The sequence below is a fragment of the Caulobacter sp. FWC26 genome (genome assembly GCF_002742645.2).
Classification (GTDB): Bacteria; Pseudomonadota; Alphaproteobacteria; order Caulobacterales; family Caulobacteraceae; genus Caulobacter.
Window position 1 is genome coordinate 3,540,999 of sequence record NZ_CP033875.1, and the last position, 229,351, is coordinate 3,770,349.

Annotated in this window: 194 protein-coding genes, 2 tRNA genes and 13 pseudogenes (2 of these 209 only partly in view); 115 read left to right on the forward strand and 94 right to left on the reverse strand. The window is 67.9% G+C overall.

Annotation, left to right across the window (positions count from 1 at the left end; all coding sequences use genetic code 11):
* The 4 genes from CSW63_RS18430 to CSW63_RS18445 all read right to left on the reverse strand — a co-directional run.
* Window positions 1-226, reverse strand: partial view of a MucR family transcriptional regulator gene (locus CSW63_RS18430; protein ID WP_062093674.1) — the 5' portion only. Its footprint begins 194 nt before the window's first position; the window shows 226 of its 420 coding nt (coding positions 1-226); the start codon lies at window positions 224-226; its stop codon lies beyond the left edge, outside the window.
* 228 nt (window positions 227-454) lie between these two features.
* Window positions 455-1,678, reverse strand: coding sequence for a DUF2336 domain-containing protein (locus CSW63_RS18435; protein WP_062093673.1), 1,224 nt, complete (start codon window positions 1,676-1,678; stop codon window positions 455-457).
* A 71-nt stretch (window positions 1,679-1,749) separates the two neighbouring features.
* Window positions 1,750-2,634 carry a crotonase/enoyl-CoA hydratase family protein gene (locus CSW63_RS18440; RefSeq protein WP_062093672.1) on the reverse strand — a complete coding sequence of 295 codons (885 nt, stop codon included), beginning with the start codon at window positions 2,632-2,634 and terminating at the stop codon, window positions 1,750-1,752.
* A 228-nt stretch (window positions 2,635-2,862) separates the two neighbouring features.
* Window positions 2,863-4,197, reverse strand: a complete 1,335-nt coding sequence (locus tag CSW63_RS18445; protein WP_062093671.1) for a cytochrome P450 — start codon at window positions 4,195-4,197, stop codon at window positions 2,863-2,865.
* Window positions 4,198-4,362: 165 nt separating this feature from the next.
* Between CSW63_RS18445 and CSW63_RS18450 the strand changes: the two genes are divergently transcribed.
* The 6 genes and pseudogenes from CSW63_RS18450 to CSW63_RS18470 all read left to right on the forward strand — a co-directional run.
* Window positions 4,363-6,030, forward strand: a complete 1,668-nt coding sequence (locus tag CSW63_RS18450; RefSeq protein WP_062093670.1) for a GMC family oxidoreductase — start codon at window positions 4,363-4,365, stop codon at window positions 6,028-6,030.
* Window positions 6,031-6,057: 27 nt separating this feature from the next.
* A pseudogene (locus CSW63_RS23880) lies at window positions 6,058-6,177 on the forward strand (hypothetical protein); the annotation flags it as partial.
* A 23-nt stretch (window positions 6,178-6,200) separates the two neighbouring features.
* The gene (locus CSW63_RS18455) at window positions 6,201-7,739 is read left to right on the forward strand and encodes an acyl-CoA synthetase (protein WP_099503099.1); all 1,539 of its coding nucleotides are present in this window, start codon (window positions 6,201-6,203) and stop codon (window positions 7,737-7,739) included.
* 174 nt (window positions 7,740-7,913) lie between these two features.
* Complete coding sequence (locus tag CSW63_RS18460; RefSeq protein ID WP_062093549.1) at window positions 7,914-8,360, forward strand: MaoC family dehydratase; 447 nt, start codon at window positions 7,914-7,916, stop codon at window positions 8,358-8,360.
* Between the two features lie 59 nt (window positions 8,361-8,419).
* The gene (locus tag CSW63_RS18465) at window positions 8,420-8,890 is read left to right on the forward strand and encodes an OsmC family protein (RefSeq protein WP_062093548.1); all 471 of its coding nucleotides are present in this window, start codon (window positions 8,420-8,422) and stop codon (window positions 8,888-8,890) included.
* Between the two features lie 154 nt (window positions 8,891-9,044).
* Window positions 9,045-10,355, forward strand: a pseudogene (locus CSW63_RS18470) (aminotransferase class V-fold PLP-dependent enzyme); the annotation flags it as partial.
* Window positions 10,356-10,399: 44 nt separating this feature from the next.
* On the opposite strand, the pseudogene CSW63_RS18475 reads toward CSW63_RS18470, so the two are convergent.
* Window positions 10,400-10,593 (reverse strand): annotated as a pseudogene (locus CSW63_RS18475) (CsbD family protein).
* Window positions 10,594-10,660: 67 nt separating this feature from the next.
* Window positions 10,661-11,631: pseudogene (locus tag CSW63_RS18480) on the reverse strand (serine protease).
* Between the two features lie 6 nt (window positions 11,632-11,637).
* Here CSW63_RS18480 and CSW63_RS18485 point away from each other — a divergent pair.
* From CSW63_RS18485 to CSW63_RS18495, 3 genes are all read left to right on the forward strand, one after another.
* Window positions 11,638-13,830 carry a S9 family peptidase gene (locus CSW63_RS18485; RefSeq protein ID WP_062093544.1) on the forward strand — a complete coding sequence of 731 codons (2,193 nt, stop codon included), beginning with the start codon at window positions 11,638-11,640 and terminating at the stop codon, window positions 13,828-13,830.
* The gene (locus CSW63_RS18490) at window positions 13,827-14,378 is read left to right on the forward strand and encodes a GNAT family N-acetyltransferase (RefSeq protein ID WP_062093550.1); all 552 of its coding nucleotides are present in this window, start codon (window positions 13,827-13,829) and stop codon (window positions 14,376-14,378) included. Before CSW63_RS18485 ends, CSW63_RS18490 begins: the two co-directional genes overlap by 4 nt.
* 236 nt (window positions 14,379-14,614) lie before the next feature.
* Window positions 14,615-16,378, forward strand: coding sequence for an ATP-binding protein (locus tag CSW63_RS18495; RefSeq protein WP_231737263.1), 1,764 nt, complete (start codon window positions 14,615-14,617; stop codon window positions 16,376-16,378).
* Window positions 16,379-16,487: 109 nt separating this feature from the next.
* On the opposite strand, the gene CSW63_RS18500 is transcribed toward CSW63_RS18495, so the two are convergent.
* From CSW63_RS18500 to CSW63_RS18520, 5 genes are all read right to left on the reverse strand, one after another.
* Window positions 16,488-16,916 (reverse strand): MucR family transcriptional regulator, encoded by a 429-nt coding sequence (locus CSW63_RS18500; RefSeq protein WP_012640096.1) that lies wholly within the window; start codon window positions 16,914-16,916, stop codon window positions 16,488-16,490.
* A 384-nt stretch (window positions 16,917-17,300) separates the two neighbouring features.
* A complete protein-coding gene (locus CSW63_RS18505) occupies window positions 17,301-18,005 on the reverse strand; it encodes an ABC transporter ATP-binding protein (RefSeq protein ID WP_062093542.1) in 705 nt (234 codons plus the stop codon).
* The gene (locus CSW63_RS18510; protein ID WP_062093541.1) at window positions 18,002-19,207 is read right to left on the reverse strand and encodes an ABC transporter permease; all 1,206 of its coding nucleotides are present in this window, start codon (window positions 19,205-19,207) and stop codon (window positions 18,002-18,004) included. The genes CSW63_RS18505 and CSW63_RS18510 overlap by 4 nt, the downstream gene beginning before the upstream one ends.
* A 4-nt stretch (window positions 19,208-19,211) precedes the next feature.
* Window positions 19,212-20,288, reverse strand: a complete 1,077-nt coding sequence (locus CSW63_RS18515) for an efflux RND transporter periplasmic adaptor subunit (protein ID WP_062093540.1) — start codon at window positions 20,286-20,288, stop codon at window positions 19,212-19,214.
* A 189-nt stretch (window positions 20,289-20,477) separates the two neighbouring features.
* Window positions 20,478-20,551, reverse strand: a tRNA-Gln gene (locus tag CSW63_RS18520).
* A 165-nt stretch (window positions 20,552-20,716) separates the two neighbouring features.
* Here CSW63_RS18520 and CSW63_RS18525 point away from each other — a divergent pair.
* From CSW63_RS18525 to CSW63_RS18535, 3 genes are all read left to right on the forward strand, one after another.
* Window positions 20,717-20,793 (forward strand) — tRNA-Pro (locus tag CSW63_RS18525).
* Window positions 20,794-20,966: 173 nt separating this feature from the next.
* Window positions 20,967-22,751 (forward strand): signal peptide peptidase SppA, encoded by a 1,785-nt coding sequence (gene sppA, locus CSW63_RS18530; RefSeq protein ID WP_062093539.1) that lies wholly within the window; start codon window positions 20,967-20,969, stop codon window positions 22,749-22,751.
* An 81-nt stretch (window positions 22,752-22,832) separates the two neighbouring features.
* A complete protein-coding gene (locus tag CSW63_RS18535; RefSeq protein ID WP_062093538.1) occupies window positions 22,833-24,299 on the forward strand; it encodes a sulfotransferase in 1,467 nt (488 codons plus the stop codon).
* A 131-nt stretch (window positions 24,300-24,430) separates the two neighbouring features.
* On the opposite strand, the gene CSW63_RS18540 is transcribed toward CSW63_RS18535, so the two are convergent.
* Window positions 24,431-27,532 (reverse strand): TonB-dependent receptor, encoded by a 3,102-nt coding sequence (locus tag CSW63_RS18540; protein WP_231737261.1) that lies wholly within the window; start codon window positions 27,530-27,532, stop codon window positions 24,431-24,433.
* Window positions 27,533-27,824: 292 nt separating this feature from the next.
* Between CSW63_RS18540 and CSW63_RS23445 the strand changes: the two genes are divergently transcribed.
* Entirely contained in the window at window positions 27,825-27,974 is a 150-nt protein-coding gene (locus CSW63_RS23445; protein ID WP_156447730.1) for a hypothetical protein, read from the forward strand.
* A gap of 210 nt (window positions 27,975-28,184) precedes the next feature.
* The gene (locus tag CSW63_RS18545; protein ID WP_062098603.1) at window positions 28,185-28,592 is read left to right on the forward strand and encodes a TIGR01244 family sulfur transferase; all 408 of its coding nucleotides are present in this window, start codon (window positions 28,185-28,187) and stop codon (window positions 28,590-28,592) included.
* 4 nt (window positions 28,593-28,596) lie between these two features.
* On the opposite strand, the gene CSW63_RS18550 is transcribed toward CSW63_RS18545, so the two are convergent.
* Complete coding sequence (locus tag CSW63_RS18550) at window positions 28,597-28,743, reverse strand: hypothetical protein (protein WP_062098606.1); 147 nt, start codon at window positions 28,741-28,743, stop codon at window positions 28,597-28,599.
* 70 nt (window positions 28,744-28,813) lie between these two features.
* On the opposite strand from CSW63_RS18550, the gene CSW63_RS18555 reads away from it, so the two are divergent.
* Window positions 28,814-29,707 (forward strand): MBL fold metallo-hydrolase, encoded by an 894-nt coding sequence (locus CSW63_RS18555; RefSeq protein WP_062098608.1) that lies wholly within the window; start codon window positions 28,814-28,816, stop codon window positions 29,705-29,707.
* A 19-nt stretch (window positions 29,708-29,726) separates the two neighbouring features.
* Here the strand turns inward: CSW63_RS18555 and CSW63_RS18560 are convergent, their stop codons facing one another.
* Window positions 29,727-32,732 carry a long-chain-fatty-acid--CoA ligase gene (locus CSW63_RS18560; protein WP_062098610.1) on the reverse strand — a complete coding sequence of 1,002 codons (3,006 nt, stop codon included), beginning with the start codon at window positions 32,730-32,732 and terminating at the stop codon, window positions 29,727-29,729.
* A gap of 237 nt (window positions 32,733-32,969) precedes the next feature.
* Here CSW63_RS18560 and CSW63_RS18565 point away from each other — a divergent pair, with 237 nt between their 5' ends.
* The gene (locus tag CSW63_RS18565; protein WP_062098612.1) at window positions 32,970-34,730 is read left to right on the forward strand and encodes an ATP-binding protein; all 1,761 of its coding nucleotides are present in this window, start codon (window positions 32,970-32,972) and stop codon (window positions 34,728-34,730) included.
* A 224-nt stretch (window positions 34,731-34,954) separates the two neighbouring features.
* On the opposite strand, the gene CSW63_RS18570 is transcribed toward CSW63_RS18565, so the two are convergent.
* Entirely contained in the window at window positions 34,955-36,454 is a 1,500-nt protein-coding gene (locus CSW63_RS18570; protein WP_062098614.1) for a bifunctional aminoglycoside phosphotransferase/ATP-binding protein, read from the reverse strand.
* 144 nt (window positions 36,455-36,598) lie between these two features.
* Between CSW63_RS18570 and CSW63_RS18575 the strand changes: the two genes are divergently transcribed.
* Complete coding sequence (locus CSW63_RS18575) at window positions 36,599-37,276, forward strand: TetR/AcrR family transcriptional regulator (protein ID WP_082749672.1); 678 nt, start codon at window positions 36,599-36,601, stop codon at window positions 37,274-37,276.
* Entirely contained in the window at window positions 37,233-37,766 is a 534-nt protein-coding gene (locus CSW63_RS18580; RefSeq protein ID WP_062098616.1) for a TIGR02594 family protein, read from the forward strand. Before CSW63_RS18575 ends, CSW63_RS18580 begins: the two co-directional genes overlap by 44 nt.
* Window positions 37,767-37,784: 18 nt before the next feature.
* Here CSW63_RS18580 and pdxH read toward each other — a convergent pair whose 3' ends face one another.
* Entirely contained in the window at window positions 37,785-38,453 is a 669-nt protein-coding gene (gene pdxH, locus CSW63_RS18585; RefSeq protein WP_062098686.1) for a pyridoxamine 5'-phosphate oxidase, read from the reverse strand.
* Window positions 38,454-38,558: 105 nt separating this feature from the next.
* Here pdxH and CSW63_RS18590 point away from each other — a divergent pair, with 105 nt between their 5' ends.
* The 4 genes from CSW63_RS18590 (at window position 38,559) to CSW63_RS18605 (ending at window position 41,455) form a co-directional block, all read left to right on the forward strand.
* Window positions 38,559-39,260 carry a DnaJ domain-containing protein gene (locus CSW63_RS18590; RefSeq protein ID WP_062098619.1) on the forward strand — a complete coding sequence of 234 codons (702 nt, stop codon included), beginning with the start codon at window positions 38,559-38,561 and terminating at the stop codon, window positions 39,258-39,260.
* Window positions 39,261-39,580: 320 nt separating this feature from the next.
* Window positions 39,581-39,997 carry an organic hydroperoxide resistance protein gene (locus CSW63_RS18595; RefSeq protein WP_062098621.1) on the forward strand — a complete coding sequence of 139 codons (417 nt, stop codon included), beginning with the start codon at window positions 39,581-39,583 and terminating at the stop codon, window positions 39,995-39,997.
* 10 nt (window positions 39,998-40,007) lie between these two features.
* Window positions 40,008-40,454 carry a MarR family winged helix-turn-helix transcriptional regulator gene (locus CSW63_RS18600; RefSeq protein WP_062098623.1) on the forward strand — a complete coding sequence of 149 codons (447 nt, stop codon included), beginning with the start codon at window positions 40,008-40,010 and terminating at the stop codon, window positions 40,452-40,454.
* A 56-nt stretch (window positions 40,455-40,510) separates the two neighbouring features.
* Window positions 40,511-41,455 carry a WcbI family polysaccharide biosynthesis putative acetyltransferase gene (locus CSW63_RS18605; RefSeq protein ID WP_062098625.1) on the forward strand — a complete coding sequence of 315 codons (945 nt, stop codon included), beginning with the start codon at window positions 40,511-40,513 and terminating at the stop codon, window positions 41,453-41,455.
* 3 nt (window positions 41,456-41,458) lie between these two features.
* On the opposite strand, the gene CSW63_RS18610 is transcribed toward CSW63_RS18605, so the two are convergent.
* From CSW63_RS18610 to CSW63_RS18620, 3 genes are all read right to left on the reverse strand, one after another.
* On the reverse strand, window positions 41,459-41,857 hold the full coding sequence (locus CSW63_RS18610; RefSeq protein WP_062098627.1) for a DUF4282 domain-containing protein: 399 nt from the start codon (window positions 41,855-41,857) through the stop codon (window positions 41,459-41,461).
* A 114-nt stretch (window positions 41,858-41,971) separates the two neighbouring features.
* Window positions 41,972-42,502 carry a hypothetical protein gene (locus tag CSW63_RS18615; RefSeq protein ID WP_062098629.1) on the reverse strand — a complete coding sequence of 177 codons (531 nt, stop codon included), beginning with the start codon at window positions 42,500-42,502 and terminating at the stop codon, window positions 41,972-41,974.
* An 85-nt stretch (window positions 42,503-42,587) separates the two neighbouring features.
* The gene (locus tag CSW63_RS18620; RefSeq protein WP_062098631.1) at window positions 42,588-43,196 is read right to left on the reverse strand and encodes a TetR/AcrR family transcriptional regulator; all 609 of its coding nucleotides are present in this window, start codon (window positions 43,194-43,196) and stop codon (window positions 42,588-42,590) included.
* Window positions 43,197-43,319: 123 nt separating this feature from the next.
* Here CSW63_RS18620 and CSW63_RS18625 point away from each other — a divergent pair, with 123 nt between their 5' ends.
* Complete coding sequence (locus CSW63_RS18625) at window positions 43,320-44,642, forward strand: oxygenase MpaB family protein (protein WP_062098633.1); 1,323 nt, start codon at window positions 43,320-43,322, stop codon at window positions 44,640-44,642.
* On the opposite strand, the pseudogene CSW63_RS18630 reads toward CSW63_RS18625, so the two are convergent.
* From CSW63_RS18630 to CSW63_RS23450, 13 genes and pseudogenes are all read right to left on the reverse strand, one after another.
* Window positions 44,639-46,119: pseudogene (locus CSW63_RS18630) on the reverse strand (porin). The gene CSW63_RS18625 and the pseudogene CSW63_RS18630 overlap by 4 nt on opposite strands.
* A 13-nt stretch (window positions 46,120-46,132) precedes the next feature.
* The gene (flhA, locus tag CSW63_RS18635; protein ID WP_062098637.1) at window positions 46,133-48,235 is read right to left on the reverse strand and encodes a flagellar biosynthesis protein FlhA; all 2,103 of its coding nucleotides are present in this window, start codon (window positions 48,233-48,235) and stop codon (window positions 46,133-46,135) included.
* A gap of 124 nt (window positions 48,236-48,359) precedes the next feature.
* Window positions 48,360-49,727: a sigma-54-dependent transcriptional regulator FlbD gene (flbD, locus tag CSW63_RS18640; protein WP_062098639.1), complete on the reverse strand. Its 1,368-nt coding sequence runs from the start codon at window positions 49,725-49,727 to the stop codon at window positions 48,360-48,362.
* A gap of 33 nt (window positions 49,728-49,760) precedes the next feature.
* Window positions 49,761-50,093 (reverse strand): flagellar motor switch protein FliN, encoded by a 333-nt coding sequence (gene fliN, locus CSW63_RS18645; RefSeq protein ID WP_062098641.1) that lies wholly within the window; start codon window positions 50,091-50,093, stop codon window positions 49,761-49,763.
* A 15-nt stretch (window positions 50,094-50,108) separates the two neighbouring features.
* On the reverse strand, window positions 50,109-50,747 hold the full coding sequence (locus tag CSW63_RS18650; RefSeq protein WP_062098643.1) for a FliH/SctL family protein: 639 nt from the start codon (window positions 50,745-50,747) through the stop codon (window positions 50,109-50,111).
* Between the two features lie 10 nt (window positions 50,748-50,757).
* Complete coding sequence (gene fliG / locus CSW63_RS18655) at window positions 50,758-51,780, reverse strand: flagellar motor switch protein FliG (protein ID WP_062098645.1); 1,023 nt, start codon at window positions 51,778-51,780, stop codon at window positions 50,758-50,760.
* On the reverse strand, window positions 51,780-53,441 hold the full coding sequence (gene fliF, locus CSW63_RS18660; protein WP_062098652.1) for a flagellar basal-body MS-ring/collar protein FliF: 1,662 nt from the start codon (window positions 53,439-53,441) through the stop codon (window positions 51,780-51,782). The genes fliG and fliF overlap by 1 nt, the downstream gene beginning before the upstream one ends.
* A gap of 18 nt (window positions 53,442-53,459) precedes the next feature.
* The gene (locus CSW63_RS18665) at window positions 53,460-53,684 is read right to left on the reverse strand and encodes a hypothetical protein (protein ID WP_082749673.1); all 225 of its coding nucleotides are present in this window, start codon (window positions 53,682-53,684) and stop codon (window positions 53,460-53,462) included.
* Window positions 53,685-53,704: 20 nt separating this feature from the next.
* Window positions 53,705-53,986, reverse strand: a complete 282-nt coding sequence (gene sciP, locus CSW63_RS18670) for a CtrA inhibitor SciP (RefSeq protein WP_010918787.1) — start codon at window positions 53,984-53,986, stop codon at window positions 53,705-53,707.
* A gap of 168 nt (window positions 53,987-54,154) precedes the next feature.
* Window positions 54,155-55,927 carry a flagellar hook protein FlgE gene (gene flgE / locus CSW63_RS18675; RefSeq protein ID WP_062098654.1) on the reverse strand — a complete coding sequence of 591 codons (1,773 nt, stop codon included), beginning with the start codon at window positions 55,925-55,927 and terminating at the stop codon, window positions 54,155-54,157.
* A 148-nt stretch (window positions 55,928-56,075) separates the two neighbouring features.
* Entirely contained in the window at window positions 56,076-56,756 is a 681-nt protein-coding gene (locus CSW63_RS18680) for a flagellar hook assembly protein FlgD (protein WP_062098657.1), read from the reverse strand.
* Between the two features lie 11 nt (window positions 56,757-56,767).
* Window positions 56,768-57,292 (reverse strand): annotated as a pseudogene (locus tag CSW63_RS18685) (flagellar hook-length control protein FliK); the annotation flags it as partial.
* 1,493 nt (window positions 57,293-58,785) lie between these two features.
* The gene (locus tag CSW63_RS23450) at window positions 58,786-58,962 is read right to left on the reverse strand and encodes a hypothetical protein (protein WP_168193582.1); all 177 of its coding nucleotides are present in this window, start codon (window positions 58,960-58,962) and stop codon (window positions 58,786-58,788) included.
* Here CSW63_RS23450 and CSW63_RS18690 point away from each other — a divergent pair.
* The 5 genes from CSW63_RS18690 to mnmA are packed head-to-tail and all read left to right on the forward strand — an operon-like array spanning window position 58,939 to window position 64,636.
* The gene (locus CSW63_RS18690) at window positions 58,939-59,055 is read left to right on the forward strand and encodes a hypothetical protein (protein WP_127847016.1); all 117 of its coding nucleotides are present in this window, start codon (window positions 58,939-58,941) and stop codon (window positions 59,053-59,055) included. The two genes, CSW63_RS23450 and CSW63_RS18690, sit on opposite strands and share 24 nt — an antisense overlap.
* Before the next feature lie 3 nt (window positions 59,056-59,058).
* Window positions 59,059-61,170, forward strand: coding sequence for a flagellar hook-associated protein FlgK (gene flgK / locus CSW63_RS18695; protein ID WP_062098663.1), 2,112 nt, complete (start codon window positions 59,059-59,061; stop codon window positions 61,168-61,170).
* Window positions 61,171-61,173: 3 nt separating this feature from the next.
* Window positions 61,174-62,097 (forward strand): flagellin, encoded by a 924-nt coding sequence (locus tag CSW63_RS18700; protein WP_062098665.1) that lies wholly within the window; start codon window positions 61,174-61,176, stop codon window positions 62,095-62,097.
* A gap of 39 nt (window positions 62,098-62,136) precedes the next feature.
* Window positions 62,137-63,372: an FAD-binding domain-containing protein gene (locus CSW63_RS18705; RefSeq protein WP_062098674.1), complete on the forward strand. Its 1,236-nt coding sequence runs from the start codon at window positions 62,137-62,139 to the stop codon at window positions 63,370-63,372.
* A gap of 43 nt (window positions 63,373-63,415) precedes the next feature.
* Window positions 63,416-64,636, forward strand: coding sequence for a tRNA 2-thiouridine(34) synthase MnmA (mnmA, locus tag CSW63_RS18710; protein WP_082749674.1), 1,221 nt, complete (start codon window positions 63,416-63,418; stop codon window positions 64,634-64,636).
* Window positions 64,637-64,648: 12 nt separating this feature from the next.
* Here mnmA and CSW63_RS18715 read toward each other — a convergent pair whose 3' ends face one another.
* Together CSW63_RS18715 and CSW63_RS18720 are read right to left on the reverse strand one after the other, a co-directional pair.
* A complete protein-coding gene (locus tag CSW63_RS18715; protein WP_062098688.1) occupies window positions 64,649-66,682 on the reverse strand; it encodes a bifunctional diguanylate cyclase/phosphodiesterase in 2,034 nt (677 codons plus the stop codon).
* Between the two features lie 84 nt (window positions 66,683-66,766).
* Window positions 66,767-67,270 (reverse strand): helix-turn-helix domain-containing protein, encoded by a 504-nt coding sequence (locus tag CSW63_RS18720; protein WP_062098678.1) that lies wholly within the window; start codon window positions 67,268-67,270, stop codon window positions 66,767-66,769.
* A gap of 234 nt (window positions 67,271-67,504) precedes the next feature.
* On the opposite strand from CSW63_RS18720, the gene CSW63_RS18725 reads away from it, so the two are divergent.
* Together CSW63_RS18725 and CSW63_RS18730 are read left to right on the forward strand one after the other, a co-directional pair.
* On the forward strand, window positions 67,505-68,692 hold the full coding sequence (locus CSW63_RS18725; protein ID WP_062098680.1) for an acetyl-CoA C-acyltransferase: 1,188 nt from the start codon (window positions 67,505-67,507) through the stop codon (window positions 68,690-68,692).
* Between the two features lie 125 nt (window positions 68,693-68,817).
* A complete protein-coding gene (locus CSW63_RS18730; protein ID WP_062098682.1) occupies window positions 68,818-69,087 on the forward strand; it encodes a GNAT family N-acetyltransferase in 270 nt (89 codons plus the stop codon).
* Between the two features lie 52 nt (window positions 69,088-69,139).
* Here the strand turns inward: CSW63_RS18730 and CSW63_RS18735 are convergent, their stop codons facing one another.
* Window positions 69,140-69,757, reverse strand: a complete 618-nt coding sequence (locus CSW63_RS18735; RefSeq protein WP_099503095.1) for a hypothetical protein — start codon at window positions 69,755-69,757, stop codon at window positions 69,140-69,142.
* Window positions 69,758-69,846: 89 nt separating this feature from the next.
* Between CSW63_RS18735 and CSW63_RS18740 the strand changes: the two genes are divergently transcribed.
* Complete coding sequence (locus CSW63_RS18740) at window positions 69,847-70,935, forward strand: transcriptional regulator (RefSeq protein ID WP_099503093.1); 1,089 nt, start codon at window positions 69,847-69,849, stop codon at window positions 70,933-70,935.
* Between the two features lie 44 nt (window positions 70,936-70,979).
* Here the strand turns inward: CSW63_RS18740 and CSW63_RS18745 are convergent, their stop codons facing one another.
* On the reverse strand, window positions 70,980-72,359 hold the full coding sequence (locus CSW63_RS18745; RefSeq protein WP_062099806.1) for a M28 family metallopeptidase: 1,380 nt from the start codon (window positions 72,357-72,359) through the stop codon (window positions 70,980-70,982).
* A 439-nt stretch (window positions 72,360-72,798) separates the two neighbouring features.
* Entirely contained in the window at window positions 72,799-73,368 is a 570-nt protein-coding gene (locus tag CSW63_RS18755; protein WP_171012788.1) for an OmpA family protein, read from the reverse strand.
* A gap of 541 nt (window positions 73,369-73,909) precedes the next feature.
* Here CSW63_RS18755 and CSW63_RS18760 point away from each other — a divergent pair.
* Both CSW63_RS18760 and CSW63_RS18765 read left to right on the forward strand, forming a co-directional pair.
* Entirely contained in the window at window positions 73,910-74,269 is a 360-nt protein-coding gene (locus CSW63_RS18760) for a hypothetical protein (RefSeq protein ID WP_062099807.1), read from the forward strand.
* A gap of 132 nt (window positions 74,270-74,401) precedes the next feature.
* Window positions 74,402-76,669 (forward strand): hypothetical protein, encoded by a 2,268-nt coding sequence (locus tag CSW63_RS18765; RefSeq protein WP_062099808.1) that lies wholly within the window; start codon window positions 74,402-74,404, stop codon window positions 76,667-76,669.
* A gap of 97 nt (window positions 76,670-76,766) precedes the next feature.
* On the opposite strand, the gene CSW63_RS18770 is transcribed toward CSW63_RS18765, so the two are convergent.
* The 8 genes and pseudogenes from CSW63_RS18770 to prmC all read right to left on the reverse strand — a co-directional run bounded on the left by CSW63_RS18770 (window position 76,767) and on the right by prmC (window position 84,805).
* A complete protein-coding gene (locus CSW63_RS18770) occupies window positions 76,767-77,099 on the reverse strand; it encodes a hypothetical protein (protein ID WP_062099809.1) in 333 nt (110 codons plus the stop codon).
* Window positions 77,100-77,449: 350 nt separating this feature from the next.
* Window positions 77,450-80,029, reverse strand: a complete 2,580-nt coding sequence (gene clpB / locus CSW63_RS18775; protein ID WP_062099810.1) for an ATP-dependent chaperone ClpB — start codon at window positions 80,027-80,029, stop codon at window positions 77,450-77,452.
* Between the two features lie 157 nt (window positions 80,030-80,186).
* Window positions 80,187-80,942 (reverse strand): M48 family metallopeptidase, encoded by a 756-nt coding sequence (locus CSW63_RS18780; protein ID WP_062099811.1) that lies wholly within the window; start codon window positions 80,940-80,942, stop codon window positions 80,187-80,189.
* An 80-nt stretch (window positions 80,943-81,022) separates the two neighbouring features.
* Window positions 81,023-81,385: a response regulator gene (locus tag CSW63_RS18785; RefSeq protein WP_255357790.1), complete on the reverse strand. Its 363-nt coding sequence runs from the start codon at window positions 81,383-81,385 to the stop codon at window positions 81,023-81,025.
* Window positions 81,375-82,415 (reverse strand): sensor histidine kinase, encoded by a 1,041-nt coding sequence (locus CSW63_RS18790; RefSeq protein WP_062099812.1) that lies wholly within the window; start codon window positions 82,413-82,415, stop codon window positions 81,375-81,377. Before CSW63_RS18790 ends, CSW63_RS18785 begins: the two co-directional genes overlap by 11 nt.
* A gap of 161 nt (window positions 82,416-82,576) precedes the next feature.
* Window positions 82,577-83,677 (reverse strand): DUF4167 domain-containing protein, encoded by a 1,101-nt coding sequence (locus tag CSW63_RS18795; protein ID WP_062099813.1) that lies wholly within the window; start codon window positions 83,675-83,677, stop codon window positions 82,577-82,579.
* Window positions 83,674-83,898, reverse strand: a pseudogene (locus CSW63_RS18800) (hypothetical protein). The gene CSW63_RS18795 and the pseudogene CSW63_RS18800 overlap by 4 nt, the downstream one beginning before the upstream one ends.
* A 37-nt stretch (window positions 83,899-83,935) precedes the next feature.
* Window positions 83,936-84,805 (reverse strand): peptide chain release factor N(5)-glutamine methyltransferase, encoded by an 870-nt coding sequence (gene prmC / locus CSW63_RS18805; protein ID WP_062099814.1) that lies wholly within the window; start codon window positions 84,803-84,805, stop codon window positions 83,936-83,938.
* Window positions 84,806-84,904: 99 nt separating this feature from the next.
* Between prmC and CSW63_RS18810 the strand changes: the two genes are divergently transcribed.
* The gene (locus CSW63_RS18810; RefSeq protein WP_062099815.1) at window positions 84,905-85,156 is read left to right on the forward strand and encodes a type II toxin-antitoxin system ParD family antitoxin; all 252 of its coding nucleotides are present in this window, start codon (window positions 84,905-84,907) and stop codon (window positions 85,154-85,156) included.
* Entirely contained in the window at window positions 85,153-85,440 is a 288-nt protein-coding gene (locus tag CSW63_RS18815; protein ID WP_082749801.1) for a type II toxin-antitoxin system RelE/ParE family toxin, read from the forward strand. Before CSW63_RS18810 ends, CSW63_RS18815 begins: the two co-directional genes overlap by 4 nt.
* On the opposite strand, the gene CSW63_RS18820 is transcribed toward CSW63_RS18815, so the two are convergent.
* A complete protein-coding gene (locus tag CSW63_RS18820) occupies window positions 85,441-86,202 on the reverse strand; it encodes an MOSC domain-containing protein (RefSeq protein ID WP_099503091.1) in 762 nt (253 codons plus the stop codon).
* Between the two features lie 102 nt (window positions 86,203-86,304).
* On the opposite strand from CSW63_RS18820, the gene CSW63_RS18825 reads away from it, so the two are divergent.
* The 3 genes from CSW63_RS18825 to CSW63_RS18835 all read left to right on the forward strand — a co-directional run bounded on the left by CSW63_RS18825 (window position 86,305) and on the right by CSW63_RS18835 (window position 90,695).
* On the forward strand, window positions 86,305-87,522 hold the full coding sequence (locus tag CSW63_RS18825; RefSeq protein WP_099503089.1) for a YihY/virulence factor BrkB family protein: 1,218 nt from the start codon (window positions 86,305-86,307) through the stop codon (window positions 87,520-87,522).
* 89 nt (window positions 87,523-87,611) lie between these two features.
* Window positions 87,612-88,139 (forward strand): N-acetyltransferase, encoded by a 528-nt coding sequence (locus CSW63_RS18830; protein ID WP_062099819.1) that lies wholly within the window; start codon window positions 87,612-87,614, stop codon window positions 88,137-88,139.
* 417 nt (window positions 88,140-88,556) lie between these two features.
* Complete coding sequence (locus CSW63_RS18835) at window positions 88,557-90,695, forward strand: methyl-accepting chemotaxis protein (RefSeq protein WP_062099820.1); 2,139 nt, start codon at window positions 88,557-88,559, stop codon at window positions 90,693-90,695.
* A gap of 126 nt (window positions 90,696-90,821) precedes the next feature.
* Here CSW63_RS18835 and CSW63_RS18840 read toward each other — a convergent pair whose 3' ends face one another.
* Window positions 90,822-91,202 carry a GFA family protein gene (locus CSW63_RS18840; protein ID WP_082749804.1) on the reverse strand — a complete coding sequence of 127 codons (381 nt, stop codon included), beginning with the start codon at window positions 91,200-91,202 and terminating at the stop codon, window positions 90,822-90,824.
* A gap of 21 nt (window positions 91,203-91,223) precedes the next feature.
* On the opposite strand from CSW63_RS18840, the gene CSW63_RS18845 reads away from it, so the two are divergent.
* Window positions 91,224-91,757, forward strand: coding sequence for an AAA family ATPase (locus CSW63_RS18845; RefSeq protein ID WP_062099822.1), 534 nt, complete (start codon window positions 91,224-91,226; stop codon window positions 91,755-91,757).
* A 335-nt stretch (window positions 91,758-92,092) separates the two neighbouring features.
* Window positions 92,093-92,983 carry an endonuclease/exonuclease/phosphatase family protein gene (locus CSW63_RS18850; RefSeq protein WP_082749806.1) on the forward strand — a complete coding sequence of 297 codons (891 nt, stop codon included), beginning with the start codon at window positions 92,093-92,095 and terminating at the stop codon, window positions 92,981-92,983.
* A 4-nt stretch (window positions 92,984-92,987) separates the two neighbouring features.
* Here CSW63_RS18850 and CSW63_RS18855 read toward each other — a convergent pair whose 3' ends face one another.
* Window positions 92,988-94,370, reverse strand: coding sequence for a PLP-dependent aminotransferase family protein (locus CSW63_RS18855; protein WP_062099824.1), 1,383 nt, complete (start codon window positions 94,368-94,370; stop codon window positions 92,988-92,990).
* Window positions 94,371-94,465: 95 nt separating this feature from the next.
* On the opposite strand from CSW63_RS18855, the gene CSW63_RS18860 reads away from it, so the two are divergent.
* Window positions 94,466-95,077: a LysE family translocator gene (locus CSW63_RS18860; RefSeq protein ID WP_062099825.1), complete on the forward strand. Its 612-nt coding sequence runs from the start codon at window positions 94,466-94,468 to the stop codon at window positions 95,075-95,077.
* A 50-nt stretch (window positions 95,078-95,127) separates the two neighbouring features.
* Here the strand turns inward: CSW63_RS18860 and CSW63_RS18865 are convergent, their stop codons facing one another.
* On the reverse strand, window positions 95,128-97,335 hold the full coding sequence (locus tag CSW63_RS18865; RefSeq protein WP_062099848.1) for a bifunctional diguanylate cyclase/phosphodiesterase: 2,208 nt from the start codon (window positions 97,333-97,335) through the stop codon (window positions 95,128-95,130).
* Window positions 97,336-97,639: 304 nt separating this feature from the next.
* On the opposite strand from CSW63_RS18865, the gene prfA reads away from it, so the two are divergent.
* Window positions 97,640-98,710: a peptide chain release factor 1 gene (prfA, locus tag CSW63_RS18870; protein WP_062099826.1), complete on the forward strand. Its 1,071-nt coding sequence runs from the start codon at window positions 97,640-97,642 to the stop codon at window positions 98,708-98,710.
* A gap of 58 nt (window positions 98,711-98,768) precedes the next feature.
* Window positions 98,769-99,536, forward strand: a complete 768-nt coding sequence (locus tag CSW63_RS18875; protein WP_062099827.1) for a pseudouridine synthase — start codon at window positions 98,769-98,771, stop codon at window positions 99,534-99,536.
* Window positions 99,537-99,611: 75 nt separating this feature from the next.
* Here the strand turns inward: CSW63_RS18875 and CSW63_RS18880 are convergent, their stop codons facing one another.
* Window positions 99,612-99,776, reverse strand: coding sequence for a hypothetical protein (locus CSW63_RS18880; RefSeq protein WP_062099828.1), 165 nt, complete (start codon window positions 99,774-99,776; stop codon window positions 99,612-99,614).
* 92 nt (window positions 99,777-99,868) lie between these two features.
* Between CSW63_RS18880 and CSW63_RS23885 the strand changes: the two are divergent.
* Window positions 99,869-100,045 (forward strand): annotated as a pseudogene (locus CSW63_RS23885) (hypothetical protein); the annotation flags it as partial.
* 8 nt (window positions 100,046-100,053) lie between these two features.
* Here the strand turns inward: CSW63_RS23885 and CSW63_RS18890 are convergent.
* The 8 genes and pseudogenes from CSW63_RS18890 to CSW63_RS18925 all read right to left on the reverse strand — a co-directional run bounded on the left by CSW63_RS18890 (window position 100,054) and on the right by CSW63_RS18925 (window position 108,576).
* Window positions 100,054-100,734 carry a DUF6624 domain-containing protein gene (locus CSW63_RS18890; protein ID WP_062099829.1) on the reverse strand — a complete coding sequence of 227 codons (681 nt, stop codon included), beginning with the start codon at window positions 100,732-100,734 and terminating at the stop codon, window positions 100,054-100,056.
* Between the two features lie 162 nt (window positions 100,735-100,896).
* Window positions 100,897-101,292, reverse strand: a complete 396-nt coding sequence (locus CSW63_RS18895) for a hypothetical protein (protein ID WP_062099830.1) — start codon at window positions 101,290-101,292, stop codon at window positions 100,897-100,899.
* Between the two features lie 10 nt (window positions 101,293-101,302).
* Window positions 101,303-102,454, reverse strand: coding sequence for a flavodoxin-dependent (E)-4-hydroxy-3-methylbut-2-enyl-diphosphate synthase (gene ispG, locus CSW63_RS18900; protein ID WP_062099831.1), 1,152 nt, complete (start codon window positions 102,452-102,454; stop codon window positions 101,303-101,305).
* Window positions 102,455-102,558: 104 nt separating this feature from the next.
* A complete protein-coding gene (locus CSW63_RS18905) occupies window positions 102,559-103,605 on the reverse strand; it encodes a RodZ family helix-turn-helix domain-containing protein (RefSeq protein WP_062099832.1) in 1,047 nt (348 codons plus the stop codon).
* A 159-nt stretch (window positions 103,606-103,764) separates the two neighbouring features.
* Window positions 103,765-106,029, reverse strand: coding sequence for a phosphoenolpyruvate--protein phosphotransferase (ptsP, locus tag CSW63_RS18910; protein WP_062099833.1), 2,265 nt, complete (start codon window positions 106,027-106,029; stop codon window positions 103,765-103,767).
* Window positions 106,030-106,265: 236 nt separating this feature from the next.
* A complete protein-coding gene (locus CSW63_RS18915; RefSeq protein ID WP_062099834.1) occupies window positions 106,266-106,664 on the reverse strand; it encodes a glycine zipper 2TM domain-containing protein in 399 nt (132 codons plus the stop codon).
* A 145-nt stretch (window positions 106,665-106,809) separates the two neighbouring features.
* A pseudogene (locus CSW63_RS18920) lies at window positions 106,810-107,760 on the reverse strand (DMT family transporter).
* An 84-nt stretch (window positions 107,761-107,844) separates the two neighbouring features.
* On the reverse strand, window positions 107,845-108,576 hold the full coding sequence (locus CSW63_RS18925) for an AraC family transcriptional regulator (RefSeq protein WP_062099836.1): 732 nt from the start codon (window positions 108,574-108,576) through the stop codon (window positions 107,845-107,847).
* A gap of 120 nt (window positions 108,577-108,696) precedes the next feature.
* Between CSW63_RS18925 and CSW63_RS18930 the strand changes: the two genes are divergently transcribed.
* Window positions 108,697-109,623, forward strand: coding sequence for a PHB depolymerase family esterase (locus CSW63_RS18930; RefSeq protein ID WP_082749808.1), 927 nt, complete (start codon window positions 108,697-108,699; stop codon window positions 109,621-109,623).
* Window positions 109,624-109,898: 275 nt separating this feature from the next.
* Window positions 109,899-110,342 (forward strand): nuclear transport factor 2 family protein, encoded by a 444-nt coding sequence (locus CSW63_RS18935; protein ID WP_082749810.1) that lies wholly within the window; start codon window positions 109,899-109,901, stop codon window positions 110,340-110,342.
* Between the two features lie 3 nt (window positions 110,343-110,345).
* Here CSW63_RS18935 and CSW63_RS18940 read toward each other — a convergent pair whose 3' ends face one another.
* From CSW63_RS18940 to CSW63_RS18950, 3 genes are all read right to left on the reverse strand, one after another.
* Window positions 110,346-110,699: a CZB domain-containing protein gene (locus CSW63_RS18940; RefSeq protein WP_062099838.1), complete on the reverse strand. Its 354-nt coding sequence runs from the start codon at window positions 110,697-110,699 to the stop codon at window positions 110,346-110,348.
* A gap of 150 nt (window positions 110,700-110,849) precedes the next feature.
* Window positions 110,850-111,314, reverse strand: a complete 465-nt coding sequence (locus CSW63_RS18945) for a hypothetical protein (RefSeq protein WP_062099839.1) — start codon at window positions 111,312-111,314, stop codon at window positions 110,850-110,852.
* A 200-nt stretch (window positions 111,315-111,514) separates the two neighbouring features.
* The gene (locus CSW63_RS18950; protein ID WP_062099840.1) at window positions 111,515-112,762 is read right to left on the reverse strand and encodes an aspartate kinase; all 1,248 of its coding nucleotides are present in this window, start codon (window positions 112,760-112,762) and stop codon (window positions 111,515-111,517) included.
* Window positions 112,763-112,940: 178 nt separating this feature from the next.
* Between CSW63_RS18950 and ubiG the strand changes: the two genes are divergently transcribed.
* The 5 genes from ubiG (at window position 112,941) to CSW63_RS18975 (ending at window position 117,665) form a co-directional block, all read left to right on the forward strand.
* Entirely contained in the window at window positions 112,941-113,699 is a 759-nt protein-coding gene (gene ubiG, locus CSW63_RS18955; protein WP_062099841.1) for a bifunctional 2-polyprenyl-6-hydroxyphenol methylase/3-demethylubiquinol 3-O-methyltransferase UbiG, read from the forward strand.
* Between the two features lie 126 nt (window positions 113,700-113,825).
* Window positions 113,826-114,830: a glycine zipper domain-containing protein gene (locus CSW63_RS18960; protein WP_062099842.1), complete on the forward strand. Its 1,005-nt coding sequence runs from the start codon at window positions 113,826-113,828 to the stop codon at window positions 114,828-114,830.
* Between the two features lie 116 nt (window positions 114,831-114,946).
* Window positions 114,947-115,249: a glycine zipper 2TM domain-containing protein gene (locus CSW63_RS18965; protein WP_062099843.1), complete on the forward strand. Its 303-nt coding sequence runs from the start codon at window positions 114,947-114,949 to the stop codon at window positions 115,247-115,249.
* Window positions 115,250-115,365: 116 nt separating this feature from the next.
* Window positions 115,366-116,118 (forward strand): ABC transporter ATP-binding protein, encoded by a 753-nt coding sequence (locus CSW63_RS18970; protein WP_062099844.1) that lies wholly within the window; start codon window positions 115,366-115,368, stop codon window positions 116,116-116,118.
* Complete coding sequence (locus CSW63_RS18975; RefSeq protein ID WP_062099845.1) at window positions 116,115-117,665, forward strand: hypothetical protein; 1,551 nt, start codon at window positions 116,115-116,117, stop codon at window positions 117,663-117,665. Before CSW63_RS18970 ends, CSW63_RS18975 begins: the two co-directional genes overlap by 4 nt.
* A gap of 109 nt (window positions 117,666-117,774) precedes the next feature.
* On the opposite strand, the gene CSW63_RS18980 is transcribed toward CSW63_RS18975, so the two are convergent.
* Entirely contained in the window at window positions 117,775-120,039 is a 2,265-nt protein-coding gene (locus CSW63_RS18980; RefSeq protein ID WP_062097303.1) for a PAS domain-containing protein, read from the reverse strand.
* Between the two features lie 155 nt (window positions 120,040-120,194).
* The gene (locus tag CSW63_RS18985) at window positions 120,195-121,622 is read right to left on the reverse strand and encodes a DEAD/DEAH box helicase (RefSeq protein ID WP_062097306.1); all 1,428 of its coding nucleotides are present in this window, start codon (window positions 121,620-121,622) and stop codon (window positions 120,195-120,197) included.
* A gap of 392 nt (window positions 121,623-122,014) precedes the next feature.
* Between CSW63_RS18985 and CSW63_RS18990 the strand changes: the two genes are divergently transcribed.
* Genes CSW63_RS18990 through CSW63_RS19005 form a run of 4 tightly spaced genes read left to right on the forward strand, consistent with a single transcriptional unit; the run spans window position 122,015 to window position 123,325 of the window.
* Complete coding sequence (locus CSW63_RS18990) at window positions 122,015-122,278, forward strand: hypothetical protein (protein WP_062097308.1); 264 nt, start codon at window positions 122,015-122,017, stop codon at window positions 122,276-122,278.
* Window positions 122,279-122,315: 37 nt separating this feature from the next.
* Window positions 122,316-122,708, forward strand: coding sequence for a retroviral-like aspartic protease family protein (locus CSW63_RS18995; protein WP_062097310.1), 393 nt, complete (start codon window positions 122,316-122,318; stop codon window positions 122,706-122,708).
* A gap of 60 nt (window positions 122,709-122,768) precedes the next feature.
* Window positions 122,769-123,173 (forward strand): 8-oxo-dGTP diphosphatase MutT, encoded by a 405-nt coding sequence (gene mutT / locus CSW63_RS19000; protein WP_062097312.1) that lies wholly within the window; start codon window positions 122,769-122,771, stop codon window positions 123,171-123,173.
* Window positions 123,152-123,325, forward strand: coding sequence for a Flp family type IVb pilin (locus tag CSW63_RS19005; protein WP_062097346.1), 174 nt, complete (start codon window positions 123,152-123,154; stop codon window positions 123,323-123,325). Before mutT ends, CSW63_RS19005 begins: the two co-directional genes overlap by 22 nt.
* An 18-nt stretch (window positions 123,326-123,343) precedes the next feature.
* Here the strand turns inward: CSW63_RS19005 and CSW63_RS19010 are convergent, their stop codons facing one another.
* On the reverse strand, window positions 123,344-124,255 hold the full coding sequence (locus tag CSW63_RS19010) for a methyltransferase domain-containing protein (protein ID WP_099503085.1): 912 nt from the start codon (window positions 124,253-124,255) through the stop codon (window positions 123,344-123,346).
* Between CSW63_RS19010 and CSW63_RS19015 the strand changes: the two genes are divergently transcribed.
* The 5 genes from CSW63_RS19015 to CSW63_RS19035 all read left to right on the forward strand — a co-directional run bounded on the left by CSW63_RS19015 (window position 124,254) and on the right by CSW63_RS19035 (window position 129,698).
* A complete protein-coding gene (locus CSW63_RS19015) occupies window positions 124,254-125,051 on the forward strand; it encodes a ComF family protein (RefSeq protein ID WP_062097316.1) in 798 nt (265 codons plus the stop codon). The genes CSW63_RS19010 and CSW63_RS19015 overlap by 2 nt on opposite strands.
* Window positions 125,052-125,079: 28 nt before the next feature.
* Window positions 125,080-125,334, forward strand: coding sequence for a glutaredoxin 3 (gene grxC / locus CSW63_RS19020; protein ID WP_062097318.1), 255 nt, complete (start codon window positions 125,080-125,082; stop codon window positions 125,332-125,334).
* The gene (locus tag CSW63_RS19025; protein ID WP_062097320.1) at window positions 125,331-126,167 is read left to right on the forward strand and encodes a carbon-nitrogen hydrolase family protein; all 837 of its coding nucleotides are present in this window, start codon (window positions 125,331-125,333) and stop codon (window positions 126,165-126,167) included. The genes grxC and CSW63_RS19025 overlap by 4 nt, the downstream gene beginning before the upstream one ends.
* 19 nt (window positions 126,168-126,186) lie before the next feature.
* Window positions 126,187-126,624: a DUF1178 family protein gene (locus tag CSW63_RS19030; RefSeq protein WP_062097321.1), complete on the forward strand. Its 438-nt coding sequence runs from the start codon at window positions 126,187-126,189 to the stop codon at window positions 126,622-126,624.
* A 116-nt stretch (window positions 126,625-126,740) separates the two neighbouring features.
* Complete coding sequence (locus tag CSW63_RS19035) at window positions 126,741-129,698, forward strand: class I SAM-dependent DNA methyltransferase (RefSeq protein WP_062097323.1); 2,958 nt, start codon at window positions 126,741-126,743, stop codon at window positions 129,696-129,698.
* A gap of 289 nt (window positions 129,699-129,987) precedes the next feature.
* On the opposite strand, the gene CSW63_RS19045 is transcribed toward CSW63_RS19035, so the two are convergent.
* Entirely contained in the window at window positions 129,988-130,506 is a 519-nt protein-coding gene (locus CSW63_RS19045) for a hypothetical protein (RefSeq protein ID WP_082749588.1), read from the reverse strand.
* A gap of 252 nt (window positions 130,507-130,758) precedes the next feature.
* A complete protein-coding gene (locus CSW63_RS19050; protein WP_062097325.1) occupies window positions 130,759-131,241 on the reverse strand; it encodes a hypothetical protein in 483 nt (160 codons plus the stop codon).
* 186 nt (window positions 131,242-131,427) lie between these two features.
* On the opposite strand from CSW63_RS19050, the gene CSW63_RS19055 reads away from it, so the two are divergent.
* From CSW63_RS19055 to yghU, 8 genes are all read left to right on the forward strand, one after another.
* Window positions 131,428-132,582 carry a fumarylacetoacetate hydrolase family protein gene (locus CSW63_RS19055; protein ID WP_062097348.1) on the forward strand — a complete coding sequence of 385 codons (1,155 nt, stop codon included), beginning with the start codon at window positions 131,428-131,430 and terminating at the stop codon, window positions 132,580-132,582.
* Between the two features lie 16 nt (window positions 132,583-132,598).
* On the forward strand, window positions 132,599-134,035 hold the full coding sequence (locus CSW63_RS19060) for an aldehyde dehydrogenase family protein (protein WP_062097327.1): 1,437 nt from the start codon (window positions 132,599-132,601) through the stop codon (window positions 134,033-134,035).
* A 5-nt stretch (window positions 134,036-134,040) separates the two neighbouring features.
* On the forward strand, window positions 134,041-134,787 hold the full coding sequence (gene xylB / locus CSW63_RS19065) for a D-xylose 1-dehydrogenase (protein WP_062097329.1): 747 nt from the start codon (window positions 134,041-134,043) through the stop codon (window positions 134,785-134,787).
* Between the two features lie 89 nt (window positions 134,788-134,876).
* The gene (locus tag CSW63_RS19070; RefSeq protein WP_062097331.1) at window positions 134,877-135,737 is read left to right on the forward strand and encodes an SMP-30/gluconolactonase/LRE family protein; all 861 of its coding nucleotides are present in this window, start codon (window positions 134,877-134,879) and stop codon (window positions 135,735-135,737) included.
* A complete protein-coding gene (gene xylD / locus CSW63_RS19075; RefSeq protein WP_062097333.1) occupies window positions 135,730-137,505 on the forward strand; it encodes a xylonate dehydratase XylD in 1,776 nt (591 codons plus the stop codon). Before CSW63_RS19070 ends, xylD begins: the two co-directional genes overlap by 8 nt.
* Window positions 137,506-137,606: 101 nt before the next feature.
* Window positions 137,607-137,786: a hypothetical protein gene (locus CSW63_RS19080; RefSeq protein ID WP_062097336.1), complete on the forward strand. Its 180-nt coding sequence runs from the start codon at window positions 137,607-137,609 to the stop codon at window positions 137,784-137,786.
* A gap of 55 nt (window positions 137,787-137,841) precedes the next feature.
* Window positions 137,842-138,720: an N-acetyltransferase gene (locus tag CSW63_RS19085; protein ID WP_082749594.1), complete on the forward strand. Its 879-nt coding sequence runs from the start codon at window positions 137,842-137,844 to the stop codon at window positions 138,718-138,720.
* Between the two features lie 188 nt (window positions 138,721-138,908).
* Entirely contained in the window at window positions 138,909-139,781 is an 873-nt protein-coding gene (gene yghU, locus CSW63_RS19090; protein WP_099503083.1) for a glutathione-dependent disulfide-bond oxidoreductase, read from the forward strand.
* A 62-nt stretch (window positions 139,782-139,843) separates the two neighbouring features.
* On the opposite strand, the gene CSW63_RS19095 is transcribed toward yghU, so the two are convergent.
* Window positions 139,844-142,072 carry a TonB-dependent receptor domain-containing protein gene (locus CSW63_RS19095; protein WP_062097340.1) on the reverse strand — a complete coding sequence of 743 codons (2,229 nt, stop codon included), beginning with the start codon at window positions 142,070-142,072 and terminating at the stop codon, window positions 139,844-139,846.
* A 366-nt stretch (window positions 142,073-142,438) separates the two neighbouring features.
* Between CSW63_RS19095 and CSW63_RS19100 the strand changes: the two genes are divergently transcribed.
* Window positions 142,439-143,875 (forward strand): sugar porter family MFS transporter, encoded by a 1,437-nt coding sequence (locus tag CSW63_RS19100; protein ID WP_062097342.1) that lies wholly within the window; start codon window positions 142,439-142,441, stop codon window positions 143,873-143,875.
* Between the two features lie 168 nt (window positions 143,876-144,043).
* A complete protein-coding gene (locus tag CSW63_RS19105) occupies window positions 144,044-145,663 on the forward strand; it encodes a family 43 glycosylhydrolase (protein ID WP_062097344.1) in 1,620 nt (539 codons plus the stop codon).
* A 48-nt stretch (window positions 145,664-145,711) separates the two neighbouring features.
* Here CSW63_RS19105 and CSW63_RS23895 read toward each other — a convergent pair.
* Window positions 145,712-145,822, reverse strand: a pseudogene (locus tag CSW63_RS23895) (hypothetical protein); the annotation flags it as partial.
* Here CSW63_RS23895 and CSW63_RS19110 point away from each other — a divergent pair.
* A complete protein-coding gene (locus CSW63_RS19110) occupies window positions 145,821-146,678 on the forward strand; it encodes a rhamnogalacturonan acetylesterase (RefSeq protein WP_099503079.1) in 858 nt (285 codons plus the stop codon). The pseudogene CSW63_RS23895 and the gene CSW63_RS19110 overlap by 2 nt on opposite strands.
* On the opposite strand, the gene CSW63_RS19115 is transcribed toward CSW63_RS19110, so the two are convergent.
* Window positions 146,675-148,267 carry an MBL fold metallo-hydrolase gene (locus tag CSW63_RS19115; RefSeq protein ID WP_062093406.1) on the reverse strand — a complete coding sequence of 531 codons (1,593 nt, stop codon included), beginning with the start codon at window positions 148,265-148,267 and terminating at the stop codon, window positions 146,675-146,677. The two genes, CSW63_RS19110 and CSW63_RS19115, sit on opposite strands and share 4 nt — an antisense overlap.
* 156 nt (window positions 148,268-148,423) lie before the next feature.
* Between CSW63_RS19115 and CSW63_RS19120 the strand changes: the two genes are divergently transcribed.
* Window positions 148,424-149,182, forward strand: coding sequence for a TIGR00730 family Rossman fold protein (locus CSW63_RS19120; RefSeq protein WP_099503954.1), 759 nt, complete (start codon window positions 148,424-148,426; stop codon window positions 149,180-149,182).
* Here the strand turns inward: CSW63_RS19120 and CSW63_RS19125 are convergent.
* Entirely contained in the window at window positions 149,179-149,775 is a 597-nt protein-coding gene (locus tag CSW63_RS19125) for a TetR/AcrR family transcriptional regulator (RefSeq protein ID WP_062093404.1), read from the reverse strand. The two genes, CSW63_RS19120 and CSW63_RS19125, sit on opposite strands and share 4 nt — an antisense overlap.
* Window positions 149,776-149,961: 186 nt before the next feature.
* On the opposite strand from CSW63_RS19125, the gene CSW63_RS19130 reads away from it, so the two are divergent.
* The 4 genes from CSW63_RS19130 (at window position 149,962) to CSW63_RS23455 (ending at window position 156,101) form a co-directional block, all read left to right on the forward strand.
* A complete protein-coding gene (locus tag CSW63_RS19130) occupies window positions 149,962-151,128 on the forward strand; it encodes an efflux RND transporter periplasmic adaptor subunit (protein WP_062093403.1) in 1,167 nt (388 codons plus the stop codon).
* Window positions 151,129-151,140: 12 nt separating this feature from the next.
* A complete protein-coding gene (locus tag CSW63_RS19135; RefSeq protein ID WP_099503077.1) occupies window positions 151,141-154,296 on the forward strand; it encodes an efflux RND transporter permease subunit in 3,156 nt (1,051 codons plus the stop codon).
* A 1-nt stretch (window position 154,297) separates the two neighbouring features.
* Window positions 154,298-155,701 (forward strand): efflux transporter outer membrane subunit, encoded by a 1,404-nt coding sequence (locus tag CSW63_RS19140; protein ID WP_062093401.1) that lies wholly within the window; start codon window positions 154,298-154,300, stop codon window positions 155,699-155,701.
* Between the two features lie 235 nt (window positions 155,702-155,936).
* Window positions 155,937-156,101: a hypothetical protein gene (locus tag CSW63_RS23455; protein WP_168193690.1), complete on the forward strand. Its 165-nt coding sequence runs from the start codon at window positions 155,937-155,939 to the stop codon at window positions 156,099-156,101.
* On the opposite strand, the gene CSW63_RS19145 is transcribed toward CSW63_RS23455, so the two are convergent.
* Complete coding sequence (locus CSW63_RS19145) at window positions 156,098-156,565, reverse strand: Lrp/AsnC ligand binding domain-containing protein (RefSeq protein WP_062093400.1); 468 nt, start codon at window positions 156,563-156,565, stop codon at window positions 156,098-156,100. The two genes, CSW63_RS23455 and CSW63_RS19145, sit on opposite strands and share 4 nt — an antisense overlap.
* Before the next feature lie 436 nt (window positions 156,566-157,001).
* Here CSW63_RS19145 and putA point away from each other — a divergent pair, with 436 nt between their 5' ends.
* The 5 genes from putA (at window position 157,002) to CSW63_RS19175 (ending at window position 163,821) form a co-directional block, all read left to right on the forward strand.
* Window positions 157,002-160,091: a bifunctional proline dehydrogenase/L-glutamate gamma-semialdehyde dehydrogenase PutA gene (gene putA / locus CSW63_RS19155; protein WP_062097969.1), complete on the forward strand. Its 3,090-nt coding sequence runs from the start codon at window positions 157,002-157,004 to the stop codon at window positions 160,089-160,091.
* A 38-nt stretch (window positions 160,092-160,129) separates the two neighbouring features.
* Window positions 160,130-160,384, forward strand: coding sequence for a hypothetical protein (locus CSW63_RS19160; protein ID WP_062097966.1), 255 nt, complete (start codon window positions 160,130-160,132; stop codon window positions 160,382-160,384).
* Window positions 160,385-160,388: 4 nt separating this feature from the next.
* Window positions 160,389-160,670: a type II toxin-antitoxin system RelE/ParE family toxin gene (locus CSW63_RS19165; protein WP_082749629.1), complete on the forward strand. Its 282-nt coding sequence runs from the start codon at window positions 160,389-160,391 to the stop codon at window positions 160,668-160,670.
* 121 nt (window positions 160,671-160,791) lie between these two features.
* Window positions 160,792-162,120: a cellulase family glycosylhydrolase gene (locus CSW63_RS19170; RefSeq protein ID WP_062097955.1), complete on the forward strand. Its 1,329-nt coding sequence runs from the start codon at window positions 160,792-160,794 to the stop codon at window positions 162,118-162,120.
* 84 nt (window positions 162,121-162,204) lie between these two features.
* Complete coding sequence (locus CSW63_RS19175; RefSeq protein ID WP_062097953.1) at window positions 162,205-163,821, forward strand: carboxylesterase/lipase family protein; 1,617 nt, start codon at window positions 162,205-162,207, stop codon at window positions 163,819-163,821.
* Here the strand turns inward: CSW63_RS19175 and CSW63_RS23460 are convergent.
* From CSW63_RS23460 to wrbA, 5 genes are all read right to left on the reverse strand, one after another.
* The gene (locus CSW63_RS23460; protein ID WP_156447789.1) at window positions 163,802-163,957 is read right to left on the reverse strand and encodes a hypothetical protein; all 156 of its coding nucleotides are present in this window, start codon (window positions 163,955-163,957) and stop codon (window positions 163,802-163,804) included. The genes CSW63_RS19175 and CSW63_RS23460 overlap by 20 nt on opposite strands.
* Before the next feature lie 88 nt (window positions 163,958-164,045).
* A complete protein-coding gene (locus CSW63_RS19180; protein WP_168193691.1) occupies window positions 164,046-166,550 on the reverse strand; it encodes an exo 1,3/1,4-beta-D-glucan glucohydrolase in 2,505 nt (834 codons plus the stop codon).
* Between the two features lie 214 nt (window positions 166,551-166,764).
* Window positions 166,765-167,586: a flagellin gene (locus CSW63_RS19185; protein WP_099503075.1), complete on the reverse strand. Its 822-nt coding sequence runs from the start codon at window positions 167,584-167,586 to the stop codon at window positions 166,765-166,767.
* Between the two features lie 322 nt (window positions 167,587-167,908).
* Window positions 167,909-168,730 carry a flagellin FljK gene (gene fljK, locus CSW63_RS19190; protein ID WP_099503073.1) on the reverse strand — a complete coding sequence of 274 codons (822 nt, stop codon included), beginning with the start codon at window positions 168,728-168,730 and terminating at the stop codon, window positions 167,909-167,911.
* Between the two features lie 563 nt (window positions 168,731-169,293).
* Window positions 169,294-169,893: an NAD(P)H:quinone oxidoreductase gene (gene wrbA / locus CSW63_RS19195; RefSeq protein ID WP_062093430.1), complete on the reverse strand. Its 600-nt coding sequence runs from the start codon at window positions 169,891-169,893 to the stop codon at window positions 169,294-169,296.
* 138 nt (window positions 169,894-170,031) lie between these two features.
* Between wrbA and CSW63_RS19200 the strand changes: the two genes are divergently transcribed.
* Complete coding sequence (locus tag CSW63_RS19200) at window positions 170,032-170,931, forward strand: LysR family transcriptional regulator (protein ID WP_062093431.1); 900 nt, start codon at window positions 170,032-170,034, stop codon at window positions 170,929-170,931.
* A gap of 66 nt (window positions 170,932-170,997) precedes the next feature.
* Here the strand turns inward: CSW63_RS19200 and CSW63_RS19205 are convergent, their stop codons facing one another.
* Window positions 170,998-173,853, reverse strand: coding sequence for a TIM-barrel domain-containing protein (locus CSW63_RS19205; RefSeq protein WP_062093432.1), 2,856 nt, complete (start codon window positions 173,851-173,853; stop codon window positions 170,998-171,000).
* A 224-nt stretch (window positions 173,854-174,077) separates the two neighbouring features.
* On the opposite strand from CSW63_RS19205, the gene CSW63_RS19210 reads away from it, so the two are divergent.
* The 7 genes and pseudogenes from CSW63_RS19210 (at window position 174,078) to CSW63_RS19235 (ending at window position 178,692) form a co-directional block, all read left to right on the forward strand.
* Complete coding sequence (locus CSW63_RS19210) at window positions 174,078-174,998, forward strand: 2-dehydro-3-deoxygalactonokinase (protein WP_062093433.1); 921 nt, start codon at window positions 174,078-174,080, stop codon at window positions 174,996-174,998.
* Window positions 174,995-175,603, forward strand: coding sequence for a 2-dehydro-3-deoxy-6-phosphogalactonate aldolase (locus tag CSW63_RS19215; RefSeq protein WP_062093434.1), 609 nt, complete (start codon window positions 174,995-174,997; stop codon window positions 175,601-175,603). The genes CSW63_RS19210 and CSW63_RS19215 overlap by 4 nt, the downstream gene beginning before the upstream one ends.
* Before the next feature lie 227 nt (window positions 175,604-175,830).
* Window positions 175,831-175,884 (forward strand): annotated as a pseudogene (locus tag CSW63_RS23900) (hypothetical protein); the annotation flags it as partial.
* Between the two features lie 184 nt (window positions 175,885-176,068).
* Window positions 176,069-176,431 (forward strand): hypothetical protein, encoded by a 363-nt coding sequence (locus tag CSW63_RS23905; protein WP_231737247.1) that lies wholly within the window; start codon window positions 176,069-176,071, stop codon window positions 176,429-176,431.
* A 189-nt stretch (window positions 176,432-176,620) separates the two neighbouring features.
* The gene (locus tag CSW63_RS19225) at window positions 176,621-176,968 is read left to right on the forward strand and encodes a hypothetical protein (RefSeq protein ID WP_082749288.1); all 348 of its coding nucleotides are present in this window, start codon (window positions 176,621-176,623) and stop codon (window positions 176,966-176,968) included.
* A gap of 69 nt (window positions 176,969-177,037) precedes the next feature.
* Window positions 177,038-177,475 carry a hypothetical protein gene (locus CSW63_RS19230; RefSeq protein ID WP_062093435.1) on the forward strand — a complete coding sequence of 146 codons (438 nt, stop codon included), beginning with the start codon at window positions 177,038-177,040 and terminating at the stop codon, window positions 177,473-177,475.
* Window positions 177,476-177,519: 44 nt separating this feature from the next.
* Window positions 177,520-178,692, forward strand: coding sequence for an acetyl-CoA C-acetyltransferase (locus tag CSW63_RS19235; protein ID WP_062093436.1), 1,173 nt, complete (start codon window positions 177,520-177,522; stop codon window positions 178,690-178,692).
* 44 nt (window positions 178,693-178,736) lie between these two features.
* Here CSW63_RS19235 and CSW63_RS19240 read toward each other — a convergent pair whose 3' ends face one another.
* The 4 genes and pseudogenes from CSW63_RS19240 to CSW63_RS19250 all read right to left on the reverse strand — a co-directional run bounded on the left by CSW63_RS19240 (window position 178,737) and on the right by CSW63_RS19250 (window position 182,233).
* Window positions 178,737-179,060, reverse strand: a complete 324-nt coding sequence (locus tag CSW63_RS19240) for a hypothetical protein (RefSeq protein ID WP_062093437.1) — start codon at window positions 179,058-179,060, stop codon at window positions 178,737-178,739.
* 73 nt (window positions 179,061-179,133) lie between these two features.
* On the reverse strand, window positions 179,134-180,585 hold the full coding sequence (locus CSW63_RS19245; RefSeq protein WP_062093438.1) for a carotenoid oxygenase family protein: 1,452 nt from the start codon (window positions 180,583-180,585) through the stop codon (window positions 179,134-179,136).
* Window positions 180,582-180,666, reverse strand: a pseudogene (locus tag CSW63_RS24215) (hypothetical protein); the annotation flags it as partial. The pseudogene CSW63_RS24215 and the gene CSW63_RS19245, both read right to left, overlap by 4 nt.
* A gap of 238 nt (window positions 180,667-180,904) precedes the next feature.
* Complete coding sequence (locus CSW63_RS19250; protein ID WP_062099554.1) at window positions 180,905-182,233, reverse strand: sorbosone dehydrogenase family protein; 1,329 nt, start codon at window positions 182,231-182,233, stop codon at window positions 180,905-180,907.
* Window positions 182,234-182,311: 78 nt separating this feature from the next.
* Here CSW63_RS19250 and CSW63_RS19255 point away from each other — a divergent pair, with 78 nt between their 5' ends.
* Window positions 182,312-182,977 carry an arylesterase gene (locus tag CSW63_RS19255; protein WP_062099555.1) on the forward strand — a complete coding sequence of 222 codons (666 nt, stop codon included), beginning with the start codon at window positions 182,312-182,314 and terminating at the stop codon, window positions 182,975-182,977.
* Between the two features lie 144 nt (window positions 182,978-183,121).
* On the opposite strand, the gene CSW63_RS19260 is transcribed toward CSW63_RS19255, so the two are convergent.
* The 3 genes from CSW63_RS19260 to CSW63_RS19270 all read right to left on the reverse strand — a co-directional run bounded on the left by CSW63_RS19260 (window position 183,122) and on the right by CSW63_RS19270 (window position 188,072).
* Entirely contained in the window at window positions 183,122-186,202 is a 3,081-nt protein-coding gene (locus CSW63_RS19260) for an efflux RND transporter permease subunit (RefSeq protein WP_062099556.1), read from the reverse strand.
* A gap of 11 nt (window positions 186,203-186,213) precedes the next feature.
* Entirely contained in the window at window positions 186,214-187,350 is a 1,137-nt protein-coding gene (locus CSW63_RS19265) for an efflux RND transporter periplasmic adaptor subunit (RefSeq protein ID WP_168193692.1), read from the reverse strand.
* Window positions 187,351-187,439: 89 nt separating this feature from the next.
* On the reverse strand, window positions 187,440-188,072 hold the full coding sequence (locus CSW63_RS19270) for a glutathione S-transferase family protein (RefSeq protein WP_062099558.1): 633 nt from the start codon (window positions 188,070-188,072) through the stop codon (window positions 187,440-187,442).
* Window positions 188,073-188,211: 139 nt separating this feature from the next.
* On the opposite strand from CSW63_RS19270, the gene CSW63_RS19275 reads away from it, so the two are divergent.
* From CSW63_RS19275 to CSW63_RS19320, 10 genes and pseudogenes are all read left to right on the forward strand, one after another.
* Window positions 188,212-189,597: an NAD(P)/FAD-dependent oxidoreductase gene (locus CSW63_RS19275; RefSeq protein ID WP_062099559.1), complete on the forward strand. Its 1,386-nt coding sequence runs from the start codon at window positions 188,212-188,214 to the stop codon at window positions 189,595-189,597.
* 134 nt (window positions 189,598-189,731) lie between these two features.
* Window positions 189,732-189,983 carry a DUF2164 domain-containing protein gene (locus CSW63_RS19280; protein ID WP_062099560.1) on the forward strand — a complete coding sequence of 84 codons (252 nt, stop codon included), beginning with the start codon at window positions 189,732-189,734 and terminating at the stop codon, window positions 189,981-189,983.
* 239 nt (window positions 189,984-190,222) lie between these two features.
* Window positions 190,223-190,858 carry a TetR/AcrR family transcriptional regulator gene (locus tag CSW63_RS19285; RefSeq protein ID WP_062099561.1) on the forward strand — a complete coding sequence of 212 codons (636 nt, stop codon included), beginning with the start codon at window positions 190,223-190,225 and terminating at the stop codon, window positions 190,856-190,858.
* Window positions 190,859-190,946: 88 nt separating this feature from the next.
* Window positions 190,947-192,102 (forward strand): annotated as a pseudogene (locus CSW63_RS19290) (alpha/beta hydrolase).
* Window positions 192,103-192,260: 158 nt separating this feature from the next.
* Window positions 192,261-193,256 carry an NADPH:quinone oxidoreductase family protein gene (locus CSW63_RS19295; protein WP_168193693.1) on the forward strand — a complete coding sequence of 332 codons (996 nt, stop codon included), beginning with the start codon at window positions 192,261-192,263 and terminating at the stop codon, window positions 193,254-193,256.
* 224 nt (window positions 193,257-193,480) lie between these two features.
* Window positions 193,481-193,615 carry a 50S ribosomal protein L34 gene (gene rpmH / locus CSW63_RS19300; protein WP_004622337.1) on the forward strand — a complete coding sequence of 45 codons (135 nt, stop codon included), beginning with the start codon at window positions 193,481-193,483 and terminating at the stop codon, window positions 193,613-193,615.
* A 93-nt stretch (window positions 193,616-193,708) separates the two neighbouring features.
* Window positions 193,709-194,161, forward strand: coding sequence for a ribonuclease P protein component (gene rnpA / locus CSW63_RS19305; protein WP_062099564.1), 453 nt, complete (start codon window positions 193,709-193,711; stop codon window positions 194,159-194,161).
* 7 nt (window positions 194,162-194,168) lie between these two features.
* Complete coding sequence (gene yidC, locus CSW63_RS19310) at window positions 194,169-196,016, forward strand: membrane protein insertase YidC (protein WP_062099565.1); 1,848 nt, start codon at window positions 194,169-194,171, stop codon at window positions 196,014-196,016.
* Window positions 196,016-196,705 (forward strand): ribosome biogenesis GTP-binding protein YihA/YsxC, encoded by a 690-nt coding sequence (gene yihA / locus CSW63_RS19315; protein WP_082749747.1) that lies wholly within the window; start codon window positions 196,016-196,018, stop codon window positions 196,703-196,705. Before yidC ends, yihA begins: the two co-directional genes overlap by 1 nt.
* A gap of 230 nt (window positions 196,706-196,935) precedes the next feature.
* A complete protein-coding gene (locus tag CSW63_RS19320) occupies window positions 196,936-197,421 on the forward strand; it encodes an ASCH/PUA domain-containing protein (protein WP_062099566.1) in 486 nt (161 codons plus the stop codon).
* A 65-nt stretch (window positions 197,422-197,486) separates the two neighbouring features.
* Here the strand turns inward: CSW63_RS19320 and CSW63_RS19325 are convergent, their stop codons facing one another.
* The 4 genes from CSW63_RS19325 to CSW63_RS19340 all read right to left on the reverse strand — a co-directional run bounded on the left by CSW63_RS19325 (window position 197,487) and on the right by CSW63_RS19340 (window position 200,966).
* The gene (locus CSW63_RS19325) at window positions 197,487-197,942 is read right to left on the reverse strand and encodes a chemotaxis protein CheW (RefSeq protein WP_168193694.1); all 456 of its coding nucleotides are present in this window, start codon (window positions 197,940-197,942) and stop codon (window positions 197,487-197,489) included.
* 158 nt (window positions 197,943-198,100) lie between these two features.
* Window positions 198,101-198,220, reverse strand: a complete 120-nt coding sequence (gene cydX, locus CSW63_RS19330; protein WP_062099568.1) for a cytochrome bd-I oxidase subunit CydX — start codon at window positions 198,218-198,220, stop codon at window positions 198,101-198,103.
* A gap of 18 nt (window positions 198,221-198,238) precedes the next feature.
* Complete coding sequence (gene cydB, locus CSW63_RS19335; protein WP_062099569.1) at window positions 198,239-199,390, reverse strand: cytochrome d ubiquinol oxidase subunit II; 1,152 nt, start codon at window positions 199,388-199,390, stop codon at window positions 198,239-198,241.
* Window positions 199,391-199,403: 13 nt separating this feature from the next.
* A complete protein-coding gene (locus CSW63_RS19340; RefSeq protein ID WP_062099570.1) occupies window positions 199,404-200,966 on the reverse strand; it encodes a cytochrome ubiquinol oxidase subunit I in 1,563 nt (520 codons plus the stop codon).
* A gap of 123 nt (window positions 200,967-201,089) precedes the next feature.
* On the opposite strand from CSW63_RS19340, the gene cydD reads away from it, so the two are divergent.
* Window positions 201,090-202,730 (forward strand): thiol reductant ABC exporter subunit CydD, encoded by a 1,641-nt coding sequence (cydD, locus tag CSW63_RS19345; RefSeq protein ID WP_062099571.1) that lies wholly within the window; start codon window positions 201,090-201,092, stop codon window positions 202,728-202,730.
* Entirely contained in the window at window positions 202,727-204,316 is a 1,590-nt protein-coding gene (locus CSW63_RS19350; RefSeq protein ID WP_062099572.1) for an amino acid ABC transporter ATP-binding/permease protein, read from the forward strand. Before cydD ends, CSW63_RS19350 begins: the two co-directional genes overlap by 4 nt.
* 8 nt (window positions 204,317-204,324) lie before the next feature.
* Here CSW63_RS19350 and CSW63_RS19355 read toward each other — a convergent pair whose 3' ends face one another.
* Entirely contained in the window at window positions 204,325-204,432 is a 108-nt protein-coding gene (locus CSW63_RS19355) for a hypothetical protein (RefSeq protein ID WP_127846998.1), read from the reverse strand.
* 110 nt (window positions 204,433-204,542) lie between these two features.
* On the opposite strand from CSW63_RS19355, the gene CSW63_RS19360 reads away from it, so the two are divergent.
* Window positions 204,543-206,030 carry a PAS domain S-box protein gene (locus tag CSW63_RS19360; protein WP_062099573.1) on the forward strand — a complete coding sequence of 496 codons (1,488 nt, stop codon included), beginning with the start codon at window positions 204,543-204,545 and terminating at the stop codon, window positions 206,028-206,030.
* A complete protein-coding gene (fixJ, locus tag CSW63_RS19365; RefSeq protein ID WP_062099574.1) occupies window positions 206,023-206,631 on the forward strand; it encodes a response regulator FixJ in 609 nt (202 codons plus the stop codon). Before CSW63_RS19360 ends, fixJ begins: the two co-directional genes overlap by 8 nt.
* Here the strand turns inward: fixJ and CSW63_RS19370 are convergent.
* Window positions 206,628-207,005, reverse strand: coding sequence for a hypothetical protein (locus CSW63_RS19370; RefSeq protein WP_062099575.1), 378 nt, complete (start codon window positions 207,003-207,005; stop codon window positions 206,628-206,630). The genes fixJ and CSW63_RS19370 overlap by 4 nt on opposite strands.
* Before the next feature lie 173 nt (window positions 207,006-207,178).
* Between CSW63_RS19370 and fixK the strand changes: the two genes are divergently transcribed.
* Window positions 207,179-207,829 (forward strand): transcriptional regulator FixK, encoded by a 651-nt coding sequence (fixK, locus tag CSW63_RS19375; RefSeq protein ID WP_062099576.1) that lies wholly within the window; start codon window positions 207,179-207,181, stop codon window positions 207,827-207,829.
* A 2-nt stretch (window positions 207,830-207,831) separates the two neighbouring features.
* Here fixK and CSW63_RS19380 read toward each other — a convergent pair whose 3' ends face one another.
* The gene (locus tag CSW63_RS19380; protein WP_082749748.1) at window positions 207,832-209,145 is read right to left on the reverse strand and encodes an MFS transporter; all 1,314 of its coding nucleotides are present in this window, start codon (window positions 209,143-209,145) and stop codon (window positions 207,832-207,834) included.
* 133 nt (window positions 209,146-209,278) lie between these two features.
* Between CSW63_RS19380 and motA the strand changes: the two genes are divergently transcribed.
* The 3 genes from motA (at window position 209,279) to mnmD (ending at window position 212,587) form a co-directional block, all read left to right on the forward strand.
* Window positions 209,279-210,145, forward strand: a complete 867-nt coding sequence (gene motA / locus CSW63_RS19385) for a flagellar motor stator protein MotA (RefSeq protein WP_062099578.1) — start codon at window positions 209,279-209,281, stop codon at window positions 210,143-210,145.
* Between the two features lie 110 nt (window positions 210,146-210,255).
* Window positions 210,256-210,588, forward strand: a complete 333-nt coding sequence (locus CSW63_RS19390; RefSeq protein WP_062099579.1) for a hypothetical protein — start codon at window positions 210,256-210,258, stop codon at window positions 210,586-210,588.
* A 202-nt stretch (window positions 210,589-210,790) separates the two neighbouring features.
* Entirely contained in the window at window positions 210,791-212,587 is a 1,797-nt protein-coding gene (gene mnmD / locus CSW63_RS19395; protein WP_082749749.1) for a tRNA (5-methylaminomethyl-2-thiouridine)(34)-methyltransferase MnmD, read from the forward strand.
* Window positions 212,588-212,827: 240 nt separating this feature from the next.
* Here mnmD and CSW63_RS19400 read toward each other — a convergent pair whose 3' ends face one another.
* Complete coding sequence (locus CSW63_RS19400) at window positions 212,828-214,045, reverse strand: OmpA family protein (protein WP_099503071.1); 1,218 nt, start codon at window positions 214,043-214,045, stop codon at window positions 212,828-212,830.
* A 257-nt stretch (window positions 214,046-214,302) separates the two neighbouring features.
* Here CSW63_RS19400 and CSW63_RS19405 point away from each other — a divergent pair, with 257 nt between their 5' ends.
* The 5 genes from CSW63_RS19405 to CSW63_RS19425 all read left to right on the forward strand — a co-directional run bounded on the left by CSW63_RS19405 (window position 214,303) and on the right by CSW63_RS19425 (window position 222,617).
* Window positions 214,303-216,279, forward strand: a complete 1,977-nt coding sequence (locus CSW63_RS19405; protein ID WP_062097606.1) for a M10 family metallopeptidase — start codon at window positions 214,303-214,305, stop codon at window positions 216,277-216,279.
* 103 nt (window positions 216,280-216,382) lie between these two features.
* Window positions 216,383-218,002, forward strand: a complete 1,620-nt coding sequence (locus CSW63_RS19410) for an AbgT family transporter (protein ID WP_062097608.1) — start codon at window positions 216,383-216,385, stop codon at window positions 218,000-218,002.
* 195 nt (window positions 218,003-218,197) lie between these two features.
* Window positions 218,198-220,528, forward strand: coding sequence for a TonB-dependent receptor (locus CSW63_RS19415; RefSeq protein ID WP_062097610.1), 2,331 nt, complete (start codon window positions 218,198-218,200; stop codon window positions 220,526-220,528).
* Window positions 220,525-221,088 (forward strand): hypothetical protein, encoded by a 564-nt coding sequence (locus CSW63_RS19420; RefSeq protein ID WP_062097612.1) that lies wholly within the window; start codon window positions 220,525-220,527, stop codon window positions 221,086-221,088. Before CSW63_RS19415 ends, CSW63_RS19420 begins: the two co-directional genes overlap by 4 nt.
* Complete coding sequence (locus tag CSW63_RS19425) at window positions 221,088-222,617, forward strand: PepSY domain-containing protein (RefSeq protein ID WP_062097615.1); 1,530 nt, start codon at window positions 221,088-221,090, stop codon at window positions 222,615-222,617. The genes CSW63_RS19420 and CSW63_RS19425 overlap by 1 nt, the downstream gene beginning before the upstream one ends.
* Window positions 222,618-222,680: 63 nt before the next feature.
* On the opposite strand, the gene CSW63_RS19430 is transcribed toward CSW63_RS19425, so the two are convergent.
* Together CSW63_RS19430 and CSW63_RS19435 are read right to left on the reverse strand one after the other, a co-directional pair.
* On the reverse strand, window positions 222,681-224,984 hold the full coding sequence (locus tag CSW63_RS19430; protein WP_062097617.1) for a TonB-dependent receptor: 2,304 nt from the start codon (window positions 224,982-224,984) through the stop codon (window positions 222,681-222,683).
* A 97-nt stretch (window positions 224,985-225,081) separates the two neighbouring features.
* Window positions 225,082-227,646, reverse strand: coding sequence for a TonB-dependent receptor (locus CSW63_RS19435; protein ID WP_231737521.1), 2,565 nt, complete (start codon window positions 227,644-227,646; stop codon window positions 225,082-225,084).
* A 237-nt stretch (window positions 227,647-227,883) separates the two neighbouring features.
* On the opposite strand from CSW63_RS19435, the gene CSW63_RS19440 reads away from it, so the two are divergent.
* Together CSW63_RS19440 and CSW63_RS19445 are read left to right on the forward strand one after the other, a co-directional pair.
* Window positions 227,884-228,459, forward strand: a complete 576-nt coding sequence (locus tag CSW63_RS19440; protein ID WP_062097621.1) for an RNA polymerase sigma factor — start codon at window positions 227,884-227,886, stop codon at window positions 228,457-228,459.
* On the forward strand, window positions 228,413-229,351 hold the 5' portion of the coding sequence (locus tag CSW63_RS19445; protein WP_062097623.1) for a FecR domain-containing protein. 90 nt of this gene lie beyond the right edge of the window; 939 of the gene's 1,029 nt are visible here — the first part of the coding sequence; the start codon lies at window positions 228,413-228,415; its stop codon lies beyond the right edge, outside the window. The genes CSW63_RS19440 and CSW63_RS19445 overlap by 47 nt, the downstream gene beginning before the upstream one ends.

Genomic DNA, 229,351 nt, shown 5'->3' on the forward strand with positions numbered 1-229,351 from the left:
CGTCTTCCAGGCAGATCAGGTAGTCGGGCGTGATCGACTTGCGAACCGGCACCGCCGGCTCCTTCGGCGCGGGGGCCGGTTCGGCGGCCGGGGCGCCGACAGTGGCCAGCGCGGCGTGGACCTGCTTGATCAGGGCCGGCAGATCGGCGGTCGAAACCAAGTTGTTGCCGACATAGGCGGAAACGATGCCTGCCGTCATTTCGATCAGGTCAGATTGATCTTCCATATGCGTCGCCCGTCGCCAAATCTTTTTGTTGGTGCGGCTGATTCCTAGATCAGTCGAAGGGTGCATAGCGAGATTACTGAGCCCGAGCAATATGAAGCCCGGCAAGAGATCATTCGTAATGGTCTAATGTTCGCGAACGCCTGTCGCTACTCGAAATGGCGACAGACGACGATGGATATCCTGAGTATCGATACGAGCGGTCGATTAAATATCGGCGATATCGCGGCGTTAACGGCCAAAGTCGCGCGAGAGCGCCAGCATGGCGGCGCGCTGCGGCGCCGAGTATTCGTCGATTGCGCCCTGATCGCCGTCGCGGATCGCCTTCAGAAGCGCCGGCGTCAGGGCCGAGGTCAGCGACCAGTTCCAGTAGCGCAGCACCGTCTGGGCGCGGTCGACGGCGACGGTGTCATAGACGGTCAGCACGCGTTCCAGCGCCGGGTCGGGCGCGCCCGAGCGATCCACCTCCTGACGGCGCAGACCCCGCCAGAGCTGGCGCACGCAGCCCCGCGGAAGGCCGGTGGCCTTGCAGAGGATCGCCAGCGGCTCGCCGCCACGATCGGTGAAGATCTTGGCGCCGGTCATCGGCTTGAGGCCCGACAGGTACGAGATTTCTTCGGCGATCTCGCGGGTGAAGCCCGCCTCTCCGGCCGCGACCGCTTCGTCGAGGCTGGCGAACGGGCTCTTGGCGATGGCGGCGCGGTTGCGCTGGCGGCGCTCGATGAACTGCAGCGCCTTGCGGGAAAGCGGGTCCTGCCAGCCTTCGGCCGAGGCCAGGGCGAAGACATCGCCGACGGCGTCCTGCAGAATCTCGCGCGACACCGCGAAGCGCTGGAGGATCGTGCGCCTAGCCTCGGAGTCGGCCCACCAGAACATCACGTAGGCGTGGCTGGGCCGAAGCTCGGCGCGGCGCAGCAGCAGCGGGATCAAGTGCGGCGCGTCACGCGTCGCAGCCACGATGTTCTCGACGCCTTGGTGGCTGAGCCTGGCCAGTTCGTTGCGCAGCAAAGTCTCGATGACGGCCGGCTCGCCCACCTCGATCAGCGCATCGGCCACCACCTCGCTGACGCCGCGACGCTGGGCGATCAGGCGCCGGTGCTCGGTCGTGGCCTGATACAGGCAGTTGATCAGATCCGCGTCCGACAGCTTCTCGGAATCGACCAGCAGGGCGCGCGCCACGGGCAGCTCGTCGCGCAGCAGCAGGCGCACCAGCACGCCCGGCATCTCGTTGAGCATGGCCAGGCGGCGGGCGACCTTCTCGCGCTCGCCGACATTGGCGTCGCGCAGCATCTCCACCAGCAGGTCGGCCGTCATCGACCGCTCGAAGGCGTTGATCCGGCTGCTGGGCAGGCAGACGACATCGGCCAACCGCTTGAGCAGGGTCGTGCGTGAGCGGGGCGCGGCCTTGGGCGCCTCGGGCTCTTCGAACGACGGTGTCAGCGCGGCTTCGCTCATGGCCGCCAGCAGACCAGAACGTGATTAACGGCCGGTGAGCGCGGGCGCGGCGAATGCGCGCCTGCGCCCCATTACCGGAACTCAGGGTCCTTCCACTCGGGCCAGATGTCGGGCACGTCGGTCGAGACCTTGTTCGGATAGACCGGCGCGCGCTTTTCGAGGAACGAGGTGACGCCCTCCTTGGCGTCGCCGGACGCGCCGCGCGACTGGATGGCGCGGCTGTCGGCCTTGTGCGCCTCCATCGGGTGGTCGGCGCCGGCCATGCGCCAGAGCAGCTGACGGGTCAGGGCCACCGAGACCGGCGCGGTGTTGTCGGCGATCTCGCGGGCCAGGGCGCGGGCGGCGGGCAGGAGTTCCTCGGGCGCGTGCAGCGAGCGCACCAGGCCTTTCTCCAGCGCCTCGGAGGCCGGGAACACACGGCCGGTGTAGCACCACTCCAGCGCGGTCTGCAGGCCGACGAGGCGCGGCAGGAACCAACTGGACGCCGCCTCCGGATTGATGCCCCGACGGGCGAACACGAAGCCGAACTTGGCCTCGGTCGAGGCCAGGCGGATGTCCATCGGCAATTGCATGGTCACGCCCACGCCGACAGCCGCGCCGTTGATCGCGCCAATGATCGGCTTGAGGCTGTCGTACATGCGCAGGGTGACCCGGCCGCCGCCGTCGCGATAGATGTCGCCGACCTTGCCCTCTTCGCGCTCCAGCGCCTGTGGGCTGGTGCGGTCGAAGGTGGCGCCGCCGGCGCCCAGGTCCGCCCCGGCGCAGAAAGCCCGGCCCGCGCCAGTGATGATCACCACCTTGACCGCATCGTCGGCGTCGGTGACGTCGAACACCTCGATCAGGTCCTTCATCATCCGCGCGGTGAAGGCGTTCATCCGGTCGGGACGGTTGAGGGTGATCGTCGCGATCCCGTCCTCGACGTCATACAGCAGGGTCTCGAAGGTCGGTTGCGACATGGCTTCCTCCACGGTCTCGGTTCAAACGATCGTATGACTCGAAGGCGCCGAAGAACAAGACCCGGCCTTGGGCCTTGGGGCGCTCTGCTGTTTTGGGTTCGCTGCGACCGCGCGTCGCGGGGCGCAAGCGGTCAAGCTGAGCCATTCTAGCGGTGTCCGGAGCCCCCCATTCCGGACGCCCTACAGCGCCGGCGCGAGTTGTGACCCTCGCGGCCGGCGCGCCCTTCTTCAGCCCCGCTTCACACCCAGCTTACTGATCGCGTGCACGAAGTTGTTCGGGGCGATCTCGATGTTCCCCGTCCAGTTCAGGTCGGGGAAGCGGGCCAGGATCTGGCGATAGGCTTCCTCCAGCTGAATCTGAGCCACGCGCTTGCCGATGCAGGTGTGCGGGCCGTAGCCGAAGGCGATGTGCTTGCCGGCGTTGGCGCGGGTGACGTCCAGCTGGTCGGGGTTCTCGAACATGGCCGGATCGCGGTTGGCCGCCCCGTAGTACATGATCGCCTTCTCGCCCTCGCGGATCAGCTGGCCATTGACCTCGACGTCGCGCGTGGCCGTGCGGCGCATGTAGATCACCGGGCTGACCATGCGGATGAACTCGTCGACCGCCCCGGCCAGCAACGACGGATCGGCGATCAGCTTCTGCTTCTGGTCGGGGAACTCGGTCAGCAGCTTCATCGCGCCCGACAGGGTGTTGCGGGTGGTGTCGTTGCCGGCGAACACGATCAGCAGCCACGAGCCGTCCAGATACTCGTCGGGCAGCACCGCGCCGTCGAGCTGGGCGCGGGCGATGGCGGTCATCAGGTCTTCTTTCGGGTCCTCGCGACGCTTGTGCAGCATCATGCGGCCGTACTCGAACATCTCCTCGACGTTGTTGTTGAAGTCCATGACGAACTGCATCAGCTCCAGCGTCGGCTGCATCGGCGCGTTGGCCTGCTTGACCGCCAGGTCCTGGGCGCGCTCGAGGTAGTGCATCCAGGTCAGGAACTTGGGCCTGTCCTCCGGCGGCACGCCCAGGATCTCGCACAGGGTGAACAGCGGCAGCACGCTGGAGAAGTGCTCGACCATGTCGATCTCGGCGCCGTTCGCCAGCAGCGGCTCCATCTCGTCGAGCAGACGCGTCACCTCGCCCTTCACGCGCTCGGTCAGGGCGCGCAGATAGGACGGCGTGAAATAGGGCATGTGCTCGCGACGCAGCTGCAGATGATGCGGCGCGTCCATGTTGATCATGGTGTCCATCGAGGCGCGGAACAGCAGCGCATGGCGCTTTTCCGGCGCGCCCATCGACATCAGGATGCCGCCACGCTGGGACGAGAAGGTCTCCGGATCGCCATTGACCCGGTGAACGTCCTCATAGCGCGTCAGAGCCCAGAAGCCCGGACCGTCGAACGGCTCGGGGTGCCACATCACCGGCGCCTGTTCGCGCATCCGGGCGAAGTCGGCCCAGGGCTGGCCCTTGGTGAAGCGGAAGATATCGGCCAGGTCGACATCGCTGAGGGTCGGATAGGTCGGCGGCGCTCCGGGGCCAGCCTTGCCGTCCACCACCGTCTGACTGATCAGGTCCACTTTACGCTCCCTAGGGTATCTTTCCGTTAGCGTCAGGATACCCAAGATCGGTGTTCGACCAACGGCGCCGCGACGGCAACTTGCGCAATGGGCGCAGCTGGGCTCATCCTCTCAACTAAACACCGATCACGCGACGCGAACGCTGACGGCAAAGGGAGAGAAGCGATGACCGGGATCATCGAGGCCGACTACGTCGTGGTCGGCGCAGGCTCGGCGGGCTGCGTGCTGGCCGCGCGCCTGTCGGAAAACGGCCGCTACAAGGTGGTGCTGCTGGAGGCCGGCGGCGACGACCGCCCCACCAAGAACCTTTCGCAGTTCGCCTCGAACCTGATGATCCACATTCCGGTCGGCTACTCGTCGACCCTGAAGGATCCCAAGGTCAACTGGCTGTTCACCACCGAGCCGGACCCCGGCACGGGCGGCCGCACCCACGTCTGGCCGCGCGGCAAGGTCCTGGGCGGCTCGTCCTCGATCAACGCCATGCTCTATGTGCGCGGCCAGGCCGCCGACTATGACGGCTGGCGGCAGCTGGGCTGCGAGGGCTGGGCCTGGGACGACGTCCTGCCCTATTTCCGCAAGGCCCAGAACCAGGAGCGCGGGGGCTGCGATCTGCACGCCACCGGCGGCCCGCTGAACGTCGCTGACATGCGCGACGCCCACCCGATCTCCGAAGCCCTGATCGAGGCCTGCGACCAGGCCGGCATCCCACGCTATGCCGACCTGAACGGTCCCGACCAGGAAGGCGCGACCTGGTATCAGGTGACGCAGAAGAACGGCGCGCGCTGCTCGTCGGCGGTGGCTTACCTGCACCCCGCCATGAAGCGCCCGAACCTGCGGGTCGAGACCAACGCCCTGGCCGGCCGCGTGCTGTTTGAGGGCAAGCGCGCCGTCGGCGTCGAGTTCACCCAGAACGGCGAGCGGCGCGTGGCCATGGCGCGCGGCGAGGTCATCCTGGCGGGCGGCGCGATCAACTCGCCTCAGCTGCTGCAGCTGTCGGGCGTCGGCCCCGGCGGCCTGCTGCGCGAGCATGGGATCGAGGTCGTAGCCGACCTGCCCGGCGTCGGCGAGAACCTGCAGGACCATTACATCGTCGCCGCCCGCTACCGCCTGAAGTCGGGCACCATCTCGGTCAACGAGCAGAGCAAGGGCGGGCGCCTGGCGGCCGAGGCGATGAAGTATCTGCTGTTCCGCAAAGGTCTGCTCACCCTGTCGGCGGCGCACGTCGCGGCCTTCTGTAAGTCTCGTCCCGATCTGGCCGGACCGGATATCCAGTTCCACATCCTGCCGGCGACCATGGACCTGGAGAAGCTGTTCAACGAGCAGAAGATGGAGCTGGAAGGCGCCCCGGGCATGACCATCGCGCCCTGCCAGCTCCGCCCCGAAAGCCGCGGGCACATCCGGATCAAGTCGGCCGATCCGTCGGTCTATCCGGCGATCTTCGCCAACTATCTGGCCGATCCGCTGGACCAGGAAGTCATCGTCGCCGGCCTGAAATGGGCGCGGAAGATCGGCCAGCAGCCGGCCATCGCCCAGTATGTCGAGAGCGAGATGAACCCTGGCCTCGAGGTCCAGACCGACGAGCAGTTGCTGGAGTTCGCCCGCCAGACCGGATCGACCCTCTATCACCCGGTCGGCAGCTGCCAGATGGGGAACGGGCCGATGGCCGTGGTGGACGCGCAACTGCGTGTGCGCGGCGTCGAGGGCCTGCGCGTGGTCGACGCCTCGATCATGCCGCGCCTGATCTCCGGCAACACCAACGCCCCCTCGATCATGATCGGGGAAAAGGGCGCGGACATGATCCTGGCCGCCGCCAACCAGCCCGTGGCCGCCTAGCCTCCTACCCGTGTCATCCCGGCCGGACCCCGGCGAAAGCCGGGGGAGAGCCGGGCCCCAGGGGCGGCGCGCACTGCGCTCTGGCGCCCCCTGGGTCCCGGATCGGCCCTACGGCCCGTCCGAGATGACAGATCGAAATCGAGTTAGAAACAGACGCAGAGGTCCCGGATATGCACCCCTACCTCCACGCCCAGTCGCAAGGCGACAAGGCCGCCTATGTCATGTCCGGCTCCGGCGAGGTCGTCACCTACGCCCAGTTGGAAGCCCGCTCGAACCAGGGCGCGCACCTGTTCCGGTCGCTGGGCCTGGTTCCCGGCGACGTCATCGCCATCCTTATGGAGAACAACGCCCGCTTCTTCGAGGTGGCGTGGGCGGCCCAGCGCTCGGGTCTCTATTTCGTCTGCATCTCGACCAAGCTGACGGCCGCCGAGGCCGAGTACATCCTGCAGGACTGCGGGACCAAGGTGTTCATCACCTCGACCGCCATGGGCCCGGTGATCGATGAGATCGCCGCCCTGGTTCCCGGCCTGTCGCTGTTCACGGTGGGTGGCGCGCACGGCGCCTACGCCGACTTCGTCGCGGCGCGTGACAGCCAGCCGACGACGCCGATCACCGACGAGAGCGCCGGAACCGACATGCTCTATTCGTCGGGCACCACGGGACGCCCCAAGGGCGTGAAGCCCGCGCTCAGCGGCGGGCCGATCGATGCGCCCAACGCCCTGCAGATGATGGCCCAGGGCCTGTTCGGCTTCTCCGGCGACAGCATCTATCTGTCGCCGGCGCCGCTCTATCACGCCGCGCCGCTGCGCTGGTGCATGACGGTGCACAAGCTGGGCGGCACGGTGATCGTGATGGAGAAGTTCGACCCCGAGGTCGCGCTCGCCCTGATCGAGAAGCACAAGGTCAACTGCGGCCAGTTCGTGCCGACCCACTTCGTGCGGATGCTGAAGCTGCCGGAAGAGGCGCGCGCCAGATACGACGTCTCGTCGATGAAGTCGGCGATCCACGCCGCCGCCCCCTGCCCGATTCCCGTCAAGGAGCAGATGATCGCCTGGTGGGGTCCGGTGATCTTCGAGTACTACGCCGGCACCGAGGGCAACGGCTTCTGCTGGATCAACTCCGAGAACTGGCTGACCCACAAGGGCAGTGTCGGCCAGGCGGTGCTGGGCGAGCTGCGCATCTGCGACGAGGCCGGCGACCCCGTCCCGCCCCGCACCGAGGGCACGGTCTATTTCGCCAACGGCCCGGCGGTGAACTACCACAACGCCCCGGAGAAGACGGCCGAGAGCTACAACAAGCACGGCTGGACGACGCTGGGCGACGTGGGCTGGGTCGACGAGGAGGGCTTCCTCTACCTGACCGACCGCAAGAGCTTCATGATCATCTCGGGCGGGGTGAATATCTATCCGCAGGAGATCGAGAACCTGCTGATCACCCACCCCAAGGTCGCCGACGCCGCCGTGGTGGGCGCGCCGCACGAGGAGATGGGCGAGCAGGTCGTTGCGGTGATCCAGCCCATGGACCTTGGCGACGACCAGGTCGCCCTGGCCGAGGAGCTGATGGCCTTCGCCCGCGCCAATCTCAGCCACGTGAAGTCGCCGCGCCGCATCGACTTCATGGCCGAACTGCCCCGCCATCCGACCGGCAAGCTCTACAAGCGCCTGATCCGCGACGGCTACTGGGGCAAGGGCGAGAGCCGGATCGTCTAGAGCCTCGCGCGTCAAAACGGCATCGTTCTGACGCGATAACGAGGCTCTAAATCAAATACTTAGAGCGTGACTCGCGCCGAAACCGGTTCCCACTTTCGGCGTCACGCTCTAGCCGGGGTTGACCCGGCTTGCGTCGACTGGTCTCTATCCAAACAACTGTTTGGGAGGTTTATGATGAAAGAAGTCGCCTACGCCGACATCGCCGGCCTCGTGGGCCAGGAACTGGGCGTTTCGGACTGGGTGGAGATCACCCAGGAGCGGGTCAACCTGTTCGCCGAGGCCACCGGCGACCACCAGTGGATCCACGTCGACGTCGAACGCGCCACCAAGGAAATCGGCGGCCCGATCGCTCACGGCTACCTGACGCTGTCGCTGATCCCGATGCTGGGCGCGGGCATCCTGCGCGTCACGGGCGTCACGCGCGGCATCAACTATGGCTGCGACAAAGTCCGCTTCACCGGCATGGTGCGCGTCGGCAAGAAGGTGCGCATGCGCCAGAAGCTGCTCGCCGTCGAGCCCAAGGCCGGCGGCCTGCAGATGAAGAACGAGTGCACGATCGAGATCGAGGGCGAAGAGCGTCCCGCCTGCGTGGCCGAGACCATCTCGATCATCTACGGCTGATCATGCCAGCCTCTGGACGGCTGAATCGCGATAGCGTTCGGCCGTCCAGGGAGCGCAAGATGGCCAAACAGCACGACTACACCAGCCTGATCGAATGGACCGGCGACCGAGGCCAGGGCACCCGCACCTATCGCGGCTATGACCGCACCTGGAGCATCGCCACGCCGGGCAAGCCGCCGGTGCCGTGCTCGAACGATCCGCTACTGGGCGGCGACCCGACCCTGCACAATCCCGAGGACCTGCTGCTGTCCTCGCTGAGCGCCTGCCACATGCTCTGGTATCTGCACCTGGCCAGCACCGCCAGGATCGTGGTGCGCGGCTATCGCGACCAGCCGCTCGGCGTCGGCGAGAGCACGCCGGACGGAGCCGGCCGCTTTCTGCGCGCGACGCTGCGGCCGCACATCGTGGTGGAGGCCGGCGCCGACCTCGCCAAGGCCGACGCCATCCACCACGAGATTCACAAGGTCTGCTTCATCGCCCGCTCGGTGAACTTCCCGGTCGACTACGCAGCGACCTACGAGGAGGTCTGAAGCCCGCGAAGGCGCTTGGGGTTCAAGACGCCGAGGAGGCGCCTAAGTCGCTCTCAAGCGCAAGAACGCGCTTGAGAAGCGCCACCATCACCTTGCCTTAAGGCCCAGATCGTGGACCTGCTCGGCGCGCCAACGCCGACGAGAGAGTCCGAGCATGCCCTTCGCCCCCAGCCGTCGCCAATTTCTGACCACCGCCGCAACCGGCGGGTCGGCCCTGATGGCCGGCGCGGGCGTCGCGCAAGCCGCGACGCCCGCAGCAGCGGCCCCGCTCGCCCCCAACTCGATCCCGGTCGCCGAGCTCCACCGCCAGTTCGACGTCGAGCCTGGCTATCACAATCTCGAGGCCGGCTACTGGAGCATGATGCCCCGCGTGACGGCCGAGGCCTTCGCGCGCAACACGGCGATGGTGAACCGCGCCAACGCCATCTGGGCCCGCAACGTCCTGCCTGGCGGCGAGGGCTGGAACAGCGCCTTTCGGGCGGCGGAGGCGGCGATCGCGCGGCTGGTCGGCTGCGGCGCCGACGAGATCGCCTTGGCCCGCAGCGGGGCCGACGCCCTGCAGATGCTGATCACCAACTATAAGCCGCTGAGGGCCGGCGACGGCGTGATCTGCTGCGATCTGGACTACGACACCATGATCGCCGCCATGCGCTGGCTGGGCACGCACAAGGGCGCCAAGGTCGTCGAGTTCGCCATGCCCGAGCCCGCGACGACGGCCAACATCCTGGCCGCCTATGAGGACGTGCTCAAGCGCACGCCGGAGGCCAAGCTGCTGCTGGTCACCCAGGTTTCCAACAAGACCGGCCTCGTCACCCCCGTACGCGAGATCGTGGCCATGGCCCGGGCGCGGGGCGTGGACACCATCGTCGACGCCGCCCATGGCGTGGCCTGCCTGGACTTCCAACTGGAGGACCTGGGCGCCGACTTCGTCGGCTGGTCGGTGCACAAATGGACCTCGGCGCCGCTCGGCACCGGCGCGATGTATATCCGCAAGAGCCGCCTCGCCGATATCGACATCGCCTTCGAGAACCGCAACTTTCCGGACGACAACATCAACACCCGCATCCCGTCGGGCACCGTGAACTTTGCTGCGGTCATGACCATCCCGACCGCCGTCGACTTCCATTTCGCCGTCGGCGGCGCGGCCAAGGAGGGGCACATGCGGGGCCTGCGCGACCGTTGGGTCCAGGCCGTGAGGGACCTCGCGAATGTCGAGATCTGCGTTCCCGACGATCCGGCCCGCTACTGCGCGATCACCAGTTTTCGCCTGAAAGGCATGACCACCGACGAGGCCGCGCGGCGGGTGCAAAAGCGCCTGTTCGACGCGCATCGCGTTCACACCATCTGGCGGGGGGGCGTCAGGAAGGCTCCGGTGATCCGCGTGACACCCGGCCTGTTCAGTACGCCCGCCGACGTCGACGCCCTGGTCAAGGCCCTGCGGGCCGAGCACGCCATGCTGCTGTAAACGCAAACGGCCGCCGGATCGCTCCGGCGGCCGATACGTCAGTCTTAGCGGGCGCTTAGTGCTTGATCGCGTCGCCGATCTTGTCCTGGGCCTTGCCGATCTTGTTCTGCATGTCGCCCTTGGTCTTCTGGATCGCGCCTTCGGCTTCGAGCTTCTCGTTGCCGGTCGCCTTGCCGACGGCTTCCTTGGCCGCGCCCACACCCTTGTCGATCGCGCCTTCGATACGATTGCTGCTCATGACTCGCTCCTCTGCGTCGCTGTTGTGCGTCGCGGAAGAAAACGAGGACGGCGCCATTAGGGTTCCGTCAGCGGTTGGCGCCAATCGCTGCGGCCGGCGTGGAGACCGAGGCGATCACAGGCGCGGGAGGGAACGGCGGTCGAGACGCCCGCGCCTGAGTCACGGCGCCGCCGGGCATCTGGTCGATCAGCGCCAAGGTCTCGCGGATGAACTTGGCGTGGGTGACGATGCCGATTTCCAGGCGCTCGCCCGAAAGCTCGACCTGCTGGGTCAGCACCCCCGCGATAAACTGCACGTCCTGGGCCTCGTTGGCGCCGGGGCGACGCCGCCCGGCCTGCGCCATGAACACCGGTCCGCCCGAGTTCCCCGGGAACACCGCGAAGTCCAACAGGAAGGTCGGGAAATCGGCCGACGGGGTCAGCGGGTACGAGGCGACCCGCCCGGAGCGCAGGATAGGAAACCCGGCGGGATTGGCCGACAGCCCCCGCGGAAAGCCCAGGGCCATCATCTCGTCGCCAGGGCCAAGGTTGAAGTCGCTGAAGGTGTCGTCCTTGGCCAGATAGTTCAGCGGGATCGCCGCGCGAACGAACTCCTGCGGCGCCTCGACCACCATGGCCGCGATGTCGCGCGTGGGGTGCTTGACCCAGAGGGGATGATCGCCGTTGCGGATCTGCAGGGCCTCGGGATCGTAGCGCCAGACCCGGTCGGCGCTCTGGACGCGATAGCCGATCCTGGCCGTCACCGACGGCATCTTTTCCAGAACATGCGCGGCGGTGATCAGGATCGTGCGCGGCTTGCCGTCCGGCGCGATGTCGGCGATCAGGAAGCCGGTTCCGACGGTGCGAGACCCGTCAGCCAACGGCTGTTCCAACTGGACCGTCGCCTTGATCAGGTCGACGGACAGGTCCACCGGCATGTCGCCCCCCCTTGTTACGCTACGACAGACTAGCCCGACGCTTGAGGGAGTTTGACCACAGCGGTCACGCACCGCAAGTTGTCGTTGTGCCGCACGCGCGGGGTGTTCGAGCTACGGGGAATTCACGCATGGATCGACGTCAGATGATGACGGGGGCCGCCGCGGCGCTTACGTCATCGACCACACTCTTGTCTGGAACAGCTTTCGGATCCCCCATGACCGCCGACAACGCCGCCCGCCCCGCGCCGCCCGTGGCCAAGAAGATTCCGAAGACCATCACCCAGCTGGGCCGCACGCGGACCGACGACTACGCCTGGATGAAGGACGACAACTGGCAGAAGGTCCTGCGTGATCCCAGCCTGATCAAGGCCGACGTCAAGGAACACCTGACCGCCGAGAACGCCTACACCAAGGCCATGCTGGCCCCGACCGAGGCGCTGCAGGCGGCGATGTTCGAAGAGATGAAGGGCCGCATCAAGGAGGACGACGCCAGCGTCCCGGCCAAGGACGGTCCGTTCGAATACTACACCCGCTACGACAAGGGCGCGCAGCATCCGGTCCACGCGCGCAAACCGGTGGGAGGCGGCGTCGAAGAGGTGCTGCTGGACGAAGAGAAGGAAGCCAAGGGCAAGGCCTTCTATCAGGTCGGCGCGGCCAGCCATTCGCCCGACCACAAGCTCTACGCCTGGGCCGTCGACGAACAGGGCTCGGAAGTCTACCGCATCCACGTGAAGGACCTGGCGACCGGCGCGATGCTGGGCGAGGCCGTGGAAAGCACCACCGGCGACTTCTGCTTCTCGCCCGATGGCCAGTGGCTGTTCTGGACGTTCCGGGACGACAACGGCCGCCCAGCCAAGATCTACCGCCGCCCCGTCAAGGGCGCGGCTAAGGACGACGTGCTGATCTATGACGAGCCGGACGAAGGCTTCTTCATCGGCGTCGGCGTCACGAGCTCCGAGAAGTACGTCGTCATCTCCTGCGGCAATCAGGAGACCAGCGAGGCGTTGATCATCCCCGCCGCCAACCCGACCGCCAAGCCGGTGGTGTTTCACCCGCGCGAGGTGGGGGTGCGCTACGAGGTCGAGCACTGGAACGACCACTGGGTGATCCGCACCAACGCCGACGGCGCTGTCGACTGGAAGCTGGTCACCACGCCGGAGAGCGCCACCGGCAAAGCCCACTGGAAGGACTGGGTGGCCCACAAGCCCGGCCGCCTGATCTCCGGGACCATGGCCTTCAAGACCTGGTTCGTGCGCCTGGAAAAGGTCGACGCCCTCAACCGCGTCGTCGTCACGGCCAAGGACGGCGCCGAGCACGCCATCGCCTTCGACGAGGCCGCCTACGCCCTGTCGCTGGAAGGCGGCTACGAGTACGACACCGACACGGTGCGCTTCGTCTACAACTCGATGACCACGCCGCGTCAGTGGTTCGACTACGACATGAAGAGCCGCCAGCGCACCCTGCGCAAGACCCAGGAGATCCCCTCGGGCCACGATCCGTCGCAGTACGAGACTCGCCGCCTCAACGCCAAGGCCGCCGACGGCGCCGAGGTGCCGATCTTCGTCCTGATGAAGAAGGGAACCAAGCTGGACGGCACGGCGCCGCTGCTGCTGTACGGCTATGGCAGCTATGGCATCGCGATGGAGCCCAGCTTCTCGATCCGTAATTTCAGCCTGGTGGACCGGGGCTGGATCTGGGCCACGGCCTGCCCGCGCGGCGGCTCGGAAAAGGGCTGGAGCTGGTTCCTGGACGGCAAGAAGTTCAAGAAGAAGAACACCTTCACCGACTTCATCGCCTGCGCCGAGCACCTGCACGCGGCCGGCTACGGCAAGCCCGCCAATACGGTCGCCTATGGCGGCTCGGCCGGCGGCCTCTTGATGGGCGCGATCACCAACATGCGTCCCGACCTGTTCGCCGGGATCATCGCGGCAGTGCCGTTCGTCGACGTGGTCAACACCATGAGCGACACCACCCTGCCCCTGACCCCGCCGGAGTGGCCCGAATGGGGCAACCCGCTGGAGGACAAGCAGGCCTACGACTACATCGCCAGCTATTCGCCGTACGACAACATCGGGCCCAAGCCCTATCCGGCCATCCTGGCCACCGGCGGCCTGTCGGACCCGCGCGTCACCTACTGGGAGCCCGAAAAGTGGGTCGCCAAGCTGCGGCCGGCCACCACCAGCGGCAATCCGGTGCTGCTGAAGATCAACATGGAGGCCGGACACGGCGGCGCCTCCGGACGCTTCGACTTCCTCAAGGAGATCGCGCTGGACTACGCCTTCGCCGTCTGGGCGGTGGAGAAGGGGTGGAAGACCGCGTGAGCGTCGTGATCCGGGCGTCGACCGACGCCGACCTACCGGCCATCACGGCCATCTACGGCTGGAACGTGCTGAACGGCCTGGGCACCTTCGAGGAGATCCCGCCGGACGCCGCCGAAATGGCGCGCCGGCGGCAGGGCTTCCTCGAGCGCGGCCTGCCCTATCTGGTCGCCGAGTTGGGCGGCAAGGTGGTCGGCTACTGCTACGCCGGCCCGTTCCGGCTGCGGGCGGCCTATCGCTACACGGTCGAGGACAGCGTCTATGTCGCGCCCGAGGCGGTCGGCGCCGGCGTTGGCAAGGCGCTGCTCGCCGCGTTGATCGCAGCCTGCGAGGCCTTGGGCCTGCGGCAAATGTGCGCAGTCATCGGCGACAGCGGCAACGCCGCGTCGATCGCGCTGCACGCCGCACTTGGCTTTGAAAAGAAAGGGATTTTCCCGGATATGGGCTATAAGTTCGGCCGCTGGGTCGACCTCGTCTGGATGCAGCGGCCGCTGAATGGCGGCGGCGCCGCCCCGCCAGACGCCCCCGGAATGAGCTTGAGCGGGGTTTAGGCGAACGCCGTCACATCAGAGTTTAACCTGTCCATGCGCGTACTGTTCGCCAACTAGAGCGTTCCGCGACCTGACGGCGTCAGGCGTGAGCTCTGGCCTTTCGTTTGACGCATTTTTCTTCACGCGAACCGGGACCGCTTCGCTTGAGAAATGCTCTAGCTGATCGGGGTTCGGGCTTGGCGCGTTCAAGGGCCGACAATTCACCGCCTATCGCGGCCGCGCTGAGCCAGGCTTATGTGCCTATCGCCCGTGGCTACCTGATCGCGGCCGCCGTCTACAACGCTCTGATCAGCCTGGCCCATCCGTTCTACGAGACCGGCCTGACGCTCGTCATCCTGGTCACCATGACGGCGACGACGGCGATCTACGCCTTCTGCGCGTGGCTCCTGGTGCGTCGCGGCCGGATCGCGGGCGTACGCCTGGAACTGCTCGTTCTGGGCATGAACGCCCTCTTCCTGGGCCACGTAGCGGCTTTTCACCTGCTGCACGACGAGCCGCACAAGCTGGTCTACTTCGTGCTTCTGGCCCTGGCGTTCGCCACCTCCGCCCCCAGTCGACGCGTAGCCCTTACCAGCGTCGCGGCCTCGCTGATCTGCCTGGCGGTCATGGCGTGGGACGCGCCGGGCGACACGGTCGATCAGCACCTGTTCGTCGGTCTGGCCGGAGCCTTCACGGCGCTCGGGATGTCGACCTTGATGCGCGGCGTGGTCGGCCGCGAGGTTCGCGCTCGTCTGGCCAGCCAGACGCTGAATGACGAGCTGGAGCGCGAGCTCGCCGAGAACCGCCGACTGCGCGCCGAGGCCCAGTCCCTGGCCATGGGCGCCGAAGCGGCCAACCTGGCCAAGACCGAATTCCTGGCGACCATGAGCCACGAGATCCGCACGCCGCTGAACGGCGTTCTGGGCATGGCGCAGATCATGGCGTCGGGAGAGCTGGCGGAGGTTCAGCGGCGACGGCTCGACACCATCGTCGCCTCGGGCCAGTCGTTGTTGGGCCTGATCAACACCATCCTGGATGTCTCGCGCATCGAAGACGGCAAGATGGAGATCATCGAGACCCCCTTCGATCTGTCGGGCCAGATGGACACGCTGCGCCAGCTCTATGGCAGCCTGGCCCGCGACAAGGATCTGGACTTCAGCCTGGATATCTCGCCCGCCGCCGCGGGCTGGCGCCGCGGCGACGCCGAGCGGCTGCGGCAAGTTCTGTCCAACCTGATCTCCAACGCGGTCAAGTTCACCGAGACGGGCGGCGTGCGGGTGCTGGTCGACGGTGACGAGGACAGCATCGTCGCGCACGTGACTGATACCGGCATCGGGATTCCCGAGACTCAGCGCGAGCGACTCTTCACCAAGTTCGCGCAACTCGACAGTTCGTCGACCCGACGGGTCGGCGGATCAGGGCTGGGCCTGTCCATCTGCAAGGCCCTGGCCGAAATGATGGGAGGACAGATCACCTTCACGGCTCCACCCGAGGGGGGGGCCTGTTTCACTCTGACCGCCCCCATGGCGCGGGTCGCGCCCCCCGCTCCGGCCGCGTCGCCGAGCCCGGCGACGCTGGCGGACGCGTCTTCCGCCGCCGACGGCGAGACCGCGCCTCGTATCCTGGTCGTTGACGACAACCAGACCAACCGCGCCGTGCTGCTGACCCTGCTAGGACATTTGGGCGTCAACGCCCAGTTCGCGGTAGACGGTCACGGCGCGGTGGCGATGTGGCGACGCGAGCCTTGGGACATCATTCTGATGGACGTCCATATGCCGGAGATGGACGGGCTCGAGGCCTGCCGGGCGATCCGCGAGGGCGAACAGCTGGAGGGCCGCACGCGCACGCCCATCATCGCCGTCACGGCCAGCGTCCTGCCCCACGAGCGGGTGCGGTATGCGCAGGCCGGGATGGACGCGGTCGTGGCCAAGCCGGTCGAGGTCCCCAGACTGCTCGAAGCCCTGGCCGAGGCCCTGGGCGGCGCCGAAGGCGACAACGCCGGAACGCGCGGCGCGGCTTAGAGCCGGTCTGGTTCAGATGGAACCTCTGAACCAGATGAATAGACAGCGCGCACGAAAAAGGGGGACGCCGCCGCGCCCCCCTTCCCGTTACTTCGCAGGCTTGGGTCGATCAGCCCTTGCGGCCGCGCGTGGTCTTGCCCTTGCGACCGCCCTGACCCAGGCCCAAGGCCTTGGCCATCTGCGAGCGCGCTTCGCTGTAGGCGGGCGCGGTCGTCGGATAGTCGTTGGGCAGACCCCACTTGGCCTTGTACTCGGCCACGGTCATGCCGTGGGTGGTCAGGTGGCGCTTCAGCGTCTTGTAGGGCTTGCCGTCCTCGAAGCTGATCAGCGCTTCGGGCGTGATGCTCTTGCGAATCTGGGCCGGGGTCGCCTTGGTGACCACCTCGACGGTGGGCGCCGGCGGCGAGCCGATGCCGGCCAGCGCGTCGTGCGTCGCCCGGATCAGCGCCGGAAGTTCGGACACCGGCGTGGAGTTATTGGCCACATAGTTGGCGACGATTTCAGCGGTAAGCTCGATGAGGGTAGCTTTATCTTCCACGATCATAACTCCATTCCCCTTTGCGCCCGGCATTACACGCTAGCCTCAGAAAAACAAGTAGTTTGAGACTAAAATCAAACTTGTTTCGTGAATTGCTGTAACAATTGAGACGGATTTATCGCCAAGGACATGGCGAAATTTCGGGCAATTAAAGCGATGAACACCCGGCGATCACGAGCGCTACAGCAGCCTCAACCGCGCCAGGCGCGCCTCTATCTCGCCATCGCGAACTGCACTTGGACTGACATAACGCTAATCGATGAATACGTCGCAGCGAGACCGCACTGACGTTCGCGACGACAAGACCCCATGTCGAAAGCCGAGGAGCCGTCGGACTAGAGCTTTTTCTGACGACGAGCCGGCTCGACTTCGTCGGAAAATGCTTTAGCGCGCCACGCCAGGATCGCGCACGTTGGACGCCAGCTTGCCGTCACTGAGCGTCAAGCGGCGGCCACATCGCGCCGCGACACCGTCATCGTGCGTGCAGATCAGGAAGGTGGCGCCGTCCTCTCGGTTGACCTCGCGCATCAGGTCCAGGACCCGGTCAGCCGATTCTCGATCCAGATTGCCTGTAGGTTCATCGGCGATGATCAGGTCGGGCCGGTTCATCAAGGCGCGGGCGATGGCGACGCGCTGCTTCTGCCCGCCCGAAAGCCGCGCAGCCGGAAAATCGATACGATCTTCCAGGCCCACCCGCGCCAGCAGATCGCGCGCGCGGACGCGCATCGCGCGCGAGATGCCCCCGCCCGGCGCGGCGGCCGGAAAGGCGACGTTCTCCATCGCCGTGAAGTCCGGCAGCAGGTGATGGAACTGGAAGACAAAGCCCAAGCGCTGATTACGGAATCGCGCCCGCATCCGCTCGGACAGGTCATCGACCCGCTCACCGCTGATGCTCAGGGTTCCAGACGTTGGGCGAAGCAAAAGGCCGATGATCGACAAGAGAGTCGACTTCCCCGATCCAGACGCCCCGACCATCGCGACGAGCTCGCCCTGGCCCAGCGTCAGGTCGATGCACTTTAGGACCCGGGTTTCCTCATCGCCGTTGTGAAAGACCATCTCGATCCCACGGGCTTCGATCACGTTGGTCATTGCTGAATGGCCTCCAGCGGATCGATCTTCGAGGCCGAACGCGCAGGCAGGATCGAGGCGATCACCGCGCCCAGGGTGGTGAGCACCAGCGCCGCCGCATAGCCGCCCTGGCGGGGCGCGATCGGCAGGATCGACGTGCCGTCCGGCCGGGTGACGCCCTCAAGCCAGATGCAAAGCCCATAGCCCGACGCGCAGCCAAGCACCGCGCCGACCAGGCCGATCAACAGGCCCTGCAGCAGAAACACCCACAGGATGAACCCGCCCGGCACGCCAAAGGCGCGCATGATCCCGACCTCACTGCGTCGCCTGTAAGCCGACAGGACAAGCGCGCTGGCCACGCCGATGATGATCGAAATCAGCGAGAAGATCTGGATCATCGTGCCGGTCTGGCCTTGAGCCTTCAGGGCGTCCTCAAGGCCGACGTTCTTTTCCTGCCAGGGCGTGGCGCGCAGGCCCGTCGCCTGGCCCAGAAAGCGGGCCGCGGCCCGGGCGTCCTGAGGGTCCTTGAGCTTGACCTCGATGTTGGTCACGCCCTCGGGCAGGTCGAACAGCGGCCTTGCAGTTTGCAGCGACAGGAAGGCGACACGTTCGTCGAGGCTCTGGAGACCGGTGCGGAACACACCTCGGATGGTCAATTGCCGCTCCACGCCGCGCTCGGTCCGCAGCAGGACAGACTGTCCCGCGCCGAGGCCCAACTCCTCGGCCATGCGCACGCCGATCAAGAGACCGTTCGCGCCAAGATCGCCGTCGCCTTCGATGATCTTCGGCGTGATGGGGGAAATGGCGTCGATCCCCTGCGGCTCAACGCCGATCACCGCCACGGGGGCGACCGCCTCGCTCTTGACCAGGAAGGCGCTGCCGGAAATCTGCGGGCTGATCGCCGAAACCTCGGGATTGGCGCGCAGCAGATCGACCACCATGGGCCAGTCGCGGATCTGCTGACGCTGGAAGGTCGAGACCAGGGCCACCGACTCCACCGGCAGTTCCGGTCCCGGCAGCACCCGGGCCACCCGCGTGGCGGGCTGCAAACTGACATGGGCGCTATTGCCGGTCACCTGATCGGTCAGCCTCACGGCCAGGCCCGCGATCAGGGCGGTAATGAAGATGAACACGGTCACGCCCAGCGCCACCCCCGCAATCAGCAACAGTGTCTGCGAGGGGTTGGACAGCAGGTAGCGGCGGGCGACCTTGAACGTGAACACGGGGTCAGCGGTCCGGCTTGGCGGCGACGGGTCTGACCTGGGCGTCCAGCTTCACCGTGGCCGGCTCCAGCACGACCCGGTCGCCGGCGCGCAGACCGCTTTCGACGATGGCGTTGACCGAGGGCCAACGCGCCACAGCGATCGACCGCGCCCGCACGACATCGCCCGCGTCAACGACGTAGACCTTGGGCGCGGCGGTGGCGTCCAGCACGGCCGCGCGCGGAATCACGATCGCGCCGGGACGTTGCTTCACCACGATGGTGACGTCGACGGATCGCCCGGGTGAAAGGCCCTGTTCGCCATCAGCCGACAGCCGCACCGAGCGGCCGCCCGTACTGGAGTCCACGCGCGGCGAGACCTCGGTCACGCGGGCGGAGAAGATCGTCGAGGATCCGGACAGGGCCGCGCGCGCCATCTGGCCCGGCCTCAGGGCGTCGGCATAAACCTCCTCGACCTCGGCGCGGATCTCGACTCCGGCGGACGAGCCCAACTCGAAGAGCGTCTGCCCCGCCGAAACGACCTGGCCGTTATCGATGGGCCGGAACAGCACCACGCCGGCCATAGGCGCGCGGATAACGAATTCCTGGGCGCGTTCGGCCGAGGCCCGCGCGCCGGCGGACGCCGCCGCGACATTGGCCTGGGCGGTGTCCAGCCCCGCCTGGGCGGCGTCCAGCGCGGCCTTGGCCGCAAAGCCCCGGTCATACAGCGTCTTGACCCTCTGATGGTTGAGGCGCGCCTCGGTGGCGGCGGCCCGCGCCGCCCGCTCGCGCGCGACATCTGCCTGGGTCTGGGCCCGCTCCACGGCGGCCAGCACGACGGCGAGCGGATCACCCGCTGCGACGCGGTCGCCCTCGTCGTGCAGCAGGCGCACGACCTGTCCAGCATTGGGTGAGGCGACCTGCACCAACTCCAGCGGACGCACGCGACCGACGACGGACAGCGCCTGCTCGATGGTCGCAGGCCTGATCTCGAGGACGGCGACTTCCGGCGGCCGTCGCGACATCACGACCCAAGCCGCCAAGGCGATCGCAAGAACCGCCGCCGCGAGGAAAACAACAAGCCTCGATGTCGCCCGCATCATGTCTCTTTAACGCAATCGCCGTGTGCAACGACCTGGGGGCCAGCCTGCTCCCGCGCCGCGCCGCGCCCCACGCGACCGGAAGGCGGCCGCTCTGAACCCTACTACGCAGTCGCGCTTGCTGCGGATGCAAGCTCTAGCGCGCCTTGGCCTGTAAAGGCTTCGGCTTTTAGAGCAATCGATGAGGAAAAGTGGCTGGGGAACTAGGACTCGAACCTAGAATGACGGTACCAAAAACCGCAGTGTTACCATTACACCATTCCCCAGCAGGAACGGCGAGACCCGTCAGGGCCCGGCGAGGCGGTGGAGATAGCTCACGACTCGGATGGATGCAACAGGCCATTTCAGAACTTTTTTCCGGTTGTCACATGTTCGCGAAAAAAGGCGCTTGCGCCCTCCGGAACACCCACCTATAAGGCCGGCCTCCAAGTCGGAGTGTGGCTCAGTCTGGTAGAGCACTGCGTTCGGGACGCAGGGGTCGCAGGTTCAAATCCTGCCACTCCGACCACTTTCTCCCCGCTAGCCAGAGGCGGGAAATCCTCGCAAAACCAAGCCTTTGAGCGCCCTGCGCGCCGCGCTTGGCGATTCCCACAGCAAAACCCGCTCACGTTGCGCGCTCTTCATTTGGTCGCAACCCGAACACCGGTTAGCTTGTCGCTGATTTCGTCATCAGGACCTCCGATGAAGCAGTTCTTCCTGACCGTCGCCGGCGTGTTCGTCGGCCTTCTCCTGTTCGTCGTCGGCGTTCCCTTCCTGCTGATCGCCATGGCCGCCGGAGCCGCCCGACCCGCGCCGGTGCCCGCCCACGCGGTGTTGCAGCTGGACCTGCGCGGCGGCCTTTCGGACCAGGAGCCCAAGAGCCCGTTCGCGGCTTTCGGCAACAGCGGCGGCTCGGTGATCTCGGTCATCGAGACCCTGCGTCGCGCCGAGAAGGACGACAAGGTCAAGGCGATCCTGGTGCGCCTGCCCGAGGGCGGCGTCGCCCCGGCCGCCGCCGACGAGCTGCGCCTGGCCTTCAAACACTTCCGCGAGGTCGGCAAGAAGCCGATCTACGCCCACAGCCAGGGCCTCTATCCCTCCGGCATGGTCACCTCGACCTACATGCTGGGCGCGGCGACCAGCGAGTTCTGGATGCAGCCCGACAGCAGCTTCCAGGCCGTGGGCATTTCCTCGGAGTCGATGTTCTTCAAGCGCTTCTTCGACAAGTACGGCGTCAAGGCCGAGTACGAGCAGCGCTATGAGTACAAGAACGCGGTCAATCCTTATCTCTACAGCGACTATACGCCCGCCCACCGGGAATCGACCCTGTCGTGGATGGGCTCGGTCTACCGCACGGCCCTGACCAGCGCCGCCGCCGACCGCAAGCGCGAGCCGGCCGAGCTGGTCAAGGTGCTGGAAGCCGGCCCCTACATCGCCCAGGAAGCCCAAGCCAAGGGCCTGATCGACAAGGTCGGCCAGGTCAGCGACATCCAGGCCTTCGCCCTGGAGAAGGCCGGCAAGGGCGCCAAGCTGGTTGATTTCGACGACTACGCCTCGCGCTCCAAGCCGCCGGCGGCCAAGACCGGCCCCGCCATCGCCGTGATCGGCGCCGAGGGCGCGATCGTCACGGGCACGGACAACGGCGGTTCGCCCTTCGGCGGCGACAGCAACGTCTATTCCGACGACGTCGCTCAGGCCTTCCGCAACGCCACCGAGGACAAGGACGTCAAGGCGATCGTCTTCCGCGTCTCCTCGCCCGGCGGGTCGGACACGGCTTCGGAGCAGATCCTGGCGGCCCTGAAGGCGGCCAAGAAGGCCGGCAAGCCGGTCGTGGTCAGCATGGGGACCTACGCGGCCTCGGGCGGCTACTGGATCTCCAGCCAGGCCGACTCGATCATCGCCCAGCCCTCGACCCTGACGGGCTCGATCGGCGTCTATGGCGGCAAGTTCGCGATCGGCGACGCCCTGGCCCGCTTCGGCGTCGACACCAAGGACCTGCACGTCGGCGGCGACTATTCACAGGCCTTCGGTTCGGCCGAGGGCTTCACGCCCGAGCAGCGCGCCAAGTTCGCCGGCTGGATGGACCGGATCTACGCCGGCTTCATCACCCGCGTGGCCGAGGGCCGCAACCTGCCGCCCGCCAAGGTGCGCGAGATCGCCAAGGGCCGCGTCTGGACCGGCGAGCAGGCCAAGCAACTGGGCCTGGTCGACAGCCTGGGCGGTTACTACGAGGCGGTCGAAAAGGCCAAGACCTTGGCCAAGCTGAACGGCGACGTTCGCATCAAGCACATGCAGGGCGGCAAGTCGCCGTTCGAGGCCTTCGAGAAGTTCCTGGGCGTCTCGGAGACCTCGGCCAAGACCCTGGCCGCCGCCGCCTGGGTGCTGGGCGACCCGCGCTCGCAGGCCATCCTCGACGAAATGTCCAAGGCCCGCCTGCGCGCCGCCCCGGGCGGGGCGTCGGTGCTGGCGGACATGCCGGTGCGTTGAGACGGGCCTCTCCTCTAGACGACCGCCGCGCGCAGTGCGGCGGCCGCTTATCGTTTCCTTGTCGCGATCTTGAGCTTCCGAATGTCCGTCAGCGCCGCCGATCCCTTGTCTCAGGCCGTGCGCCGCTTCGAGGCGCGAGATCGCGCCCGAGCCGCCGCCATCATCGTCAAGCTGGCGAGCGAGGACGCGCCGCTGGGTGACCGTTGGAGCCAGGTCGCCCAGCTTGCGGCTGCGCTCGGGGAAGTTTCGGCCGCTCGCGCGGCCATGCGGCGCTACGTGGCCGGGGATCCGTACGACATAGAACGCCGACTTGCTTATGGCGCGATGCTGGCCCAACTGGGACATGTCGCCGGGGCGGTCAAAGCCACCGAGGCGTTCCTGCCCAACGCGCCCCGACCCGACGCTCGGCTGCACCAACTGCTAGGCGCCTGCCTCGCCCAGTTGGGGCGCGTCGAAGAGGCCGAACGTCACCTCCGGACGGCAATCGCGGGGACGGAATGGCCGGAGCTCGCCGGCGCGGCTTGGTTGGCGCTCGCCGACATCAAGTCCTTCGGCGGTTCTGACCCGGATGTCGCCGCGATGCAGACTCTCTCCGCTCAACTGGGGCCAGACGCGCCGAGCAGCCTGCTCTACGCGCTGGGCAAGGCCTATAACGATCAGGGCGACGTTGACCGGGCGTTCGAAAGCTGGACCCAGGGCGCCGACAAGGTGCGGCGTCAGCGAGGGCCCTATAATAGCGCCGCTTCCAGGCGCTTCGTGGATGAGGTCGTTGCAGGGTTCAGGAGCGAGGACTTCGCCAAGCTTCCCCCCAGCACCGTCGATAGCGAACGACCGATCTTCGTGCTGGGGCTGCCGCGTTCTGGCACCACGCTGGTGGAGCAAATCCTGGCCAGCCACGCCGACGTCGTGGACGGTGCGGAGCTGAACCTGTTCCGTACGGCCACCATGGACCTCGGCGGTTACGCGCCGTCGGACGTCACGCGGATGGCGTTTCGCCCCGATGCCGCCGATGTCTGGACGCGGTTTGGAGAGGCCTACCTCCATCTGCTGGACGAGCGGTTCGGAACGACCGGGCGCATCGTCGACAAGACGTTGAACCACACGCGCTTCGTCGGCCTGATCCACCATGTACTTCCCAAGGCGCGCTTCGTCTGGCTTCGGCGCGACCCGGGCGATGTCGCACTCTCCTGTTTCCGCAGCCACTTCGCGAGCGGTCTGGATTGGACATGGTCGCTTGAAGACATCGGCCACCACATGATCGAGGAGGATCGTCTCCACGCGCACTGGTCGGCGCTGTATCCCGACGCGATCCTGACGGTGGCTTACGAGGACCTGGTGTCCGATCCGAAGACCTGGATCGCGAAGATCCTCGATCACTGCCACCTGCCCTTTCAGGACAATCTGCGCGATTTCCACCTTACCGCGCGGGCTGTGACGACCTCGTCCGCCAGCCAGGTTCGCCAGCCGATGAGCACGCGAGCGATTGGGCAATGGAAGCGTTACGAAGCGCACCTGGCGCCGTTCTTTGAGACGTACGGCCAGAGCTGAAGCCGGCCCGCTGAACGGGCGGCCGGCCAGTAGCCAAGCTGCCGAGACCGAACGCGACCTTCACCGCCGCCAAAGAAAAAGGGCGGGCCTTGCGGCCCGCCCTTCTCTTTTAGGCGATCTGGCTTCCGAGATTAGAAGACCAGGTCGAAGCCCAGACGCACCGAGCGCGGCGGCATGTAGGCCAGCGGAGCGCGGAAGTTGTTGTTCTTCGCGCCGCTGTCCAGTTCGCCGAACTCGTTCGTCTCCACCGTGCGACGGGTGTTGAAGACGTTGAAGATGTCGGCGCGCAGCGTCAGGCCGTTTTCCGGCAGCAAGCCGAACGACGGAACCGTGTAGCGGGCCGACAGGTCGAGGCGGTAGGTCCAGGGATCGCTGAACACCGAGCCACGCGGGGTGACCTTGCCATCGCAGTAGTGCGACAGGGCGCCGTAAGCGCTGTTCAGGATCGGGTCGTTCGGGTTGAAGCCCATGCAGCCGTACTTGCGGCCCGACGTGACCAGCGCGTTGGCGCCGACCAGGAAGTTGTCGAACACTTGGTACGAACCGAAGGCCTTGAACACGTGACCGCGGTGGTTCGGCAGCAGGCCGTAGGCGCCCTCGGTCAGGCCGGGGGTGTCGAAGTCGGCGGTGATGCCGGCGTCGGTTTGGCCACCAGCGTAGTCGGTCTTCACGTAGCCTTCGTAGTTACCCTTCGATTCCGAGAGGGTGTACGAACCGTTCAGAGCCCACTTGCCGTCGAACGCACGGTCAAACTGGAACTGCAGGGCGATGTACTGGCGGTCGACCTTCGGGTAGCGCAGCTGATCAGCGGTGAAGTTGATCGTGCGAACCGTCGTCTCGCCCGGCAGCGGGTCCGACAGGGTGATGGTCTGAGCCAGGCCCGGGTTGATGATCGTGTACTGGTGGAAGCCGCTATAGACGTCTTCGCAGCCGGCGATCTTGTTGGCCTTGCAGTACGCTTGGACGGCGTAGTCGACTGACACGTCGTCGGCGGCGCGCAGCGACTTGCGGTAGGTCAGCGTCACGCCAGCCTTCCACAGCGAGTCGAAGCGGCGCTCGTAACCGAGGATATATTCGTCGTCGGCCGTCGACTTCAGGTTCTTCGACACGTTGGCCGCAAACGGCTGGATGGTGCCGTTGTTACGCACCGTACAGCCACGGAGGCCCGCCGTGCCCACGCCGCCGGCCAGACAGATGGCCGAGTTCGGGAAGCCGGTGATCTGCGTGCCGATGCCCGAGAGCGGCAGACCCGTGACCGGGTTGACGAACGCGGTGTTCACCGTGGTCGTGCCCGGGACGTACAGCTGGAAGCCGGCCGGCAGCAGGAAGTACGAGGTCTGGTCGAGGATGGCCGAGGCCTGACGGTACGCCGTGTTCGACGCGACCGGCAGGTAGTAGCGGCCGTAGTTACCGAAGATCTTGTTGGCGCCGTCGTTACCCGGATCCCAGGTGAAGCCGATGCGGGCCGCCACTTCGTTGTCGAATTCGACGAAGACCGGGCCCTTGGTGCCGTTCAGGTTGATGCCGCGGTTCTGGAACTGGTCGCGACGAACGCCCAGGTTCAGGGTCAGGGTCGGCAGGACATCCCACGAATCTTGGATGTAGATGGCCTGGTTCCGCGACGAGTACGAACCACCGCCGAGGAACGTCCGGACGTCGAGGTAGTAACGACCGGCCGGCACGCCGCGCGGATCGGTCGCCGAACCTTCACGGTAGACGTAGTTGCCGCCGCCGTTACGGGTCGACTGGTGCGTCAGGCTCAGGTTTTCGCGATCGTAGCCGGCGCGGATGTGGTGGTCACCGAACAGGCTGAAGTACAGGTCACCGTCGACGCGGTAGAATTCGCGCGAGGTGTAGCGCGGCGCGTCCTGAGCGGCGGCGTTCTGAACGCTGACGCGACGGGTGGCCGTCGAGTTGGTCGGGCCGGCGGCGATCGACGACTGAACCAGCGGCGAGCTGCTCAGGGCCGAACGGGTCGCGGCGCGGTCCTTGTTCAGACCATAGGCGGCCGACAGGGTGAACCAATCGGTGAAGGTGCCGGTGTACTTCGCGACGTAGCTGGTGGCGCCGTCTTCGAAGCGGGTGCCCGGCAGGGCCGCGCCGATGGTGTCGGTGTTGTTGGCGAACGTGTAGGCGAAGCTTTCACGCTTCGTCACGCGCGCCGTATTGATCAGGGTGAATTCCAGGTGCTGGCGGTCGGTGATGTAACCGTCCAGCTTCACGCCGTAGAAGGGGTCCTTCATGCGGTCGACGTTGTACGAACCGGCGGCGATCGAGGCACCACGCGATTCGTTGTCGTTGAACTGGGCCAGACCGTAGAAGAACAGGCGGTCCTTGATGATCGGGCCGCCGGCTTCGATCACGAGATCCTTGTTGTTCGTCTCACGCAGCTTGCCGCGGGTCTGGTAGGTATCCTTTTGCGGGCTTTCCAGCGACGCGGGCGACCAGTTGCCGTGGACGGCGAAGGTGAAGTCGTTCGAGCCCGACTTCGAAACGGCGTTGATGATGCCGCCGGTGGCGCGACCATACTCGGCCGAGTAGCCGCCGGTCTTCACTTCGACCGACTTGTAGAACTCGAACGGAACGCGCGAACCGCCGATGTAGTTGTCGAAGTTCGTGATGTTCAGGCCGTTCAGGTAGAACGCGTTTTCAGCGACCGAGGCGCCGCTGATCGAGGTCTGACCGCGGAAGTTGGTCGACGAACCCTCGACCGTGCCCGGCGCCAGCAGCGTCAGGGCGGTGATGTTACGGCCGACCGGAACCTGCTTTTGCAGGTCTTCGACGTCGATCGCCAGACCGGTCGTGGTCTGCGAGAAGTCGAGCTGCGGGTTGGCGGTCGCGGTGATGACCACTTCCGAGACGGTTTCGTCCGCGGCCGTCAGGGTGAAGTTGTAGTTGCTTTCACCGCCGGCGCGGACGCCCAGGGCGCCGTCGCTGGTCGGCTTGAAGCCGATCTTGTTGATCGAGACCGCATAGGCGCCCTGCGGGATCAGCGGAACGCGGAACTGACCGTTGTTGTCGGTCGTCACTTCGCGGGTGAAGCCTTGAGCGGCCGACTTCACGGTCACTTGCGCGCCGGCGACGGGCTGGCCGCTGCTGTTGACGACCGTACCGGCCAGGGTGCCGCTCGTGTAGTCCTGGGCGGACGCCACGGTGGGCATGGCGGTCGCGATGACGCCGAGCGCCACGGGAGTCGCCACTGCAGCGAAGCCGGCCAGCAGCGTCGTCGTCATCAGACGCGCGCGCGCAGCCGCGCTACCTTTTGTGGATTTCATTTCGTTCAATTCCCCTCTGACGTGGCGCATTGGCGAGGCTGAGCAAGAACCCCTCAAGTCACTTTGCCCAGTTTTGGCGGAAGCCGCACAAGCACCACGAAATCACTGGTGTCCCGGAACAAACTATTCCGGTTGCACCGACGTTAGGGGTTCGGTCGGGCAGGGGTCAATTGTGATTGCAAAAATGTAATCAACATCCTCGCCCCCCTGTCGCAAAATCGCCACAGCCGGAACACTTTTCGGAAAATCGTTGCTCAATCTCGATACCGCCCTGTTGAAAATGGCGGCGATCGCTTTCGAGCGGGTTGTTTTTTCTCAGCTATCCGAGGCTGAAAAATCCGCGTTACGCAGCGCCGTGCTTCTAACGCGCATGAGCAATGAACGGGCGCAGAAAGCTTGACTTTTGGGAGAAGATATCAACTTGGGCGCTATTTGTCGTAAAAACTTTTTACTTTTACCCGCATCGCCCGCAATAAAACCGCCCCCCCCCCCCCCCCCGCCGCCCTCTTGAGCAACGCTGCACTCGGATCGCCCATTGCATAGGCGCCACGTGGTCATGAAAATGCGCGAGCGGCAGGAACCCGCCGCGCGTACTTGAGACCCGATCCGCATGAGCGACTTCCGACGCGTCACCGAATCTCTTTCCGTCAGTCCGCAGGTGGACCCGGCCGATATGGCGCGCGCGGCGGCCGAGGGCTTTGTGCTGGTGATCAACAACCGGCCCGACGGCGAAGACCCCAGTCAGCCGTCCAGCGCCACGGTCGAGGCGGCCGCCCGCGCGGCCGGAATGGATTATCTGCATGTGCCGGTGCGCGGCGGACCGACGCCCGACCAGGTCGAGGCGGTGCGCGCGGCGATCGAGTCGGCCGAGGGGCCGGTGCTGGCGTTCTGCCGCTCGGGCACCCGCTCGATCGTCACCTGGTCGATCGGCCAGGCGCTGGCGGGCGCGGACCGCGAGACGCTGGTGGCCCAGGGCCACGCCGCAGGCTACGATCTTTCAGGCGTGCTGCCCGCCTAAAGCTTCAGAAGGCGGCGGATTGGCGCGCCGCCATCGGCGTCGGTTCGGTCTGGCAGCTGGCGAGCACGAACTGGGCCACGATGATACACAGAATGGCGAAGGCCGCGCGCTGGAGCCGTTTTGACACAAAAATCGCCGCGTCCGCCGCCATGGCCGGTTCTCCCTCGGTTACTGGAGGGCCTCAGCGCAAGACCGGCGCCGTCCGCTTCGGGAACGTCCCTATGATCCCCTTCGTCCGCGAGCTTGAGTTCGAATACGGCCGCTGTGACACGGTGAGTCCGCTGATCCGGCGGGTGATCGCGCGCAATCCCGGGCCGTTCACCTTCATAGGCACCGGCGTCTATATCGTCGGCCGGGGCGAGGTGGCGGTGATCGACCCCGGCCCCGATCTGCCCGAGCATTTCGAGGCGCTGAAGGCGGCGCTGACCGGCGAGCGGGTGACGCACGTGCTGGTCACCCACCATCACCTGGACCACAGCCCCCTCGCCCATCCGCTGGCTCAGGCGTTCGGCGCCAAGGTCCTTGGCCTGCCGGCGCCGGCCGATCACGGAGAGGCCGCCGCGCCGGGCCTGGAGGAAGGCGCCGACAGCCGCTTTCGGCCCGACATCGTGCTGGCCGATGGCGACATCGTGGAAGGACCGGGCTGGACGCTGGAGACGGTGGCCACGCCCGGCCACACCTCGAACCACCTGTGTTTCGCCCTGCGGGAAGAGAACGCCCTGTTCTGTGGCGACCACATCATGGGCTGGTCGACCACGGTGATCACCCCGCCCGACGGCGACATGGGCGACTATTTCGCCAGCCTGGAAAAGGTGCGCGCGCGCGGCTTCGACACCCTGTGGCCCACCCACGGCGCGCCGGTCCGCGAGGTTACGCCCTTCATCGACGCCTATGTCGCCCACCGTCGGGCGCGCGAGGCGCAGATCGTGCAGGCCCTGGGCGCTGGTTTCACCACCATCAAGGCGATGGTGCCCAGCCTCTACGCGGCGGTCGACCCGCGCCTGCATCCGGCGGCCGCCCTCTCGGTGCTGGCCCACATGATCCAGCTGGTCCGCGAGGGGCGGGTCGTGACACCGGGCGAGCCGGGCCTCGACGCCGAATACCGCCTGGCCTGACAGCGCCGCCCGAGGGGCCTCAGCCCCCCTTGATCACACTGATCAGGCGGCCGATCCGGTCGCAGTTGCGCCCGAGGTCGGCGCCGGCGTCACGCCCGATCGAGCGCATGTCCAGCCGCGAACCGGCGGCGTCGGGACGCACCCGCACCACGACATCGTCGGTCAGGCCGTACCAGAAGCTCCGCGCCGTGGCTTCCAGGCGACCGTCGACCGGATCATCCGTGACCAGCGTCATGCCGGACGCCAGGACGGCGGCCTTGGCCGCTTCGTACACATCCGCCGGCGCGCGGTTGCTGACCAGCGGGCGGGCCGCCGGACATGTCTCGGCGTTGATCTCGGCGATCCGTCGCCCGGCGAACGCGGCCGAGCCCACCGGCAGGCTGGGATCGTCGTCGACCAGCGACGCAGCCCCGCCCCGGGCGGCCATGGCCGCGTCGGAGAAGCCCAGCGGCGTCTTCCAGTCGGTGGCCACATCGTGGATCGGCGGGGTCTGGCCCAGCAACGCCTTGGCCCCGAACATCACCGCGAACGTCGCCGCCGTGATCAGCAGCGCCGTCAGCGCCGCCTTCCACAACCGGCCAAAGCCGGCGAACAGGGCGACGACCAGTCCGACCAGGCCCGTGACGATGCTGACCTGGGCCGCCTTCGGCGCCCAGTCCAGGGTCAGGGTGTTATAGCCGAACGGCAGGTTGATCAGGCCCAGCTTGACGCCAAGAGCGCCCCCGGCCGCCAGGATCGCCGGCGTCAGCGCCACCAGCACCGCGAAATCCAGATAGAGCCCGGCCCAGACGGGCTTGGCCTTGGCGCCGGACGCCTTCGCCCCCTTGGCGGCCTTGGTCTTGCCGCGTCGGCCCGGCGTGATCGGCACGGCGAAGGGCGCCGCCTCGCTGGCGACCGGCTGGGCCTTGGGCGCTTCAGGCTTGTCGGGCTCGTGCAGGCGCAGCGGCGGTTCGGCCTCCGGCTCGGGCTTGGCCTCCGAGTTCGGCTCTGGCTTTTCCGCCGTCGCCTTGACCTCGGTCGTCGCGCCCTCGACGGGCTTGGCCGCGCCCGCCGCGATCGCGGCGGCCTCGGCGATGATCGCGTCGGCGGCGGAGACCGGCTCAGCCGCTTCCGCAGCCTTCGGCTCGGGCTCAGGCGTGGGCGCGACCGGTTCAGCTTCCGCAGGCGACGTCAGAGGCGCAGAGACCTCCGACGCCGCCTCAAGCTCCCCCGCCGGCGCGGTCTCCTCTTCGAGCTGCGCCTGCTCGGCGGGTAAGGCTGTGTCGGCCTCGACCTCTTCGACGGCCTCGGGCGCGTAGATCTTCGCCGCCTGGCCGCCGTCAGCCGCCGCCAGGGTCGGCTGAGGCGCTGGAGGGCTGGGCTGCAAGGGCGTGGCGGGCAAGGCGTAGCCCTGGTCGGCCAGGCGCTTGCGGATCAGCTTCTTGTCGATCTTGCCGGTCGCGCCCAGCGGGATGTCGTCGACGATCAGCACGTCGTCGGGCATCCACCACTTGGCGATCTTGCCTTGCAGGTAGTCGATGAACTCCTGCGGCGTGGCGCTCTCGCCTTCCTTGAGCTTGACCAGCAGCACCGGGCGCTCGTCCCACTTGGGATGCGGCTGGCCAACCACCGCCGCCAAGGCGACCTTGGGGTGGCCGACGGCGATGTTCTCGATCTCGATGGTCGAGATCCATTCGCCGCCCGACTTGACCACGTCCTTGGCGCGGTCGGTGATCTGCATGAAGCCGTGCTCGTCGATCGTGGCCACATCGCCGGTGTCGAAGAAGCCCTCGTCGTCCAGGATCTTGCCGCCGGCGCCTCGGAAGTACTCGGCCGCAATGATCGGGCCCCGGATCTTCAGGTGGCCGAAGGCCTTGCCGTCGTGCGGCAGGCGATTGTCCTCGTCGTCCTTCAGGCAGATCTCGACGCCCAGCGGCGGACGCCCCTGCTTCAGACGCCAGGGCATCTGCTCATCATAGGGCAGCTTGGAGAGCTCATCCGTCAGCACCGACAGCGTGCCGACCGGCGAGGTCTCGGTCATGCCCCAGGCGTGCACGACCTCGACGTCGTACTTGTCGTGGAAGGCGCGGATTATGCTCTCGGGGCAGGCCGCGCCGCCGATCACCACCTTTTTCAGGGTTGGCAGCTTGGCGCCGGTGGCTTCCAAATGCTGCAGCAGCATCTGCCAGACGGTGGGCACGGCGGCCGAGAAGGTGACCTGTTCGGTGTCCAGCAGTTCATAGATCGAGGCGCCGTCCATCTTGGCGCCCGGCATGACCATCTTCGCGCCCGCGCCCGGGGCCGAGAACGCCACGCCCCAGGCGTTGGCGTGGAACATCGGCACCACCGGCAGGATCACGTCCTTCTGCGACAGGCCCATCACGTCGGGCTGTAGCGTGATTAGGGTGTGCAGGAAGTTCGAGCGGTGGGAGTACATCACCCCCTTGGGATCGCCGGTCGTGCCCGAGGTATAGCAAAGGCCGGCGGCCGTGCCCTCGTCGAACCCGCCCCAGGCGCAGTCGGCGTGGTGCTGCTCGACGAGTTCCTCGTAGCAGAGCAGGCCCTTGAAGTGCGGCGCGTCGCCCGCCGGGGCGAAGTCGGCCGGCATGTGCGCGCGGTCGGTGAAGACGACCACGTACTCCACATGCGGCAGGCGCGGCAGAATCGCGGCGATGATCGGCAGGAAGGTCAGGTCGGTGAAGATGGCGCGGTCGCCGGCGTGGTCGGCGATCCAGGCGATCTGCTCGGGAAACAGGCGCGGATTGAGCGTGTGGCACACCGCGCCGATGCCCATGATGCCGTACCAGGCTTCCATGTGGCGGCCGGTGTTCCAGGCCAGGGTGCCGACGCGGTCGCCCGGCTTGATCCCCATGCCCAAGAGGGCGTTGGACACCCGCTTGGCCCGATCGCGGATCGCGCCATACGTCGTGCGGACGATCGGTCCCTCGACAGAGCGACTGACGACCTCGCGGCCGGCATGCCATTTCGCGGCGTGATCGATGATTTTATCGAGGGTCAGCGCCCCGTGCTGCATCAGCCCTTGCATCGGCCCTCAGCTCTCCCGTCTGTTTATCGTTGTTAAGGCAAGGCTATCGGTGTGCGGCGCAACACGCAACGCGCCGCGCTCGTCAGGCGAACGGGAATGTGCTCCCCTGTCGGGCATCCGACACACGCGATCATAGGTCGCAGGCGCCGTTCAGGGACTTTTGGTTGCGGTCGGTGGATAGTTCGCCGCTCGGTGTGAGCGCTTCGCTCCGCCAAGCCTTGAACCCTGTGAGGCGACTTGGACTGGTTGGCCAAGGCATGGTCCGATGAGCGGCTCGACGAAATCGCGGCCGACACCTATCGGCTGACGATCTCGCGCCTGGTGATCGCCGCCCTTGTGGCGGGGCTGATGGTGTTCGTGCTTCGCCCGCAGGTCGCCTTCCTCTGGCTGCTCAGCCTCTATATGGGCGAAGGCCTGGCGCTTCTGACCACACGGCGCTTAAGAAAGGGACGCACAGCGACGCCGCGCGAGCGGGCCTGGTTCGTCTGGGCCTCCATTCCGATCACCATCAGCTGGTCGACGCTGGCGAGCTTGCTGTGGTTCGAGGGTCAGGACCTGCTGAAGATCGCCGCCGTCTCCGTCTGGGCGGGTCAGATCGTCTACACTCAGAATTTCCGGCATCAGTCCGTGCCGATGCTCGTGCTGAACGGGCTGGCGCCGCTGGCCAGCCTGCTGATCTTCCCGATCTTCTTCATGCCCGACACAAGTCCCGCCGCGCAAACTGCGCGCTGGGGTCTTGTTCTGCTGGTCGGGACCACCCTGAACGTGATGGCCCAGAACCGCGCGGCCGCGCGGCGGATGGACGAGCTGACGCGCGGCCTGCGTGAGGAGCGCGAAAAGGCGCTGGAGGCCGCCCGCGCCAAGTCGACCTTCATCGCCGTGACCAGCCATGAGCTGCGGACGCCGATGAACGGCCTGCTGGGCATGGCCCACGCCTTGGAGCGTTCGAACCTCGACGCGGTCCAGCGCGAGCAGGTCGCCCTGATGATCAAGTCGGGCGACAGCCTGATGCAGCTGCTGAATGACGTGCTGGACCTCTCGCGCGTCGAGGTGGGCAAGGTCGAGTTGGCGCCGATCGACATGACCTTGCAGGACGTGGTCGGCGAGGTCGTCGACGCCTGGCGCGACGCGGCGGACTTTAAGGACCTGTCGCTGAGCGTCGACTATGCGCCGGACCTGCCGCCCGGACTCCACGCCGACCCGCTGCGGATCCGCCAGGTGGTGACCAACCTCGTTTCCAACGCCATCAAGTTCACCGTCGAAGGCGGCGTCAGGCTGTACGTCGCCGCGCAAGCCTTGGACGGCGGCGATCGGCGCGTGTCGATCACCGTCACCGACACCGGACCCGGCGTCCCCCCGGACGCGGCCGAGCGCGTGTTCGACAGCTTCACCCAAGCCGATCAGACGATCTCGCGCGAGCACGGCGGCGCGGGTCTGGGCCTGTCGATCGCCCAGGCCCTGGCGCGCCAGATGGGCGGCGATCTTATTCTGGCGCCTTCGGAGCGGGGGGCCTGCTTCGTCTTCACCTTCGTGGCCCCCGCATGCGCGGCCCCGACCGCGTCCGTAGAGGAAGTCGAGGCGGACACCGATGAGTTGGGACAGATCCACGTGCTGATGGCCGAGGACAACGCCATCAACCAGCTGGTGGTCCGCACCATGCTGGAGCCGCTGGGCGTCGCCCTCACCGTCGTCGAAAACGGCCAGGAAGCGCTCAAGGCGATGGCCGAGCGCCGCTACCACTGCGTCCTGATGGACATCAACATGCCGGTGATGGACGGGATCACCGCCCTGGCGGCCATTCGCGACGGCCGCGCGGGAGACCCGGCCATGCCGGTGATCGCTCTCACCGCCTCAGCCATGTCCGGCGACCGCGAGCGCTTCCTGGGTCTGGGCTTCGACGATCACCTCGGCAAGCCAGTGAAGCCCGTCGACCTGATCACGGCCATCGCCAAGGCCGTGAACCCCGAGCCCCCAAACGCAGGCCGGCGGGCGGCTTAGGATTTCTTGGGCGTTCGCCGGGAAGTCGGTTTTGGGGAGGGGCGTTAAAGGCTGCTCACGACCCATACTTGCCCCCTCCGCGCCTTCGGCGCTCCTCCCCCATAGGGGGAAGAAGGGAGCGTACCTTCCGCCCCCTATGGGGGCGGACGACCATGCAAAGCATGGTCCGGTGGGGGGCCCCCCCTTCCAGAAGATCCGAACGCCAGCTCAGTCGCCGCAGCCCCCTACCCCATCGCCTCGGCCAGCGCCCGCGCCTCGTCCTCGAAGGCGCTGACGGTGTCGACCTTGCGCCAGGTGATCTCGCCCGTGTCGCGGGTGAGTTGGTTTTCCAGCACCGCGACGTCGGCGTCAGAGGCGTCGTTGACGCGGGCGGCGACGCGGGCGCGCAGCACCTCGGGCGGGGCCTCCAGCCAGACGCCGAGGAAGGCGACATCGCAGGTCTTGGCCAGGGCCTCGGCGCGGGCGCGCTCCTCGGGCTTGAGGAACACCGCGTCCAGCACCGCCGAGCGACCGGCCTTCAGGCACAGCTCGGCGTCATGGAAGAGCTGGTCGTAGACCTTGGCGCTCATCTCCGGGGTATAGGCCTCGCGCGGGAGCCTTTGCAGCGACGGCACGCCCCACAGGCGCTTGCGGATCTCGTCGGTGCGCAGCACCACCGCTCCGGGGGCCGAGCCCAGACCCGGCGCGCAGACGCGCGAGAAGGTCGACTTGCCCGAGCCCGACAGCCCGCCGGCCGCCACCAGGCTGACCGGCTTGGGCGCCAGATGCTCCAGGGCGGTCTGCAGATAGGCGCGCGCGGCCTCGTCATCGCCGGTATAGGCCCAGACGTGGGTGCGGACGGCCGCGCGGACCGACAGCATCAGCGGCAGCGCCGCCAGACCCGTCCACAATCCCTCGCCGAAAGTGCGGGCGGCTTCGTCGAGATAGGCGTTCAGCACCCGTCCCGCCGCATCGCGACGGCGGCGGAAGTCGAGGTCCATCAGCAGGAAGGCCAGGTCGTACTGGACGTCGATGTCCGACAGGGTGTCGTTGAACTCGATGCAGTCGAACAGGATCGGCTGACCGTTCTCGATCAGGATGTTCCCCAGGTGCAGGTCGCCATGGCAGTGGCGGGCGAAGCCCTCTCCTGCGCGGGCGTCGAGCAAGGGTCCGAGGCGCTCCAGGGCCAGATCGGTCTCGTGCACCAGACGCTCGACGGCCTGCTTGCCCAAGCGCGACGCCAGGCCCCGCAGCAGATTGGCGTTCGAGCGGATCGTGTAGCCCAGGGCCGAGACGCCGCCGCCCTGGGGGCGCGGCGAGGATCCGGCGTGGAAGCGCGCGACCGTGCGGCCCAGCGCGTCCTCGAGCGCGTCGTCGATCGCCCAGGGCTGAGTGGCCAGCACGCCGTTCTGGTCGAAGCGGCGCATTTCCAGCAGGTACTCGACGATCTCGCCCTCGCCGTCGATCTCGATGCCGCCATCGCGCGTCCGGGTCAGGCGGCGCACCTCGCGATAGATGTCCGGCGCGGCGGCGCGGTTGAAGGTCAGCTCGCGCTCCAGCGCCCAGCGCCGCAGCTCCAGCGTCGAGTAGTCGAGAAAGCCGAAGTCCACCGGGCGCTTGACCTTGAAGGCCGAGGTTCCGATCAGGAACACGCGGGCGCACGAGGTCTCGATCGTGTTTTCCGCCCGCTCGCCAAACCAGGCGGCCACTTCCTGCTCGCGCGCGGCTTCCGCGTCCTTGATCACGCCGACAATCCCATCTTTTCGCGCGCGAAATCCGGCGCCGGGGCTCCATAGCCGAAACCGCGACGCAAGTCCTCTCGCGCAAGTCTTGTCCACTCGCCATTTTCGCGGTTAGATTGCATTGAACAAGCCAGAGCGGAACGGTTGATGCGGATGAGCCCGGGTCTGAAGCGGTCGAAGCACAAGCGCGAGGAGATCCTCGGCGCGGCCAGGGATCATTTCCTGCGCGAAGGCTACGCCGACGCGGGCATGGAGGCGGTGGCGCGGGCCGCAGGCGTGTCGACGGCCACGCTGTACGCCTACTTTCCCAGCAAGGCCGAGCTGTTCAGGATCATCGCCACCGAGATGATCCAGGGCGTCGCCGCGCCCGTCTGCGCGGCCGGACGGCTGCGGGGCGAGCCCCGGACGCGGCTGGTCGCCTTCGCCGTCGCCTACGCCACCTTCCTCTCGCGCCCCGACATGCGGGCCATGGTCCGGATCGTCACGACCGAGCGCCGCCGCTTTCCGGACGTGGCCGATCAGTTGCTGCGCGTGGCGCGTCAGGACCTGGGCGGGACGGCGATCGCGATTCTCAAGGACCTGCGCAAGGCGGGGGCGCTGCGCCTGGACAAGCCGTCATGGGCCGCCGGTCAACTGCTGGGAATGCTGGATCACGGCGCCCTGGTGCTGGGGCTGGCGGCGGGCGACGAGGTGACGCCCCAACGGCCGATCCGCGCCATCGCCGAGGACGCCGTCGACACCTTCCTGGCCCGCTATGGCGCCGGTTCCGTTGGAGACATCGATGGTCGATCTGCCCAAACCGTATCGCTGGCTTCAGGCGCTTGACCTGCTGCCCAGGATGGTCGCCGAGGCCCTGCAGCACCACGGCGTCCGCGAGACCGCCGGCCCGGCCAACACCCCCGAGATCATGGCCTGGGCCGCGCAGACCGGCCTGAAGTCCAGCTACAACGCCGACGCCACGCCCTGGTGCGGGCTGTTCATGGCCCATGTCGCCAAACGCGCCGGCAAGATCGTGCCGCCCGGGCCGCTGTGGGCGCTGAACTGGGCCAAGTTCGGCGTGGAAGGCGGCCAGCCGGAGCTTGGCGACGTGCTGGTCTTCGTCCGCAAGGGCGGCGGCCATGTCGGTCTCTATGTCGGCGAGGACACGGAGGCTTATCACGTGCTGGGCGGCAACCAGGGCGACTGCGTGTGCTTCACGCGCATCGACAAGGAGCGCCTCTACGCCGTGCGCCAGCCGCCCTACAACAACAAGCCGAGCACCGCGAAGGTCTATCTGCTGGCCGCCAGCGGGGCGATGTCGAGCAACGAGGCCTGAGACGGCTCCCGGGCGGCGTTACGGGAACAGCCGCTTCGTCGTCCAACCGCCCTCGGCCCGGTCGAACACCAGTCGCTCGTGCAGACGGAAGGGACGGTCGCGCCAGAACTCGATCGTCACCGGAACGATCCGATAGCCCGACCAGTGCGGCGGGCGCGGCACCTTCCCGAGGCCGAACTTCAGGCCCATCTCGGCGACGCGCTTCTCCAGGGCCAGGCGGTCGGGCAGCGGCCGCGACTGGTCGCTGGCCCAGGCGCCGATCTGGCTGTGGCGGGCGCGGCTGGCGAAATAGGCGTCGGCCTCGGCCTCGCTGACCGGCTCGACCGCGCCGCGAATCCGCACCTGACGGCGCAGCGACTTCCAGTGGAACAGCAGAGCCGCCTTGGGGTGGGCGTTCAGTTCCTGGCCCTTGGCGCTCTGGGTGTTGGTGTAGAACACAAAGCCCCGCGCATCGAAGTCCTTCAGCAGGACCATGCGCGAGTCGGGCATGCCGTCGCCGTCGACCGTCGACACCGTCATGGCGTTGGGATCGTTCGGCTCCTTCTTGCCGGCCTCTTCCAGCCATTCGGCGAACAGGGCGAACGGATCCTCTTCGCTCAACAGCGGCGGCGGAGTCGCCTCCTGCACCTGGCGAACATAGTCGTCCTCGCTGGGCGAGGCGGGGATCAGGGTCGGATCGGCGCTCATGGGGTCGGTATAGTCCTCAAGCGAGACCGCGACCACCGCCCAGCGCCCCAAACCGCAAGTCTTAACTTAACCGGGCGTTGACCATCGCCGCGTCAGGGTCCGGGCATGACCGCCCGGCATCCCGCCCTGACGCTTTCGGCCGCCCGCGCCCTGCTGGGCGTGGCCGCCGACGCGGATGAGCGCGAGCTGCGCAAGGCCTATCGCGAGGCCGCCAAGCGCGCCCACCCCGATCGTCCCACCGGCGATGCGGCCCTGTTCCGCGACGTGCTGGCCGCCTACCGCCTGCTGCAGGACACCCCGGTCGTTCAGCATCACTATCCGCCCGCAGTCACCCAACCCGCGCCGATCGCCGACCGCGTCTTTCTCGAGATCGACATCGCCACCGCCCTCTCCGGCGGGTCCGAAGAGCTGGCCATCGACGGCCGACGCCTGCGGCTGAAGCTGCCAGCGGGCCTGCGCGAGGGCGACAGGGTTCGCGTAGAGGGCGTTTGCTTCGAAGTTCGCTTGCGCGCCCAAGACGGCGCCCTGGTGCGCGGCGATGATCTGTGGCTGACCGGCAGGGTCGACCCTCGTGTGCTGGCCGAGGGCGGCCGGGTCGACGCCGAGACGCCCCTGGGCCCCCGTCCCGCCTGGATCTCAACCAAGGCCGCCGCGCGCGGTCTCGTGCGCCTGCCCGGCCAAGGCCTGCCCGCCCGCGCCCACCACAAAGCTGGCGACCTTTTCCTGCGTCTGGAAGCCGCCGAAAGTCGCGGCGAAAGCCCGGCGCGCTCCCTCCTGAAGCGCTTCGCGGCGGCCTGGGCGGCTTAGGCGTCCAAGCGCCCCCTCCCACTGAAGAGTTTCCAACGGCCGACCTCCCCGGCGAATGCCGGGGCCCAGATTCATCCGGAGCGGCTGGGGATGATGCGACATTGTTCCAGGCTGAGCAGACAGGCGTCGGTGGGTTCGATCTGGATCCCGGCTTTCGCCGGGAAGCTCGGGGTTTGTAGGGCGAGGCGATCAGCGGCTGCCGCCCCTGGCGGCGCTCAACAAAATTTAATCGCGCGCGATCTTTTTTCGCCGCACCACTCTTGAATTCATATCGCGCACGATTAAATCGTTCGTACGATTTCAAGCCAAGGAGCTTCCCGATGACCACCCTCTACACCACCCGCGCCACCGTCGTTGGCGGCCGCGAAGGCCACGTCCGCACCGAGGACGGCCTGCTGGACGTTCAGCTGTCGATGCCCAAGTCGCTGGGCGGCAAGGAGACCGGCACGAACCCCGAGCAGCTGTTCGCCGCCGGCTACGCCGCCTGTTTCCAAAGCGCCATGGCCCACGTGGCCCGCACCCAGAAGATCGCCCTGACCGGCTCGACCGTGACCGGCCAGGTCGGCCTCGCCTCCGCCGAGGTCGGCTTCCGCCTGGAAGTGGCGCTGGAGGTCGAGACCCAAGGCCTGTCGCAAGCCGACGCCGAGGCCCTGGTTGCGACGGCGCACCAGGTCTGCCCCTATTCGAACGCCACGCGCGGCAACATCGACGTGGCCATCAGCGTCAAGGCCGCCTAACGGATCCGATATGAACCAGAAGTCCGCGTCATCCGATCAGCCCGTCGAGATCCTGCGCCTCGACAACCAGCTGTGCTTCGCCCTCTACGGCGCGGCCAACCGGATGACGCGGCTCTATCGCCCGATGCTCGACGCCCTGGGCCTGACCTATCCGCAGTACCTGGCGATGCTGGTGCTGTGGGAGGCCAGCCCCCGGACCGTCGGGGCGCTGGGCGAGGCGCTGGATCTCGACTCCAGCACCCTGACGCCGCTGCTCAAGCGGCTGGAGACTAGCGGCCTCGTCACCCGTGACCGCGACCCCGAGGACGAACGACGGGTGATCGTCGCCCTGACCGACAAGGGTCGGGCCCTGCGCGACCAGGCGATGACGATTCCCGAAAAGATCTTCTGCGCGCTGGACATGCCGCTGGAGGCGATGGGCGTGCTGCGCGACCGCCTGAAGACGGTGGCGCGCTGATCCGCGTTGTCGGGATCGCGGCGAGCGCCTAAACGGATACCCGTCAGAGGGGTCCCATGCCGCGTCACAAGCCGATCCGCGCCGCCATCTATGGCGCCTGCCACGCCAATGCGCTGCTACGCCTGCTGCAAGGCGTTCCGGGCCTGAAGGGCAAGATCCAGTTCACGCCGATCCCGGCGACCATGAACATTACGGCTGAGGAGATGGACGCCTTCATCGCGTCCGTGCCGGATCTGGACCTCGTGCTGTACCAGCCGATCTCGGCCAACTATCGCGGCCTGCAGTTTGCGTCCGCCCGCATCGTCGAGGCGGCCGGCGCGAACACCACCCTGATCAGCTTCGCCTACTATCACTTCGAGATCTACACGCCGTTCATCACCTCGGCCCTGCCCGGCCTGCCCGAGCCGCCGACCGAGTACATGGACTATCTGCTAGGCGCCCTGATCGCCCGAGGCTTCGACGACGCCAAAATCGTCGATCGCCTGCTGCACCTCGACGGCCTCGCCCCCTATGTCGAAGGCATGGTCGGCGCGGCGTTCTACGAGTTCGGCGTGCGCGAGGAGCGGGTGCTGGAGGGCGATCGGCCGCTGGACGTGAAGATCTCCGAGCGGGTCAAGGCGCTCTACCAGTCCAAGCGGCTGGGCCATACGCCCAACCATCCCTCGACCCTGCCCATGCGGTGGATCGCCGACGACATTCTCAAGCGGCTTGAGCCGATGATCGGCAAGACCCTGGGCGCACGATGGTCGTTCACGCCCGATCCGCTGAACGAAATCCAGTTCTTCACCCCGCCGTTCGTGCGTCAGGCGTTCGGCATGACCTTCGACGACAAGCCGGTCACCCTGACCAAGACGCATGGCCGCCAGAAACTGGCCGACTATGTGCGAGGCCAGCGCCCGTTCTACGAAGCGATTCCGCGCGAGCAGTTCCTGCAGGCGGTCGAGACCATGGCCCAGCCGACGGCGCGGCCCTGGTACACGCCGCTGTTGACGACGGACTGAAGCTTAAGGCTGGGACTGCGCGGCCTGCTTGGCCGCCTGTTGCCGCGCGCGGTGGGCGGCGTGGTCGGCGTCGCTGGTCTGGCGTAAGGCCCGCAGGTCCTCGCTGATCCGGAAGATGGCGACATAGAACTCGCAGAAGGCGCGCCAGAGCAGGACCAGCGCACCGGCGACCAGCAGGCCCGCGACCAGCACCGGGAAGGCCAGCAGCAGGGAGCCGACGCCCGGCTCCTTCAGGGCCAGACCGACGGCGGCGCCCACCACCGAGAAGCCGAACAGCGCCACGACGCCCAGGCCGGCCCAATAGATGAAATGAATCACCGGCCCGGTCACCAGGCGGTCGAACGTCAGAAGATCCCAAAGCAGCGAGCCGGACCCACGCTTGGACTTATTGGCCGGAGGCATACGTCACCCCAAGACGGCGAAAAGCGCCTCTTTGACGCCATCGCTAGCAGCGACAAGCCCGCTCGGCAATGCCGAGCGGGCGTCGCTTCGTTCAGGGTCGGGAACCCGACACGCCTATTGCGGCTTGGCGCCGGCGACCGTCGCGTCGATCTGGGCCTTGGTGGCCGTGGTCTGGAGGCCGCCGTCGGCCGTGGCCGTGAGGCTGTTGCCCGGCAGGGCGAACTTCACACCGCCATGGGTCACGATCACATTGGTTGATCCGTCCGCGCCGGTGTTGGTTCCGGAGATCTGGCCAACCGGCACGCCCTGCGAATCCTTCACGGCCATGCCCACCTTGAAGTCGGGCGTGACGTTGGCCGAGGTCGGCGCGGCCGTGCTGTCAGCGGAGCTAGCGAAGGGCGGCGTGGCCGGATTGGCGGGATTGGCAGATTGGGTGGCGCCCATTCCCGATTGGGCCGGCGTCGCCGGATCGGCGGGGGTTGCGCCAGGCTTGAGCGTCATCTGCCCCGGCGGGGTCATGGTCTGAGCCGGCGGCATGGGACCCGTCGGGTTGGTCGGCGTCGGGGTGGTGGTGGTTTGGGCGAAAGCCGCGCCAGCGAACGTCAGGGACGCGGCGGCGGCGAGCAAGGCAAGCTTGTGCGTCATGTTGGAACTCTCCGTCGAGGGCCCCTCCCGGACAGTAACAACGTGACCTGCCTGACGCGGTTCCGTCGGCCGTCCGACTTACGATCTAGCCGGAGGCGCCCTTGGCCTCGATCAGCGCCAGAACATAGGCCTCCATCAGGCGCGTCAGTTCGTCTTCCAGGCGTTGCGGATCGAGCGCCAGTTCGGCCTCGATCGTCGCCGCCCGCAGCAGGCCGATCACGGCGTGCGTCAGCACGAACCCCGCCTCCGGCGTCATGTCGAAGTCGAAGCGGGCTTTGCCGGTGATCGCCTCGAAGAACAGCCGGTGGTGGCGCATCACGGCCTCGTCGCCGGCCTCCGCGGCGAACGCGTCAAGCAGCGCCCGCCGCGTCGCGGGGCTGCCCTCGAAGGCGGTGGCCAGGGTGCGAACGATCAGGCGAACGGCGCTGATCCGAGGACCGTCGATAACGATGCGGGCGATGCGATCTCGCGCCGTCGCAGCCTGCCGCTGGGCCAGGGCGCCGAGGATCGCCTGCTTGCCCTTGAAGTACTGGTAGAGCGTGCCGACGCTCACCCCGGCCCGCTCGGCGATGTGATTGGTGGTCAGGGCCCGGGGGCCGCCCTGCTCCAGAAGTTGAAAGGCCGCCTCGAGAATCGCCTCGACCGTCGCTTCGGACCGCGGCTGGCGCGGCGTTCGCCTCGTCTTTTCAGTCACTTGCCCGGTTGCTCCCGCGCTGCCCGGCCCGGCGGGCAAGGCGAGTAGGCCGATGAACGACGATTACATAGGCTGGGATCCAAGACGAGGGTCCCGTCCCGGACCGCCGCACGAGAGGATCGCATGACCGCCGCTTTGGAGACGGTTCGCGCCAAGGTCGCCGCCCAAAAGACCGCCCTGCCCGCCCTGTACGGCGATGTCGACTTCGATGCGACGCCCGAGCGCTTCACCGACGACCCCACGACCAGCGTCGCCCCGCGCCTGGCCCACGCCAGACTCGATCCCGAGAAGCTGGCCTTGATCAAGGCCTACACCATGCTGGGCGACGTCGTGGCCGACGCCTATGCGGCGCTGATGCCGAAGCATGGCTTCCGCCCGCTGATCCAAATGCTGACCAAGGCCTGCGACGAGGGGCTCGCCGCCGTGCCGGACGCGCCGCCGGAGCTCGCCGCCTTTATCGCCGACATGGAACGCATCCCCGACTGGCTCGACATGGACCTGGTGCGCGAGGGTCAGCGGCTGGACCGCAACGCCGCCGCCAATCTGGGCCCGTTTGCAATCCGGGGCGCGTTCATCGCCACCTTCATGAACAAGTACGCCGCCCTGCCGATGGCGCTGACGGGGACGTTGTCGAACGACACCGCCGCCCGCCGGGTCAACGAGACGGCGACCTTTTTCACCACCACCTTGTTGCCGGGTTCGCTGGAGCGACATGGGGCCGGATTCAAGGCCGCCGCCATGGTGCGGCTGATGCACTCGATGGTGCGGTTCAATGCTCTCAAGCGCTCGAACCTGTGGGACGTCGGCGTCTATGGCATTCCGATCCCGCAGGTCGACCAGATGCCCGCCGGCCTGATCCCGATCTTCCTGATGAGCTACAAGATCGTGGCGACGGGCCGCACGGTCTTCACGCCCGAGGAGCGCGCTCGCGTCGAGCTGGCCCGCTATCGCTGCTTCCTACTGGGGCTGCCCGAGGATCTCCTGGCCGACACCCCGCAAGGCGTGGTGGATACGATGAACGCCCGCAGCGCCACGCTGCGCGCCGGCTTCGACGACGCGACCTGCGGCGAGCTGGTCCGCGCCACCCTGAACGCCTACCTGCCGCCGGACGAACGCCCCGAGAACAGGCTGTTCGACTATGTGGAACGCGGCTTCGCCAAGGTGTTCTTCCTGCGAAACTTCCTGAACGGCGATCGCGCAGCGGCGGCGCGAATGGGCGTCGAGATCGGCCCGCGCGACTTCATGCTGTTCGGCGTCGTGGCGCTGCTGGTGACCAGTCGGTTGGCCGCCTACCGCCTGGCCCGAAACGTGCCGGGTGTCGCGGGGCTGGCCGATCGGCGGTTGGTGGCGCGGCTCAAGAAGCAACTGGCGCGGTACGGCCACGCGGAGTTCACGAGCGACGCAGACCAGTACCGCCCGGCGGCGGGAGCCCGGAAGGCCGCCTAGAAGTCCAGCTCCATCCGCGCGCCGGCGACATTGACCTTGTAGTCGCGGTCGCCGTTCCGCAGCGGCGTGGCGTCCTGGTAGCTCAGGAGGCCGTAGTTGAGGTTGAAGCGAAGGTATTCCACCGGCTGCCAGATCAGTGCGGCCAGCCAGGCGTCCTGCTTGCCGCCGACCACACCGCGATCGTTCATGTCGAGATAATCGTAGCGCACGTTGATCTGCAGCGCGCCGACCCCGCCGCCGCCCAGCGGCTTGGAAGGCTTGGTCCGATCGAACTGGCCGGCCTTGTAGCCACGCGTATCGTCGGTCAGGAAATAGCCTAGCTCGGCGTATCCGCCGAAGAAGGTCGGGCGCGTTCCAGTCTTCAGAGACGCCTCCTGCCAGTGGCTCTCGGCCGCCCCGTGCCAACGACCGCTGATGAAGGCCGCCTCCAGGCCGTAATGGACCTCCTCATCGACCGGCAAAGCGGCCGTTCCGATCAGGCGGCTGTTGCTGGTGTGGACATAGGGTCGCTGGCGATAGCGGGTTCCGGCGTCGGCCACCCGCTTCAGGGTTCGCCAGTGGGCTGAGCTGCCCAGGTGCAGCTGAGCCTCGCCCAGCTTGGGCGCGTAGACCGTACGGCCGTCCACGCCATAGCTGTTGTTCTCGTCGCCGCCGGCGGGGCCGTCGCTGCTGTTGGAGAGCGCGTTGATATCGTCGGCGAACAGGCCCGCCTGCACCAGCCAGGGCCCCTTCTCGTACTGCGCCGAGGCGCCCAGGCGGCGCTCGAAGTTGAACGCGTCGGTGAAGGCCGCGCGCTCCATGAACGAACCCACGCTGTCGCCGGTCAGTTCGTCCAGCGACTGGAACTGGTTCTGGTTGCCCGCCGCCAGCAGCCACGGACCGGTCTTGTAGCTGACGAAAGTGTCGACCAGGTCGACGGTGTTGTCCGACAGTTCGAGCTCCAGCTTGTAGCCGACTCCCGAGCCGAGGCCGCCCTCGCCGCCCAAGCGAACACGCCGCATTTCCGCGCCGTATCCGAGACCCCGATCCGTCAATCCGTCCGGCGCGTCGACCTGACCGACATCGACCTGGATGCGGCCCTTGGCCTTGAACGAACGACCGCCGCTGGCGAGCTGCGGCGCCCCCTTCCAGGTGATCTCGGTCGAAGCCGGCGCGGGTTTCGGCGCCGAAGGCGCTGAGGCGCCGGCCGTGACGGGAGACGGCGTAACAGGCGCTGTCGCCTGCGGGGCGCTGCTCACCGCATCAAGCCGCCGCTCCATCGTCTGGAGTTGGGCGCGCAGGCTGGCGATCTCGTTTCGCAGCGCGGCGACCTCGGCCGGGGTCAGTTGATCCTGGGCCAGAACAGCGGTGGGCGACAGAAAGGCGCCGACCGCCACAAGCACGGCGAGGGATGTGGGGACGGGATGCAAGACACCACCTTGGGACAGCGCTTCGGTTCGCCCCAAATGTCACATTTCGATGATGGTGTGGAAAAAATGTCCGTATGCGCCCTAAACCATCCCTACCGTCTTCAGCCGCGCGCGGGGGTGGATTTCGTTCTGGCTCATCACGACGGTCTGGCCGCGGAAGCGCTCGATGATCGAGCGGACATAGGGGCGCACACCCGGACTGGTCAGCAGCACCGGCGCCTCGCCAGCCAGGGCCGCGCGCTCGAAGCTGTCGCGGACGCCTCGGATGAAGTCCTGAAGACGTGAGGGCGGCAGGGCCAGTTGCTTGTCGTCGCCAGGACCGATCAGGGCCTCGGCGAAGGCCTGCTCCCAGTCGGCCGACAGGGTGATGATCGGCAGAGCGCCGTCGTCGCCGCGATTGGCCCAGCACAGCTGACGGGCCAGGCGCGCGCGGACCTGCTCGACCAGCTGAGTCACCGAAGCGGTGTGCGGCGCGGCCTCGCCGATGCCTTCGAGGATCTGCGGCAGATCACGGATCGAGACCCGCTCGCGCAGCAGCGACTGCAGCACGCGCTGGACGGTCGTGGCGGTGACCGTGCCGGGGATCAGGTCTTCGACCAGCTTCTTCTGCGTCTCGGGCAGCTCCTTCAGGAGCTTCTGCACCTCGGCGTAGGAGAGCAGGTCGGCCATGTTCTCCTTGAGGATTTCGGTCAGGTGCGTGGTCAGAACCGTCGCGGGATCCACGACCGTATAGCCTCGGAACGTGGCTTCCTCGCGCAGGTCATCGGCGATCCAGGTGGCGGGCAGGCCAAAGGCCGGCTCGCGCACGTGCTCGCCGGGCAGCTCCACCTGACCGCCGCGCGGATCCATGCACATCAGGCTGCCCAGGCGGACCTCGCCGGCGCCGGCCTCCATCTCCTTGATGCGGATGGCGTAGCCCTGGTTGGCCAGGCGCATGTTGTCGAGGATGCGGACCGGCGGCATGACGAAGCCGAACTCGCTGGCCAGGGTCTTGCGCAGGGCCCGGATCTGGTCGGTCAGCTTGCGCCCGTCCAGGTCGTTGATCAGGGTGAGCAGGCCATAGCCCAGCTCGATCTTGACGTCGTCGATGGCCAGGGAAGCGCTGATCGGCTCCTCCTCCGGCTCGGACGGCGCGGCGGCCTCCAGCTCGGCAGGATCGATCGGTTTGGGCTTCTTGGCGTCCTGAATACGCTTGTAGGCCAGGGCGCCGGCGGCCAGCGACATGGCGGCGAACGGGAAGATCGGCATGCCCGGGATCAGGGCGATGACGCCCGACGAGGCCGAGACCATGCCCAGACCCACCGGGTTCATCGCCAGCTGGGTGGTCAGGGCCTTGTCGGCCGAGCCTTCGACGCCGGCCTTGGAGACGACCATACCGGCGGCGATCGAGATGATCAGGGCCGGGATCTGGCTGACCAGGCCGTCGCCGATGGTCATGATGGTGTAGGTCGAGGCCGCGTCGCCGAACGGCAGCTTGTGCTGCACCACGCCGATGATGATGCCGCCGATGATGTTGATCGCCGTGATGATCAGGCCGGCGATCGCATCGCCCTTCACGAACTTGCTGGCGCCGTCCATGGCCCCAAAGAACGTGCTTTCCTGCTCCAGCTCCTTGCGGCGGATCTTCGCCTCGTCCTGGTTGATCAGGCCGGTCGACAGGTCGGCGTCGATCGCCATCTGCTTGCCGGGCATGGAGTCCAGGGTGAAGCGGGCCGCCACTTCGGCGATCCGGCCCGAACCCTTGGTGACCACCATGAAGTTCACGACGATCAGGATGATGAAGACGATCACCCCGATGACGAAGTTGCCCTGCATCATCAGGTGACCGAAGGCCTCGATCACCGCGCCGGCGCCGCCGGTGCCTTCCTGGCCGTGACCCAGGATCAACCGCGTCGAAGCGATGTTCAGGCCCAGGCGGTACAGCGTCGCGACCAGCAGCACGGTCGGGAACGAGGTGAATTCCAGCGGCTTCTTGATCAGGATCGCCGTCATCAGGATCAGCACCGATCCCGTCAGCGAAATGGCCAGCAACAGGTCCAGCAGGACCGCCGGCACCGGCAAGATCAGCAGCACGATGATGCCGACGACGCCCAGGGCCAGGCCCATCTCGCCGCGCATCAGCCCGTCGAGCATCGACTTGGGGCTGGGCAGGGCGGAGGCGGTCGGGGCGGCGGCGTCGGCCATTCGAAACCTTGAACCGGGGATGGGAGGCTAGGCCTTCGCTTGGAGCGATTTGCGGCCTGCGACCATCTTGTTAACCAAATTTTCTGCGGCGCGGCGCCGGACCGATGGTCGCGGCGCCCTCTGCCTACGCCGCCGCGCCGACACCGCCTTGCGGCGGCGGCACCGGCACGCCGGCGTCGGAATATTCCTTCAGCTTGTTGCGCAGGGTGCGGATCGAAATGCCCAGGATATTGGCTGCGTGGGTGCGGTTGCCCAGGCAGTGCTCCAGGGTGTCGATGATCAGTTTCTGCTCCACCTCGGCCACGGTCGAGCCGACGAAGGTGCGCGAGACGGCGTCAGCGGCCATCTGGGCGCCGCGCGCCACGGCGACATCCGGCGCGGGCGCCATCGGCTGACCGTCGGGCAGGCGGATGGCGAACTCTTCGATTTCCGGACCGGTCGATAGCAGCACCGCACGGTGCATGGCGTTTTCCAGCTCGCGGACGTTGCCCGGCCAGCGGTGAGCGATCAGGCGGCGCTTGGCCTCGGCCGAGATCGGCTTCTCGTCGATGCCGTTGGCGGCCGAGTACTTCTTCACGAAGAACTCGCACAGGCTGATGACGTCGGCCGGACGCTCGCGCAGCGGCGGCAGGCGCAGGTTCACGACGTTGAGGCGGTAGAAGAGGTCCTCGCGGAACGTGCCGTCCTTCACCGACTGGGCCAGGTCGCGGTTGCTGGTGGCCAGGATGCGGATGTTGACCTTGACCGGCTTGGAGCCGCCGACGCGGTCGATCTCGCGCTCCTGGATGGCGCGCAGCAGCTTGGCCTGCAAGCGCACGTCCATCTCGCTGATTTCGTCCAGCAGCAGGGTGCCGCCGTCGGCTTCCTCGAACTTGCCGATGCGGCGGGCCATAGCGCCGGTGAAGGCGCCCTTCTCGTGGCCGAACAGCTCGCTTTCCAGCAGGTTCTCGGGGATGGCGGCGCAGTTGACCGAGATGAACGGCGCCTTGGCCCGACGGGATTTGCCGTGGACGTAGCGGGCCATGACCTCCTTACCCGAGCCGCTCTCCCCGGTGATCAGGATCGAGGCGTCGGAGGGAGCGACCTGGTCGGCCAGCTTGATGACCTGCTCCATGGCCGGGTCGCGGACGACCATCGGCTTTTCGTCGTCGGTGACGGCGGCCAGGACGGCGGCGATCAGCTCGGCGTCCGGCGGCAGCGGGATGAACTCCTTGGCGCCGGCCTTGATGGCGTTGGCGGCGCGCATCGGGTCGGCGTCGACGCCGCAGGCCACCACCGGCACCCGCATCCGCTCGGCCTCGTTGGCGGCGATCAGGCCGGCGATATCGAGCGCGTAGTCGACCATCAGAAGGTCCGCGCCCTGCCCCGCCCGCAGCGCGTTGGTCGCCTGCTCCGTCGTTTCGACGTGCGAGACCTTCGCGCCCGCGTTCATCGCCATCTTCACGGCGACCGAGAGCTGCCCGTTCAGTTTTCCGACGACCAGAAGCCGCATCTCTTACTCTCCCTCTCGAACGACCACCGGGCGTCAGCCCTGGTCGCCGTCCTTGATGATTTCCGTCATGGTCACGCCCAGGCGCTCGTCGACGACGACGACCTCGCCCCGGGCGACCAGGCGGTTATTGACGTAGATGTCGATCGCCTCGCCGACCTTGCGGTCCAACTCCAGGATCGAGCCCTGGCCCAGCTGCAGCAGCTGCGCCACCGACATGTGGGCGCGGCCCAGCACGGCCGAGATGTTGACCGGAACGTCGAAGACCGGCGCCAGGTCCGAGGCGGTCTTGTCGCTGAGCTCGATCGGCGCCTCGGAGGCCAGCATGGCCCCACCGAATTCGTCGAGCGTGAGATTGTCTTCGGCCATCGTTCGTCAGCCTTCCTAGGTAAACAGGGGTTCGGCGTGGAGGCCTTCGGCGGCGATCGCCGCCTCCAGCGCCTCGGCGACGCGCTGCGCGGCGCCGTCGGGGTCGAAGGCCGCGCGGCCGTCGCCCCAGTCGAAGGTGAAGGCTGCGGGGGCCATGGCGCCGTCAGCCCGCGCCACGATCTGGCCTTGAAAGCCGATCTGGGCGGCGACGTTCTCCAGCGCCTGCTGGGTGCGCTCCTCGAGCTCGGGCGAGACCCGCACGAAGATGCGGGGCTGCGACTCGACCTCGCGGGCCAGCGCCTCCAGCGCCGCCGTGACCGGGGCCTCGGGGAAATGGGACAAGGCCGCGTCGGCGATCTTGCGGGCGCAGGCCAGGGCCAGCATCGCTGAGCCCTCGCGATGTTCGTGCGCCACGTGGGTCAAGGTCTCGAACGCCTGCTGCACGGCGTGCGCCACCTCGGCCAAGGCTTGGGCCGCTTCCTGCTCGGCGCGGGCCACAGCCGAGCGTTCGCCCTCGGCATAGGCCTGCGCCTTGGCCGCCTCGACCTCTTCGGGCGTAAAGGTCTTCTTCACCCGGGGCGGCGCGTAGGCCACGCCGCCATTGTCGTCGAAGACGGTGTCGAAGGAGAACTTGCGGTGAGGGATGTCGGTCATCGCATGCCCCTCAATAGATCAGTTCGTCGTCGGAGCCGGAGCCGGCCAGCATGATCTCGCCCTTGGCGGCGAGATCCTTGGCGACCTGCACCATGCCCACCTGGGCGGCGTCGACGTCCTTCAGACGCACGGGGCCCATGCTTTCCATGTCCTCGCGCATGATCTTGGCCGCGCGCTCGGACATGTTGGAGAAGAACATATCGCGCAGCTTGTCCGAGGCGCCCTTCAGGGCCAGGCCCAGCTGTTCCTTCGGCGTGCTGCGCAGCAGGGTCTGGATACCGCCGGGGTCCAGCTTCGAAAGGTCCTCGAACACGAACATCAGCGCGCGGATGCGCTCGGCGGCCTCGCGGTTGCGCTCTTCGAGAGCGGCGATAAAGCGGGCCTCGGTCTGGCGGTCGAAATTGTTGAAGATCTCGGCCATCATCTCATGGCTGTCGCGCTTGGACGTACGCGCCAGGTTCGACATGAATTCGGTGCGCAGCGTCATCTCGATCTTGTCGAGAATTTCCCGCTGCACCGGTTCCATCCGCAGCATGCGGGTGACGCATTCCAGGGCGAAGTCTTCCGGCAGGCAGGCCAGCACGCGGGCCGCGTGGTCGCTCTTCACCTTCGACAGCACGACGGCGACGGTCTGCGGGTATTCGTTCTTCAGGTAGTTGGCCAGGACGGCTTCGTTCACGTTGCCCAGCTTGTCCCACATGGTGCGACCCGCCGGACCGCGGATCTCCTCCATCAGGGCGTCGACCTTTTCCTGCGGCATGAACGAGGCCAGCAGACGCTGGGTCTGCTCGTAGGAGCCCATGATCGCGCCGGTGGAGCTCATGCCCGACACGAACTCGACCAGCAGGTCTTCCACCACAGAGGCCGAGACGGTCCCCAGGCCTGCCATGGCTTGGGAGACTTCCTTGATCTCCTCGTCGTCCAGGGCTTCCCAGATCTTGGTGTGCTCCTCGCCGAGGGCGAGCAGAACGATCGCGGCCTTTTCGGGCCCCGAAAGGTTCTTCACGTCATTGACGGCGACTTTCATGGCCATCAGCTCGACTCGTGCAGCCAGTTACGCAGGATCGCGACCGACTCGTCGGGGTGCTTGTCGACGAACTCGGAGACGCGCTTGATCGACGAAGCCTTCACCTGGCCTTCGATCTTGGCGATGTCGATGCGCTGGTCGATATCGCTCGGCGCCGGGCCGGCGATGGCGATCGGCTCGCCCGACTGGTCGACGACCACCTGTTGCTGGGTGCCGTCCGACAGGGTCACGAGCCGGGTGACGGGTCCGCCCGACGGACCGGCCAGGGCCATTTGACCCGGCGCGGGCGCCGACAGGTTCTTGATGAACGGGCGCACCGCGAACAGCAGGATCAGCAAGGCGACGACGGCCAGAACGCCCAGCTCTGCGAAGCGCATGATGTCGTTCTTGTCGAGACCCGACAGCAGCCCGGCCTTTTCCAGTCCCTGGTCCTCGGGCTGCGGGAACTTGATGTTGGTGACCTTGACCTGGTCGCCGCGCGCGGCGTCGAAGCCGACGGCGGTCTTCACCAGTTCCTCGATCTGCTGGATCTCCTCGGCGGTGCGGGGCGTGTAGGCGCCGGGCTTGCCGTCCTTGCCGATCGGAGCCGAAACGCCGTCGATGGCGACCGCGACGGCGATCTTCTTGATCGCGCCGGGCTCCTGGACGGTGGTCTTCACCGACTTGGAGATTTCGTAGTTGGTGACGCTGTCGTTCTGGCCCGAGCGCGAACCCAGTTGCTGGAACCCGTTGGCGCCTTGGCCGCCAGGAACATTCGCCGCAGCCGTGACCCCGGCATTGTCCTCGTTCTTGTTTTCCTGGCTGGAGGCTTCGGTGGTGCTTTCCGAGCGAACCACCTGGCCGTCGGGATCAAAGCGCTCTTCCTGGGTGGTCACGCGGTTCAGGTCGAGGTCGGCGGTGACATTGACCCGCGCCTTGCCCGGGCCCAGCACGCCTTCGATCATGTCCTTGACGGTCTTGGCGATGCGGGCCTCGACCTCGGACTTGCGGTCCTGAGCCATCTTGCCGGCCAGGCTCTCGTCGCTGGGAGCCGACAGCGTCTTGCCGTGCTGGTCGATGACCGCGACCTTTTCGGCCTTCATGTTCGGCACGGACGACGAAACCAGGTTCTGGATCGCGCGCACCATGTCCGACGAGGGCTCGCGCGAGCCGACGCCGATGGTGACGGCGGCCGAGGGCTGCTCGGCGTTTTCCTCGAACAGCTGACGCTTGGGCAGCACCAAGTGCACACGGACGCTGTTGACGCCCTGCATCGCCTTGATGGTGCGCTCCAGTTCGCCCTGCAGGGCGCGCTGGCGGTTCAGTTGCTGGACGAAGTCGGTCTGACCCAGCGCGTTGCTGGTGTCGAAGATCTCGTAGCCGATCGAACCGGAGCTCACGAGACCCTTGCCGGCCACCATCAGCCGGGCGCTAGCGACCTTGTCGCGCGGCACCATGATGGTCGAGCCGTCGCCCTTGGTCTCGTACTTGATGCCCGCCTGATCCAGGGCCTGGGTGACTTCCGAGGCTTCCTTCAGGTCGAGGTTCGAATAGAGCAGCTCATTGGGCTCCTTGCCCATGAACATGACCAGGGCCACGAGCACGGCGACGACACCCGCGCCGACGCCCAGCATCGCGGCGAGACGCCCGACGCCGAACTGCCTGATCGAACCCAGAAAGCTTTCCACGAAGCCCCATCCCCTGCGTCAACAATCCCCGAGGGGACGCCCGCCGAATGCATACGAAGCGCTCGCCGGTAGGCAGGATTTACCCAGTACAAGGTAAACGAGGCGTTTATGTTTGCCGGTCTCGCTGCTTTCCCGAGGCGCCAAAACGTCGCGGCCGCGCCCTTTCAGGCGCGGCCGCTGAACGTCGTCAAACCCTTCCGGCGCAAGGCCGACGGGGTTTTCGAGGCAAGGTGGGGCGGTCACATCAACACACCCCGCTCGCCTTAACGGTACTGCTGGATCCGCGTGGTCCGCAGGCCCGCCAGACCGTGCCGATCAATCGACTGTTGCCAGCTGAGGAACTCGTCGTTCGTCAGCTTGTAACGATCGCACGCCTCGTCGAGCGAGAGCAGACCCCCGCGAACGGCGGCCACGACCTCGGCCTTCCGACGGATGACCCAACGCTGGGTCTCCGCGGGCGGCAAATCCGCCAGAGTGAGAGGCGCACCGGTCGGACCGATGACGTACTTTTCACCCCGGCTGTTGGTGCGCTGCTGCTGCAACATGGCTTTACGCCTTTCCCACAACCATCACTGTTGAAGGCCACTATAGGCGCCGCCTAATAACAGCGGCTTAATTCCGATAGTAAAGCAAGGCCTAAACAAGATGGCTCCCTAGCACTCCCCAGTGTTTCAATTTGAAACACAAGAATTAAAGAACGTTAAGCCCCATGATTAGCGCTTAATATTCAACAGCTCCTCAAGCATTTGATCGGCCGTCGTGATGATCTTCGACGAAGCCGAGTACGCGCGCTGAGTAGTGATCAGGCCGGTGAACTCCTGCGACAGGTCAACGGTCGAGGCTTCCAGCGTAGAGGGCGCGATCACGCCCGCCCCGCCCTCGCCAGGAGCCTTCAGGCTGTAGGTGCCGCTCTCGTTGGTCACGCGGTAGGCGTTACCGTTGACGCCCTTCAGGCCGTTGGGGTTCGAGAAGGTGGCGATGGCGACCTGCGCGATCCGGCGGGTGACGCCGTTGTCGAAGATGGCCGAGACATAGCCGTCCTCGTCGACCTCGATGTTGGTCAGGTTGCCGAACGCCGTACCGTTGGTGTTCACCGACTGCACGACCGACTGGCTGTTGTATTGGGTCAGGCCGCCGGCGGCGTTGGCGAGGTCGATCTGGACCTCTTGCGTGTCGATGCCCAGACCGTCGGCCCAGGTCGGCGGAGCCGGCGGCTGCACGGCCGGCGGCGTGACCGTCGGAGCGACGTAACCGGAGTTCTTGATCGTGATCGCCGTCGGGCTGGTGGTGCCGAACAACCCGCCAGTGCTCTTCAGCTTACCGTCGGTGGTGAACTCGATGATGCCCGTGCTGATCTGGCCGTTGGCGTTGTTGGCCAGGTCGCCCGGCTTGGCGCGCAGTTCGGCGTACCACTGGTTCGGCCCCGGCGCCTTCAGCAGAGACAGCGTCACGGTGCGCTGGCCGCCCTTGGAGTCCGACAGCGGAATCTGGATCTCGAAGTCCGGCTTCACGCCCTTCGAGGTGTCCTTGGCGTAGTCCGACATCGACCAGGTTGAAGGATCATAGAGCTTGCCGAGCTTGGCGTCGGCGTCGGTGTCGATACCGAGGTCGGCCAGCGACACGGTGGTCGGCGTCGCGGCGGTGTCGATATCGACGTCGGTGATCGTGCCGTTGCCGGCAGCCGCGCCCTTCGGCTTCAGGTCCGATGTGGCGATATTGCCGGTGGTCGCGTCATAACCGACCACGCCGGAGGCGATGACGACGCCGTTTTCCTTGATCTCGACCTTGTATTCGTTGTTGCCCGAGGCGGCTGGATTGGCCACGCCGGTCGAGCTGTAGATCACGTCGTAGGACCGAGCGGTCGTCGCCGGGGTCGTGGCGACATTGGTGAACGACGCCGCGCCCGCCGTGCCGACCTTGTAGGAGACGGCGGCCGCCACCGGCTGTTCGGAGCGCAGGTTGGCGTTGACGCCCACGCGGGTGGTCTTCTCGGCGGTGCCGCCGACGCTGCCAACGTTGATCGACGACAGCTGCGTCAGATCGGACGGGTCGGGCGTGATCGTGCCGCTGACCGGATCGGCCAGCCAGCCTTGCAGATAGAGACCCGCGTCGTTGCGCAGGTAGCCCAGGCTGTCCAGCTGGAACGAGCCCGCGCGCGTGAAGGAGCGGGTGTCGGCCGCCGTCAGGTTTTCCGGCTTCTCGGTCGTCACGAAGAAGCCAGAACCCGAGATCGACAGGTCAAGGTTCGAGGTCGTCGACTGAGTCAGGCCTTGCTGGCTGATGAACTGGTGCGTCTGCGCCTTCACGCCGCCGGCGCTGTAGGCCTGGCTCTTGGTGCCCGAGGTCACCAGGGTCGAGAAGTTGGAGGTCGAACGCTTGAAGCCGACGGTGTTGACGTTGGCGATGTTGTCCGAGATCGCGGCCAAGGCCGACGAATTCGCGATCAGGCCAGAGACGCCGGCGAGCATGGCGCTGTTGATGCTCATGACTGAATTCCTGCTCAAAAAGGGGGTCGAGGGTTCAGCGCTGTTTGCGTTTGGATCCGCAGGAAGACCGTCTTCCGGGGACCGCGTCGGCGTCATTCTGACGCCCGGTCGATTGGGGGTTCAGGCCGCCAGGACCTGTGAATGGGGGCTAGGCCGCGGCCTTGATGCCGACGACGTTGTCGACAGGGATGGTCTTGCCGTCGACAACCACCATCGGCTGGCCGGTGGCGTTGTCGACCGCCGAGACCACGCCTTCGGCGCGGCCCTTGATGTTGGTCACCTTCAGCTCCTTGCCGTCGCCGCCCTTGGCGGTGACGGCGATGGTGTAGACGCCACCGTCGGGCAGCTGGGCGCCGGCGTCGTCCTTGCCATCCCAGGTGATGGTGTGGTCGCCGCTCTTCTGGTCGTCCGGGACCAAGGTCCGCACCACCTTGCCGGCGGCGTTCTTGATCTCGACCTTCAGCGAGGTCGACGCGCCCGGCTGGGTCCAGGAGAAGGTCGCCTTGCCGTTCTTCAGGGTCGAGTTGTCGGTAATGGCGCTGACCTGCTTGCCGATCATCGACACGCCTTCAGACAGGCCCGTGCCCGAATTCATGCCCACGAGCGCGGCCAGAAGATCGTTGGTCACCAGCTGCTGCTCCACGCCGGTCATCTGCGTGATCTGCTGCGTCATCTGGGTCGTGTCGGTCGGCGACAGGGGATCCTGGTTCTTCAGCTGCGTGGTCAGCAGCTTCAGGAAGGTCTCCTTGTTCGTCGTCAGCGACGTCCGGGAATTGTTGATCCGGTCAAGGACCGAGGCGGTGTTTTGCGACGATACGGCGGTGGCCATGTCGGTCTCTCCTAGATCCGGATGTCCAGACCGCTGTCGGCGACGGTTTTCAGGCCGGGCAGCAGTTCGGGGGTGATGGTGATGTCTTCCTCGCCGGTGAGAGCGGCCTGAAAGGCGCGCCCCGGGAAGGCGCGTTGTCCCTGGTCGCCCCAGCCTTCGAAGGCGAAGAACGGGTTCTGGCTCTGTCCGCCCTGACTGGAGACGTCGAAACTCAGAGCATTGTCGGCGACGTTGAAGCCGGCGTCGGCCAGGGCCTGGCGCAGCTCATGGGCCTTGCCGCGCAGTTCCTGGGCGGCGTGAACGGTGTCGAAGCGCATCGACGCGGTCAGCGCGCCGTCGCGGCCGATCTCGATCCGCACGTCGACCTTGCCCAGGCCTTCCGGCGTCAGGGCGACGTCGAAACGGGTGGTCTTGGCGTCGGCCTTCTTGACGATCTCGGCCGACAGGGTCGCCACGGTCTCGGGCGAACCCCGGACCGGCGCCGACGCCGCGCTCGACGTCGCGGTGGCGGCGGCCTGGAGCACCGGCGCGGCGGGCGCCGCCGGCGTCGTCTCGACCTTAGCCTCGGCAAACGCCGGGGCCTCGACCGTCGTCAGGGCGGCGCCCTTGTCAGCGCCCGCCTCGGTTCCGGTGTTCTGGGCGCCGGTCTCGCCGCCCGTCGTAGCCGCGCCGGCGGCCGTGACGGCCTCGGCGGTTTCAACGGCGACAGCGCCCTCGAGCGCAACTGCGGCGGCGGGCGACGCGGGCTTGGCGCTCTCGACGGTCTTGGAGTCGCCCTTGGTCTCTGACGCCGTGGCGACGGCGGCGGACGCCGCCTCGGCGGCGACGGTGATGTCAGGCGACGCCTTGGCCGTCGCCGTCGTGTCGGCGGCGACGGTCGTCGTCGAGGCCGTGGCCGTGGGCGAAACGACTTGGACTGGGGCTTGAGCCTCGGTCGGCTGGGCGACACCGGTCGACGGATCCGGCTGCGGCGTCGCCACCGTTTCGGCGGCGTTGGCGGCCGGACGGACAGGCGTCGAGGTCGGCGCGCCCTGCGAGATCGGCGTGGCTTGCTCGGTCGACAGCTGGGCCAGCGCCTCCAGCACGGCGGACGGCTGGGTCTGGGTCGCAGGGACGGCGGCGGTGTCGGCTGACGGTGCGGCCGCGAGGTCGGAGACCGGCGCCGGGATCGCGGCGGCGGCTTCCGCCGTCTCCGGCGTGGACGCCGTCGGAGCGGCGGCCACGACCTGCGGGTTGGTGTCCGCAACCTGGGAGGCCAGCGGCGCGGCGGCCGGCGCCGCATCGACGGGGCTGGCGGCGAGCGGGGCGGTCAACGCCGCCGGCGTCTCTGCGGTCATCGCCGTCGTGGAGGCCGCGACAGCGGCGGAGCCTTCAGCCTGGACCGTGCTCTGGGCCTCAACGGCGCTCGCGACCTCTGTCACCGGCGTCGACGGGGCCGTCATGGCGGCGATGAGGGTCGCGGCCGCCTGAGCCTCCGCCCCACGGGTGTCGGTCGAAACCTCCTCATCGCTCGGCGCGTCGGCCTGAGCGGTCTGGGAGCCGTCGGCGTCACGCTTGTCGCCTGCGTCTGACACGGTCTCGGCGCGGTCGTCTCGCGCCTCGCCGGCCTTGTCGGCGGCGGCGGCCCGCGCATCGCGGGCCTTGTCGGCGGCGTCGGTCGAGCGGGTGTCGGACGCGGCCTTCGCCTTGGCCGGCTTGTCGGCGGCCTTCGTGTCGCGGTCGTCGTCGCGGTCGCTCGCCTTGCTTTCCGAGCGGTCGGCCGTCGAACGCGGTGCGACAGGCGCGCTGTCCGACCGGCCGGCTATGGCCAGCAGGGCGTCGAAGCCGTCGGCGGTCGCCTTGGCGCCGCCGGCCTGGGTCGGCGCGGCGGGAAGAGCGGCGGTGGGTGCGGCGATCGCGGTCATTCGCAGTCGTTGCTCGGTTGGCGGCGCTCCATGACGGACACGCCTTCGCCGCCTCCTCAGCAACGGTCGGGCCAACTCGTAGAAGATCAGTCAAGCCACTGTTTTCATTGACTTTAATGCCTTGTTTACGAAGAAAAATGCGCCGGACGCGGCGCTTTTTGCCGAGTTCGCGCCGCCGCGAAGGACGGGAGTTGCCGCGTCGCCGGGTCGCGCTCCCGGTTGGCGCCGTCCTTGCGGAAGACATCTCGTCGAATTTCCGGCAGCCGGAACATATCGCCATGAATTTCAATGGCTTGGCACATCAACAGGGGGCCACCCCCACCGCGACCCGGCAAGTTTCGCCGGGCAAGGGCGCGTCGTGCGTTGCGCGGTTTGCCGAGCCGAAGGAGGCCTGATCCATGTCGCTCAACGCGATCATGAGCACGGCGACGTCCGGCATGATGGCCGCGCAGACGGGTCTGCGCGTCACATCGGACAACATCGCCAACGTCAACACCACCGGCTACGTCCGCAAGACGGTCAGCCAGTCGAACCTGCTGTCCAACGGCATGGGCGTGGGCGTCAGCATCGACGCCATCAAGCGCGCCACCGACCGGTTCCTGCAGTCGGCCAGCCTGAACGCCGCCTCGGAAAGCGGCCGCGCCGCAATCGTGGCCAGCACGCTCAACAGCGCCCAGCAGTTGTTCGGCGACCCCAGCGGCAAGACGGGCTTCTTCACGGTGCTCGACGACGTCTACGCCGCGTTCTCGTCGGCGCAGGACGACCCGTCGTCCAGCCTGCTGCGTACCCAGGCCCTGACGCGTCTGGACGACTTTCTCAGCGAGTCCGCGCGGATCACGTCTTCGCTGTCAAAGCTGGGCAAGGACGCCGACACGCGGATCGCGGCCAATGTCGGACGGGTCAACGACCTGCTCAGCCAGATCGACGCCCTCAACAACGACATCACCCGCGCCAAGGTCGCGGGGGCCGACGCGACCGGCGCCGAGAATGTGCAGGGGGGGCTGGTCGACGAGCTCTCCAAGCTGATGAACGTGCAGGTCTCTCCGCGCTCGCTGGGCGGCGTCGTGGTGCGGTCGACCGAGGGTCTCAACCTGGCCGGCGACGGCGCGGCCAAGGTGACCTACCAGACATCGGCTACAGCGACAGGCTACCTGACCGTCCAGCTCGCCAATGGCTCGGAATACCCTACGCCGTTGAACATCTCGAGCGGCGAGATCCGCGGTCTGATGGACGTGCGCAATCTCGACCTGGTCAATCTGTCCGATCAGCTTGGCGAGTTCACCTCGCGCGCGACCGAGGAGATCAACCGCGCCGCCAACGCCGCCTCGGCGGTCCCCGCGCCGACCAGCCTGAGCGGCCGCAACACCGGTCTGGACGCCCAGGCGGCGATGACGGGCTTCACCGGCAAGACCACCATCGCCCTGACCGACTCCAGCGGCGTGATCCAGCGGCGGATCGACATCGACTTCGACACCGGTTCGATGACGGTCAACGGCGCGGCGGGTCCGGCCTTCACACCGGCCAACTTCATGGCCCAGCTCAACACCGCCCTCGGCGGCCAGGGCGCAGCCGGCTTCTCGAACGGCGCGCTCAGCATCAGCGGCGTCGGCGGACTGGGCGTGGCGATCGCCGACGACGCCACGACGCCCTCCAGCAAGACCGGCAAGGGCTTCAGCCACTATTTCGGCCTGAACGACATCGTCCGGACCAAGGGCTATTCGCCGTATGAGACCGGCCTGACGGCGGCCGATCCGAACGGCTTCACCAGCGGCTCGCTGACCATCCGCCTCACCGATGTCGAGGGCGGACGGATCCGCGACGTGCCGATCACGCCCCCAGTGGGCGGCACGATGCAGGATATGCTGGACGCGCTGAACTCGCGCAGTTCGGGCGTGGGTCTCTATGGGCAGTTCACGATGAACGCCAAGGGACAGATCAACTTCACGTCCAACTCGAATACGCCGGTGACGATGTCGGTCGTGGCCGACAATACCGAGCGCGGCGTCGGCGGACCTTCGGCCAGCCAGCTGTTCGGCATCGGCCCCGCCGAACGCAGCACGCGGGGCGAGAAGTTCTTCGTCAACACGGCGATGGACCAGAACCCGAAGCTCCTGCCGTTCGCCAAGCTGGACCTGACCCAGACCGTGGGCGGCAAGGCGGCTCTGGCGATCGGCGACGGGCGCGGCGCTCTGGCGCTGGCCAATGCCGGCGAGAGCGTGACCACCTTTGGTGTGGCCGGCGACACGGCTTCGGTGACCATGTCGGTGGCGCGCTACGCCGCCGACTTCGGCGGCTCCATCGGTCGTAAGGCCGCCACGGCCGAAAGCCGCAAGGACGCCGCCGCCGCCGTTTCCGGCGAGGTCGACAGCCAGCGCCAGTCGAAGGAAGGCGTCAACCTCGACGAAGAACTGATCAACCTGACCACCTACCAGCAGGCCTTCAACGCCTCGGCGCGCCTGATCCAGGCCACCAAGGACATGTTCGATGTGCTCACCGGAATCCTGGGGTAAGCGATGACCCGCGTCTCGACCATCCAGAACTACAACATCATGACGTCCAACCTCATGAAGGCGCAGATCCGCCAGAATGAGGTCGGCGGCCAGGTCGCCAGCCAGAAGGTCGCCACCGACCTGCGCGGCTACGCCAAGAACGCCGAGGTGCTGACGGCCATGCGCAGCACCCAGACCAAGATCAACGGCCTGCTCGACCAGACCAAGCTGGTCAATAACCGGCTCGAAATGCAGAACACCGGCATCGAGCGCGTGGCCGAGGGCACCAAGAAGGCGCGCGAGGCCATCGCCAACGCCCTGGCCGCCGGCAACGCCACCACCTTGATGCAGCAGTTGCAGGCCGCGTTCGGCGAGGTCGTTCAGGGCGTCAACACCAAGTCCAACGGGCTCTACGTGTTCTCCGGAGCCCAGACCTCGACGGCGACCACCACCGCCAGCAGTATGGCCGATCTGACCGCAGCGCCCTCCACCGCGTCGCTGTTTCAGAACGACCAGTACATCACGACCAACCGCGTGGACGAACAGACCAACGCCAAGACCGGCGTCCTGGGGGACGCGCTGGGAACGCCCACCTTCGACGCCTTCAAGCAGATCCAGGCCTATGTCGACGCCAACGGCGCCTTCACCGGCAACCTGAACGACACCCAGGTCACCTTCCTAAAGGGCCTGCTGTCGACCTTCGAAGGCGCCTACAAGTCGGTGATCGACATCCAGGGCAAGAACGGCGTCAACCAGAAGCGCTTCGAGGCCGCCGAAACCGACCTGTCCAACCAGGCCGACACCCTGACCACCATGGTCGGCGGCATCACCGACGTCGACATGGCCGAGGCTATCACGCGCCTGGAGGCCGCCAAGCTGGCGGTGCAGGCCTCGGCTCAGGTGTTCACCAGCCTGCAGGCCTCGTCGCTGCTGAACGTTCTGAAGTAGGGCCGCATCCGCCCGGCCCGCCTGGCCGTAAGCGGAGACATGAACGGGCCCTTCTCGACCTGGACCGCGACGCGCGACGCCGCCTTGGCGCGCCTGGACGCCTTTCTGCCGCACGCGGGCCGCGCCTACGCCGCGCGGCGCAACCACGCGGTCGAAGCGCCTACCGTCTCCGGCCTGTCGCCCTATCTGCGCCGACGCCTGGTGACCGAGCGCGAGGTGCTGGCGCGCGTTCTGGCTCGCCACGACGAGACGACAGCCGAGAAGTTCATCGACGAGGTGTTGTGGCGCGCCCACTTCAAGGGTCGCCTGGAGGGCCAGCCTGAGATCTGGACCCGCTACCGCGCGTCGCTCGCCCAAGGCCAGACGGCGCTCGATCGCGACGACGCTCTGGCTCGCCGTTACGCCGAGGCGGTTTCGGGTCGCACCGGGATAGACGCCTTCGACGCCTGGGTCGCTGAACTGGAGGCGACCGGCTATTTGCACAACCACGCCCGCATGTGGTTCGCCTCGATCTGGACCCACACCCTGCAACTGCCCTGGGCGCTGGGCGCAGCCTTCATGTACGCGCGGCTGCTGGATGGCGACCCGGCCGCCAACACCCTGTCCTGGCGCTGGGTCGTGGGCCTGCACACGCCCGGCAAGACCTATCTGGCGCGAGCCGACAACATCGCGCGCTATACCGGCGGACGCTTTGAGCCCCGCAGCCTCGCGGCGGACGCCCCGTCGCTGGAAGAGCCGCCGTTCATCGAGCCGTGGGCCGCGCCGGTTCTGGACCGCGTCGTTCCGCAAGGCCCCTTCGTGCTGCTCGTCACCGAGGAGGACCTGCATCCTGAAAGCTTTCTGCCGGGCGACGGCGCGCGGGCGATCCATGTCGTCGACGCCGTGGAGATCGACGGCCAGCCTCGCTCCAACCGCGTTCAGGACTTCGCCGGCCAGGCTCTGGACGACGCCGCCGCGCGCCTCGCCGCCGCCTTTCCGCAGACGCCTGTCCGGCGCGGCCCGCTGAACGCCCAAGCCCTGGCGGACGCCGCCTCGGTCGCGGGAACCAAGACCCTTGTCACCCCCTACGCCGCGATCGGACCGACACGGGATCGGCTGGACGCCCTGGCGCCCGCTCTGGCCGGACGGGGCCTCGTCTTGAAGCCTATCGCCCGCGCCTATGACGCCTTGACCTGGCCGTACGGTCGCGGCGGCTTCTTTGGCCTGAAGAAGCGGATCCCGCGCCTGCTGGACCAACTGGACCTGCGGCCGGCGCATCAGCCGGCCTTACTGTAGCCCTCGCCTCGCAAAATCCGGGTCGAACCGCTATATGGCGGCGATGGACTTGGCCTCGATCAATACGACCCTCGCCCCGGACTCCGACACGCTGATCGCGCGCGCGGTCGAGCAGGCGCGCGCCGCCGTCGGCCTGCCGGAGGGCGCCCGGATCGTCGCGGCGATGTCAGGCGGGGTCGACTCGACGGTCACCGCCGCCCTGCTGGCGCGCGCCGGCTATGACGTCGTCGGCGTCACCCTGCAGCTCTACGACCACGGCGCGGCGATCTCGCGCAAGGGCGCCTGCTGCGCTGGCCAAGATATTCTGGACGCGCGCATGGCCGCCGAGCGCATCGGCATCCCGCACTATGTGCTCGACTACGAGAGCCGCTTTCGCGAGCAGGTCATCGAGGACTTCGCCGACGCCTATCTGCGCGGCGAGACGCCGATCCCGTGCGTGCGCTGCAACCAGACGGTCAAGTTCCGCGACCTTCTGGACGTGGCCCGCGACCTGGGCGCCGAGGCGATGGCCACCGGCCACTACGTCCAGCGCGGCATGCCGGCCGGCGCCAACCGTCCGCAGCTGCGCCGCGCCGCTGATCCGGCCAAGGACCAGAGCTATTTCCTGTTCGCCACGACGCGCGAGCAGCTGGACTTCCTTCGATTCCCGCTGGGCGGCATGGACAAGCCGACCGTGCGCGCCGTCGCGGCGGGCCTTGGCCTGGCCATTGCCGACAAGCCCGATAGCCAGGACATCTGCTTCGTCCCCGAGGGCAAGTACACCACCGTCATCGACCGCATCCGCCCGCAGGGCGCGGAGGCCGGCGACATCGTGCACCTGGACGGCCGCGTGCTGGGCCGCCACGAGGGCGTGACCCGCTACACCATCGGCCAACGCCGAGGCCTGAACATCGCGGTCGGCGATCCTCTCTTCGTGGTCAGGATCGACGCCGACAGGCGTCAGGTCATCGTCGGCCCGCGCGAGGCCCTGCTGACCGCCGCGCTCACCCTGAAAGAAGCCAACTGGCTGGGCGGCCACGACAGCCTGGAGGCCGCCGCCGAGGACGGGCAGCGGGTGCTGGCCCGCGTGCGCTCGACCCGTGAGCCGGTCCCGGGGCGTCTGGCGATGGTCGACGGCGCGCTTTCGGTCGTGTTCGACGGCGCCGAGGAAGGCGTCGCGCCGGGCCAGGCCTGCGTGCTCTACGACCCGGCCGATCCCGAGCGGGTGCTGGGCGGCGGCTTCATCGCCGGCACGACACGAACCATGGACCTTAAGCCCGCCTAACCGACTGTCGTTTCAGCCGGCCTCGCGGCGGGGGTCCCCCTCCCATTCCGCAGCATCCGTCGCGCGGGCGTGTCGGCGGCGCGCGGCCGACACCGCCTCGCCGGTCAAGTAGCCGGGCACGGTCTCGGCCGGCATCGGTCTGGCGAAGTGATAGCCCTGCATGACCGTCGCGCCCAGCGCCGCCACCCGGTCGCGTTGGGCCTCGGTCTCGACGCCTTCGATCACGCATTCCATGCGCAGGTTGCGGCCCAACTGCAGCACCGTGCGAACGATGTCCTCGCTGGCGGGATTGTGCTCGATGTCCGAGACGAAACTGGCGTCGATCTTCAGCTTGTCCAGCGGCAACAGCCGCAGGTGGCTGAGGCTGGAGTGGCCGGTGCCGAAGTCGTCCAGCGCCGTGCGAACGCCTAGAGCGTGGAAGGCGGCCAGCGCGTCGCGGGCCTGGTCGAAGTCGCAGACGATGGCGGTCTCGGTGATCTCGAAATCGATGCGGTGCGGCGCGATGCAGCTGTCGCGGACGATGTCGAGCAGCCGCCGGACGTTTTCCATCGAGGCGATGTCGCGGGCCGATAGGTTGACCGACACCCGCACGTCCATCGGCCAGGCGCGCATTTCGCGCAGCGCCTTGGCGAGCAGCAGACGCGTGATCTCGACGATCTGGCCCGAGCGCTCGGCGGCCCGGATGAAGACGTCGGGGCTGATCGGGCCGATCTCCGGGCTGGTCCAGCGCGCCAGCGCTTCCAGCGCCACCGTCCGCTGCCCGACGATATCGACCAGGGGCTGGAAATGGACGCTCATCTCGCTTTCGAGATCGGCATGGCGCAGCGAATGTTCGACCACCGCCATGTCGCGGATCGCCGCTTCGTGGCGCTCGTCGAACACCACGGCCGTGCCCTTGATGCTCTGCTTGGCGTGATAGAGGGCGTAGTCGGCTCGCTCGAACAGCTGCTCGCTGGTCTCGCCGCCGCTGGGGAACGGACAGAAGCCGATCGAGGCGCCGACCTGGGCGCGGACCCCGCGCAGGTCGTAGGTCGCGTTCAACGTCGCGCACAGATCGCGACCCAGCTTGCGCAGCGCGTCAGGCTCCAGCACAGCGTCTATGATCAGGCCGAACTCGTCGCCGCCCAGCCGCGCCGCCAGCAGGGGCGGACCGTCGAACCCGGTCAGACGCCGGCCGACTTCCGTCAGCAGGCGATCGCCCGTGGCGTGGCCGAAGGCGTCGTTGATCGGCTTGAAGTCGTCCAGATCGATCACCCCGACCACGAAGCCGCCTCCCGACTGACGGGCGGCGTTCACGCGCGCATCCAGCTCGGCGAAGTAGCGGCGACGATTGGGCAGCTCGGTCAGGCTGTCCAGATTGGCGAGGCGGTCATTTTCGTCACTGAGTCGGCGTGCTTCCTCGGCCTTCTGCAGCAGGGAGACCCGCGACCGCACGAGGTCGGCGAATTCGCGGTACTGAGTCAGCAGGATGACGATCATCACCGCCGAGACCACGACGATATTGGCCGCCATCGCCCGGAACACAGGCTCTCCCGTCGTGGCGAAGAACGCGACCATCGAGCCCAGTACGATCACCGTGACCAGGATGGCCGCGCCGCGCAGGTGCATAAGGCAGAAGATGCAGGCGATGACGGTGATGGCCATATAGAAGGCCACGTGGCCCCTCTGGTAGGCGTCGCCATAGGGATAGAGCGACAGTGACCATCCCGCGAACAGGGCGGCCAGGACGCCCGAGGTTTTCAAGGTGCTCGACAGCATCCGAGCGGCTTGATCCGGGTCGACGTCCTCGCCGCCGATCCTCAGCCAGCCGACGCTTCGGATCGCGCAGACTACGGTAAGAACAGTGGGCAAGCCCATGTTGAGCCACAGCGGCGCGACACCGAGATGGCTGGCGGCGAGGGCGTAGGCGTTACCCAGCACCACCACGTACATCAGCGGCACCTGCCAGGAGAGCGCGCGCGCCTGAGCGATGACCAGTTCAGGCTGGTCGCGCTGGATGATGAAGAGACTCGTGAACCGCTGGACGAGGGTGGAAGCGCCGGACATGCGCCGGACCATGGTCGGAGAACGGTGAAGTCTTCCCAAATCCGGTCCGCGCAAGGCGGGCGACGGATTGTCGCAGACCGGCGCCTATTCGGCCGCGATCTTCACCGCGTCCAGCGCCTCGCCAACGGTAGGCGCGGTGAGGTCCTGCGGTCCGGCGCGTTCCAGCTCGCGGCGATCCGCGACCTGGCCGCAAGCCTCGCAGGCCAGCACCGGATGGAAGGCGCAGCCGCAGGTCTTGTGCCGGAACAGCACCGGCGACTTGTCGCGGCCATAGACGTGGCGGTCTCCCCATTCGGCCATCGTCAGCAGCACCGGCGACAGCGCCAGGCCCTTCTCCGTCAGCCAGTACTCGTGGCGCGGCGGACGCTCGGAATAGCGCCGGGTCTCCATCACGCCATGCCCGACCAGGCTCTTCAGACGCGCGGCCAGGACGTTGCGGGCCACGCCCAGGCGCTCCTGCCACTGCTCGAAGCGCTTCACCCCAGCGAAGGCGTCCCGCAGGATCAGCAGGGTCCAGGGATCGCCGACGACTTCGAGGGTGGCGGCGACCGAGCAACGTTCGTTCGTGTAGTCAGCTGTACGGCCCATGGCGCGAAGGTGCGGCGTTCCGCGAGGGAAAGCAAGAGAGCGTTGCGTTTGAAGATGAACCGGCGTAGGTTTTTTTTCGCAATTGACTCTCTCGGTTCATTGCCACCTGGCGAGCGGCTCGCTTTTCCGGCGGCGCCGCTCGCCCCTTTCACATCACGTTTCCGCAACCCCCTTGCACGAACAGACGCGATGAGAGCCTATCCCGCCCCAAAAGACCTTCAGGGAGCTTGATCCATGTCCGCCGCCGATCCCGTCGTCATCGTCTCCTACGCCCGCACGCCGATGGGGGGCTTTCAGGGCGCGCTGGGCGGGGTGAAGGCCACTGACCTGGGCGCGACGGCGGTCAAGGCCGCGATCGAGCGCGCCGGCGTCGCGGGCGACAAGGTCGAGCAGATCATCATGGGCTGCGTGCTGCCCGCCGGCCTTGGCCAGGCCCCGGCCCGCCAGGCGGCGCTGGGCGCGGGCCTGCCCCTCTCGGTCGAGGCCACCACGGTCAACAAGATGTGCGGCAGCGGCATGCAGGCCGCGATCATGGCCCATGACGCCCTGGCGGCCGGCAGCGTCGACGTCGTGGTGGCCGGCGGCATGGAGAGCATGACGGGCGCGCCCTACCTGATGGCCAAGCACCGCGGCGGCGCCCGCATCGGCCACGACCAGATCTGGGACTCCATGTACCTGGACGGCCTGGAAGACGCCTACACCCCCGGCAAGCTGATGGGCGCCTTCGCCGAGGACAGCGCCCAGACCTACCAGTTCACCCGCGAGGCGATGGACGACTACGCCACGCGTGGCCTGATGAAAGCCAAGGCGGCGGTCGAGAGCGGCGCGTTCAAGGCCGAGATCACCCCGGTCAGCGTGGTCACTCGCAAGGGAACCGAGATCGTCGACACCGACGAGCAGCCCGGCAAGGCCGACCCGGCCAAGATCCCGACCCTGCGCCCGGCCTTCAGCCGCGACGGCGGGATCACGGCGGCCAACTCCAGCTCGATCAGCGACGGGGCCGCGGCCCTGGTCATGACCCGTGAGAGCGTCGCCAAGGCGCTGGGCCTGCCGATCGTCGCCAAGGTGGTCAGCCACGCCGCCCACGCCCACGAGCCGGGTCTCTTCACCACCGCCCCGGTGCCGGCCATGCAGAAGGCCCTGAAGAAGGCCGGCTGGGATGTCGCCGACGTCGACCTGTTCGAGGTCAACGAGGCCTTCGCGGTCGTGGCCATGATCGCCCAGAAGGAGCTGGGCATCCCGGATGACAAGCTCAACGTCAACGGCGGCGCCTGCGCGCTGGGCCACCCCATCGGCGCCTCGGGCGCGCGCATCCTCTGCACCCTGATCGCGGCCCTGCAGTCGCGCGGCGGCAAGAAGGGACTGGCCTCGCTCTGCATCGGCGGCGGCGAAGCCACGGCGATGGCGGTGGAGCTGGTCTAGCGGTTCCTTTTTCGTGTCATCCCGGCCGCTGCGTAGCGGAGAGCCGGGATGACACAAAGTATTTGCGAAGGGGCGCGAACAAGCACCTCTTGGCATCTCCCGCCACCGAGGCGCGTTAATCCGGCATGACCGACAGCTTCCGCCACAACCCCGAACTTTCCCGCTACGAGCTGGAGGAGAACGGCCTGCTGGCCTTCGCCGACTACCAGCGCTCGGGCCACCGCCTGGTGATCCCGCACGTGGAGGCCGACCCCGCCCTGCGCGGCAAGGGAACCGCCGGCCGCCTGATGTCGAAGGTCGCCGAGACGGCGCGGGCGGAGGGCATGCGGATCGTCCCACTGTGCTCCTACGCGGCGGCCTGGCTGAAGCGGAACGATCCGGACCTGATCGCCTGAGGCCCTTAGGCGCGGCCCGTCGCCAGCGCGCCATAGCCTCGGCGTGAACCTGTCAGGCCTGACGTTCGGTCTCGGTCGCTTCGCCTGATCCTACGGCGCGGTGTCCGACTGCGGTCCGACGGAAAAGGGCCGCAGAGGCAAGCCAGAGCAGGCCGAAGACGATGCTGAGCACGATGACCGGCCGCGGCCAGTTCTCGGAGCCCTCGCCCCAACCCCGCCAAACCGCAACAACGCCGATAATGACCTGGAGCGCTGCGGCCGAGGCCATGGCCAGCGCCAGGCCCGCCGCGCGAAACCGACTGGCCACAGCGCCCACAAAGGCGGCGATGATGACGCCCAGATAGAGAATGTTCGCCGGATGGTCTTCGGAACCGATGATGCCAACCGCACCGTTGAACCAGAGCAAGAGCGCTGATGCGAGGACGGCGAGGCCCGCGCCAAACCGATACGACCACGCGCCCGAGGCGCGCACCGCCAGTTCCGCGATCCCGCCCGCGCCGATGAGAACGATCCCTGCGAAGACGAAGTCGGAGATCGTCCACTGAACCTGATCGGTAAACCGCATGGCGATGGCTGGGGCGATCAGCAGCCCCCCAACCACCGTCCAGCCGATCAGGCGCAGGGCTGAGATAAGTCGATCGTTCTTGGTCGATGCGATAGGGTTCGTCATTGCCTTCATTTCCCGCTTGGGTGAGGCTTGGACGTTGGAGGCGAGGACGATGAAAGTCCTGAGCGCCCCGTGAGGAAACCCTGAAAACCGTGGCCAGCCTCTACAGTTTCGGCCCTTTCGTGCTGGAGCCTGCGAACCGCCGCCTGTCTGTCGACGGGCGGCCGGTGGAGTTGTCTGGACGCTATCTGGACGCGTTGGTGCTACTGGTCGTCGAGGAAGGGCGGCTGGTGACCAAGGCGCGGCTTCTGGACGAGGTCTGGAAAGGCGTTCCGGTCACGGAAGAGGCGTTGACCCAGTGCGTACGATCTCTGCGCAAGGCGCTTGGAGACGAGGCGGGACGGCCAAGGTTCATCGAGACCGTGCCACGGCATGGCTATCGGTTCATCGCGTCGGTGACCGCCGCTGAAGCGCATGACGCCAACACCGATGCGGCGCGGTTCGAGCCGCGTCCAGGACGTGATCGGCGCGAAGCCCTGGCGCGCTTCCTGAGCATGGGCCGAGCCGGCCTAATCGGCGGCGGCGCCGCCGGACTGGTTGGCGGCCTGGCCTATGGCTTCGCAGGCGTTGCGGAGGGCGGCGCCGGCGGCGCGCTGTCCGGCCTGGTCGTGCTCGCCGCTCTGACGGCCGTCATCGGCATGATCGGCGGCTCGAGCGTCGGTTTCGGCGTCGGCGTGGCGGCCTTCGCAACGCGATACCGGGGGGCGTGGCAGGCTTTGGGCGGCGCGTGCGGCGGAATGCTCATCGGCGGCCTGGTCAGGCTGGCGGGGCTGGACGCCTTTGCTCTGCTGTTCGGATCAGCGCCAAAGGCCATGACAGGCGCCGGCGAGGGCATGGCGCTGGGCGCCGCGATCGGCGTCGGGGTCTGGATCACGCAGGCGCGGCGACGGCGGACGGCCCTGCTGACCGGCGCCCTTCTGACGGGGGCCGCAGGTGCGGGCGCGGCGCTGCTGGGCGGTCGGCTGATGGGCGGCAGCCTGGCCGCCCTTGAGGCCCAGTTCCCCGACGCCCGACTGAACCTCGGTCACCTCGGCGCCCTGTTCGGCGAGCCGACATTCGGCGCGATCAGCCAGGCCGTAACGGCGGGACTGGAAGGCGCGCTGTTCGGGGCGGCCATGGTGTTGGCGCTACGCCTGGAACAGCAGCAACAATCACGCGAACCCCTCCCAGACGGGCGGTAACGCCCCAGGGCGCCGGAGTATTTTCCGATTGACGGCGGGGTCGCTTACTTCGGCGTCGCCGGCGGGGGGCTCTCGAAGCTGCCCGCGGCGCCCGGGAAGACGATCGGGCTCTCCCAGCCGTCCGGGCTGATCGCCGAGACGCCGAAGAAATAGTCGTCGATCACCACGTCCTTCAGGGTCGCCGTGGCGGCGGGGCCCGGAACCCAGCGGTTCAGGCGCCATTGCGGGTCGGTCGTCACGCGCCACCAGACGCGGTGCCCGGCCGCGCCGGGCGTGGGGGCCCAGGAGACCTTGGTGTCGGCGCTGACCGCCCCCTCGATCTTGACGCCCGACGGCGGCGGCGGGGCCGAGGCGAGGCTCGCCATCGCCACCGTGTTCAGCCGGGTGACCTGGGCCAGATAGGCGAAGTCGACGCCCTCGATGGTGTCGCCATAGGCCTTGCCGTTCTCGGTGCGCAGGTTCTGGTGCTGGCGGTCGTAGTTCTCCACCGCCTCGGTCACGCGCACGGCCGGATAGCCGGCCTCCAGCAGCGGCACCTGGTCGCCGCCCCGGCCGTAGCGGTCGGTGCGATAGACCATGACGACGTCGAAATTGGTGAGGTACCGGTCGGCCAGGCCGTCGAGGTAGCGGGCGAGGTTGCGCGAGGGGCTGTCGACCTCGCCGCCATTGTAGCGGCGGCTGTTGGCCTGTTCGGGCGTCTCGACCGCCTTGGTGCCCTCGGAGAACACCCGGACCTGGGTGTTGTTCATCACCCCGCTCTGGCCGCGGCTGTTACCGACGATGTCGTTGTTGAGATCGGCCTCGACCTTCCAGCCCTGGGCGCGGGCGTAGTCGGCCAGGATCTTGCCGCCCAACAGGCCCTGCTCCTCGCCCGACAGCACCGCATAGACCAGCGTGGCCGGGAACTTGTGCTTTGAGAGCACGCGCGCGGCTTCCAGCACCGCCGCCACGCCCGAGGCGTCGTCATTGGCGCCGGGGGCGTCACTGGTGAAGTCCATGACGTCGGTGACGCGGCTGTCGATGTGACCGGCGATGATGATCACCCGGTTGGGGTCGGAGGTCCCCTTCTGGATCCCCAGAACGTTCATCACCTCGGTCGGATTGGGCACGCGGCGGCCGGTGACGACCTGGGACGGCGTCTCGACGGTCAGGCAGCCGCCGCAGTCCTTGGAGATGGCCTCGAAGCGGGCCTTGGTCCAGCGCCGAGCCGCGCCGATGCCGCGCTTGTCGGATTTGGTGTCCGACAGGGTGTGGCGCGTGCCGAAACCGACCAGCGACCGGATCGTGCTCTCCAGCGCCTTGGGGTCGACCTCCGCGGCCAGGGTCCGCAGCAGCGGCTGGTCGGTCGAGGGCTGGGCGGGCGTCTGGGCTTGGGCGGCGCTGGCGAACACGAGGCCGGCGGCGAGGGCGATGGGCAGGCGCATGAGGGCTCCGAACGGCGCGGACGACAGGTCGCGCAGGTTTCAGGCCAAGCTCGCCCGGCGCAAGCCATTTTCCGGAGACGGATCAGCCTTTCGGACGCTCGGTGATGAAGGCTGTGCGATCCAGCGACTCCGCCCCCGCCGCATAGATGAAGTCGACCGACGTGATCGGCTTGCCGCTCCGTCGAGGTCGTCAAGGCCGACCTCACCGACAAGACCGACCTCCTGGAGGTGGAGCAACGCCTGGCCGCCGACTGGGACGCCGCACAAGCCGCCAGGGCCAAGCTCTATCCGAACCTGTCTCGCAACCGGCCGGCGGATCGTTTCAGCAAGGCCTAGAATGAAGGTCTCGCCGGCGCGGCGCTCACACCCGCGCCGGCGAGGCCGCCCGGACAGGGCTCTGGCCTGATGCCGACCAGACCTCCCGCCCGGGAACGCGAAACTAGCTGAGCACCATCACGACGACGCGGCGGTTCTGGGCCCGGCCTTCGCGCGTTTCGTTGGGCGCCACCGGAGCGTCCTCGCCGTACGAGATCGTGGCCATCCGGTTCAGGGCCACGCCGTGCATGCTGAGGAACTTGCGCACGGCCTCGGCGCGCTTTTCGCCCAGCTCGTTGTTGTAGCTCGGGGCGCCCGAATTGTCGGTGTGGCCCTGGATCTCAAGATAGACGTTCTTGTTGTCGGCCTTCAGCTTCTCGGCGAACTCGCCCAGGCGCTGCTCGGCTTCCGGCGACAGGGTCGAGGCGTTGACCGGGAACTTCACCGAGTCATCGCTTAGCACCAGCGCATACTGGAACTTGCCCTCGGCCAGCTTGCCGGCGGCGATGGCGCGGTCCAGGGCTTCCTTGGAGGTCTTGTCCAGTTCGCCGATCTGGGCGCCCTGAGCGGTGACCCGCTGGTCGACCGCGCCGACCTGGGTGTTGACGTACTTCTTGGTCGCGCAGCCGCTGACCGTAAGGCCGCCCATCACCAGGGCGGCGGCGACCATCAAGGTCTTACTGCTTGCTATCATGTTCGGGTCTCGTCCGTGGTAGGGGTGCGAGCCGTCCTGCAACGCTCGCCCTGACCAAACGCACAGCCGAACTTGGCCAAAGCGAGGCGCGATTCCGGCGCTTCCGGGCCAAGCTAGACTATTGATCTTCCATCACATTTATACCGCGCGCGAGCGTTCGACGACGGGTTTGGTTCCGCGATTTTTTGTCTGGATCCGGGCAGCGGAGCGAGGTTGGTTCGGCGTGAATTCCTCATCCTTCGCGAAGTTATCCACAGCCCTTGCAACAAACCCGACCTCCCCGGCGAATGCCGGGGTCCAGATCCATCCGGGGCGGTTTGGGTGGGCGCGCCTGCCGCCTTTCTCGCCTCGAGACCATGGTGGGTTCGATCTGGGCCCCGGCATTCGCCGGGGAGATCGGTCTAAAAGAGCCGGGGAGGCCGGTCTAAGGAATGGCGCTTATCCCCGCTCAGTAACCGGCGTTTCCATTCAAAGTCAGCGCCTTACACAAAAACGCAGGTTTCTTATCCTCGCCCGCGCCCACGCCCCCATGCTGTAGCGCATGAGCCAGACACGCCCCTCGACCCGCACCTGGTGCGATCGTCTGCAACAGACGCTGATGGACGCCATCGACGCCGCCTGGGCGATGGTGGAGGCCAGCGACGATCCGGCCGTTCTGGCCAAGGCCCGCGACCGGGCCCGCGTCTGCGGCCAACTGGCCAGCGAAGCCCGCAAGGTGCTGGCCCTGGACCCCAGGCCCGACAAGCCCAGCAAGCCGCCCGGCGCGATCCGCGAGGCCTTCGACCGCCTCGAAGCCGCCACCGGCCCCCTCGTCGCCGAGGCCCAGAAACACCGCGCCGCCCAGCCCGCGGCTCAGGCGGTCGCCATGCGGACGGCGCTGGCGAAGCTGAAGCGGCGATAGGCTTGCAGGTCCCCCTCTCGACCCTGGGACAGCTTTTCCTCACAGCTCAGCTTGAGGGTGTTTAGTAAACTCTATATAGGCTGAGACGGGGGCTGAGTTCGCCGGAAGGCGAGGGATTGGAGTTCGCGCATCATGGCTACGACCGCGCAGGTCCTGAAGATCTACTACGGCAACATCCTTCGGACGGACGCCGCGCACATTCCAGCGGCGCACCAGACGCTGCTGACCAACCTCTCGAGCCAGATCGACAGCGGCGCGCTCAGCGTCGCGGACGCGCGCACCCAGATCGCCAAGCTGGCCCTGGAGACCACCACCGTCGCCAGCATGGCCTACAGCTTCTTCACGCCCGGCGTGCCGGGGGCCGGCGGCTTCGACTACCTGGTGTCCCCGACCGGGCCGAACACGACGAACCTGAATTCGGACTACTACAAGACCTTCAACGTCGAAAATCGGTTCATCAACTTCGCCATGAACCTGGGCAAGGCCGGCGAAGGCGCGGCCTGGTTCAACGCCAACTACGGCGCGCTCAGCACCCGAGACAGCCTGATCAAGGCCTATACCGAGATCTTCGGCGTCGTCCCCAGCCAGACCAAGGTCGACGGTCTGCTGGGCGACATGGTGCCGGACGGCCAGGGCGGGACCTTCACACGCCAGGCCTATTTCGCCGCCTTCGCCCGCGACGGGTTGGAGGGCCAGGGCACAAAGGCCGCCATCGTCGGCTGGCTGTTGTCGGTCGCCGCCAAGGAGAACATCGGCCCCTACGCCACGGCCAACAACGCCTTTCTGGCCGACCTTGGCGACGACGGCGTGGCGCAGTTCCGCAGCGACCTGCTGGTCGCCTATGGTTCGCCGCCGGCGCCGGGCACGGCGGGCGTCACCCTGACGGTCGCCGGCGACAAGTCCGTCTCGCCGACCGCATCGGACGCAGGCCTGAAGTCGAGCGCCAACAACGACACCATCACCGTGACCGGCGACATCGCGGGCGGCGTGACCATCGACGCCGGGGCTGGCCGCGATACGATCAAGGTCACGCTGGGAACCTTCGGCGCGATCCGGACCAGCGACGGCGGCGACACGCTCACCCTGGGCCACCTGCTGGCCACGACCCCGACCCTGGGCGTTCCGGCCCAGTACGGGACCGTCACCCTGGCGGGCGACAGCAACGTCGTGACGCTCAAGGGCAGCATGGCCAAGGGGACCAGCCTGACGGCGACGGGCACGGCCAACGTGCTGCACATCGATCGCACCGGCGCCACGGACTCGACCTTCTACGACGGCGAGATCAGCGGCTTCCAGACGGTGTACTACCATTCCACCGGCCCGGCCCCGCTGGTCCAGGGCGCCGCCGTCTTCTACAGCGTCGTCGACAATCCCGCCGATAAGGGCCGGGTCAATTTCAATCTCGGCGGCGGCCAGATCGCGGTCCTGAAGGACACGCCGAACGGCGCCTATGTCGGCACGACCGGCCTGGCCAACGGCGCGGCGACGGCGCATCTGCACCTGCAGAACTTCAAGGGCGCAGCCACGACCGAGGCTTACGAGTCCTTCGGCGCCTATAAGGTGGACGGCGGCGCGATCGGCTTCTCCGTCAATGGGGCCGACGCCACGAAGATGAACGGCACGATGGTCCTGCATGTCGACGCCGACAGCACGGCGGGCCTGATCTACGGCTGGTCCACGAATGCACAGGTCTGGCAGCTGGAGTACGCGCTTTCGAACCTCACGATCCTCGGCCCGGGAAAGCTGACGGCGCAGATCGACGGCAACTTCACCAACGTGGATGCGACCCTGGCCGGCGACCTGAACCTGACCTACCTGGTCGGGAAGTCCACGAGCGGGCTGGTCGACGACAGCGCGGCCGCATCGACGCTGCGCCTGGGCGACGGAACCAACAACCTCAAACTGGTCTTCGCGGCCGCCACGTCCAGCAGCGCCATCGACGCCTCGAAGTTCTACCTTGGTGCGGGCGTCGACACGATCTCGCTGGGCGCCAGCCTGTTCTCGCAGATCACGACAGGCTCCTTGTCGAACCTCGTGATCAAGGGCGCTGCAGGTGCGGAAGCCATCGGCGCTCCGGCCGAAATCATCGGCTTCACCAAGGGCGTCGACCACCTGGTGCTGGACGCCGTGATTCATACGCTCTCAGCCAACGTCCAGCAGTACGCCGACGGCAAGGCCACACTGCAGGCGGCGGTGATCGACGTCTCGGCCCACACCACCGCCAACACCGCGGCCATTTTCACCTGCAACGGCGACACCTACGTCTACAGCCAGGACAGCCTGGTCGGGGTGAACATGCGGGGCGGCTCCAACCTCGGCGACGGCCTTATCAAGCTGGTCGGCGTCACCGGCCTGACCGTCGGCACGGGCGCGGGCAGCTACGACATTCACTACGGGTAGACCTCGTCCCCGCCGGACGAGCCGTGAACGGGCGCTCCCTTGGTGGAGCGCCCTTTTCTTTGCCGGCGATGTGGAGGCCTCGCCGGCCAGAGGGGCCTTAAGCGCCTTCCTCGTCGACATAGATCACCACCGGCTTGCCGCGCGACAGCGGCTCCCAGCCGGCTTCGATGGCCGAGGCGATGGCCTTTGCGACAATGCGGACGGGGATCTGCGAGGGCTTCAGCGGCGGGGCGCTGAACTTGGGCTTGGGGCCGGGCGGGAACTCGATCATCGCCTCGCGCTGGCCTTCCTTGTGCCGCGCGGCGATCACCTTGCCGTGGCGCTCGGACGGGTCATAGGACCACTGCGGCAGGCGATGCAGCCGCCAGACATAGGGGTCTCCGTCGACCTCGATGTCGAATTCGGTGATGAGCTTGGTGGTCTTGGCCATGCGGGGAGATACCGCGTTGGGCGGCGACGGGAAAGTGGGAGGCTTAGCACCCCTCTCTCTTCGAGAGAGGGAGGGGCCCGCCGCGAAGCGGTGGGAGGGTGAGAGGTCACGTCAGCTCCAGCAACCCCACCATCGTCATCCCGCGCTTTATGCGCGGGACCCATGGTTAAGCTTCCACGTGAGAGTTTCGACACGCACTTCACGAGCGGCGGACGAATGGGTCCCGCGCATGAAGCGCGGGATGACGGTTTAGATCCGGATCTCTCCGGCCGGGGGTGCAACCTCTCACCCTCCCATCGCCGGAGGCGATGGGCCCCTCCCTCTCTCGAAGAGAGAGGGGCTCAAAACGCCTACTGCAGCAGCGCTTTCCCGAACGACAGACCGCCGTCCTCGACGCCAACGGCGATGACGCCGCCGTCTTCGATCTCTCCGGCCAGCAGCTTCTTGGCGATAGGGTCGACCAGCTCCTTCTGGATCACGCGCTTCAGGGGGCGCGCGCCGTAGACGGGGTCGTAGCCCTTGTCGGCCAGCCAGTTCAGGGCCTCGGCGTCGAGCGCCAGGGCCATGCGGCGGTCGGCCAACAGCTTTTCGACCCGCTGCAGCTGGATGCGGACGATGTCGCCCATGTTGTGGCGCGACAGGCGCTTGAACAGGATGATCTCGTCGATCCGGTTCAGGAACTCGGGACGGAAGTGGCCGCGCACCGTGTTCATCACCATCGGCCGGACGGCCTCGACGTCCTCGCCCTCCTCCTGGTTGGCCAGATATTCGGCGCCCAGGTTGCTGGTCATGATGATCAGCGTGTTGCGGAAGTCGACCGTGCGGCCCTGGCCGTCGGTCAGGCGGCCGTCATCCAGCACCTGCAGCAGCACGTTGAAGACGTCCGGGTGAGCCTTCTCGATCTCGTCGAACAGCACGACCTGGTACGGACGGCGGCGGACGGCCTCGGTCAGCGCCCCGCCCTCGTCGTAGCCGACATAGCCGGGAGGCGCGCCGATCAGACGGCTGACCGAGTGCTTTTCCATGTACTCGGACATGTCCATCCGGGTGATGGCCGCCTCGTCGGCGAACAGGAATTCGGCCAGAGACTTGGTCAGCTCGGTCTTGCCCACGCCCGTCGGGCCCAGGAACAGGAAGCTGCCGATCGGCTTGGACGGATCCTGCAGGCCGGCGCGAGCCCGCCGGACGGCGTCGGAGACGGCTTCCAGGGCCTCGTCCTGGCCGACCACGCGACCGCGCAGCTCGTCCTCCATCTTGAGCAGCTTCTCGCGCTCGCCTTCCAGCATCTTTTCGACGGGCACGCCGGTCCAGCGGCTGACGACGGCGGCGATCTGCTCGGCGTCGACGACTTCCGGGGTGAGCGCCTGGGTGTCGCCCTGCTCGGCTTCGGCCAGGCGCTTTTCGAGGGCCGGGATCTCGCCGTACTGGATCTGGCCGGCGCGGGCGAAGTCGCCGGCGCGCTGGGCGTTGGCCAGGTCGGCGCGCAGGCGGTCGAGGGCTTCACGCGCTTGCGCGGCGCCGCCGACCTTCTCCTTCTCGGCCTTCCACTGGGCGGTCATCTCGTCGCTGCGGAACTGCAGGTCGTCGATTTCCGTCTCCAGGTTCTCCAGGCGCTGGCGCGAGGCCGCATCGGTTTCCTTCGAGAGGGCTTCGCGCTCGATCTTCAGCTGCACCAGGCGCCGGTCGATCTCGTCCAGTTCCTCGGGCTTGGAGTCGATCGCCATGCGCACGCGGCTGGACGCCTCGTCCACCAGGTCGATGGCCTTGTCGGGCAGGAAGCGGTCGGCGATGTAGCGGTTGGACAGGGTCGCGGCGGCGACGATGGCGCTGTCGCTGATCCGCACCCCGTGGTGGACCTCGTACTTTTCCTTCAGGCCGCGCAGGATCGAGATGGTGTCCTCGACCGTCGGCTCGGTGACGAACACCGGCTGGAAGCGACGGGCCAGGGCCGCGTCCTTCTCGACGTGCTTGCGGTACTCGTCCAGCGTGGTGGCGCCGACGCAGTGCAGCTCGCCCCGCGCCAGGGCGGGCTTCAAGAGGTTCGAGGCGTCCATGGCCCCGTCGGTCTTGCCAGCCCCGACCAGGGTGTGCATCTCGTCGATGAACAGGATGATCGAGCCCTCGGCGGCGGTGACTTCGCCGAGCACGGCCTTCAGCCGCTCCTCGAACTCGCCGCGATACTTCGCGCCAGCGATCAGGCTGCCCATGTCGAGCGACAGGAGCTTCTTGTCCTTCAGGCTTTCGGGAACGTCGCCGTTGACGATGCGCAGGGCCAGGCCCTCGACGATGGCGGTCTTGCCGACGCCGGGCTCACCGATGAGCACGGGGTTGTTCTTGGTGCGGCGCGACAGGACCTGGATCGTGCGGCGGATCTCTTCGTCGCGGCCGATCACGGGGTCGAGCTTGCCGTCGCGCGCGGCGGCCGTCAGGTCGCGGGCGTAGCGCTTGAGCGCGTCATAGCCTTCCTCGGCGTTGGCGCTGTCGGCGGTGCGGCCCTTGCGCAGGGCGTTGGCGGCGGTCTCCAGGCTCTGGGCCGAGACGCCGGCTTCCTTGAACAGCTTGGCGGCGTCGCCGCCTTCCTTGGCGATGGCGATCAGCAGGCGCTCGGTCGTGACGAAGGCGTCGCCCGCCGCCTTGGCCGACTTCTCGGCCTCGGCGAAGACGCGGGCGGTGTCGGGCTTCATGTAGAGCTGGCCGCCGGCGCCGTCGACGCGCGGGGTCTTGGCCAGCAGGGTCTCGACGCCGCCGTCCAGCTGGTCGGGGCGGCCGCCGGCGCTCTGGATCAGGGCGCGGGACAGCCCGTCCTTTTCCTCGAGCAGGACCTTCAGGATGTGTTCGGGCGCGAATTGCTGGTGGCCGCGCGCGAGCGCCAGGCTCTGGGCCGACTGGACAGCCTGCTTGGCGCGATCGGAATAGAGGTCGATATTCATGATGTCCCCTCAACTAGGCGGATCAGGACGCGCTGCCTTGATCAAGCACAACGCATCCGGCTTCAGACACTGCGGAGCGCTTCGAGCAGGTCAGCCATCGGCCTGACCCTCACGCTCCGAAAGGGGATGTAGGTGTGGCCCATCAGCCACACAAGCCTCACCAGCCCTTGCTGGCCAGATATCGTTCCAGTTCCTGGATCCGTACGGCGTCCGAAGGGTGGGTCGAGCCCAGCTCCCCCCCGGCCTTGCCGCCGTCCAGCGCCTGCATGTTGCGCCACAGCTTCACCGCCTCGCGAGGGCGGTAGCCGGCGCGCTGCATGAAGTCGACGCCCAGCTTGTCGGCCTCCAGCTCCTGCTTTCGCGAGAACGGCAGCAGCACGCCATAGCGCGCCGCATCGTCGCCGTGATCCTTGAGCAGCTTGCCAAGGTCGGTCTTGCCGGCCGCCGCGCTGGCGATCCCCAGCAGGACCTTCGAGGTGGTCTCCTGCGACACCCGTTCGGCCGCGTGGCGGGCCACGACGTGACCGGCCTCGTGACCGATCACGGCGGCCAGCTGGTCGTCGTTCTCGACCAGGGTCAGCAGACCGACCGTCACGCCGACATGACCGCCCGGCAGCACGAAGGCGTTGGGGGCCTCGTCCAGGAAGACGGCATATTCCCAGGGCCGTCCCGCCAGGCCGGCGGCGGTGATCACTCGTTGCCCCACCGCCTGAACCCGCGCGTTCTTGCGCGGTTCCTTGGAGATGTAGCTCGTGCGCAGCGCATCGGCCCAGGCCTTCTCGCCCTGAGCGGCCAGGCTGTTGTCGTTGACGATCAACAACTGGTCGCGCCCCAGATCGGCATTGTAGGCGCAGCCGCCCAGCGCGAACGCGGCGGCCATCAGCAGCGGAAGGATCAGGCGCGGAAGGGTCATGGGCTCGGCGGACTGTGTTTCAGAGTCGACACAAGCCTTATCTCCGGCGCGGGTCCGGGACGCAACCGGAACGCTTAAGCTCAGCCCTCGCCAAGCCTGGCGATCACCTTGGCCAGCTGGCGCGGGTCGATGGGCTTGGACAGGATCGGCGCGTCGCGCAGATCCGGACGCACCCCCTGGTCGCCATAGCCGGTGACGAAGGCGAAAGGCACGCCGCGCTCGCGCAGGATCTCGGCGGCGCGAAACGAGGTCTCGCCGTCGCCGAGGTTCACGTCCAGCAAGGCCAGGTCGAAGCCCTCGGCCTCGGCCGCCGCCACCGCCTCCCGCGCCGAGGAGGCGGGGCCCACCACGGTGCAGCCCAGATCGCTCAGCAGATCCTCGACCAGCATGGCCACGAACAGCTCGTCCTCGACCACCAGGATACGGACAGGTTCAGGCCGCACCTCGGAAGAAACGGTTAGACTCGCCGGTCTTGCCGAGCCGTGCGTCGATCTCGCAGACGACGCCGCTCGCCGGATAGTCGAGCCGGACCTCCCCCCCGAGTTCCCGGGCGAGCCCCCCGGTGATGAGGCGGGTCCCAAAGCCCTGCCGGGTCGGGGGCGAGACAGTGGGCCCATGGGCTTCCTCCCAGATCAGTTTAAGGCGGTCGCCGCCCTCCCCCGCCTCGCGTCTCCAGGTAATCCTTACCTGGCCCGCAGCATTGGAAAGCGCGCCGTACTTCGTCGCGTTCGTCATTAGCTCATGTAGCGCCATCGACAGCGCCAGCGCGGGCTTGGGGGCGAGTCTAATGGCGGTTCCATCCACACTGAAACGCTCGGCCTCACCATGGGCTGCGACCACCGCGCCGACAATGTCACCCAACGCCGCACCGTCCCAGCTTTCGGCGGTGAGAATGTCGTGACCGCGCGACAGGGCCAGCAGCCGCCGGGTCAGGCTGTCGCGGGCGTCCTCCAGGGTCTCGGCGTTGCGCAGGGTCTGGCCGGCCACCGACTGCACCGTGGCCAGGGTGTTCTTCACCCGGTGGTTCAGTTCGTTGATCATCAGCCGTTGCAGCTCCTCCGCGCGCCGGCGGTCGGTGACGTCACGCATCACGCCGGTGAAGAAGCGGCGTTTGCCGTCGTTCCATTCCGCGATCGACAGCTCCAGCGGAAAGGTGGTCCCGTCGCTGCGCCGCCCCTCGACCTCGCGACCGATGCCGATGATGCGCCGCTCTCCAGTGTCGCGATAACGGGCCAGATAGCCGTCATGTTCGCCGTGATAAGGCTCTGGCATGAGGATGTTGACGTTCTGGCCGACCATATCGGCCGCCGAATAGCCGAACAGACGCTCGGCGGCGGGGTTGAAGGCCTCGACCCGGCCTTGCTCATCGATCACGACGATGGCGTCCACGGCGGTGTCGACGATCGCCCGGTAGCGCGCGTCCACCGCCGCGCGGGTCGCGCGCGTCCGTGGAGCGGTCAGTTTAGTCGCCATGCGCAAGGGTCTCGGCTCGGTCAGACGACGAGCCTATCGCCGATGTTGACGCACGGCTAGAGCGAAATACAACCTTAAGGAGAATTGATAAACATCAAGAAAAAAGCCCCGTTCCTGGGCGAGGAACAGGGCTTCAATTTCGATTCGAAAGCGGGGCGCTTTTAAGCCTCCTCGGACTCCGAACCCGTCGGCGCGCCTTCGGCGGCCTCGAAGCTGCGCGGCGCGCGGCGGCGGCGGGGCTTCTTGACCTCTTCGCCTTCGTCCGAGGCCGGAGCTTCGGCGGCCGGGGCGGCTTCGGCGCGCTCGGTCTTGCGGCCGAGGAACGCGGGGGCGTGGCTGACGGCGCCGTCCTGGCCGCGCAGCACCGGCGAACCTTCACCGGCCGGCGCCTCGGCGGTCAGCGGGGAGGCTTCCGGCTCGATCACGGCCAGCGGGTCGCGCTCGCCGCGCGGCTGCCAGTCGCGATCCCGATCTCGGTTACGGTCACGGCGGCGGCGGCCCTCGCGGTACTCGCCTTCACCCTGCGGCTGGTCGCCCTCGACCGCCGGGCGATCCTCGCGCGGACGATCATCGCGCGGGCGGTCGTCACGGTCACGGAAACGATCTTCACGCGGACGCTCATCCCGGGGGCGGTCATCCCGAGGGCGGTCGTCGCGCGGGCGGTCGTCACGGGGACGATCGTCGCGAGGACGGTCATCACGCGGACGATCATCACGGTCGCGCCAGCGGTCGCGGCCCTCGCGCGGGCGGTCGTCGCGGTCGCGATTGCGATCCCGGTCGCGGCCTTCGAAGTTGCGGTCGCGATCCCGGTTGCGATCGCGGTCGCGGCTTTCAAATCGGTCACGACGCGGCTCACCGCCTTCACCGCCCTCGCCGCCTTCGGCCTGGCTCTCGGCGGGTTGCTCGACGACTTCCGGCTCTTCCGGCGGCTCGGCCTCGAAGTCGATCTCGTAGGCGGCGTAGACGTCCTTGCCGACGATGTCGGCCACCGGACGATTCGGCTGAATGGCGCGCAGGACCCGGAAATAGTGCTCGGCGTGCTGCAGATAGTTCTCGGCCAGGACCCGGTCGCCGGACGAGGACGCGTCGCGGGCCAGCTGCTGGTACTTTTCGTACACGCTCTGGGCCGCGCCGCGGACCTTGATCCCCTCGGGACCGTTCGAGTCGAACGCGCGGTTGGCGTTGTGCTGCTGAGGCTTGCCGCCGTTGCCGCCGCGATTGTTGCGGCCGCGTTGGCGCTTCATGCCTTTGAAATCTCTCATGTTCTCTTCTGAACCTGTCCGGAGGTCAGTCTTGCGCTGGCGCATCCGGCCTTGCTGGTCTCTGGGCGGGTCTAACCCTGTTCGGTGTCAGAGACTCTGGTTTCCGTAGAGCCCCCATCCTGCTCTTTCGGCGCGGCGACCGGCGGACCGGGCGCGCCTGCCAGGGGAGCATCGCGGACGTCAGACACCGAAGCGTCCTCGACGACTGCTTTTCCCGTCACCCGGCGATCTGGAAGGAGACGAGACTCGTCTAACGGTTCACGCCCGGGTTTCCAAGGGATTTTTCACCCCCAGCACCACGCGGTCGTGCGTCGACAGATCCTTGACCGTGCGAACTTCGGTGGCGCCCGCCGCGCGGAACAGCGCTTCGACGGCCTGGGACTGGTCGTAGCCGATCTCCACGGCGAACATTCCGCCGGGCTTCAGCACGCGCAGAATCTCCGGCGCCAGCTCGCGATAGGCGTCCAGACCGTCGGCTCCGCCATCCAGCGCCATGCGCGGTTCGTGGATGCGAACCTCGGGCTCAAGCGTGTCGATGACGGCGGTCGGGATATAGGGCGGATTGGAGACCACGAGGTCGAAGCTGTCGCCGCCCAGGCCCGTCGTCCAGTCGCCGTGCAGCAGGGCCGCGCGGTTGTTGAGGTCGAGATTGGCGGCGTTCTCGCGCGCCACGGCCAGGGCCTCGCTGGACGCGTCGATCCCCAGCCCCTTGGCCGCCGGCCGCTCGGCCAGCACCGCCAGCAGGATCGTGCCCGAGCCGACGCCCAGGTCGAGCATCGAGAAGGCCATGTTCTCGGGGAAGGCCTTGAGCACCTCGTCGACAATGACCTCGGTCTCGGGGCGCGGGGTCAGGACGTTCTTGTTCACCTGCAGCAGGATCTTCCAGAAGCCCTTGCGGCCGATGATGTGGCTGACCGGCTCGCGGCGGGCGCGGCGCTCCAGATAGTCGTTCAGCGTGGCGATCTGCTCATCGGTCAGTTCGCGGTAGGGATCGGTGACGATCTCGGTGCGGGTGACGCCGGCGGCCACCTCCAGCATCAGGCGCGCGTCGATCGACGGCTGGTCGATGCCCGCGTTCTTCAGGCGATCCTTGGCGGCGGTCCAGGCTTTGACGAGAGTCAGGGTCATGACCGGGGATTTAGCGCGTCGGCGGCCGGGAGGCGAGATTGAATGCGGTACCAGATTTTGGTATAGCTGTAGGCGCGTCGCACCGATGCGAGGACCGCCATGAGCAAGAATACGTCCATCGTGCTCAGCGAGCACTTTCAGTCTTTCATCGCCGAACAGATCGGGGAAGGCCGCTATGGCTCGGCCAGCGAGGTCGTCCGCGCCGGGCTCCGGTTGCTGGAAAATCAGGAAGCCAAACTCGCGGCGCTGCGAAACGCCCTGAAGGAGGGCTGGGACAGCGGCAAGCCTGAGGCCTTCGACGTTGAGGCCTTTCTGGCTGAGGCGAACGCCGACTACGACGCGAAATCGTGAGCGCGTATCGCCTGACGCCTCGCGCACGATACGACGTGCGAGAAATCTGGGCCTATACCATCGGCGTGTGGGGGCGTCGGGCCGCAGACCGATACATCCGCGAGCTAACCAAGACGTTCGAAGCGATCGCCAGCGATCCAAGCCTCGGCGCGGTCGTGGAAGGCTTGGATTGCCGCAAGCAGATCTTTCGCTCCCACGTAATCTACTACGCGCCCGAGAATGACGCGGTCATCGTGGTGCGCGTGCTGCATCAGCAGATGGACGCGCCAAGCCACCTGACCTGATCACCCCGCCGCCACCGCATCCCCCTCGCGCACCGCCCCGCCCTTGGTCACGTTCAGATAGATGCCGCAGAACATGTGGCCGTAGCGGTCGAACAGCGCCTTGACGAGATCGACGTCGCGCTCGGCGCTGGTGGGGTCCACATGGGTCGCGGCGCAACGGACGATGGGCTTGAGCACCGCCGCCTTGGCCGCGCCGAGGCTCAGGGTCTGGCCGGTCATGTCGTTCTCGACCCAGGCGGGCCAGCCCTCGACATAGAGGTTGGCGCGGAAGCGCAACGGGTCCAGGTTCCGCCCGATCTTGGCCGAAAGATCGCGCACGCTGGCCAGGTTGACGATCGAGACATAGCCCGAACGGCTGTCCATGAAGCGGTGCGCGCCCGGCCCCTCGATCACCTTAAGCGGTCCTTGCGCCTCATCGCCAAGAAGCTCGGCCAGCCAGGCCTCGAAGCCGGCCCGCCCGGCCGCCGCGCGCAGATCGCCGGCGAAGTCGGGGACGCCCTCGGCGCGGGCGGTCAGCACGCCGCTGGCTTCGTCGAAGGCCGTGCGCGCGCGGGCCACGGCCTGGATCTTGGCCAGCACCGTGAACTTCATCTTCGAGATGTGCGCCGGCGCCTGCGGATCAAAGCCACTGGGTCCGTCCTCGACGGCATAGAGGCGATCGCTGGGGAAGCAGGCCCCGGCCTCAAGGTCCGCGCGCGCCAGGCGCTCGGGCGTGAACCCCTTCACGGGGTGGCGATACAGCGAGACGATCCGGGCTTCCATGCGCGGACCATCGGTCTCGACTCGGGCGATGGCAAGGCCAAGCTCGCGATCACGGGAACGCCGCGCGCCGCCCCGGGTTGTTGAGGGCCTGGAGGCCGTAGAATGACTGACGCGACGCGGCGTCCGATCCTGTCCTGGCTGAAGTCACGGCCCTATCACCTGGCGCCGTGGATCGTGCTGCTGGCCATGGCGCCGTTCGCCTTTCCCCGCCGGACCGCGCCGACCGAAAAGACGATTGTCGATCCGCCCGGCCTGTCGGAGAGCCGCGTCATGCCGCCCATGGCGTTCGACGCGGCCGAGCCCCTGCGGGGCCGCGCCGCCGCGCGCCCGGCCCACATCCCCTGGCGCGGCTGGCGCGACATCGCCTGGCGCACGGCGCGCGAGATCAGCGTCGACCGGCTGCCGGCGGTGGCGGGCGGGGTGACCTTCTACACCCTGTTGGCCCTGATCCCGGCGATCGGCGCCTTCGTGGCGCTTTACGGCCTGTTCGCCGATGTCGGTGCGGTCGAGCAGCAGCTGCGCGGCATGGTCGGGGTGTTCCCGCCCAGCGTGATCCAGATCGTCGGCGAGCAGATGGCGCGTCTGGCGCAGCAGAAGGACGGCGAGCTTGGCCTGGCCTTCGTCGCCAGCCTGCTGCTGTCGGTGTGGAGCGCCAACGCCAGCATGCGCGCGCTCTTCGACGGCCTGAACATCGCCTATGACGAAGAGGAAAAGCGGCCGTTCGCGCCGCGCCTCCTCCTGACCTACGCCTTTACCCTCTGCGCCCTGGTCTACGCCGTCGCCGTCGCGGGGGTGCTGATCGCCGCGCCGCTGTTCCTCGAAGCCGCCCGCCTTTCGGCGCTGGAGGGCCTGCTGGCGCCGGTGCGCTGGCTGATCGTGCTGGTGATGACCGCCGTGGCCTTCACCGTGCTCTATCGCTTCGCGCCCAGCCGAACCCCGGCGCGCTGGCGGTGGGTGTGGATCGGCGCGGCGTTCGCGGCGGCGGTCTGGCTGGTCGGGTCGTTGGGCTTTTCGCTCTACGTCAACCGCATCGCCCATTTCGACGCCACCTATGGGCCGCTGGGGGCGGTGATCGCCTTCATGATCTGGGTCTGGTTCTCGATCATGGCCATCCTGGTCGGAGCCGAGCTGAACGCCGAAATCGAACACCAGACCGCCGTCGACTCCACCACCGGCCCCGAACAGCCGATCGGCGCGCGCGGCGCGACCATGGCGGACACCGTGGGGCTGGCCTTCGACCCCTGGGAGGTTCTCAAGCGCGAGGCCGGCACGGTGCGCCGCGTCACCGGCGGAACATGGAAGCGGATGCGCGGGCGCTGAGCTTTTCTCGGCCCGCGCTCGAAATCGGGTTGTTGCGGCCAAGCTCGGTTTCTAGCTTGCGGGTCCTTCTCCCCCTGAAAGCGCTCACCATGCCGATCCTCGCCCCCGCCGCACACCACGAGCTGGCCGACATCGCCGCCCTGGTGAACTCGGCCTATCGCGGCGAGCTGGCGGCGACGGGCTGGACCAGCGAAAGCTATCTGCTCGGCGGCCAGCGCACCGACGAGGCCTCGCTGCGCGAAGACCTCGCCGCCAAGCCGGGCGCGGCCATCCTGACCTTTCGCGACGCGGCGGACGCCAAGCCGTTCGCCTGCGCCTGGATCGAGCCGCAAGCCGACGAGGTCTGGTACGTCGGCATGATCACCGTCACCCCGCCCCGCCAGGCCGGCGGCATGGGCCGCACCGTGCTGGAGGCCTGCGAGGCTCACGCCCGGCAACGCGGCGGCAAGGTGATGCGGATGACCGTGATCTCGGTCCGCGACACCCTGATCGCCTGGTACCAACGCCGCGGCTACCGCCTGACCGGCGAAACCCAGCCGTTCCCTTACGGCGACGAGCGGTTCGGCCTGCCACAGCGGGACGACCTGGCGTTCGTGGTGATGGAGAAGGCGCTGTAGGGGACTAGCGAAAAACCCGCACGCCGAACGTCTGATTCAGAATTCAAACGGCCTCAGGACGCAACGATCACAAAATTCGCTGCCCACTCCAAAAAAAATCCAAGTCATCCCAAATGGATTAGAACAAAAAAAGAAGGAAAATACATAAATTTCCGACTTTGGCGCGCGGAGACAGGAGAAGGCGAAATAGAAAGGCGTTTATCCAATACGCAAACTCAGATGAGCTCCAACGGGCGCCGACAGGCCGTCGCAATGGAGCTCGATCTCGATTACACGCTCCCCTTACAAGTCGATACAATTATATCGAGTGCGACATTCCGTCACTCGTGCCAGAGTTTTAACGCTTATGGATCAACCTCCCGTTAGCGTTACCAGCAGATTTGCGGGCGCTAGCCTTTCGACGGGGAGGTGAACTCAGTGTTGATCAAGCATCGGATGCTCGCGGCGGTCACCGTGCCGCTCGTCGCTTTTTCAGCGCTCAGCATCTATCTTTGCGTAGGGCTTGGCGCCCAGTATCGCGCGGCGACGATCGCCGCAGATTCGATCACCGCGACCGGCCCGATCAACGCCGCCGTCGACGCGCTTCAGGCGGAGCGTGGCGCAACCTCGGGCATGATGGGGGCGGCCGATCGTACGGCGTTCCTTCCCCGGGTGACCAAGGCTCGCGCCACAACCGACGCCGCGCTGGCGGTCTTGGACGAACTTCGCAGCGGCGCCGGCCACGACCCCAGGATGCAGCAGGCGCTGGAAGCGACGTGGGACAACGTCAAGAGCCTCAAGGCGCTCCGCGTCAAGGCAGATGCATCTGGCGCGGATCGCGCGGCGGTGATCGGCGAGTACACCCGCGATATCGACGGCCTGATCGGAGCGGCCGAGCATATCGATGTCTCGGACCTGGGCGGCGAAACCGTTTCAGCCATCAACGCCTATTCGGCGCTCATGCGGGCCAAGGAGGCGGCTGGACTGGAGCGCGCAGCCGGCGCCGCCGATCTCTTCACTGTCGAAGTCCTGGCCAAGATGCGCGCTCTCGAGGGCGAGCAGAAAGGCTGGATCAGCGACGCATGCCGCGAGCGCGCCTCGTTGTGCCGCGACATCAAGGCTTTGGAGGCCAGCGCCACTGGCGCCGAGATCACGAAGATGCGTGGTATGGCGCTGGCGGCCGTCGCGAGTGGAACCAAGGCGCCCGTCACCGGACCGCAATGGTTTGACGCCGCCACGGCGCGCATCGCCGGCTATGGGAAGATTCTCGAATCCGAAAGCCGCGCTCTACTGATCATGGCGCAAACGGCGGCCCGGAAGGCGCTCACCAAACTGATCAGCGCTGCGGCGTTCACTGTGCTGGGGGGCGCCGTCCTCCTGCTTGTTTGCAACCGCGTCTACGCGAGCATCGTCAAACCTCTCTACGAGCAGACCGACGCCATGCGAAAATTGGCCGACGGCGACATCGATCTCGACATCCCCGGTCGGGCGCGGCGTGACGAGTTCGCGGCCATGGCCTCGGCGCTTGTGGTGTTCCAGGACAATGCGCGCGCGCGACGTGAAAGCGAGGCCCAGCGCGAACGCGAGCGCGCCGAGGCCGCTGAAGCCATGGAACGCACCCGGGCGCAAACGCAAGCGGACAGCGAAGCTGCGGTCAACGACGCCTTTGGCGGCGCGCTGCGACGCCTCGCGCAGGGCGATCTGACCAGCCGTGTCGAAGGCGCGGTTCCCGCAGCCTTCCGGCCGCTGCAATCGGACTTCAACAGCGCCGTGGCGTCGCTTGGCCAGACCATGAACCGCCTGGTCGAGGCATCGAGCGGCGTGGATTCCGCCTCTGGCGAAATCCGTTCGGCCGCAGATGACCTGGCCCGACGCACCGAGTTGCAGGCCGCATCGCTGGAAGAGGCGGCCGCCGCCCTTCACGAGGTCAACCAATCGGTGACGGGCGCCGCCGCCGCCGCCGGCGCGGTTCGCGATTATCTGGGCGAGATGCGCGGTGTGGCCACCCACGCCCGCAATATCGTCCAACAGACATCGGAGGCCGTGTCCGGCATCGAACGGTCGGCCAACGAAATCGGCAAGATCATCGGCGTCATCGACGAAATCGCCTTCCAGACCAACCTGCTGGCCCTGAACGCGGGCGTCGAGGCGGCGCGTGCGGGTGAAAGCGGCAAAGGGTTCGCCGTCGTCGCCCAGGAGGTTCGCGCCCTGGCCCAACGCTCGGCAGAGGCCGCTCGCGAGATCAAGGCGCTGATCAACGACAGCAACGACCAGGTTCAGAATGGCGTCGACAAGTCCTCCGCCTCGGGTGAGGCGCTTGAGGAGATCGTCGCGCGCGTCGGCGTCCTCGTCGAGCGCGTTCAGGAGATCGCCGCGTCGTCTCGCGAACAGTCGGCCAGCCTTGGCCAGGTGACCGAAGCGATTACCGAACTCGACACCGTCACCCAGCAGAATGCGGCGATGGTCGAAGAGGCGACAGCGGCCGCCAACACCCTGGCCCGGGAGGCGCGGGGGATGAACACCATGATGTCGGCGTTCAAGCTGGAGCCCGAAGCCAACAGGCGCGCCGCAGCGTAAGCCATAGGCAGGTTTCACCCTGCCGCCTCCCCAGCGAAACCCAGCCCTCCCCCCCTGGCGACGAGCCTTCGGCCTGCTGCGCGGGCAAGACCTGGCGTTCGTGGCGACGGGAAGGGCTGAAGGGGGCTACACGCGAACCAGTCCCTCGGGCAGAGTGACCCAGTCGAACCGCGCTCGCGACATAGCCTCCAAGCTGGGCGCGGGCAGGCCTGGCGGCTCGAAGGCGCCCGCCGCCACGCCGGTATGCCCAGGCATGAAGACGCTGGTCCAGTACAAGGTCGTGCCGCAACCCTCGCAGAAATAGCGGACCTGCTCGTTGCGAATTCGATGCTCGCGAAAACGACCCTGAAGGTCGATCAGTTGAGCGTCGGGAAAGTAGGCCTGCCAACCAAACGCGCCCCCCGTCCGGCGACGACAGTTGTCGCAATGACACACAGCGTTGAGGGCAGGTTCGCCCCGAACCGTGAGCCAAGCTGCTCCGCAGCAACACACTGCTCGGCGTGTCATGTTCCCTCCCGGAGACCTTCCATGAAACGCTACATCCTGACCGGCGCGCCGGGCGCGGGAAAGACCGCCGTCCTTCGAGCGCTTGAGACGCAAGGCGAGGTCGTGGTCGAAGAGGCCGCCACCGACGTCATCGCGCTGGCTCAGGCGCAAGGCGTGGACCAGCCCTGGACCAACCCCGGCTTCATCGACGCCATCGTTCGGCTGCAGCGCCAGCGAGAGGCGCGCGCCGTCGGCGACCGCGTGTTCTTCGACCGCTCGCCCGTCTGCACCCTGGCTCTAGCGCGGTTTCAGGGTCATCCGGTCTCGCCGCTGCTTCGCGAGGAGCTTGATCGGATCGCAACAGCGGGCGTCTATCAGCGCCGGGTGTTCCTGATCCAAGGCCTTGGGTTCATCACGCCGACCCCAGCGCGACGGATCAGCCTTGAGGCGGCTCGAGCGTTCGAGCGAATTCACGAGACAGCCTATGCAGAGCTGGGTTTCGAGCTTGTTCCAATCGCACCGGCGCCGATAGCGGCGCGGCTTGCCTCGATCGTCACGGCCATTACCGAAGCTTAAGTAGCCCGCCCCGCCGCCGCGCTCAGATGCCGCCGTTTGGTATCATGGGGCTTTTCATGTCGTTCGTCGCCCGGCCGGCCATCGCGGCCGCCTTCGTCATCGTCGCGGCCGGATCGGCCCAGGCGGCGGTCACGCCCGTGCCCGTGGGCTAGCCGCTGGCCCCGACTGGAAGCCGGCGACCTTCTGGCTGGCCAAGGACAGCCAAGTGGTAGTCAAGAACGTCTCCCCCGCGCCGGACGGCTCGACCTGGGTCAAGACGCTGCTGTGGTAGGCGGACGGGCCAATCCGCTCGCCCCGTCGTGCGTTTGTCGCGATCGCGTCCTAAAGGGCCGGGGATGAGCAAAGCGCGATCCCTGTCCATCGTCCTGGCCGCCAGCCTCCTCGCCGGGCTCCTGCCGATCACGGCGGCGCGGGGGGCGCAGGCCGACCGCGCCCTGTGGGTGATGAGCTACAACATCCGCTACGACAACCCGGATGACCGGCCCGACTGGCGCGCGCGCCGGGGGCCGATGGTCGAGCAGATCCGCTTCTTCGCGCCCGATATCCTGGGCCTGCAGGAAGCCCTGCCGGCGATGGTCGGCGACCTGGCCGGGGGGCTGGCGGGATACGCCCACTATGGCGTGGGCCGCGACGATGGCGCGGGGCGGGGCGAAACAACGACGATCTTCTACCGGGCCGACCGGTTCCAGCGGGTGTTGGCCAAGACCTACTGGTGTTCGCCGACGCCCGACACGCCGGGCAAGGCCTATGATGCGGCCCTGCCCCGCACCTTCACGCGCCTGGTGCTGAAAGACCGGCGGACCGGCGTGCTTTTCGACGTCCGCAACGCCCACCTCGACCATGTGGGGAGCGAGTCCCGGGTCAGATGCGCCGCGCAGATCCTGAACCTCGCCGCCTGGCCGGGCGCCCGGTTGATCACGCTGGGCGACTTCAACAGCGGCCCCGGCGATCCGCCCTATCGCGTGCTGACCGCGCCGCAGGGCCCCTATCGCGATGCGCGCCAGAGCGCCTCCAGCGTGTTTGCGCCGTCGGGCACCTTCAACAACTTCACGCTGGCGTCGATCGGCCCGCCCATCGACCACATCTTCGTGGACAGCCGCCTGAACGTCGGGCGTTTCGCCGTGCCGACGGACGTGACCGACGCCGGCGTGATCTCGGATCACTTCCCCGTGCTGGCGGAGATCACTCCGCCGGCGCCGCAGAAGCGCGCTCGGCCAAAGCGATAGCCTCCTAGATCACCGCGCGCGACCGCTCGCCCACCTCGCTGGACAGCGCGCCCGCCACGATCTCCAGGCCGCGACGCAGGGTCTCGCGATCGCCGACCGCGCCGAGGCAGACGCGGACGCCGCTTTCGTGGCCGGGCTCGACGACCGGCGCATCGGGGGCGGTGACCTCGGCGCCGCCGCGCAGGGCGCGGCCGGCCAGGCGCTCGGCGTCGAGTTCGCTCATCGGCAGCCAGACGTGGGGGGCCATCGGCGAGTGCGGGGTCTCGACGGCGCCGCCCAGGATCTCGCGGGCCAGGGCCAGGCGCGCCCGGCCTTCCTCGCGGGTCTCGGCCAGGATGGCGTCGGCCGAGCCGTCCTCGATCCACTGGGTGGCGATCAGGCCGCCAAAGGCCGGCGGGGCGTAGGCGACGACGCGCAGGGCCTCGACGGCGCGCTCGAAGGTCTCGGCCGCCGGAGCGACCAGAAAGCCGGCGCGCAGGCCTGGCGCCAGGGTCTTGGAAACGCCCGAGACGTGGAAGGTCCGCTCGGGCGCCAGCACCGCGAAGGGCGGCGGCGCGCCTTCGGCGTAGGCGGCGTAGATATCGTCCTCGACAATCGTCAGGTCGTGGCGGCGGGCGATCTCGACGATGGCGTCACGCCGGGCGCGGCTCATGATCCGGCCGGTAGGGTTCTGCAGGGTGGGCAGCACGGCCAGCACCCGCGCGCCGGTGGCGCGGACGGCCGCTTCCAGGGCGTCCGGGCGCAGGCCCTCGGCGTCCATCGGCAGGCCGCGCGTGCGCCAGCCGCTGTAGCGGGTCAGGGCTTTCAGGCCGTGATAGGCCAGGGCCTCGGTCAGCAGCACGTCGCCGGGCCGCAGCACGGTGCTCAGCGCCACCGACAGCCCCTGCTGGGCGCCGGCGCAGCAGATCAGCCGCCGCCAGTCGACGCCCTCGTAAGCGCTGGTGCGCGACAGCCACGCCGCCCCCGCCCGACGCTGCGACTCGTGACCGGCCGGCGGGGCGTAGGCCAGGTGTTCGGACAGGTCGGCCCGGCGGCGCAGGCGCGCCAGGGCCTCGGCGATCCGCGAGGCCGCCGCCGCGGCCGGGGCGATGTTCTGGGCCAGGTTGATCGGCCCTTCCCGCTCATAGGGACGGTGCTCGGCGGGCGCATTGACGAAGCTGCCGCGTCCGACATGGGCGCTGACCAGACCCGCCTTCTCGGCCTCGACATAGGCGCGGGTGACGGTGCCCAGCCCCACGCCCAGCCGATAGGCCAGGTCGCGCTGCGGCGGCAGGCGCACGCCGGGACTGAGCGCGCCAGAGGCGATGTCGGCGCGCAGAGCCGCCACCAGCCGCTCGTACAGCGGGGCGGCGCCGGCGGGGATGACGGGAGTCCAGGTCGGAAGCACGGAACAGTCCTATATTGTCACCGTAACAATATGATCTTTGACTCTCGATACAATCGAAATCATCACGGTGACATTCAAGGCGCAAGGAGGCCCGAATGACCCCGGAACTGATGCTGGCCTATGTCGTGTTCTGCTTCGCCACGGCGGGCACGCCCGGCCCCAACAACATGATGCTGCTGGCCTCGGGCGCGAACTTCGGCTTCCGCCGCACGGTCCTGCATATCCTGGGCATCAGCGGCGGCCTGGGCTTCATGGTGCTGGCCATGGGTCTGGGCCTGGGCGGGGTGTTCAGAGCCTATCCGGTGCTGCACGAGATCCTGAAGTGGGTCGGCGCGGCCTACATGCTGTGGCTGGCCTGGAAGATCGCGACCTCAAGCGCAGTCACGGACCGGTCGCTGGGCCAACCGATGACCTTCGTGCAGGCGGCGGCGTTCCAGTGGGTGAACCCCAAGGCCTGGGCCATGGCGCTGGGTGCGGTGACGACCTACGCCCCCGAAAACTCCGGCTGGACGATCGTGCCGCTGCTGGCCGGAACCTTCATGCTGGTGGGCGCGCCATGCAGCGCCGCCTGGGCCGGCTTTGGTCAGGGCCTGCGGCCGTTCCTGGACCGCCCGGCCGTGCTGCGGACGTTCAACGTGACCATGGCCGTGCTGCTGGTGGCCTCACTGGTTCCGATGGTGGCGGGCAAGGCCCCGACAGCAATCTAGGGTCGAAGCGCCCCCTCCGTCAGGCGGCTGCGGGTGACAATGCGTAACCCTCAGGACACCGTCGCCAGATGCATCCGCCCGCCCTCGCTGACGATGGCGTCGATCGCCTCGGCGGGAACGGGGGCGCTGAACAGGAAGCCTTGAGCCTGAACGCAGCCGATCGCCTGCAGCTGCTCGCGCTGCTGGTTGGTCTCGACGCCCTCGGCCGTGACCGACAGGTTCAGGGCCTTGGCGAGGCGGACGATCGCGGCGACCACGGCGCCGGCCTCCTTGTCGCCGCCCAGCGGGGCGATGAAGCTGCGGTCGATCTTGATCTTGTCGATCGGATAGCGCCGCAGATAGCTCAGCGAGCTGTAGCCGGTGCCAAAATCGTCCAACGCCAGGGAGAAACCCATCTCGCGCAGGCGTCGGATCGCGTCGTGCGTGGCCTGGTCGTCGCCCAGCAGCGCGCCCTCGGTGATCTCCAGCTCGATGGTGTGGGCCCGCGCGCCGGTCTCGTCCAGGATCGCGGCGACCAGTTCGGGGAAGCCGGCCTGACGCATCTGCAAGGCCGAGACATTGACCGCGACCTTCAGGCCCTTCCAGCGCAGGCTGTCGGCGAAGGCCTGACGCATGATCCGCCGTCCCAGTGCGTCAATCAGGCCGCAGTCCTCGGCCAGGGGCACGAAGGCCGCCGGCGAGATCGGGCCCTTCTGCGGATGGGTCCAGCGGGCCAGAGCCTCGACGCCCAACACCTTGCCGGTCGAGTCGACCTGCGGCTGGTAGGCGACCCAGACTCCGCCGTCCTGCAGCGCGGCGCGCAGGTCGGCCTCAAGACCGCGCCGGGCCTTCAGCGCCGCATCCATCTCGGATTCGAAGAAGCAGTAACGACCGCGCCCTTCTTCCTTGGCGCGATACATGGCCACGTCGGCGCGGCGAGCGGCCTCGACGGCGCCGAGGCAAGCCTCCTCGGGTTCGATGATGGCCACGCCGACCGAGCCGCCGACAAAGACCGTGCCGCAAGACAGGTCGACGGGCGCGCCCATCGCCGCCACCAGGCGCTCGGCCAGGGCTGCGGCGCCCTTGGGATCGATATCGGCGGCGACCACGCCAAACTCGTCACCGCCAAGGCGGGCCAGGGTTTCGTTGGCGCGGCACAGGCCCGCCAGCCGGGTGGCGATCACCTGGATCAGCTCGTCGCCGGCCGCATGGCCGTGGGTGTCGTTGACCGCCTTGAACCGGTCGAGGTCGATCGCCAGAACCGCCATGGCGCCGCGCCGGCGCGAAAGTCCGTCGACGGCCTGCCGCATCCGCTCCTCATAGAGCACCCGATTGGGCAGTCCGGTGAGCGCATCGTGCATCGCCATGTGCTTGGCCCGCGCCTCGCTGGCCACCAGCCCCTCGGCGATGCGACGATTGCGGCGCGCGAACAGGAAGGCCACGCCGGCGAGGCCGCCGACCACGAGCAGGATCGGCGTGACGGCGCGGCGCAAGAGCCGCTGCCCCGGATGCGGCGGCGCCCAGTCCAGCGTCGCCACGATCTTTCCGGCGTGGTCGCGCAGGGGAACGTGGGCGTAGCCCTTCTCCTGCGTCGCATCGCCCTGATGCAGGTGCACGCCGGCCAGCAGGAACCGATTGGCGAAGGCCTCCAGGAACACTGCGTCCAGTCTCAGCACCGTGACGACAATCGGCGCGCGCGTTTGGCGGGTCAGCGCCTTGCCGAAATCGGACTGCACCAGACTCACGGTGACCAGATGAGCCTCGCCGTCGAGGGACTCCACGGCGCTGGCCTGGATCGGGCTCGAGACCAGGGCCCCGTCGGTGCTGGGTCCGGTCACGCGGGGACGGGCCGCCTCCATGACACGAACCTTGGCGACCAGCGGCGCGAAGGTCGCGGCGTAGCGCTGGTAGTCGGCCGCCTCGGCCGGTCGACCGAAACGAGCATTGAACAGGGCCCGGTTGTCACCGTCGACCACGAAGATGCGGTCGAAGCCGGCCTGTCCGGTCAGGTAGGCCCCGATGTTCTCAGCCGTCCAACCAAGGTCGAAACGATTGTCCAGGTGGCGGACCGCGTCGTCCCACACCACCTGCGGCGAGATCACCCGTTCGACGTCGGCGATCTTGGACTCCATCCCCCGCGCGACCAGGGCCTGCTCATGCCGCAAGGCGTCGCCGTCGACGCGGTCGGCGATCATGAACAGCAAGGCGACCAGAACGCAGACCGTCAGCAGCGCCATGGCCGCCAGGGGCGCGGAAAGGCGGGTCTCGACACCCTTCATCGTCGCGAACATCCAAGACCGCCAGGAGGTTGAACCCGAGCATTCCCATGCAATGGCTAAGCTCGACCTAACGCGGCCTCGACAACTTGTCGCAGGGGCCGCATTGGCGGCGCGGAGACGGCGACATTCCCTTTGGCGCCAAAAGGCTTTAGAGCCCGTCACGGTGGATCGCGAGCGCCTGTGCGCCGCGAGCCCGCCCTCGGTTCAAGATCGTGGAGCCGGTTTATCCGGTTTAGATGGTTCCATCTCAACCAGACAGGCTCTAGACAGACCGCCCGTCCCTTTCAGCCGTACGAAAACGCCCTTGCGACTGCCCCAGGCCCGCCTCGACCAGGTTCTCGACCGTTTCCGTGAAGTGGAGGCCCGCATGGGCGCGGCCACTGACGGGACCGAGATCGTCAAGCTCTCCAAGGAGCACGCCGAACTGCGCCCGGTCGCCGAGGCCGTCGAGCGGCTGGCCAAGCTGACCGCCGAGCGCGCCGAGCTGGACGTCATGGCCGCCGATCCCGAGATGGCCGAGATGGTCCGCGACGAGATCCAGGCGCTGGACGAAAAGCTGCCCGTGCTTGAGCGGGAGCTGGCCCTGATGCTGGCCCCCAAGGACAAGGACGAGAACGCCTCGGCCATCCTGGAAGTTCGCGCCGGCACCGGCGGCGACGAGGCGGCCCTGTTCGCCGGCGACCTCTTCCGCATGTACCAGCGCTACGCCCAGACCCAGGGCTGGCGCGTCGAGATCGACAGCATCTCGGAAGGCGAAATGGGCGGCTACAAGGAAATCGTCGCCTCGATCACCGGCGAGGGCGTGTTCGGCCGGCTCAAGTTCGAGAGCGGCGTCCACCGCGTGCAGCGCGTGCCGGCCACCGAGGCGCAGGGCCGCATCCACACCTCGGCCGCCACCGTCGCGGTGCTGCCGGAAGCCGAGGACGTCGAGATCGAGATCAAGGAAAGCGACCTGCGGATCGACACCTACCGCTCGTCGGGCGCCGGTGGTCAGCACGTCAACAAGACCGACTCGGCCGTGCGCATCACCCACTTGCCGACCGGCGTGGTGGTGACCAGCTCGGAAAAGTCGCAGCACCAGAACCGCGCTCGGGCGATGAAGAACCTGAAGGCGCGTCTCTACGACATGCAGCGCGAGGCCCTGGACAGCGCCCGCTCCGAGGCCCGCAAGAGCCAGGTCGGCAGCGGGGATCGTTCGGAGCGCATCCGCACCTACAACTTCCCGCAGGGCCGGGTGACCGACCACCGCATCAACCTGACGCTCTACAACCTGGCGCGGATCATGGAGGGCGACGCCCTCGACGACGTGATCAACCCGCTGATCGCCGAGGATCAGGCCGAGCGCCTGGCGAGCCTCGAAGAGAGCTTTAGCTGATGCGTTGGAGCATGATCTTGTCCGAAAACCGGTTCCCACTTTTCGGGATCACGCTCTGATGGCTTGGACCCGCACCTATGACGAGGCCGAGCCTCAGCGGGTCAACAAGTGGCTGGCCCAGAGCGGGGTGTGTTCGCGCCGCGAGGCCGAGCAGCTGATCAGCGACGGCCTCGTGTCGATCGACGGCGAGGTGGTCGAGGACGTGGGTCGCAAGATCCAGCCCGGCCAGACCCTGACCCTGACCGACCGCGCCACGGCCAAGCTGGACTCTGTGCCGACCTACCTCGTTCACAAGCCGCGCGGCGTGGTCTCGTCCCAGCCCGATCCGGGCCAGGTTCCGGCCGCGCGCCTGCTGACGCGGGCCAATCTGTGGGGCGATGCGCGGGGCGTCGCGATCCCGCAGTCGGGCGACCTGATCCCGCCGATCGGGCGCCTGGACAAGGACTCGCGCGGCCTTCTGCTGCTGTCGCAGGACGGCGTGGTGGCCAAGGCCGTGATCGGCCCGCAGTCCGAACTCGACAAAGAGTACCGCGTCGCTGTGATGGGCGAGCTCACCGAGGAAAAGCTGGAGCTCCTGCGCTTTGGCCTCGAGCTGGACGGCCGCGAGCTGCGCCCGGCCGAGGTCGAGATCATCTCCGACCAGCGTCTGAGCTTCGTGCTGCGCGAAGGCCGCAACCGCCAGATCCGCCGGATGTGCGAGCTGGTGGACCTGAAGGTCGTCGACCTGTTCCGCGTCCGCGTCGGCCCGCTGGACCTGGGCGACATGCCCGAAGGCCATTGGCGTCCACTGACGGCGGCCGAGCGGGCGGCGCTGGTGGCGGGTTAGAGCGCGTTAGGTTTAAGTGTGAGCGGTTAAACCGCTCGAACGCGCTCCAAATGGAGAGATAGAGCCGGACAGGCTCTATCCGATCTGTTCGATGATCTCGGCCCGCAGCTCAGCGCGGGTCATGCCGGGCCACGCCCATTCGGTTTGAGCCGGACGGACGGGCGAGGCCGCCGGACGCGGCGGGGTCGGGGTGCGGGCCATGCGCCGAGCGGCGGCCTCGCGGATAGAAACGGTTTTCATGAAGTTCCAAAACAGGGACCTGCGACATCGCCGGCCCCAAACGCTAGATGGGTGGGAAATCGCTCAAGACCGTCTCTGACGGTACGGAGCGGATGCAGCATCGCCCTGAACGTTCGGGCCTTGGGAGGCGCGAAGGCATAAGCGGGCGATCGCTTGCGGTTAACAGATGGTGCGCCATCCGCCCCGTTCAAGGGGCGCGGCGGATAATCGCCGTGCAGCTAGTGGTCTCAGCGGAAAGCGGACGCGCCAATGGTCCGTTCAGGGTGGGGCGCGGCCGCTAGGGTGGGTGCGGGACGCAGACGCCATACATCTTGTCCAAGACAGCTAGATACTCAGCCATCGGCTGCAATCCCATGGCCGCTCGTCGCGCCTCAAGTCCTTCCGGCGCCTCAACGTCACTCGGGACAGCGTATTTGCCCTCTTTGCAAGTTGTGCCTTGCGTGCCGTAACGCTGAGGTCGCCGATCTATCGTCGCGACGCGGTCATAGAGCCGTGCGTAGTCTTCTGGCCGCGCCTCGCGCGCCTTTGCGAGCGGCTCCAACAGCGCGAGGACCTGTCGCTGGAAATCGATGTCGCCCGAGTGATTGGCGATGAGCACCGCCGTTGCAGCGGTGCGCTCAGATGTCTCCGAGATTTTCGGCCAACCGTGCGCGGCGATGATGCCCTTCAGACGCTCGGTATGAGCTCGATCCTGTTCGTCGATGACGAGTCCTGCTTGTGCTTGCACCTTCGCACGTATCTCTGGGGCAAGATCGCGGGTTGCCTCCAGCATGCTTGTTCGCATGGCCCGATCGACCTCGCCCATCCCAGCGATAGCCTCTATGACGCTTGCCCTGCTTGCGACCCCCTTCAGCTTGCCAATGACAGGCGCAGCCGCTTCGAGTGGCGGTGTCTCAGCACTTCCAGACACGGGGCTGGTTGCAAGAACAAGCGCGGTGAGGATGGCCGTCGAATTCATCTGAACTCCCCCGAGGAAGTGACATGTAGGTCGACGGATGGGGGCGAAAGCATGTCCACTATGGGTCGCAAGTACGCTTTGACTGCGGCTCGGATTCCGGACCTTCAGCCCCTGACCCGCCGGGCTCAGGCACAGCCACCATGCTCTCGCCCTGACTGCGGGTTAGCGCTGCGGCTTGGTGTAGGGAACAAACACCCCCAAGCTGACAAAGCCCCTGGGGAAATACGACAGCGGATCGACCAGCTCCACGGCGTCCGGCGCGCAGAGCTCTCCCGAAACGGTGCGGGTGAGCAGGATGTCGGACTGGCGCAGCGACGAGGCGCCCGAACGCGGGCGGTTCACCAGCAGGCGGCCGCCGGGCATCTCGTAAACGATCGCCACGCCGTCGATGACCTCGCTGCTGCGGACGTCGCGCAGGCGGATGCAGTCGACCGGCTTGCCGGCCGTACGCCCCTCCAGCCGCTGGGCCAGACGGGCCTCCCCGGCCGGATTGGCCAGAGCGCTCGACGCCGCCGCGAGCGCCGCGATCACGACCACACCGCGCAGCATCGAACCCATCGCGCCTCTCCTATTCCGCGGCGACCGTCTGGGCCGCCTCGTCCTGAGCCTTCGCGGCCTGGATCTCGGCCGCCTTCTTCTCAACGAGTTCGACGATGTGATCGATCATCCCCTCGTTGGATTGTTTGTGGTCGGGCTTGCCGGCCATGTAGACCATGCCCGCGCCGGCCCCGCCGCCGGTGAAGCCGATGTCGGTCATCAGCGCCTCGCCCGGACCGTTGACCACGCAGCCGATGATCGACAGCGACATCGGCGTGGCGATGTGGGCCAGGCGCTCTTCCAGGGCCTCGACCGTCTTGATGACGTTGAAGCCCTGTCGCGCGCATGACGGGCAGGCGATGATGTTGACGCCCCGGTGGCGCAGGCCCAGCGACTTCAGGATGTCGAAGCCGACCTTGATCTCCTCGACCGGGTCGGCGGCCAGGCTCACGCGGATGGTGTCGCCGATGCCGGCCCACAGCATCGAGCCGATGCCGATCGAGGACTTGACCGTGCCGGTGCGCGTGGCCCCGGCCTCGGTGACGCCCAGGTGCAGCGGGCAGTCGATGGCCTCGGCCAGCTGGTAGTAGGCGGCCACGGTCAGGAACGGGTCGGACGCCTTCACCGAGATCTTGAACTCGTGGAAGTCGTGGTCCTGCAGGATACGGGCGTGGTTGAGCGCGCTCTCGACCATCGCCTCGGGGCACGGCTCGCCGTACTTTTCCAGCAGCTCCCGTTCCAGCGAGCCGGCGTTGACGCCGATCCGCATCGAGCAGCCGTGGTCGCGGGCGGCCTGGATGACCTCCCGCACGCGGTCGGGCGAGCCGATATTGCCCGGATTGATCCGCAGGCACGCCGCGCCGGCCTGCGCCGCCTCGATGCCGCGCTTGTAGTGGAAGTGGATGTCGGCCACGAGCGGAACCTTGGCCTCGCGGGCGATGGTCTTGAACGCGGCCGTGCTCTCGACGTCCGGGCAGCTGACGCGGACGATGTCGGCGCCGGCCTCCTCAAGCTGTCGGATCTGCTCCAGCGTGGCCTTGGCGTCGCTGGTCAGGGTGTTGGTCATCGACTGCACCGAGATCGGCGCGTCGCCGCCCACCTCGACATTGCCGACGCGGATCTTGCGCGATTGCCGGCGCGTGATCATGCGCCAGGGACGGACGTGCGTGTGGTCTGCGGCCATGGCGCTAATTTAGAGGGTGTTGAGGGCGGATAGAAGGGCGTTTGCGCGCAAAGCGCGCCCCCAAGACCTCCGACCTCCCCGGCGTTCGCCCGGGAGATCGGGGGTTACTGAGCCTTGGGCGTAACCGCAGTCACCGCCGCCGGCGGCGGGATCAGCTTGGCCACGGCGGTCTGGTTGGCGGTCAGGCGGCCCGTGAGGCGGCCGTTGTAATAGACCTCGAACAGCGGCGGATCGACGACGTCCAGAACCAGGCCCGGCGTGCGCGGGGCGCGGTAGGCGTCGCCGGCCGAGAGCCAGCGGGTCATCTCGATGCCGCCGTCGGCGCGGCGCACCGTGAAGGCGCCGGCCTTGCGCGCCTGGATCGTCACGCCCGAGGCGTCGGCGGGGCTAGCGCCCAGCAGCTGGCCCTTGGGCTTGAACGGCGCGCCGATGGCCAGTTGCTCGACATTGGTCACGCCGGCGGCGGCCTCGGCCTCTGCCCGCGCCTTGGCGGCCAGCTTGGCGGCGTCCACCGAGCCGCCGTTGGCGGCGGCGTCGTCGAGACCCGGGGTCTTGTAGGGTTCGGGCGTGGTGGACTCCACCGGCGCCGGCAGCGGCGCGCCGAGCGAGACCGATCCGCCGTTGGCGCCATGGGCGACGCGGACCTGGGCCGACTCCGGCGCGATCTGGGGCGGCGGCTCGTCCTTGCTGATGGCCCGCTGCGCCACGTTCCACAGCAGGATGGCGCCCACCACCAGCAGACCGCCCGCCAGGATCAGGGCCAGGCGCGGGTCGCGCTCGCGGCGCACGCCGACCGGCGCGCGCAGTTCGCCGCCGTCGTCCGGCGCATCGGTCTTGAAGCGGGCCACGGCCGCCTCGCCGTCCAGGCCCAGCAGGCCGGCATAGGCGCGGACATAGCCGATGGTGAAGGGGCGCGAGGGCAGGTCCTCAAGGCGCATGTCCTCAAGCGCCTCGATATAGCTCTGGCGGATACGGGTGGCGTCGGCGACGTCCTGGGTGGTCAGGCCGCGAAACTGACGCGCGGCTTTCAGCGCCAGACCGATGTCGGCGCCGTCATCCAGAGACGGGTGTCCCACGACGAGCGGAGCCTCGTCCGTATCGACGTCAGCGAGAAGGTGCAAACGCCTCACGTTCCCCGTATCCAGCGGCATAATCGGCTAAAAGCCCCCGACAATCGCGCGACGCGCGAGGCGCGTCACGCTCCCCCACCCCGTTTTGACGGAGTTCTTAATATGTCTTTGTGAATAACAAACTAAGTAGCCGGATTCAATGTACTAAACGGTGACGCTTGGTTAACAGCCAAGCTTTTGTCACACGGCGACGTAGAGTTTCCGCGCCAAGGTTTCGATCTCGCCGCGCAAGGATCCGCCAGACCCTTTCAGCAGCGCCTCGACATTCCGACGAGCCGCCTCGCGATCCAGCGACAGGACCATCTGCTTGACGGGACCGATCCCCGCAGGCGGCATCGACAAACGATCGAAACCGAGCGCCACAAGCGCGAAGGCCTCCAGCGGACGGCCGGCCATCTCACCGCAGACCGACACCTGGGTCCCGGTGTCGGCGCAGGCCTGCTGGATCGTCTTCAGCGCCCGCAGCGCGGCCGGCGACAGCGGGTCGTAGCGGTCCGAGACGCGGGGATTGCCCCGGTCTGCGGCGAACAGGTACTGCATCAGATCGTTGGTGCCCACCGACACGAAGTCGGTCATCGGCAGCAGCGCGTCCAAATGCCACAGCAGCGACGGCGCCTCGACCATGGCCCCGACGTCCAGCCGCGCGGGCGCGGGCCGGCCGCGCTTCAACGCCCAGGCGATCTCCTGGTCGACGAACGACCGGGCGGCGCGGAATTCGTCCACATTGGCCACCAGCGGGAACATGATCCGCAGCGGCCGTCCGTTGGCGGCCTTGATCAGGGCGCGGATCTGCATCCGCAGCAGGGCCGGACGGTCCAGGCCCATGCGCACGGCGCGCCAGCCCAGGGCCGGGTTGTCCTCGCGCTCCAGCTCCATGTACGGCAGCAGCTTGTCGCCGCCGAGATCCAGCGTGCGGAAGGTCACCGGCATGCCGTTGGCGGCTTCCAGCACCTTTTCATAGAGCGCCGTCTGGGCCTCCAGGCGCGGCAGCTCCTCGGCCACCATGAACTGGAACTCGGTGCGGAACAGGCCGATGCCCTCGGCGCCCGTCTCACCCAGAATGTCGAGATCGACGGCCAGGCCGGCGTTCATCAGCAGGGTGATCTTGGCGCCGTCCTTGGTGATCGGCGGGGTGTCGCGCAGGCGGGCGAACTCGGCCTTGCGCTGGGCGCGGACCTCCATCCGGGCCTTCAGCGCCTTGACCACGTCCGGGCGCGGACGCAGCCACGCCTCCTGGGTCTCGGCGTCGACCACGACGGGGTCGCCTTCGTTGACGCGGTCGCGCAGACCGACCAGACGACCAACGCACGGGATGTCGAGCGCGCGGGCGACGATGCCGGCGTGGCTGGCGGCGCTGCCCTCTTCGAGCAGGATGCCCTTCAGCTTGGTGCGATCGTATTCCAGGAGGTCGGCGGGGCCCAGGTTCCGGGCGATCAGGATCGCGTCGTCCGGCAGCTGACGCACGGCGTGGACATCGCCCGACAGGTGGCGCAGCAGCCGGTCGTTGAGGTCCTCCAGGTCGTGCAGCCGCTCGCGCAGATAGGGATCGCGCGCCTGGCCAAGACGGGCGCGGTGCTCGGAGCGGACACGCTCGACGGCGGCCTCGGCGGTCAGGCCCGAGCGCACCGCCTCCTGTAGCGAGCGGTTCCAACCCCGGTCGTGGGCGAACAGGCGGTAGGTCTCCAGCACCTCGTAGGAGGCGCCGACCAGACCGTGCTGGCCTTCCAGCATCTCGTCGATCTGGGTCTGCAGCGCCTCGATGGCGTAGGTCAGGCGCGCTTCCTCGGCCAGGGCGTCGTCCGACAGCAGGGTCTCGGGCGCGACCGGCTGCTCGTGCAGCACCGCCACGCCATAGGCCAGGCCCTCGGCGAAGCGCGAGCCCTTGAGGCGCTCGGGCTTGTGCGGCGCCAGCTCGACGTCCTTGAGTTCGTCGGCGCCCAGCAGCTCGCTGGAGCTGACCATCTCGGCCAGCACCATGGCGATGATCTGGAGGTCCTCGACCTCCTCTTCATCGTAGTTGCGCTCGGTGCGGTTCTGGACGACCAGCACGCCGATCGCGCGGCCGCCGCGCAGCAGCGGCACGGCCAGGAAGGCGTGGTACGGATCTTCGCCGGTTTCCGGGCGGTACGAGAACGACGGGTGGCTGGCGGCGTCCGACAGGTTCAGCGGCCGCCCCAGGCGCATGGTCTCGCCGACTAGGCCCTCGCCCGGCTTCAGGCGCGTGACGTGGACGGCTTCGCGGGCCAGACCCTCGGTGGCGAACAGCTCAAGATCGCCCGAGGCGCGGCGCAGATAGATCGAGCAGACCTCCGCCACCATCGAAATGGCGATGGTGCGCACCACCATGTCCAGCTTGCCCTGAGCGGGCCCCGCGCCGGCCATGGCCTCGCGGATCTGCCGAAGCAGACTGCGTGGTCCTCGAACGGCGATGCCGGATGCCGCCATGACGCCTGTACGCGCTCCCTGTCCCAAGACCCGTCCTGTCCTGGCGTCAACGGCCAGGGGGAAGACGGCTCTTACCTCCTAGATGGGGGCTACAGCAGATTTCGCCCGGGGACCAGTCGCGCGCGTCAACCGAACGTCGATTAGGTGTGCGCTCACGAAAAAGCGCCGCCCGGAGGGGAACCGGACGGCGCAGTCTTGCACACTGGGGGAGGGATCAGAACTCCAGCGGCGATCGGTTAGCGGCGGTAGCCGTAGGCGTAGCGGTCGTCATAGCGATCGCGGCGCTCATAGCGTTGGCCGTAGCGGTCGTAGGCGTAGCGGCTGTCGGCGCGGCTGTCGTAGGCGTAGCGGTTGTCGTAGCCGTAGCGCGGGGCGGTCCGGTACGACTGGCTGTAGCGCCGGTCGTACTTGTTCTTGGCGGTGCTGGCGCCCAGGGCCGCGCCCGCGACGGCGCCGATGGCGACCGCTTCACCCTTGCCGTCGCCAATGGCCGCGCCGGCGATGCCGCCGATCACCGCGCCGATGATGGCGCGCTCGGTCTTCTCACCGGCGAAGGCGGCGGTGGCGGGGGCGACCAGCGCGCCGGCGACGGTGACGGCGATGGCGGTCTTGGTGAACTTGCCGAGGGTCTTCATGGCGGGTCTCCTATCTCTGTTGATAGGCGTTGTAGGCCCTTCGGCCTGAACGAGATCGGGACCGGCCGTTCAGGTGGGGTTTAGGTTTGGGGGGCTTTCAAGATCCGATCCTCCGACCTCCCCGGCGAATGCCGGGGAGGTCGGGTTAGAGGGGGCTGGTTCGCTCCACGTGATCCCCCCGATGCCGCCGCGCCGACCACAGCACCCCGGCCAGCATCAGCAGGATCGCGAGGCTCTCCAGCGCGCGCGGCCAGCGGCCCTCGTGCAGGAAGCCGTACAGCAGGGCGAACACGGTCTCGAACACGATCAGCTGGCCCGACAGCGACAGCGGCAACAGGCGGCTGGCGGCGTTCCACAGGCCGTTGCCGATCACTGAGGCGCCGATGGCGACGGCGAAGCTGACGCCCCAGAACAGCCCCCAGGCGCTGGCGGCATGGGCCTTGCCGCCCAGGGCGAAGGCCGGGACCACGATGAGCAGCGACAGCAGACCCGTGGCGACGCCGGTCAGCAGCGACCACTCGTGGCTGTTGAACTTCGGCGTGGCGGCCAGGCGCCGGGCGTCTCAGACGGCGTAGGCGGTCCAGACCCCCAGGGCCAGCAGGGCGCCCAGCAGGCCGACGAGCGTCCGGCTCATCCCCGCCCGCCCGGCGGCGGCGAAGGCGTCGAGGTTGATGCAGAGCCCGCCGGCGAGGATCAGGGCCAGCGGCCAGATCAGGCGCCGCAGCGGCGTCCCCTCGCCCGGTCTCGCGCCAACCAGGGTGATGGTCACGGGCAGGAGGCCGATGACCAGTGAGGCCAGGGCCACGCCCGCGCTCTGCACCGCCACGGCCAAGCCCACATAGTAGATCAGGTTGCCCAACAGGCTCAGCAGGATGAGGTCGCGCCAGTCGCGGCCGTCCATCCGCGCCATCACCGCCTTCCAGCTGGGCAGCAGCAGGAGCGCCGCCGCCAGGCCATAGGCCAGATACCGCCCCGCCGTCGCCTGCAGCGGCGTGAACTCGGAGAGCAGCTTCGGCGCCAGGAACACCCCGCCCCAGAACGCCCCGGCGATCACGCCGCACAGCAGGCCGAGCAGGAGGTTGCGCGAAGGGGTCATACGTTCGGCTTACCATCGCCGTCACGATCCGCCTTGGCGAAAGCTCCTGATCGCTTGGCGGAAACTCACGGGTGATCAGCGGCCCTACCGCCGCTTCCGCCAAGCCCCAGGCGTCACACCCAGCGCCGCCTTCATGCGCTTGGTCAGGCCGCTCTGGTCGCCATGGCCCGTACGCACGGCGATCTCGGCGATCGACAGCGAGGTGTCCGAAAGCAGCCGTTGCGCCGCCCGCAGGCGGGCGGCGGACACGGCCGCGTGCGGCGTCATTCCGTAGGCGTCGGCGAAGCGGGCGAAGAAGCGGCTCTGACTCATGCCGGCCTCGGCGGCCAGATCGCGGACGGTCAGGGGCTGGTCGTAGCGGGCCTCGATCAGCGCAGCGGCGCGGGCGAGACGCGGATCGACGGCGATCGGCCCCGCCGACAGCCCGCGCAGAAGCAGCGGGGTCCAAAGGGTAGCGACCCCAGGCTCAATGGCCCCGGGCCTCTCGCCCGCCAGGAACTCCAGCAGTCCGCGCACCGCGCCCGTCACCGGCGCAAAGGGTCGCTCGCGCAGACGCTCGAACGGCTTCATCAGGTCGCCACCGATATCGGCGACCACGAACAGGTTCTCGCCCGAGGCCGCGAAGGCGTGGCGGGCGCCGGGCGGCACCACCGCCGCGCGGCCTGGATCCACTCGCCCGCCCCGGCCCTCGATCTCCATCTCCAGCACGCCCCGGCGCGGCAACACGATCTGGTCGAAGGCGTGGTCGTGCGGCGGCGCGTCCTCGCCATAACGGCGGAACGAAAGTTCGGCGGGCGCGGTCAAGGCATCGGCCATGTCGCGACTATAGCCCCGCCGACGCATCCTCACAGCCTCGGCGGCAAGATCAGCGTCGCCCTGGTTCCGCCTTACGGGCGCTGCGGCTAGGTTGGCGGTTGCGCGATAAGGAGTGTGTCGATGAGGGCCATAATGCTGGGACGCGGGCTGCTGACCCTTCTGGCCCCGTTGGCGGTCTTGTGCGGCGCCGCCGGCGCCCAGGCGGCCTGCGCCGTCGGTTCGCCCGGCGCGACCGTAAGCGTCGACGTCGGCGGGACCGGGCGGCCGTTCCTGCTGCGCCGCCCGGCGGCGCTCGACGCGGCCAGGCCCGCGCCCTTGCTGATCCTGCTGCACGGCAGCGGCGGCGAAGGCGGCAAGATGCTGACCGACTCCAAGCTGGAGGCGACGGCCGAGCGTCACGGCTTCCTGGTCGTCGCGCCCACCGCCGCCATCCCCGCCGGCAAGGGCTTTGCGTGGAACATTCCGGGCGTGCCGACCGTGACCGGCAAGATCCCCGACGCCTCGGACGCCGACGACGTGGCCTATCTGGCGGCGCTGGTCGACGGTCTGGTCGCCGAGGGCTGCGTCGAGCCCGCGCGCGTCTATGTCACCGGCCTGTCGGGCGGCGGACGCATGGCCTCCTGGCTGGGCTGCGTGGCCTCGGACCGTTACGCGGCCATCGCGCCGGTGGTGGGCCTGCGGGCGGGCAATCCGCGCCGCGAAGAGCCGGACGAGCCCGATCCCGCCACCTGCCAGCCGGCGCGTCCGATGCCGGTGATCGCCTTCGCCGGCGACACGGACACGACCAATCCTACGCAGGGCGGCGGCGCGGGCTACTGGCAGTACACGATGCATGCGGCCGAGCAGCGCTGGGCGGCGCTGAACGGCTGCCAGGCGCCGCCGACCACGCAATGGGTCGCGCCCGGCGTTTATGAGGAGCGCTATTCCGGCTGTCGGGACGACGCCGATGTGGTGGGCCGCATGACCGTCGGCGGCGGCCACATCTGGCTCGCCGACAACGACGCCTTGTGGGCCTTCGTCTCGCGCTATCGGCGGGAGGGCCGTTAGGCGGTCCGTCCTCAATCCCCAAACGCGCCGTCATCCCGGCTGGAAGACCGCGTAGCGGGCTGTAACGCCGGGACCCAGGGGCGACCGCATTGCGCCGGCCGCTGGGTCCCGGGTCGGCTTCGCCGCCCGGGATGACGCGTGTTTTGATCCTGGAGAGGTCGGAGGCTTTGGCCTCCGCTACCAAGCACAGCCGTCTCACCGAACGCCGGTTCGCCACGCCAACGTCACGATTCACCTCAAGCTTGCGCCCTCGATTCGCCTTCTTGGAGACGCGCATGATCGCCGCCCTGCTGACCGCCCTGGCCCTGCAAGCCGCCCCGCCCCCGGCGTTGGACCCGGCGGCCGTCAAGGCGGTGGAGGCGGTGGCGTTCGACTATGTCGACGGTCAGCTGGAGGGCGACACCGCCCGCGTCACGCGCGCCCTGCACCCGGACCTGGCCAAGCGCGCCGTCCGCGCCAAGGCCGATCCCGACGAGGTCCTGGCCCTGCGCCGCATGAGCCGTGACGAACTGATCGACCTCACCCGGCAAGGCGCCCTGAAGACCCCGCGCGACCAGTGGGACCGCACCGTCCGGGTGCTGGACGTCGCCGGCAATGTGGCGGTGGCGCGCGTCGAGACGCCGTGGTTCGTCGACCACCTCAGCCTCGGCCGGTTCGGCGAGCGCTGGGTGATCGTCAACGCGCTCTGGTATCCCAAGCCTCGGCCGGCGGCGAAGTAGCCGTCAGGCCGGGACGGCGGTCTTCAGACGTCGGATGGCCACGGCGACCTGGAGTGACGCGGTCGAGAACGGCGAACCGCCCTCCAGGAGTCGGGCGGCGGTAGCGGTGTCGCCGCGATTGATCGCGACGGCGATCTCACCCGCAGACTTATGAAAGTCGCGGTGAGCTTCAACGCATTGCAGATAGGTGCGGTCCCCCGCCAAGCGCGACTTGGCCTCGCCGTGCAGCCACCGTCCCAGCGCGCAGTTGCAGTCGGAACTGGCGCGCTCCACGTCGACATGGGCCCGCGTTTCCATCGCGATCCGCAAGTTCACTTTCCAGTCGGCATGAGCCGCCATCGCCGCGTCGAAATCCATGTCGCCCCCATCTGGTTCTGGCTTTTATTTTCGGGGGCGAGGTGCGGCCAACAGCCTTTCCAGGATATGCGCGGACATGGTTAAGCACCCCGGATCGGGTTTCTAAGAACGTCGTTATCGCGATGTTGAGCGCGCTGCGAAAAGGACGACTCAGCCGTGCCCCGGCATCGCCAGGGGCTCGTCGGCGTCGGCGACCAGGCGGCGGGCCTGTTCCAGGGCCGCGTCGATGTCGTTCTCGATGAACGCGACCTCAAGGTCGGTCAGCGGGTGCGGGGCGGCGATGACCTTGCGCAGGTAGTCGCGCTTTTCCAGCGGGTTCATGGTCCACCAGCCGACGGTGTGACCCTCCTCGATGACCGCGTCGCCCATGGCCAAGAGGTCGTCGGTGTCGAAGATCGGCTGGCCGGGCTTTTCGGGGAACCACTGGCCGTCGTCCGGCAGCGCCTGGTCCAGCTGCCGCAGCAGGGCCGCCAGCCACGGGCTGATCAGCAGCGGCTTCTCGTAGCCGTCGCCGAACTTGGCCCGCAGGAGCAGGTCGTAGAGCAGCTCCAGACCCGCGTCACCGTGGAAGGTGACGGTCTTGGCGTCGGGGTCGAACTTGAAGACGTCGGGCATGGGACTCTCTTGGGCTGACGCCCTCATAACGTCCGAACGCGACGTTTTCTTGCAAGATGGAGAGCGCCCCCTCCACCGCTTCGCGGTCCCCCTCCCCCGTTTCACGGGGGAGGATGAAACCGTGTCCTCCTGCCCCGCTTGCGGGGGAGGTGGCGCGATGCGCAGCATCGTGACGGAGGGGGCGCTCCCTCCGTCTCAGATCAGAGCTGATCCAGCCCGTACACCGCGTGCAGGGCGCGGACGGCCAGTTCGGTGTAGGCCGCGTCGATCAGGACCGAGATCTTGATCTCCGAGGTCGAGATGACCTGGATGTTGATATTCTTCTCGGCCAGGGCCGCGAACATCGACTGGGCGACGCCGGCGTGCGAACGCATGCCCACGCCGATCACCGAGACCTTGGCGACGTCCTCGTTGACGGCCACGTCCTCGAAACCGATCTCGGTCTTGGCGGCCTGGACGATCTCGACGGCGCGGGCGGCGTCACGCTTGCCGACCGTGAACTCCATGTTGGCGGTCGCGGCGCTGCGGGCGCGCGACTGCACGATCATGTCGACGTTCACATTGGCGTCGGCCAGCCGGCCGAAGATCTGCGAGGACACGCCCGGGTGATCGGGCAGGCCCAGCAGGGTGATCTTGGCTTCGTCGCGGCTGTAGGCGACGCCGGAGACGATGCGCTTTTCCATGATTTCTTCCTCGTCGCAGACGATCGTACCTTGGCCCGGGGCTTCGCCCGGTTCGACGAAACTCGACAGCACCCGCACCGGGACGCGATGGGCCATGGCCATCTCGACCGAGCGGGTCTGCAGAACCTTGGCCCCCAGCGAGGCCATTTCGAGCATTTCTTCGTAGGAGATCTTGGCCAGGCGCTTGGCCTTGCTCTCGATCCGGGGGTCGGTGGTGTAGACCCCGTCCACGTCCGTGTAGATGTCGCAGTCGCCCTTGACGGCGGCGGCGATGGCCACGGCGCTGGTGTCCGAGCCGCCCCGGCCCAGGGTGGTGATGCGGCGGTTCGGCGTCACGCCCTGGAAGCCCGCGATCACGGCGATCTCGCCGTTGGCGAAGCAGGCCTCAAGGTTCTCCGGCGGGATCTCCTCGATCCGCGCGCGGCCGTGGGCCTCGTCGGTCAGGATCGGCACCTGCCAGCCCAGGAACGAGCGGGCCTTGTGACCCATGTTGCGCAGGGTCATGGCCAGCAAGCCAGCCGTGACTTGCTCGCCCGAGGCGACGACGGCGTCGTACTCGTCGTCCGACTCCGGCAGACCTTGGGCGGCGCGGCCAGCGCCGTCCGTCCAGGCGACCAGCTCATTGGTCTTGCCCGACATGGCCGAGACGACCACCGCGACCTGCTTACCCGTCGCGACCTCGGCGGCGACCAGGCGCGCCACACGGCGGATGCGCTCCAGATCGGCCACCGATGTGCCGCCGAACTTCATCACCAGACGTGACACGTCCTTGGTACCTCGACACTTGGTTATTTCTTGCGCCCGCGCGGCCGGATCGCTCCCCCTCGCGCAAGCCCGCGCCTTCTAGCGAGCCGATGGCGCAACGGCAATGTCGCGGACGTGTCTTTTTTGCGTGAGGGGGTTGGGACGTGGCGCACACGCGGCCTCGTGGTAGACACGCGCCATGACACAAGCCGCTTCCCCCGCTCCCTCCTGGAGCATCGACCCCGCCGACGTCGCGCGGTTCTCGGCCATCGCCGCCGAGTGGTGGGACCCCAAGGGCAAGTTCGCGCCGCTGCATGTGTTCAACCCCTGCCGCCTGGCCTTCATCCGCGAGCAGGCCCTGGCGCGGTTCGGGCGCGACGGCGCCGTCCGGGCGCCGTTCGAGGGTCTTTCCCTGCTGGACATCGGCTGCGGCGGCGGCCTGCTGTCCGAGCCCATGGCGCGACTGGGCTTTGCGGTGACGGCGATCGACGCCTCGGAAAAGAACATCAAGACCGCCGCCACCCACGCGGCCGAGCAGGGCCTGACGATCGGCTACCGCCCCGCCACCGCCGAACAGCTGCTGGCCGAGGGCGCGGGGCCGTTCGACGTGGTGCTGACCATGGAGGTCATCGAACACGTCGCCGATCCGGGCCAGTTCCTGCGCACCTGCGCCAAGCTGCTCAAGCCCGGCGGGATCATGGTCGTGGCCACCCTGAACCGCACGCTGAAGGCCCTGGCCCTGGCCAAGATCGGCGCCGAGTACGTGCTGCGCTGGGTGCCGCCCGGCACCCACGACTGGAAGCAGTTCCTCAAACCCGAAGAGCTGCGCGCCTTCCTCAGCAACGAGCCCGTGGCGATGCAGGGTCCGTTTGGGGTGGCCTACAACCCGCTGACCGGCCGCTGGAGCCGTTCAAGCGACACCGACATCAACTACATGATGACGGTGACGAGGGACTGAGGACGCCGTTCGGGAACCTCCGCGCCAACCAACGCTTATCTGTCTCCGCAGGGGCGGACGCCCCCGGATTGGCGGCCCGTGCCGGGGTCGGACGTCGATCCGTTCGGTTGAACGGAGACCACCACCATGACTTCCAGGATTCTCGCCTCGCTGCTCGCCACCACCGTGGCCTGCGGCGCGGTCGCCCCGGCCTTCGCCCAGGATGCGGCCTATCAGCGTAGCCTCGAGCGCTACGACACCCAGCGCTCCAACTATTACGAAGGTGTGGCCGAGTATCAGGCGCGGCAAGAGGCCTATGAGCGCGACCGCGCCAACTATGTGCGCGCCCGCGACGACTATGACCGTCGCTACGGTCGCGGCGCCTATGACCGCCGCCATCCCAGCTACGCCGACCGCTATCGCGTGGCCCAGTACCGCGACAGCGCCGCCTACTACGCCGAGCAGGCCGAGTTCGAACGCGCCCGCGCCAACTACGAGCGCGCGCGCTACAGCTACGACCGCCGCTACGGCGAGGGCGCCTATGACCGCCGTAACCCGCGCGAGGCCGCGCGATTCCGCGTCAGCGGCGTCAGCTATGCCGGCTATGACGCCAACCGCGATCAGTGGGAGCGCGATCGCGACCGCTACATCGCCGCCCGCGACGCCTATGACCGTCGCAACGGCTACGGCAGCTATGACCGCCGCTATCCGGGCGAGGCTAGCCGCTACGGCGCGCCCTATGCCGGCGGTTACAGCATCGACACCAGCGTCAGCACCAACACCGGCGCCGACTGCCGACAGGACGCCAAGCGCAACGCCACCGTCGGCGGCGTGATCGGCGCCCTCGCCGGCGCGGCGCTCGGCTCGAACGTCGCCGCGCGCAACGCCCGTCCGGAAGGCACGGTGCTGGGGGCCCTGGTCGGCGCGGGCGTCGGTGCGGCCGTCGGTAACGCCTCGGCCAAGTGCGACACGCGCGGCGCCTATTACAGCTACGAGCAGACCCAACCCTACCGCTACAGCGACGGTCGCTACGCCGACTCCGGCGAGCGCTGCCGCCTGGCCCCGGCTCCGACCGAGTACAACGGCCGGGTCGAGACCCGTTACGTGCGCGTCTGCCCCGACGCCGACGGCCGCTATCGCGTCCAGGGCTGACCCTGACCTCAACACCCGGTCGACGGTCGGCTCGCCGACTTTTCGGAAACCGGCCGCCGGCTTGGGCGTTGAGTCACCGAGGGATCGAACCAAGAAACAAGAACGGAGAGCTCGTCATGCGCGCGCCCCTGAAAGCCATCATCCTGGCCACCGCCGTCGGCTTCACCGTCAGCACCGTGGCCGTGACCACCGCCGACGCCCAGTCGAAGAACCGCTATCGCGTTCTGGTCTGTAACAAGTCCAAGGCCAAGAACGGCGCCATTATCGGCGGCCTCGGCGGGGCCCTGCTGGGCAACACCGTCGCCGCGCGCGGCAACAAGACCGAAGGCGCCCTGCTGGGCGGCGCGGTCGGCGCCGTGGCCGGCCACGAGATCGGCAAGAACAAGAAGAAGTGCCACTACGAGTACCGCTACCGCTAAGGCGGGCGGTCATCGCAGACGCCTTGAGGGCGCCGGACGCAGGTTCGGCGCCCTTCGCGTGTTCGGCTTGCGTGGCGGACCGCATCAGGCTCACATGCCGCCGCAAAGTTGTGCTTTTGGGGGCGGCGTTGACGGAAGCCTTGGTAATTCGCGGGTTGAACAAGACGTTCGCCAAGCCTGCGGTGTCGAACCTGGACCTGACGGTCCGCGCGGGCGAGCTCTACGCCCTGCTGGGCCCGAACGGCGCAGGCAAGACCACCACCCTGCGGATGGTCGCCGGCCTCACCCAGCCCGACGCGGGCGAGATCGCCATTTTCGGGGTCGACGCCCGCAAGGACCCGGCCGCCGCCAAGGCCCTGCTGGCCTGGGCGCCCGACGAGGCGATGATCTACGACAAGCTGACACCCCTGGAGTACCTGGAGTTCGTCGCCGGCCTCTGGAACATCGACCCGCGCACCGCCAAGACCAAGGCCGAAGAGCTCTTGTCGACGCTGGGCCTGGCGTCCGAGGCCCGCCGCCGCTGCGAAGGCTTTTCGCGCGGCATGAAGCAGAAGGTCGCCCTGGCCGGCGCCCTGATCCATGATCCCAAGCTCCTGATCCTGGACGAGCCGCTGACGGGCCTCGACGCCGCCGCCGCGCGCCTGGTCAAGGACATGCTGCAGGCCCGCGTCGACGCGGGAGGGACGGTGATCCTGACCACGCACATCCTGGAGGTGGCCGAGCGCATGGCCCACCGCATCGGCATCATCGCCGGCGGTCGCCTGCTGGCCGAAGGCACGCTGGAGGAACTGCGCGGAAAGGCCGGTGAGGCCAGCGGCCGCACCCTGGAGGACGTCTTCCTGCAACTGACGGCCGAGGCCGCCGCGTGAGCCTGCCATTCAAGCCGGCCAGCACGCCCTGGCTTCTGGCCCACGAGATTCGCCTGGCCTGGCGCGGCGCCATGGCCGGCCGCAAGTCGCGCGGCCCGGGGTCGATCATCGCCTTCGCCATCCTCGGCGCCTTCGCTCTGGCCGGCGGCGTCTTCCTGGCGCTGGCGACCAAGGGACACGAGGTCCCGATCATCCCCTTCGCGGTGATCATCACCGACATGGCGCTGGCGGTGATCCTGACCCTGATGCTGTCGACCACCTTGGCGGCCTCGGCTGACGCCCTCTACGAGCGCGGCGACCTCGACCTGCTGTTCTCCTCGCCGCTGTCGCCGCGCAGGGTTCTGTTCGTCCGGGCCCTGGGCCTGGCGGTCAACGCCGGCCTCTGGTTCATGCTGCCGGCCGTTCTGTTGCTGACCCCGGCGATCGTCATGGGACACCCGCACTGGGCCGGCGTGTTCGTGGTGCTGGCCTCGGCGGCTTTGGCCGCCTCGGGCGTGGGCCTGCTGCTGGCCATGGCGCTGTTCGCGCTGATCGGCCCGCGCCGCACCCGCACCGTGGCCCAGGTCATGGCGGCCCTGATCGGCGCGGCCTTCTTCCTGGCCAGCCAGTACCGCAACCTGATGGGCGAGAAGGCGTCGGAAAGCCTGTTCGCGCGCATCGCGCTGGACGTGCGCGACGGGCGCATCCAGCCGCCGCCGTTCGCCGACCTGCCGCTGCGCGCGGCGGTCGGCCAGCCGATCCCGCTGCTGATCCTGCTGGCGATCGGTCTGGGCGTGTTCCTGTTCGCCGCCCGGGTGCTGGGCCGGCGTTTCGCCGACGCCGCCGCCGCGACGCAGGGGGCCGAGACGCGCAAGGCGGCCAAGGGGCCTACCCGCGACTTCGCGGCGGGCGCGTTCCAGGCCACGCTGCGCAAGGAACTGCGCCTGATCAGCCGCGACGCGGCGCTGCTCTCGCAGGTGCTGCTGCGCGTGCTCTACATGGTGCCCCTCGCCTTCGTGATGGTTCGCGTCGCCGGGCGCCTGCCTGACTGGGCCCTGGCGGGCCCGGCGGCGGCGGTCACCTTTCTGGCCGGACAGGTGGCGGGGAGCCTGATCTGGATCACCGTCTCGGCCGAGGACACGCCGGACCTGCTGGCCATCTCGCCCACGCCGATGAGCGTGCTGCGCCGCGCCAAGCTGGCGGCCGCCCTGATCCCGGTGGCGGGACTGCTGGTCGTGCCGATCGCCGCCCTGATCTGGTACGCGCCCCTGGCTGGACTTTGGACCGCGCTCGGCGCCGGGCTGACGGCCTGGACGGCTGGCCTGATCGGCGTCTGGCATCAGAAGCCGGGCAAGCGCGCCGACTTCCGCCGGCGTCGCGGCGGCTCGTTCCTGGCCGCGCTGGCTGAACTGGTCATCGCCGCCCTGATCGGCGGCGCCACCGCCCTGGCGGTCGCGGGCCTGCTCGTCTGGGCGCTGATCCCGCTGATCGTGGCCGGCGCGCTGACGATGGCCCTGCGGCGCACCGACGAGCAGATCGCCGCCGCCCTCCGCGCGGCGGCGAACTAGAGCCTCTAGCCCGATATCGGAATCGATTTCGGGCTAAAGTCTCTAAATCAAACACTTAGAGCGTGACTCGTGCCGAAACCGGTTCCCACTTTCGGCGTCACGCTCTGACTCAGGCCTCGAGCAGCGCCCGGATCCGGCAGACCACGCCCTCGGGCTGGAAGTCGATCACCGCCGCGCCTGACAGCTCCGCCGCCAGGCCGCGCTCGATCAGACGCGAGCCGAAGCCGCGCCGTTCGGGCGGCGTCACGGGCGGCCCGCCCCGTTCGGTCCAGGTCATGTCCAGACGGGGCGCGCCCGGCTCAGGCGCCAGATCCCAGGCGATCCGGATCCGCCCGTCCGGACCTGAGAGGGCGCCGTACTTGACCGCGTTGGTGGCCAGTTCGTGCAGCGCCATCGACAGCGACAACGCCGTCTTCGGCGACAGGCGGATGGCCCTGCCGTTCAGCTCAAAGCGGGCGTCGCCGCCATGCAGCGCGGCCACACGGCAGGCGACGTCGTGCATGTCCGCGCCTTCCCAGTTCTCGCGCGTCAGCAGATCATGCGCCTCGGCCAACGCGACGATGCGGTTGGAAAACGCTTCCTGCGCCTCCGCCATCGAATGCTGGCCGTTGAAGCTCTGGGCGGCGATGGCCTGGATGGTGGCGAGGCTGTTCTTGACCCGGTGGTTCAGCTCGTTGACCAGCAGGCGCAGATGCAGTTCGGCGCGCTTGCGCTCGGTGATATTGACCGCCGCTCCGAGGAAACGCCGAGGCTTGCCGTCCTCGTCGAAGAACACCTTGCCCTTCACCGACAGCCAGCGCTCGACATGGTCGTCCCGACCGATCACCCGGAACTCGACGGCGTACTCGGCGCGGACGGCAGGATCCAGGGCGCGAGCGATCGCGTCGCGCGTCCGTTGGACATCCGCCGGATGGGTGAGCGGCATCAGACTCTCGAGCGAGACCGGCTCGCCGGCCGGAACGCCGAACATCGCGTAGCAGCGATCCGAAAGCCGAACCTCGCCCGACTGCAGATCGTGATTCCAGGTGCCCACGTCGGCGGCGTCGATCGCCAGCCGCAGGGTCTCCTCCTGGCTCAGCAGACGTTCCACCGCCTCGCGACGATCGGTGACGTCTGAGGCGACGCCCACAAAGCGCGTACACACCTCGTGCTCGAAGAAGGCCTGGCCGAACACCTCGATCCAACGCGAGGCGCCGTCGTTGGCGCGGTGAATCCTGTAGTCGAGATTGATCGTGCCCGTCCCGTGCGGGTCGGTGGCGGCGGCCATCGCGTCGCGCACCGCCTCGCGATCGTCGGGGTGCACCAGCGCCAGGAAGCGAGACGTACTGGGCGCCTCGTTCTCGGTGAGTCCGAAGATCGCCCGGGTACGCGCGTCCCAGTAGCGTTGGCCAAGGTGTGGCCGGATCACCCAACGCCCAAGACCCGCCGCCTGGGCGGCCAGATCCAGGTCGACGCGGGCGGCGGCCAACTCGGCCTCCACCTGCTTGCGCTCGGTGACATCGATGATGACGCCGGCGTTGCGCGACGGCTGGCCGGCGTCGTCCAGGTACGCCTTTCCGCGCGTATAGATCCAACGCACCGAGCCATCGGCCTGCACCAGGCGATACTCCTCGGAGAAGGTTTCGCCGGTCGCCGCCGAGGCCATAGCGGCCTCGCGAATGCGCTCGCGGTCATCAAGATGCAGCGCCGGCGTGAAGGCCTCTACCGGCAGGCCCCGCTCCGCCAGGGAGGGGTCGACATTGTGCAGTTCGGCGTATCGCGCGTCGGCGTAGACCTTGTTGGCCTTCATGTCCCATTCCCAGGCCCCGACCACGCCGGCCGCTTCGCGGGCCATCTGGTAGCGTTCCTGGGTACGGCGGAGGGTCTGCTCGGCTTCCACCGACCGTGAAATTTCGACGGCCGCCACCAGCACGCCGCCCACGCCGCTCGGCGCGCTTTCGTCGGGCAGCGGACTGTAATTGATTGCGAAGTAACCGGTTTCCAAAACACCGTCGCGCAGCACCTTCAGCGGCAGGCGCTCAAAGGCGTAGCCGCCGCTTCGACCAGCAAGAATATCGTCGTGCAAGCTGCGCAGCGTCGCCTGAAACGCCGGGGTGGCGTCAGAGAGCCGTTGCCCCAGCGAGACGGGATGGCGCTCGTGCAGGGCGGGCGCGTAGGCGTCGTTGTAGATGAGCACCAGCTCCGGGCCCCAGCGCAGGGCCATCGGGAAGTTGCTGGCCAGCACGATGTCGACCGCCAGGCGCAACGCCGGCGACCAGGTCTCACGCCCGCCCAACGGCGTCGTCGACCAATCAAACGCGCGGACGCGCGCGGCCATCTCGCCACCGACGATCTTCGTCATTGCAGGCGTGGCTTGTTCGCCGCCCTCGCCCATCCCAAGGTCCCCTGCCCGATCCGCCGATCGGCCCTGGCCTCAAGGTGACTGCTCGCGGAGGCGGTTTCAAGCTCCGCCTTAAATCAAGCGCTGCAGTTGCGGAGCGAGAGGGAAACCCTCGCTCCGGTTGCACAACCTATTGTAATCTTTGACGATCAGTCGATCGGCGACCAGCGCTTCTCGCTGGCGGCCTCGGCGCGCTTGGGGCCGCGAAACTCGTTTCGGGGAGCCGCGCCCTTGGGCGCCTGCCCCCGGGCCTGATCCCGACCCTGGCCACGCCCTTGGCCGGACTTCTGGCCGCCCTCGGTTCGGCCAGCGCCGCCGCCAGGCTTGCGGTTACGCTTGCGGCGCAGTTCGGACGGGACGTTGTTGCGCGGGTCGGCCTTGCGCGGGTCGACGTACTTTTCAGCCGGAACCAGCTTGTCGGCGACGGCGGCCGCGGCGGCCAGCTGCTTGTCATTGCGACGGTCGAAGGACGGGATCGTCTGGCGGGTGGCCTTCTGGATGTCCTTCAGCAGATTGCGTTCGTCATCGGCGCAGAAGCTGATGGCGATGCCGTCCTTGCCCTTGCGGGCGGTGCGGCCGATCCGGTGGACATAGGCCTCCGGCACGTTGGGCAGCTCGTAGTTGATGACGTGGCTGACGTCGTTGACGTCGATGCCGCGCGCGGCGATGTCGGTGGCCACCAGGGCCCGCATCTCGCCGGCCTTGAAGGCCGCCAGGGCCCGCTCGCGCTGACCCTGGGTCTTGTCGCCGTGGATCGAGGCGGCCTCGATGCCGGCGGCGTTCAGATACTTGGCCACCCGGTCGGCGCCGCGCTTGGTGCGGGTGAAGACGATGGTGCGCGAGAAGCTGCTATCGGCGAACAGTTCGGCCAGCAGCGGACGCTTGCGCTGGGCCTCGATGAACAGCACGCGCTGGTCGATGCGCTCGACCGTCGTGGCCTGCGGGGCGACCGAGACCTGCACGGGGTTGTTCAAGAGCTCGCCGGCCAGCTTGCCGATCTCGCTGGGCATGGTGGCCGAGAAGAACAGGTTCTGGCGGTTCTTGGTCAGTTGGGCGGCGATCTTGCGGATCGGCACCACGAAACCCAGGTCCAGCATCTGGTCGGCTTCGTCGAGGACGAAAATCTCGGTGCCCGAGACGATGGCCGACTTCTCGGCCATGTGGTCCATCAGGCGGCCGGGGGTGGCGACCAGAACGTCGATGCCGCCGGCCAGGGCCTTCATCTGCGGGCCGTACTTGACGCCGCCATAGATGGTGTGGACCGACAGGCCCATATGGACGGCGTAGGCCTTGAAGTTCTCGGCGATCTGGGTGGCCAGCTCGCGGGTCGGGGAAAGGACCAGGCAGCGGAAGCCGCGGCGCGGGGCCGGCTTACGGTCTTCGGCCAGGCGCTGCAGGATCGGCAGGGCGAAGGCGGCGGTCTTGCCGGTGCCCGTCTGGGCGATGCCCAACAGGTCCTTGCCTTGCAGCACCACCGGAATGGCCTGGGCCTGGATCGGCGTCGGTTCCTTGTAGCCCTTTTCAGCAAGCGCCTTCAGCAGCGGCTTGGCCAGGCCAAGGTCGGAAAATTGAGTCACGTGTGTTGTGTCTTTCAAGCGCCGAAAAACAGCGCATGCGTTCCTCGCACGGCTGGCCTGTCGGCTATCGTTCGGGGGAGCGCCCCGCGTGCACGGGCGATCGGTGAGAAAAGCTCTCAAGGCGCTCGACAGGCTGGCCCGAAAACGGACCCTCACGCGGCTGGAGCGCCAATAGCGCCGGAGTGGCGCGAGTGGGTGTATCGGTTATCCGAGTAGGAAAGTCAAGTTTTGAGAGCGGCGGCGGCTTTACCGCAAACTCGACGCACCTCGCGCAAATGGTTAATAACGCTTAACCTCAAAAGCTGAGACTCAGGCGATGTTGGAGCGTTGTGACGGGAGTTGATTGGCTTGGTAAGCCAATCGGTGTTTCAAAAGCCGCAAGGGAATCGCCGATGACCATCCTTCGAGACGACATCGCCGCATTCGAAAAGATGCGCGCGGAATTAGAGGCCGCTCATGCCAAGGAGTGGGTTGTCATCCATGGTGGCGAGCTTCAAGGCGTTTTCAATGACTTCGAAGAAGCGGCCACGCTTGCCGTGGAGCGTTTCGGGTCAGGGGCTTGCCTGATTAGGCAGATCGGCGCGCCAGCTGCAATCCAGCTGCCGGGTGGAATGATTTTCACGCCTTCGCATGCCCTCAGCGCAAGCCGGGTTTAAAGCCGGAAGGGCAGGCGCGTCCCCAGCCGATCTGCTCGTGCAACTCGGCCCGACGTTGTTGGTCGACATAGGCTTGAAGTCCCAATCGCCACCGGGCGACAAGCCTGATCTGCCCAAAAAGAAGGTCAAAGCGCTGATCGACACCGGAGCAGGTGGTGACTGCATCGACGATGATCTCGCCCGCTCGCTGGGGCTTCCGATAACCGATGAGGGCGAAATCAGCGGTGTTGGCGGCCGCCATTGGGCCTACATCTATACTGCCCGCATCTACATTCCGAGCCTGGAGCGGCTCCTGTTTCAACCCTTCACCGGGGTCAAGCTTCAGCGGGGCGACCAGTGGCATGGCGTCATACTCGGACGGTCGTTCCTGCGTGGATACAAGCTCGCGTACAATGGCGCTGACGGAAGCGTATCGGTCGATGCGCTATGACGGATCAATTTCACGCCGCCTAGATTGACCCACGCGCCGCCCCGCGCCAAACCGCCCCCAATGACCAAGCCGATCGTCCTCGTCGCCGCCGCCGCCCTGATCGATGTCGACGGGCGCGTGCTGATCTGCCAGCGGCCGCCGGGCAAGCAACTGGCGGGCCTTTGGGAGTTTCCCGGCGGCAAGGTCGAGCCTGGCGAGACTCCGGAAGAATGCCTGATCCGCGAGTTGCAGGAAGAGCTTGGGATCAAGGTCGCCCAGGCCTGCCTGGCGCCCTTTGTCTTTGCGTCTCACAGTTACGAGTCTTTTCACCTCCTGATGCCACTGTACCTCCTGCGTCGGTGGGAAGGCCAAGTGACGCGCAAGGAGCACGAGGCGCTGGCATGGGTGAAACCGGACAAGCTGAGCGACTATCCGATGCCGCCGGCCGACGAGCCGCTGGTGGCCTGGCTGCGCGACGTCCTCTGACCGCGTTCTGGCGTGACCAGTCCGGCGCGACGGCGGTCGAGGTCGGGGTGATCGTGGTGCTGATCAGCATCGCCCTGATCGGCGCCATGACCGTGCTGAGCGACGGCATCAAGACCGCCTTCACCAAGTCCGCCGACGCGATGGGCAGCTAACGGCGCCTACGCCGCCCCTTAACCCGCCTTGTCGCCGGTCGATTGCTCCTGGGTCCCAAGGGCGTCGGCCAGGCGCATCTTGGCCGAGCCCGGCCGCAGCGGCTTTTGCTGGCTGTCGTGCGGCGCCCAACCGGTGACCGAGACGATCTCGAACGTCGCCGGCACCTTGCCATCGGCCTCGGCGAAGCGTTCGACATAGAGCTCCATCGCCCGAAACAGCACGCGCCGCGTCAAAGGCTTGCGCGAGCGGTCCAGCAGCACGCTGGTCTCGCCCATCTTGCGCAGATCCCGCAGCAGCGCGATCGGATGGCCATAGCGCACCTTGACCCGATCGACGTCCGCCACCGGCAGGGCGAAGCCCGCCCGTTGCAGCAGGCCCGCCGCATCGATGGCGTCGGCGAACGGCGACACCCGCATCGACGCGCCGTCCGACAGTTCGGCCTCGGCCGCCAGCAGGCACTGGCGCAGCTCCGTCAGGGTCGCCCCGCCAAAGATCGCGCCGACGAACAGCCCGTCCGGCCGCAGCGCCCGGCGGATCTGGATCAGCGCGCCGACAAGGTCATTGGTCCAGTGCAGCGACAGGGTCGAAACCACGAGGTCGAGCGTGGCGTCGCCGAACGGCAACCGCTCCTCGTCGGCGACGACGCGCAGGCTCTCGCGGCCGGCCAGCATCCGCCCCGACAGGTCGGCCTCGATCAGCGTGTCGAGGTTGGCGCGGGCGTCACTGTCGTTCAACGCCTTGAAAAAATGACCGTTTCTCGCGCCGAGGTCGACGGCGACCGGAAAGCGTCGCAGGATCGTCTCCAGCCGCATCACCACATCCTGAGCGGCGCGGACCTTCAGGAAGTCGGCGGCGCCGAACTCGGGCGCGGCGCGGTCAAGGCGCCGGCGAAGCAGGGCGCGGTCGAACAGGAGCGGAGAAGCGGTCATGGGCGCGGAACATGGCGATTTCGAACCGACATGGAAAGCCGCCACCCGCCTCATGGTCCCGCGTCTGCGCGGTCTGGGTCGGGGGATGCTGGACCTGATCCTGCCGCCCGCCAGCCTGCAAGGCCAGGCCGCGCTCACCGGCGGTCTCGACCCAGCAGCTTTCAGCAAGGTCACCTTCATCGACGATCCGGTCTGCGACGGCTGCGGCCTGGCCATGCCCTATGTCGATGCGGCGGCCGAACGCTGCCCCGCCTGTCAGGCCAAGCCCAAGGCCTTCGCTCGGGCGCGGGCGGCCTGTGTCTATGACGAGCACTCGCGCGATCTGGTCTTGATGCTCAAGCACGCCGACCGCACCGAGCTGGCGGGCCTGTTCGCGCGCTGGCTGTCGCGCGCGGCGGTCGACTTGCTGGACGAAGCCGACGCCATCGCGCCCGTCCCCGCCCATCGGTCGCGGATTCTGAGCCGCCGCTACAACCAGGCCGCCGAGATCGCCCGCCCCTTGGCCCGCATGGCGGGGCGCCCCTACCTGCCCGACGCCCTGGTCCGCCGACGCGACACCGCCAGCCAGGGCGGCAAGTCGGCCACGGGGCGCAGGCGCAATGTGGCGGCCGCCTTCGTCGTCCCGCCGGCCCGGCGACGCCAGGTCGAGGGCCGCAGGATCCTGCTGGTTGACGATGTTCTCACCACCGGCGCCACCGCCGAGGGCTGCGCGCGGGCGCTGCTGGCGGCCGGCGCGGCCAGGGTGACCCTATCCGTCGTCGCGCGCGTTACAGAAATGCAGGCGCGTCCTATATGAGGGCGTCGGAACACCAGCGAGTCACCTCATGGCCAAGGTCACCATCTACACCCGCCCCTTCTGCCCCTACTGCGCGCGCGCCGTGGCGCTGCTGAACGACAAGGGCGCTGACTTCACCGAGATCGAGGCGGGCATGGACCCGGCCCTGCGCCAGGAGATGATGCAGCGCTCGGGCCGCAACACCTTCCCGCAGATCTTCGTGGGCGAGCAGCACATCGGCGGCTGCGACGACATGATGGCTCTGGAAGACCAGGGCAAGCTGGACGCCCTGCTGAACGCATGAGCCAGGCCGCGCCGCTTCGCGTCGGGCTGATCCAGACCCGCACCCCCGCCACCCACGCCGCCGCGCTCGACCACGTGGCGCCGCTGGTGCGCGAGGCGATCGCGGGCGGCGCCACGTTCGTCCTGACGCCCGAATGCACCAACGTGGTGCAGAAGGACCGCAGCCTGCTGCTGCCGGCGCTGAAAACGCTGGACGAGGATCCGGTGGTGTCGGGCCTGCGCGAGATCGCCGCCCAGACCGGAACCTGGATCGACATCGGCTCGGCCCTGGTGCGGCGCGAAGCCGGCGAAAAGGCCGCCAACCGTCAGGTGGTCATCGACCCGACCGGCGCGATCGTGGCCACCTACGACAAGCTGCACATGTTCGACGTGGACCTGCCCACCGGAGAGACGGCGCGGGAGTCCTCGGCCTATGAGCCCGGCGAGGCGGCCGTCGTGGTCGACACGCCCTGGGCGAAGCTGGGCCTGACCATCTGCTACGACATGCGCTTTCCGGCCCTGCACCGGGCCCTGGCCCTGGCCGGCGCGACCGTGCTGACCGTTCCGGCCGCCTTCACCCGCCCGACCGGTGAAGCCCACTGGGAGACCCTGCTGCGCGCCCGCGCCATCGAGACCGGCTCGTTCGTGCTGGCCGCCGCGCAGGGCGGCTTCCACGAGGACGGGCGCGGCACCTGGGGCCGCTCGATCGTAGTGGGGCCGTGGGGCGAGATCATCGCCACGCTGGACCATGACGAACCCGGCGTGCTGCTGGCCGATCTCGACCTGACCGCCGCCGCCAAGGCGCGCGCGGCGATCCCCGCCCTGAAGAACGCCCGGGCCTTTACCGGTCCATGACCGACCCCATCTCAAGAGCATGATCAAGTACGCGCTCCGGTGCGACCGGACTCATGAATTCGAAGGCTGGTTCGGATCTTCGGCCGACTATGACGATCAGGCCGCGCGCGGTCTGGTCGAATGCCCCGTGTGCGGCTCGACCGGCGTCTCCAAGCAGATCATGGCCCCGGCCGTCGCCGGCACGAAAGCGCAGCGGTCCGCCGAGCCCGCCGTCGATCCCAAGATGCGCGAGATGATGATGACGGCCATGGGCGAGGTCCGCCGCCACGTCGAGGAGAACTTCGACTATGTCGGCGACGCCTTCGCCAAGGAGGCCCGCGCCATCCACGAGGGCAAGTCCGAAGACCGCGGCATCTACGGCGAGGCCTCCCCCGCCGAGGTCAAGGCCCTGGTCGAGGACGGGGTAAAGGTCGCGCCCCTTCCGCCCGGACCGCCGAAGAAGACGGACGTGAATTGAGGGCTTTCATTACCCCGTTCTCCCCGGCCTTCGCCGGGGAAATCGGTGGATAAAGCGCTGGACACATGCGCCGCCCGCCGGGATCGCTATGCTGCCAGGGTTGAGTCGGAGACCCCATGACGCCCGCGCAGTTCGTGAAGAAATGGAGCGACAGTCAGCTGCGCGAGCGGCAGGCCTCGCAGTCGCATTTCAATGACCTGTGCGCGTTGCTCGGCGTCCCCAATCCCATCGAGGATGATCCCGTCGGCGAGCGCTACTGCTTCGAGCGCGGCGCCTCCAAGACCGGCGGCGGCGACGGCTGGGCTGACGTCTGGCGCAAGGGCTGTTTCGGCTGGGAGTACAAGGGCAAGCACAAGAACCTGGACGCGGCCCTGCGCCAGCTTCAGGCCTATGCGCTGGACCTCCAGAACCCGCCGTATCTGGTCGTCTCCGACATGGAGCGGATCATCGTCCACACCAACTGGACGAACACGGTCAGCCGCAAGCTGGTCTTCACCCTGGACGACATGCTGGACCCCGAGCAACTGGCCGTGCTGCGGCTGGTGTTCGAGGGCTCCGAAAGCCTCAAACCCAAGATCAGTCCCCAGGAGCTGACCGCCAAGGTCGCCCAAAGGTTCGGCGATCTGGGCCGGCGGTTGCAGGAGCGCGGTCACAACCCGCGCGACGTGGCCCACTTCCTCAATCGCCTGGTCTTCTGCATGTTCGCCGAGGACGCCAAGCTGTTGCCCGAGGGGCTGTTCACCCGGCTGACGCGCTCGATGCAGCTGCGCCCGGCGGCCGAGACCGCCCCGCAGTTCAACGAGCTGTTCGCCAAGATGAGCGTCGGCGGCCTGTTCGGGGCCGATGTGATCAAGTGGTTCAACGGCGGGCTGTTCGACGACAAGCCGGCCCTGCCGCTGGAGCGGGCCGACGTCAAGCTAATCTGCGACACCGCCGCCGAGCACGACTGGTCCGACCTCGACCCCTCGGTGTTCGGCAACATGTTCGAAGAGGCCCTGAAGGCCACGCGCGAGCGGGCGGCCCTGGGCGCCCACTACACCGACCGCGAAAAGATCCTGAAGATCATCGACCCGGTGATCACCTGGCCGCTGATGGCCGAGTGGGACGCGGCCCTGGCCAAGATCCGCGAGGCCCTGGACGCCCGCGCCGCCGCCGAGGTCGAGCGCAAGGCCGTGCTGGAGGCCGCCGCCGAGGCCATGCGCCAGGACCCCGTCAAGGCCAAGGCCGGCGAGGCGGCCCGCCGCAAGGCCCTGACCGCCATCGCCAAGCGCTCTGACGCGGCGCTGGGCCAGGCCAAGGACCAGCTGGAGGCGTTCCTGGGCCGGCTGTCGCGCTTTCGCGTGCTGGACCCGGCCTGCGGCAGCGGCAACTTTCTGTATGTGGCCCTGCACGCCCTGAAGGACATCGAGCGCCGCGCCCTGGTGGACGCCCAGCGCCTGGGCCTGGAGGTTCCGGCCCCGCGCGTCGGCCTGGCCTGCGTGCGCGGCATCGAGATCGAGGAATACGCCGCCGAACTGGCCCGCGTGACCCTGTGGATCGGCGACCTGCAATGGAACGCCAAGAACAACTATACGGGCCTGGCCGAACCGATCCTGTCGTCGCTGGACCAGATCGAATGCCGCGACGCGTTGCTGAACAAGGACGGCACCGAGGCCGAGTGGCCGGCGGTGGACGTGATCGTGGGCAATCCGCCGTTCTTGGGCGGGAAGAAGCTGCTCGGCGATTTAGGCGAAAATCATGTCGAGAAGCTTCGTGCGGTCTATCGTGACAGGGTCGCGGGCGGCGCGGACTTTGTTTGCTACTGGGTTGAAAAGGCTTGGCGGAAGATTTCCTCAGAGGAGCCAACCGCCGTAAGAGCGGGTTTCGTGACTACGAACTCGATCCGTGATGGCGCCAGCCGTAAGGTCCTGGATCCCATCGCCGACGCGGTCGCCATATACGAGGCTTGGGCCGACGAGCCTTGGACGCTCCAAGGCGCCGCTGTTCGCGTTTCCATGACTTGTTTCGGCAATGGATTTATCGAACGGCGGCTCGAAGGGCGACCGACCACTCTGATCAATGCCGACCTTACGGGTTCAGCCGCAAACATCGTTCGCGCGGAGCGTCTCACGGACAATGGCGACGTGTGTTTCGAGGGCGGTCAGAAGTTTGGTGCCTTCGATATTCCCGGTGATTTGGCTCGCGAGTGGTTGGTCGAACCCCGAAACCCGAACGGCCTTACGAACTCGTCCGTATTGCGGCCTTTGCTGAACGGCGCTGACCTCGTCCGTCGCTCAAGTGACACGTGGGTGATCGACTTCGAAGCCATGGCAACCGAGCGCGAAGCGGCGTTTTTCGAAAAGCCGTTCGAATACGCGCTCAAGCACGTGAAGCCCGAACGCGACCTTAGCACCGTGCCGCGCAATAGAGAGTTTTGGTGGAAGCACCACAGGGCTCGGCCAGAACTGAGGCAGGCGCTGATTGGTAAGCAACGGTACATCGGGACCCCCGTGGTAGCCAAGTACCGCACCTTTGTTTGGCTCGACACGACCGCTTGGCCTTCAAACCTGCTGGACGCCATCGCTCGCGATGACGACACCACCTTCGGCGTTCTCCAATCCCGTTTCCACGAGCTGTGGTCGTTGCGGATGGGTTCAAGTCTTGAGGATCGCCCCCGCTACACCCCGTCCACCACCTTCGAGACCTTCCCCTTCCCCGAAGGCCTGACGCCGAACATCCCCGCCGCCGACTATGCGAACGACCCGCGCGCCCAGGCGATCGCGGCGGCGGCGGCCGAGCTGAACCGGCTGCGCGAGGCGTGGCTGAATCCGCCGGACCTGGTGAAGATCGAGCCCGAGGTCGTGCCCGGCTATCCCGACCGCATCCTGCCCGTCAGCCCCGAAGCGGCGGCCGAGCTGAAGAAGCGCACCCTGACCAACCTCTACAACCAGCGTCCGGCCTGGCTGGACATGGCCCACCAGCGCCTGGACGCCGCCGTCGCCGCCGCCTACGGCTGGCCCGAAGGCCTCAGCGACGACGAGGTTCTGGAGCGCCTGTTCGCGCTCAACCAGGAGCGTGCGGCGGCGGGGCGGTAGGTCACCCGATCTCCCCGGCGAAGGCCGGGGCCCAGATTCATCCGGAGCGTTTGGGGTGGGCCCGCCCACCGCCTCAGCCACATCGGAGACGCCAGCGGGTTCGATCTGGGCCCCGGCGTTCGCCGGGGAAGTCGGAGAGCGGGAGGAGATAAAAAAAGATCCCCGCGAGGGCCGCCTCCGGGGATCGTGTCGATCTGTTTGTACCCCGCAACCGCCGGGATTGGACCGCAGCGCACTATCGGCTTCAGCGCCGCTGACCTCAAGCCCTCGGCGAACGCCGGGAGAGACGTCAGAACTTCGTCTTGCAGCCCTGCTTGAGGTGCACCCCGCGCAGGAAGCCGCGGCGGGCGAGGCCGGCGTCGACGGCGGCGTTCATCTGGCGGTCGGCGGGAGCCGCGCCGGTGACTTCGCGCACGAGGCCGCGGAACGGGATGATGCTGTTGATGATGGTCTTGCCGCCGGCTTCGGCCAGCTTGCCGGCGCGGTTCTCGGCGTATTCGGCGCCGACCACATAGTCGGGACCCAGCACCGCGTTCAGCGCCTTCACCTCATTGGCCAGGGCCTGGCACGATTTCAGGCCCTTGAGGCTGTAGGGATCCTCAAACGCCTTCACCAGGACCGGCGGGATGTCGCGTTTGGAGAGGCCGACGTCGCGCACCGGCTGCGTGCCGATATCGACGGCCCTCTTGCCCGCCTCGCCCCAGCGGCCGGACGGCTCGTCGGGCTTGGCCGGCGGCTTGACTTGGGCTTGAGCCGTAGAGGCCAGCAACAAGGCAGCGGCGGTGAGGATCAAAAGGTTCTTCGGCACGGTAACGCCCTCCCGACTAGACACGTCAGCGGGAACGGCGAAGCTCGCCGCCGGTTCCCGTCGTCAGTCCCTCAGCGCGAACTCTAAAGTCTGTGCACGATCCATCGCCACCCCAAAGCGTGTCATCCCAGCCGAAGCGGAGCGGAGAGCCGGGCCCCAGGGGCGGCGCGCGCGGCGCTTCGTCACCCCTGGGTCCCGGATAGCGCTCCGCGCTTCCGGGATGACACGGGTTTAAGCGCTTGGGTGAGACCCCTAGTTCGGCGGACCGCCCGCTTCCAGATCGAAGGCGGCGTCAAAGGCCTCGTCGCTGGGGGTGGCGCCGCCCAGGGCCGCCTCGAACAGGTCTTCCAGCGAGGACCAGATGAAGGCCAACTGCTCCATCACCGTCGGGACGCTGGCCGGGTCGAAGCCGGGATAGAGATCCTCCACCAGCCACAGGCCCGTGCCGGGATCAAAGGCGAAGCGACAGCCGATCAGCCGGAACTGCGCCCTGGCCATGGTCTCGAACAGGGCGGTCAGGTCGCGGGCCTCGTCCAGGTCGTCATTGTCCAGCACCAGGCAGCGAATCTGCAGCCAGCCGTGGTCGGGCAGCAGGTAGAAGGCCCCCTCGTCCTGGTCCTCGCCCGAGACCTCCAGGCCCCGGTCGATGGCCTCAACGACATAGCCCGCCGCGCGGCAGACCTGAGTCAGCGTGGTCAGCAGGGCCGCTTCCTGGTCGGGGGTGAGGTTGGTCATGGCGTAGGGTCCGGATCGTGGAGGGGCGGCCGCTTCTAGCATGGACCGCCCGCGAGGCGGACGATTCCATGATTGGTCAGACAACCTACTTGCCGTCGCCACATGTTAGCGCTACCAAGTGCCGACGAACGCGCGCCGCCGACGATGTCGGCGCTTCAGACGCACGAGTTTTGGGGAGACGACGCCGTGGGCGTGAGTGAATTCCTGCCGGAAGACTGGAAAGACGCGACCCTGCTGGGGCGCATGGATTTCGGCGAAGGCCCGACGCCCGTGCTGGTGCGCGGCGGCCGCGTCGAGGACGTGTCGAAGATCGCCCCCACCGTCGCCGACCTGATGAACGCCTATCCGGCCGGCGCGGCGATCCCGCGCGGCGAGGACAAGGGCCCGCTGGAAGCCCTCGACATCCGCCCCGTCTGGGAAGACCCGAACAGCGCTGCGCCGGTCAAGCTCCTGGCGCCCGTCGACCTGCAGTGCCTGAAGGCCGCCGGCGTGACCTTCGCGGTCTCGACCCTGGAGCGGGTGATCGAGGAGCGCGCGCGCGGCGACGCCGCCGCCGCCCTGAAGATCCGCGAGCAGCTGTCGGCCAGCATGGGCGGCGACCTCAAGAGCGTGAACCCGGGCTCGGAGGGCGCCGAGCGCCTGAAGCAGACCCTGATCAAGGACGGTCTCTGGTCGCAGTACCTGGAAGTGGCGATCGGTCCCGACGCCGAGATCTTCACCAAGGGCCCGACGCTGTCGTCGATGGGCTGGGGCGATCAGGTCGGCGTCCGCAGCGACAGCCACTGGAACAACCCCGAGCCGGAAGTCGTGCTGCTTTGCGACGGTTCGGGACAGATCCGCGGCGCGGCGCTGGGCAATGACGTGAACCTGCGCGACTTCGAGGGCCGCTCGGCCCTGCTGCTCAGCAAGGCCAAGGACAACAACGCCAGCTGCGCCATCGGTCCGTTCTTCCGCCTGTTCGACGACACCTTCTCGCTGGACGACGTCCGCTCGGCCGAGGTCGAGCTGAAGATCACCGGCCGGGACAACTTCGTGCTCGACGGCAAGTCGAACATGAGCCTGATCAGCCGCGATCCGGCCGTGCTGGCGGGCCAGGCCTATGGCAAGCAGCACCAGTATCCGGACGGCTTTGCGCTGTTCCTGGGCACCATGTTCGCCCCGATTCAGGACCGGGATGCGCCCGGCCAGGGCTTCACCCACAAGGTCGGCGACCGCGTCCGCGTCTCGACGCCGAAGCTGGGCGTGCTGGAGAACGAGGTCACGACCTGCGACCAGGCCAAGCCCTGGACGTTCGGCATCTCGGCCCTGATCCGCAACCTGGCCGGCCGCGGCCTCCTCTAATCGAAAGCCTCCCGCGATGACCGACACCCTGCGCCACTACATCGGCGGCGAACGCGTCGCCGCTGACGCGCCGGCCGAGAGCCTGAACCCGTCCAACACCAACGACGTCGTCGCCAAGGTCCCGATGGGTGGGCAGGCCGAGGTCGACGCCGCCGTGGACGCGGCCCGCAAGGCCTTCCCGGCCTGGGCCGACGCCTCGCCGGAAGTGCGTTCGGACCTCCTGGACAAGGTCGGCTCGACCATCATCGCCCGCAGCGCTGATATCGGCCGCCTGCTGGCCCGCGAAGAGGGCAAGACCCTGGCCGAAGGGATCGGCGAGACCGTCCGCGCCGGCCGCATCTTCAAGTACTTCGCTGGCGAGGCCCTGCGCCGCCACGGCCAGAACCTGGAAAGCACCCGTCCTGGCGTCGAGATCCAGACCTACCGTCAGGCCGTCGGCGTCTATGGCCTGATCACGCCCTGGAACTTCCCGATCGCCATCCCGGCCTGGAAGGCCGCCCCGGCGCTCGCCTTCGGCAACACCGTGGTGATCAAGCCTGCCGGCCCGACCCCGGCCACCGCCAATGTGCTGGCCGACATCATGGCCGAATGCGGCGCCCCGGCCGGCGTCTTCAACATGCTGTTCGGCCGCGGCTCGATGGGCGACGCCCTGATCAAGCACAAGGACGTGGACGGGATCTCGTTCACCGGCTCGCAGGGCGTGGGCGCCCAGGTCGCCGCCGCCGCCGTGGCCCGCCAGGCCCGCGTGCAGCTGGAGATGGGCGGCAAGAACCCGCTGATCGTGCTGGATGACGCCGACCTGGAACGCGCCGTCGCCATCGCGCTCGACGGCTCCTACTTCGCCACCGGCCAACGCTGCACCGCCAGCTCGCGCCTGATCGTCCAGGACGGCATCCACGACAAGTTCGTCGCCCTGCTGGCCGAGAAGGTCGCCGCCCTGCGCGTCGGTGACGCGCTGGATCCCAACACCCAGATCGGCCCGGCCGTCTCCGAAGACCAGATGGAGACTTCGTACCGCTATATCGACATCGCTGCGTCAGAAGGCGGCCGTGTGGTCACCGGCGGCGACCGCATCAAGCTGGACAATCCGGGCTGGTACGTGCGTCCGACCCTGATCGCCGACACCGAGGCCGGGATGCGGATCAACAATGAGGAGGTCTTCGGCCCCGTCGCCTCGACCATCCGCGTCAAGAGCTACGAAGAGGCCCTGGAGATCGCCAACGGCGTCGAGTTCGGCCTGTCGGCCGGCATCGCCACCACTTCGCTCAAGCACGCCCGTCACTTCCAGCGCTACGCCCGCGCGGGCATGACCATGGTCAACCTGGCCACGGCCGGCGTCGACTATCATGTGCCGTTCGGCGGCACGAAGAGCAGCTCGTACGGCGCCCGCGAACAGGGCTTCGCGGCGGTCGAGTTCTTCACCCAGACCAAAACCTCCTACTCGTGGTCGTAAGCAGCATGTCCTCAGCCATCTATCCCAGCCTGAAGGGCAAGCGCGTCGTCATCACCGGCGGCGGCTCGGGCATCGGGGCCGGCCTGACCGCCGGCTTCGCGCGCCAGGGCGCAGAGGTGATCTTCCTCGACATCGCCGACGAAGACTCCAAGGCCCTGGAGGCCGAGCTGGCCGGCTCGCCGATCCCGCCGGTCTACAAGCGCTGCGACCTGATGGACCTCGACGCGATCAAGGCGACCTTCGCCGAGATCGGCGACATCGACGTGCTGGTCAACAACGCCGGCAACGACGATCGCCATACCCTGGGCGAGGTCACCGGCGCCTATTGGGACGAGCGGATCAACGTCAATCTGCGCCACATGCTGTTCTGCACCCAGGCCGTGGCGCCGGGCATGAAAAAGCGCGGCGGCGGCGCAGTGATCAACTTCGGCTCGATCAGCTGGCACCTAGGGCTGGAAGACCTCGTCCTCTACGAAACCGCCAAGGCCGGCATCGAGGGCATGACCCGGGCCCTGGCCCGTGAGCTCGGCCCCGACGACATCCGCGTCACCTGCGTGGTGCCGGGCAACGTCAAGACCAAGCGCCAGGAGAAGTGGTACACGCCGGAAGGCGAGGCCCAGATCGTGGCCGCCCAGTGCCTCAAGGGCCGCATCCTGCCCGAGAACGTCGCTTCGCTGGTGCTGTTCCTGGCCTCCGATGACGCCGCGCTCTGCACCGGCCACGAATACTGGATCGACGCGGGCTGGCGCTGAGGACGGGCTTTTTCGGCCCGCCGATCTTTCCTGACGCCGTGGCAGGCCTTATCGAACGCGCTGCACCGAAATCTGGAGACTTTTCGGCAATGACTTGCGTCTGGGACTTGAAGGCGACCTTGGGCGAAGGCCCGATCTGGCACAACGACACTCTGTGGTTCGTCGACATCAAGGGCCAAAAGATTCACGGCTATACGCCGGCGTCCGGCGACACCGTGACGTTCGAGGCGCCCGAGCCGGTGACGTTCCTCGCGCCGCTGGGCGGCGTTCGCGGGGCCTTCATCGTCGGCCTGAAGTCGGGCCTGCACCGCTTCAGCCCGGTGATGGGCGCCTTCACGCCGCTGGCGGTGATCGAAGACCCCGCTCTGGACAACCGCCCGAACGACGCCACCGTCGACGCCGCCGGCCGGCTGTGGTTCGGCACGATGCACGATGGCGAACAGAACCCCACCGGCTCGCTCTACCGCATGGACGCCAGCGGCATCGCGCGGATGGACAAGGACGTCTGCATCACCAACGGCCCGTGCGTCTCGCCGGACGGCAAGACCTTCTACCACACCGACACCCTGGGCCGCGTGATCTGGGCCTATGACCTCGACGAGGCGGGCGCGCTGTCGAACAAGCGGGTGTTCGTCCGCTTCGCCGACGAGAACGTCTATCCCGATGGCTCCGTGGTCGACGCCCAGGGCTGCCTCTGGACGGCCCTGTGGGGCGGCTTCGGCGCGATCCGCTTCTCGCCGTCGGGCGAGGCCCTGGGCCGCATCGAACTGCCTGCTCCGAACGTCACCAAGCCCTGCTTCGGCGGCCCGGATCTGAAGACCCTCTACTTCACCACGGCCCGCAAGGGCTTGAGCGACGAGGCCTTGGCGCAATATCCGCTGTCCGGCGGCCTGTTCGCGTTCAACGTCGACGTCGCCGGCCAACCCCAGCATGAGGTCCGCCTTGTCTAACCGCACGCCCCGCCGGTTCCGGTCCCGCGATTGGTTCGATAACCCCGACCATATCGACATGACCGCGCTCTATCTGGAGCGCTTCATGAACTACGGGATCACGCCGGAGGAGCTGCGCAGCGGCAAGCCGATCATCGGCATCGCCCAGACCGGCAGCGACATCTCGCCCTGCAACCGCATCCACCTGGACCTGGTCCAGCGGGTGCGGGACGGGATCCGCGACGCCGGGGGCATCCCCATGGAGTTTCCGGTCCACCCGATCTTCGAGAACTGCCGTCGCCCGACGGCGGCGCTGGACCGGAACCTCTCGTACCTGGGTCTCGTCGAGACCCTGCACGGCTATCCGATCGACGCCGTGGTTCTGACCACCGGCTGCGACAAGACCACCCCGGCGGGCATCATGGCCGCCACCACGGTCAATATCCCGGCCATCGTGCTGTCGGGCGGTCCGATGCTGGACGGCTGGCATGAGAACGAGCTGGTGGGCTCGGGCACCGTGATCTGGCGCTCGCGTCGCAAGCTGGCGGCCGGCGAGATCACCGAAGAAGAGTTCATCGACCGCGCCGCCAGCTCGGCGCCGTCGGCGGGCCACTGCAACACCATGGGCACGGCCTCGACCATGAACGCCGTGGCCGAGGCCTTGGGGCTGTCGCTGACCGGCTGCGCGGCCATCCCCGCCCCGTACCGCGAGCGCGGCCAGATGGCCTACAAGACCGGCCAGCGGATCGTCGACCTGGCCTATGACGACGTCAAACCGCTCGACATTCTCACCAAGAAAGCCTTCGAGAACGCCATCGCCCTGGTGGCGGCGGCGGGCGGCTCGACCAACGCCCAGCCGCACATCGTGGCCATGGCCCGTCACGCGGGCGTCGAGATCACCGCCGACGACTGGCGTGCGGCCTACGACATCCCGCTGATCGTCAACATGCAGCCGGCCGGCAAGTATCTGGGCGAGCGCTTCCACCGGGCCGGCGGCGCGCCGGCGGTGCTGTGGGAGCTCCTGCAGCAGGGCCGCCTGCATGGCGACGTCCTGACCGTCACCGGCAAGACCATGGCCGAGAACCTGCAAGGCCGCGAGACCAGCGACCGCGAGGTGATCTTCCCCTACCACCAGCCCCTGGCCGAAAAGGCCGGCTTCCTGGTGCTGAAGGGCAACCTGTTCGACTTCGCGATCATGAAGTCCAGCGTGATCGGCGAGGAGTTCCGCAAGCGCTACTTGTCGCAGCCCGGGCAGGAAGGCGTCTTCGAAGCCCGCGCGGTCGTGTTCGACGGCTCCGACGACTACCACAAGCGGATCAACGATCCGGCGCTGGAGATCGACGAGCGCTGCATCCTGGTGATCCGCGGCGCAGGGCCGATCGGCTGGCCCGGCTCGGCCGAGGTCGTCAACATGCAGCCGCCGGATCACCTCCTGAAGAAGGGGATCATGAGCCTGCCCACCCTGGGCGACGGCCGCCAGTCGGGCACCGCCGACAGCCCGTCGATCCTGAACGCCTCGCCCGAGAGCGCGGTGGGCGGCGGTCTCTCGTGGCTGCGCACCGGCGACACCATCCGCATCGATCTCAACACCGGCCGTTGCGACGCCCTGGTGGACGAGGCGACCATCGCTGCGCGCAAGCAGGAGGGTGTCCCGGCTGTCCCGGCGACCATGACGCCCTGGCAGGAAATCTACCGCGCCCACGCCAGCCAGCTCGACACCGGCGGCGTGCTGGAGTTCGCGGTCAAGTACCAGGACCTCGCGGCGAAGCTGCCCCGCCACAATCACTGACAGCCATCGCGGATGTTGTGGATCACGGAATTCTTGTCTGGGTTGAAACCCATTTTAGGGATATAAAGTCCGCGTCGGGTTGATCATCGCGTGCGGACAGGATGTTGGCGGGAGACCGAGCCCTCGTTCACCGACCAGAGTCCCCGACCCTGGTCGTCCTGACCACGGCGCTGCAGCTGGGTCTGGTGGTCGTGGTCTGGCTGCTGGCGCTGGTCCCCGCCGCGCTGGCGGCCTTGGCGCTGCTGGCGGCGAAGGCGATCCGGCGTGCGTTGCGCCCCTGACACCTTGGCGCAACCGCGCCGCCCCGCCAGTATGGGCGCATCCGACGGAGGGCTCATGCGGGACATCGACTGGCTGCTGGCCGAGGCCAACGTCCTGCACGAACGCGGCGAGGCGGAACAGGCGCGGACGCTATACGACGACGCCCTGCGCCAGGCCCGTGCGGCGGGAGACCCCGTCAGCTTGGCCAAGGCCCTGCGGCACGTCTCCGACCTTGATCGCACGGCGGGAGACCCCGAGGCCGCCCTCGCCGCCGCCGAGGAGGCCGCCACGCTGTACGGCGCCCAGGGACCGGAACACCGTCTGGACCTTGCCAACGCCCTGCGCCTGACCGCCCTGGCCCTCGAAGCGCTGGGCCGTCCCGCCCTGCAGCCGTGGCGCGAGGCCGGCGATCTCTACGCCGCGCTCGATATCGCGGCCGGACTCGCAGAGGCCGAGCGTCACCTGGGGCTGGCGGTCCGCCCGGCGCAATCACGCGAGCTGGCGATCCTGGCGCGGCTCTGGTGGCAAGGCTGGCGAGACGCGCACCTGCCGATCGTGCCCGACGCCCTGGTGCGCCTTCGTACGCTGGAGAGCTTCACCGCGCGGATGGCCGCCGCCCTGCCCGAGGTGCGCGTGCTGGGCCCGGTCGGCGCGCCGCTCGGCCTGCATCTGATCAAGGGCGACGAGCTGAACCAGTTCTACCTGGCGGCCGAGGCGCGCGGGACCGGGGCTGCGGCGGTGCTGATGGCCGACGCCGAAACGCATCTGGCTGACGCGGGTGTGCAAACCGCCTGGCTGGCCTGCGCCGTCGGCAACGACCGCGCCGCCCGCTTCTATGAGAAGTCAGGCTGGACTCGGGCGCGGGTCGAAACCGTGCAGAGCGAGACCTCTGAAGGCTTTTTTCCCCTGGAAGTCTGGCGCTACGAGAAGCCTCTGAGGGGCGACAAGTCGTAGCGCGAGGCGCTAAATCAAACGCTTAGAGCGTGAATCGCGCCGAAACCGGTTACGAGCCTGATGGACGCGATGTCCGCGTAGGCGTGTCGCGGGAGCGGCCTTCCGCCAAATAATCAGAGGCAGCGTGGACCTAGCGCCTTCGCCCGCGAGCCGCCACATTGGCCAAGTCACGAGCGCAGGAGATCCGCATGACCGACACCCCCACCTACGTCCCGCCGAAGGTCTGGACCTGGGACAAGGAGAGCGGCGGCCGGTTCGCCGCGATCAACCGCCCGATCGCCGGCGCCACTCACGACAAGCCCCTGCCGGTCGGTAAGCACCCGCTGCAGCTCTATTCGCTGGGCACGCCGAACGGCGTAAAGGTGACGATCATGCTTGAGGAGCTGCTGGCCCTGGGCCACGCGGGCGCGGAGTATGACGCCTGGCTGATCAATATCGGCGAGGGCGACCAGTTCGGCAGCGGCTTCGTCGAAGCCAATCCGAACTCCAAGATCCCGGCCCTGGTCGACCACAGCGGGTCCAAGCCGATCCGCATCTTCGAGTCCGGCGCCATCCTGATGCACCTGGCCGAAAAGTTCGGGGCCTTTCTGCCGACCGAGACAGCGGCGCGGGCCGAGTGCCTGTCGTGGCTGTTCTGGCAGATGGGCAGCGCGCCGTTCCTGGGGGGCGGGTTTGGCCACTTCTACGCCTATGCGCCCTACAAGATGGAGTACCCCATCAACCGCTACGCCATGGAGGTGAAGCGCCAGATGGACGTGCTGGATCGCAATCTGGCCGAGCGCCCGTTCATCGCCGGCGATGAGTACACCATCGCCGACATGGCCATCAGGCCCTGGTACGGGGGGCTGGCCAAGGGCGTGCTGTATGAGGCCGGCGAGTTCCTGTCGGTGCAGGACTACAAGAACGTCATCCGCTGGGCCGACGCGCTGGGCGCCCGGCCGGCGGTGCGGCGCGGGCGGATGGTCAACCGCACCTTCGGCGATCCGTCCAGCCAACTGCGCGAGCGCCACGACGCCAGCGACTTCGACACCAGGACCCAGGACAAGCTGGAGACGAAGTAGAGCCCTTTTGTCCGGTTTAGATGGTTCCATCTAAACCGGACAGGCTCCAGGGGGAACGCCCCCTAGTTCGGACCACCCGTGCTGAAGTCGAACTGCTCGGGACGGGGCTTGCCGCCGCCGAAGGCGTAGCTGAAGCCGATGAACGCGGTGCGGACATTGACCTTGGTCTCGTTCCGGTCGCGCAGGCGCGCGGCGTTGGTCACACCGGCGATCTTGAAGCTGTCGACCACGTCATTGACCGTCACCACGAAGTTCAGCTTGTCGTTGACCTTGCGGCGATAGCCCAGATTGATCATCTCGAACGGCTCGCGATAGCCCTGCGGCGTGATCCGCCGACCCGAGGTGAAAGCGTTGATCTGGAAGAAGTCCTTCGGGGTGGCCTGGTAGTTGATGTTGGCCCGGCCCGACAGGCTGGTGTCCGAGCGCTTGCCGGTGAAGCCGAGGCTGGCCGCGTCGATCTCGTTCCAGAACGCCTGGCCGCTGATGTTGTAGGTCAGCTTGGGCGTCAGCCGGCCGACCACGACGAACTCCAGCCCGCCGTTACGGCTCTTGGCCAGGTTTTCGCGGGTGGTCAGGAACACGCCGCCGCCCAGGTCCTTGACCAGGTCGGTCACGCCATCGCGGGTGTCGCGATAGAAGGCGGTGGCCAGATAGGTCATCGGGCCCTTGCGGTACTGCCAGCCCAGCTCGAACGAGTCGGTAATCTGCGGCTTCAGGTTCGGGTTGCCCGCCCGGAAGTTATAGGGGTCCTGGTAGATCGGATACGGGTTCAGGTCCTGCGGACCCGGGCGCGCCACGCGGCGGCTGAAGCTGGCGCTCAGGCTGTTGGCGTCGTCCAGGCGATAACCGGCGTGCAGGGTCGGATAGAGGCGGAAATAGTCGTTCTCGCCCTTCTGGCCCGAGGTGATCTGGTCGGTGCGGATGTTGACCTGCTCGGCGCGCAGGCCGGCCTGGACGGTCAGGTCGCCAAACGGACGCTCATAGGTGACGTAGCCCGCGAACACGTCCTGGTCATAGACGAAGCGGTTGGTGCGGGTCGGATCGACGGTCTGCCCGTTCAGCGTCGCGCCCCGCGCGCCGTAGTTGTTGTAGTCGTTGTCGGCGGCTTCGAAATCCAGGCCGGTCTTCAGCTTGGCCTGCTCGGCCAGCGGCTTGGTGTAGTCGAGCTTCCAGTTGGCGCGCTTCTGCTCGGAACCGAAGCTGTAGCCCTCATAGAGATCGGGCGCGCCCACGGTGTAGTCGGCGAAGGCCGAGCCGCCGCGCTTGAAACGGGTGATTTCGTACTCGGCGTGCGAGGTCAGCTCGTGGCCCGCGCCGGTGAACTGACGACGGTAGTCGCCGGCGACGGCGGAGTTGTCGCGGATCATCACGCCGGTGCTGTTACGCAGATAGGCCTGCTGGGTGACCCCGGCGCCGTTGCGCGACAGATAGGTCTCGCGGCCGTCGCCGTCGTAGTCCATGCCGCGATAACGCACCTCGGCCGAGAGGCGGGTCTTCTTGTCGAGGTCGTAGTCGATCCCTGTACGCAGCGACAGCGCCCCGCCCTTGTTCAGCACCTCGGCCGTCTGGTCGGCGTCCAGGGTGACGGCGCCGGTCGTGCTGAGCGACTGGCGGTCGACCACCATCGTCACTTCCTGGCGGTCGTAGCGATAGCTGGCGTCGCCCGACAGCGTGACCTTGCCCTCGCGGCGCGTGGCGCTGATGCCGCCGTTGTAGCGGCCGTCGGGACCGACATTGGCGCGCACCGTTCCGTTCACGCCGGCCTTCTGGGTCTTCTTGGTGATCAGGTTGATGACGCCGGCCGAGCCGTCGGGGCGATAGGCGGCCGACGGATTGGTCATCACCTCGACGCGGTCGATCTGGTCGGCCGGCAGCGACTGCAGCGCGTCGGCGCGGTTGTCGCCGTTGAACATGCCAGACGGCTTGCCGTCGATCAGGATGGTCACGTTGGAGTCGCCGCGCAGGCTGACATTGCCCTGCACGTCGACCTCGACAGACGGAATGTTGCGCAGCGCGTCGCTGATCGAGCCGGTCTTGGCGCTCAGGTCATTGGCGACGCTGTAGCTGCGGCGGTCGATGTCGGTGCGCATGGCCGTGGAGTCGCTGCGGATCACCACGCCTTCGACGGCGGTCGGCGCTTCCTGGGGCTTGGCCGGCGCGGATTGGGCCGGCGCGGATTGGGCGGGCGCGGCCTGAGCCGGCGCGGCTTGCGTGGGAGCCGTCTGGGCCAGACCCAGGGTCGGCGGAACGATCACCGCGGCGGCGGCGAGGAGAGCGAACTTCAGTCGCAAGGGAGACCTCAACTACAAGCGTCGAGCCTTACGCTGCGGACGTCCGCGCGGTCTCGACCCCCAGCCGTAAAGACCCTCCGACGCGCCGGGACAAATTGCTTTTCGGCAATGTTGCGGGTCGCGGGGCGGGGGTGACATTCCCGCCACAGGCGCGGGCGTGCGGGTCGACACTCTTCCGTCGCGGAAGGCGGCGGCGGTCTGCTATCGATAGCCTCGCAGGGGTGAGTCCCGCGCACCGTCGATGTGGTCGTCAGAACCACCGCTTGCGCGCTGATACCGGTAACACTAAGGTCGCCGGCAACCAGAGGTCTGACAAGGACCAGTAGGGCATCAACGGGCCGGTCCGGCCCCATGGGGAGGAAACCTGTGGCTTCAGTATCCAACGCCGGGCCCAGCGCCGGCATGAGCGCCGACGGGGGGAAGGTCAATATGGCCTTCGTCGCCGCGATCGTCGCCGTCGCCACGATCGGCGGCTTCATGTTCGGCTACGACAGCGGCGTCATCAACGGCACGCAAGAGGGCCTGAACAGCGCCTTCAACCTCACCGAGTTCGGCACTGGCCTGAACGTGGCCGCGATCCTGATCGGCTGCGCCATCGGCGCCTTCGCCGCCGGCCGCCTGGCCGACGTCTGGGGCCGCCGCACCGTGATGATCATCTCGGCCGTGCTGTTCATCATCAGCGCCCTGGGCACCGGAGCGGCGCACACGTCGACCATCTTCGTGATCTTCCGCCTGGTCGGCGGCCTGGGCGTCGGCGCGGCCAGCGTGCTGTGCCCGGTCTACATCTCGGAAGTCACGCCCGCGAACATCCGCGGCCGCCTGTCGTCCGTGCAGCAGATCATGATCATCACCGGCCTGACCGGCGCCTTCGTGGCCAACTACGCCCTGGCCCATAGCGCCGGCAGTTCGACCGCCGAGTTCTGGCTTGGCCTGCCGGCCTGGCGCTGGATGTTCTGGATGCAAGTCATCCCGGCTGGCGTCTTCTTCCTGTGCCTGCTGGGCATTCCGGAGAGCCCGCGCTACCTGGTCGCCAAGGGCCAGGAGGCCAAGGCCGAGGCCATCCTTTCGCGCCTGTTCGGCGCGGGCGCCGGCGCGGCCAAGGTCGCCGAGATTCGCGCCTCGCTGAGCGCCGACCACAAGCCGAAGTTCTCGGACCTGCTGGATCCCGTCAGCAAGAAGATCCGCCCGATCCTGTGGGCCGGACTCGTGCTGGCCGTCTTCCAGCAACTGGTCGGCATCAACATCGTCTTCTACTACGGCTCGGTGCTGTGGCAGTCGGTGGGCTTCACCGAGGACGACAGCCTGAAGATCAACATCCTGTCGGGCGCGCTGTCGATCGTGGCCTGCCTGGCCGCCATCGCCCTGATCGACCGCATCGGCCGCAAGCCGCTGCTGCTGATCGGCTCGGCCGGCATGGCCGCAACCCTGGGCGTCCTGACCTGGTGCTTCTCGACCGCCACCACGGTCGACGGCGCCCTCCACCTGGCCGGCAACGTCGGCCCGATCGCGCTGATCTCCGCCAACCTCTACGTGATCTTCTTCAACCTCTCCTGGGGTCCGGTCATGTGGGTGATGCTGGGCGAGATGTTCCCCAACCAGATGCGCGGCTCGGCCCTGGCCGTCGCCGGCTTCGCCCAGTGGATGGCCAACTTCGCCATCTCGTTCAGCTTCCCGGCCATGGCCAAGGTCAGTCTGGCGGCCACCTACGGGTTCTATGCCGTCAGCGCGGTGATCTCGTACTTCCTGGTCCAGAAGCTGATCCACGAGACCCGTGGCAAGGAACTGGAGGCCATGGAGGGGTAGGCCGGCAATCCTCCCCTTAGCGGGGGAGGATCTAGAGATCCACAACGCCCGGAGGCTCCGCCTTCGGGCGTTTTCTTTTGCGTCGCGCCGAAATGACACCGGTGGACAAAGACGCGAGAGCCGCTAGCCTGCCGCCAACAAGACAAGTCCGTGTTCGGGAGGAACACCATGGTCGAGATCAACCGCCGCACGCTGGGCTCGCTGCTGGCCGGCGCCGGCCTGACCGCCCTGCCCGCGTCCGGCCAGGCGATGCAGATGGGCCTCCTCCCCGCCAAGCCGACCACGGGCCCGACCTGGGCAAAGGGCATCGAAGGCCAGCGCAAGGCCGACCTGGGCGACGGGACCTTTCTCAATCCAATCCTGACCGGCGACCGTCCCGACCCGTCCATCCTGAAGGACGGCGCCGACTACTACATGACCCACAGCTCGTTCGACGCCTATCCGGGCCTGCTGATCTGGCACAGCCGCGACCTCGTGAACTGGACGCCGGTCGCCCCGACGCTGAAGACCAATGTCGGCTCGATCTGGGCCCCCGAACTCTGCAAGCACAAGGGCCGCTACTACATCTACCTGCCGGCCAAGTTTCCGGGGAACAACACCAGCTACGTGATCTGGGCCGACAGGATCGAAGGGCCGTGGTCCGAGCCGATCGACCTGAAGCTGCCGCGCTATATCGACCCCGGCCACATCGTCGACGAGAAGGGCGAGCGCTGGCTGTTCCTGTCGGGCGGCGACCGCATCAAGCTGTCGCCGGACGGCCTTTCGACGGTGGGCCAGCCCGAGCACGTCTATGACCCCTGGCGCTATCCCGACGATTGGGATGTCGAGGGCTTTTCGCCCGAGGGCCCCAAGGTCATGCGGCGGGGCGATTATTTCTACATGATCACCGCCGTGGGCGGCACGGCCGGTCCGCCCACCGGCCACATGGTCATCGCCGCCCGCGCCAAGTCGTTGGCCGGCCCGTGGGAGAACCATCCACGCAACCCGCTGGTGCGCACCACCGACAACGCCGAGACGTGGTGGTCGCGCGGCCACGCCACCCTGGTCGAGGGCCCGACGCCCGGCGACTGGTGGGCCGTCTATCACGGCTACGAGAACGGCTATTACACCCTGGGCCGCCAGACCCTGCTGGCCCCGGTGACCTGGACCGCCGACGGCTGGTTCGACATCGGCGGCGGCGATCTCTCTCAGCCCATCAAGAAGCCCAAGGGCGGCAAGCCCGGCCCGCACGGCATGGCGCTGTCGGACGACTTCTCGACCGACAAATACGGCGTGCAGTGGAACTTCTTCGACCCCAAGCCGGGCGAGCAGGATCGCATCAAGCGCGAAGGCGGCGCCCTGATCCTGAAGGGCGCGGGCGAAGCGCCGTCCACGGGCTCCCCGCTGATCTTCGTCAACGGCGATCAGGCCTACGAGATCGAATGCGAGATCGAGATCGAGCCTGAGACCCGCGCGGGCCTGATCCTGTTCTACGATCGCCAGCTCTATTGCGGCCTCGGCTTCGACGCGAAGACCTTCGTCACCCACCAGTACGGCATCGAGCGCGGCCGTCCCGCCAATCCGCATGGCGCCAAGATGCTGATGCGGCTGCGCAACAACCGGCACATCGTCAGCTTCCACACCAGCGGCGACAGCGGCAAGACCTGGAAGCGCTTTGATCGCGGCATGGAAGTCAGCGGCTACCACCACAATGTGCGCGGCGGCTTCCTGATGCTGAAGCCGGGACTCTACGCGGCGGGCAAGGGCTCGGCGCGGTTCCGGGGGTTCAAGTATCGGGCGTTGGACTAGGCCAAACATCCGAAAACCCTTGTCATCCCGGAAGCCTCGCAGAGGCTATCCGGGACCCAGGGGCGGCGCGCACGGCGTTTTGTCACTCCCTGGGTCCCGGCTCTTCGCTGCGCTTCGGCCGGGATGACAACATTTGGTGGAAACTCGGAAGATTGAGATGCTGAAGCCTCTCCTCATCGCCGCCGCCCTCCTCGGCCTGCCCCTCACGGCCCACGCCCAGGAACCGATCTTCAAGGCGTCCAAGATCGTGCTCGTCGGCGACTCCACCGTGGCGGTGAACAGCGGCTGGGGCGGGGCGTTCTGCGCCACGCACGTGACCTCGAACCTCGCCTGCGTGAACCTGGGACGCGGCGGCCGGTCCAGCCGCACCTATCGCGAGGAAGGCTCCTGGGCCCTCGCGCTCAAGGAAATCAGCGCGGGCGGGTTCGACGAGACCTTCGTGCTGATCCAGCTGGGTCACAACGACCAGCCGGGCCGCCCCGAACGCTCGACGGACCTGGCCACCGAGTTCCCCGTCAACATGCGGCGCTTCGTCGAGGAGGCCCGTGCGGCGGGCGCCAAGCCGGTGCTGGTCACGCCGCTGATCCGCCGACAGTTCAAGGACGGCCAGGTGTTCGATGACCTCGCCCCGTGGGCCGAGGCGATCCGCAAGCTCGCCGCCGAGACCAACACCCCGCTAGTGGACCTGCATGCGCTGAGCCGCGACGCCGTCCAGGCGCTGGGGCCCGTAGCGGCGATGCGGCTTGCCGAGATCCCGCCTCCCGCTGCGGTCGTGGCCTCGGCCGCGTCAGGGACGACCACGGGCGCGATGTTCTACGAGCCGGTCCTGCCGGGCGCGGTCGCTACGCCCCGCCCGCCGGCCGCGCCGCCGCCCCCGCCCGGCGCGATGGCCAGCTTCAAGCCGGTGTTCGACTACACCCACCTTGGGCCCGAAGGCGCGGCGCTGTTCTCGGCCATGGTCGCCAAGGCGCTGGCGGATGTCGCGCCCGAGCTGCGGCGAAACCTGCTGCCCTAGCTTCGCCCCTCCAGCGTCGCCGTGAGGGCCCGCAGCAGGGCCTCGCGCGCGCGGTCGTCGGGCGCGGCGGCCAGGGCCTGGCCCAGGGCCAGCTGGAAGGCGGCGCGCTGATTGTGCCAGTCCAGCTTGCCCGGGGCGCCGGCCGGCAGGCGCGGCGGTCCGTCGCCGATCGGTCGCGCCGCGCCTACGCCGTCGAGCGCGAAGCCCTCGTCCAGCGCCGGGATCACCAGACGCTCCGCCGCGAAATCCGCGTCGATGAGACGGCGGCGCAGCCCCTCGGCCGCATCGGGTTCGCCGTGGGCGATGAACACCGAGCCCGTCACCGGCAGCCGGTCCTTGGCCCAGGCCACCAGCCCCGCCGCGTCGGCGTGGCCGGAATAGGCGTCGAGTTGACGGATACGGGCGCGGACGCTGATCTCGTCGCCGCGGATCGTCACTCGGTTGCGGCCATCGGCCAGCAGGCGACCCAGCGTGCCGGTGGCCTGATAGCCGCACAGCAGCACCGTCGCCTCGCGTCGCCAAAGAAGGCGCTGCAGGTGCTTGCGCACCCGCCCCGCGTCGCACATGCCGCTGGCGGCGAGGATGACGTGCCAGCCCTTCAGGCGGTCCAGGCCATCGCTCTCGGCGGGCGAGTCGAGAAACCGCAGATGGTGGGAGGGCCGCAGCGCCTCGAACGGATTGGTCTCCGTGCGCGGGTTCCAGCCCCGGGCCTGGAAGACCTTGGTGGCCTCGATGGCCAGGGGCGAGTCCAGGAAGATGTCGCCTCGTGGAACCTCACCCTGGTCCATCAGGTCTAAGAGGTCGACCAGCAGTTCCTGGCTGCGCTCAACCGCGAAGGCCGGGATCAGCAGCGGACCGCCGGCGGCGTGGGCGGCGCGGACCTCCTCGGCCAACTGCTGCTTGCGCGCGGCGCTGTCGACGCCCACCCGGTCGCGGTCGCCATAGGTCGACTCGATGACGAGATGATCGACGCCGACGGGGGCGTCGGGATCGTCGAGGAACGGACTGCCGCCGGGGCCAAGATCGCCCGAGAACAGGATGCGCTTGGCCTTCCCCTCCGGACCGACATCGACCGAGATCGAGGCCGCGCCCAGCATATGCCCGGCCGGCCACCAAGTGGCGACGATGTCCTGCGCGATACGGACCGGCTCGCCCAGCTTGACCTTGCGAAACTGCTTGGCCACCCGCTCGCCGTCGCGCTCGGTGTAGATCGGCTCGACCGGCGGCAGGCCGCGCCGCAGGTTGCGGCGATTGAGGCTCTCGACCTCGTTCTCCTGGATCCCGCCGGCGTCGACCAGCATGACCGCGCAGAGGTCGCGCGTGGCGGCGGTGGCGTGGATCGGCCCCTCGAACCCGGCCAGCATCAGCTTGGGCAACAGGCCCGAATGGTCGATATGGGCGTGGGTCAGCAGCACGGCGTCCACCTGCCCCGCGTCGAACGGGAAGGGGTTGTAGTTCAGCGCCTTGAGGGTCTTGGAGCCCTGAAACATGCCGCAGTCGATCAGCACCGTGGCGTGCGGCGTGACCAGTCGGGCGCAGAAGCCGGTGACGCAGCCCGCCGCGCCGTGGAAGGTCAGGGTCGTGGTCATCGGGAAGCCATCCTTGTCGCTGAACGCTCGCACCAAGGCTTGCGCCGGCCCCCGCCACCCTGATCTAGGTCAAGTCCACGCGGCGTCAGACGAATAGTCTGCGCCCCGACGCCACTGTGAGCAACCGTCGTGACCGAAGTTCTCCCGCCTCCCGCCATCCCCGACAACACCGCTCAGCTGGCCTCGCCGTCCTATCGGCTGGCGGCGCTGGACCAGGACTTCCTGCTGGGCGAGTCGATGCGCGGCGTACGGTTCCTGCTGGAGTTCGCCAAGGCCGACGAGGCGCTGCGCCGCTGGGGCGTACGCTCGACCATCGTGGTGTTCGGCAGCGCGAGGGTGCGCGAGGACGGCCCGCCGGAACGCGCCCGCTGGTACGCCGAGGCCCGGCGGCTGGGCCGCATCGTCTCCGAGCGCGGCGGGGCCAAGCATCAGAACGGCGACAAGGTCCGCGACAATGTCATCGCCACCGGCGGCGGGCCGGGCCTGATGGAGGCCGCCAACCGCGGGGCCTTCGAGGTCGGCGCGCCGTCGATCGGCTTCAACATCACCCTGCCCCACGAGCAGGTTCCCAACCCGTACTGCACGCCCGACCTGACCTTCCGCTTCCACTATTTCGCGATGCGGAAGATGCATCTGGCCATGCGGGCCAATGCGCTGGTGGTGTTCCCCGGCGGCTTCGGCACCTTTGACGAGCTGTTCGAGATCCTGACCCTGCGCCAGACCGACAAGGCGCCGCCGATCCCGATCGTGCTGTTCGACGAGGCCTACTGGCGGTCGATCATCAACTTCGAAGCCCTGGTCGAGCACGGCATGATCGCTGCGGCCGACCTTGAGCTGATCCATTTCGCCGACGACGCCGAGGCGGTATGGGCCGCGTTGCTCCGCTGCGGCCTCAAGACGCCGACCAGCGCCTAGCTCAGCAGATGCCGCACGGTGGATCGCAGCACGTCCGTCAGGGCGGCGCGGTCGAGGTCGGGGTGACTGACGCCGCGCACCAGGAGGCCGTCGAACAATAGCCCGACCACCTCGCAGCGCGCCCGAAACTCAGCTTCGCTCCAGTCCGGTTTGCGATAACGCTCCATCATCTTGCGGGCGAAAGCGCGTTCCTGCTCGTCGGCGGCGCGCACGATCGAAGCGACCTTGGGGTTACGAGCGGCTTCGGCCACCACCTCCAGGGCCAGGGCGGCGCGCCCTGTGTCCATACATTTGTCGACACCCTCGGGCAGGTGGTCCCCGATGGCGTCGAGCAGCCCCATCGGCTGGCTTTCCATCTCGGCGAACTTGTCGCGCATCTCGGCCAGGTCCTGGGCGACGATGGCGGCGATGATCGCCTCCTTGTTCTCGAAGTAGCGATAGATCTGCCCGACGCTGAGGCCGGCGGCCTTGGCGATGTCGGCCATGCTGGCGCCGTGGAAGCCCGACTGGCGCACGCGCTCGCACGCCGCGTCCAGGATCTGCTGGCGGCGTATTTCCGGCGACGGGCGGCCCGATTGCGGTTCGTCAGACATCGAAAGTCCAGGTCGGCATTATATTTCCGTTAGGTCAGGCCAAACTGCCGGCTCCGGGTGTTGACTTGCGACACTCCAGCTCCTATGTCCAGCCCGCTTGAGAATGAACGTTCATTCTCAAATCGTTCATCATACGAGCCGCGTCAAGGGTAATAGCCCACGTGGCCTCGCCTCCCGGGGTCAAACATGCACTTCCAACGCTCGGTCGCGGCGACGACCGTGGGACTCGCCGCCATTGCGCTCACCCTCACCGCCTGCGGCCAGAAGCCCGGCGGAGGCGGCGGCATGGGCATGGGCGGTCCGACCGAGGTCGGCTACATCGTCGTCCAGTCGCAGCCCGTCGGCCTGACGACGGAGCTGGCCGGCCGCACCTCGGCCTATCTGGTCTCGGAAGTGCGGCCTCAGGTCAGCGGCGTGATCAAGGCGCGGCTGTTCGAAGAAGGCTCGGTCGTCCGGGCCGGCCAGTCGCTGTACCAGATCGACCCCGCGACCTATCAGGCCGCCTATAACAGCGCCGCCGCCGCCCTCGCCCAGGCCCAGGCCCAGGCGACCGCCGCCAAGCTGAAGGCCGATCGCTACAAGGCCCTGGTCGAGACCGGCGCGGTCTCCAAGCAGGACAATGACGACGCCCAGGCCGCCGCCCTGCAGACCGCCGCCGCCGTCGGCGTGCAGAAGGCTGCGCTGGACACCGCCCGGATCAATCTGAACTACACGCGCGTGGCCGCGCCGATCTCGGGCCGCATCGGCAAGAGCAGCGTGACCCCCGGCGCCCTGGTCACCGCCAGCCAGGCCGCTCCCCTGGCCACGGTGCAGGACCTGTCCAAGGTCTATGTCGACCTGACCCAGACCTCGGCCGAGCTTCTGAAGCTCAAGCAGCAGTTCGCCAGCGGCAAGCTGGGCAAGACCAACTCGGCCCAGGTGACCCTGAAGCTCGAGGACGGTTCGACCTATCCCATTCCCGGCAGGCTGGAGTTCTCGGACGTCACCGTCGACGCCGGCACCGGTTCGGTGACGCTGCGGGCGGTGTTCCCCAACCCCAACGGCGCTTTGCTGCCCGGCATGTATGTCCGCGCGACCCTGGGCCAGGGCGTCGCCCCCAGCGGCGTGCTGATCCCGCAGACCGCGGTCAATCGCGACCCCAAGGGCGGGGCGACGGTGATGCTGGTCGGCGCCAAGGGTCCCGAGCCGCGTCCGATCACCTTGGGCCAGACGATCGGCGACAAGTGGCTGGTCACCAGCGGCCTCAACGTCGGCGACAAGGTCATCGTCGAGGGCCTGATGAAGGTCCGTCCGGGCGCGCCGATCAAGGCCGTCCCCGCCGGCGCGGCCCCCGCCGCTCAAGCTCAGCGCTAAGGCCCGTCCGCCATGCTCTCGCGTTTCTTCATCGACCGGCCCATCTTCGCGTGGGTCATCGCCATCGTGATCATGTTGGCCGGGGCGCTCGCCATCCGGACCCTGCCGATCGCGCAATATCCCGAGATCGCCCTGCCGCAGGTGTCGATCTCGGCCAACTATCCCGGCGCCTCGGCCAAGACCGTCGAGGACAGCGTCACCCAGGTCATCGAACAGAAGATGAAGGGCCTGGACGGCCTGGACTACATGTCGTCGAGCAGTGACAGCTCGGGCTCGGCCACCGTCACCCTGACCTTCAAGGCCGGGACCGACATCGACATCGCCCAGGTCCAGGTCCAGAACAAGCTGCAGACCGCCACCGCCCTGCTGCCGCAGGAAGTGCAGCAGCAAGGCCTGACCGTCGCCAAGTCGGCGCGGAACTTCATGATGGTGGTGGGCCTCTATTCGGAAAATCCCAAGACCACCAACACCGACCTCGCCGACTATCTGGCGTCCAACATCCAGGATCCGCTCAGCCGCGTCGACGGCGTCGGCGACATCCAGCTGTTCGGCGCGCAGTACGCCATGCGCATCTGGCTGGATCCGCAGAAGCTGGCCAGCTTCAGCCTGACGCCGGCCGACGTCGCCGCCGCGATCCGGGCGCAGAACGCCCAGGTCTCGGCCGGCCAGATCGGCGGCACGCCGAATCTGCCGGGCACGGGCCTGAACGCCACCATCACCGCCCAGTCGCGCCTGCAGACCCCCGAGCAGTTCCGCGAGATCATCGTCAAGAACAGCCCTGGCGGCGCCACCGTCCGCCTCGCCGACGTCGCGCGCGTCGAGCTAGGCGCCGAAAACTATCTCTCGGTCGCCAAATTCAACGGCCATCCGGCCGCGGGCATCGCCATCAAGCTGGCGCCCGGCGCCAACGCGCTGGACACCGCCGCTGCGGTCAAGACCAAGATGGCCCAGCTCGAAAAGACCTTCCCGGCCAGCTACAAGTACGTCGTTCCCTACGACTCGACGCCGTTCGTGAAGCTGTCGATCGAGGAAGTGGTCAAGACGCTGATCGAAGCCATCGTGCTGGTGTTCATCGTCATGTTCCTGTTCCTGCAGAACTGGCGTGCGACCCTGATCCCGACCATCGCCGTGCCGGTCGTCCTCCTGGGCACCTTCGGCGTGCTGGCGGCCTTCGGCTACTCGATCAACACCCTGACGATGTTCGGCCTGGTGCTGGCTATCGGCCTCCTGGTCGACGACGCCATCGTGGTCGTCGAGAACGTCGAGCGGGTGATGAGCGAGGAGGGCCTCTCGCCCAAGGAGGCCACGCGCAAGTCGATGAACGAAATCACCGGCGCCCTGATCGGCATCGCGCTGGTGCTGGCCGCGGTGTTCGTGCCGATGGCCTTCTTCGGCGGCTCGCAAGGCGTGATCTATCGTCAGTTCTCGATTACGATCGTCTCGGCCATGGCCCTGTCGGTGGTCGTCGCCCTGATCCTGACGCCCGCGCTCTGCGCCACCATGCTCAAGCCGGTCCAGGCCGGTCACCACGACGAGAAGACCGGCTTCTTCGGCTGGTTCAACCGCAGCTTCAACGACATGAGCGGCCGCTACCAGGGCTCGGTGCGCAAGATCCTCGGCAAGAGCGGTCGCTGGATGGCCGTCTACGCCGCGATCATCGTGGCCATGGGCCTGCTATTCGTCCGCCTGCCCAGCGCCTTCCTGCCCGAAGAGGACCAGGGGACCATGCTGACGCTCGTCCAGCTGCCCGCCGGCGCGACCGAGGAAAAGACCCTGGCCGTGCTGGACAAGGTCCGCGACCACTTCCTGGTCGCCGAGAAGGACGCTGTGCAGTCGGTGTTCACCGTCTCGGGCTTCAGCTTCGCCGGCGCGGGTCAGAACGCGGGTCTGGCCTTCGTCCGCCTGAAGGACTTCGACGTCCGCAAGTCGGCGAACCTCAAGGCTCAGGCTGTGGCCGGCAGGGCCATGGGCGCCTTCGGCCAGATCCGCGACGCCATGGTGTTCCCGATCGTCCCGCCGGCGGTGCAGGAGCTGGGCAACTCGTCCGGCTTCGACTTCCAGCTCCAGGACGTCAACGGCGTGGGCCACGAGACCCTGATGAACGCCCGCAACATGATGCTGGGCATGGCCTCGCAGGATCCGAACCTGGTGGGCGTGCGCCCGAACGGTCAGGACGACACCCCGCAGCTGAAGATCGAGGTCGACCAGGCCAAGGCCGGCGCGCTGGGCCTGACCACCGCCGACATCAACAGCGCGCTCAGCGCAGCCTGGGGCGGCGCCTACGTCAACGACTTCATCGATCGAGGTCGGGTCAAGAAGGTCTACATGCAGGCCGACGCGCCGTTCCGCATGACGCCGGAAGACCTGAACCGCTGGTATGTCCGCAACAACAGCGGCCAGATGGTGCCCTTCCCGGCCTTCGCCACCGCGTCCTGGACCTACGGTTCGCCGCGCCTGGAGCGCTATAACGGCCTGCCGTCGGTCAACATCCAGGGCTCGCCCGCCCCCGGCAAGAGCTCGGGCGACGCGATCGCGGCGATGGAGGCGCTGGCGGCCAAGCTGCCGCCGGGCGTCGGCTACGAGTGGACCGGCCTGTCGGCCCAGGAACTGGAGGCCGGCAACCAGGCCCCCGCCCTGTACGCCATCTCGATCCTGGTGGTGTTCCTGCTGCTGGCGGCCCTCTATGAAAGCTGGTCGATCCCGCTGGCGGTGATCATGGTCATCCCGCTGGGCGTCATCGGCGCCCTGCTGGCCACCTTCGCCCGCGGCCTCAGCAACGACATCTACTTCCAGGTGGGCCTGCTGACGACCATGGGCCTGGCGGCCAAGAACGCCATCCTGATCGTCGAGTTCGCCAAGGACCTCTACGAGAAGGGCATGGGGCTGATCGAGGCCACGCTGGAGGCGGTTCGTCTGCGCCTGCGCCCGATCATCATGACCTCGCTGGCCTTCGTCTTCGGCGTGCTGCCGCTGGCGATCTCCAACGGGGCGGGCTCCGGCGCCCAACACGCGATCGGCACCGGCGTTATCGGCGGCATGATCTCGGCCACCCTGCTCGCGATCTTCTTCGTTCCGCTGTTCTTCGTGGTGGTCGAGAGGATCTTCAAACCCAAGCACCCCCGTCACGACGCCGCCCAAGGCGACGCGCCGTCGGCAGAGGCTCACTGAGATGCTGCGTAACCTCACCCTGATCCTGGTCGCCTCGACGGCGGTCGGCGCCTGCACCCTGGCGCCCAAGTACGAGCGGCCGGCCCTGCCGGTCGCCCAGACCTGGTCCACCCCGACGCCGGAGGCGGCGACGCCCGTCTCGGCGGCCGACCTCGACTGGCGCCAGGTGCTGGTCGATCCACGTCTGCAAGGCGTGGTCGACCTGGCCCTGAAGCAGAACCGCGACCTGCGCGTGGCGGTGCTCAACATCGAGAAGGCCCGCGCCCAGTATGGCGTCCAGCGCTCGGCCCTGTTCCCGGGGATCAACGGGACGGTCTCCGAGCAGCGCGGCCGCACCCCGGCCTCGACCTCTCAGACCGGCCAGGCCTTCGACACCGAGGCCTACAGCGCCACCATCGGCTTCACCGCCTATGAGCTGGACCTGTTCGGCCGGGTGCGGAGCCTCAACGACGCGGCGCTGCAGAGCTATCTGGCCACCGAGCAGACCAGCCGCTCGGTCCGCGTCAGCCTGATCGCCGAGACCGCCAACGCCTGGCTCACCCTGGCGGCCGACCAGGAACGCCTGGCGCTGGCGCAGAGCACCCTGGCCACCCGCGAAGACTCGCTGCGCCTGGTGCGCCAACGGGTCGACGGCGGGGCGGGCTCGCTGCTGGACCTGCGCAACGCCGAGACCCTGGCCGAGACGGCGCGCTCCGACGTCGCCGTCTATACCGCCCAGGTCGCCCAGGACCGCAACGCCCTGACCCTGCTGGTCGGCGGCGAACTGCCCGCCGCCTTGCTGCCGACGGGCCGCCTGGACGCCGACGGCGTTCTGGCCGACCTGCCCGCGGGCCTGCCCTCGGACGTTCTGGTGCGTCGTCCTGATGTGCTGGCCGCTGAACACCAGCTCCGCGCGGCCAACGCCAATATCGGCGCGGCGCGGGCGGCGTTCTTCCCGCGTATCAGCCTGACCGGCTCGACGGGCTCGGCCAGCCCCGACCTCGACGGCCTGTTCAAGAGCGGGACGGGCGTCTGGAGCTTCACGCCGCAGATCAGCCTGCCGATCTTCGCCGGCGGGGCCAATGTCGCGAACCTGGACATCTCCAAGGCCAACCGCGACATCGCCGTGGCGACCTACGAGAAGACGGTGCAGACCGCCTTCCGCGAGGTCTCCGACGCCCTGTCCGTGCGCGCCAAGGTGGCCGACCGCCTGGCCGCCCAGGAGCGCCTGACGGCCGCCGCCGCCGACAGCGCCCGCCTGTCCCAACAGCGTCGCGACGCGGGCCTCGACAGCGCGCTCACCCTGCTGGACGCCCAGCGCAGCCTCTACGCCGCGCAGCAAGGCCTGATCGCCACGCGCCTGGCCCAGGCCACCAACCTGGTCACCCTCTACAAGACCCTCGGCGGCGGCGCGCCCGCCGCCTGAGGTCCACCGGCTTCCCCGGCGCGGCCGGGGGAGTTCGCGGTCCGCCATCCCACCTGACGGCCGTGAACGGAACGGGCGTGCTTCTCCCCCCCACCCTTGGAGCCGCCCGTTCCACCCGCCGCCGCATACCGGCGGTTGGCGAGACTCCCCGAAACGGGGATTTTCACCGCCCCGTAACCACACTCACGCAATCGATTGTAGTAGAGCTTCTCGCGTGTTGGTTCGGAGACGCCCCATGTCGACCGCAAAGGAAAAAGAACAAGCCCTCCACCTGACGGGCATCGCCGTGGCCACGGTTCTGGCCATCACCGCCATTGTGCTGGCCGCCGCCTGTCCTCCACAGGACCTCACGCCCGCACGGGCGCGAATGTTCGCCGCCTCCAGCGAGGGCGCGCTCTAGAGCGGCAGCTGCACCGTGCTCTTGACCTCTTCGAGCACGGCGTAAGTCCGCGTTTCACGCACCCCCGGCATCTTGACCAGGATGTCGCCCAGGAAGTTGCGGTAGGCCTCCATGTCGCGCACGCGGGCCTTGATCAGATAGTCGAAGCCGCCCGCCACCATGTGGCACTCCAGGATTTCGGGGGCGCGCCGGACGGCGGCGGCGAAGTCCTCGAACGTCTCGCCTGTCGTGCGCTCAAGCACCACTTCCACGAAGATCAGCAGCGCCCGGTCGACCTTGGCCGGATCCAGCAGCGCCGCATAGCCGGTGATGAAACCGCGCTCGCGCAGTCGCCGGACGCGGTCGAAGGTGGCCGCCGGAGACAGGTTGCAGCGCTTGGCGAGCTCGGCGTTGGTGATGCGGCCATCGGCCTGCAAAACCTTCAACAGCCTGCGATCGGTATCATCCAGAGTAGAAATGGCCATATCGCGCTTTTCCCGAAGAAGCTTCGAAAATTAAGGAATACAAACGTAACACATTCGGAAAGCGTGGCGGTATACCCCTCAACGTTCCAGCACCGCAACGCGCCCCCCTCCTCCCGGCGCCGCGGACACGGCCAGCGGCCGTTTGTTGGAGCATCCGCGACGCTCGCCCCTCTCCCCCGAACCGGGCGTCGCGCTAGAGAGGAAGGGACGCGCGCGTCTCCCCCCCTGAACGCGTCCCTTCCTCCCTCCCCTTTTCTCTCCGGCGCCGTCGGCGCAAGCTTGACGCACATCCGGCCGGCGCGGTGTCGGCGCGCTGGAGCGGACGACATTTTTCGGCCACTTCGCCGAACAAATTTCGGCCTGCACTCACAACAAACGAAGCACCTTTCGTCAAAGGCAAGTTAGACCGACGATATACCAACAAGCGGAAACGACCATGACCGACTGGGACAGCCTCGACGCCGGCAAGTATCGCGACGAAGCCGCGGTGATCGCCGACCTGCTCGCCGCCAAGCCGCTCTCCGCCGAGGACCGCGCCGCCGTCCGCGCCGAGGCCGAGGCCCTGGTGCGCGGCGCCCGCCGCAGCGTCCGCAAGCAGGGCGTCGTCGAAAGCTTCCTGCAGGAGTTCAGCCTGGGCACCCGCGAGGGCCTGGCTTTGATGTGCTTGGCCGAGGCGCTGCTGCGCACGCCCGACGACGACACCCGCGACAAGCTGATCGCCGAGAAGATCGGCTCGGCCGACTGGGCCTCGCACCTGGGCGGCTCCGACAGCCTGTTCGTCAACGCCTCGACCTGGGGCCTGATGCTGACCGGCAAGATCGTCGAGCCCGACGACGAGGCCAAGAAGGATCTGCCCGGCTTCGTCAAGAAGCTGGCCGGACGCCTGGGCGAGCCGGTGATCCGCGCCGCCGTGGGGCAGGCCATCCGCATCATGGGCGAGCAGTTCGTGCTGGGCCGTACGATCGAGGCGGCGATCAAGCGCGCCGCGAGCGAAGACACCATGTGCTCGTTCGACATGCTGGGCGAAGGCGCCCGCACCGCCGCCGACGCCGAGCGCTACGAGAAGGCCTATGCCGACGCCATCGAGACGGTCGGCAAGCTGTCGAACGGCGCCGGTCCCGAGAAGGGCCATGGCGTCTCGGTCAAGCTGTCGGCCCTGTGCCCGCGCTATGAGGCCACCCACGAAGACCGCGTCTGGGAAGAGCTCTATCCCCGCACCCTGCGCCTGGCCAAGATCGCCGCGCGCCACAACCTCAACTTCACCATCGACGCCGAAGAGGCCGACCGCCTCGCCCTGTCGCTGAAGCTGCTGGACAAGCTGTGCCGCGAGCCGGAGTTGGGCGACTGGAAGGGCCTGGGCCTGGCCGTCCAGGCCTATCAGAAGCGCTGCGGCGAGGTGATCGCCCGCCTCAAGGCGCTGTCGGAAGAGACCGGCCGCCGCCTGATGGTCCGCCTCGTCAAGGGCGCCTATTGGGACAGCGAGATCAAGCGCGCCCAGGTCGCGGGCCGCCCGGACTACCCGGTCTATACGACCAAGCCCGCCACGGACCTGTCGTACCTGGTCAACGCCAAGGCCCTGATCGACGCCGCCCCGCACCTCTACGCCCAGTTCGCCACTCACAACGCCCACACCCTGGCGGCCGTGGTCCGCATGGCCAAGAACGCCGGCGTCACGATCGAGCACCAACGCCTGCACGGCATGGGCGAGGCGCTCTACAAGGCCGCCGACGACCTCTATGACGGCATCGTCCTGCGGGCCTACGCCCCGGTGGGCGGTCACGAAGACCTGCTGCCCTATCTGGTCCGTCGTCTGCTGGAGAACGGCGCCAACACCAGCTTCGTCCACGCCCTGCTGGACGAGCGCGTGCCGGTCGAGAAGGTCGTCACTGACCCGATCGACGTGGTCGAGGCCCATCCCGATCGCCACGCCAAGATCCCGACGCCGATCCGCGTCTATGGCGACCGCCGCCAGAACAGCGCGGGCCTGGATCTCTCGGTAAAGGCCGATCGCGCTCGCCTCGAGGCCGCCGTCGCCGCCCTGGACGGCGTCACCCTATCGGCCGGTCCGCTGGTCGGCGGCAAGGTCATGGCCGGCGGCGCGCCGCTGCCGGTGATCGCCCCCGCCAATACGCAGAAGACCATCGGGGTCGTGTCGGAGGCGCAAGCCCCACAGATCGACGAGGCCTTCAATCTGGCCCGCGCCGCGCAACCGGCCTGGGACCGCGCCGGCGGCGTGGCTCGCGCACAGGTGCTGCGCGCCATGGGCGATGCGCTGGAAACCAATATCGAGCGCCTGATCGCCATCCTGTCGCGTGAAGCCGGCAAGACCCTGTCGGACGGCATCGCCGAGGTGCGCGAGGCCGTAGACTTCTGCCGCTACTACGCGGTGCTGGCCGAGGATCAGTTCGGCGAGGCCGAGATCCTCAAAGGTCCGGTCGGCGAGACCAACAGCCTGCGTCTGGCCGGTCGCGGCGTCTTCGTCTGCATCAGCCCGTGGAACTTCCCGCTGGCCATCTTCACCGGCCAGATCGCCGCCGCCCTGGCGGCCGGCAACGCCGTGCTGGCCAAGCCCGCCGAGCAGACCCCGCTGATCGCCTTCGAGGCGGTCAAGCTCTATCACGCCGCGGGCCTGGACCCGCGCCTGCTGGCCCTGCTGCCGGGTCGTGGCGAGACGGTCGGCGCGGCGCTCACCAGCCACGAGAGCCTGGACGGCGTCGCCTTCACGGGCGGCACCGACACGGCCTGGCGCATCAACCAGACGCTCGCCGCCCGCCAGGGTCCGATCGTGCCGTTCATCGCCGAGACCGGCGGCCTCAACGGCATGTTCGTCGACACCACCGCCCAGCGCGAACAGGTGATCGACGACGTGATCGTCAGCGCCTTCGGCTCCGCCGGTCAGCGCTGCTCGGCCCTGCGCCTGCTGTTCCTGCCCGAGGACACCGCCGACCACATCATCGACGGCCTGAAGGGCGCGATGGACGCCCTGGTACTCGGCGATCCGGCGCTTGCCGTCACCGACGTCGGCCCCGTGATCGACGCCGAGGCCAAGGACGCGCTGGTCAAGCATCAGGAGCGCCTGACCCGCGAGGCCAAGGTGCTGCACGCGCTCGAAGCGCCTGAGGGCGGCACGTTCTTCGCGCCGGTCCTGGCCGAGATCCCGACCGCCGACTTCCTGGAGCGCGAGGTGTTCGGCCCCGTGCTGCACGTGGTGCGCTACAAGCCGGAGAACCTGGAAAAGGTCGCCGGCGCCCTGGCGGCCCGTCGCTACGGCCTGACCCTGGGGATCCACTCGCGGATCGAACGCTTCGCGGCCGACGTCCAGCGCCTGGTCCCGGCCGGCAACGCCTATGTGAACCGCTCGATGACCGGCGCGGTCGTCGGCGTCCAGCCGTTCGGCGGCGAGGGCCTATCGGGCACCGGCCCCAAGGCCGGCGGCCCCCACGCCCTGCTCCGCTTCGCGGTCGAGCGGGCGCTCAGCGTCAACATCACCGCCCAGGGCGGCGACCCGGCGCTGCTGAACCTGTAACCCTTGACGCCATCGGCCATCGGCGGGACTCTCCGCCCATGGCCGATGGCTTCGACATTCATATTGATCCCGAGCAGGCGGCGCGGCTGAAGGTGCTGGCGGACCAAGCGCACATGTCTCCGCAAGACTATGCGATGCTTTTGATTGATCGAGGGATCAATCAGACGGCCTCGCCTTCGATCAACCCGGACCCAGCCATCGATCGCGCCATCATCGATCACGCTAAGCGCTCGGGCGATTTCAAGCCGTGGTCTGAGGTGCGAGACGGCCTGCTAGCGCGCCACCAACGTTAGCCCGCTGCCCCGCCAGCTATATCTAACGGCGGAGGCGCAGCGCGACATTGATCGCCTCTACGCCTGGCTATTGGACAAAAGTCCTGACGCGGCCCTGCGTATGATCATGCTGCTTGAGCAACACCTTACGAGCCTGACCGACTTCCCAGACCGAGGACGCTTGGTCACGCTCGGCATTCGGGAGTTGATCGTTCCCTTCGGCGGCTCGCGTTACGTTGTCCGCTATGAAGCCAGCCCCGAGACCGTCTTCATTTCGCGCATCTGGCACGGTCTAGAGGATCGCTAGACGGCATTCCCTTTGCGTTGCCGCTTCGTCGAACGCCTACCAGCGATCGACTGTTGTTAGCGCTATCAACCCACGGCATGGTGCGCGCCGAGAACCCCGCAGAGGTTCGTCGGAGGACGCCATGACCCTTTCCCGCCGCCACCTGATCGCCGCCGCAGCCGCTCTTCCGGCCATCGGCGCAGCCAAAGCGCCGACGCCGCCGAAGGGCTTCGTCACCGTCAAGGACGGCCGCCTGCATCTGGACGGCAAGCCCTATCGCTTCGCCGGGACCAATGTCTGGTACGCCGCCTGGCTGGGCGCGCCGGCCGGCTACGGGGACCTTGGCCGCCTGCGCCGGGAGCTCGATCGCCTGAAGGCCATGGGCGTGACCAACCTGCGCATCCTGGGCGCGGGAGAGCAGTCTCCCGCCAAGGTGGCCATGGACCCGACCTTCCGGGGGCCGGGCGAGGACTATAACGCCGACCTGCTGAAGGGCCTCGACGTCACCCTGGCCGAGATGGCCCAGCGCGACATGAAAGCGGTCATCTACGTCAACAATTTCTGGGACTGGTCGGGCGGCATGCCGGCCTATCTGAACTGGGTGGGCGACGGCCCCTGGTTCCAGCAGGGCGATCCCGCCCACCCATGGCCTCAGTACGCGGACTATTCGGCGCGGTTATACGCCAACCAGAAGGCCAACGCCCTCTTCCGCCACTATGTCACGAGCCTCGTGAGCCGGGTCAGCACCGTCACCGGGAAGCCCTATCGCGACGATCCGACCATCATGGCCTGGCAGCTGGCCAACGAGCCGCGTCCCGGCGGTTCGGACGCCTTCGGCAAGAGCAACATGCCCGCCTACCAGGCCTGGATTCGGGACACCGCCAGCCTGATCAAGCGCCTCGACAACCAGCACCTCGTCACCACCGGCAGCGAGGGGACCATGGGCTGCATGGGCCTGGAGTCCTGCGTCGTCGACGCCCACGCCCCGCCGGTGATCGACTACATGACCATCCACATCTGGCCCAACAACTGGGGCTGGATCAGCATGACCGACCAGCCCTCGACCTATGAGGCGGGCGAGCAGAAGTGCCGCGACTACGTGGCCCAGCACATCGCCCTGGCCAAGCGGCTGAACAAGCCCCTGACCATTGAGGAGTTCGGCCTGATCCGCGACGGCCGCCAGTTCGCGCCCGGCTCGCCGACCACCTATCGCGACCGCTTCTACAAGACGATGCTGGATCTCGCCCTGGCTGACATGAAGGCCGGCGGGCCGACCGCCGGCGTCAACTTCTGGGCCTGGAACGGCGAGGGCCGCGCCCAGCAGCCGGACGCTTGGTTCAAGAAGGGCGACAAGAGCTATGTCGGCGATCCGCCCCAGGAGGAACAAGGCCTGTTCGGCGTGTTCGACGCCGACGCCTCGACCTTGGCAGTAATCAACGCGCACGCTGCGGCGGTGAAGGGGTTGGGCTAGTCGGGCGCACCAAAAGGGATTGTCACCGGTGTCACCCGTGATACCGCTTCGGACCGCTCGTCAGAAAGCGCCGGAGGAAACCCGATGACCGCCACCCGCCGCACCCTGATCACCGGCGCCGCCGCGCTGACGGCCTATGCCGCCCTGCCTCGCGCGGGCTTCGCGGGCGAGGCGCGCTCGCCCGTGGTGGCGACCACCAACGGCAAGGTGCGCGGCTACGTCCAGGACGGCGTCAGCGTCTTCAAGGGCCTGCGCTATGGCGCCGACACCGGCGGGGCGCGGCGGTTCATGGCGCCGGTAAAGCCCGAGCCCTGGACCGATGTGAAGGACGCCCTGGCCTATGGTCCGGCCTCGATGCAGACCGGCAAGGGCGAGGAGGGCGAGACCCTCTCTGAGGACTGCTTGTTCCTCAATATCTGGACCCCGGCCAAGGCCTCGCGCAAGGACGGCCTCGCCGATGGCGGCAAGCGACCGGTGATGTTCTACATCCACGGCGGCGCCTATAACGGCGGTTCGGGGGGCAGCCCCTGGTATGAGGGGACCAAGCTGGCCAAGCGCGGCGATGTCGTGGTGGTCACCGTCAACCACCGCCTGAACGCCTTCGGCTATCTCTATCTGGCGCGCCTCTTCAACGACCCGTCGGTGGCCGACAGCGGTAATGCCGGCCAGCTCGACCTCGTGCTGGCCCTGCAGTGGGTGCGCGACAACATCGCCAGGTTCGGGGGCGATCCCGAGCGGGTGATGCTGTTTGGCCAGTCGGGCGGCGGGGCCAAGATCGCCACCCTGATGGCCATGCCCGCCGCCAAGGGTCTCGTCCACCGCGCCGCCACCATGAGCGGCCAGCAGGTCACGGTCGGCGGCCCGTTCAACGCCACCAAGCGCGCGAAAGCCTTCCTCGACAAGCTGGGGATCAAGGACCTGGCCGCCCTGCGCGCCCTGCCCGCCGCCGAGATGCTGGCGGGGCTGAAAGCGGTCGACCCGATCGCCGGGGCCGGCGGGGTCTATATGGGCCCGGTGCTGGATCAGCGGTCACTGACCCGACACCCCTTCTTCCCCGACGCCGCGCCCCAGAGCCTGTCGGTGCCGATGATGGTCGGCAACACCCATGACGAGACCAGGGGCTTCATCGGCTGGGACGCCAAGGCCTTCCCCCAGACCTGGGACGAGGTGATCGCCCGCCTGCCGGGGCAGTTCAACGCCCGCATCGACATCGATCCCGAGACGGTGGTGGCCTTCTACCGCCAGACCTATCCGAACTACTCGCCGGCCGACGTCTTCTTCGCCGCCTCGACGGCGGGGCGCTCGTGGAAGGCGGCGATCATCCAGGACGAGGAGCGGGCCAAGGCTGGCGCGCCGGCCTACGCCTATCAGGTCAACTGGCGCTCGCCGATGCAGGGCGGGATCTTCGGCGCGCCGCACACCATCGACATCGGCCTGGTGTTCGGCACGCTGGACGCCAAGGGCTCGATCGTCGGGACGGGGCCGGAGTCGGTGGCCATGTCCAACACCATGAGCGACGCCTTCATCGCCTTCGCCCGCACCGGCGACCCGAACGGCGGAAGTCTCCCCAAGTGGGAGCCCTACACCCTGCCCCGCCGCCAGACGATGGTGTTCGACACCGTCTCGCGGCTGGAGGACGACCCGCGCGGCGTCGAGCGGGAATTCTTCAACCGCGTGCCGTTCACTCAGTTCGGGACCTGATCTCGTAGGGCGGCGCCGGCGGCAGGTGCTCGACCAGAACCTGGCCGGTCATCTCGGCCTCGGCGCGAATGGGCGGCGGCTCGCCGAACACCGCCTCCCACAACACACTCCACGCCTGACGCTCGTCGAAATCCACCGGGCCGCTCCTTTCGGAGACTAGAATGGCCCGGTGGGTCAACGGGTTGCTGGTTAGCGCGGCGCTAACCCAGCTTTCGAGCGTCGGGCTACGGCGCCTTGGCGGGGCAGACGGCCCCGGCCGGGTCGGCGGTCAGCTTCACCTCCGCGATCGACACCTGGAAGGCGCCGGCCGAGATCAGTTCGAACGGCGCGGTGACCTTGGTCACGTCCGTCCCGGCGGCCTGAAAGCACTTGAGCGGGATCTTGACGCTGGCCCACTGGCCGGTGGGCGAACCGGCCGGCGGCGTTACGTCGAGGCGTCCCGCGCCCATCGCGAGACTCACCCGCCCGGTGGCGGCCGCGTCCAGGCGATAGGCGAAGCTCAGCGCCATGTCGGCGTTGGTCTGGAACGACAGGTCCAGCGGCTTGTCGCCGACGATCGACAGTTTGCCGGGCTTGTCGCCGGCGAAGGTGATCTGGCGGCCGGCCTCCTGCACATTGCCCGCGTCGACCGGCGCGATCTGCACGCTCGACGACGGCGAGGCCTTGAACGCGAACGGCGCCGGGGTCTTGCCGCCGACGAAGTAGTTCACGACGTTGTCGGCCTGGGCCGTGACGCCGGATACTTCCGACAGGCGACCCACCTTGCCCGGCTTGGCGTACGACAGGCCATAGCCGTAGACGAAAAGAGGGTCATAGGTCTTGTCGCCCTTGTTCAGGCGGAACTGGGCGGCGGTCTTGGGCCAGCTGAACGATAGCTTGCCCTGGAAGTCGTGACGCGGCTTGCCGGCCTTGTCCCCGATCAGCACGTCGGCCACCCCGCCGCCTTCCGAGCCCGGCAGCCAGGCGGCCACGAAGGCGTCCGAGGCGTTGATCTCGGGGTTGACCCACAGCGGTCGACCGCTGAGGAACACCGACACCACCTTCACGCCCTGGGCCTTCAGGCGCTTGAGCAGGGCGAGGTCCGCCTTGGCGCCCGGCTGATACTCAAGGGATGTCTTCAGGTCGCCAACACCTTCCGCATACGGATTTTCGCCGAAGACGACGATAGCGACATCGGGCTTCGTATCGAACTTGCCGTCGACGCTGAGCGTCGCGCGGCCGCCGCCGACCTCGACCGCCGATTTCACGCCGGTCCAGATCGACTCGGCGTTGGGGAAGTCGACGTTGGTGTTGCCCGTGCCCTGCCACGACAGGGTCCAGCCGCCCGACTGTTTGCCAATGTCGTCGGCGCCCGAACCGGCGACCAGCACGTTGGCCGAAGCCTTCACGGGCAGGACGCCGTCGTTCTTGAGCAGAACGAGCGACTTGCGGACCGCCTCGCGGGCGATGGCGCGATGCTCGGGCGCCCCGATCACGCCCTCGCGCCCCTCATAGGGACGGCTGGCCTGGAACAGGCCCATCTTGGCCTTCACCCGCAGGATGCGGCGGACCGCGTCGTCGATGCGGGCCATCGGGATCACGCCCGACTTCGCCTGGGCCAGGGTGTTGTCGTAGAGCGCCTTCCAGCTGTCGGGGGCCATGAACATGTCAAGGCCGGCGTTGATCGATTGCGGGCAGTCGGTCGGCTTGCAGCCCACCACCTGGCCATGGCCGTTCCAGTCCCCGACCACGAAGCCGTCGAAGCCCATCCTGCCCTTCAGGACGTCGGTCAGCAGGCTCTTGTTGCCGTGCATCTTCTGGCCGTTCCAACTGTTGAACGAGGCCATGATCGTCAGCGCGCCGGCGTTGATGGCCGGCACATAGCCCTGGGCGTGGATGCGGACCAGTTCCTCCTCGGAGACCTTGGTGTCGCCCTGATCGACGCCGTTCTCGGTGCCGCCGTCGCCCAGGAAGTGCTTGGCGCTGGCGGCGACATGGCCCTGCTGGATCACGCCGCTCTTGCCGCCCGTGAAAGGCGCCACAGCGGCCTGCAGGCCCAGGATCATCTCACCGCCATACTGGCGGATGATGGCCGGATCTTCGGAATAGCCCTCGTAGGTGCGACCCCAGCGGTCGTCGCGGGGCGCGGCCAGGGTCGGGCCGAACGCCCAGTCGAAGCCTGCGGCCGAGGTTTCCAACGCCGTGGCCTTGCCGATGCGGCGGATCAGCTCGGGATCACGCGCCGCGCCGAGGCCGATATTGTGCGGGAAGAGGGTCGCGCCGACGACGTTGTTGTTGCCGTGGACGGCGTCGATGCCGAACATCAGCGGAACGTGGGTCCCGCCGACACGCTGCGACGCCGCCTCGCGGAAGGCCTTGGCCGTGTCGACCCACGGCTTTTGCGGCGAGCGATCGGGCGCGCCCAGCGGCGGCGAGCTGCCGCCGCCCAGGATCGAGCCCAGCGGATAGGTCTTCAGGTCTTCAGGCTTGATCGAGCCGATATCGGCCTGGATCAGTTGGCCGACCTTCTCCTCGAGGGTCAGCTTGGCCAGAACCGAGTCCACGAACGCTTCGGTCGCCGGATCGACCAGGCCCTGGCTCTTCGCGGCGGGCCACTTGCCCGGCTGGGCGGTGGACTTGGCCGCCGAGGGGGCCGTGGACGAGGCGGTGCTTTCAGCCGACGCGAAGCCGGCCAGGAAGGTGGACGCCAAGAGGGCGACGCAAAGGGCCTTGGTGTTCATACTCCCCAACTCTTCTTCGTTTGACGGCGACGCGCCGTGTCGACAACGTTGTCATAGACCTTGTCGGCAATCCAGAGGCCGTTCAATGTCTCGAAGAAGAGAAAACGGGCCGAGACGCCCAGACCTGAAAAAGGGCGGACCCGCGTGGGCCCGCCCCTTCCAAGTCTAGAGCCGCGACCGTTGAGGCGGATCCAAACGCTGATCCGCCCGTCCGGAGGTCAGCTTATCGGAAAAGACTGAGGATCGCCGAGCTCGACGAATTGGCGATCGACAGCGCCTGCACGCCCAGCTGCTGCTTGGTTTGCAGCGACTGCAGCTTGGCGCTTTCCTTGGCGAGGTCTGCGTCCACCAGGTTGCCGACGCCGGCTTCCAGGCTGTCTTGCAGCTTGCCGACGAAGGTCAGGTGGGTGTCCAGGCCCGTGGAGCTGGTGCCCAGCGAAGCCAGCTTGTTGGTCGCCGTCTGCAGCGCCGTGTTGACCGTGGTGATCATGGTCTTGGCGGCGGCCGCGGTCGTGAAGGTCGAGGTGGCGGTCAGGCCCAGACCGGCCAGGGTCAGGGTCTTGGCGTTGACGGTGAAGCCCGAACCGTCCGAATTGGCCAGGAAGGTCAGCTTGGTGGTCGTGCCGTCGGCGATGCTGACCCCGTTGAACTTGGCGTTGGTGGCGGCCTTGGTCACCTGATCGCGCAGCGACTCGAAGTCGGCCTTCAGGGCGTTGAACGAGGCGGTGCTGAGCGAGGTGTCGGACGCGGCCAGGGCCTTTTCCTTCATCTTGCCGAGCAGGTCGGTGATGGTGTCGCCGGCGGCGAGCGCGACGTCGATCGTCGACTGGCCGCGTTGCAGCGAGTCCTTCACGGCGTTCATGCTGTTGGCGGTGGCCGACTGGTTCTTGGCGGTCGCCCAGATCGCGCCGTTGTCCTTGGCGCTGCCGATCTTCTTGCCGGTGCTGATGCGCTGCTGGACGGTGTTCAGTTCAGAACTGGTGGCGTTCAGATTCTGGAGCGCGATCAGCGCCCCCGAGTTCGTATTGATGCTGTTTAGCGCCATGACGAAACACTCTCTTTGGAGGTTTCCGGTGTCGTTTTGACGACCGGTGGGCGTTTTGCCCACCGCGACAATATGACGCTGGCGTTGATATAAGGTTCACAGAACGTCGTTGTTCGATTAACGCGCTGAGAGAAGATTCAGAAAATGAAAAGTATATTTTCGAGCGTGATCCTCATCGCCCGCAAATGAGAGTCGATAATATGTGTTCTATTTTGATACAATCGTTCCAAAACTGAATCGATATTTACAAGAGCATCAGAACGACAAAAGGGCGGGCCCGATGACCCGCCCTTCTCGACGATGAAATTCGTCGAAGTCCGTCTTAGCGGAACAGGCTCAGGATCGACGACGACGATTGGTTCGCGATCGACAGCGCCTGCACGCCCAGCTGCTGCTTGGTTTGCAGCGACTGCAGCTTGGCGCTTTCCTTGGCGAGGTCTGCGTCCACCAGGTTGCCCACGCCGGCGTCCAGGCTGTCTTGCAGCTTGCCGACGAAGGTCAGGTGGGTGTCCAGGCCCGTCGAGCTGGTGCCCAGCGAAGCCAGCTTGTTGGTGGCCGTCTGCAGCGCCGTGTCGATGGTGCCGATCATCGTCTTGGCGGCGGCGGCCGTCGTGAAGCTGGAGGTGGCCGTCAGGCCCAGACCGGCGAGGGTCAGGGTCTTGGCGTTGACGGTGAAGCCCGAACCGTCCGAGTTGGCCAGGAAGGTCAGCTTGGTGGTCGAACCGTCGGCGATGCTGACGCCGTTGAACTTGGCGTTCGAAGCGGCCTTCGTGATCTGGTCACGCAGCGAATCGAAGTCCGACTTCAGGGCGTTGAACGAAGCGGTGTTCAGCGAGGTGTCGGAAGCGGCCAGGGCCTTTTCCTTCATCTTGCCGAGCAGGTCGGTAATGGTGTCGCCAGCGGCGAGCGCGACGTCGATCGTCGACTGGCCGCGTTGCAGCGAGTCCTTGACCGAATTCATGCTGTTGGCGGTGGCCGACTGGTTCTTGGCGGTCGCCCAGATCGCGCCGTTGTCCTTGGCGCTGGCGATCTTCTTGCCGGTATTGATCCGCTGCTGAACGGTCGTCAGCTCGGTGTTGGTCTTGTTCAGGTTCTGCAGGGCGATCAGAGCGCCCGAGTTCGTGTTGATGCTGTTCAGCGCCATAACGAAACAACTCCTATTCGAGGTGTTCCGACGTCATTTTGACTGTCGGCGGGCGTTTTGCCCACGGACAGTATCACTCAACGACCTTTCCACTTCGTTGAGGAAAAAGCCGCGATTGATTAAAGTTCAGAACTATTTTGTTAATGATGAAATGAGCAGAAAGTAAAAGAAGGTTACGCCAGACATCGCCGATTGTCTCAAAATGGCACATCTAGTCTAGCACTATAGATTCAATGGAGACTCAGCCGCCTCGTGGGAACTACGCACACTGCGCCCTCGAAGAGTCTCCGCTTCGACACCCGATGAACCCTGTCAACGATCGGCGGCGTACAGTCGGCGCGAGCGGCAACGGCTGGCCACGGCGTGGATCGTGGATAGGAAGACCAGGCTCCTCCAGAGCTCGGACAGGAAACCGAAAAAGCGACGCATCACGAGACACTCCTTTTTCTGTTCAACGAAGAAAGGGCCGGCCGGCTCCCGCCGCCCTGCTCGCGGAGGGGGAAGGCGCCGGCCGGCCCTGTCGCCGGTCACGGAAGTGGGTCGAGCGTCCGGCGAGCGCCGGATCAGCCGTGCAGCTTGATCGCGGTCTCGGCGATCTTGCGGCCCTGGTAGCGGGCGCCGGTCAGTTCGTTCTCACTGGGCTGACGCGAGCCGTCGCCGCCGGCGATGGTGGTGGCGCCGTACGGGCTGCCGCCGGTGACTTCATCCAGCGTCATCTGACCGGCGTGACCGTAGTCGAGACCAACGATCGTGGTGCCGAAGTGCAGCAGGTTGGTGATGATCGAGAACAGCGTCGTCTCCTGGCCGCCGTGCTGGGTGGCGGTCGAGGTGAAGGCGCCGGCCACCTTGCCGTGCAACGCGCCGCGCGCCCACAGACCGCCGGCGGCGTCGAAGAAGGCCGCCATCTGCGAGGCCATGCGGCCAAAGCGGGTCGGGGCGCCGACGATGATGGCGTCATAGTCGGCCAGATCCTCGACCTTGGCGACCGGCGCTTCCTGGTCGAGCTTGAAGTGTGCGCCCTTGGCGATTTCCAGCGGCACGGTTTCAGGCACGCGCTTGATGTCGACGCTGGCGCCGGCTTCGCGCGCACCTTCGGCGACGGCCTTGGCCATGGTCTCGAGGTGGCCGTACGACGAGTAGTAAAGAACCAGAACCTTGGCCATGTCGGCCTCCCTTGGGTTTGAGCGATGGACGAGGCGGAACGCCCCGGCGTTGCGGAAGGTTGTGCGCCGGAAAGAGCTTGCGAAACAGTCGAATAAAATCGTCTGTTATGTTCGATAAATTCGAACGGAGAGGCTGTCTTGAACGATCCCGGCGCCCCCACCCTCGACCAGTTGACGGTTCTGCTGGCCGTGGTGGAGACCGGCGGCTTCGCCTCCGCCGCGCGGCGGCTGAACCGGGCCAACTCGGTGATCAGCTATGCGATCGCCAATCTGGAGGCGCAGCTGGGTCTGGTCTTGTTCGATCGTGACGCCGCCAAGCGTCCGGTGTTGACCGAGGCGGGCAAGGTGGTGGTAGCCCAGGCACGGGTGATCGCCGGCGACGTGGCCAACCTACGGGCCAAGGCCAAGGGCCTGCTGCAGGGCCTGGAGGCCGAGGTCAATCTGGTTCTGGACGTGATGCTGCCCACCGCCCGGGTGGTCGACGCTCTGCGCGCCTTCCGCGAGACCTTTCCGACCGTGACCCTGCGCCTGCATGTCGAGGGCCTGGGCGCGGTGACCCGGATGGTGCTGGACCGCGCCGCGACCCTGGGCGTGGCCGGGCCGCTGGAGGTCGTCCATGGCGGCGACGAGCTGGACTATATCGCCGTCGGCTCGACGGTGCTGATCCCGGTGGCGGCGCCCGACCATCCGCTGGCGCAAGGCCCCAATCCGCCCGGAGCGGGGCGCGGGCACACCCAGCTGGTGCTCACCGACCGCTCGAAACTGACCGAGGGCCGCGACTTCGCCGTCGCCAGCGTCCACACTTGGCGCTTGGCAGACCTCGGGGCCAAGCACCTGCTGCTGAAGGAGGGCTTTGGCTGGGGCAACATGCCTGAACCCATGGTCCGCGACGACCTTGCCGCCGGCCGCCTGACGCGCCTCGACATGCCCGACCTGAAGGAGGCGATCTATCCGCTGCACGCGGTCTATCGCACCGACACACCGCCAGGCCCGGCGACAGCGTTCCTGATCGAGCGGTTCCGGGGACAGGCTGGGTAGGCCTCAGTGTCATCCTGGGCGGCGAAGTTGACCCAGGATGACAACGAGGTTGCGGTCGACGGAGCCCTACTTCTTCCGCGCCACGACCACGACCGGCTGGCCGGCGTACTCGACCGTCGCGTCGCCCGCCGCGTCGAAGTCGGTCGGCTTGGCGCCCGCGCCGATGAAGCGGATCTTGAAGATGCGCTTGTCCGGCATGCCGTCGAACCGGCCCGACCGCGCGCCGATCACCACCCGGCCCGTCGCATCGTCATAGCGGATCGGGATGCGGCTGTAGGCGCCGCGCTGGTAGGCCATCGACAGGCCGTCGTCCTCATAGAGCTCGAACTGGCCGTCCTTACCGGCGTAGACCACCAGGGTGATCGGCGCGTCGGGCTTCTCGCCGATATATTGCTGCACCTCGGTGGTCGGCACGATCGCGCCGGCGCGGACGAACAGCGGCATGCGGTTCAACGGCGCGGCGGCCTGGATGGTCTGGCCGCCCGCGTGGGCCTTGCCGGTCTCGAAGTCGTACCAGGTGGTCCCGGCCGGCAGATAGACCGCCCGCGAGCGCGCCTTGAACGCCGTGACCGGCGCCACCAGGAAGGCTGGCCCGTACAGGTACTGGTCGTCGATGTTGCGGACCTTCGGGTCCTGCGGGAAGTCCATGACCAGGCCGCGCATGATGCTGCCGTCGCGGTGATAGGTCTCGCCCGCCAGGGTCAGGGTGTAGGGTGTCAGCCGGTAGCGGAGCTTGTTGTACCAGACGAGCGAGTCGTAGACCTCGGTCCCCTCGTCGGCGAGGTTCCAAAGCTCGCGGAACGGCTCCTCGCCGTGGCTGCGGAACAGCGGACTGAAGGCGCCGAACTGGTACCAGCGCAGGTTCAGCTCCTGCCATTCGGGCCAGTGCTTGGGGTCCTTGCTGATGTAGCGATCCTCGACCGAGAAGCCGCCGATGTCCGTGGTCCAGTTGGGCACGCCGGTCATCGACAGGTTCACCCCCGCCGAGATCTGGTCGCGGAAGTCGTCCCAGCGCGCCACGACGTCGCCGCTCCAGAGCGCCACGCCCTGACGCTGGATGCCGCCGAAGCCCGACCGCGAGAAGATGTAGGAGCGCTTGTCGGGGCTGCGCTCATGCTCGCCGTCGAAGACGCTCTGGGTATGGATCAGCGGGTAGGAGTTGAAGAACTCCGCGCCCGGCCCCTTGGCCGTCGGCCCCATGCGCAGGGTGCGCTCGGGGATGTCGAGGTTGGAGTGCATGTCCGGCTCGTCGCTGTCCATCCACCAGGCGTCGATGCCAATGCCGCCGAGGTTGTCTTTGATCTGGCGCCAGTAGATGTCGCGCGCTTCCTTTGTGTAGGGGTCGTAGAAGGAGTTCAGATAGCCCGGCCCCACCCAGTCCAGCGCGCCCTGTTCGACGTTGCGGCGGTACATGAAGCCCTTGGCGTCCAGCTCCTTGTAGTTGTCGGTCGTCGGATAGAACTTCGGCCAGATCGAGATCATGAAGTGGGCGTTCATGCCGTGAACGTCCGACAGCATCTTCTTCGGGTCGGGAAAGCGGGTCTCGTCGAACTTGTGGCTGCCCCAGGCGTCGTCTTTCCAGTAGCGCCAGTCGAGCACGATGTTGTCGAGCGGCACGCCGCGCTTGCGGTACTCCTTCACCACGCCGACCAGCTCGTCCTGAGTGTTGTAGCGCTGGCGGCTCTGCCAGAAGCCATAGGCCCAGCGCGGCAGGGCCTGGGCCTTGCCGGTCAGCTCGCGATAGCCGCTGACGACTTGGTCGAGGTTCTCCCCCGCCACGAAGTAGTAGTCGACCGCGTGGGCGACGTCCGAGGTCAGGGTCAGCGACTTCTGTTCAGCCGCCGGGATCGGGTTGTTGTGCAGCAGGGCGATATAGCCGTCATTGGGCTCCCACTCGACCCGCACCTTGTGGCGGCTTCCGGCCTTCATCGGGGCGGTGAAGTTGTGGAACCACGGGTTCCAGTTCTGCCGCCAGCGATCGATCTTCAGCTGGCCGTCGATCCACAGCTTGGCGTAGCTGGACGAGTAGAGCTTGAACTTCTGCAGGCCGCCGACCTGGCCCTCGACGGAGCCTTCCCAGACGACCTTGGCCCCGCGCAGCGGCTTCTTGTCGGGCCCGGTCAGCTCAGCCGGCCACTTGGGCAGGTCCTCCAGGTACTGGTAGTCGATGTCCTGCTCGACGCGCGTCAGCTTCAGCTCGTCGCCCACATAGTACTTGGCGGTAAAGCCGCCTGGCTTGCCGTCGGCGTCGAAGATCTTCAGGTCGCGCGAGGCCAGGGCGTACGGCGTCGGGTCACCGAAACGGCTGATGCCGTTGTTGTCCCACAGCACACCGTAGTTACGGGTCGACAGCACGAACGGGATGGCGATAGCGCGATTGTACTGCGCCAGCTCGACGTCCTGGCCGTTGTAGTTCATCTGGCCGTTCTGGTGCTGACCCAGGCCATAGAAGCCTTCATCCGTATTCGGATTAAAGTGCTGGCTGACGGCGTAGAAGCCCTTGCCGTCGATCGTCAGCGGCTTGAAGGTCGAGCGCGCCTGCTCGGTCAGGACGGTCTTGCCGGCCGCGTCCTTGAACGACACCGCGCCGGTGGACAGCGTTACCTCCGCCGTGGCCTTGCCGGCCTTCAGCACGACCTTGCCGCCGACCTGTTCGACGGTAAAGCCGCTGGTCCTGGGCGTGGCGATGACTTGCAGGCTGGGCGGAACGCTGATGGTTTCGGTCGGCGCGGCGGTGACGCGGATCGCGCGATCACTCATCACCTGAAGCCGCACTGTCTTGGCCGGGCCCGAGGCAGGCGTCACGACCACGCCGTCGGCGGTCTTCTGAAAGCCGCCGTCCAGGGCCAGCGCCGAGGTCGAAGCCAGGAGGGCCAGCCCGAAGGCCGCCAGGCTCAGCGCGTCCTTGGCCCGCCGGCGCATGGCCGCTGCTATCGGTCGAGCCTCTTCGGCGCGCGTCGCGAAACGTGACCTGCCCATCGCTTCCTCTCTTTCGCGGCGCGCTCTGCTTGGTAGCGCTACCAGTTATGAGCGAGCATCGCCGGACTCTGGGGCGATCGCAAGATACTCCAGAGTCTTACTCCCACACGCGCCTCACGCATTCTGGCTTGGCGCCGCCGGCCTGACCGTGAGACTGGTGCCGCCTGATGGACCAGAGCATCGTGATCGTCGGCGACTGGGGCGGCTCGCGCCTGCGCCTGTGGCTGCGCCAAGGCAAGAGCGTGATCCACCGCCGCGACGGACCGGGCGTGACCGCGCTCACGCAGAGCCCCGAACAGACTTTCCTTGATCTGGTCGGCGACTGGCGCGAGGCGCGGCCCGAGCGCGCGATCCTGTGCGGCATGGTCGGATCGCGCATGGGCTGGGCCGAGGCGCCGTATGTTCCCTGCCCGGCCGCGACGGCCGACGTCGCCGCCCACGCCGTCGGGATCGAGGCCGACGGCCTGCCGGTGCGGATCGTCCCTGGCCTGTCGTGCGTGAACCCTCTGGGCGGACCCGACGTGATGCGCGGGGAGGAGACCCAGATCCTCGGCGCTCTGTCGCTGGACTCCGCCCTGCGGTCGGGCCGGCGCCTGCTGGCGCTGCCCGGCACGCACAACAAATGGGCCGTGGTCGAAGACAGCCGGATCACCACCTTCCTGACCGCGCCGATCGGCGAGACCTTCGCCCTGCTCAAGGCCCAATCCACCCTGGGCGCGGGCGGCGGAAACATGGCCAAGGGCTCCGCCGCAGGCTTCGCGCAGGGCCTGGCGCGGATCGCCGAGCATGGTCCCCAGCGCCTCCCGCACCTCTTGTTCGAGACCCGCGCGCGTCAGTTGCTTGAGGCGATGTCGCCGGCCGACGCGATGGGCTTCCTGTCGGGACTGCTGATCGGCGCCGACGTGGCCGCGGCGCGGGATTGGTTCGGCCCTCTGCCGGCGGTGACGGTGATCGGCGATGGACCCCTCACCGCGCTCTATGTTCAGGCCCTCGCCGCCCTCGGCGTCAACGCCTCCGTCGTGGACGGGGACGCCGCGGTGCTGGCGGGTCTCTCGATGATCACCCGACTTCAGGACGCCACGACGTGACCTTCGCCGCCCCGCCCCCCATCGTCGCCATCCTGCGCGGCGTGAAGCCCGACGAGGTGATCGACATCGCCGCCGCCCTGGTCGGCGCCGGCGTCGGCGCGATCGAGGTGCCGCTCAATTCGCCCGACCCGCTGGAGAGCATTCGCCGCCTGTGCGACGCCTTCGGCGACCAGGCGCTGTGCGGCGCGGGTACGGTCCTCACCCCCGACGCGGTCGACGCGGTGGCGCAGGCGGGCGGCAAGCTGATCGTCACGCCGAACACAGATCCGACCGTCATCGCCCGCGGGGTGGAACGGGGCCTGACGGTGATGCCGGGCTTTGCGACACCGACCGAAGCGTTCGCCGCGATCAAGGCCGGCGCCCGCGCGCTAAAGCTGTTCCCGGCCGGGACGTTCGGCCCGGGTCATCTGAAGGCGGTGAAGGATGTCCTGCCGCGCGAAGTGGCCGTCTATGCCGTGGGCGGCGTCGGCGCGGGCAATCTCGACGCGTGGCGCAGCGCGGGGGTGGACGGGATCGGCGTTGGCGGCGAGCTCTATCGTCCAGGCGATGGCGCCGCCGACGTCGCCGAGCGCGCCGCCCGCCTAGTGACTGCCTGGATGGCCTGAGGCCCAACCTGCCTGGCGCCGGCGCATCGGCCCACACGATGCGCATATGGGCGATCCAGGCGAAGCTTTATAGCCAAGGTTTAATATTCGGGCGCTTTGCCGAGCGGGGACGTTCGCTTAAGGTTTCCGGAATGGCCAAGGGCGAACACACCCTTCCGTATCAGGTCGAGGGCCTTGATCGCCTCACCGAGCGTGAGCGCGAATGCCTTCGACTCGTCGATCGCCACATGAGCTCCAAGGAAATCGCCCGCGAGCTTGGACTGTCCAAGCACACCGTCGACTGGCACCTGGACAAGGCCCGTCGTCGCCTGGGCGCGCACGACCGCTACGATGCGGCGCGGCGGGTGTTCGACCGGGCGCATCAGGGGCTATCCCCCCCTCCGATCGCGTCGGGGTCCGATCCAGCGCGGCTAGGCGCTGAGCCGTCCTCACGCTCTGCTCGGGGCGTTGAGGAAGGAGCCCCCCGTGACCCCGTCGAGCCCGCATTCAGACCTGACCCCGCGCCAGAAGGACGCCATTGGGAAGGCGGCCCATCTGCGCCGCGAGGTGATCAGCTTTCAGCAGGACTGGCCGCGCCTCAATTCGGCCGAGCTGCTGCCGCCGATCACCTGGAGCGAGCTGGAGCGTCAGTTGTCCAGCCTGTCGGCGACGCCGGCTGGCGCGGCGATGGTTCACGACCTGGTCTCGGCCACTCGCAAGCAGGCGCCGTTCAAGCCGAGCGAACTGGTGGTTCGGGAGATCCTGTGTATCGCCAGCGCGGTGATGGACGAGACGTTCCCGCCGGATTTTTCCTCTCCGGACTCGGAGGCGGAAGACCTAATCAGCTGAGTCTTCCCCTGCGACTGGCCTTCATCGCGACCGTAATGATCGTAACCGCCTTGGCGTTTGGTTCGATCCTGGCGGGGCTCCACGCGTTGGAAGGTTTGTTCCCCTAATCCCTCGCCCGAGGAGCCGGGCTTCACCCCACGAATAACCCCTAGCAACGCGCCGACACCGCTCGGCGCGAGGAGACAGCGCATGCTTAAGGAACGTCGCCTGGCGGCCGAGACCGTGGCCGAAGCTCTGTTCGCCGCCGAAAAAGCTATCGACGCCGCCATTACCCAGACCGCAGCCCTGGCGGGCCTGATGCCCTCGACCCGCCAGTCCGCCAACCTGTCGGCCATGGTCGGCCAGGAGGCGCTGATGGGGGCAGTCGAGACGATGCAGGCCCTGGCCCTGGCGCGCCAGAACATCGTCGCCACCCACAAGCAGCTGTCTATCGCCCAGCGCGACATCGGCCTGGGAGCGGTCGCCTTCGGCGGCGGCGGCGAGAAGCCGCCGGCCCCGCCGAAGACCGGCCGTCTAGCCGTGGTCGACGCCGCTTGAGTCCAAGCTCCCCTCCGATCCTGTCGGAGGGGAGTTGCAATTCGCTCTCCAGTCTTCACCCTGGCTTCGATGACCTTTGGCGCGCTCTACCAGTGGACCAACCTGCTGGCCCTCCTGCTCTCGACGGGCGTCGCGGCTTGGCGCGGTCGCTGGCCCGAACGCGCCGCCGCTGCGGCCATGGTCCTGGCCTGGTTGGCCACCACGGTCCTGCATGATGCGACCCAGCTGTATGGCCCTCAGGTCTTGATCATGGCGATCGATGTCGCGCTGCTAGCCGTGCTGCTCAGCATCGCCCTGACCTCGGACCGCTGGTGGCCGATGTGGGCCGCCGCGTTCCATGGCCTTTCGGTGGTTCTGGCGCTGGCCATGATGGCCGATCCCAAGGTCTGGGCCCGCGCCGGCTTTATCGCCGCCAGCGTCTTTGGCTACCTGACGATGCTGGCGCTTTTCGTCGGTGCGGTCGGCCGCAAGCCGCCCTCACCTGACGCCGCGTCACGGCTGACATAGTCGCAAGCGCCTGTTTTTCTCCCGGCGACCAAGAGGAGGAATTGATGGGCGAAGCCTATATCGTGGCGGCCGCGCGGACGGCCGGCGGGCGCAAGGGCGGACGGGTCAGCGGCTGGCATCCGGCCGATCTGGCGGGCGAGGTGCTGAACGCCCTCATCGACCGCAGCGGCGCCGATCCGGCCCTAGTCGAAGACGTGATCATGGGCTGCGTGGGCCAGGTGGGCGAGCAGGCCATCAACATCGCCCGCAACGCGGTGCTGGCCTCCAAGCTGCCGGAAAGCGTGCCGGCCACCTCGGTTGATCGCCAGTGCGGCTCGTCCCAGCAGTCGATCCACTTCGCCGCCGCCACCGTCATGTCGGGCGCGATGGACATCGTCATCGCCGCCGGCGTCGAGAGCATGAGCCGCGTGCCGATGGGCCTGTCGTCGGCCCTGCCCTACAAGAACGGCTTCGGGACCTACAAGAGCCCGCGCATGGAAGAGCGCTATCCGGGCATCCAGTTCAGCCAGTTCGCCGGCGCCGAGATGCTGGCCAAGAAGTACGACCTGTCGCGCGAGCAGCTGGACGCCTTCGCCCTGGCCAGCCATCAGCGCGCCATGGCCGCCACCAAAGGCGGCAAGTTCGCCGCCGAGATCGTGCCGATCCAGGTGACCCTGCCCGACGGCTCGGTCGAGACGCATGACAAGGACGAGGGCATCCGCTGGGACGCCACGATGGAGTCGATCGGCGGCGTGAAGCTGCTCAGCGAGGACGGCCGCCTGACCGCCGCCACCTCTAGCCAGATCTGCGACGGCGCCGCCGGCGTGATGATCGTCAACGAACGCGGCCTCAAGGCGCTGGGCGTCGAACCGCTGGCCCGTATCCACCACATGACCGTCATCGGCCATGACCCGGTGATCATGCTGGAAGCCCCGATCCCCGCCACCCAGAAGGCGCTGGAACGGGCCGGCATGAAGATCGGCGACATCGACCTCTACGAAGTCAACGAGGCGTTCGCCTCGGTGCCGACCGCCTGGTTGCAGGTGACCGGCGGCGATCCGGACAAGCTGAACGTCAACGGCGGCGCCATCGCCCTGGGCCACCCGCTGGGCGGCTCGGGCGCCAAGCTGATGACGACCCTGGTCCACGCCCTGAAGGACCGCGGCGCGCGCTATGGCCTGCAGACCATGTGCGAAGGCGGCGGCCTGGCGAACGTCACGATCGTCGAGCGGCTGTAAGAGACGACGATGCTAACGCGGCGGACGGCGGGGGCGGCTTGCCTCTACCGTCCGAAGCGGGCGGGCGCATAGGTCGCCGTGCAGGCGGCGTTGCACTGGGCCCAGCGGGCGCCGCAGCCGTCATCGTCGCCGCCGGACTGGCAGAAATAGAGCGTCCTGGAACAGGTCGCCTTGCACTGGGCGACATCGCCGCCGGGCCGTCCAACAGCCAGCGGGATCGGCGCGGGAAGAACGAAGGTCGGCGTCGTGATCGGCGACTGCAGAACCGGCGCGGGCTTGGGCTTCGGCGTCGCGGGAATCGTCGGCTGGCCGGCCATGGCGGGGACCGACGCAGCGATCAGGATCAAGGCGAGCAGAGCGCGACGCATGGTCCGCAGACTATGCCTGGCGGTGTAAAGAGGCGATTAACCATAAATCGCCTCTTCGCCGAAGGCGATGAGGTTACTTGGTCAGCATCTCGCGGCCGGCCCAGACGCTGTGGGTGCCGCTGCTCAGCTTGTGGGGCAGGGCGACCCGGCAGACGACCTCGAAGCGCTTGGCGTCGACGATCAGGCACTCGGACGTTCCCTTGTTCTCGTCGATGATGAAGCTGACCAGATAGCCGTCGTCCTCGTCGACCGCGCCGACCTTGGGCGCGAACGGCGCCTCGCTGGCGTAGCGGCCTTCGGGCAAGCTGATCGACCAGCTCTCGCCGGTCTCCAGGTCGTGCTTGACGAAGCCGTTGAACAGGAACCAGCCCGGCTTGGCGGTGGTGGAATAGGCGTAGCGATAGGGCTTGCCGGCGTATTTCTGGTTGAACATGCCGAACTCCAGCACCCGGTCGTCCAGATGCTTTTCGGTCGTCTCGCCGGTCTTCAGGTTGAAGCGCCAGCGGTGCAGCTTGGGCAGGAAGCTGTGCTCGTCCAGATAGGCCATCAGGTGGCCGTGGCCGTCGGGCGCGCCCTCCAGCGGGCGGGGGATCGGCTTTTCCTGGAAGTAGCCGTCCAGCACCACCTCGTCGCCGTCTTCATAGGCGTTCAGCCAGTGCAGCACATAGGTCGGCTCGGCCTCGAACCAGCGCGGTTCGCCGCCCTCGCGCGGCACCAGGGCAAAGCGGCTGGGCAGGCCCTTGTGCAGGCGCACCGCGTGGATGTCGCGCGCCATCAGGTCCTGGTCCCAGAACACCGGCAGGTCGTTGAGGATCGCGTATTTCGACGAGAACGCCATGTCGTGCGGCAGGCGCGGACCGGGCAGCGGCACGCCTTGATAGACCTTACGCTTTCCGTCGGCGCCGACCACGCCATAGTGCATGTAGGGCCAGGCCTTGGAGTAGTTGAAGAACATCAGCTCGCCCGTGGCCTCGTCGACCTTCGGGTGCGCCGAGACGCCCTCCAGCGGCGCCCAGCTGGCGACGCCCAGGTTCTCCAGGGTCAGCGGGTCCAGGCGATAGGCTTCGCCGCACTGGTAGAAGGTGGCGATCGCCTCACCGTTGTGGACGACGATGTCGGTGCTGGCGCTGTCCTTCAACGACCCGTGAGCGCCGAAGCCTGGCCGCTTGGAGACCCCGGGGCCGTCCATCAAGCCGCCCCACAGGCCCTCATTGACCTCCTGCTCGGCCTCGAAACAGCGGGTGCGGACGAAGCGGTTGCGATAGGTCGCCTGACCGCCTTTGAACTCGATCTGGTGGATCATCCCGTCGCCGTCGAACGGGTGGTAGCGGCCGACCGGGTCATGCACCGGGTTTTCGGTGTTGCGCAGATAGACCCCGTCGAGATCCGCCGGGATCGCGCCTTCCAGCACCTCCAGGTCCCAGGCGTTGACCTCCTCGTGCTGCGGCGTCCACGGGCCGGTCATGTAGGGATGGTTGGTCGGCCCCAGCGAGGTCCGCACGGGCGGCAGGCGTTCGACTTTCATGGGCGGATCCTCCGATTTTGGGCGGAGCTTACGATCGGTCAGTCTTGTTGTGCAAGTTTCCCTTTGGGGCGGGGGGAAGGTCGGGTTTCTGGAGAGGGTCTCAAGGCCGTTGGCGACCCATACTCGCCCCCTCCGCGCCTTCGGCGCTCCTCCCCCATAGGGGGAAGAAGGGAGCGCACCTTCTGCCCCCTATGGGGGCGGACGACCATGCAAAGCATAGTCCGGTGGGGGCCTGCGGCCTGTCCGACTTCCACCCGTCCCGGAACTTCATCCGTCATCATCCGGCGCACGAAACGCGGGATCACGGAGCCAAGTTACCCTACTGCCCCGCACTCACCCGCCAGACGACGTTGCCTACGTCATCGGCCACCAGCAGTGCGCCCGTCGTATCCACCGTGACGCCCACCGGCCGCCCCTGGGCCTTGCCGTCCTTATCGAGGAAGCCGGTCAGGAAATCCTCCACCCCGCCCGCTGGCTTGCCGCCGCTGAACGGGACGAAGATCACCTTGTAGCCGGCCTGCGGATTGCGGTTCCACGAGCCGTGCTGGCCGACGAACACGCCGTCCTTGTAACGCGCCGGGAAACTGGCGCCGGTGTAGAACGTCAGCCCCAGCGAGGCGGTGTGGGCGCCCAGGGCGTAGTCGGGGACGATGGCGCGCTCGACGAGGTCGGGGCGGCGGTCCTTGTCCTTGACGCGCTTGTCGACGTTCCGGCCGAAATAGCTGTAGGGCCAGCCATAGAAGCCGCCCTCGCGGACCGAGGTCATGTAGTCGGGCACCAGATCATTGCCCAGCTCGTCGCGCTCGTTGACCGAGGTCCACAGCTGGCCATTGGCCGGGTTCCACGACAGGCCCACCGGGTTGCGCAGGCCCGAGGCGAAGACGCGCTTTTGGCCCGTCGCCAGGTCGACCTCGAGGATCGCGGCGCGGTCGACCTCGTTGTCCATCCCGTTCTCGCCGACATTGCTGTTAGAGCCGACGGCGGCGTAGAGCTTGGCGCCGTCCTTGCTGGCGATGATGTTCTTGGTCCAGTGGTGGTTGATCGGACCGCCCGGCAGGTCGGCGATCTTGCGCGGCCCGGCCGAGATGGTCGTCGCGCCCTCGGTGTAGGGGAAGGCGACGATGGCGTCGGCGTTGGCGACGTAGAGCGTGTTTCCGACCAGGGCCATGCCGAACGGCGAGTGCAGATTGACCAGGAACGGCGTCTTCAGATCGGCGATCCCGTCGCCGTCCTGGTCGCGCAGCAGGCTGATCCGGTCGGCGCTGGGCACGCCGGCTCCGGCCTTCTTCATCAGCATGGATTCGGCGAAGGCGCGGATACCCTTGGGTTTGTCCTGGCGGGCGGGCTTGTTGCTCTCGGCGACCAGCACGTCGCCATTGGGCAGGACGAGCAGCCATCGGGGGTGGTCGAGGCCCGTCGCGAACGGCTGCACGGTGAAGCCGGCCGGCGCGCGGGGCTTGGCGTCGTTGGACCAGCCGACGACTTCCGACACCTTGACGGTGGGCAGCAGGCTGCGGCTCGGCTTGGGCAGGGTCGGATTAGGGCCGTAGCCCACCGTTGTGTTTTGCTGTCCCTGGCTTTGCCCGCAGGCGGCGAGGGCGGAGACCGCCACACCGATGATCAAGATTTCGCGAACCTGTCGACGCATCGGCGCTTCTCCCCTTCAGCCTGCGTTCAACGCGCAGGGTCATGATTATGTTCTGAAGGAGAACGATACGGTTTGCCCATGGTGAAGTTCCAGCCCCATTCCACCCCTGACCGCCGCTGTGTTCTGGCGGCGCTTATGGCGCTGTCCGCGCCGGGCGCAGCGTTGGCCGCCGTGCGCAAGCCCAAGGCTCCGCCGCCGGCGTCGGTTGTCGCGGTGCTGGGCGACTCGATCACCGCCGGGCTAGGCCTGGCGGCGGACAGGGCTCTGCCCGCGCGCCTGCAGTCGGCGCTGGAGCGAATGGGCGCACGGGTTCATGTGCGTGGCTTGGGCGTCCTGGGCGACACGACCGGGGGCGGTCTCTCGCGCGTGGACCGGGTGCCCGCCGAAACCCGCGTCTGCGTCGTGGCGCTGGGGGGTAACGACCTGTTGCAAGGCGTCGACCCGTCCCGGGCCAAGGCCAACCTGCGGGCGATCATTCAGCACCTGAAATCGCGCGGCGTCCGGGTCGTGCTGGCGGGGGTACGCGCGCCGGCGCTGCTGGGCGCGGCCTATGCCCGGCGCTTCAACGCCATCTATCCGGACCTCGCCCGCGAGCAGGGGGTCTTCTACGCCCCGGACTTCTTCACCGGCGTGATCGGGGTGTCGCGCTACATGCAGCGCGACGGCATTCACCCGAACGCGGACGGCGCACGGGTGATCGCCGAACGCCTGGCGCCGGTCGTGGCTCAGGCGCTGCGGGGTTAGGGAAAACCTCCGACCTCCCCGGCGAATGCCGGGGCCCAGCTTCATTCGGTGAGTTGGATGTGAAAACGCCCTCCGCCGAGAGCCAGCGAAGGGCGTTGGTGGGCTCGATCTGGGCCCCGGCATTCGCCGGGGAGGTCGGCTTTTCTACTCCACGAGCGGTTTCTTGGCCGCCACGTGGTGCTGGCCGCCGAACACCCGGGCCATCAGCCGCTCGGCGCGGACCTTCAGGCCGTCCATCAGCACGAACACCACGGGGATGTAGAGCAGCGACAGCAGGGTCGAGGTGATCAGCCCGCCGATGACCGCGATGGCCATCGGCGCGCGGAACTCGACCTCGGCGCCCAGGCCGACGGCGGTGGGCAGCATGCCCGCGCCCATGGCCACCGTGGTCATCAGGATCGGGCGGGCGCGCTTGTGGGCGGCGTCGATGATCGCCGTGCGCTTGTCCATGCCCTGCTCCTTCATGGCCATGATCGCGTACTCGACCAGCAGGATCGAGTTCTTGGCCGCGATGCCCATCAGCATCAGGATCCCGATCAGGGTCGAGATCGAGAAGCTGGACTTGGCCAGCACCAGGAGGCCGAACGCGCCGCCGATGGCCAGCGGCAGGGCCACCATGATCGTGATCGGATGGGCGAAGCTGCGGAACAGCAGGACCAGCACGACATACATCAGCAGGATGCCGGTGATCAGCGCCCCCAGGAAGCCGGTAACCATCTCCTGGATGAACTCCGCATCGCCAGCGGCCACTTCCTTGACGCCCGGGGGCAGGTTCTTGACCGAGGGCAGGTCGTGAACACGCTTGGCCGCCTCGCCCACCACGATGCCGTCGAGTTCGGCGGTGATGGTGGCGACGCGGGCGCGGTCTTGGCGCTCGATCTGCGAGGGACCGGCGCCGAAGCGGATGTCGGCCACCGCGTTCAGCGGCACGGGCCCGTTGGGCGAAGGCACCTTCAGCGTCTGCAGCACGGCGATGTCGGCGCGGGCGCTTTCGTCCAGCCGCAGGCGGATCGGCACCTGGCGGTCGCCCAGATTGTACTTGGGCAGATTCTGGTCGACGTCGCCGATGGTGGCCACACGCACGGCCTGCGAGATGGCGCCGGCCGTGACCCCGGCGCGGGCGGCCTGGTCGGGTTTGGGCGTGACGACGATCTCGGGGCGAGCGATCGCGGCGGTGTTGACCACATGCGCCAGGCCCGGGACCGAGCGCATCTCGGCCTCGACCTTGCGGGCGGCGGCTTCGAGCGCCGGACCGTTATCGCTGACGAGACTCAGGGTGTAGCTGCCGCCGTTCGACGGGCCGCCCCCGTTGTTGCTGCCTGCCCCAATCCGCGCGCCGGGAATGGCGGCGAACTGGTCGACCATCTGACGGCTGAACACCTTCTGGCTGATCCGCTCGCCCTTGTCGGTCAGGTCGGCGGTGACGCTGGCCTTGTTGACCGCGTTGTTCGACCCAACCGCCGCATAGACGCTGACGACCTCCTTGCGGGCGCGCAGCTCGCGGGTGACGCGCTGCACGATGGCGTCGGTCTCGTTCAGCGTGGCGCCGGGCGGCAGCTCGATCGAGAACTCGGCCCGGCCGCGGTCGACCTGCGGCTGGAATTCGAACGGCAGCAGGGTGGCCAGGTAGATCGACAGGCCGAACATCGGCACGCCCATCCACAGGACCTTCCAGCGATTGTTCAGGCCCCAGTCCAGGCTCTTCAGATAGGGACCCATCCACGGCGGGTCCTTGTCCTCATGCTTGGCGTCGGCCTTGAGCATGTAGGCGCCCATCAGCGGCGTCAGCAGACGGGCCACGACCAGCGAGAACAGCACTGAGATACAGGCGGCCAGGGCGAAGGCCTGGAAGAACTTGCCGATGATGCCCGGCATGAAGCCCACGGGCGCGAACACCGCCACGATGGTGAAGGTGGTGGCCACCACCGCCAGGCCGATCTCGTCGGCCGCCTCCATCGCCGCCGAATAGGGGCTTTTGCCGCCGCGCATGTGGCGGACGATGTTCTCGATCTCGACGATGGCGTCGTCGACGAGGATGCCGACGGTCAGCGACAGGGCCAGCAGGGTGATGCCGTTCAGCGACTGACCCATCGGCGCCAGGATCGCGAAGGTCGGGAACAGCGAGGCCGGAATGGCCACCGCCGCCAGCAGCGTGGCGCGCCAGTCGCGCAGGAACAGCAGCACCACCAGCACGGCCAGGATCGCGCCGACGATCAGGGCTTCCATCGAGGCGAGATAGCTCTCCTCAATGTACTTCACGTTCGAGGTGATTTCCTTGATTTCCAGCTCGGGCCGCGCGGCGTCGAGCTTCTCGATCGCCTTGCGCACCTTCTGGGCGGTCTGGACCTCCGAGGCGCCGCGGCCGCGCACCATGTTGAAGGTCACCACCTCCTGGCCGTCGTAGCGGGCGCGCGAGCGGGGCTCGGCCCAGTGGTCGGTCACCGTACCCAGATCCGCCAGGCGCACCGTGCCGCCGGACGACAGGGGCACGCGCGTCTCACGCAGTTGCTCGATCGAGCCGGCCGCGCCCAGGGTGCGGATGGCGCGCTCGGAGCCCGAGACCGTCACCCGGCCGCCGGGCAGGTCGGCGTTGGACGAGACCAGGGCCTGGCTGACGGCGGCGGCGGTGACGCCGCGCGCGGCCAGGCGGTCGGGATCCAGGGCCACCTCGATCTCGCGATCGACGCCCCCCTGGCGATTGACCTGCCGCACGCCCTTGATGGCCAGCAGGGTGCGGCTGACCTCGTTGTCGACGAACCAACTGCGCTGCTCCGGCGTCAGGGAGGGCGCCTTGACCACATAGGTGATCAGCCCGCCGCCGGTGACGTCGATGCGGTTGACGATCGGCTCCTGCATGTCCTGGGGCAGCGCGCCCCGCAGGTTGGACATGGCGTTGCGGACGTCGTTGGTGACCTGCTCGTGGTCCACCCCCAGCTCGAACTCGATGAAGGTGGTCGAGGCGCCGTCCACGACGGTGGAGTTGATGTGGCGCACCTGGCCCAGGCCCGCGATCGAGTCCTCGATCAGGCGGGTGACCTGGGTCTCCAGTTCGCTTGGCGCGGCGCCGGGGCGCACGGCCGTAACGACGACGAACGGGAAGTCGACGTCGGGATTGTTGTTGATCCGCATGCTGCGGAAGCCCGCCAGCCCCGCGATGGTCAGCAGGAGGAACAGCAGGATGATGGGGATCGGGTTCTTGATCGACCAGGAGGAGATGTTGCGCATGGGGCGCGTCCTCAGCGGGCGGTCGTGGCGGGCGGAAGCGTCTTCTCGCCGCTGACGCGGACCAGATCGCCTTCGCCCAGGAAGCCCGCGCCCTCGACCACCACGCGGTCACCGGCGGTCAGGCCGCTGGCGGCGATGCGGTCGCCGGTCGTGGCCAGGATGGTGATGCGGCGGAAGTGGACCTTCCGGGCCGCGTCGACCACGAACACCCCCGGCTTGTTCTCGCGGTAGAGCACCGACGCGCTGGGCACGACCAGCGCGGGCTGGTCGCCGGCGTCGATCGTGGCGCGGGCGAACATCCCGGGACGGAAGCCGCCCATGGCGCTCAGCGCGATGCGCGCCGTGCCCAGGCGGCTGGTGGGATTGACCTCGGAGGTCACCAGGCGAACCCGGCCGGTCATCTCGCCGACCTTGTCGGAATAGATGCGCGCGGGCATGCCGGCCTTGACGGTGGCGAGGTCGGTCTCGGGGATTTCGGCGTCCAGCTCCAGGCGGCTGTCGCGGACGATGCGGAACAGCTCAGAGCCGGCGCTGACGATCTGGCCCTTGGTCACGCTGCGGCGGCTGATCAGGCCGCTCACCGGCGCGCGGATCGCCGTCTGGGCCACCCGGGCGGCGATCTCCCCTCGCCCGGCTTCGGCGGCGGCGAGGTTGGCGGCGGCGGTCGCCTGGCGCGTCGTGGCCGTGTCCAGACCGGCTTGCGACAGGTAGCCTTTGGCCTGCAGTTCGCGGGCGCGGTTCAGGGCGGCGTTGGCCTCGGCGAGGGTCGCCTTGGCGCTGGCCACGCTGGCCTCCTGCTGACGCAGCTGGGCGGAGATCAGGGTGTCGTTCAGCTTGACCAGCACCTGGCCCGCCTGGACGACCTGGCCTTCCTCGGCGTTGACGGCCAAGGCGGTCAGACCGCCGGTCTCGGCGCCGACCGGCACCTCTTCCCACGGCGAGATGGTGCCCGTGGCGTTGATCTCGCGGGCGATCGGCTGGCTGGAGACGACGATAACGCTGACCGTGGCCGAGGCGGACGGCGCGGACTTGGGGGCCTTGGCCTTCTTGTCACCGCAACCGGCCAGGGCGATCGCACTGACGCCCAGGACCAAGACCAGCGCGCTCAAACCGGGGCGACGCCCGTTGATCCCGTGCAACACGAACATATCCCCAGCCCAAATTGGAAGCCCGACGGCCTTCTAGCCGAGAAACCCACGGTTGCTCAGTTAATTTACCGTAAGACGATAAGGCCCCGCTACACGCTGGGCGGTCCGTCCTTCTGGGCCGCCTGGGCGCGCAGGAAGGCGGGACGTTCGCGCATCCGCGCCCAATAGGCGGCGACGGCGGGCGGGAAATCGGCGTCGAGCTTCAGGGACTGGGCCAGCAGCAGCGCGTAGGCCACCGAGATGTCGGCGCCGGTGAAGCGGTCGGCGGCCACGAAGGCCGAGCGTTCCAGGATCGCCTCAAGGCCCCTCAGCCGCGCCAGGAACCAGCGGGCGTAGTCGCTGGCCACCTGGGGCTGGCGACGCTCTTCCGGCTCGAGCCGCGTGTAGCGGAGCACCAGGGTCTGCGGGAAGGTCAGTGTCGCTTCGCCAAACAGCAGACCGTTCAGATAGGCGCCGTAGCCGGACTCGTCGGGCCGCACCGACAGCCGCCCCGCGCCGTGGCGCATCGACAGGTACTCGATCATCGCGGACGACTCGGTCATCCGCGTGTCGCCGTCGACCAGCAGCGGGATGGTGCCCAGCGGGTTCTCATCCAGATACTCGCGCGCCAGGAAGCGCGGCGGGAACGGCAGCAGCTTGAGATCGTAGGGCAGCTCCAGCTCCTCCAGCGCCCACAGCGGGCGGAAGGAGCGGGCGTCGCGGCAGTGCCAGAGAGTGATCATGGGCGCTCCGATTGGGGGGATCTCCGCCCCCTTTGTCCTGCCGGGTTGGCCTGAAGGGCCTAAGATCCGTCAGGGCCACTTGCCGCCTCGTATAACGCTGATACGCTCACCTGAACAACGATAAGTCAGAGGGCGGGACATGACCGGCAGGCTCCCCAAGGCGTGCGTCATCGGCGCGGGCTGCAGCGGCTTCACTACGATCAAGCGGTTGAAGGATTACGGGATTCCGTACGACTGCTTCGAGATGTCCGACGAGATCGGGGGCAACTGGTACTACAAGAACCCCAATGGGATGTCGGCCTGCTACGAGAGCCTGCATATCGACACCAGCAAGTGGCGGCTGGCGTTCGAGGACTTCCCCGTGCCGAGGGACTGGCCGGACTTTCCGCATCACGCGCAGCTCTTTCAGTACTTCAAGGACTACGTCGACCACTTCGGCCTGCGTCCGACCATCACCTTCAACACCAAGGTCGAGAGCGCCAAGCGCACCGCTGACGGCCTGTGGGCGGTGACCCTGTCGAGCGGCGAGACGCGGCTCTATGACGTCCTGTTCGTCTGCAACGGCCACCACTGGGATCCGCGCACGCCCGAGTATCCCGGCGAGTTCGACGGACCGGCCTTCCACGCCCACGCCTATTGCGATCCCTTCGATCCCGTGGACATGCGCGGCAAGAACGTGGTGGTCGTCGGCATGGGCAACTCGGCCATGGACATCGCCAGCGAGCTCTCCCAGCGGCCGATCGCCAAGAACCTCTGGGTCTCGGCCCGGCGCGGGGTGTGGGTGTTCCCGAAGTATCTGAACGGCAAGCCCGCCGACAAGACCGCCCTGCCCGCCTGGATGCCGCGCAAGCTGGGCGTGGCCCTGTCGCGCTCGGTGCTGAAGAAGACCATCGGCCGGATGGAGGATTACGGCCTGCCGAAACCCGACCACGAGCCGCTGGAGGCCCACCCTAGCGTCTCCGGCGAGTTCCTGACCCGCGCCGGCTGCGGCGACATCAAGTTCAAGCCGGCGATCAAGGCGCTGGAGGGCAAGCGGGTGCGCTTTACTGACGACAGCGTCGAGGACGTCGACGCCATTGTCTTCGCCACCGGCTACAAGATCAGCTTCCCGTTCTTCGACGACCCGGCCCTGCTGCCCGACGCCGATCACCGCCTGCCGCTGTTCAAGCGGATGATGAAGCCGGAGATCCCCAATCTCTTCTATATGGGCCTGGCCCAACCCCTGCCGACCCTGGTGAACTTCGCCGAGCAGCAGGCCAAGCTGGCGGCCGCCTATCTGGCCGGGAAGTACGCGCCGCCGCCGCCGGCCGAAATGGCCCGCATCACCGCCAAGGACGAGCACCGGCACACCGGCCACTTCTACGACTCCGCCCGGCACACCATCCAGGTCGACTTCAACGTCTACTGCGCCGACCTGAAGAGGGAGATCGCCAAGGGCGAGGCGCGGGCGCGCAGCGCGGGCGGGAAACTGCCGGTGCCGGCGCGAGCGGAGGACCAATCGGAAACGCTGCTGGCCCCCACCTGACCACGCTCCGCGTGGTCGTCCGCCCCCAGAGGGGGCAGAAGGTACGCGCTGCTCCTTCTTCCCCCTTTGGGGGAGGAGCGCCGCAGGCGCGGAGGGGGCGAGTAAGCCATCCCTTTTCGCTAAAGAAAGCCCCCATGCCCAAGATCACCTTCGACAAGGACACCCGCGCCAAGCTGGCCGGCGGCCTCTCCGACTACCTGCGGACGGAGCTTGATCTGGAGGTGAGGGGCTTCGACGCCGAGTTCCTGCTGGACTTCATCAGCGAGCGCCTGGGCCCCTACTACTACAATCAGGGCCTCCACGACGCCGCCGCCCTGTACCGCGAGAAGCTGGAGGCGATCACCGAGGCCGTGTGGGACATCGAGCAGCCGGTGAAACCGTTGTGAGGCCTCCCTCGTCTCCGACCTCCCCGGCGAATGCCGGGGCCCAGATGGAAAGGCGCAAAGGGTGTATTCTAAAAACTCAGAGCTTTTCCCATCACGACAGAACTCCGAGATCTGGGCCCCGGCATTCGCCGGGGAGGTCGGACTTTCTAAGGTCGAAGCCAAACGCTTGCATCCCGCCCCCGAGTAGGGCCACGATCATGACGGGGCGTCACGATCGTCCCGAGCGTGAGTCGTTTTCCATGTCGAACATCGCCTACTTCCCCAAGCCCCACATCGACCAGCGGCCGGGCAAGCGGGAGCGCACCAAGACGGCCAACCGCCAGGCGATCCTGGACGCGGCGCGCGAGGTGTTCGGCGAGCTGGGCTACGACGCCGCCACGGTGCGCGACATCATCCGCCGCACGGGTTTGGCCTCGGGCACCTTCTATAACTACTACAAGTCCAAGGAAGAGGTGTTCGACGCCCTGGCCGACGACGGCGCGCGCCGCTTCCGGCCGCTGCTGCGCGCCGAGTCCGAGAAGGCCACCGACTTCGAGTCGTTCCTGCGCGGGGCGATCCTCGCCTATTTCAACTTCGTGGCCGAAGAGCAGGAGGCCTGGCGCCTGGACCGGCCGCCGGGCGAGCCGCTGCCGCACGCGCGCTCGACCCCCGAGGTCGTGGCCGTGTTCGACGAGGTCCACGAGGCCCTGGCCCGCGTGCTGGAACGCGAGCACGCCCCGCCCGTCGACCTCGACTACCTGGCCACCGCCTGCATCGCCGTCGCCCGCGAGATCGGCGAGAAGATGCTGGAGCGCCGCCCCGTCGACACGGAGAGCGCGGCCAATTTCGCCGTTCAACTGATCCTGGGCGGCCTTCCCGCCCTGCCGAAACTTTAGGGTCGCATGACCATCTCGGCCCCACCATCATGGTGTCATCCCGGAAGCCTCGCAGAGGCTATCCGGGACCCAGGGGTGAAGGAGCGCCGTGCGCGCCGCCCCTGGGTCCCGGCTCTCCCCCCGGCTTCCGCCGGGGTACGGCCGGGATGACACGGCTATTGAGCGCGTGAGAACAACAAGAAAGCAGGGGAAGAACCATGGCATCCGACGCCGCCCAGAAGACGATCCTGAAACTGATCCTGTCCCTGCCCAGCCCCATTCTGCGGGCGATGTCGGGCGGCGGGGTCGTCTACAAGGGCGGGCGCACGCTGGACCCGCGCTTCCAGTTCTTCGCCCACGCGGCCAAGAAGCTGCCGCCGATGACCAGCCTGTCCCCCGCCGAAGCCGTGGCCGGCAGCGCCAAGGGCCTGGCCGCCGTGCAGGGTCCGCTGGAGCCGGAAGTCCGCACCGAGAGCCTGTCGATCGACGGCCCCAACGGCCCCATCCCCTGCCGCGCCTATCGCCCGCCGCAGACGGACGCCAAGGCCCCGCTGATCGTCTACGCCCACATGGGCGGCGGGGTGATCGGCGATCTGGAGACCTGCCACGCCTTCTGCTCGATCCTCTCCAGCATCTGCAGCACGACCGTGATCTCGGTCGACTACCGCCTGGCCCCGGACCACAAGTTCCCGGCGGGTCTGGAGGACGTTCTGGCGGCCTATCGCTGGGCGCGTGACAACACAGCCCGCTTCGGCGCGGCGGCCCTTCCGCCGGCGATCGGCGGCGACAGCATGGGCGGCAACTTCTCGGCCATCGTCGCCCAGGAGATGATGCGCAAGGGCGAGCCGCAGCCGGCCGTCCAGATCCTGATCTATCCGGCCGTGGACGTCGCCAGCGAGACGCCGTCGATGACCACCTATGCCGACGCCTATCCGCTGACCCGCGCGACCATGGACTGGTTCATGGGCCACTATATCGGCGCGGACGCCGACCCGGCCGATCCGCGCCTGTCGCCCGACAAGACCGCCGACCTCGCCGGCCTGGCGCCTGCCGTGGTCGCCACCGCCGGCTTCGACCCCCTGGTCGACCAGGGCGAAGGCTACGCCAAGCGCCTGCAGGCGGCGGGCGTGCCGGTCAGCTATCGCTGCTATGACAGCCTGGCCCACGGCTTCACCGCGTTCACCGGCGCGATCCCGGCCGCCGACGACGCCTGCCGCGAGATCGCCTGGCTGGTGCGCGAGATGTTCGAGAAGCGGACGCTCTGATTGCCACTTAGCTCCCGTGTCATCCCGGAAGCCTCGCAGAGGCTATCCGGGACCCAGGGGCGGCAAGCACGACGCTTCTTCACCCCCTGGGTCCCGGCTCTACCCCCGGCTCGAGGCCGGGGTCCGGCCGGGATGACACGCTTGTTTGGGATGGAAACTTGAATCCGCAATCCACCATGCGCGCCCTCGTCGTCGAGGACCTCGCGCCGAACTACGCCGGCTGCGCGGTCCGCGAGGTTCCGACGCCGACGCCGGGTCCGGGCGAGGCGCTGGTGCGCGTCCGCGCCGCCAGCGTCAATTTCCCCGACCTCCTGATGACGCGCGGCGAGTATCAGCTGAAGCCGCCCCTGCCCTTCACCCCTGGTCTTGATCTCGCCGGCGAGGTGGTCGCTGTGGGCGAAGGCGTGACGGGCCTCACGATCGGCGACGCCGTGGTGGGCGGTGCGCGGCTGGGCGGCTTCGCCGAATACGCGGTGCTGTCGGCCCAGGCCCTCAAGCCCAAGCCCGCGCGCCTGTCCTTCGCCGAGGCCGCCGCCTATGGTGCGGCGTACCTCACAGCCTATGTCGCCCTGGTGCGGCGCGCGCGGCTGGAGCCGGGCGAGTGGGTGCTGGTGCATGGCGCGGCCGGCGGGGTGGGCCTGGCCGCCGTGGACCTCGCCAAGGCGCTGGGCGCGCGGGTGATCGCCGCCTCGGCCTCCGACGCCAAGCTGGAGCAGGTGAAGGCGCTCTATTCCCCCAACGCAGTCGTCAACGTCACGGACGGTTTCCGAGAGCAGGTGAAGGCCATCACCGGCGGCCACGGCGCCGACGTGATCTACGACCCCGTCGGCGGCGACGTGTTTGACGAGAGCGTGCGCTGCATCGCCTTCGACGGACGCTTGCTGGTGATCGGCTTCACCTCGGGACGGATTCCCAACGTCTCGGTCAATATGCCGCTGATCAAGGGCTTCTCGGTCATGGGCGTGCGGGCGGGCGAGTACGGCCGCCAGTTCCCCGACAAGGGCCGCGAAAACGCCGACGCGATCTGGACGATGGCCAACGAGGGCGTGATCCGGCCTCACGTCCACGCTGAGCTGCCGCTGGACCGCTGGCGCGAAGCGTTCGACCTGCTGGCCGAGCGCAAGGTGGTGGGCAAGGCGGTGATCACGCCGTGATACTTGCCCCCTCCGCGCTTCGCCCTCCTCCCCCAGAGGGGGAAGAAGGTGGGCGGTGATCCTTCTTCCCCCTCTGGGGGAGGAGGGCCGCAGGCCCGGAGGGGGCCAGTATCTAACCCTCTGAACCGACTCAGGTTGACATCCCCGCAGCGTTCTTTTATCCACCGCGCCTCACTCGCGAGCCACCCGGCCCGCGTTCAACGTTTATTATTCGGAGCCACGTCGTGAAGCGCACCTTCCAGCCGTCGAAGCTCGTGCGTGCCCGCCGTCACGGCTACCGCGCGCGTATGGCCACCAAGAACGGCCAAAAGGTCGTCGCGCGTCGCCGCGCCAAGGGCCGCAAGCGCCTGACCGCCTAATTCTCTTTCCTCCCTCGGGAGGCGAGACGATGATCAAAGCCGCCTTTTCCACAGACCTGTCTTCAGGTTCTCGCCGGAAAGGCGGCTTTTTTCATGGCTGATCTCAAGTTCGCCCCGTTGCGCTTTGAGCGGCTGCGCAAGCGCCCCGACTTCCTGCTGGCCGCCAAGGCCCCGGCCCTGTCGCGCGGCGCGGTGTTCATCCAGATGCGTCCGCGCGGCGATGATGACCCCACCGTGCGGGTGGGCTTCACCGCCACCAAGAAGATCGGCGGCGCCGTCGAGCGCAACCGCGCCAAGCGCCGCCTGCGCGAGGCCGCCCGGCTGGTCCTGCCCCTTCATGCGCGCCCGTCGCATGACTATGTCTTCATCGCCAGAGGCGGCACGGGGACACGCGAATGGGCGCGTTTGCTTGACGATGTCAAAACCGCGCTGATAAGCCTCGCCGCCGACCAAGATCGCGGGGGACCCAAGGTTTCCCGGCGTTCCCCCGGCGCTCTCGACGACGCCGCCTCTTCATCACAGCCCGATCCCACAGTTTCCGGTTAAGCGCTCCATGCAGAACGACAACAAAAACACGCTGATGTTCATCGTCAGCGCGTTCGCGATCCTGATCGGGTACCAGTTCCTCGTCCTGGGTCCGCAGCAGAAGAAGGCCGAAGCCGAGTTCCGCGCCAAGAAGGCCGCCGAACAACAGTCGGCCGCCAAGGCTGGCGTGACCCTGGACGCCAACGGCAATCCCGCGCCGCTGCGCCTCTCGCGCGACGCCGCCAAGGCGCTGAGCCCGCGCATCGTCGTCGACACGCCCTCGCTGTCGGGCTCGATCTCGCTGAAGGGCGCGCGCATCGACGACCTGTTCCTGCGCAAGTACGACGAAACCACCAAGAAGGACTCGCCGCCGGTCGAGCTGTTCCGCCCCGAGGGCGCCGAGCACGCCTGGTTCGCCGATTTCGGCTGGGCCGGCGCCAATCTGCCGGGCCTGCCCGACAGCCGCACCGTCTGGACCGCCGCGCCGGGCCAGGTGCTGCGTCCCAACTCGCCGGTGACCCTGACCTATGACAACGGCCAGGGCCTGACCTTCACCCGGGTCATCTCCGTCGACGACCAGGCGATGTTCACCGTCACCGACAGCGTCAGGAACAACGGGACCAACGGGCTGCAGCTGGCGCCCTACGCCACGGTGCAGCGTCAGGGCGTCAGCGACGCCCTGGGCAAGAACCAGATCGTCCATGAGGGCGCCATCGGCGTCCTGGGCGGCGCGGGCGACCAGAAGCTGGAAATGGCCAAGTACGGCAAGTGGAAGAAGGACAAGCCGCTGCAGTCCTTCGACTCCGTCGGCGGCTGGACCGGCATCACCGACAAGTACTGGCTGGCCGCCCTGATCCCCGGCCAGGACCAGGCCATCAAGGCCCAGTACCGCGTGACCAACGTAGCGGGCGTCGACGTCTATGACGTCAACTTCCTGGCTCCGGTTCAGGTGCTGAACCCCGGCGCGACCATCACCCAGACCACCCGCCTGTTCGCCGGCGCCAAGACCGTGCCGCTGCTGCGCAAGTACGAGTACGGCGCCAATCCCGCGCCCGCGATCTGGGAGTTCTGGAACAAGACCAAGGCGGAAATCCCGCGCTTCGACGACGCCGTCGACTGGGGCATGTTCCGCTTCTTCACGCGCCCGATCTTCAACATCCTGGAGATCTTCTACCACCTGGTCGGCAACTTCGGCCTGGCCATCATGCTGCTGACCGTCGTGCTCAAGCTCGTCCTCTATCCGATGGCGGACAAGAGCTACGAGTCGATGGCCAAGATGAAGAAGATCGCGCCCGAGGTCGAAAAGCTGAAGGCCAAGCACAAGGACGATCCGGCCAAGCAGCAGCAGGAGATGATGGCGCTGTATCAGAAGGAAAAGATCAACCCGATGATGGGTTGTCTGCCGATGCTGATCCAGATCCCGGTCTTCTACTCGCTGTACAAGGTGCTGACCGTCACCATCGAAATGCGCCACGCGCCGTTCTTCGGCTGGATTCAGGACCTCTCGGCGCCCGATCCGACGACGATCTTCAACCTGTTCGGCCTGATCCCGTGGAATCCGGGCACGCTGCCGCTGATCGGCGCGATGATCGCGCACCTCGGCGTCTGGCCGCTGCTGTACGGGATCACCATGTGGCTGACGACGGCGATGAACCCGCCGGCCGGCGACCCCATCCAGCAGAAGATCTTCCAGTGGTTCCCGGTGATCTTCACCTTCACCCTGTCGGGCTTCGCCGTGGGCCTGGTGATCTACTGGTGCTGGTCGAACGTTCTGACCATCATCCAGCAGTACATCATCATGCGCCGCTACAAGGTCGAGAACCCGATCGACAAGATCATCGCACGCCTTCAGGGCAAGACGGCTGGCGCGACCTGATGAGCGACGAACAAAAGCTCCCCAAGGAACCGCCGGTCCTGCTGCCGGGCGCGGCCGACTTCACCGAGGAGCAGATCGAGACCGCGCGTGTGTTCTTCGCCCAGCCGGTGTCGTTCATCATGGGGGCGGTGCGCATGGACGCCATGCCGCCGTCCGACCTGCCCGAGGTGGCCTTCGCCGGCCGCTCGAACGTGGGCAAGTCCAGCCTGATCAACGGCCTGGTGAACCAGAAGTACCTCGCCCGCGCCTCGAACGAGCCGGGCCGCACGCGGGAGATCAACTTCTTCCTGCTGGCCGAGAAAGTGCGGCTGGTCGACCTGCCCGGCTACGGCTTCGCGCGGGTCTCGCGCTCGGTCGCCGACAAGTTCCAGGACCTGGGCCGGGCCTATCTGCGCGGCCGCCCGAACCTCAAGCGGGTCTATGTGCTGATCGACGCCCGCCATGGCCTCAAGAAGGTCGACCTGGAGGCGCTGGACGCCCTGGACGTGGCGGCGGTCTCCTACCAGATCGTCCTGACCAAGGCCGACAAGATCAAGCCGGCCGAGGTCGACAAGGTCGTGGCCGAGACCACCAAGGCCATCGCCAAGCGCGCTGCGGCCTTCCCGCGCGTGCTGGCCACTTCCTCGGAGAAGGGCCTGGGCATGCCGGAACTGCGCGCCGAGATCGTGCGGCTTTGTATCGAGGAATGACTTGAGAATCCGATCTCCCCGGCGAACGCCGGGGTCCAGATCGAAACCGCTAGTCCATGGGACGCCGATCAGACGGTAGGCGCGCCCACCCCAGCCGGTCCGGATGAATCTGGGCCCCGGCATTCGCCGGGGAAATCGGTTACTGGGGATATGTCCGGCGGATCAACCCCACGCTAGGGTTCCCCCGCCAGAACCCCCGGCTTCCTGTTTCGTAGAAAAGTCCGCCCGCCATGAACCGCCACGACCTCAAGACCTGGCCCAAGTACTTCGCCGCCGTCCGTTCTGGCCAGAAGCGCTTCGAGATCCGCCGCAACGACCGCGACTTCGCGGTGGGCGATATCCTGGTCCTGCGCGAGTTCGATCCGGCCACCGACACCTATACCGGCCAGTTCGAGGAGCGGCAGATCACCTTCCTGCTGTCGGAAGAAGACTATGGTGGCGTGATCCACGGCTTCGTGGCCATCGGCTTCGGCGACGTTCCGACCCACCCGACCGCGCCGGCGGAAGGCGCCCTGACCGCTCAGGAGCTGGCCGCCTGGCACGAGACCGCCTCGGCGAACGCCTCCCTGCGCGCGCAGGAGGCTCGCAAGGTCTCGGAGAGCTACGCGAAGAACAACATGAGCGTCGCGGCCGACCGTCACGGCGCGGTGGCCGACGCCGCCGAGGCCGAGGCCAGCTTCCACGCCCAGGCGGCGCGGATCGTCAGCCAGGGCTGAGCCGAAAGAAAAAGGCCGCCGGGACGCCCCGGCGGCCTTTTTCTTTTCCGTCAGACAAGCGCCGATCAGGCCGCTTCGCTGACCTGGGCCGGGAACACGTCGTCCATGCGCAGATAGGTGATCAGGCGGTTTTCCATCGAGATGATCGCCTGGATATAGCGCAGTTCCTCGACGCCAACGTCCGGCGCCGGCTGCAGGCTCTCACGCGGCACGGTGAAGGTTTCCGACACGGCGTCCACCAGAATGCCGGCCAGGCGGTCGCGGCACTCGACGACGACGATCACGTGGCGGGTCTCGGGGATCGTGACGCCCAGGCCCAGGCGGTTGCGCAGGTCGATGACCGGCATGATCGCGCCGCGCAGGTTGATGACGCCCCGCATGTAGTTGGGCGCGTGCGGGATCGGCGTGGCCGGCGTCCAGCCGCGGATTTCCCGCACCGTCTTCACGTCGATGCAGAACTCCTGCTCACCGATGCAGAACGAGATCAGTTCAAGAGCGGGCGCGGCGTTGTCGGTCATCACGGTTCCCCGTTGCGAATGGCTGCCCCGGAGCGGCGATCAACGCGCTTCCAGGCCTGAGCCAGAAGAACCCACGTCGCGTTTAACAAGCGTTAATTGGTGAACGAAGGGACCGCGCCGGAATGTCGCGGCCCCTCAATTCGGGTCTCGAAGCGGAAGGATCAGGCCTCGTCGAGGCCTTCGTCGCCCTCGTCGGACAGGCCGAACTCGTACCACATGCCGTTGAGCACGCCGAAGGCGACGGCCAGGCCCAGGCCCAGGATCCAGGTGAAATACCACATCGGTTTGTTTCCTTCGGATCAGTAGAGGTCGGGATTGACGGCCAGGGCGGCCGTGGTGCTGCGGCCCCAGAGGACCTTGTAGACCCAGGCGGTGTAGGCCAGCACGATCGGCAGGAAGACGATCGTCACGATCAGCATGATGAACAGGGTCATGTGGCTGGACGAGGCGTTCCACACCGTCAGGCTGGAGCGCGGGTCGACGCTGCTGGGCAGGATGAACGGGAACATCGACAGGCCCACCGTGGCGATGATGCCGGTGGCCGAGGCCGAGGAGCCGGTGAAGGCCATCCAGGCGCTCTTGGCCCGCAGGCCCAGCAGGGCCAGAGCGGCGCCCGCGAAGCCCAGAAGCGGCGCGACGATCATCCAGCCATGACGGCCATAGTTGTCGAGCCAGGCGCCGGGATCGCGCACGGCGGCGGCGCCGCGCAGGGGGTTGGACGGACCGGCCGCATCGGCCAGACCCTCGATCCGGAAGCCCATGCCGCCGAACGCCACCCAGAAGCCCCCGGCCGCGAACAGCACGATGCTGGCCAGGCCGGCGAGTTCGCCGAGGCGACGGGCGCGTTCGGCCACGGGGCCTTCCTCGCCCTTCACGGTGATCCAGGCCGCGCCGTGCAGCACCAGCATCGACACCGACAGCAAGCCGCACAGCACGGCGAACGGCGAGAACAGGCCCAGGAACGAGCCGTCGTAGAAGGCGCGCAGGTCGCTGTCCAACCGGAAGGGCGCGCCTTGCAGCACATTGCCCAGGGCCACGCCAAAGCACAGCACCGGCACGAAGCCGCCGACGAACAGCGCCCAGTCCCAGAACGCGCGCCACCGCGGATCAGGCCGCTTGGAGCGGTACTTGAAGCCCACGGGCCGCAGGATCATGGCGGTCAGCACCACGAACATGGCGAGGTAAAAGCCCGAGAAGCTGATGGCGTAGACGAACGGCCAGGCGGCGAAGATCGCGCCGCCGCCCAGGATGAACCACACCTGGTTGCCTTCCCAAGTGGCGCCGACGGTGTTGATCACCATCCGGCGTTCCTTGTCGGTCTTGGCGACGAAGGGCAGCAGCGCGCCGACGCCCATGTCAAAGCCATCGGTCAGGGCGAACCCGATCAGGAGGATCCCGACCAGGGCCCACCAGATCACGCGAAGCGTGGCGAAATCGACGGGGATTTCCATTGTCATGCCTCCTTCAGGCGACGGCGGCTTCGGGTTCGGGCGAACCGTCGGGGGCGGGATCGTGCAGGGCGTAGGGGCCGCGCTTGATGGTCTTGAGGATCAGGCCGACCTCGACCACCGCCAACGAGCCGTAAAGCAGGGTGAAGACCGCGATGCTGGTCAGCAGTTGCGGCACGGTCAGGCTGGACGCGCCCAGGAAGGTGGGCAGGACGCCCTCCACGGCCCAGGGCTGACGGCCGACCTCGGCCAGCACCCAGCCCATCTCGGCCGCGATCCAGGGCAGCGGAATGGCCGCCACCGCCAGGACCAGGAACCACTTGGTCTCGTGCTTGCGCAGGGTGACCAGCACGAAAGCCGTGGCGAACAGGGCGATCATCAGGAAGCCGATCCCGGCCATGATGCGGAAGGCCCAGAACATCACCGGCACAGGCGGAACCACATCCCAGGCGGTCTGCTTGATCAGCGCCGGCGAGGCCTGACGCGGATCGGCGACATGGCGCTTGAGCAGCAGACCATAGCCCAGGTCGCGGCGGTGTTGCTCGAAGGTGGCGCGCGCGGCGACATCGTTCGGATTGACCTTCAGGGCCTCGACCGCGCCATAGGCGATGACGCCAGACTCGATGCGATCTTCAGCCTTGGCGACCAGCTGGAAGATGCCTTCCACCGGCTTGTCCAGGCTGCGCGTCGCGATCAGGCCCAGCACGTACGGGATCTTGATCTCGTGATGGGTCGTGCGGTCGGCCATGCTGGGGATGCCGAAGGCGGTCAAGCCGGCCGGGGCGGGCTCGGTCTCCCACATGGCCTCGAGCGCGGCGAGCTTCATCTTCTGGTTGTCAGTCAGGGCGTAGCCGCTCTCGTCGCCCAGCACGACGACCGACAAGGCCGAGGCCAGGCCGAAGGCGGCGGCGACGGTCATCGACCGCTTGGCGACACCCGCATACTTGCCCTTCAGCAGGTAGAAGGCCGAAATCCCCAGCACGAAGGCGGCGGCGATCACATAGCCGGCGCTGACGGTGTGGACGAACTTGGCCTGGGCCACCGGGTTGAACAGCACGTCTCGGAAGCTGGAGACTTCCATCCGCATGGTGTCGGGGTTGAACGCCGCGCCGATCGGGTTCTGCATCCAGCCGTTGGCGATCAGGATCCACAGCGCCGACAGGTTGGTGCCCAGCGCCACCATGAAGGTCACGAACAGGTGGCCGACCCTCGACAGCTTGTCCCACCCGAAGAACATCAGGCCGACAAAGGTGGCTTCGAGGAAGAAGGCCATCAGGCCCTCGATCGCCAGCGGCGCCCCGAAGATGTCGCCGACATAGTGCGAGTAGTAGGACCAGTTCATGCCGAACTGGAACTCCATGGTGATCCCGGTGGCCACGCCCAGCACGAAGTTGATGCCGAACAGCGTGCCCCAGAAGCGCGTCACGGTTCGCCAGATCGGGCGCTTGGTCATCACATAGATGCTCTCCATGATGACCAGCATGAACGACAGCCCCAGCGTCAGGGGCACGAACAGAAAGTGGTAGAGAGCGGTTAGCGCGAACTGGAGTCGCGACAGGTCTACGACAGCGGGGTCCATGGACAGCTCCAAGGCGAACGGCCGATGATCGGGCCGGTCGAGAGGCTTGCTCTAGACCCGCGCGACCGCCCACTCCTTGATCAGGATCAAGGTAACGGGATGATCGCACCCTACACTCAACCGATGGGCGCCCGCATAGTGCAGATTGATCGTCAGGTTCAGGCCAAGGTTTGGCTCAAGGGTTTCGAGCGGAACGCCGCGTCGGCGATCCGTCGCGCCGGGCTGCTTGGCCTGGCTGACGGAATCGCCGCGATCGCCTTCGCCGCCGGCCTGGCTCTGAGCGTCGACGCCATCGCCCAGCTGCGCGGTTTGGCCGCAATCGCCCCATGGCTGATCGTCGCCGCCCTCGCCCTGGCCGCACGGGGCGCCCTGGCCATGGCGACCGGCGTGATCGGAGCGGAGGCGGCCGCCAGGACCAAGGCGGCGCTGCGCATAAGCCTGGCCCGAGCGGTTTTCGCCGGCCCGCGCCGGCCCGCCGCCGAAGCCGCCACCGCGCTGGTGGAAGGCGTCGAGGCGATGGACGGTCATGTCGCCCGCTTTCTTCCCACGCGTCTGGCGGCGGGGGTTCTGCCGCTGATCTTGATCGCCGCCGCTGCGGTGGCCAGCCCGATCGCCGCCGCCATCATGCTGGGCACGTTGATCCCGTTCATCCTCGCCATGATCCTGACCGGAACCGCCGCCGCGACCGAGGCGCGCGCTCAGTTCCAGGCGCTGGAGCGACTTTCCGCCCTGTTCCTCGACCGCGTCCGCGCCCTGCCTGTCGTCCTGGCCTTCCAGGCCGAGGGCGCGACCACGGCGGCGCTGACCCGCTCGGCGTCCAACCTCGCCGAACGGACGATCCGCGTCCTGCGCGTGGCGTTCCTGTCCTCGGCGGCTCTGGAGTTCTTCGCCGCGCTGTCGGTGGCGCTGGTGGCGGTCTATTGCGGCTTCAACCTCCTGCGCCTGCTGCCCTTCCCCGTCCCCGAACAGCTGGACCTCAAGCGCGCGTTCTTCGTGCTGGCGCTGGCGCCGGAGGTCTATGCGCCGATGCGCCGCCTGGCCGCCGGCTATCATGACCGTCAGGCCGCCGAGGCCGCCGCCGCCAGCCTCTCGACCTTCGAGGCCCCGGCGCCCAAAGCCGCCCACATTCCGCTGAAGATCGCGCCGTCGCTGCGCTTCGCCGGTGTGGAGATCCGCTATCCGGACACCGACGCCCCCGCCGTGCGCGGCTTCGACCTCGTCGCGCCCGCAGGCTCCGTAACGGCCCTGGTCGGCGCCAGCGGCGCGGGCAAGAGCTCGATCCTCAACGCCTTGCTCGGCCTGGCGCCGATCACCGCCGGCGCCGTCTCCATCAACGATAATCCGTTTACGGATCTTTCGAGCGACATCGCCTGGGCCGGACAGTCGCCGCTGATCCTGCCGGCCTCGATCGCCGACAATATCGCCCTCTCGCGCCGCGACGCCACGCGCGCCGAGATCGCCGAGGCGGCTGGCCGCGCGGGTCTTGGCCCCGCCCTGGCCGTGCGGCCGGGCGGCCTCGACTTCATGCTCGACGAGCGCGGCTCGGGGCTTTCTGGCGGCGAGCGACGCCGCCTGTCCCTGGCCCGCGCCCTGCTCAAGCCCGCCCCGATCCTGCTGCTGGACGAGCCGACCGCCAATCTCGACGCCGAGGCCGAGGCGGCGATGGTGGACGCCATCCGCGCCGCCGCGCAGGGACGCACCACCCTGATCGCCACCCACTCCGAGGCGGTCGCCGCCCTCGCCGACCAGGTGATCCGCCTGTGACCAGTCCGCTCGACGATCTGATCCGCGCCCAGAAGCGCCAGCGCGCCGGCGCCTTGCGCCTGGCCATCCTCAGCGCCGTGACGGTGGGCGCGGCGTCGACCCTGCTGCTGGGGCTGTCGGGCTGGTTCATCGTGGCCAGCGCCATCGCCGGCGGCGCGGGTCTGGCCGCCGCGCACGCCTTCAACGTGCTGCTGCCCAGCGCCGGGATCCGCCTGCTGGCGATCCTGAGGACCGCCGCCCGCTATGGCGAGCGGCTATCGGGCCACGCCGCCGCCCTGCGGGCGCTGGCGGCCATCCGCCCGGCGGTCTTCCAGAGTCTGGCCGCCGCGCCGGCCTCGGAGTCCCTCACGCTGTCGCGCGGAGAGGCTTCCGCGCGCCTCGTCCAGGACGTCGACGCGATCGAGACCCGCTTTGTCCGCCTCTCCGCCCCTTGGAACGCCGCCGCCGGCCTCGGCTCGGGCCTGGCCGTCACCCTTCTGGCCGGCTGGATCCCGACCTTGATCATCCTGGCCGCCGCCGGCCTGGCGATGCTGTCGGCCCAGGGCCTGGCCAGGCGCTTCTCGGCTCCGGCCCGCGCGGCGATCCAGGCGCGCACCGGAGCCTTGAAGGACTCGGTTGCGGCCTTGGTGTCGGCCTCTGCCGAGCTGCGCGCCTATGGCCTGGCCGACTGGGCGGGCGAGACGCTGAACGCCCGTGCGACCGCCTTGGACGCCGCCCGGCGCGACGCCGCCCGCGCCCAGGGGTTCATCGTTGCGGCCCAGGCGGTGATCGCGGGCGTGACCGTCGCGGCGGCGATCGCCTGCGCCGCGCCCGCCGGACCCGCGCTGGCCGCTCTGGCCGGCTTGGCGGCGGTGATGAGTCTCGACGCCCTGACCAGCCTCGCCAACGCCTTCGACCAGGACGGCGGCGCCCGGCAGGCCCGCGAGCGGCTGGACGCCATCCTGCGCCATCGCCCGCGTCCGGCGCTTCCGATCGCATCCTCGGCGACGCCCCTTCGTCTGCTGGACAACACGCTCGTGGCCGGAGACCGACTGGCGATCACCGGTCCGTCCGGTTGCGGCAAGACCACCGCCGTCGAGACTCTGCTGGGCCTGCGCGAGGCCGTCTCGCCCGCCGGGCGCGAGGCCTTCGCCTGGCTGCCGCAGGACGCCGGCCTGGTGGCGGGCACAGTCGCCGACAACCTGCGCCTGGCCTCGCCCAAGGCCAGCGACGCCGACCTCTGGGCCGCGTTGGAGGAGGCTTGCCTCGCCGATCGCATCCGCGCCGCGCCGGAGGGCCTTGCGACCTATGTCGGCGATGACGGCGAACGGCTGTCCGGCGGAGAGCGCCGGCGCCTGGCCCTGGCCCGCGCCTATCTGCGCGACGCGCCCTGGCTGCTGCTGGACGAACCGACCGAGGGACTGGACCCGGCGACCGAAACCCAGGTCGTCGCGCGCCTCGACGCCCGTCTGAAGCGCACGGGCCAGGGCCTGATCCTGGTCAGCCATCGCTCCGCGCCCGTGGCGATCTGCCCGAAGGTCCTGCGTATGGACGGAAAAGAAAAAGGCCCGGCGACCAAGTCGCCGAGCCTCGTCCCCACACCATGATCAGATCGCTACTTCAGGTTCACCCGGATATGCGTGGTGAACAGCACGATAGCGAAGGTCGCGAAGGCGCCGATCACCAGCGCCAGATAGGCCGTTTGTCCGCCCGACATCGACAGTCTCCCTTGTTAGAGAAGGTCAGGCTGCGGGGTTCGGCGCGGGCTCGCCTTGACCTGGCTCAAATGGGCTTGGCTATAACACCGTCGGATTCCAGGAGCCGCGCGCGACCATGAAACCGTCCAGGGGCCTGTCCTCGACCCTGTTCAGCGATCCCCACCCGACCGCCTATCTGGCCGCCTTCGCTGCGGTGATGGCGACGGCGGTGGCGCGTCTCTACCTGCCTGAAGCCTTCACGGCGCCCTCGTCCTTCCTGTTGTTCGTCCCGGCGGTGCTGGTCAGCGCGGCGCTGGGCGGAGTCGGCCCCGGCGTGTTCGGCACCACCTTCGCCTGGGCGGCGGTCTGGTGGGTCACCCGGGACATCCCGTTCGATCTGGTCAGCGGGCTGTCGGCGGCGATCTTCCTGTCGGTGGGCTTTGGCATGGCCGTGGGCGGCGGCTGGTTCCATGCCGCGCGCCGCCGCGCCGCCGCGATCAACGACCATCTGAGCTCGATCCTCGACACCGTGCCCGACGCCGTGGTGGTCATTGATCGGGCGGGGATCATGACCTCGTTCAGCCCGGCGGCGCAGCGGATGTTCGGCTGGACCGAGGCCGAGGCGATCGGCAAGAACGTCAGCCTGCTGATGCCCGAGCCCTACCAGTCCTCCCACGACGCCTATCTGGCGCGCTACGCCCGCACCGGCGAGAAACGGATCATCGGCGCGGGCCGCGTCGTCGTGGGCCGCCGCAAGGATGGCTCGACCTTCCCCATGGAGCTGGCGGTCGGCGAAACCCGAGGACCGACCCCCTCGTTCACCGGATTCATCCGTGATCTGACCGAACGCCAGGAGACCGAGACCCGCCTGCAGGAACTGCAGAACGAGCTGGTCCACGTCTCGCGCCTGACCGCCATGGGCGAGATGGCCTCGACCCTGGCGCACGAGCTGAACCAGCCGCTGTCGGCGATCGCCAACCTGCTGACCGGCTCGCGCCGTCTGATGGATCGCGGCCGCGAGGCCGACCAGGCGAAGGTCCGCGACGCCATCGACCGCGCCGCCGCCCAGGCCCTGCGCGCCGGCGAGGTGATCCACCGCATGCGCGACTTCGCCCGGCGCGGCGCCAGCGAGCGCGAAGCCGAGAGCCTGTCCAAGCTGATCGAGGAAGCCTCGGCCCTGGCCCTGATCGGCGAGAAGGAACGTCAGGTCGATGTCCGCCTGAAACTTGATCCAAAGGCCGACGATGTCTTCGCCGACCGGGTCCAGATTCAGCAGGTGCTGCTCAACCTGATCCGCAACGGCATCGACGCCATGCAGGCCCAGGAGCCGCGCAAGCGGGCGCTTCTGATCCGAACGGGCCTCACCGAAGAGGGGTGGTCGGAGGTCAGTGTCGCCGATACGGGGCCTGGCATCGCGCCGGAGGTGCTGGAGCGTCTGTTCCAACCGTTCATGACCACCAAGCCGCAGGGGATGGGCGTGGGCCTGTCCATCTCGCGTTCGATCATCGAGGCGCACGGCGGCCGCATCTGGGCCGAGGCGAATCCTGGCGGCGGCGCGCTATTCCGATTTACGTTGCCGCCGGCCGAGTCCTTGGCCGGCGAAAAGGAGACGATCGATGACTGACGCCCCCGTGGTCCACGTGGTGGATGACGACGAGAGCGCCCGCGAGTCGTTGGCGTTCCTCCTGGAGTCGGCCGACTTCGAGGTCGTGACCTACGCCAGCGCGCCCGCGTTCCTGGACGCCCTGCCGCAGGCCAAGCCCGGCGTGATCATCACCGACGTGCGAATGCCCGAGATGAGCGGCCAGGACCTGGTCGCCCGGCTGTCGGCCCTGAAGATCAAGATGCCGATCGTGATGATCACCGGCCACGGCGACATCCCGATGGCGGTCGAAGCCATGCGTTCGGGCGTGGTCGACTTCCTGGAAAAGCCATTCTCGGAGTCGCGGATGCTGGACGCGCTCAAGCGCGCCTTCGCCAGCGTCGAGGCCGCGCCTGTCTCCGACGACCAGGCGGCGATCCTCAAGCGGATCGAGAGCCTGTCCGAGCGCGAGCGCCAGGTGCTGGACGGCGTGGTGGCCGGCCACGCCAACAAGGTCATCGCTCGCGATCTGGGAATCAGCCCCCGCACGGTCGAGATCTATCGCGCCAAGCTGATGACCAAGATGCAGGCCGACAATCTGGCGGCCCTTGTGCGCATGACCCTGTCGGTGCGCGGCGGCTAGAGCCCCGGCGCGGCGCGGGCCAGCAGGGTCGAGAGCTCACGGCCCAGCCTGTCGTCCAGCAACGGCTTTTCCACCAGGGTGACGCCGGTGACGCCTCGTCGGGCCAGGCGTTGCGCGTCGCCGGTCAGCACGATCGTCGGTCGGCCGGGGGTCGTTGGGGGCAGAGTCGTGTCACCGTCGTCGATGACCACGCAGGCTGCGGCCCGACAATCCGAGCAGGACAGGCACCCGTGGGTGTCAGCCGGCGCCCGCACGGCATAGCCGTCGGTCTCCAACGAGAACCGCAGCGCGTCGCGCAGGGCCTCGTCGTCCACGAGGAGAAGGATCATGGGACGGTCGGTCTCGCCGTCCGACGGGTCGGGCCGGTCGCACATGAAACCAGCACGCCACGAGAACGCTCGGCGAACCTTGATCGGCGTCAAAATCGCCGACCTCCGCGTTTGTCGCTAAGGGACTCCCCTTAGCGAGCGCTCCTTAGGCGCATGCCCCGAATTTCGCATCGGTTTGAGATGGCGCAAAAAAACCACAACAACCGAGGGGGTTTCCAATGCTGTCTCCGATGCGCGCCAAGACGTTTGAAAACGATCACCTGTTCGACTCCGTCCTCCCGGCTCCGGGGGCGTGCGCGCGGTTTCATCGCGACGAGGAAATCTTCGGCGAAGGCGAAGCCGCCGACTATGTCTACCAAGTGGTTTCCGGCTCGGTCCGCACCTACCGGATCCTGCGCGACGGCCGCCGCCAGATCGACGAGTTCCACTTCGCGGGCGACTATTTCGGCCTGGAGATGACCGACACCCACCGGATCAACGCCGAGGCCATGTCTGACGCTACGGTACGGATGATCCGTCGCGGCGCGCTCAGCGATCTGGCCGCCCAGCGGGGCGACGCGGCGCGGGCTCTGTTCCGCCTGACCGCCGAGGGCCTCCAACGCTGCCAGGACCACGTGCTGATGCTGGGCCGCCGCTCGGCTCAGGAACGCGTGGTGGGTCTGCTGCTGGACATCGCCACCCGCACCCGCGCCGACGCCGAACTGGACGTGCCGATGAGCCGCCAGGACATGGCCGACTATCTGGGCCTGACCATCGAGACCGTCTCGCGCACCCTGACCGCGCTGCAGGACGAGGGCCTGATCGCCCTGCCGACCGTCCGCCACATGGTGCTGAAGGATCGCCGGGCGTTGGAGCGCCTGATCGCCTAAGACTAAACCCCGCCCTCGTCGGACCGCTCCAGCCCGGCGATGGCGGCCTCCTCGTCGGCGTCGCCCTGGTTGACCGAGCGCAGCATCACCTGGCGCAACGCATAGACCAGCAGCCCGCCGAGGATGACAGTGTTGAGGACGAACGGCGCCCAGCCGATCTTCTCGTAGAGCAGCACGAACAGCGGCGCGACCACGACATTGAGGCCGTTGATCGCGGCGATCGCCCCGGCGGCGCCGGCCTGGTCCTTGGCCTCCACCGACAGCGACGCCCCCGCCGTGAAGCCCGGTCGGGCGAAGCCGTAGCCGAGGCTGGCGATCGCATAGCCGATCGCCACCGCCGCATAGTCCGGCGCGAAGGCCACGACGATATTGCCCAAGGCGGCGGCCGCGACGCCCCAGCGCATCAGCTCGCGCGGCCCCATGCGGAACATCCGGATCAGGCCCCACTGGGCCAGAAGGCCGGCCACCGCGCCGGCGGCCATGGCCAGGGTGATGAAACCCTGGGCCTTGATCGGCGACAGACCCAGCTTGTCGATGATCAGAAAGCCCAGCGTCTGGGTCTGGGCCGTCTGGCACGAAGCGACCAGGAAACCGAAGATCAGGAACGGCTTGAGGCGCGGGTCCTTCCACAGCGCCGCGCCCTCGCCGCGCCAGGGCAGACCGAGGCGGCGCCGGGGCGGGGTGTCGCCATGTCCGGGCTTGAAGGTCTCGGGCAGTCCGCGATGGACCACCGCCAGCATCACCGCCGCCAGGGCCGCGAACGCCACCATCGGACCGGCCAGTCCCACCCCCGGCAGCACGAACAGCGGCGCCAGCAGCGGTCCGACCACGGTGCCGAGGCCAAAGGCGCCGGCCAGGCTGGCCATGGTCTGGGTGCGCTCCTCGCGACTGGTCCGCTCAGCCAGATAGGCCTGGGTCGCCGGATTGGCCGCCGAGCCAAAGCCGCCGAACAGGGCCCGCGCCAGGAGGAACAGCACGAAGATCACCATCGGCGGCGCCAGATGGTGCAATCCCGCCGAGACCACGATGGCGCACAGCGTCATCGAGACGCAGAAGCCCGCCAGGCCCAGCATGATCAGCGGCTTGCGCCCACGAAGGTCGGACTGCCGCGCCCAGAACGGCGATGTCACCGCCCACAGCACCGCCGACAGCGAGAAGATCCCCGCCACCAGGGCGTCGGGAATGCCGATCTCGCGCCCGATCGCCGGAAGCACGGACAACATGCCGGTGTTTCCCAGGGCGGTCGCCACCGACACGCCGAAGAGAATGGCGAAGGCCCGCCGGTTCGTCCGGCCGTTTTGAATATCCCCGGTCATCAAACAACCGTTAGACCCGCACACGGGTCCACGCAATGTGCCGACAATCACAGACGCTCGACCGCCCGGGCGAGAACCTTGGATTAATCATTAACCGCGATGATGCGCCGTCAAACTCGGGGCGACCTACACCATGTTCCAGATCATCGGCATCGTTCTGCTCTTCGGCCTGGTGTTCGGCTCGTACATCATCTCGGGCGGCAAGATGGACGTGATCATCCACGCCGCGCCGCACGAACTGATGGCCATCGGCGGCGCGGGCGTCGCGGCGTTCCTGATCTCGAACTCGATGACCGTGATCAAGGCCACCCTCGGCGGCTTCGGCACCATCTTCAAGGGTCCCAAGTGGAAGGCGCAGGACTATCGCGACCTGCTTAGCCTGCTGTTCCTGCTGACCAAGACGATGAAGTCCAAGGGCGTCATCGCGCTGGAAGCCCACATCGAAAAGCCGCAGGAAAGCACGATCTTCTCGCGCTACCCGAAGATCGCCCACGACCACTTCGCCGTCGACTTCATCTGCGACACCCTGCGGATGATGACCATGAACCTGGAAGATCCCCACCAGGTCGAGGACGCGATGGAGAAGCAGCTCGAGAAGCACCACCACGAAGCCCACCAGGCGGCGCACGCCCTGACGCAGTTGTCGGACGGTCTGCCGGCTCTGGGCATCGTGGCCGCCGTGCTGGGCGTCATCAAGACCATGGGCTCGATCACCGAGCCGCCGGCGGTGCTGGGCACCATGATCGGCGGCGCTCTGGTCGGTACGTTCATGGGCGTGTTCATGGCCTATGGCCTGGTCGGCCCCATGGCCACGCGCCTGGCTTCAGTGCTGGACGAGGACGCGGCCTTCTACAAGATCATCCAGGCCGTCCTGGTCGCGCACCTGCACGGCAACGCCGCCCAGATCTCTGTGGAAATCGGCCGTGGCAACGTGCCCACCGCCTGCCAGCCCAGCTTCGCCGAACTGGAAGAAGCCCTGTCGCAGATCCCGAACGAGTAAGGCCTTCCCGCCCTACGGACTCGTAACTTGCGCGGCCGTTCGAACCGGTATTCCTTTCGGGCCGAAGACGTCGCCGCCAAGGCGACGCGGCCAATCGAAGGGGAGACCTCATGACCTCGACCATGATCCGTAAGCTGCTGATCGCCGGCGCCGCCGTCTCGGCCCTGTCCCTGGCCGCCTGCGGCAAGAAGGAAGAAGCCGCCGCTGACGACGCCGCCGCCAAGGCCGCCGCCGCCGAAGCCGGCACGGTGACCGACGCCGCCTCGGCCAAGGACCAGGCGGCCGCCGACGCCAACAAGGCCGCCGCCGACGCCGCCGCCGCGCCGATGGATCCGGCCGACGCCGAGGCCCAGAAAGCCGAAGACGCCGCCGCCACGGGCGCCACCTCGACCGCCGCCCCGGCCGAGGCCGCCAAGCCGGAAGAGAAGAAGGCCGCGCACTAAGGCTTCCCTCGATCTCAAAACCGATCTCCCCGGCGAATGCCGGGGTCCAGATCGAAGGCGCCAGCGCCCTTCGTCGAACCCAGGCGAAGGGCGTTTTCACGTCCGACGCTCAAGCTGGATCTGGGTCCCGGCATTCGCCGGGGAGATCGGTGTGCGGACTGCGACCTTGACGCTCGCCCCCAGCAGGCGCTGTAGCACCCCCATGGACCCCACCGCCCCCTCCGAAGGATCGCTCGACGGCTCGCCGCTGGTCTGGCGCGAAGACGGACTGCCCCAGTCCAGCCTGTACGGCGACGTCTATTTCTCCAGCGTCGATGGGCTGGCCGAGACGCGGGCGGTGTTCCTGGCGGGCTGCGGGCTGCCGGAGCGCTTCGCCGAGCGGCGGGATTTCGTGGTCGGCGAGCTGGGCTTCGGCTCGGGCCTGAACATCGCCGCTCTGCTGGACCTGTGGCGACGCGAGAAGCCCCCCGGCGGGCGACTGCACATCTTCTCGATCGAGGCTCACCCCCTCTCCCGCGACGAGGCGGGGCGGATCCTCGCGCACTGGCCGGAGCTGGGCGAGGCGGCGCAGGTGCTGCTGGAACACTGGCCCGGCCGGGCGCGGGGCTTCCATCGCGTGGACCTGCCCGGCTTCGACGCGGTGCTGGATCTGGCCGTGATGGACGTGGTCGCGGCGCTGGAAGCCTGGGACGGCCAGGCCGACGCCTGGTTCCTCGACGGCTTCTCCCCCGCCCTCAACCCGGCGATGTGGCGCGACGAGGTTTTGGCGGCGGTCGGGGCGCGCTCGGCCCCCGGCGCGCGGGCGGCGACCTTCACCGTGGCCGGCGCGGTGCGTCGGGGCCTGACGGCGGCGGGGTTCGAGATCGCCAAGCGCCCCGGCTTTGGCCGTAAGCGCGAGCGCCTGGAAGCCTGGCGGCCGAGCGCGCGTCCGGTCGCGGTTCGCCCCGAAACCCTGGCGATCATCGGGGCGGGGATCGCCGGCGCGGCTCTGGCGCGCGCGGCGCGCGCGGCGGGTCTGTCGGTCTTGGTGGTGGATGATCCCGAGGCGCCCGCCGCCTCCGGCAATCCGGCCGCGCTGGTGACCCCGGCGCTGGACGCGGGCGGCGGCCCGCGGGCGGCGCTCTACGCTCAGGCGCTGACGCGCGCGGTCACGCTATACGAGGCCGAACCTTCGGCGATCATCGCCCGTGAGGTTGTGCAACTGGCCGCCGGCGAGCGCGACCCCGCCCGCTTCGCCACCGTCGCGGGCCAGGATCTGTTCGAGCCGGGCGCGATGCGGCCGCTGACGGCGGAGGAGACTTCGGCCCGGCTGGAGACGGCCACCCCGGCCCTGGCCATGGCGGGCGCGCGAGTCATCGCGCCGGCCGAGGTCATCGCCGCCTGGTCGGGTCCGGTGCTGCGACGACGGGTCGCCGCGGTGGAGCGCGACGGCGAGGGCTGGCGGCTGCTGGATGCGACCGGCGCGCTGATCGCGCGCGCCGATCGGCTGGCCCTGGCCGGAGGGGCCGACGGCGCGGCGCTGCTGGCGGACGCGCCCCTGCGCCCCGTGCGCGGACAGGCTAGCTGGACCACCGGACACGATGTTCCGCCCGTCGCGTTCGGCGGCTATGCGATCCCCACCCGCGACGGCCTGCTGTTCGGCGCCACGCACGACCGTGACGACACGGGAACCGAGGTCCGGGCGCAGGACCACGTTCGAAATCTCGAGACCCTGGCCAAGGGTCTGCCGACCCTGGCGGCGAGGCTGGCCGGCTCCGCCTTCGCCGGGCGCGCGGCGCTGCGCGCGACCACGCCCGACCGTCTGCCGCTGGCGGATGTGCGCGAAGACGGCGTGGTCGTGCTGACCGGCCTGGGCTCGCGCGGCTTTTGCCTGGCGCCGCTGCTGGCCGAGCATTTGGTGGCGCGGATGCTCGACACCCCGTCGCCCGTGCCGCGCCAATTGTCGCAGCCCCTCAAACTGACGCGTTTCGACTCGCCTGACAGGCGTAACCGCGTATAGTCGAACACGGTTATCGGAGCGCCTTCGGCGACGGCGGAACGCTCCGGACCCCACAAGAACACATCTGGCCGGCGCCCCCTTCACTGCCGGCCACGTGACGGCGGACCGCCGCCCTCTTGGCCCGCCGGATCAGACGCTCCCGACGCCCCATCGGGAGCGTCTTTTCGTTGGAGACCCTCACACGGCGCAAAAAAGGGGCCGGCCTCGCGGCCAGCCCCCACTTCTGTCGATCAGACGTCCTTATTGGAAGTTGATCGAGACCGTCGAGCGGCGGTTCAGCGGTTCCTTGACGCCATCGCCGGTAGCGACGGCCGGAGCGCTTTCGCCCTTCCAGTCGACCGCCACGGTGGTGGCGTTCAGGCCCATGCCCACCAGGCCGTCAGCCACGGCGCGCGCACGGCGCTCCGAGAGCTTGCGGTTGTAGGCGTCCGAGCCCGAGGTGTCGGTGTGGCCGGTGACGACGACGCGGGTGGCGTTGCCGCCCTTGGCGTATTCAGCGGCCTGCTGGACCACGGCCTGGGCTTCCGGCGTCAGCACGTACTGATCGAACGGGAAGTAGACCACGAACTCGCGCGCCTCATAGGCCGGAGCGGCCGGCGGGGGCGGCGGCGGCGGCGGGGGAGCCGGCTCGGGCGGAGGCGGCGGCGGCGGCGGAGGCGGCGGCGGCGGGGGCGGAGGCGGCGGGGCGCCGAAGGTGTAGCGGATACCCAAGGTCACCGAGGTGTCCTTGTAGCGGCCCGAGAACGTGCCGACATCGGTGATCGAACCGCCGGCCGGCCCCACGTTCTGGGTGACCGAACCCCAGTCGAGCTTCGAGGTGCGCAGGTAACGGCCGGTCAGGTCCATCGACCAGTTGTCGGCGAAGTTCCAGGCCACGCCCAGCAGACCCTGCATGGCGAACGCCTGATCCACGTCGTCGAAGTTGGTGTTCTGGTAGATGGCCGCGCCCGCCGGCACGCCCGGCAGCTGGCCATAGACCTTGTTGTGCACCCACGCCGTACCCGCGCCGACGCCGACGAACGGGCTAAAGCGCGAGTCGCCGCCCATGTCGAAGATGACATTGGCCATCAGGGTCGAGGCCTTCAGCTCGCCCTTGGGCTCACCGCATTGCGGCGAGGACGAGGTGCGGGCGACGCCCGGCAAGCAGAGGCCGACCGGCTGGGCGCCGCTGAGGCCCGCGCCACGAACGCCCTGCATGTCGCTGGGGCGATAGCCGTATTCGGCCTCAACACGCCAGTTCGGCGAGAACTTGTAGCCAAGGCGGCCGAACGCGGCCCAATCCTTGTCGGCGTTGAAGTTCCACTGATAGCCGTTCGAAGACGTCGCCTTGACGTCCTTGGGCTCGTGATAGCCAGCGTCACCCGCGACGTACCAGCCGCTCAAGGCGCTTTGGGCCGAAGCGCCCGAGGCGGCGCACAGCGCTACCGCCGCGACACCGACCAGCAACCGCATGTTCATTTGAAAAACCCTCTTCCTACGAAAGTCGCGGACCCGACATGTTCCCCGGGACCTGGAGCACAAACGCGCCATGCGCGGATTCAGGTGTGGCGCCTGAGCAACAAATTGAGGCGAACTACGAAAAATGTGGCGGCGGGCGCCACGCCAAGGCGGCGCTCGACCGGCCGGCCAATGCGCGAACATGTCGCGAACAGCCAAGATTGCAGAAGAATCCGGGCTTCTTCATACTCGCCTGATCGGTGAGTTGGAGCGTTGTCGTGTGCATTCAATGCCAGCGGTACGGGCTGAACCTGCACGGCGATGATGGCCTCGGCGCCATCTCGGGCGGCGGTGATCCGCTGGCCTTCGTCGACGCCGACTCCCGCACCGGAACCATCGACGGCAAGAAGAGCCTGACCGTCGAGCAGGCCGCCTCGCAGTTGCTGCGGGGCGAACCGGGCTGGTCGGCGGCGCTCTACGTGCCGGCGACGGTGACCTACGCCTACCGCTCGACCGCCCCGACCAACATGCCGACCGACACTGGCGGCTTTTCGCGTTTCAACGCCGCGCAGATCGCCCAGACCGAGAAGGCGCTGCAGTCCTGGGCCGATGTGGCCAACATCACGTTCGTCAGGGTCGGCCAGGGCGCGTCTGACGAGGACGCCTACAGCGACAGCGCCTCGATCCTGTTCGGGAACTTCTCGACGGGCGAGTCCGACGCGGCCGGCTTCGCCTACTATCCGGGCAACACGGCGGCGACCAGCCGCTCGGGCGATGTCTGGCTGAAGTCGACGCTGGGCTACAACACCAACCCCAGCGCCTCGAACTATGGCGGCATGGTGATCGTCCACGAGATCGGACACGCCATCGGCCTAGCCCACCCCGCCGAATACAACGCCAGCGAGACCGAACCGGTCACCTACGCCAAGCACGCCGAGTATTATGAGGACAGCCGCCAGTACACGGTGATGTCCTACTTCGGAGAGGCCAACACCGGGGGCTCCTTTCAGGGGGCCTACGCCTCATCGCCCCTGCTGGACGACATCGCCGCAGCCCAGATGGCCTACGGCGCCAACATGAACACCCGCACCGGCGATACGGTGTACGGCTTCAATTCCACGGCCGGTCGGGACTGGTTCCTGGCCACCTCGTCCTCGAGCAAGCTGGTGTTCGCGGTGTGGGACGCCGGCGGCGTCGATACGCTGGATTTCTCCGGCTACAAGGTCAACCAGATCATCGACCTGCGCTCGGGCTATTTCTCCAGCGTCGGCGGCCTGAAGGGCAATGTCACCATCGCGATGAACGCGGTGATCGAGAACGCCATCGGCGGCTCGGGGATCGACACCATCAACGGCAACGCGGCCGACAACCGTCTGGTGGGCGGCGCCGGCGCCGATGTGCTGGACGGCGGCAAGGGGATCGACACGGCCGTCTATTCCGGCGCCTTCGCCAACTACAAGGTGACGGCGGGCGTGGACGGGGCCTGGTCTGTCGCCGACCGGGTCGGGGGCGACGGAACCGACAGCCTGTTGAACATCGAGCGACTGTCGTTCAGCGACCGCACCGTCAGTCTGGTCGACAGCCGCGTAGCCACGGCGGTCAGCAACATCCTGCGCCTGGCGACCTTCAGCGCCGCCGCCGAGCCGATCACCAAGAGCTTGGGCGCGTCGATGGCCACGGGCGCCAGCTATACGGACGCCATCGGGCAAGTATCGAAGGCCGCGCTTTCCACCAGCGGCGTGGCGGTGATGGCCTACCAGTTCTTCACCGGCAAGACGCCGACGGCGGCGGGCATGGACTATCTGGTCAATCCCGACGGCGTGAACGGCAATAACCTCAACAGCGCCTACTACCAGTCGTTCAACCTGGAAAACCGCTACATCAACTTCGCGGTCAACCTGGGAAAGGTCGGCGAAGGCGCGGCCAAGTTCACCGCCGACTACGGCGGGCTGACCCTGTTCGAGGCCACCCGCAAGGCCTACGCCACGATCTTCGGCCCGACCCCGACCGACGAGAAGATCCACGCCCTGATCGACACGCGCGCCGACTATTTCGCCGCCTACGGCCAGGACGGTCTGAACGGCCAGGGCACGAAGGCGGCGATGGTCGGGTGGCTGATGGCCGAAGCGGGCAAGGCCAATATCGGCGTCTACGCCAAGTCCGCCGGCGCTCTGTTCATGGACCAGGCCACGCAAGACGCCTACGGCGTCGACCTTGTAGCCGTCTACGCCAAGCCGGAATACAGCCTGATCTGAAACGCCGTCGGCGCTTTCCCCGATCAGCAAGCTTTACCTCGCGCGCCGAGCCCGCTAGCCATGTCGATGGAGGGATCACATCGATATCGGAGCATGACGCCGCATGAGCGACGCCCCGCCCCCTGTTTCCTCTCCTCCGCCCCGACAAAAGGGACTGCTCGGCGCCGTCGAGCGACTGGGCAACCTGCTGCCCGAGCCCGTGATGATCTTCGTCTGGCTGATCCTGGGCCTGATGGTCCTGTCGGCCATCGGCCAGGCCCTGGGCTGGTCGGCCTCGATCACCTATGCCGGCGACGAGGCCCCGCAGTTCGGCGAGCTTGAGAACGGCGTCCTGACCTATGCGGCCAGCAGCCTGTTCTCCGAGGCCAATCTGGCGCGCCTGTTCACCGAGATGCCCAAGACCCTGACCAGCTTCGCCCCGCTGGGCCTGGTGCTGGTGGTGATTCTGGGCGCGGCCGTGGCCGAGCGATCGGGCCTGTTCAGCGCTCTGATCCGCGCCAGCCTGCGCGAGGCGCCCAAGCGCATTCTCACGCCCCTGGTCGTGATCATCGGCATGGTCTCACACCATGCTTCGGATGCGGCCTATGTGGTGTTCATCCCGCTGGCCGGCCTGCTTTACGCGGCGGTCGGACGCCATCCGCTGGCCGGCATCGCGGCCGGTTTCGCAGCGGTTTCGGGCGGTTTCGCCGGCAATCTGACGCCGGGCCAGTTCGACGTGGTGCTGTTCGGGTTCACCCAGGAAGCCGCGCGGATCATCGACCCGACCTGGACCATGAACCCGCTGGGCAACTGGTGGTTCATCCTGGCCATCGTGGTCGTCTTCACCCCGATCGCCTGGTTCCTGACCGACAAGGTGGTCGAACCGCGCCTTGGCCCTTGGGGCGGTCAGGCCGACGATGCGCTGAAGGCCGAACTGGCCAAATCCGCCGTCACGCCTGAAGAAAAGCGCGGCCTGAAGTTCGCCGGCCTCGCCGCGCTGGCGATCGTCGCCCTGTTCGCCGCGCTGAGCCTCACGCCCGGCTTCACGCCGCTGATCGACGAGACCAAGACGGGCCCCGCGCAACTGACCCCGTTCTACGGCGCCCTGATCGCCGGCTTCATGCTGCTGTTCCTGGCCAGCGGCGTCGCCTATGGCGTCGGCGTCGGCACGGTGAAGACCGAGGGCGACGTCGTGACCATGATGGCCGACGGGGTCCGCTCGGTGGCCCCCTACATCGTCTTCGCCTTCTTCGCCGCTCACTTCGTGGCGATGTTCAACTGGTCGCGCCTGGGTCCGATCGCCGCCATCCACGGCGCCGAGGCGCTGAAGGCGATGAACCTGCCCGCGCCCCTGCTGCTGGTCAGCGTGCTGGGCTTCTCGTCGGTGCTGGATCTCTTCATCGGCTCGGCCTCGGCCAAGTGGAGCGCCCTGGCCCCCGTGGTGGTGCCGATGTTCATGCTGCTGGGCATCTCGCCCGAGATGACCACCGCCGCCTATCGCATGGGCGACAGCTTCACCAACCTGATGACGCCGCTGATGAGCTATTTCCCGCTGGTGCTGGCCATGACCCGCCGCTGGGACCCGAGCATGGGCGTCGGTTCGCTGCTGGCCCTGATGCTGCCCTACGCCCTGGCCTTCATGGTCGCCGGCGTCCTGATGACCCTGGCCTGGGTGGCCTTCGACTGGCCGCTCGGTCCTGCCGCCCAGGTCCACTACACCCCGCCCGGCAGCCTGCTGAAATAAGCGATGGACAAAGACCCCAAGGCGCCGCGCCGCGTCTTGGGGTTCTGCCGTCGCAAGCCGCCCGGCGCCGCATTTCCCCTGCCGCGCACAGTAGTCCCCGCCCACAAAGATGACCAAGCCGCGAATATGCGAATGCGATTGACTCGCAATATTATCTGACGTAGCCCCTCGCGCATGTTCCGTTCGGGGGTTTCCATGCGTCGATGTCTGCTGGCCGCTTGTTCTTTCGCGATTTTGGGTCTGGCTCAGGCCGCCTCGGCTGAGGAGGTCGGCGTTCCACCGGTTCCGGGCGACGACCAGTCCACCGCCGTCGAAGCCGTTGTGATCACCGGCGAAAAGACTTCACGCTCGCTGCAGCAGACCGTGACCAGCGTCGCGGTGACCACGGCCGCGCGCATCGAGCGCGAGAACATCCAGACCTTCTTCGACGTGGTCGCCCGCACGGCGAACATGAGCGAGACCTATGGCAAGACCGGCTTCACGATCCGTGGCGTCAGCAACATGAACGTCTCGGGCGGCGGGACCGGCGGCTTGGCGACGGTCTATGTCGACGGCGCGGCGCTGCCGGTGGAAGCGGTCTACGGCGGCCCCCTCGAGATGTGGGACATTGGGCAGGTCGAGATCCTGCGCGGTCCGCAATCGACCTTGCAGGGGCGCAACTCCCTTGCGGGCGCCGTGATCATCACCTCGGCCAACCCGACCTACACGCCCCAGTTTCGCGCGCGCGTGAACCTGGCCAGCGGCGACGAGCGCACGTTCGCGTTCGCGGCCGGCGGCCCCATCGTCGCGGATCAACTGGCCTTCCGCGCCGCCGTCGAGAAGAAGGACAGCGACGGCTTCGTCTACAATCCGACGCTGAAGCGGGATATCGACGCGCTGGACAGCCTGACGGTCCGGGGCAAGCTTCTGTTCACGCCCAGCGCCCTGCCCGGCCTGAAGGCGACCCTGACCTACGCCCATAGCGACCGCGACGCCGGCTATCAGTTCACCTACGCCCGCATCGACACACCCGACTTCTACAAGCACCGGGTTGACCTGTCGGGTGATCCGACCCGGACCCGGACCAAGACCGACATCCTCACCGCCGATGTCAGCTACAAGCTCAGCGACACCCTGACCTTGAACGCGATCGCCTCGTTCAACACGGTCAAGACCAACGCGACCTACGACCTCGACTTCCAGGCGCCCCGGATATCGTACGGCGCGCGGCGCGAGAACATCGACACCGCATCCCAGGAACTGCGCCTGAATCACGACGGGGCCCGGCTGAAGGGGCTGATCGGCGTCTACCATGCCCGGCGCGACGCGGAGGACAAGAGCGCCAGCCAGGTCAATGTCGACTTCCCGAGAGCGACCCTGGTCAACGTCCTCACCTCGACCCTGCTGGCGGGCCTCCCCAACCCCACAGCGCCCCAGCAGGCCGCCGCCGCCGCTCAGGCCAACGCCTTCGCCAACCTCTATGTCGCGGCCCTTCCGGTGATCCCGGTGGACTATTCCGGTGATCAGCCGTCGATCGTCTCCACCAGCGCCGTCTTCGCCGACGGCAGCTACGCGCTGACCGATAAGCTGAGCCTCCTGGGCGGCTTCCGCTACGATCACGAGAAGAACACCGGCGGCAGCGTCCAAGTCGCCCGCTTCACCGGCGTCTATCCCACGCCGGCGGCCTTCGGCGCCTACGCGCCGTACGTGACCCAGGTGAACGCCTTCGTCGCCGCGATGGTGGCCCAGGCGGGCTCCTCCTCGCCGGAGACCACCCGGTCGTTCAACGCGTTCCTGCCCAAGGTCGGGATCAAGTACGACTGGACGCCGGACATCAACACCAGCCTCGTCGCCCAGCGCGGCTACCGGTCCGGCGGCTCGACGGTGAACATCGCCCGCTCAACGGTCGTGGCCTATGACCCGGAATACACCTGGAACTACGAGGCTTCGCTCCGGACCGCCTGGCTGGACGGCGCCCTGACCGTCAACGCCAACGCCTTCTATGTCGACTGGAAGGACCAGCAGGTGATGGTGAACCTGGGCTTGAACAGTTACGATTATGAGGTCCGTAACGCTGGCAAGTCGCACCTCTACGGTTTCGAACTGGAAGTCGCCCAACGCGTCACGGAAGCTCTGTCGTGGTACGCGTCGCTGGGCCGCACCAAAACCCGGTTCGACGACTTCGCGATCACCTCGGGTGTCGACACCCGCAACCTCTCGGGGTCCGAGTTCCCCTACGCGCCCCGTTGGACGGTCGCCTTGGGCGCCGACTATCGCTGGTCCAACGGACTGGTCGCGCACCTCGACGGAAACTACCGGTCTCGCAGCTACTCCTCGGCGGGCCTGCAGCAGGCGCAGGACGACGTCGTCAAGGCGCGCGTCGTGTTCAACGGCCGCTTCGGCTACGAGCGCGGCCATTGGGGCGCGTACCTCTATGGCAAGAACCTGCTGAACGCGACCTACGCGCAGTACACACGCGCGGACGTTGGCGTGGCTCTGCTGAGCGAGCCTCGGGTGGTGGGCCTGACCCTGGAGACTCGCTGGTGAGCGCGCTTTGGGTGCTGACCCTGGCGCCGTTGCCCGTCGCGGGCGCCGCCATGCTCAAGCGGGCCTGGGAGCGCCCCACGCCCCAACGCCCCTGGCTGATCCTGGGCGGCTGGGGCCTGCTGCTGCTGGCGCTCCTCGCCTCGGTTCCGCTGATGGGGCCTGTGCGCGGCCCCGCCGCCGTCCTGGCGCTGGGGTCCACCGCGGTGCTCGCGCTTGTGGCGATTGGCGTCGAACTGAGGAACGCCCGCAGGAAGGCCGCCCGGGAGCTGGCGCCCGAACCCTCCGATCGCCGACGCGTCGCCTGGCGTGGGTGGCTGCGCGGCTTTCTGGCCGGCCCTCTGGCGGGCGTCGCAGCCCTGGGCTGCGGTCTGGCGGTGGCGATCTGCGCGCCCGGTCAGGTTCAGAGCCGGATGGTCGTCGGCGGACTGATCGTCCCCTTCCTGTGGGCGGCCGGCATGGCCTGGACCCTTTCCGACGACAAGATTCTGCGGGCCTTCGCGGTCCTGGCCGGCGTCGCCACCCTGACCCTGGGCGCGGCGTTCCTGAAGGGCGCACTGTGATGGACGCCTCTCCCGACACGTCTGCGCCCTCCAAGACCAAGACGGTGGGCAAACCGATCTGGCCAAAGATTCCGGCGGATTTCGTGCGCGCCATGCTGGCGGGCCACTCCGCCCTTGGGCTCGCGTTCGCGGCCCTGATCTATCTCGTCTGCTTCTCGGGATCGATCGCGGTGCTCACCCAGGAGTTCACCCGCTGGGAGCAGCCGCAAGGACCGGTCCTGCACGAGGTCGCGCCGCAGGCCGTGGACGCCGCCGTCCAAGCCACGCTCGCCAGGAATCCCAAGGCGCACGATCTGCTCGTCCGGCTGCCGACCGCCGATCATCCTCGCTTGACGGTGCGGGGCGACGACACGGGCGGCGAGGAACGGACCTATGTCGCGGACCAGACCGGCCGACTGGTGGGCGAGGCGCGAACCCCATGGACCGAGTTCCAAGTCCAGCTCCATACGGCGCTGCACCTGCCGCGCGCCTGGGGCGGGTTCGTGGTCGGCCTGACGGGCGTGGCGCTGCTTTCGTCGCTGATCTCCGGCGTGCTGTCGCATCCCCGGGTGTTCAAGGACGCCTTCGCCTTGCGCTGGGGCGGCGCCAAGCGTCTGCAGGAGGCTGATCTTCACAATCGGATTTCGGTATGGGGCCTGCCCTTCCACCTCGCGGTGTCGCTGACCGGCGCCTTTCTGGGCCTGACCACCATCATCGTCGGCGTGCTGGCTCTGGCCACCTTCAAGGGCGACGCCAGCAAAGCCTATGCGCTGTTCCAAGGCCCCAGCGTCAAGGATGACCCGCGCCCGGCGGCCAAGATCATCGATATCGGATCGACCCTCGACGCCGCCGCTGCCCGCCATCCGGACGCCCAGCCCACCTACATCTTTGTCGAACATCCCGGCGAGCGAGGGCAGCACGCCATCGTCAATCTCGCCAGCGAGAAGCGGCTGTCGCGCGGCGAGACCGTCGTCGTCGATGGCGAGAGCCACGTTCTTGGCGAGGTGGGCTACGAGAGCGGCTCGCTGGGCTTGCGTGTGCTCTCGGCGATGACCCCGCTGCATTTCGGCTGGTTTGGCGGCTGGCCGGTCAAGATCGCCTACCTGCTTCTCGGTCTGGGATTGACCGCCGTCACCGCCAGCGGCGTGGCCATCTGGCTGGCTCGCCGCCGCGACAAGGGACGGCCCGCGCCCCGTTGGGAACGACTTTGGGTGGCCTTCGCCTGGAGCCAGCCCCTCGCCTACGCCTTCTCGGCGCTGGTCGCCCTTCTGTCGCCCGTGTCCGCGCCGGTCGCGGTTTGGGGTCTCGCCACCCTCGCGGCGTGCGCCACGGCCGCCGTCGGGACCCCCGCCGGCATATCGAAGGCGCTGCGCCGGATCACCGCCGGCCTCCTTGCTCTGGTCGCCGTCACGCACGGGACATTGCACTTCGGCGCGATGCTCGATCCGATCGGCTGGATCATCGACGTCGTACTGCTCGCGACGGCGCTGCTGGTTGGACTGACGACCGTGGAACGCGGTCCGAGGTCGAGCCGCCAGAACGCGCTGTAAGCGGTCACGGGCATAGCCGTCCAGAGAAGGACGGGCGGACCTCCGGTCCGCCCGTCTGCCGGATCAGAAGCGCTTGCGGACCTGGAAGCCGGCCGTGCGCGGACTGATGCTCACGACCTGCTTGGGGTTGTTGACCGCCGAGGTGACGCTCATCAGCCCGACCTCGTCGGTCAGGTTGTTGACGAACACATAGGCGCCCCAGTCGGAGCCCTCGACGCCGGCGCGCACGTTGGCGTAACCGTAGTCGCCCTGCTTCTCGTAGTAGACATAGGTCGGACGGAACTGCGAGGCGGACTCGCCGACATAGGCGTAGTCGGCGCGCACCAGACCGTTCAGATCACCGCTGACGGGCCAGATGTACTCGACCGAGGCCGAGCCGCTGTACTTGGCCACGTTCGGGAACTTGTCGCCGCGCAGGCCGGTCGAACCGGTGATCAGGATGGTCGAATTGGCCTGATCCTCGGTCAGCTTGGCGTCGACGACCGCCGCAGTCCCGCTGATCGTCAGGCCTTGGATCGGACGGGCCGTGGCCTCGATCTCGAAGCCCTTGATCTTGGCCTTGCCGGCGTTGGTCAGGTAGCTGAACGCGCCGTTGGCGCTGGTGGCCGAGATCTGCATGTTCGACCAGTCGATCTGATAGACGGCCGCGTTCAGCGTCAGACGGCGATCGAACCACTGGCTCTTGATGCCGCCTTCGTAGTTCCACAGGCTGTCAGGCTGATAGGCGAGCAGCGCGCTGGCCAGGCCCGGCACGTTGTTGGCGCCGCCCGGACGGAAGCCCTTGGCCGCCACGGCGTAGACCATCACGTCCGAGGTGACCTGGTACGAGGCGTTCAGCTTGCTGACCCAGCCATCGGCGCTGGCGTCGACCTGGGCGGCCGGGCCCACATAGGATTGGGTGATGAAGTTGCTGATCAGGACCTGACCCGAGACGGTCTTGTCATACTTGAAGCGGCGCAGGCCGCCGGTCAGGGTCAGCTTCTCGACCGGCTTGTACGAGACCTCGCCGAAGAAGGCGGTCTGCTTGGTCTCGGTGCCGACGTGACGCCAGGCGGTCAGGTCGTTGGGGTTGATGATCCCCGTGGTCGCGTCGCCCTTGGCGACCTTGCTCTCGATATAGTCGTCGCGCTTTTCGAGATAGACGCCGGCCGTCCAGTCGACCTTGTCATCGAACAGCGAGCCGTTCGCCCGCAGTTCGTGGTTCCAGGCGGTCAGGCCCATCGGCTGATACAGAGCGCCGGGGATCCGACTGTCGGCATAGGCGGTGAAGGCGGTCAGCTGCGTGGCGGTGCAGGCCGGGTTCGTCGAACCGGCGGGAGCCGGGCCGCCGGCCACCCAGTTGCGGCAGGCCGTGGCGTTGGCGCGGCTGCCCGAGAGCGTGGGGCTGTAGTCGGAGTTCCGCAGCAGGGTCCACTTGTAATAGGACGACGTCGCCGTGACCGTGGCGAAGTCCAGGTCCCACTTGCCGGTGACGTTGTAGAGCCGCAGGTTGTCGCTGGTGGGCGCGATCACGCGGGCGTTGGTGGCGTGGGCCTCCTTGCCCAGCGCCGTGTACCAGCTGTTCTGGCCGTCCAGCGTCGTCTTCTGGAACAGGCCGGTGGCGTTGATCGTCAGCTTGTCGGTGGGCGTGAAGCCCAACATCAGGCGACCACCGCTGGCGTGCTGATCGTTGATGTCCTTCTTCTTCAGCAGGAGATCGTCGACATAGCCGCCGCCTTCGGTCTTGTAGAGCACCAGGCGCGCGGCCAGCTTGTCCTCGATCAGCGGCACGTTGACCATGCCCTTGACCGAATAGCCGTTGCTGCCGCCCTTGACGCTTGTGCCCTGGGCTTCGACCGCGCCGGCGTAGCGGCTGCTGTCGGGCTTGTTCAGGATCACCCGCAGCGTGCCGCCCATCGAGCCGGAGCCGTAGAGCGTGCCTTGCGGACCGCGCAGCACTTCGATGCGTTCGGCGTCGAACAGGTTGACGTCGGCGCTGGTCGAGCTGGCGTCGGCGGTGGTGCCCGCCGGCCCCGTCAGAGGCGTTTCATCGTAGTAGAGGCCGACCGTGGCCTCGCCGGCGCTGCGCACGCCGCGCAGGGTCAGGCGGCGGCTGGTCGGCGAATTGCCGTCAACCTGCAGGTTCGGCACCGTCCGGAAATAGTCCTGGATGCCCGAGGCGCCCAGCGCCTGCAGCGACTTCTCGGTGACCGCGCTGACGCTGATCGGCGTGGTCTGGACCGTGGTCGAGCGCTTCAGCGCGGTGACGACGACCTCCTCGATCGTCGCGCCGTCGGACGCTTGCTGGGCGAGCGCGTTACCCGCCACCAGGCTGCTCAGCGCGCTGGCGCCCAGGGCCAGGGCCCGGAGGCCTCGAAACTGCATCATCTTGATCCCCTCTTGTCGGTCCGCTCGACGGCGGCCTGTAGGATCAGACGCAAGCTGGTGGCGGTCCCTCACCCGCCGGCATGAAAAAGCCCGCCGCTCAGAAGCGACGTTCGAGGGTCAGGCGCAGGGTGCGGGGCATGACGCCGAAATACTCGACAGGCCCCGAGGTGTTGCGCGTCGCCGAGGCCCGGCCGGCCCGGTCCAGCAGGTTTTCGATCGCGAGGTCGGCGCTCCAGTCCCCTCGCTCCAAGCCGGCGCTCAGGCCAAACACCGCATAACCGCCCATCTTCAGGTAGTCGGCGTTGCCCGCGTTGAAGGCCGAGCGCGCGAGCCCGGCATAGGTGGCGTCGAACCGCAGTCGCGCCGTCAGGTCGTCGCCCAGAGCCCAGCGCTGCTCGGCCGAGGCCGAACCCGCGATCCGGGGCACCACGGGCAGCCGATCGCCGCGCAGTCCCAGGCCGATGGCGCTGTTGGTCACCTGGTCGGCGGTCAGGCGCGCGTCGGTCAGGGTGAGGCTGGCCGCCCAGTCCCAGCCGGCGACCTTCCGCGCGGTCCCCTCGATCTCCAGGCCCTGGATGCGCGCGGCGCCGATATTGGTCACATAGTTGAAGGCGCGGTTCGGGGTCTGGGCGGCGTACTGCATGTCGCGCCAGTGGGCCTGGTAGAGGGCGACGTTCATCGTGAAGCGGCGATCGGCGCTCTGGCCCTTCACGCCCAGCTCGGCGTTGTCCAGACGGTCGGAGCGGTAGACGGCCACGGCCTCCGAAAGGCCCGGCACCACATTGACGCCGCCGGGGCGGAAGCCCTGTGAGATCAGGGCGTAGCCGAACAGTCCCGGGGCGAACTCGCGACTGGCCAGGGCCTTCAGGCTCCAGCCCCGCTCGCGGCCGCTGGCGTCGATCGCATAGTCCATCCAGGTGCCGGAGATCACGTTGGCGACCTGCACCGCCCCCCGGTCGCGCTTGACATAGTCGAAGCGACGCGCGCCGAGCGTCAGCTCCGTGCCGGGCGCGACGGCGTAAGACACCTCGGCGAAGACCGCGCGCTGCGACAGGTGGTTCTCGATGTCTCGCCGCCCGATCAGAACCGCAGGCTCGATCAGGCCGCCCGTCGCCGGATCGACGTGGCGGACCTGGCTGTCGATATGGTCCTCGCGCACCTCGCTATAGGCGCCCAGGCTCCAGCGCAGCGGGCCGGCCCCGGCCGAGGCGGCGCGAACTTCGTGGATCCGGGCGGTCAGGTCCGCCGGCTGGTTCAGGATCGCCGGATAGACGCTGTCGACATAGGCCGAGTAACGCGCCATCTGCTCGCCGCCGCAGGCCGTCGAGATCGCGAACATCCGCATGCAGCCGGCGGCGTTGGTCCGCTCGCCGAGCAGCACGCCGCTGTAGTCGGACCGCCGCACCAGGTCCCAATGATACCAGGACGAGACGGCGGTGATGTCGACGGCGTCGCCGCGCCACTTCACCACGGCCGAAGCCAGGTCAATATCCCCGTCAAAGGGCGCGCGGCCGGCATGGACCGTCCGCCAGGGGCCAACCGTATCGTTCCAGGCCGAGATATCGCCGCGATGGCTGGATTGGTGCGCGCCCGAGACCAGGACAGAGAGCCGGTCGCTCCGTTCCCACAGCACGGCCAGCCGCGCGCCGCGCACGCGCGCGTCGTCGACGTTTCGCAAGCTCAACCTTGCATTGTCGATCACCCCGGGCTGGCGCTGGTCATAGGCGGTCAGACGCAGCGCCAGCACATCGGGAACCGCCGCGGCGTTCAAGACCACCGCGCCGCTGGCGGCGTGTTCGCCATGCGCCGCGTCCGCCAGGGACACCGAAGCCGAGCCGGCGGTCTCGCTCAGGTCCGGCCGCTTGAACAGCACCCGCAGCGCGCCGCCCATGGCCCCCGACCCGTAAAGCGTGCCCTGCGGTCCCCGCAGCAGTTCGATCCGGTCAAGGTCCACCAGGGCCAGTTCCGGCGCCATGACGCCCGGATCGGCCGTCGTCCCGACCGGACCGGTCATCGGGGTCTCGTCGTAATAGAGGCCCGTCGTGGCCTCGCCCGCCCCGTAGACCCCGCGCAACACCAGGCGCCGGCCAAAGGCGGTGGAGATCAGCTTCAAGCCGGGCAGCAGAGGCGCGGCCTGTTCGAGATTGGCCACCGCCAGCCGGCCCAACTGCTCGCCCTCGACGACGACCATGCTGACCGGCGTCTGCTGGGCCAGGCTCGACCGCTTCAGCGCCGTGACGACCAGCCCATCCAGATCGGTCGGGGGGACGACGGGCAAGGCGGGCGTCGAAGGCGCCTCGCGCGGCTTGGGCGCCGCCACCACCAGAAAGCTGCGCCCCTCCAGCCGAAAGGTCAGGCCCGAACCGGCCAACAGTCGGGTCAGGGCCTGCTCGGCGGTGAAGGTTCCGCTCAGCGCCGGACTGCGTCGCCCCAGGGTGAGGCTGGGCGAGAACAGGATCTCGCGATCGCTGCGCAGCGCCAGCTGATTGAGCGCCTGGCTCAGGGGCTGGGCGGGCAGGTCGAAGCGGCGCGCGGCGGCGTCGGGCCGGCCCGGCGCAGCCAGCACGGCGGACGGCGCGAAAGCCGCGACGGCCGCCGCGCAGAGCAGGGCCGTGAGGCGGCCGCGCCCATGCGACGCTCCCAACGCTCTGGACCTGGACACCCGCGACTCCCGACCTCCCCGGCGGCGTGGATTTCGCACCGTCGAGGGCGCGGACCATGCCTTATTTTGACGGACGGCCATGTCAAAGTCCGCAACGCCCGCCCCCTAGGATCGCGCGCTGCACAGGCTTTAGGCAACAGGTCAAAGCGCGCGGGCGTTCGCGCCCATTGTCCGGCGGCGGCTTGACAGGGACAGACGCACGATTTCACCTGACCGTCATATGTCGGGGCGAGCGTTATGATCTGGGGCGGCAAAACGCCGAAAACGTCGGGGGAGCCTACGGCCCTCGTCGACAGCGGCGCGCGCTTCATCCCGGCGCTGCGCGCCTTCTTCTCCCGGCGCGCCCCGGCCGCCGACGTTGAGGACCTCGTGCAGGAGGTGCTTCTGCGAATCCAGAAGCGGCAGCCGGCGCCGGTGGTCAACAATGTGGAAGGCTATCTGTTCGAGGTGGCGGCCAATGTCCTGATCGATCGTAGCCGCCGCGATCGCACCCGCCGCCGCTCCGATCACTGCGAATTGCAGGAATCGCATCACCCCGTTGATGAAATGTCTCCCGAGCGCGTCTTACAGGGACGCGAACAGGTGGCGCGCATGATGGCGGCGTTGAATGCGCTGCCGGAACGTACGCGACGGGTTTTCATCCTCGTGCGCTTCGAGGAGATGAGCTACAAGCTCGTCGCCCAGCGCCTGGGTGTCTCCGTCAGCGCTGTCGAGAAACACGTGATGAAGGCGCTTCGGCACTTGCACGAACGCCTGCGGGACCAGGATGACGTCGACAACGTCGGAGCACGAGAGACCCGAAGACCCGGCTAGCGCCGCGGCGACTTGGTTCGCGCGGCTGCAGGCCGGCGATGTCTCTCTCCAGGAGCGACGCGACTTCCAGCGTTGGCTGAACGCCGACGCGCGGCACGCCGACGCCTGGAAGGCGGTGGACGGTGTCTGGAACGACCTGTCCAGCGTCGAGCACGATCCCGCCTTCGCCGCCCTGCGGGCCGACGCGCTGAGCCTGGATGCGTCACGGCCGCGCCTGATCAGCCGGCGCAGCCTGGGCCTGGCCGCGGCCAGCCTCGTCACCGCCGTCGGCGGCGCGGCGGTGGGCTGGCGTTGGCTCGCCGACCGAAATCCCGCCGCGCCGGTGGCCGACGAGCCGGTGTTTTCGACGGCCGTGGGCGAGCGCTCGACGTTCCGCCTGGCCGACAATTCGGTCGTGACCCTCAGCACCGACTCCGCCGTCCGGGTCAATCACTGGGACCGGGAACGCCGGCTGACCCTGGTCAGAGGCCAGGCCTATTTCCAGGTGGCCAAGGACAAGACCCGCCCGTTCATCGTCGCCGCCGGCGATACGTCCGTCACCGCCGTCGGCACGGCGTTCGACGTGCGCCTGGAGCCGGGCAAGCTGTCGGTGACCCTGGTGGAGGGCCGCGTCCGGATCGCCGGTGACTCGCCCAAGGGGCCGCGCCAAGTCGAAATAACGGCCGGGTCGCGCTTCGTGGCCGCCGATCGGGCCGACTGGATCATCGCCGCCGTCGACACCGCCAAGGAGGCGGCCTGGCTGCAGGGCCGCCTCGTCTTCGACGGCGAACCGCTGTCGGCGGTCGTCGCCGAGATGAACCGGTTTTCGGCGCGCAAGCTGGACGTCTCCGACCCCGTGCTGGCCGCCACCCCGGTCAGCGGCGTGTTCAAGACCGGCCAGATCGACGCGTTC

Bases quoted from the DNA above. Each gene is read 5' to 3' on its own strand.
- CSW63_RS18515 (WP_062093540.1), bottom strand. From the start codon at position 20,288: ATGATGCGGGCGACATCGAGGCTTGTTGTTTTCCTCGCGGCGGCGGTT.
- CSW63_RS18795 (WP_062099813.1), bottom strand. From the start codon at position 83,677: ATGAGAGATTTCAAAGGCATGAAGCGCCAACGCGGCCGCAACAATCGC.
- wrbA (WP_062093430.1), bottom strand. From the start codon at position 169,893: ATGGCCAAGGTTCTGGTTCTTTACTACTCGTCGTACGGCCACCTCGAG.
- CSW63_RS18465 (WP_062093548.1), top strand. From the start codon at position 8,420: ATGGCCAAACAGCACGACTACACCAGCCTGATCGAATGGACCGGCGAC.
- CSW63_RS18965 (WP_062099843.1), top strand. From the start codon at position 114,947: ATGCGCGCGCCCCTGAAAGCCATCATCCTGGCCACCGCCGTCGGCTTC.
- yghU (WP_099503083.1), top strand. From the start codon at position 138,909: ATGACCGACACCCCCACCTACGTCCCGCCGAAGGTCTGGACCTGGGAC.
- mnmA (WP_082749674.1), top strand. From the start codon at position 63,416: ATGGACTTGGCCTCGATCAATACGACCCTCGCCCCGGACTCCGACACG.
- CSW63_RS19140 (WP_062093401.1), top strand. From the start codon at position 154,298: ATGCTGCGTAACCTCACCCTGATCCTGGTCGCCTCGACGGCGGTCGGC.
- CSW63_RS18650 (WP_062098643.1), bottom strand. From the start codon at position 50,747: ATGACCGACATCCCTCACCGCAAGTTCTCCTTCGACACCGTCTTCGAC.
- CSW63_RS19280 (WP_062099560.1), top strand. From the start codon at position 189,732: ATGCCCAAGATCACCTTCGACAAGGACACCCGCGCCAAGCTGGCCGGC.
- CSW63_RS19260 (WP_062099556.1), bottom strand. From the start codon at position 186,202: ATGCGCAACATCTCCTCCTGGTCGATCAAGAACCCGATCCCCATCATC.
- CSW63_RS18485 (WP_062093544.1), top strand. From the start codon at position 11,638: ATGGATCGACGTCAGATGATGACGGGGGCCGCCGCGGCGCTTACGTCA.
- CSW63_RS18555 (WP_062098608.1), top strand. From the start codon at position 28,814: ATGATCCCCTTCGTCCGCGAGCTTGAGTTCGAATACGGCCGCTGTGAC.
- putA (WP_062097969.1), top strand. From the start codon at position 157,002: ATGACCGACTGGGACAGCCTCGACGCCGGCAAGTATCGCGACGAAGCC.
- CSW63_RS18890 (WP_062099829.1), bottom strand. From the start codon at position 100,734: ATGAATTCGACGGCCATCCTCACCGCGCTTGTTCTTGCAACCAGCCCC.
- flbD (WP_062098639.1), bottom strand. From the start codon at position 49,727: ATGCGGCTTCTGGTCGTCGGAAAACTGAACGGGCAGCTCTCGGTCGCC.
- fixJ (WP_062099574.1), top strand. From the start codon at position 206,023: ATGACTGACGCCCCCGTGGTCCACGTGGTGGATGACGACGAGAGCGCC.
- CSW63_RS19245 (WP_062093438.1), bottom strand. From the start codon at position 180,585: ATGAAAGTCGAACGCCTGCCGCCCGTGCGGACCTCGCTGGGGCCGACC.
- CSW63_RS18825 (WP_099503089.1), top strand. From the start codon at position 86,305: ATGACTGACGCGACGCGGCGTCCGATCCTGTCCTGGCTGAAGTCACGG.
- CSW63_RS18790 (WP_062099812.1), bottom strand. From the start codon at position 82,415: ATGGCGACTAAACTGACCGCTCCACGGACGCGCGCGACCCGCGCGGCG.
- CSW63_RS18625 (WP_062098633.1), top strand. From the start codon at position 43,320: ATGACCGCCGCTTTGGAGACGGTTCGCGCCAAGGTCGCCGCCCAAAAG.
- CSW63_RS18755 (WP_171012788.1), bottom strand. From the start codon at position 73,368: ATGATAGCAAGCAGTAAGACCTTGATGGTCGCCGCCGCCCTGGTGATG.
- CSW63_RS19170 (WP_062097955.1), top strand. From the start codon at position 160,792: ATGACCCTTTCCCGCCGCCACCTGATCGCCGCCGCAGCCGCTCTTCCG.
- CSW63_RS18820 (WP_099503091.1), bottom strand. From the start codon at position 86,202: ATGGAAGCCCGGATCGTCTCGCTGTATCGCCACCCCGTGAAGGGGTTC.
- yihA (WP_082749747.1), top strand. From the start codon at position 196,016: ATGAGCGACGAACAAAAGCTCCCCAAGGAACCGCCGGTCCTGCTGCCG.
- CSW63_RS18960 (WP_062099842.1), top strand. From the start codon at position 113,826: ATGACTTCCAGGATTCTCGCCTCGCTGCTCGCCACCACCGTGGCCTGC.
- CSW63_RS18990 (WP_062097308.1), top strand. From the start codon at position 122,015: ATGACCATCCTTCGAGACGACATCGCCGCATTCGAAAAGATGCGCGCG.
- CSW63_RS19025 (WP_062097320.1), top strand. From the start codon at position 125,331: ATGAGCCAGGCCGCGCCGCTTCGCGTCGGGCTGATCCAGACCCGCACC.
- fliN (WP_062098641.1), bottom strand. From the start codon at position 50,093: ATGGCCGAAGACAATCTCACGCTCGACGAATTCGGTGGGGCCATGCTG.
- CSW63_RS18830 (WP_062099819.1), top strand. From the start codon at position 87,612: ATGCCGATCCTCGCCCCCGCCGCACACCACGAGCTGGCCGACATCGCC.
- cydD (WP_062099571.1), top strand. From the start codon at position 201,090: ATGGGCGCCCGCATAGTGCAGATTGATCGTCAGGTTCAGGCCAAGGTT.
- CSW63_RS19050 (WP_062097325.1), bottom strand. From the start codon at position 131,241: ATGACCAACCTCACCCCCGACCAGGAAGCGGCCCTGCTGACCACGCTG.
- CSW63_RS19115 (WP_062093406.1), bottom strand. From the start codon at position 148,267: ATGACCACGACCCTGACCTTCCACGGCGCGGCGGGCTGCGTCACCGGC.
- CSW63_RS18590 (WP_062098619.1), top strand. From the start codon at position 38,559: ATGACCGCCCGGCATCCCGCCCTGACGCTTTCGGCCGCCCGCGCCCTG.
- ubiG (WP_062099841.1), top strand. From the start codon at position 112,941: ATGACACAAGCCGCTTCCCCCGCTCCCTCCTGGAGCATCGACCCCGCC.
- CSW63_RS18505 (WP_062093542.1), bottom strand. From the start codon at position 18,005: ATGACCAACGTGATCGAAGCCCGTGGGATCGAGATGGTCTTTCACAAC.
- CSW63_RS18535 (WP_062093538.1), top strand. From the start codon at position 22,833: ATGTCCGTCAGCGCCGCCGATCCCTTGTCTCAGGCCGTGCGCCGCTTC.
- CSW63_RS19265 (WP_168193692.1), bottom strand. From the start codon at position 187,350: ATGTTCGTGTTGCACGGGATCAACGGGCGTCGCCCCGGTTTGAGCGCG.
- clpB (WP_062099810.1), bottom strand. From the start codon at position 80,029: ATGAATATCGACCTCTATTCCGATCGCGCCAAGCAGGCTGTCCAGTCG.
- fljK (WP_099503073.1), bottom strand. From the start codon at position 168,730: ATGGCGCTGAACAGCATCAACACGAACTCGGGCGCTCTGATCGCCCTG.
- CSW63_RS18940 (WP_062099838.1), bottom strand. From the start codon at position 110,699: ATGGATTTCGACGCGGCGATGGCGGCTCATGCCGACTGGAAAGTGAAC.
- sciP (WP_010918787.1), bottom strand. From the start codon at position 53,986: ATGTTGCAGCAGCAGCGCACCAACAGCCGGGGTGAAAAGTACGTCATC.
- mutT (WP_062097312.1), top strand. From the start codon at position 122,769: ATGACCAAGCCGATCGTCCTCGTCGCCGCCGCCGCCCTGATCGATGTC.
- CSW63_RS18460 (WP_062093549.1), top strand. From the start codon at position 7,914: ATGAAAGAAGTCGCCTACGCCGACATCGCCGGCCTCGTGGGCCAGGAA.
- CSW63_RS19035 (WP_062097323.1), top strand. From the start codon at position 126,741: ATGACGCCCGCGCAGTTCGTGAAGAAATGGAGCGACAGTCAGCTGCGC.
- CSW63_RS19205 (WP_062093432.1), bottom strand. From the start codon at position 173,853: ATGCGCCGGCGGGCCAAGGACGCGCTGAGCCTGGCGGCCTTCGGGCTG.
- CSW63_RS18935 (WP_082749810.1), top strand. From the start codon at position 109,899: ATGATCGCCGCCCTGCTGACCGCCCTGGCCCTGCAAGCCGCCCCGCCC.
- CSW63_RS18850 (WP_082749806.1), top strand. From the start codon at position 92,093: ATGAGCAAAGCGCGATCCCTGTCCATCGTCCTGGCCGCCAGCCTCCTC.
- yidC (WP_062099565.1), top strand. From the start codon at position 194,169: ATGCAGAACGACAACAAAAACACGCTGATGTTCATCGTCAGCGCGTTC.
- CSW63_RS19145 (WP_062093400.1), bottom strand. From the start codon at position 156,565: ATGGCCATTTCTACTCTGGATGATACCGATCGCAGGCTGTTGAAGGTT.
- xylB (WP_062097329.1), top strand. From the start codon at position 134,041: ATGTCCTCAGCCATCTATCCCAGCCTGAAGGGCAAGCGCGTCGTCATC.
- CSW63_RS18560 (WP_062098610.1), bottom strand. From the start codon at position 32,732: ATGCAAGGGCTGATGCAGCACGGGGCGCTGACCCTCGATAAAATCATC.
- CSW63_RS18945 (WP_062099839.1), bottom strand. From the start codon at position 111,314: ATGCCCGACGTCTTCAAGTTCGACCCCGACGCCAAGACCGTCACCTTC.
- CSW63_RS19275 (WP_062099559.1), top strand. From the start codon at position 188,212: ATGACCGGCAGGCTCCCCAAGGCGTGCGTCATCGGCGCGGGCTGCAGC.
- CSW63_RS19440 (WP_062097621.1), top strand. From the start codon at position 227,884: ATGATCTGGGGCGGCAAAACGCCGAAAACGTCGGGGGAGCCTACGGCC.
- CSW63_RS18905 (WP_062099832.1), bottom strand. From the start codon at position 103,605: ATGCCGCTGGATACGGGGAACGTGAGGCGTTTGCACCTTCTCGCTGAC.
- CSW63_RS19105 (WP_062097344.1), top strand. From the start codon at position 144,044: ATGGTCGAGATCAACCGCCGCACGCTGGGCTCGCTGCTGGCCGGCGCC.
- CSW63_RS18760 (WP_062099807.1), top strand. From the start codon at position 73,910: ATGAGCCAGACACGCCCCTCGACCCGCACCTGGTGCGATCGTCTGCAA.
- CSW63_RS19175 (WP_062097953.1), top strand. From the start codon at position 162,205: ATGACCGCCACCCGCCGCACCCTGATCACCGGCGCCGCCGCGCTGACG.
- CSW63_RS23450 (WP_168193582.1), bottom strand. From the start codon at position 58,962: ATGTGCCAAGCCATTGAAATTCATGGCGATATGTTCCGGCTGCCGGAA.
- CSW63_RS19125 (WP_062093404.1), bottom strand. From the start codon at position 149,775: ATGTCTGACGAACCGCAATCGGGCCGCCCGTCGCCGGAAATACGCCGC.
- CSW63_RS19030 (WP_062097321.1), top strand. From the start codon at position 126,187: ATGATCAAGTACGCGCTCCGGTGCGACCGGACTCATGAATTCGAAGGC.
- pdxH (WP_062098686.1), bottom strand. From the start codon at position 38,453: ATGAGCGCCGATCCGACCCTGATCCCCGCCTCGCCCAGCGAGGACGAC.
- CSW63_RS19400 (WP_099503071.1), bottom strand. From the start codon at position 214,045: ATGAACATGCGGTTGCTGGTCGGTGTCGCGGCGGTAGCGCTGTGCGCC.
- fixK (WP_062099576.1), top strand. From the start codon at position 207,179: ATGCTGTCTCCGATGCGCGCCAAGACGTTTGAAAACGATCACCTGTTC.
- flgE (WP_062098654.1), bottom strand. From the start codon at position 55,927: ATGAGCATCAACAGCGCCATGCTCGCCGGCGTCTCTGGCCTGATCGCG.
- CSW63_RS19425 (WP_062097615.1), top strand. From the start codon at position 221,088: ATGGACGCCTCTCCCGACACGTCTGCGCCCTCCAAGACCAAGACGGTG.
- CSW63_RS18875 (WP_062099827.1), top strand. From the start codon at position 98,769: ATGGCTTGGACCCGCACCTATGACGAGGCCGAGCCTCAGCGGGTCAAC.
- CSW63_RS18880 (WP_062099828.1), bottom strand. From the start codon at position 99,776: ATGAAAACCGTTTCTATCCGCGAGGCCGCCGCTCGGCGCATGGCCCGC.
- CSW63_RS19415 (WP_062097610.1), top strand. From the start codon at position 218,198: ATGCGTCGATGTCTGCTGGCCGCTTGTTCTTTCGCGATTTTGGGTCTG.
- CSW63_RS18615 (WP_062098629.1), bottom strand. From the start codon at position 42,502: ATGACGCACAAGCTTGCCTTGCTCGCCGCCGCCGCGTCCCTGACGTTC.
- motA (WP_062099578.1), top strand. From the start codon at position 209,279: ATGTTCCAGATCATCGGCATCGTTCTGCTCTTCGGCCTGGTGTTCGGC.
- fliG (WP_062098645.1), bottom strand. From the start codon at position 51,780: ATGGCCATGAAAGTCGCCGTCAATGACGTGAAGAACCTTTCGGGGCCC.
- CSW63_RS19060 (WP_062097327.1), top strand. From the start codon at position 132,599: ATGACCGACACCCTGCGCCACTACATCGGCGGCGAACGCGTCGCCGCT.
- CSW63_RS18980 (WP_062097303.1), bottom strand. From the start codon at position 120,039: ATGGGCGAGGGCGGCGAACAAGCCACGCCTGCAATGACGAAGATCGTC.
- CSW63_RS18730 (WP_062098682.1), top strand. From the start codon at position 68,818: ATGACCGACAGCTTCCGCCACAACCCCGAACTTTCCCGCTACGAGCTG.
- CSW63_RS18455 (WP_099503099.1), top strand. From the start codon at position 6,201: ATGCACCCCTACCTCCACGCCCAGTCGCAAGGCGACAAGGCCGCCTAT.
- CSW63_RS19160 (WP_062097966.1), top strand. From the start codon at position 160,130: ATGGCCGATGGCTTCGACATTCATATTGATCCCGAGCAGGCGGCGCGG.
- flgK (WP_062098663.1), top strand. From the start codon at position 59,059: ATGTCGCTCAACGCGATCATGAGCACGGCGACGTCCGGCATGATGGCC.
- CSW63_RS19370 (WP_062099575.1), bottom strand. From the start codon at position 207,005: ATGTGCGACCGGCCCGACCCGTCGGACGGCGAGACCGACCGTCCCATG.
- CSW63_RS19080 (WP_062097336.1), top strand. From the start codon at position 137,607: ATGTTGGCGGGAGACCGAGCCCTCGTTCACCGACCAGAGTCCCCGACC.
- CSW63_RS18840 (WP_082749804.1), bottom strand. From the start codon at position 91,202: ATGACACGCCGAGCAGTGTGTTGCTGCGGAGCAGCTTGGCTCACGGTT.
- CSW63_RS18605 (WP_062098625.1), top strand. From the start codon at position 40,511: ATGCCGCGTCACAAGCCGATCCGCGCCGCCATCTATGGCGCCTGCCAC.
- CSW63_RS19235 (WP_062093436.1), top strand. From the start codon at position 177,520: ATGGGCGAAGCCTATATCGTGGCGGCCGCGCGGACGGCCGGCGGGCGC.
- CSW63_RS19240 (WP_062093437.1), bottom strand. From the start codon at position 179,060: ATGCGTCGCGCTCTGCTCGCCTTGATCCTGATCGCTGCGTCGGTCCCC.
- CSW63_RS18440 (WP_062093672.1), bottom strand. From the start codon at position 2,634: ATGTCGCAACCGACCTTCGAGACCCTGCTGTATGACGTCGAGGACGGG.
- CSW63_RS18845 (WP_062099822.1), top strand. From the start codon at position 91,224: ATGAAACGCTACATCCTGACCGGCGCGCCGGGCGCGGGAAAGACCGCC.
- CSW63_RS19285 (WP_062099561.1), top strand. From the start codon at position 190,223: ATGTCGAACATCGCCTACTTCCCCAAGCCCCACATCGACCAGCGGCCG.
- ptsP (WP_062099833.1), bottom strand. From the start codon at position 106,029: ATGGCGGCATCCGGCATCGCCGTTCGAGGACCACGCAGTCTGCTTCGG.
- grxC (WP_062097318.1), top strand. From the start codon at position 125,080: ATGGCCAAGGTCACCATCTACACCCGCCCCTTCTGCCCCTACTGCGCG.
- CSW63_RS18770 (WP_062099809.1), bottom strand. From the start codon at position 77,099: ATGGCCAAGACCACCAAGCTCATCACCGAATTCGACATCGAGGTCGAC.
- CSW63_RS18735 (WP_099503095.1), bottom strand. From the start codon at position 69,757: ATGACGAACCCTATCGCATCGACCAAGAACGATCGACTTATCTCAGCC.
- CSW63_RS18725 (WP_062098680.1), top strand. From the start codon at position 67,505: ATGTCCGCCGCCGATCCCGTCGTCATCGTCTCCTACGCCCGCACGCCG.
- CSW63_RS19250 (WP_062099554.1), bottom strand. From the start codon at position 182,233: ATGCGTCGACAGGTTCGCGAAATCTTGATCATCGGTGTGGCGGTCTCC.
- cydX (WP_062099568.1), bottom strand. From the start codon at position 198,220: ATGTGGTATTTCACCTGGATCCTGGGCCTGGGCCTGGCCGTCGCCTTC.
- CSW63_RS18895 (WP_062099830.1), bottom strand. From the start codon at position 101,292: ATGGGTTCGATGCTGCGCGGTGTGGTCGTGATCGCGGCGCTCGCGGCG.
- CSW63_RS19110 (WP_099503079.1), top strand. From the start codon at position 145,821: ATGCTGAAGCCTCTCCTCATCGCCGCCGCCCTCCTCGGCCTGCCCCTC.
- CSW63_RS19130 (WP_062093403.1), top strand. From the start codon at position 149,962: ATGCACTTCCAACGCTCGGTCGCGGCGACGACCGTGGGACTCGCCGCC.
- CSW63_RS18595 (WP_062098621.1), top strand. From the start codon at position 39,581: ATGACCACCCTCTACACCACCCGCGCCACCGTCGTTGGCGGCCGCGAA.
- CSW63_RS18865 (WP_062099848.1), bottom strand. From the start codon at position 97,335: ATGAAGGGTGTCGAGACCCGCCTTTCCGCGCCCCTGGCGGCCATGGCG.
- CSW63_RS18600 (WP_062098623.1), top strand. From the start codon at position 40,008: ATGAACCAGAAGTCCGCGTCATCCGATCAGCCCGTCGAGATCCTGCGC.
- CSW63_RS19015 (WP_062097316.1), top strand. From the start codon at position 124,254: ATGGGCGCGGAACATGGCGATTTCGAACCGACATGGAAAGCCGCCACC.
- CSW63_RS18550 (WP_062098606.1), bottom strand. From the start codon at position 28,743: ATGGCGGCGGACGCGGCGATTTTTGTGTCAAAACGGCTCCAGCGCGCG.
- CSW63_RS18580 (WP_062098616.1), top strand. From the start codon at position 37,233: ATGGTCGATCTGCCCAAACCGTATCGCTGGCTTCAGGCGCTTGACCTG.
- rnpA (WP_062099564.1), top strand. From the start codon at position 193,709: ATGGCTGATCTCAAGTTCGCCCCGTTGCGCTTTGAGCGGCTGCGCAAG.
- CSW63_RS18545 (WP_062098603.1), top strand. From the start codon at position 28,185: ATGAGCGACTTCCGACGCGTCACCGAATCTCTTTCCGTCAGTCCGCAG.
- CSW63_RS18690 (WP_127847016.1), top strand. From the start codon at position 58,939: ATGAATTTCAATGGCTTGGCACATCAACAGGGGGCCACCCCCACCGCG.
- CSW63_RS19360 (WP_062099573.1), top strand. From the start codon at position 204,543: ATGAAACCGTCCAGGGGCCTGTCCTCGACCCTGTTCAGCGATCCCCAC.
- CSW63_RS18720 (WP_062098678.1), bottom strand. From the start codon at position 67,270: ATGGGCCGTACAGCTGACTACACGAACGAACGTTGCTCGGTCGCCGCC.
- CSW63_RS19430 (WP_062097617.1), bottom strand. From the start codon at position 224,984: ATGATGCAGTTTCGAGGCCTCCGGGCCCTGGCCCTGGGCGCCAGCGCG.
- CSW63_RS18610 (WP_062098627.1), bottom strand. From the start codon at position 41,857: ATGCCTCCGGCCAATAAGTCCAAGCGTGGGTCCGGCTCGCTGCTTTGG.
- CSW63_RS18705 (WP_062098674.1), top strand. From the start codon at position 62,137: ATGAACGGGCCCTTCTCGACCTGGACCGCGACGCGCGACGCCGCCTTG.
- CSW63_RS19390 (WP_062099579.1), top strand. From the start codon at position 210,256: ATGACCTCGACCATGATCCGTAAGCTGCTGATCGCCGGCGCCGCCGTC.
- ispG (WP_062099831.1), bottom strand. From the start codon at position 102,454: ATGGCCGCAGACCACACGCACGTCCGTCCCTGGCGCATGATCACGCGC.
- CSW63_RS19225 (WP_082749288.1), top strand. From the start codon at position 176,621: ATGCTTAAGGAACGTCGCCTGGCGGCCGAGACCGTGGCCGAAGCTCTG.
- CSW63_RS18930 (WP_082749808.1), top strand. From the start codon at position 108,697: ATGAGGGCCATAATGCTGGGACGCGGGCTGCTGACCCTTCTGGCCCCG.
- mnmD (WP_082749749.1), top strand. From the start codon at position 210,791: ATGGACCCCACCGCCCCCTCCGAAGGATCGCTCGACGGCTCGCCGCTG.
- CSW63_RS18925 (WP_062099836.1), bottom strand. From the start codon at position 108,576: ATGGCCGATGCCTTGACCGCGCCCGCCGAACTTTCGTTCCGCCGTTAT.
- CSW63_RS18715 (WP_062098688.1), bottom strand. From the start codon at position 66,682: ATGTCCGGCGCTTCCACCCTCGTCCAGCGGTTCACGAGTCTCTTCATC.
- CSW63_RS18575 (WP_082749672.1), top strand. From the start codon at position 36,599: ATGCGGATGAGCCCGGGTCTGAAGCGGTCGAAGCACAAGCGCGAGGAG.
- CSW63_RS19135 (WP_099503077.1), top strand. From the start codon at position 151,141: ATGCTCTCGCGTTTCTTCATCGACCGGCCCATCTTCGCGTGGGTCATC.
- CSW63_RS18700 (WP_062098665.1), top strand. From the start codon at position 61,174: ATGACCCGCGTCTCGACCATCCAGAACTACAACATCATGACGTCCAAC.
- CSW63_RS18680 (WP_062098657.1), bottom strand. From the start codon at position 56,756: ATGGCCACCGCCGTATCGTCGCAAAACACCGCCTCGGTCCTTGACCGG.
- CSW63_RS18540 (WP_231737261.1), bottom strand. From the start codon at position 27,532: ATGACGACGACGCTGCTGGCCGGCTTCGCTGCAGTGGCGACTCCCGTG.
- CSW63_RS19410 (WP_062097608.1), top strand. From the start codon at position 216,383: ATGAGCGACGCCCCGCCCCCTGTTTCCTCTCCTCCGCCCCGACAAAAG.
- CSW63_RS19210 (WP_062093433.1), top strand. From the start codon at position 174,078: ATGGACCAGAGCATCGTGATCGTCGGCGACTGGGGCGGCTCGCGCCTG.
- CSW63_RS23455 (WP_168193690.1), top strand. From the start codon at position 155,937: ATGTCGACCGCAAAGGAAAAAGAACAAGCCCTCCACCTGACGGGCATC.
- CSW63_RS18780 (WP_062099811.1), bottom strand. From the start codon at position 80,942: ATGACCCTTCCGCGCCTGATCCTTCCGCTGCTGATGGCCGCCGCGTTC.
- CSW63_RS19380 (WP_082749748.1), bottom strand. From the start codon at position 209,145: ATGACCGGGGATATTCAAAACGGCCGGACGAACCGGCGGGCCTTCGCC.
- CSW63_RS18435 (WP_062093673.1), bottom strand. From the start codon at position 1,678: ATGAGCGAAGCCGCGCTGACACCGTCGTTCGAAGAGCCCGAGGCGCCC.
- CSW63_RS19230 (WP_062093435.1), top strand. From the start codon at position 177,038: ATGACCTTTGGCGCGCTCTACCAGTGGACCAACCTGCTGGCCCTCCTG.
- CSW63_RS19320 (WP_062099566.1), top strand. From the start codon at position 196,936: ATGAACCGCCACGACCTCAAGACCTGGCCCAAGTACTTCGCCGCCGTC.
- CSW63_RS18915 (WP_062099834.1), bottom strand. From the start codon at position 106,664: ATGAAGACCCTCGGCAAGTTCACCAAGACCGCCATCGCCGTCACCGTC.
- CSW63_RS19185 (WP_099503075.1), bottom strand. From the start codon at position 167,586: ATGGCGCTAAACAGCATCAATACGAACTCGGGGGCGCTGATCGCGCTC.
- CSW63_RS18450 (WP_062093670.1), top strand. From the start codon at position 4,363: ATGACCGGGATCATCGAGGCCGACTACGTCGTGGTCGGCGCAGGCTCG.
- cydB (WP_062099569.1), bottom strand. From the start codon at position 199,390: ATGGAAATCCCCGTCGATTTCGCCACGCTTCGCGTGATCTGGTGGGCC.
- CSW63_RS19255 (WP_062099555.1), top strand. From the start codon at position 182,312: ATGGTGAAGTTCCAGCCCCATTCCACCCCTGACCGCCGCTGTGTTCTG.
- CSW63_RS19070 (WP_062097331.1), top strand. From the start codon at position 134,877: ATGACTTGCGTCTGGGACTTGAAGGCGACCTTGGGCGAAGGCCCGATC.
- CSW63_RS18810 (WP_062099815.1), top strand. From the start codon at position 84,905: ATGAGCAAGAATACGTCCATCGTGCTCAGCGAGCACTTTCAGTCTTTC.
- CSW63_RS19270 (WP_062099558.1), bottom strand. From the start codon at position 188,072: ATGATCACTCTCTGGCACTGCCGCGACGCCCGCTCCTTCCGCCCGCTG.
- prmC (WP_062099814.1), bottom strand. From the start codon at position 84,805: ATGACCCTGACTCTCGTCAAAGCCTGGACCGCCGCCAAGGATCGCCTG.
- CSW63_RS19085 (WP_082749594.1), top strand. From the start codon at position 137,842: ATGCGGGACATCGACTGGCTGCTGGCCGAGGCCAACGTCCTGCACGAA.
- CSW63_RS18765 (WP_062099808.1), top strand. From the start codon at position 74,402: ATGGCTACGACCGCGCAGGTCCTGAAGATCTACTACGGCAACATCCTT.
- CSW63_RS18860 (WP_062099825.1), top strand. From the start codon at position 94,466: ATGACCCCGGAACTGATGCTGGCCTATGTCGTGTTCTGCTTCGCCACG.
- CSW63_RS18745 (WP_062099806.1), bottom strand. From the start codon at position 72,359: ATGCGCCTGCCCATCGCCCTCGCCGCCGGCCTCGTGTTCGCCAGCGCC.
- CSW63_RS19010 (WP_099503085.1), bottom strand. From the start codon at position 124,255: ATGACCGCTTCTCCGCTCCTGTTCGACCGCGCCCTGCTTCGCCGGCGC.
- sppA (WP_062093539.1), top strand. From the start codon at position 20,967: ATGAAGCAGTTCTTCCTGACCGTCGCCGGCGTGTTCGTCGGCCTTCTC.
- CSW63_RS19340 (WP_062099570.1), bottom strand. From the start codon at position 200,966: ATGGACCCCGCTGTCGTAGACCTGTCGCGACTCCAGTTCGCGCTAACC.
- flhA (WP_062098637.1), bottom strand. From the start codon at position 48,235: ATGGCCGACGCCGCCGCCCCGACCGCCTCCGCCCTGCCCAGCCCCAAG.